Origin of the sequence: Acinetobacter sp. BHS4, assembly GCF_018454425.1 — a bacterium.
In the GTDB taxonomy this organism is placed as follows: Bacteria; Pseudomonadota; Gammaproteobacteria; order Pseudomonadales; family Moraxellaceae; genus Acinetobacter; species Acinetobacter pittii.
The window spans coordinates 3,339,704-3,570,389 of the sequence record NZ_CP075323.1 but is presented as its reverse complement, the minus strand read 5'-3'; the positions used below and the strand labels follow the sequence as shown (position 1 = coordinate 3,570,389).

The following is a 230,686-nucleotide window of genomic DNA, read 5'->3' as shown; positions in this document are numbered from 1 at the left end:
TGAAAACACTGTAGTTGAAGCAGATGATGAATATGCTTTTACACCATCAGTAGAATACTTCTTTGGCCAGTCTCCATTTTCGGCAGAATTATTATTAGCAACGCCTGTTAATCACGATGTGTTGTTAAATGGAAATAAGGTAGCACGTATTAAACAATTACCACCAACAATTACAGCAAAATATCATTTTAAAAATTCGACTCGTTTCACACCTTATATTGGTGTTGGTGCTACAGCATTTATTGCTTGGGATGAAGATGGTATTGTAAAAGATGTAAAAGAAGATTTTGGTGTAGCAGGACAAGTTGGTTTTAACTTCCAACCTGCTGATGCTAAAAATTGGGGCGTATTTGTAGATGTTCGTTATGCTGATTTAAGTCCTAAAGTTACTTTAAATGATGGGACTAAATTTAATTTAGATATTAATCCTTTTGTTTACACTTTAGGTTATAGCTATAAATTTTAAGCATAATAATAAATAGAAAAATATAATAATAAACCTAGACTCAGGCACCTCACATATATTTTATGTGAGGTTTTTTTATGAATTTTATTTGCACTAAAAAAAGCATAAAACAGACAGTTTTACACATATTTTCTGCAAGTTTTTTTCTAAACTAATTTCTATTCATTACAAGCATGGGAATAAAAACATGAATAACAAATTAGCGATTTGTTTTGCACTTCTGAGCAGTATTGCTTTTACACAAAGTTCACAAGCTGCGAGTTTTTCGTGTGATGCTGCAAAAACGAAAACGGAAAAAAGTATTTGTAAAAATCGTTCTTTAAATGATGCTGATGTAAAAATGGCAACAACGTATCAAATTGTCCTGCATGCTTTACCTATGGGTGGACGTGATAGTCAGAAAGATGCTCAATACCAATGGTTGAAAAAGCGAAATGCTTGTGCGGCTAGCGTAAGTTGTATTAGCAAAGCTTATCAACAACGCCAAAAACAATTGGACACGATATTACAAGATAGAGTGTTAAGCCACGGCCCATTTTAATTAGAGTAAAAATTTTTAATATTCAGGATTGAAAAATTCTAGAAGTACTCCATTCATAAAGCATTCGAGAACAAACAGCTTCAAAATTTAAGGAGTGATTTATGAGTGAACAAGCATCACAAAATTATAGTTTCCAAGCAGAAGTTGCCCAGCTTTTACATTTAGTGACGCATTCTCTCTATTCTAACCCTGAGATTTTCTTACGTGAGCTTATCTCTAATGCATCAGATGCATGTGATAAGTTACGTTTTGAAGGAATTAATCATCCTGAATATTATGAAAATGATCCAGACTTACATGTACGAATCAGCTTAAATAAAGAAGATAAAACGTTAACGATTTCTGATAACGGTATTGGTTTAAGCCAGCAAGAAGCAATTGATAACTTAGGTACAATTGCTAAGTCAGGCACTAAAGATTTCATGTCAAAATTGACGGGTGATCAAAAAGCCGATGCTCAATTGATTGGTCAATTTGGTGTTGGTTTTTATTCAGGTTTTATTGTTGCAGACAAGATTACGGTTGAATCACGCCGTGCGGGTCTAGAGGCATCTGAAGGGGTGCGCTGGATTAGTGGTGGCACAGGCGAGTTTGAAGTTCAGCAAATTGATAAAACTTCACGTGGTACCGACATTATTCTTCACTTACGTGATGATGTGCTTGATTATTTAGAATCTTATAAAGTTAAGCAAATCGTTAATAAATACTCTGACCACATTAGCTTGCCAATTGAAATGCAAAAAGAAGTTTGGCAAGAAGAAGAGGTTGCTGAAGGTGAAGAGCCTAAAGGCGGCCAAATGGTCAAAACTGATGAGTGGGAAGCGATTAACTCGGCAAGTGCTTTATGGACACGTAATAAAAGCGAAGTGACTGAAGAGCAATATATTGAGTTCTATAAAAACTTAACTCATGACTTTGAAGCACCACTGGCTTGGGCACATAACCGTGTTGAAGGTAGTACGGAATATACCCAATTACTCTATATTCCAAGTAAAGCACCACATGACATTTTTACTCGTGAAGCAAAAGCGGGAATTAAGCTATATGTAAAACGCGTCTTTATTATGGACGATGCAGATAACTTAATTCCAAACTATTTGCGCTTTGTGCAAGGTGTAGTGGATAGTGCTGATTTACCGCTTAATGTTAGCCGTGAGTTGTTGCAAGAAAGCCGTGATGTCAAAACGATTCGTGAAGGTAATGCACGCCGTGTATTAACTGTACTTGATGGTTTGGCTAAATCGGAAGATGAAAAAGACCAAGAAAAATTCAAAATATTCTATAGTGAGTTTGGTTCAGTACTTAAAGAAGGCTTGGGCGAAGACTTTGGTAACCGTGAACGTATTTTAAAATTATTACGTTATGCGACTTCAACAAATGATGAAGTAACAACTTCTTTTGCTGACTATAAGGCACGTATGAAAGAGGGGCAAAAAGCCATCTATTATGTGACTGCTGACAGTCTAGCAGCAGCGAAAAACTCGCCACAGCTTGAGTTGTTTAAGAAAAAAGGTATTGAAGTATTATTAATGGCAGAGCGTGTTGATGAATGGGCAATGAATTTTGTCCAAGAGTTTGACGGTACGCCATTAAAGAATGTATCTAAAGGCGCGGTTGATTTAGGTGATTTGCAAGATGCCGAAGAGAAAAAGGCACTTGAGCAAGCGGCTGAACAGTTTAAGCCTGTGGTTGAGAAATTAAGTGATTCGTTGAAGGCTAAAACTAAAGAAGTACGTGTAACAACTCGTTTGGTAGATTCTCCTGCATGTTTAGTAACAAGTGAGGGTGAGTTGTCTCCGCAACTTATTCGTATGCTTAAACAAGCGGGGCAAGCTGTACCTGAAATTAAGCCAATTTTAGAAATTAACCCTGAGCATCCTTTGGTGAAAAAACTTGAAGGTTCAGAACAGTTTGATGATTTGGCAAACGTGATTTTTGATCAGGCTGTGATTGCAGAAGGTGGTTTACCAGAAGACCCAGCAGCTTATGTGAAGCGTATTAATAGCTTATTGTTGAAATAATTTTTTGATATAAAAAAGCCTCTGAACTGTCAGGGGCTTTTTTGTGGATAAAGAAAGAGTTATCCACAACTTGATGATTTTTGGTTAAAAATTAGCTTCAAGATTCATTTGCACACTAAGTTGATGCTTAGGATCATCATCAATATGATTAAAAAAATTAAGATCATTTTGCATAAAAATCCAATCTCGCCATATAGGCTGACGCCATGAAATATAAGGACCCCAGCTATTTAGTCGCATATCATTTTTGGTATATACACCACCGCTATAAATACCGTAAGTCAGACTATTATCTTTTACAAACTCAAATTGTTGAAAAGTCCAATTGCCCCAGTTGTAATCTTCATTTTCGCTCTTGTTCACATTAAATTTATTAGAAAATAATGTGTTATCTTGCATTTTTTGCGTTAGGTTTAGCGTGGTTTCAGTGTAGTTTCGGCTAGTAGAGCCATAGCGAAATATCTGCTCTGTATCAAAGCTAATGTTATGTCTCAAATTCCATTTCTTTTTTGCCAGAAACTGGACATACACATCACTCTCAGAGTTAGATCCTAAATCAAGGTCATTTTCAAAAGGCATCCATGTTGAAATGGTGGCCCAGCTTGCACTCAGTGGATTAGTAGCCGAAACCTGTGCCGATGAGGTCTTCTTCTTTTTCTTACCAAAGGCTTTATAAGTTTGTTCAGGCTGAGTCGCACGTTTCCATAACGTATCATTTCCAAATACAGCCATAAGTTCTTGAATTAAACCAGCATCAGATAAAGCATTGTGTGCTTCTACTTCACAAGGTGAGTGTGAAAATGATTGTCTTTTTACTTTAGCGAAGCTTGTAGAAGAATAGGGGTAACGCCGTGACCGTTGGTGTTTTAAAGAGTTATAAAAAAATTGAGTATGTGGAAGTAAAGCTAATAGACCTAAACTATAAATACAAATGAAGACTGTCGATTTATTTTGAAGTGGAGAAGAAGAAAATTGATTCATTTTTAAAGATAAGGAATCAAAAATAAAATTAGAACAAAACTTTAAAAGGCTAATCTTAAAATTTTATTTAAAAGTATTTTATTCTTCATCACCTTGGATAAGGTTCCAAGGTGATGCTATTTAGCTTAAAAGAGTGCTTCTAAGCGTAAGAAGGTACTAACAAAATGATTACGATCTTCACGGTGGTCATTAAAGTAATTTACATCGCCTTGTACAAAGAACCATTCCCGTAAAACGGGTTGGCGCCATGAAACAAACGGTCCCCAACTATTCAAACGCAAGTCATTGTCATTGTAATAACCACTTGTATAAATACCATAGTTAAAACGATTGTTTGCAAAGAAACTGTGCTCACGGAAAGTTCGGTTTTCCCAAGCTAGATCATCGTCTTGATCATCAGCATAGGTCAGGCTGAACTGATTCGATAAAAACGGTTGATTTGGCCTAGCATGTGTAAGTTCAAGATTGGTACGCAGATAGTTTTCGCTATCTATGCCGTAACGATAAATTTGCTCTGCATAAAACTTAAAATCATTACGAAGTTGCCAGTCTCTTGATGCTTTTAAACGAACATAAATATCGTCTCCAGAACGAATACCTAAGTCAGCATCTGTTTCAAAAGGTAACTTTTTCGAGAAATTTGACCAACGTAAAGCGATTGAGCTGTTGTCATCTCGAGTTCGTTTACCATCTAACTTTTTATTTGGATCTTGATTGGGATTCTGATTGACATTGGCTGGGCTATTATTAAATTCGTCATCTAAAGAGTCATCACCAAATACCACGCTAATGCGTTTCTCTAGAGTAGGTAATTTAATCTTACCGCGAATTCTGGGTTTGATTTCATAGTTATCGTATTCATTCCAATAGTTATCGACCATGACACGAATGGTTGCGGTAGCTGGCTTTTGTGGATCGACTTCACCAAACCAATTATCAATTTTTTCAGAAGTACGATCGGCCCAATTACGAATTTTCTTTTGCTTACGGTCAACCCAGGTTTGATCTTCTGTTTGTTCGGTAGGTGGAACAATAGGTTGATTAGACTGCTCTGGAAAAATGGTTGGAGTCGCGTCCACCCAGCGCGGAATTCGATCTAACAGATTTTCATCTGAGTTAACTTCGGTTTGTACTCCAGATGATGTACTTCCTACTTGTTGGTTTGTAGAAGAAGAGGCAGTCTCTGCATGAGCGATGCATACTGAACCAAATCCAATAGTTAAAAGTGCAAAAAGCTGCCGGTATGGCATTACATGAAATGTTTTCATATCTATCTTTATGTTTTGTTGTTGTTTCCACTTTTGTTGATTTTTCTAATAAAATCAAGAGGGAGACACAAAAGTTAAGTAAATTTAACTTTTTTTACATATTTGAAATAAATGAAAAAGTTTAAGCTAGTAGCGGTTATTTTTAGCCAAAAAAAATCCCCCAGTGAAGGGGGACGATAGATCAAGGAAACTTTAAATTCCGATCATTAAACACATAAAAAACAGAACATTACAGCGCGAATATTCTAAGCGGCAATAATAAACTGATTTTTAGCAATTAGATAGTTCTTTTTTTAGAACGCTCTATTGCTAAAATGGTGATAAAACATACGATTTGATCACATTTTAATTGTGTTGATCTATTTCTGTGGAATATCACATGATTCATCAGTACAAACAGCTGCATCATCTTGCTCGACTTCTTCAGTATTTGCTCTGATTTGCGCTTTTTCTAAAACTTGTAAAAAGACTTCACGAGGTTGAGCACCAGCAAGCGCGATTCTTTGGTCGAATACAAAAAATGGCACACCAGTTACATTGAGCTGCTCTTGAGCAATTTTTTCATCATGACGGACAAAGTCAGATAGTTCGTTGGTATCTAATACATATTCAACTTCAGCATTGTCTAAACCAATACGAGATGCGATTTCTTCTACAACTTCACGTTCACCAATTGCCAGACCTTCGGTCATATAAGCATGGAAAAAGGCTTCTTTAGCTTCATTACCTAAACCTTTGCTTTGTGCAAGGTGAATAATACGGTGTGCATTAAAACTATTGCCAGAGTTGGCTTTTTGCCATTGAAAATCAATACCTTCAGAGGCAGCCATGGCCGCAATATTGCGTTCCATTTCTTCCATCTCTTCATAGGTACGGCCATATTTTTTAGCTAAACGCTCAGTATTTGAAGTGTCATGTTTTGCTGGCGCATCAGGATCTAATTCAAAACTATGCCAGTGAATTTCAAGATCAATACCTGCTTCCGCAGCGACATGTTCAAGGCGTTTTTTGCCGATATAACAGAAAGGGCAAACTACATCAGACCAGACATCAACACGCATGGGAGAATCTCATAAATTTTAATTACCCATCATAATAGGGATGATGCACAAGGATTTAAAGCTTTGAGTAGCGAATACAGTGTTGCGTATTGTGAAATAAATGGCATATAAAGAAGAATAAGCTCTATTTTATAACTATAAAGAGCAAAACTATAAGAATGGAAATAGGAGGTGTGTATGCGCCGAGTTTTGATTGCGATTGCAAGTCTAATTGTTGTTATAAGCATAATTTTTTTCACCTATCAACATATCAAACAGCAGCAGGCCAAAGACAGTAGTCAAATGTTTGATGTCGTCATGACTGAAAAAATGAATCAGCTTTATGAACAAGCACAAGACTGGTCTAAACCCGTCCAGCTCGATATTCATGATAAGCGTTTGGCAGGGCACTATAAGCAAATTTCAGAATTCCTTTTAAGTTATTGGATTCAAAATATAAATGCACGAAACGCATACTTGAGAGAACTTAAAGCAGCAAAATGGGATACTTTTTTAAATGTGGATCGTTTAGATCTTGATAAAAAGCAAAAATTTGTAGAAACCGAAAAAATGCTAGCTGATGTTCGTAAAGCTTCAGATCAGTACCAGACTGAATATGAAAAGATTCATAAAACTTTCTTAGCAAAGGTTCAGGAATTATCTGTTGATGCAGAGATGAGACAACTCCTTGAAATGAAATTGGGAACACAGCAAAAAGCCGATCAAGATCATGCAATTTTTATGATTGAACTAGAAATTTTAGATAAAGCTGAACAAATGTTTAAGCTTCTAAAAAATTATGAATGGCAAAAAAAAGATCAGATGATTCTTTTTCATGAAAATGCTCAGGTCAAACAGTTTAATGGGCTTTATCAAGATGTTCTAAAACTAAATGCAAAAATTGAAAAAATTAAGAAAAAGAATGTGGCCGCTCTCGAAGGAGATTTAAAAGAATAAGCAAAGCATGAGCATCAAAAATTATGGTTTGGTGCTTTCGACTTTTCCTTTGGTTAAAAAAGATTGTAATAAACTTTGAGAAGATTGTAGTTTGATTAACTGCTCAGACACATGCATGAGCTCAGTTTGCAGCTTTTCTTGAACTACTGAACATAGCGTAAATACGCGTTCATCTAAATCAAAACAAGGCAGCAAGACCTGAATATCTTTTAGGTGCATGCCTGCATCATTTAATATTTTAATTTTCTTAATATTTTCAATATCTTTTTGCGTATAACTTCGATAGTTATTACTCGCTCGAAGAGGCTGTATAAGCCCTAAGCTCTCGTAATAACGCAGCATACGAGGACTTACTTTTGTAAGCTCGGCAACTTTAGCTAAGTTCATAAAATGGGGTTGACCTTAACAGTGGTGTCATAGTTTAGCATGTTTTTATCTTTCAAAATGGTACTTGTTCAATGATCAGAAAACTCATTTTATTGGTGTTATTCGTATTAATGTCATTTGTTGCAAATGCCAAAACACTTGAACTTCAGGAGAAGAACATGCGTCAAATATTTGTGTTTCATGGTTACTCTGCTTCTATAGAGGATCATTGGTTTCTAGATTTAAAACATCAAATAGAAAATGAAAATATAACGGTTACTTTAATTCCATTTCCAGATTCTGAGAATCCGGACGTAGAGGCATGGCAGAAAGTTTTAGATCAACAGATCCCTAAGGTGGATGAAAATACCTATTTTGTTGCGCACAGTTTAGGGGTGATTACGTTACTGCACTTTTTGCAAAGACACGATTATCAAAATATTGGAGGAATGATTTTAGTATCTGGATTTTCTGGTTTCATTTCAGATTCTTCTGTACTTAATAGTTATATAACCAAGAGTAAAGTCGATACAAATTACTTTAAGGGCATAAAGAAAAAGCTGGTGTATTTATCGGATAATGATGATTTAGTTCCGCCAAAACTGACTATTGAATTGGCGAAAGAAATTGATGAGCCGTACATTACCGTTCCTAATGGCGGACACTTTTTGGGTAGAGAGGGTTATACGAAATTTCCGCAATTAGTTGATTCTTTAAAACAGATGTTAGACAGCAAATAAAACCAATAAGTTAAATTGCACTCTATAATCTGAATACTTTTGTTTTGTTCAAGTTATAGAGTGTTTTATATAAATTTCATTCTTGAATAAATAAAGTCTCTTACTATTACATTAAAAATTTTAATTATATTTACCGTTTATCTGAGCCTTACTGAATCAAATTCGACTTTGTTGTAGCCTATTTATAGATACTTTTAATTTAATCATCATCTTTTAATTGAAATAGGGTGACTGATTTTTGGAGCAAGTTATGAACTTTCTAAAACAATCAGCCTTCATTGCTGCATTTGCTTTTATGGGTTTACCGACTGTTCAAGCAGAGGAAGTAGCGACTTTACCAACAATTCGCGTTATGGCTGAATCTGAGCTACGTGAAGAGGTAGGATTTGTACCCTTCCAAGAAGATAAAAAAGTGCGTCAGGCTCTTCAACATCATGAGTATAAAACGCATTACGATATACAAAATGCTTTAGTCCCTGAAGGCTTGACTACAGTAGATTATCAGCCAGTTATGGCACAGCCCGATTTGTCCCAGCTTTCTCCATTTCTACAAGAATATATTTTAGCGGTAGCGGGTGGAATACAGTCTTCTGATCCAACCAATGGTATCTTTGAAATGTTAAGACCTTTGAATATTAATCGAAGTAATGTCGATGCTTATCGTGAGGGTACGATGAAAGTAAACCTTAATGACCTCATAAAATTACAACAGCAAATTCAAGACGGTTTAAAAGGCCGTTAAAATAAAAATCCCCGCATTGAGCGGGGATTTTTATTTAAAAAGAATCTGTTATTTTGATCGAAAAATAAAAGATGCGGTATTATCAGGGTAACTATACTTTTAAAAATAAAGATATGAGCACTCAATTAATCGCACATTTAAAAAAGAAATGTGAAGCTGATGACAATGTAAAAATTTTACTTTCTCAGTGGGAGTTTGATCAAAAACTTGTAGGAAAAGCTTTAGAAAATATTGGGGGATTTTATCCACACTTTAGTAATCATAATGCCTCACATTCACAGCAGATTTTAGTCAATATTGAACGTATTTTAGGAAATGATATTGATTTATTAAGTGCAACTGATACTTGGTTAATTCTTGAAGCGGCATATTGGCATGATGTTGGGATGTTAATCGATGCTCAAAATGCGAAAGCAGTACATTCTAATCCTGATTTTAATTTTATGATTCAAACAATTGCCAATGAAAAGGGACATGATCTTCAAAAATTTTGTCAAGCCTATATTGAACAAAATTGGTTGTCGGCAATTGGTACTGTAGATCATCCTTTTGATGGCATTGAGCAATATCGTCAATTAGTTGCTGAGTGGTTTAGACGTGGGCATGACAAACGAGTTGGCAAAATTGTTGAAGATCCTTTTAAAGATTTAGGCATAACTTCCCCTAGAACCGAACTTTTACCTAACCGCATTTATCGTTATTTAGGACAGATTTGTGTCTCTCATGGTATGAGTTTTGATACTTTGATAGAAACATTACCTTATAAACAGACTGGTTTAGGTACAGAAAATTGTCATCCGCGATTTATAGGTTGTTTGCTTCGTTTAGGTGACTTATTTGATCTAGATGACAATCGTTTTTGCCCTGTTATGGCAAAGCACGTCAGTAATATGCCTTCAGTGAGTAAACATCATCATGATAAGCATCTATCTTTGAGAGAATTTCAACTGGATAAACGAACAGTAAAGCTTGTTGCTGAATGTCCAGATGAAATGTCTTATGTAGAGACACAAAATTGGTTTGGTTGGATACGTGAAGAATTTCAAAATCAAATGTCACAATGGAATCTGATCGTACCTAATTTAAAATTTGGTTCACTTCCAACTATCGAACAATTAGATGTAAGAATGGAGTTGAAATATGAAAATGGTTTTAAAAGGGAAAAACTACTCCTAAATAATAAGCCGATGAAGTTTAAGTTGGATGAAAAAAATGCCATGGAGTTATTACAAGGTGCAAACTTGTATAGTGATGAATTCAGTATTTATCGTGAACTTATTCAAAACTCTATTGATGCGACAATGTTAAGAATATGGCTTGAAGAGGATCAAGGAATCCTTAAAGAATTATATCCCTACCATAAGGATTTTCTAAAAATTCTAGAAAAATATCCACTTCAATTAGAAATTAATAAAGTTAAAAATATTGAAGGATCGTTGGATAGTATCTGGGAATTTCAAATTATAGATCAAGGAATTGGGATGAGTATGGTTGATCTTGGCTATATGCAAACTATGGCAGGATCAAGCAAAAATATACATAAGAAGAAAATTATAAATGAGATGCCAAAATGGATGAGACCTTCGGGGGAGTTTGGTATAGGTTTACATAGTGCATTTCTACTTACAAAAGATTTACCTGCTGAAATGCAAAGTATTAGGTTTAATACATATAGCTATTTTACACATGATAGTTTGGATGTTGAAATGTATTCACCTTTAGGAGGTAAGCAAGGTTTTTGCTTTATAACAAGAAATATAGGTCAAACCAAAAAAGTGGGTACAAATACAAGATTTTATATTAGATGTAATTTTGATTTAGAGGAAATAGAGGGAGGGAAGGATCTTAATTTAATGGATATTGAAGTATTTGAAAAAAAATGGGCAGAATATCAGAAGGAAAAAATATATAAGGAAATTTTAGAAAATGCACCAATTTATACTGTGGGATTCATAAAGGAATTGATACCAGATGTAATTTGGGATAAGGAAAAACAAGTCGCATTTTATCTAAAATCTAAAACTAATAATGATGAAGGTCGATATGCATTTCTATTCAAAGGGCAAAAAGTAGAAATAAATGACCACAGAGGTTATGGTTTGTACAGTTATAGCTATTTTGACTATATGGTTGATATATATGGTGTTAATGCTAAAGAGGTTTTAAATATAAGTAGAGATTATTGGAATTTGGATTTTGAATGTCAACATTCAGATTATCTAAAGGAATTATTTGAAAAACATATTTCTCAAACTAAAAACTTTGAAACAGATCTTCTGAAATTAACCTATGGAGCTGATTATAATATTGATTTTGAACTCTCTAAAGAATGGGAGAATCAAAGAGTAAATGGATACGAAATATTAGATATATTAAATAAAGATGGATTTTATATATTGGAAATAAGTAGTGATTCTGAAGATTATCAAACTAAAAGAGATAATATAGTGAAACTATTTAATAATTATATTATTTTGGAGAAAAAACAATATATTGAAGAATTGATGTTGTATGCTTTAGATAATTTTTGCGTTATGCAAAGATATAATATTTATACCTTGAAATTTACTAAAAGTGAAAATTATTATCCTGAAACTGTTGGTTTGAAGTTTTATAGTAAATCAATTGAACCTGATGATAAGTACAGTGATTTAGTTTGGGAAAAGGAAACTCCATATTATCCTAATGAGGAGGAGAATATATTTGAAAGTCTATGGTTGAGTTTGAGAAAACAACCTACTTATAAACTTGAAGTTACCGATGTATATAGAGAGTATCTGAGTCAAAATAATGACAAGTTGGGTTTATTAAAAAAATTCGATAAACTTTTTTTTAAGTATAAAGAGTATTGGGATGATTTAGCAATTTTATCTCCTTATCAGGTTGTTAATAATGAAATACAAATTTTGGACTTGGATAAATTAAGCGCTTATCTCGCGAATAGAAAAAATGATTTAATGAATGTAAACGAATATAAAAGATTATATGAAAATTTAATAATAGAGATTGATAAATTTAAAGAAACCCCGCAATAAGCGGGGTTTCTTTTTTACGTAGTTAAAACTTAAACACGTTCGATCACTGTTGCAATACCTTGACCAAGGCCGATACACATAGTCGCAAGACCAATTTGAGTATCTTGTTGCTCCATTACGTTCAACAACGTAGTGGTGATACGCGCACCAGAACAGCCTAGTGGGTGACCCAAAGCAATCGCACCACCATTTAAGTTAATGATGTCTTGCTTGTCATAAATACCTAAGCCTTTCATTACTGATAAGCCTTGAGCAGCAAATGCTTCGTTTAACTCGATAGTTTGAATATCAGCCATCGTTAAACCAGCACGTTTAAGCGCTTTTTGAGTTGCTGGAACTGGACCGTAACCCATGATTGCTGCGTCACAGCCTGCAACCGCCATAGAGCGAATTACAGCGCGTGGTTTTAAACCTAACGCTTGTGCGCGTTCCGCAGACATAAGTAACATTGCAGAAGCACCATCAGACAAAGCTGAAGATGTAGCCGCAGTTACAGTACCGCCTTTCGGGTCAAATACAGGACGTAATGCTTTGAACGCTTCAAGGTTTGCATCTGGACGAATTACTTCGTCGATGTCGCAAAGGATTTTAAAGCCATTAGCATCGTGGCCTTCAACACCAACGATTTCATTTTTGAAACGACCTTCTTGAGTTGCAGCCCAAGCACGGCGGTGAGATTCAACACCAAAAGCGTCTTGCTCTTCACGGCTAATGCCATTCATGCGACCTAACATTTCAGCAGTTAAGCCCATCATGTTAGATGCTTTTGCATAGTGTTTAGATGCTTCTGGGTTTAGGTCGATGCCATGCATCATACCTACGTGGCCCATGTGCTCTACACCACCAATAATGAAAATATCACCTTGGTTTGTTGCAATCTGTGCAGCAGCAGTATGAAGCGCTTGCATAGAAGAACCACAAAGACGGTTTACTGTTTGACCAGCAACAGTTTTTGGTAAGTCAGCCAATAAGCCGATGTTACGGCCAATGTTCATACCTTGTTCTAGAGTCTGGTTTACACAGCCCCAGATCAGGTCTTCAACTTCGTTTACATCAAACTGGTTACGGGCAACGAGTGCACGAACCAATTCAGCAGATAAGCTGTCAGCACGTACATTACGGAACATACCGTTTTTGGTTTTACCCATTGCAGAACGTACGCCATCAACGATGACAACGTCACGTGGATTTAAAGTAGCCATTCACGTTGCTCCTTAACCGTAGAATTTTTTGTTGTTAGCAGCCATGTCGCGCAACATTTGTGGCGCTTCATAAGCCTTACCTAAGTGTGCATATTTGTCGCAAAGTGCAACGTATTCAGCAACACCAGTCTGGTCGATATAACGACATGGACCACCACGGAATGGAGGGAAACCTACACCCATAATCATTGCCATGTCTGCTTCAGCAGCAGTTGCAACAATGTTGTCTTCTAAGCAACGAACTGTTTCGTTACAGAAAGCAAGCATCATGCGGTCAATGATTTCTTGGTTATCAAACTCGCGTTTCTCACCCGTTACGAAAGGAGCAATGATTTCATACGCTGTTGGATCAACAGTTTTTGCTTTCTTGCCTTTCTTATCGAGTTCGTATTTGTAGAAACCAACGTCATTCTTTTGACCAAGACGTTTAGCTTCGTACATTGCTTGGATTGAACCTTTGTAGTCTGGCTTCATACGGTCTGGGAAACCTTCAGCCATGACTTCTGCGCCATGTACACCCGTGTCGATACCTACAACGTCGATAAGGTAAGCAGGACCCATTGGCCAGCCAAACTTAGACATTACATTGTCAATTTGCTGGAAGTCTGCGCCGTCTTTTACAAGAAGGTCAAACGCACCAAAGTAAGGGAACAATACACGGTTAACCAAGAATCCTGGGCAGTCATTTACAACGATCGGTGTTTTACCCATTTTTTGAGCAAGAACAACAGTAGTTGCAATCGCTTCTTCAGAAGTCTTTTCACCACGAATCACTTCTACAAGCGGCATCATGTGAACTGGGTTGAAGAAGTGCATACCAACGAAGTTTTCAGGACGTTGTAATGCTTTTGCTAAACGCGTGATTGAAATCGTAGAAGTATTAGAAGCAATAATCGTATTTTCACGAACATTCTTTTCAGTGTCTGCAAGAACGATTTCTTTTACTTTTGGATTTTCTGTAACTGCTTCGATCACGATATCAACTTCTTTAAACTCATCGTAGCTTAAAGTAGGACGGATACGTGCAAGTGTTTCACCCATTTGCGCAGGTTTCATTTTCTTACGTTCAACTTGTTTAGTTAACAAGCTGTTCGCTTCTTTCATACCTAAAGCAAGTTGTGGATTACCAATATCTTTCATGATAATTGGTGTACCTTTGCTTGCCGCTTGGTAAGCAATACCACCACCCATGATACCAGCGCCAAGTACAGCCGCTTGGTTTACAGGGTGTGCACCTTTTTCATATTTTTTAGCAGTTTTCTTAACAACTTGGTCGTTGAGGAATAAACCAATCAATGCACCAGCTTGTGGCGTAATCGCAGCTTTTGCAAAACCTTCCGCTTCAGCTTTTAATGCTTCGTCACGCGCAAGGCTTGCACCCGCTTGTAATGAATCAAGTAATAATTTTGGAGCAGGGTATTGAGCAGGGTTTGCTTTAGCAAGCACTGCACCTTTCGCAGTATTGAACGCCATCATTTGTTCAAGCGGATTCAATTTTACAGCTTCAAGCTTTTCTTGACGTTTTGCTTTCCAGTTTAAACGACCAGAAATTGCTTGCTTAACCAAGTCAGTTGCAGCTTCAAGTAATTTATCAGCAGCTACAACCGCATCTACAGCACCATCTTTTAGAGCAGCAGCCGGTTTTTTAGGAGCAGCCATCGCCATCCATTCAACCGCATTGTCGATACCGATCAGACGGCTTAAACGTACGCTACCGCCAAAACCTGGGTAAATACCAAGTTTAATTTCCGGTAAGCCCACTTGTGCAGCTTCTGACATCACACGATAGTCACAAACTAAACACATTTCAAAACCGCCGCCTAACGCCATACCGTTAATAGCAACAACTTTTGGAATTTCTAAATCTTCAAAGCTATTGAAGATTTCGTGAACAGGCATAAGCCAGTCAACAATTGCTTTTTCGCCTTGTGCGAAGTTTTCACCAAATTCGGTAATGTCTGCCCCAACAATAAATGTCGATTTGCCTGAGGTAACAACTAAGCCTTTAATATCATTATTTGCTTTTACCGCAGCAATAGCAGCTTGGAAATCTTCAATTGTTGCACGGTTAAATTTATTGACCGACTCACCTTGTAAGTCAAAGCGGAATTCTGCAATTCCGTCCGAAAGCATTTGGACGGTAATGGCATTGCCAGCGTGGATCATGCCTGATCTCCTTAGTTTTGGAGGACTTCTAAGTTGATGTTATGAAGCGTGTGCACATCTTAGGTACACATTTATGCTTCGCTAATCTTACGATAACTATATCTAAAAAAAACCTGACAAGTTGTATCAAGCCGTGACGCAAGGGTCATCAATTATTTTTAAATAATTTTTTTAATCTATATTTATGAAAAATATATTTTTAATTGTAAAAGCTTCTTGTTAAGAAGGGACAAGATAAAGTTAGAAAATGTAGTAGACAATTAATAAATTATTTTTGGTCTAGTAATAAAAATTAATATTTTGTGTGAATTATTAGACAGACAGTATTGTCTATTTTTTTATCTTTGGATAAACTTTGTGTTATAAAAATGTTCAATAAAGTATCTATTATGTTAAAAAATAAATTTATGATTTTGGCCATCCTTCCTTTTATGTTGAGTGCATGTGGAGGCGGTGGTTCTAGTGATAATAATTCTGCAAATAACACAACAGTAGAGTCGAATGATTCAATTAAAAATGGATCACGATACTATGAGGTAAATTATCAAGTACTTGGAGAAAATAATGATAGCTTATCAATAAGTTATTATGAGATTAACAATAAACGTATTTATGGAGTAGATAGCAATCAACCCCTGAATCGATATATTGTGACGCAAAATCATTTATATACCCCTCAAGATAAGTTCACTTCAATAATTGACGTAAAATCAATGGATGAGTGGACTTTGAATGTTATAGATAATATTAAAACTGATTGGAAGCTTGAAAAAGTTAATCTAGCGGGGAAAAATATTTTTGACACAGTATTGCCAGGTTTTAGAAAATATGGATTTGATACAAATAATCCATATTTTACAGCTAGAAAGTTTTTAAGTTCATACGGACAAGATACTTTTCCTACAGGTAGTACTTGTTATCGTTTGTCTTCCATCAAAAATAACCAGGAGTTTATAAATTTTAATACAAACAATCCTCTAAATTATTCTTTTGATCTCATACATGAAGACAATCTTCTAACTGCGCAGGGCTTTCAAACAGTTGCTCCTGATCTAGCAATAGTGAACAAACAAGGGCAGTTTATGGGAATAGATTGGACTACTTTGTATAGTACGAAAACTGGAGCAGAGTTAGATGGGTTTTCAGTGATTCAATATAATGGACAAGTTTTTGATGACGTTAGTTATAATGGTGTTCAGGAGCAGACCCGTACAGCACAGATACAATTTCTTAAAGATATAATATCTTCGAATTTATTGTCTGAAAATTCTGAAGCATTAAGAGAAATCAGATTTGACCTTGAAAATCTAGATAAAGGTTGTTTTTTATACAATCAAACTGCTGTCAACAAGCTTGAAAGTCTTAAGTTAATCAATTGGAATCAATAAATTATTTCTTTGTTTCAAAAGTTGCTAATTTTCTAGTAAGTTAGCAACTACTATTGCATATTCTGGTGAAAGATATAGTCACTAGCAGTAATGAAAGTAAAATCAGTATAATAAATATAGACAATGTGTTGAAGCCTTTACTACACAACACTATTTTTTAATTTTATTACTAAATTCGAGCAAAGATACATGATTAAGTGGATCATATTAGCGATTTTTGTGATATCAGCATTGTATATCCAACATCGCGGCAAAGTGCGTCACTCGTTTTATCGTCAATTTTTTGACCATTCAACCTTGCTCGCACCGATTAACTTTTTAATGTACATCTTTTCAAAGGTGCCGAATCAGCCTTATATCGACACACAGCATTTTAAAGATTTAAAAGTGCTGGATGAAAATTGGGAAATGATTCGAGATGAAGCGAAAGCTTTATATGACCAAGGCGGAATTAAAGCTTCAAGTACCTATAACGACTTGGGTTTTAACTCATTCTTTAAAACAGGTTGGAAGCGTTTTTACCTCAAATGGTATGAATCGAGTCATCCATCTGCTGCTGAGCTTTGCCCAAAAACTACAGCACTTCTTAAAACATTGCCGACAATTAAAGCAGCAATGTTTACCGAGCTTGCACCTGACAGCCGTTTGGTAAGACACCGTGATCCATATGCAGGTTCTTTGCGTTATCACTTAGGTCTAATTACACCAAATGATGATCGTTGTTTTATTGACGTCGATGGCGAAAGATATTCTTGGCGTGATGGTCAAAGTGTTGTGTTTGATGAAACTTATATTCACTATGCTGAAAATAAGACTGATCAAAACCGTATTATTTTCTTTGCAGACGTTGAACGTCCAATGAAAGTAAAATGGATGGAGCGTTTCAACCATTGGTTTGGTCGTAATGTGATGACTGCGGCAAGCTCACCGAATGAAACAGGCGACCAAACAGGTGGCCTAAATAAAGCTTTTGGTTATGTCTATCAAATTCGTATTAAAGCTAAAGCATTAAAAGCTAAAAACCGTAAGTTGTATTACTTCTTAAAATGGTTCCTCATGCTTGGGATTTTCTTCCTGATTTTTGTTCGACCATATGTATTTTAATTAAAGCGCCCGAAAGGGCGTTTTTTATTTTGATTATTTAAATAATTTGCATTTATTTTATGCATTTAAAAAAAGATTATTGGCATGAATAGTACTTTATTTAAAATTTTAGGTGAATTTTATATTAATTATTGGGATGATAATACAACTGGTAAATATATACCTTTCTTGTACTTAATAAATTTAAAAATTTGCGTGGAATATAAATGAATACGGTGATGAAACAAGCTTTAGTAATAACTACATTCAGTGCAGCAGTAATATTGACTGGATGTGATAAATCTAAGCCAGAGCCAAAATCAAAAACAGAAAAAGTTGAGGTAGTTTCGGATTGGAGTTGTACACACCCTGAGAATTTAAATCAGATTCAAACTTCTTTGAAAAAAGAATATTTGAAGCAAATTGAGCGTAGCTTAAGACAAAGTCAATATCAGGTTGATGCAGATATTCTTAATAAAATTAATCAAGGTTTGAAGTTTGAAATTAAAAATATCCGCACTTTACCATTAGAAGACGAAAGCCAAAAAAATACACAATTAAGTTGTGAAAGCCAATTGGTCATTTCACTGCCGAAAGGTTTACAAAAACGTGCGGAAAAAGCATATATTGAAGAGCTGCGTCATTCTGATGAAGAATCACAGACGCTCAATGACTATTTTTCGGATAATGAATCATCTTTGACTCTTGAAAATGACCAATTGAAAGGTGACTTTTTCTATAACATCACAAAAACAGATAAAGAGGGTTTGGTGTTTGACTTGCCAACTCAAAATAGTGTGATTGAAGGATTGGTTTTTGTTGCCACTAAAGCTGTGCAATATGCAGCTTATATTAAAGAAAATGAGTTGATTGAGGAAAATATTGAAGAAAATCAGCAAATATCTGAACAAAATAATGAAGAGCAGACTGCTTTGGCTCAGGAAGCCATGGATGTTCGTAAAAAAGAATTGGATAGTGACAAAGCGAAGCAAGTGGAACGCTTAAATCAGACTTGGGACAAATTGAGTGCTGAGAAAAAAAACCAATTTAAACAAGACCAATCGGATTGGTTTAAAAAACGTGATGTTGAATGTAAGGTTCTGGCACAAAAGACTGTAGATGAAATTCCTGAAAAAGACTTAGAAACTTACCAAAAGCAATCCGATTATTGGACTGCTGACATGCGTAAGCAAAACCAAGAGATGCAATATACACAGTGCTTTATTCAAAAAACGATAGAGCGAACGGTTTATTTAAATAATTTAAATTAATCCTAAAACTCTTTATAAATGCTTGGCCAGTCGTATTGAAAGGAATGCGATTAACCAATTACGGGCAAATACTCTACTTTTACAAATAGGGGTTTAAGCTCAGTAATTGAATTTCATTTGTAATGTATATTTAAATAAATATTAAAGCGCCCGAAAGGGCGTTTTTTTTATGACATAGTGTATCTAATAAATTTTGTGACCTATTTCACGATGCTGGTAATTTGTTACAACTATTAAAAGTCAATAGGCAATTTTGATTCTACAATGGCGCGGTTTTTTCGAAGACTGGTCAGCGGAAGTAGGTTTTAAAATGGCTCATGCTCATCACGCAGCTCATGCACATGTTCATCATATCGAGGAGAGAAAAGAAGACAGTTCTCAAGGTGATTTAAAAACAAAAGTGATGTTAACACAAGCAGCTTCGACGACTGAAAAATCTAAGCGATCTAGAACTAAAAATCATAAAACTGAAGACCAAAATATTAATTTGCATAAGTTCTCGAGTAAGCTCGAAAGTATCTCTGCCAACCATAGTAAAGAGAAATGTGCCAAAAATATCCGTATTGCTCTACAAGCGGCTGGAGCAGATGTGTCAAAGCATCCTGTAGCTGCTTCTGATTGGGGGCAAACTCTAGAAAAGAATGGTTATAAGAAAATTAAACCTGCTTTCAACCGTCCACAAGAAGGTGATATTTACATTATTGAGCGAACTAGTGGCCACACCTATGGTCATATTGCAGGCTATACGGGCAATGGTTGGTTCTCGGATTTTCGTCAAAAAACCTATGCGGTCTACAAAGAAAAAGACGTTAAATATAGTTACTATCGTCTAGATTCTTAAGCGAGTACGACACAATTTGTCGGACCATATTTAAATTGCTTTCCAAATTTATGTTCTAGCACAGTAAAGCACTTGAAAATTAGGGGTGAAAACATCACATTAGGTATTCAGTATTAAGCCATGCATGCCAATAGTGAATCAAAACGCTCGTCCTCATATTGAAAAAATTTTAGCCAACATGACCCAGCTTCCAGGTGTTTATAAAATGCTAGGGAAGGAGGGTGAATTGTTATATGTCGGCAAAGCAAAAAATCTAAAAAATCGGGTATCGAGTTATTTTGTTAAAACGATTGAGCATCCTAAAACGCAAGCTTTAGTTGCACGAATTTATGATATTGAAACTTTGGTTACTCGTTCGGAAACTGAAGCTTTACTCTTAGAACAAAACTTAATTAAACAACATCGTCCGCCTTATAACATTATGCTGCGGGACGATAAGTCTTATGTCTATATTTTTGTTTCGGCTGATAAGCCTTATCCTCGGCTTGCCAGTGGGCGTGGTAAAGGTAAGCACCAAATTGGTAAGTTTTTTGGCCCGTACCCAAGTGCCTATAGTGCACGCGATACGTTACTGGTTTTGCAAAAACTTTTTAATGTGCGTCAGTGCGAAAATAGCTATTTCTCACAGCGCAAGCGTCCATGTTTGCAATACCAGATCAAGCGGTGTTCAGCTCCGTGCGTAGGTCTGATTTCGCCCGAAGATTATAAAGAAGACGTTAATAATAGTATTCGCTTTTTGCAAGGTGATACCAAAGAGCTTAATCAAGAGCTCATTGCCAAAATGGAACAAGCAGCGGCTGAGCTTGAATTTGAAAAAGCTGTTTTTTACCGTGATCGTTTATCTTTATTGCGTGAAGTACAAGCCCAACAAGCCGTATTTAAAGTCAAAGGCGAAGCGGATATTCTGGCAATTGCATATCAGGCAGGCGTGACATGCGTGCAAATTATGTATGTACGCAGTGGGCGAATGCTGGGTGGAAAAAGTTATTTCCCTGACATGCTCGGTGATGATCTTGGGCAAATGCTTAGTGACTTTATGGCGAACTTTTACTTTCAAGTTGCAGATGAAGTTCCCAATGAGCTTATCGTAAATATTGCTTTGCCTGACTGTAAAGAATTAGAGGAAGCGCTGGCACAGCAGTTTGGCAAAAAAGTTCAGATTAAGAGTAATGTTCGAGAAACTCGTGCCGAGTGGCTGGAGCTAGCCGAAATGAACGTTCAACATGCCATTAAAGGGCAATTGAGTAATCATTTAGAACTTAATGAACGTTTCCATCAATTAGAGCAAGTGGTAGGAAGACCTGTCGATCGTATTGAGTGTTTTGATATTAGTCATACCATGGGTGAAGCTCCAATTGCTTCATGTGTCGTGTTTGACCAAGGCGGGGCGCGTAAACGTGACTACCGCCAATTTGCCATTCAAGACATTACAGCAGGCGATGATTATGCTGCTATGCGTCAAGCTTTAACACGTCGTTATAAAAAAGCCATATTGCCTGATTTACTGTTGATTGATGGTGGTAAAGGCCAGCTCCATATGGCAATGGAGGTCATGCAAGAGCTTGGGCTAGACGCTTTTATGGTGGGTGTATCTAAAGGTGAAGGGCGTAAACCCGGACTTGAAACCCTGCATTTTACCGACGGCACAAAAATCCAGTTACCAGAAGACCATAAGGCATTGCATTTGATTCAGCAGGTGCGTGATGAGGCCCATCGTTTTGCGATTACCAAACATCGTGCTAAACGTGACAAACGCCGTAGTACCTCAGTTTTGGAAGCAATTCCAGGGTTAGGGCCAAAGCGCCGTCGAGATTTATTAACCCATTTTGGTGGGATTCAAGGTGTTTTAAAAGCCTCTGAAAAAGAGCTTACTCTTGTGCCCGGTTTTGGTGAAATGATGGCAAGAACGATTTATAAAATTCTGCATGAATAAAGATAGGTTTCTATGCCGAGTGACCAAATAGTTGGCATATAAGTACAAGAATGATCATTCACATTCCCTTTAAAATGATGAAAGATGTTTTATCAAGAGTCGGAGTGCTTTAGGGAAGTGAATGTCATTACTGCAATTATTTGAAGAAATAAAACAAAAGGAATGGATTGAAATACCTGAAGGGTGGTTGCAGGGGCGAACTGTTTTTGGTGGTCTTGTTGCTGGACTACTCATGCAAAAAGCCTGCTGCAATATTCAAGATCCAAATAAAAGATTATTAAGCTGTAGTATTACTTTTGTGGGGCCTGTACAGCAGGGACCTGCTCAATTGACTATTGAAATTTTAAGAGAAGGGAAATCGGTCACTACGCTTGAAACCCGTTTATGGCAAGATGGTGCGGTACAAACGATTTTGGTCGCAAGCTTTGGTGTGCCGCGTGCGTCGAATATTGAAGTGCGACATGAGCCTAACATTCCAGTTTATAGGCAACCTGAAGAGTTACAACCTATTCCTTTTGCTAGACAAATGCCAGAATGCTATCAACATTTTGATGTATGCTGGGCGGAAGGTCATTATCCTGTTACAGGAAGTCAGTATGCTGACTTTGGAGGATGGTCAAGGTTTAATCCCGATAAGCATGAAAATCGTCAAATGACTTTGCCAGATTTAATTGTTTTGATGGATATTTGGCCGCCTGGTGTATTGCCGATGTTTAAGCAAGTTGCTCCTGCAAGTTCTTTAACTTGGCACATTACCTATGTCCATCCGTTCCAACATCAATTGTGTGACTGGTTTAAATATAAAGTGGTAACTGAATATGCAGGTGAAGGTTATTCCACAGAATATGCCCATCTTTGGGACCAAAATGATCATTTAATTGCAATTTTACGGCAAACTGTTACGGTATTTACCTAAGCAGTCCACTTCCTCGATTCATATATTTCGTATAAAGTGGCTGTTACAGATAGATACAATATTGAAGAAAGTATTTTTGTCTGTTACAAGATGCATGAAGACTTAATTGGCGGTGTTTATGACCACAGGGCGAATCCTGAATATCCCAAATATCCTAACATTAGCGCGTATCGCGCTTATTCCTGTATTTTTGGTGATCGCGTATTGGCCGCCTGCAATGGGTATTGGTGAGCACGAAGGAAGTATGAGTCGTCATATTATCTTGACGGCTATTTTTGTGTTTGCTGCTATTACCGATTGGTTTGATGGCTATTTAGCACGAACTTTAAACCAGACTTCAGCATTTGGCCGTTTTTTAGATCCAGTTGCAGATAAGCTCATGGTGGCGGCTGCACTGATTGTTTTAGTGCAGTGGAATCCAACCATTTCAATGGCTTTTGCCGCAATTGTTATTATTTCACGGGAAATTACAGTTTCTGCTTTACGTGAATGGATGGCTGAACTTGGCGCACGAACCAGTGTAGCAGTATCGACTGTGGGTAAATATAAAACAGCCTTTCAAATGATTGCCATTAGTGTGTTCTTACTTAATTGGCAGCCTTTAGAAATGCTTGCCTATGCTTTGTTATATACAGCGGTCATTTTAACTTTATGGTCTATGTTTATTTACCTCAAAGCAGCTTGGCCTTATTTAAAGCAACCTTAAGTGCATATTGAATGATGAAGCCTTTCTACGATGAAAGGCTTTTTTATTTTTGAAGAGTGCAAGAATCGGGTCGTCATGGGGCTTTAGCTACTTTAATGTAAGATATAAGTGCTAAGGAGGTGACACATGCAAATGCTTTCTTCTCGGCAATTTGCTGTAATTGCCACTGTGATTGAATATTTATATGAACATCTAGACCAGCAACCCAGTCTGGACGATGTTGCGAGCCATATGAATTTAAGTTCAGGTTATATTCAACGCCAGTTTCAAGAATGGGTAGGGATTAGCCCGAAAAAATTTGTGCAATATATGAGTTTGCAACAGGCCAAATATCATTTGTTGCAACAACGGAGTTTATTGGAAACCGCTTTAAATACGGGTTTATCTGGCACAGGACGTTTACACGATCTGTTTATTCAGCTTGAAGGGATGACGCCTGGGGAATATAAACAACAAGGCGAAGGCGTTATTCTTAATTATTCGGTTGAGACAAGTCCCTTCGGTGAGTTGTTGGTGGTCAGTAGTGAAAAAGGAATATGTTCTATACGGTTTATCGAAACTCACGACAATATTGAACAACTAATTAAACAGTACTTTCCGAAAGCTCAATTGAAAAATCAGTCACCGATTTGGCATCAACAAATTGCAAAGTGGTTTGAACAGGATTTTTCAGAACACTTACAGCAGAAACTTCCTCTTAATTTGGCTGGAACCCCATTTCAGCTACAAGTATGGGAAGCCTTGCTCACCATTCCAGAAGGTCAATTGCGTACTTATCAAGACATTGCAGAGCAAATTGGGAAGCCTAAAGCAGTCAGAGCCGTTGCTACTGCAATTGGACAAAATCCGATTGCATATCTGATTCCTTGCCATCGAGTGATCCGTGCCACAGGGATGGTCGGAGAATATCATTGGCAAAAGGGGCGTAAATTGGCATTGTTAGCTTGGGAGATGTCAAAGCAACATGGAGAGACCGTATGACCTTGGATTTATTTTCTCCAGATCCTTGTGAGAATTTATTACCCTACGATGGTGAAGTTCAGGACTATGGTTGTATTTTAAGCCTTGAAGAAGCTGAACAATATTTTCATTATCTTTATCAACACCTCGCATGGAAACATGACGAGGCTAAGTTGTATGGCAAGCACTTTATTACAGCTCGAAAAGTTGCATGGTATGGAGATGATTACTATCAATATAAATATTCGGGTGTCGCACGTGATTCTTTACCTTGGGACAAAGCACTCGCCAAACTAAAACAACAGGTAGAAAAAATACTTTCAGAAAAATTTAATTCTTGTTTGGCAAATCTTTATGAAGATGGAACCCAAGGAATGGCTTGGCACAGTGACTCGGATGTTTCTTTGGCAAGAACGACAACAATCGCCTCTTTAAGCTTTGGTGCTACTCGTAAATTTTCTTTTAGACATATTCAAAGTAAAGAGAAAGTTGAATTGTGGCTACAACCAGGCCAACTCATTGTGATGCGTGGTGAGACTCAACAATATTGGCAACACCGTTTAAATCGCTCAACAAAGATTTTACAACCACGTATTAATCTTACTTTTCGGCAATTTAAGTTTTTATAAAAATAAGACAAGAAAAAAGCCCATGATGGCAGCATGAGCTTATTCCTCTGAGGGGGATGCTTCTACTGATGAGCTGCTGATGAAAAGAATCATCAATAGGAGCTAAAATCATAATATGAGAATATTGTGATATATTCAATGTTTTAAAGTGTAAGAAAACTTTAAATTATCATAAGGTGGAGTTTTAGATTTCACCTTTTTCAGATAATTCCATAAAACGTTGTTCAATAAGTGCCGCATTTTCTTGCAAAATTTCGATAAGCTTTTCAACGTTTAAAAAATCAAAACGATTTTTAGAGGCAACTAAGGTCAAAGCTAAAGGTACTTCTTTGTTTGAAAAACGAACAGGAACAGCTAGACCTGAAACATTTGGGTCAATCTCACCTTGTGAGAAATAGAACCCTTGTTTTTTAATTTTACGCATACGCTGAATAAAGCTCGGTTCATCTTCAGCAAAACCTGATTGTTTTAATTCTTGCTGGTAACGGTGGTAGTAGTCCTGCATGCGCTGTTTACTTAAATGCGAAACCATTGTTTTTGGAGATGATCCAACGTAAATCGGTCTTGGGCAGCCTCGGCCATATGAAAGTAGCTCAGTGTCTTTAAATATTTCATGATGTATGTCAATGCAATAATCATCATTTAAATAGGTAAGCAAACAGCACAGCTCGGTACGCTCTACAATATTTCGCATAAATGGCGTGCTGATTTGAACCAGTGGGTCGGTTGTTCTAGATATATAGTCAAGAACTGCAATTTTTGAGCCTAAGGTATAATCGCCAGAGGTTCCATTAATGCGTTTTAATAGATCAGCTGATACTAGCTCTTTGAGGTAACGGTAACTCGTTGGTTTGGACAAGCCAAGTTCTTCGCAAATAATATCGACATTAATGATTGGACGCGAAACTGAAAATAGGTCCAGTACGGTTAAAATTTTGCCAAAACTTGAAATTGCCATAATGTCTTGTTCGTATCCTTTAACAACGAGTCATCTTTGAGTTTTTATAACAGAAAAAAAGAAGGTTTGTCTCAATTCTAAAATAAATGCCTGATTTGAGTATTTTACTCTGACAAAGAGAAAAGTTCTCTCGGCTTATACATCATATACGATAATTAAAAAATATATCAAATTATCAAATAGAGATATTTTAGTTGACTAAATCGCTTTATTTTGAAAAAATTGCCAAACAAAATATCTAATCGAGAAATTGATCGGTTCCAGATTGATTTCTTGATACCTCTTCTTTCCAAAGCTTGGCCGTTTAAATGGCGCCCAAACTGAAATCATTTCGGCCAATCAGGCGAGATGTGGAAAAATCATTGTATTGAAGGATGCTCCTCATATCATTTGCTTTGAGGCAAATGGCAAAGTTGTGTTGTCTTTAGAAAGACAATCAAATATTGAAGGGCATGCTCATCAGTTCAAATCTGTATTTGAGATGAGTTCATGTTATTAAAGCAAATACTGGCGTTTCGCCCGAGTAGGCTTGATCTGATCTTTGCCTTAAAAACATTTATTGCCGGAATGTTGGCACTATTTGTTTCGTTTGAATTAGATCTGATTAACCCGATGTGGTCGATTGGTACGGTCCTGATTATTGCCAATCCATATTCAGGAATGGTGTCTTCTAAATGTGTCTATCGAGTGGTAGGGACAATTGGCGGAGCTGTGATTGCCTTAACTCTAACACCGCATTTAATTAATACACCTTGGATATTTACCGTGGTGTTGTCGTTGTGGGTGGGTTTTGCGCTTTATGTGTCGTTACTCGATCGTACTCCACGTAGTTATGCTTTTATGCTGGCCGGTTACTCGACAGCCATGATCGTCTTCAATGCGATTACCTATATTGATCAATACAATATATTCGATATTGCTTTAGCTCGGGTCATAGAAATTTCGATTGGTGTGATTTCAAGTGCAGTGGTTTCTGCCACGATTCTTCCAATGCATATTGGCTCGGCAATTAAACAGCGGGTGATAAAAACCCTAAAAGATACAGAGAATCTGTTTGCTAATTTATTAAATACAGATTCGCAGCAGAACAATACTCAGCTCTTGGCTGCCATTACTCGCGACACCACAGATATTCATGCTTTGGCAGTACATTTGAGCTATGAAAAGGGCGAACTGCATGGTATGACCAAACCCTTGCAGGAAATGCTTCATCAAATCTCAATGGTGGTGGCTAATCTAGTCGCTTTATCTGAGCGTATTAAGCAGCTTAAAGAACTTCGGTTTATCGAGACTCATGCAGAAAAACTGCAACAGCTTTCAGCTCATGTTGTACAGTTTTTAGAGCAAAAAGATCTAATCGTTGATGAAAATATTTTGCAGTTGCCTGATGAGTTTGAAAGCGATTTTGCAAGTTTGATGGAGTCGGCTTCTACACACCAACAAGTTTTGGTTGCAGCCATGAAAATGGATGTGCGCCATTTCATTAGCAATGTTTTAGCGGTTAAAGTCTTGTGGCAGCGAATTCAGCAAGGTAATAAAGAAATTCCTGACAACATTACCCCAATGACGACCAAATATCCAAGTTTGCACCGTGACCATGGTGTAGCGATACGAGGCGGTATTAGTGCAGTCCTAATTACATTTATTGTGACTGGAGTCTGGATTGTTTCGGGGTGGAAAGCTGGATTTATGATGGCACAAATGGGCGCAGTAACCGCCTGTATTTTAACGGCCTTAGATAACCCAGTTCCAGTTTTGCGTATTTTTATCTGGGGCAGTATTGCTTCAGCAGTTTTAGTTTTCGTTTATGCATTTGGTATTTTCCCACATGTCACCACTTTTTGGGAACTTGGACTGGTTTTGTTGCCGATGTTCTTATTCGCAGTGTCTATGATGGCTAACCAGATGCTGATGCCAGTAGGTATGGTGCTGGGTATTAATACCATGATGGGACTAAACTTGCACAATGCTTATAGCATGGATGCGGTGTCTTATCTTGATAGTTCATTTGCCATGATCTTAGGTGTTTTAGTGTCTTTGATTGTCATTGATGTTGTTCGCGCCATGTCACCAGACACGAGTGCAAGCCGTATTTTAGCCTTGCATTACCGTGCCATGCGACAAGCGATCTATCTGCCATATGGTCTTGATTTTAAAGTTCATCTACGCAGTATGCTAGATCGGATTGGGATTCTAAACAGCAAAATGGTGCAATCAGACGAGATTAAAACTTCAATTCATCAGGCCCTGATTGAGTCGAGTAGTATTGTTGATTTAAGCCGATTGCAAGAGTTAGCCAATCAGTTTCCCCAAACATCCGAACTCACTCAGCATATTGGCGATTTGCAACAAAATCTGGATGAGTTGTTTAGAGCTAAAGAAAACGATGAAAATGATACGACCGCTTTAGTAGAGCGAATCTACCGAGCGTTATTTGAATTAAAACAGCTTGCTTCAAATGTTGAAGATATGACTATGCGACAAAGACTACTCATTTCACTGAACAATATTGCTTATAGCATGTGCCATGTTTCATCAGAGCAGATGAATGAAAACAGCACCCTGAGAGGAGCCACAGCAAATGGGTGAGTTTAATGTTTATGGTATTTATGTGCCTTCTTTGCTCGTTCAAGCACTCTTGGCATATATCTGTTTCCGTGGGTTAAGTCCTTTAACAAATAAGTTGATTGCACAAGGCTGGATTGCATTACCTAGTATTTTTAATTTGTGTTTTTACCTCTTATTACTTTTGGTAATACATCAAATTTTTGTTGGGGTCGGTGCGTAGAGATGTTTGCGAAATTAAAGATTGAGTTAGGTGAGTGAAATGAATCAGGTGGATTTGAAAAAAGTCATCCGTCCAGTAATTTTGATTGTCGCATTAATGGTGGCAGTCTATAGCATTGTGCATTTATGGAATTACTATAATGCGGCGCCGTGGACACGCGACGGTCGAGTTCGTGGTGACGTTATTCAAGTATCTTCGGATGTTGCGGGGCTTGTGACAGAAGTATTGGTTCAAGATAACCAGACTGTAAAAAAAGGTCAGGTGCTCTTTAAAATTGATGTTTCTCGCCGAGCTTTAGATGTAGAGCAGGCAAAATCTGATTTAGCAAAAGCAAATGCAGCTTTTGCCCAAGCGCAAGCTGGTTTAGCACAAGCAAAAGCGAACCTGATTAAATCGGATACGAATATTAAGTTAGCCGAGAAAAATGCAAGCCGCTATTCAAACCTTATGGATGGCGCTATCTCTAAACAAGAACAAGATCAAGTTTTCGCAACTCGTGATCAATCTCATGCTGAACATGAGCAACTCCAAGCTGCTATTCAACAAGCGGAAGCAACTGTTAAGCAACAACAGGCTCTGATTGAGGCGGCAACGAGCAACTTGCATTTGGCCGAGCTTAACATGCATCGTGCTGCGGTAATTGCTCCAGCTGATGGTACTTTATCTAACTTCGATATGCGTCCAGGTAACTATGTTCAAGTTGGTCAGGCTGTTGCGGCATTACTTGACCGTAAACAACTCTATGTTGTGGGCTATTTTGAAGAGACGAAGTTAAACCGTATTCATGTCGGCGATCAGGCCAGTGTACAGTTAATGGGTGATAGCCAGAAAATTAAAGGCCATGTACAAGGTATTGCATCTGGTATTGAAGATCGTGAACGCTCAAGCAGCTCTAAACTTCTTGCCAATGTAAATCCAACGTTTAGTTGGGTTCGTTTAGCGCAGCGTGTGCCTGTAAAAATCGTATTGGATGAAACACCAAAGAACCAGCTTGCTTTCGTCTCTGGACGTACGGCAACTGTGCATATTATCGAGAAATAAAACGAGAAATAAAAAAGGAAGGCTTTAGCCTTCCTTTTTAATATTACGGGGTTAAACCGACTGGATTTCGATACCAACTCTGAATGAGTAAGGCGGCTGCAAAACTATCTGCAGAAAGTTTTTTTGCTCGACCTTGCTCTTGGTAGAAACCGAGTTCTTCTCGTGCTTCACGTGTAGTTAAACGCTCATCTACCATTAATGTTTCAATATTGGTTTGATGGCGTAAACGTCTCGCAAATTTGCGGGCACGTGTAGAAAGTTCTGACTCGCTATCATCCATATTCAAAGGCAAACCAACCAAAAATAGATCAGGTTGCCATTCTTTCACGATTTTTAAGAGCTGATCCCAGTTTGGAATACCATCTTTCATCACAAATAGAGGGAGGGGATTGGCACTTTCAATTGAGGACTGGCCAATTGCCATTCCCATTTTTTGAGTACCAAAGTCAAAAGCCATAATCGATTTTGATTGTGTTTCGGTCATTAAGCATGTCCGATTTCAGATGCTAACCATGCACGATCTACACCGATCTTTTTATAAGCTGCATCCCAACGATCGTCATAAGGCAGGTTAAAAATTAGGTCCATATCGGCATCACAAATGAGCCAGTCACCGCGCGTAATTTCATCTTCTAACTGGTTTTTACCCCAGCTCGCATAACCTAAAGCAATTTGATATCGGCCGACACCTTCATTGTGGGCAATCGCATCAAGAATATCTTTACTGGTAGTAATACAAACATTTTCACCTACAGCAATAGATGAATGCCATGTCGGTTGTCCAGTATGAAGAACGAATCCAGCCTCGGGACGTAATGGCCCACCTTGTAAAACCACATGTGGATTTACATTGTCTGCTTCAATGTCGAGATCATTGAGTAATTCTTTAATTTGAATGCCGGAAGGGCGGTTAATAATAATGCCTTGAGCACCTTCTTCATCATGACGGGCAAGATAAATTACAGTGTTTGCGAAAAAGTCATCTGCCATTTCTGGCGGGGCAATCAGACAACGGTGAGTCAGATATTGTTTGGTCACCTAAGCGGTTCTCCCTCAAAAAATGTCACTAGAGGGTCTCTCGACCCTTTTATCTATATAGGTTCTTTTTATCAACATACAAGAGTTAATCGGATTTCGCCAATCTTTTTCTCTCATTTTTTATTAATTTGAAGAAGCCTGAAATTTAAGTTGGCGTAATTGTTTTGCGTGTTGCAAGGTTGTTTCATTAATTTCAACACCGCCTGACATGCGTGCTAACTCAGAAATAATTTGATTTTCATCAAGTTGTACAATGGTACTGCTTGCCGGATCAGTTTGTTGCTTTTTAACTAATAAATGCTGATCTGATTGTGCAGCAACTTGTGCCTGATGGGTAATACATAAAAGTTGAACATGTTGGGCTAAGTCTGCAAGTAAACGTCCCACAACTTCTGCTGTACCACCACTAATCCCGACATCAATTTCATCAAACACTAACACTTCTGCTTCGGTTTTTTCAGCGTTCATGACTTGCATAACTAACGCAATACGTGAAAGTTCGCCACCTGAAGCGACGCGTGCTAATGGTTGTGGAGGAATACCCTTATTGGCAGTAAATAATAGCTGAATAAAGCTTAAGCCTTCAGCGGTAGGTTGCTCTAATGGTTCAAACTTAAACTCAAAATGTGCTTCTGGTAGTGCTAAAGGTTTGACTTGTTCGGTTAATTGTTTAGCAAGTGGGGCAGCAGCTTCACGGCGAATATGGTCTAAATGCTGAGCTTTCTCTAAGAATTCCTCATGAGACTTTTCAACTTGTTCTGCCAATGTTTCTGGGTCTTCAAGTTGATGCAATTGCTCAAGCTCACTTTGCCAAGCTTCATATTCTTCTTTAAGTGTTTCTGGTTGAGTTCGGTATTTACGTGCCAGACGGTGGAAAACTTCCAACTTGGAATTTAGTTCTTCCATTCGTTCTGGATCAAAACTTTGTCGATCAATAAATTGACGCAAGTTTGCCGTTGCATCATCTATTTCACTTTGAGCATTGAGTAAAGAATTATAAATCTCGGAAAGTTGTTCGCTACGGCCCGCGTGGGATTCTAATCTACGAATAATCGAAGACATTTCTTGAGTAATGTTTTGCTCAGCTTCATCAAGCACATTTAGGCTGTAGCTACAATCTTGCATGATATGTTCATGATGACTGAGGCGATCGAACTCTTGCTCAATTTCTTTATAGTCAGTTTGAATGACCTCTTCGAGCTCTTCAATTTGATGCTCTAAAGTACCAATACGCTGCAGTCGGGTTGCTTGTGCATCTAAGGCTGCTTGATGCAAACGAATGGTACGTTGCCATGTGCTATAGGCTTCACGTACATCATTCGCTTCAGCATAAAAATTGTTATAACGATCTAACCAATGCTTTGGATAAGGTGGTTCAAGCAGCTGCTGCTGGCTGTGCTGACTATAGAGCTGAACCAGCAAGCGACCTAATTCTTTGAGTTCAGATAGACTGCTCGGGCGTCCATTGACCCATGCTTTACTACGGCCAGTTGCAAAAATAACACGACGTAAATGAATTTCCCCAGAATCATCATCTAGCTCGTGGTCTTGGAGCCATTTTGCTTCAGGACTATTATTTTGATAGGTAAAAACAGCGGTGATATCCGCTTTGTCCGAACCGTAACGGACATAATTTGTATCTGTACGTTCCCCTAGGCAGGCAGAGAGTGCATCCAGTAATAATGATTTTCCGGCACCTGTTTCGCCTGTTAGAACATTAAATCCTTGTTCTATATCAATAGCCAAATGATCAGCTAATGCAAAATTAATTAAAGTTAAATGTGTGAGCATAAACGCATCCAACGCGCCAAATTATGGGTTAAAGATAGAGAAGTTTTGAATTTGCTACAAGTGATCTATTATTCTAACTGAAATTATAGAACAGCAAGATTGCGGATATTTACAATGAAAAAAACATTAAGCTTACCGAAACCACCAATAGGGATGATCAACCGCCATAAAAAAAATAATCCTGCGGAAATGAATAAAATTTTAAATCAGCATTTTAATGCATTTAAACAGGCAGCAGCACAAGGGGATTATGCCAAAGCTTATCAACATGTTAAACAAGCTGTTAATTTGGTTCCCAAGCATACTGGCGCCTTATCAGATTTAGCTTATACCGAATTACGCTTAGGCCGTTATAACGATGCCTATCAACATTATTTACAAGCGATTCAAGCAAGTGGAGCTAACGTAAATACAAACTTATATGATGGGCTCACAGAAGTTTGTCATCATTTAAAGAAAAAAGAAGAAACAATCAAATTTGGACGCTTGGCAATTGCAACCAAAAAAGAACTAGCGAAGAGCGAACCTGTTTTGGTAATTCCAGATCAGGTACCACCAACCTTTAGTGCAAACCCTCAAGAAAATATTATTGCTTTTTCATTGTTTGGGGCAAACCCTCGCTATTGTGAAACCTCTATTTTAAATATTCAGTTAGCCAAACAAATTTATCCAGAATGGACGTGTCGCTTTTATGTCGATGATACTGTGCCAGTACTGGTGCAACAGCGTTTAAAAGAGAAGGGCGCGCAAGTTATTCAAGTTACAGATTCTCAAAAACAGCTATCTGGTTTGTTTTGGCGCTTTTTTGTAATGGATGATCCGACAATTAAGCGTTTTCTGATACGTGATGCCGACTCCATTGTCTCGCACCGCGAAAAAGCAGCTGTCGATGCTTGGCTCAAGAGTGATAAATGGTTTCACTTAATGCGAGACAATTATTCTCATACCGAGTTAATTTTGGCGGGAATGTGGGGTGGATGTACGGGGATTTTTCATAATATTGAAGCACATATCAGGGATTATGTTGCCACCGGACGTTATCTGGATAATCGGGTGATGGATCAGCATTATTTGCGCTACTGTATTTGGCCGACTTTAAAACAAAGTGTGCTTATACACGATAGCCAGCAATTCGATTCAGAAGCTATCGATTTTCCAGTTTATGATCTGGCGTTAATGCAAAACGACAGCGAAAATTTTCATGTAGGAATGAATGACGGTTCACCGGTAGTTGCTACAGCAGTTGCCCATCCAACTGCACAGAGAGTGTGTTGGGTACTTCTAGATGAAAATCAGGTCGAAGTTTGCAGATACGATGCAATTGTGTCGAATAGTCGAAATATTGAGATTAACTTACCTTATGCTTTTGCCAAAAAAATTCAGGCACAGCAGTGGAAATTACAAGTCTATCCGTATGAAAACTGATTGATTAGTTATTTAGGCACAATTAAACTACATTCATCATAATTTATATAAATACGGCATTATCTGGAGAGTGTGCATGAGTTCAACCCAATTTGATCATGTAACGGTCATCAAAAAATCAAACGTTTATTTTGGTGGAGCATGTATCAGCCATACCGTGCAATTTGAAGATGGAACAAAAAAAACACTAGGTGTTATTTTGCCGACTGAGCAAGCTTTAACTTTTGAAACCCATGTTCCTGAGCGTATGGAAATTATTTCAGGTGAATGCCGTGTAACAATCGCGGACAGTAATGAAAGTGAGTTGTTCCGTGCAGGCCAATCATTTTATGTGCCTGGTAATAGTCTTTTTAAAATCGAAACTGATGAAGTGCTCGATTACGTGTGCCATTTAGAAGGCTAAGAAATTCCTATTCAAATCGGGTACACTATGCCCAAAGAAATCCTGTGAAGTTGGCTTTGCAGGATTTTTATTTTTTTGCTCAAACGTTGTTAGAGGTCATGCATGGCAAAACCGGAATATTATTATGGCGTTCATTCAGTGGAGTCATTGTTAGAACTTGAGCCGGAACGTGTGCTAACCCTGTTTACTTTAAAAGGACGGGATGACCAGCGTTTGCAAAAGATTTTGCAATTGGCAGAGCCTTTTGGAATTAGTGTACAAAAAGCAAGCCGTGATAGTCTCGAAAAGCTTGCAGGTCTACCGTTTCATCAAGGTGTGGTTGCAGCAGTACGTCCGCATCCGACTTTAAATGAAAAAGATCTAGATCAGATCTTGGCTGAAACCCCAGATGCTTTATTGCTGGCATTAGATCAGGTGACAGACCCGCATAACTTAGGGGCTTGCATTCGTACCGCTGCTGCAATGGGCGTGCAAGCAGTGATTGTACCTCGTGATCGTTCGGCAAGTTTAACCCCAACAGCTCGTAAAGTTGCAGCGGGTGGAGCTGAAAAAGTTAAATTCATTCAAGTAACAAATTTGGCTCGTACATTAGCCCATCTCAAAGAGACGACTCATACACGTGTGATTGGCACTATGCTTGATGAAAATGCAATGCCAATTCAAAAATGTGATTTCTCTGGCCCAGTCGTGATCGTAATGGGAGCCGAAGATACAGGTTTACGCCCAATTACACAGGCACAGTGTGATCATAAAGTTTATATTCCGATGTCTGGAAATTTACAGAGTCTAAATGTGAGCGTGGCAACAGGTATGGCACTTTATGAGGCTTGCCGTCAGCGTTCTGAGGTATAATCTAGCTGCCTTTCTAGTTTGTAAGCAGTCTTGATATGTCTCCCCGTAAGCAAGGTTATTTTTTTGTATTGGTGACCATGTGCATTTGGGGCGGGTTTACACTTTTTGCCCGTTTAAATGCACAATGGCACATCAGTGCTTGGGACATTGCTGCACTACGCTTTGCTATCGCCTTCCTGATTTTGATGCCGATTCTGATCTATAAGAAAGATCTCGCTTTTTTATGGAGTAAGCACGCTGTTATTTTGGCACTCATTGGCGGAGTTATTTATTGTCTTACCGTCTATACCGCGTTTCTCTATGCTCCCGCTGCACATGCTGCCATTTTTTTAAATGGTTGTATTCCTATTTGTACTGCAATTGCAGCATACATTTTATTTAGACAACCATTTGATAAGCATACATGGGTGAGTCTGGCAATTATGATCACTGCCTTGGCTCTCATGAGTGTGTTGATGTTGCAAGGTAATGCTTCTGCTTTTGGCATGGGGGATTTACTTCTTTTTATTAGTGCGATTTGGTGGGGCATTTTCACTGTATTACTTAAACAGTGGAAACTTTCCGCATGGCACTCTATGGCGAGTGTTGCGATTTGGTCTGCAATTATTTACTTACCCATCTATGTTTTATTTTTGCCTAAACATTTCATGGAAGTCAGTCCTGTTCATCTAGCGATACAGGGCATTTTCCACGGTGTGTTTGTTGTTATTATCGCAACTTTGACTTATGTAGCAGCGATTCAGCGACTTGGTGCTTTTAAAACGGGAAGTATTGTTACTTTGGCGCCGTTTATTGCTGCCATTTTAGCTGTACCTTTACTTGGCGAATCATTAAGTCCATCAATTGTTGTGGGCTTGGTTGGAATGGGAATCGGTGCCTTACAACCTTGGCGCTGGTTTCGACAAGATAGCTTGGCACAAAAGATTCAGCAGCAAAATAAGCAAGATTAGTTGGCGCGCTTCAAATAGCTTTGATGTAAAGGTTCTAATTGCTGATATAAATGTTCAAGTAATCCGTCATTAAACACAATGTCATTGGCAAGTTCACGTTTACGTTCGCGTGGCATTTGCGCTGCAATAATTTTCTGAATTTGTTCTTGGTTTTGCCCATCACGTTGGCTTGCACGCTGAATTTGAGTTTGTTCACTCGCATCAACTAATAAGGTGTGGTTCACCAATTCATGCTGGTTAGTTTCAAAAAGTAGGGGTGAAACTAAAATCACATAAGGACTTTTTGGGTTTTGTAGCTGTTGAACAATAGATTGGCGAATGGCTGGATGCGTGATTTTCTCAAGTGTTTGTCTTGCTTCAGGGTTTTGAAAAATATATTCACGTAGTGCACGGCGGTCTAGATTGCCGTCGGGTTGAAGTACCCAATCTCCAAAAGTTTGTTGGATTTTTTGAAGGGCAGGTTGGCCTTTTTCAACCACTTCGCGAGCAACAATATCGGCATCGACGACTTGGATTCCTTGGGATTCAAACCATTGTGTTGCAGCAGATTTTCCACTGCCAATACCACCTGTGACTCCCAGAATAAAAGCCATCTTAACCTCCCAAATAAATTTTCATAATTTGGTCACCCCATAAAAAGGCAACCCAACCCGCAATGGCAATATATGGCCCAAACGCAAAGGGCTGATTATCATTACGTAATTTTAGTAAAATGATGCCAATAATTGCACCGAGTAAAGATGACAATAGCACAATTAATGGCAGCATCAATGGTCCCATCCACGCGCCTAATGCGGCAAGCAATTTAAAGTCGCCGTAGCCCATACCTTCTTTGCCTGTAATCACTTTAAATAAGTAATACACAATCCAAAGACATAAAAAGCCGATTAAATATCCCCAAATGGCTGAGTTAGGTGAGGTGTAAATATTAAAGGTATTAATACCTAAGCCGAGAGCAGCCAAAGGTAGGGTGAAACGGTCAGGTAGTAGCTGAGTATCAAAGTCTATAAATGTTAAAGCAATCAAAATCCAAGTGAGCACTAGCCCCCAAAGCATTTGTAGGGTTGGACCAAAAACCATGACGACTACTAATGAACATAGCATCGTGAGTAATTCAATCGCTGGATAACGAATGCTAATAGGATGTTGGCAATGGCCACATTTTCCTCTTAACATTAACCAGCTTATAACTGGAATATTTTGATACCAACGGATCGGTTGCTGACATGCAGGACATGATGAAGCAGGTTTACTTAATGTCAGCTTTTCATGCTCAATGATGGGTAGTTCGGGATTAAGCAACATTTGACATTCCTGCTGCCAATCTTGTTCCATCATTTTGGGGGTGCGATAAATTACCACATTCAAAAAGCTACCAATACATAGGCTCAATAGTGCGACTGCAATATAAAGTGCAGTTAAGTTTTGAATAAAATAAGCAATAATTTCTTGCATTATATGACTGAGCCCATTTGGAAAATTGGAAGATACATAGCAATCACTAGACCGCCTACCAGCACCCCTAAAATTGCCATGATTAAAGGTTCCATCATTGAAGTTAAACCATCAACGGCATTATCAACTTCATTTTCATAATAAGTGGCAACTTTATCGAGCATGCTGTCTAGCGCACCAGATTCTTCACCAATTGCGACCATTTGTATAGCCATAGATGGAAAACGATTTGAAACACGCATTGCAAATTGGAGTTGTTGACCAGTAGCAACATCTTCACGAATTTTCATGACGGCTTCTTCATAAATGACATTGTTGGTTGCACCAGCAGTTGATTCAAGGGCATCAATGAGTGGAACACCAGCGGCAAACGTGGTGGCTAAAGTACGGCTATAACGGGCAATAATCGCCTTATAAACCAGATCACCAAAGATAGGGAGTTTCAGTGTGAGTTTATCTAAGCCATCACGAAACTTCTTGCTTCGCTTTTTAGCTTCCAGAAAGGCAGCAATAATTGCCCCAATCACAATAATCATAATGAACCAGTATTCCTGCATCCATTTCGACATATTCACGACCATTTGGGTGAATGCAGGTAAATCTGCACCAAAAGAAGAAAACAGGTCTTGGAAAACAGGAACTACTTTAACCATCAAAATAATGGTAACAACCACAGCAACCACGATGACCGTTGCTGGATATTTCATAGCCTTCTTAATTTTCTGTTTAAGCAATTCACTTTTTTCTTTATAAATTGCAACGCGGTCCAACATGGTTTCAAGCGCACCTGATTGTTCACCAGATTCTACAAGAGAACAGAACAAGTTATCGAAGTGTTGAGGATACTTTCTTAAAGCTGAGGCAAAGGTACTACCACCTTCAACCTCACCTTTAATCCCGAGTACCACCTCGCGCATGGCTGGGTTTTCTAGACCCTCCGCTACAATTTCAAAGCCTTGTACCAGTGGCACACCTGCTTTCATCATCGTTGCAAGTTGCCTAGTAAAAATTGTGATATCGAGTGTTGATACTTTCTTCTTGAATAAACCCTCAAGAATATTTTTACGCTTTTCCCGAATATTACGGACAGTTACACCTTGTTTGCGTAGAGTGACTTTAGCTAAGGCCATATTCTTAGCTGGAAGTTCGCCCTTAATTTTTACGCCCTTACGGTCAACCCCTTCATAAGCAAAAGTCGGCATCATTTGTGCCTTTTTGACAGTCATGAATTATCCTTATTTTAAATTGTCTTTTATTCACTGGTCACGCGGTTAACTTCTTGTAAGGAAGTTACACCTTGCATGACTTTCTTTAACCCTGAACGACGCAGATTATTAAACCCCAGTTTTTCAGAAGCAGCAGCGATTTCTAAAGCATTGCCATCTTCCATAATAATCTTGGAAATTTCAGGTGTAACTTTCATCACCTCATAAATACCTACTCGACCTTTGTAGCCTTCACGACACTCAGTACAACCTACAGGTTGAAAAACTTGAAAATCGGGATTGGTTAAATCTTGGTCGGTAAAGCCCATTTCTAATAGGCTCTGTTTAGGAATGTCGGCAGGTGTTTTACACTGTGGGCATAACCGACGCGCCAAACGTTGAGCAATCACCAGATTGACAGACGTTGCGATATTAAAGGATGGAACACCCATATTACGTAGGCGAGTAAGTGTTTCTGGGGCACTATTGGTATGCAGTGTGGACATGACCATGTGACCGGTTTGTGCAGCTTTAATCGCAATTTCAGCCGTTTCTAAGTCACGAATCTCACCGACCATAATAATGTCGGGGTCTTGACGTAAAAATGATTTCAGTGCGGCCGAAAAAGTAAGACCTACTTTCGGGTTAACGTTAACCTGATTAATACCTTCAAGGTTGATTTCGACTGGATCTTCGGCAGTGGAAATATTAGAGCTTTCAGTATTTAAAATATTTAAGCCTGTATATAAAGATACCGTTTTACCAGAACCTGTAGGACCAGTAATTAAAAGCATACCTTGTGGTTTATCGAGTGCTTCTAAAAAAAGAGCTTTCTGATCTTCTTCATATCCTAAAGCATCAATTCCGAGCATTGCGCTAGATGGATCGAGAATACGCAGAACCAGTTTTTCACCAAACAAGGTTGGAAGTGAGTTCACACGAAAATCGATTGCTTTAGTTTTTGATAACTTAAGCTTGATACGACCATCTTGAGGTACCCGCTTTTCGGAAATATCCATTTGAGACATGACTTTTAAACGTGAAGCTAAACGGTTAGCCAATTGCAAAGGCGGATTTGCAATCTGACGCAACACACCATCGACTCGGTAACGGACCCGATATGATTTCTCATAGGGTTCAAAATGTAAGTCTGAAGCCCCCATACGAATTGCATCGATGAGTAATTTATTAATATATTTAACAATAGGTGCTTCATCGCCTTGAGGCGTTTCTTCCTCATCCTCTTGTGAGGGGGGAGCTTCAAGGTCTACATCAAGATCAAACTCTTCATCACTAAATTCGAAGCTACTTTCTTCGGTAAATTGCTGCGCCAGAATTTTCTCAAGCTTATGGTGCTCGACAATAACTGGTTCAACCATGAGCTTACTATTAAAGCGAATGGCATCAATCGCTTCAATATTACTCGGGTTGCTGGTTGCGACATATAAAATCTGTCCTCTTTGTATGAGAGGTAAGACCCGATGTTTTAAAACCAGTTTCTGATCGACCAAATCTTTGGGAATTTGGCTTGTATCGTAAACATCCAGATCAAAATATGGTTCAGCAAATTCAATAGAAATTGTTTCAGCTAATAAAGAAGGGGAGAGATTAACCTCTTCAATCAGGTACGCAACTGTATCCCGTTTAGCTCTCTTTGCTGCATCTAATGCTGTTTGCATGGTCGCTGCCGACACATGTTTTTCTTCGACTAATCGTCGAAAAAACCCCGAAAATTTTGGAGATGTATGTATGACTGACATCTGCCTACCTGTGCTCATATGTTTATAATTGGTATATAAAAAATTATACTTTTGTTATCTAAAATTACTACCTGAGAAAATGATGCTCTGGTCTTGATCCACTCGCTAAAGCTTGAACTAGTCGAAGTTTTTATTCATTAATTTTTAAGAGACGATTCTTTAGACTCAATAAAGTTTTATAACTGTTTTCAATTAGTAGAAAAGATATGAGTAACGCCGTTAAAGAAAAGTATCTGAAATTTGTATAAATGCGTGTAGAATGTGCTGCATTTTTGATGAAAGGTGAGCCGTATGTCGGGTTCGACGATTACGCCTTGGGTAGTTGGCAACTGGAAAATGAACCCAATGCGTGCCAATGCCAAACAACTTATAGAAGAATTTAAACAACTATTGCAACAAAACCAAATTGCAGATGAAAGCTGTCATGTAGGGGTTGCTCCAGTTTCTATTGCGCTTGCAATGGTACAAACACAATTGCAAGATGCTGCAAGAACAGTATATACAGTTGCACAAGATGTATCACGTGTAGCGGGTACTGGTGCTTATACTGGCGAAGTCAGCGCAGAACTATTAAAAGATAGCCAAATTAATTTTGTACTGGTTGGGCATTCTGAGCGCCGTGATATTTTTGGCGATAACGTTGAAATTTTGAAAGCTAAACTCCAAAATGCATTAAATGCGAGCTTGACTGTCATTTATTGTGTTGGTGAAAGCCTTGAACAACGTGAACAAGGTTTGGCAGAGCAAGTTGTATTGCAACAAATCTGTGATATTGCTCCTGTAGTGACTGCTGAGCAGTGGCAAAAGCAAATTGTAATTGCCTATGAGCCAATCTGGGCAATTGGGACAGGTAAAACTGCTTCTCCACAAGATGCACAGGCAATGCATGCTAAGATTCGTGAAGGTTTAAGTCAGATTACCCCAGCGGGTTCAGACATTGCGATTTTATATGGCGGTAGTGTAAAAGCTGAAAATGCGGTCGAATTGGCGGCATGTCCAGATATTAATGGTGCGTTGGTAGGCGGTGCTTCATTAAATGCAGCATCTTTTTATCAAATCGTACAAGCCTTTGCACAAAGTAAATAACGAGGATAGGGTATGCACTCTTTTGTACTGATCGTACATATTATTTTAGCGGTACTGATGATTGCCTTGATTCTAGTGCAACACGGTAAAGGTGCTGATGCCGGTGCTTCTTTCGGCGGTGGCGGAGCAGCAACTGTATTTGGTGCATCAGGTTCAGGTAACTTCCTTACTCGACTTACTGCTATCTTAACAGCGTTGTTTTTTGTGACGAGTTTAACTCTAGCTGTTTTTGCGAAAAAACAGACTACTGATGCATATAGTTTGAAAACTGTACAAACTACAGCGCCAGTTCAAACGACATCGCCTGAAACTTCACCAAATGCACCAAAATCGAGTCAATAATTCGAAATAGGGCTTTCCTTTTGCAGTGGGAAGGACTAGAATGCGTCCCACAAGCTGCGGTGGTGGTGGAATTGGTAGACACGCTACCTTGAGGTGGTAGTGCCTTCGGGCGTGGGGGTTCAAGTCCCCCCTTCCGCACCAACTTTGAACCAGAAAGTTGAGTGCAAGCAGTTTTTTGATGCGGGATGGAGCAGTCTGGTAGCTCGTCGGGCTCATAACCCGAAGGTCGTTGGTTCAAATCCAGCTCCCGCTACCAATTTGATTAAGGTGCAACTTAATCAAGCGAATATTAGATAAGTTTACATTGACTTTTTTCGATATTTGTATATAATTTTTGCACGTTGATGCGGGATGGAGCAGTCTGGTAGCTCGTCGGGCTCATAACCCGAAGGTCGTTGGTTCAAATCCAGCTCCCGCTACCAAGTTTCTTAAAAGAGGCTCACAGACAGGTGGGCCTTTTTGCACAGTGGACTATTGTTTTCTGTGCAAAATAGGGGCGATTAACGCCCTTTTTTATTGGTTATCGTATCGCTATCGTGTAGTGTCGACATCAATTGGTCAAATAGTCATGCTTCACTATAGTAGGTCTGTGTCGGTTAAAACAACCGATTGAATCGCACGAGAATGACGAGAGTAAATGAAATTATCAAATAAATCCCAAGCATTGCATGACTTAATTGTTCCTGCAGTGGAAGCATGTGGTGTCGACCTTTGGGGGATCGAGTTTCTCCCACAAGGTAAACGTTCATTATTGCGTATTTATATCGATAAAGCGGTAAGTGAAGATGCTGAGCCTGTAATTAATGAAGATGGTGAAGTAGAACTAGGCCGTGGTATTGGTGTACAAGATTGTGTGCGTGTAACACAACAAGTTGGCGCAATGTTGGATGTTCATGATCCAATCTCAGGTGAGTATTCATTAGAAGTTTCTTCACCAGGTTGGGACCGTCCATTTTTTCAACTAGAACAGTTACAAGGCTACATCGGACAACAAATTGCTTTGCGTTTAATTGCAGCAGTAGAAAACCGTCGTAAATTTCAAGCAAAACTTATCGCAGTAGACCTTGAAAATGAAGAAATTCAGGTTGAAGTTGATGGGAAGCATGTGCTTGTGATCGACAGCAACAATATCGATAAAGCAAACTTGATCTATCAAGATTAAATTTATTTAAATTTTATAAGAAATCGGTAGGTGACTTATGGGCCGCGAAATTCTTACCGTTGTTGAAACGGTTAGTAATGAAAAAGGTGTTAGTCGTGAAGCGATCTTCGAAGCTTTAGAACAAGCTCTAGTTGCTGCAACGAAGAAAAGATTTTACGAAGGTACGCATGCTGAAGAAGCTCAGCTTCGTGTAGAAATTGATCGTAAAACTGGTGATTACCGTACGTTCCGTCAATGGACTGTTGTGGCAGATGAAGATCACGAAATGCCAGCTTGCCAAGATGCAATTTCTGACGTTGATCCAGCTAAATGGTCAATTGGTGACGTGCGTGAACTCGAAGTAGAATCTATTGAGTTTGGTCGTATTGCTGCACAAATTGCAAAACAAGTTATCGTACAAAAAATTCGTGAAGCTGAGCGTGCTTTAGTTGCTGATGCATACGAGTCTAAAGTTGGTGAGTTAATTTACGGTGAAGTGAAAAAACAAACCAAAGATGGCTTCATTATCGACTTAGGCGACAATGCAGAAGCTTATCTTGCACGCGAAGAGATGATTCCAAAAGAAATTCTTCGTCCAAAACAACGTGTAAACGCTATTTTATATAATGTTAACCGTGAAGGTCGTGGCGCTCAGTTATTGTTATCACGCGCTAAGCCTGAAATGTTAATTGCTTTAATGAAAAAAGAAATTCCAGAAATTTCTGAAGAAATTATTGAAATTAAAGCAGCGGCACGTCAACCGGGTGTTCGTGCTAAAATTGCAGTGAAAACAAATGATCATCGTATTGACCCTGTAGGTGCATGTATTGGTATGCGTGGTACGCGTATTCAAGCTGTACAGCAAGAGTTAAATGGTGAGCGTATTGATGTAGTGGTCTGGTCTGATGATCCGGCTCAATACATTGCTAGTGCATTAGAACCGGCTGATGTTTCAGGCATCGTGCTTGATGAAGATGCAAGAAGTGCCGACATTATTTTTGCAACCAGCGATCAATTAGCTCGTGCGATTGGCTCTCAAGGTCAAAACGTTCGTTTAGCTTCTGATTTAACTGGCTACAAACTCGACATGATGCTTGAAGAAGAGTATCGTGCTCGTCAGCAAAATGAAGCTCAGCAATATCTTGATATGTTTGTATCACGTCTCGATATTGAAGAAGATTTAGCAATGGCATTGGTGGAAATGGGCTTCACTTCTTTAGAAGAGATTGCTTATGTTCCTGCTGAAACTTTTGACGAAATTGAGCTTGATGCTGAATTGGTTGAGTTATTGCAAAGTCGTGCAAAAGAAGCAGCCCTTACTGATGCTTTGAAACAGCAAGAAAATATTCAAGAACCGAGCGCAGACCTTCTCACTATGGAAGGCATGACTTCTGAGATCGCTTACTCGCTTGCCGCTCGCGGTATTATTACTGTCGACGATTTGGCAGATCAAGCTACTGACGATATCTCTGATATTGAAGGACTTGGTCATGAAAAAGCAGGTCAATTGATCATGAAAGCTCGCGAATCATGGTTTAACTAGGAGATGAAATATGACGGACAAGTCGATTAAAGAGTTAGCTCTCAGTGTAGGACGTCCTGTTGAGAAGCTCCTAGAACAGGCTCGTGAAGCAGGTTTGCCTCAACGTACAGCAGACGACATTATTACCACTGAACAACAGGATACTTTGGTCAATCATTTGAAAAAAGTTCATGGTCAAGAAAGTGGTAACACAGGAAAAATTGCGTTGAAACGTAAAACAACCAGTACCGCTAAAGTTGCAAGTACTTCAGGTAAAGCAAAAACAATTAACGTAGAAGTACGTAAAAAACAGGTTTTTGCTAAACCAAACCCTGAACAAATTGCAGCTGAAGCTAAAGCACGTGCAGAAGCTGAAGCAAAAGCACGTGTAGAACAGCAAACGCGTGAAACTGCCGAGCAAAAAGCGCGTCTTCAAACAGAGCAAAAAGCTAAAGCAACTTTAGATGCGATGCGTGCTGCTCATCAACAAGATAGTGCTGCACAGACAGCTCCCAAAGCTGCTGTTGTAGTGAAAAAGCGTGGTGGTGGTACAGTAAAACCTGCACCAAAACCAGCGGAAACTCCAGAACAGAAACGAGCTCGTGAAGAGCAGTCAGCTCAGTTAAAAGCAACTGAAGAAGCTGCACGTCGTAAAGCAGCTGAAGAAGCTCAGCAACGTACACTTGAACAAATGCGCAAAATGGCGTCTAAGTATTCAAATGACGATGCTACTACGACAATTCGTGTTATTGATGATTCTCCACTTGCTTCTGGTCTAGTTGGCCAAGCTTATGAAGATTCATTTAAGCAAGAAGACCGTGAAATTAAACGCGGTGGCGCAACCACTAACCCACGTGCTGGGAAGAAAGGTGGTCGTCGTGGTCAAGAAGAGCAAAGCTTTGTTAACCATAACAAACGTGGTTTAAAATCAAGCCAAGCGAATAAGCATGGATTTGAAAAGCCAGTTAAAAAGCAAGTTTATGATGTAGAAATCGGTTCAAGCATTGTTGTTGCCGATCTTGCTCAAAAAATGGCGATTAAAGTACGTGAAGTTATCAAGACACTTATGAAAATGGGTGAATTGGTTAATCAAGATCAAGCTATTGATCAAGACACAGCGGCACTTGTTGTAGAAGAAATGGGCCACAACCCTGTTTTAGTTTCTGATACACAAGCGGAAGATAACTTGCTTGAAGCAGCTGAAGAAGCTCGTGGTGAGCAAACAACTCGTCCGCCAGTTGTTACCATTATGGGTCACGTTGACCATGGTAAAACATCATTGCTTGACCGTATCCGTCGTTCGAAAGTGGCGGCTGGGGAAGCAGGTGGTATTACCCAGCATATTGGTGCATATCACGTTGAAACAGACAAAGGAATTATTACATTCCTTGATACACCGGGACATGCGGCATTTACTTCAATGCGTGCACGTGGTGCTAAAGCAACAGATATCGTTGTATTAGTTGTTGCTGCAGATGATGGTGTAATGCCACAAACTGCAGAAGCAATTGACCATGCTCGTGCAGCAGGTACTCCAATTATTGTTGCAATCAACAAAATGGATAAAGAATCTGCTGATCCAGACCGTGTGTTAAATGAATTAACAACGAAACAAATCGTTCCAGAAGAATGGGGTGGTGATGTTCCGATTGCTAAAGTTTCTGCACACAGCGGACAAGGTATTGATGAACTCCTTGATTTAATTCTTATCCAATCAGAATTGATGGAATTAAAAGCATCTGCTGAAGGTGCTGCGCAAGGTGTTGTTATTGAAGCACGTGTAGATAAAGGCCGTGGTGCAGTAACTTCAATTCTTGTTCAAAACGGTACATTAAACATTGGTGACCTTGTTCTTGCAGGTTCATCTTATGGTCGTGTCCGTGCAATGTCTGATGAAAACGGTAAGCCGATTAAATCAGCAGGACCATCTATTCCAGTAGAAATTCTGGGTCTTCCAGATGCTCCAATGGCAGGTGATGAAGTTCTTGTTGTAAATGACGAGAAGAAAGCGCGTGAAGTTGCCGATGCTCGTGCTGACCGTGAGCGTCAAAAACGTATTGATCGTCAAAGTGCTATGCGCCTTGAAAATATCATGTCGTCAATGGGCAAAAAAGATGTTCCTACAGTGAACGTTGTTTTGAAAACAGACGTACGTGGTACTTTAGAAGCATTGAATGCTGCTCTACATGAATTATCTACTGACGAAGTAAAAGTTCGTGTAATTAGCTCAGGTGTTGGTGCGATTACTGAGTCTGATGTAATTCTTGCTGAATCTTCAGAGGCTGTATTGTTAGGCTTTAACGTTCGTGCCGATACGACTGCTCGTCAACGAAGTGACCAAGATGGTATTGATATTCGTTACTACAGCATCATCTATGAATTAATTGATGATGTGAAAGATGCCATGAGCGGTAAACTTGCTCCTGAACATCGTGAAACAATCTTGGGTGTTGCGGAAGTACGCGAAGTATTCCACTCAAGTAAGTTTGGCGCAGCAGCAGGCTGTATGGTACTTGAAGGCACATTACATCGTAATAAACCGATTCGCGTATTACGTGATGATGTTGTAATTTTCCAAGGTGAGCTTGAATCTCTTCGTCGTTATAAAGACGTTGTTGATGAAGTTCGTGCTGGTATGGAATGTGGCCTTGCGGTGAAAGGTTATAAAGACATCAAACCACAAGATAAGATCGAAGTGTATGATGTTCAATTGATTAAACGGAGTCTTTAATGGCGGGTAGCCAACGCTTAAAGCGCATGGCGGATTCAGTACAACGTGAGTTGTCTGAGCTGATCCGTCAAGAGCTTAAAGATCCTCGCTTAGGTGGTCTAGTGACCATCTCTGCGGTGAAAGTCAGTGCGGATATGGGTTATGCTGAAGTTTATGTCACTGTTATGGGACGTGAACTCGGCGATGAGCAAAGTGAAGCAGCAAATAAAGAAACTTTAGATGTATTAAATAAAGCTTCTGGTTTCTTGCGTCATGAATTGAGCCGTCGCATTAAGACTCGTATTACGCCTCGTTTACGTTTCCATTACGATAAGACGAATGCATATGGTAACTATATGTTTGGTCTAATCGAAAAAGCGGTACAAGATTTACCAGAACGTAAGTCAGATGACCAAGAGTAATTAAAACTCAAAAAATAAAAAAGCCACCTTCGGGTGGCTTTTTTATTGGCTCAATTTTTTATTCTTTAGGGGGTTCCATTGGCGGTTTGTTTTGTGAAAAGCGTTGACCAATTTTGTAACGGTCCCAAGGTAGAGGACGTTCAATGGCTTCAGGTACTTCACCACTCAGTGAGCGTAAACGTAAATGTAGCGCAGCTTGAGCAATCAAATTGGCTGAAACTGGTGCGGTAATAAAAGCTAAAAGAGTAATAAGTAATTCGGCAAAACCGAAACGACCTTGGAAAGCAAAAAAGATCATGGAAGCGATCAGAAAGCTTCCTAAGCCGAGCGTACTCGACTTAGTTGGTGCATGTAAGCGCATGAATAAGTCGGGTAAACGGACCATACCGATTGAGCCAACTAACATGAAGAAAGCACCAAAAACCAGAAAGACCGAAACAATAATTTCCATTGTAAATTGCATTTTGACCTCTCCTTAATCGATAACATGACCAGTTGTGAAGTAACGTGCTAAGGCGGCTGTAGATACGAAACCTAGCATCGCAACCAGCAGTGCTCCTTCGAATAGAGAAGTCGTCATCCAATAAATGCCTAACACAACAATGAGGCAAGTTGCATTGAGAAAAAGTGTATCGAGCGCTAAAAGGCGGTCTACAATTGAAGGCCCCATAACTAGTCTGAAAAGGCAAAGTAGCATCGAGATTGTAATGGCAATCAAGCTAATACCTAGAGCATAGGGTAGGATTGTCATGCACTTGCCTCCGTTTTACTTTTCACATCAAAAATTTCCATAAGAGGAATTTCATAACGTTGTTTGATGTCTTGAATATCAGATTCGGTATTATCTGTGCTCAACGCATGAACCAGAATATCCCCACGTTCCTGATCGATACCTGCAGAAACCGTACCTGGTGTTGTGGTAATGATCATTGCCAGTAAGGTGTTGACCTGCTCATGTTCTGTCTCTAAAGGTACGCGATACCATTTAGGGTGTAATTTTTTAGTAGGCCCCAAAACAAGTTTTGCGACCTTAAAGTTAGAAATAATAATATCCCAAAGAACCACAAAACATAGTTTTACTGCAGGTTTCCAGTGAATATGCGGTGTGCGGGTAATAAACGGTTTGACTAAACGAGGGATGATTAAGCCCAAAAGCATCGCAGTCAAAAGATCACTCGCATCAAGACTATGCGCCAGCATCAACCAAAATAAAATGATGAGAACCGAAACAAATGGATGTGGAAACCAGCGTTCAAGCAAATGAGTTAACTGCATTGTTATGGCTCCATAGGTTTCAATTGACTTTCATCAACAATGGTAGGCGTTTGGAGTTTGTCCTGTTGCTGAATTTGTCGTTGTTTATATTCAGAAATATGTTCGCCATTGAACGTATCTTTCGAAATAATATCTGGAACAAGATAAGCATTATGATCTTCAACTTCACCGCCGTACTTGGTTTCTGGTAAGTAAGCTGGATCATATGGTTGCACACTGATGACTTCACCGTTTTGATCTACTTTAAGAATAGAGTGTTGGTAAAGTGCATGGTCCTGAATCTGTTGTGCGGTGCTTAATGTGTAATGCTGAATTGGTGCAGCAAAGACAACATAAGCGATTAAACCAGCCAGTAATAGATAGATAACTTGATCGGTACGTGGTGGTGCGCGTTCCGGCAAAGCACGATAAAGAATATAAGCTGGATGGATTGGATCTTCTTCTGGAGGGGATGCGCGCCAGAATAAGATAAAACCAACACGTGTGAGTGCAATAATACTTAATAGGCTCACAACAAGCACAACACCAATAATCCAGCCTTGATAGCTAGCTTCAACTGTCGCTTGTAAAATGAATACTTTTCCAAGAAAACCACTAAAAGGTGGCAAACCTGCAAGCATCATGGCAATCAAGAAGTAAGTCAGCATAGCCGCTTTTTCTTGTTTGATTCTTGGGGCAACTTTTAAATGATCTTTAAAATCTCCACGTTGTGAAGTGATCCATCCACAAAATAGATAAAAAGCTGCACCAATCAATGTACTGTGCACTAAGTAATATAAAGCACCAGACCATGCCTGCGTATTAGACATGGCAATTGCTGTAAGCAAGGTACCAATTGAAGAAAGGACCATAAAGCCGACAAATCGACGTAAACGATCTGCTCCAATTGCTGCAATCACCCCATAAAGAGACGTAATTAAGCCAATAGGCAATAACCAGCTTTTTAAGATTTCTTGACTAAGCGCATCGTCAAATACTGTTCCATTTACACGTAAAATAGAATAGATCCCGACTTTAGTCATAATAGTGAAAATTGCAGCTACAGGCGTACTTGCAACGGCATAGGTTTTTGGTAGCCAAAAACCGACAGGAAGCATTGCTGCTTTAATACCGAAAACAACAAAGAGAAGTAAGGAACCAGCGACTGCTAATTTGTGTTGATCTGCTTCAAGTGTTGGTATAAGACGTGAGACATCCGCCATGTTGAGGCTACCCACACTGCCATAAATCATACCAAGCCCAATTAAGAATAGGGCAGAGGCTAAAAGATTGATAATGACATAGTGAACGCCAAGCTGAAAACGAGGTTTGCCTTGTCCATGTAAGAGCAACACATACGAAGCCATCAACAGGATTTCAAAAAAGACGAAAAGGTTAAATAAGTCGCCTGTTAGAAATGCTCCACAGATCCCCATTAATAGAAAATGTACCATGGCATGGAAATAGCGACCACGGGTATCCCAGTTATCACTTGCATACCATAAAACTGGTACTGCTAATGCGTAAGTTAGTGTCAGCATAAAAGCTGAAAGGCGATCGAGTACAAGCACAATACCAAATGGCGCTGACCATTCACTTAATTGGTAAACAGTAATTTGACCCGTACTGGCGTAACTAAGATAAACAATAGCGGTAATTAATCCGGCAATTGCTGAGACGAGACTAATGCCACGACGCCAAGGCTGACGCCAGTCATCTTTTAAAGCACCTGCCCCAGGGTTACCTAACAGTAATAAGATAAAAGCAGTAAATGCTGGGATGAGAATGCTAAAAATAGGCGTGTGTTGTTGCCAAAAAGATAAAAAATCAAACATCACGGCTCATCCTCACGTGGGTCGTATGTTGGGGAAGCATCTTCTTTAGCATCAACATGATCACTACCTGATTCATAACGGCTACGTAGCGCAAGTTGTACAATAAACGCTGTAGTTGCAAAACCGATCACGATGGCGGTTAACACCAACGCTTGAGGGAGTGGATCGGTTATTTTTGTGGTTTCAGTTAAAATTGCTGGTGAGCTGATTTGTAATCGACCCATAGCAAATAAAAATAAGTTTACTGCATAACCGATTACAGCCAATCCGAGCACAACAGGGAAAGTACGAGCACGTAAAATCAGATAAATACCTGTGGCAACAAGTAAACCAATAGCAGAAGCCAGTAAGAATTCTAAACTGATCATGATGATTCCTCCCGATGTGGTACAGGACCGGACATACTCGAATGACGAGAGTCGCCTAATACAGAGATGAGCAACATTGTCGCGCCTACAACGGTGATATAAACACCCAAGTCAAAACTTGCAGCTGAAGCTAGATGTAGTTTTCCTAGAATTGGTAATTCAACATAGACATGAGCACTCGTGAGGAACGGACGTAACCAGAACCATGCTGCTATACCAGTCAGACCTGCAATCATTAATCCTGTTCCAATCCAGACTTCGTAAAGGCGGCCAGACTTCGCTTTTAACAGCTGTTCTGCTTGATCTTGACCTAGTGCAATATATTGAATGATTAGCGCCATTGAGGTGATTAGACCTGCAATGAAGCCACCGCCTGGATAGTTATGTCCTCGCAAAAAGATATAAACACTGACGACAAGCGCTAGAGGTAGTACCCAAGAGGCCGTAATACGGAACATAAGCGGAGATGGATTGAAACGATAGGTGAGACCTTGCGTCATGGTGGTGCCATGTACACGCATACCATCCATTAAACATAGTGCACCAATCGCAGCGATTCCTAATACCGTAATTTCACCGAAGGTATCGAAGCCACGGAAGTCAACTAAAATGACATTTACAATATTTGAGCCACCCCCAAGTGGTAAAGACTGTTGGGCAAAGAACCAAGAAATTGAATTATGATCACGGGTTAAAATGAGCCAAGTAATCCAGCCAATTCCTAAACCTCCAATAATTGCTAAGGCGGCATCTCTCAAACGTCTAGAACGACGAGATTCATACGGTGTGAGCTGTGGAAGTAACGATAAGCTCATTAATAAAAGAACAGTCGTTACCACGTCTACTGTAATTTGAGTCAGCGCTAAATCTGGTGCTGACATGGTGACGAAGACCATCGTTACCACTAGACCAATTGCACCACTAATAAGCACTGCTTTAATACGCTCATGATGGAACCAGAGCATCATCCAACAGCCTGAGAATAACGTCAGCCAAAGAACTACAGCAATCCATGGAGCATGGGTGAGTTCGCGTGTACCTGTACTCAGCTCTTGATTGAGTAAAGGCATAGTGACCATGATGACGCTAAAAGCAATGATCCAGAACAAATAACTTTGCAATGAACCATTTTCAGTTTTTTGTTTGATTTTTCGGCTTGTAAGCAGCAGATGTTTTAAAAATAAATCAAATAAGATGCGGCCTTGTAATCTGCCTAGACGTGGGTCAAGGTCAATTTTACGAATCATGCCGTCTTTTGCTAAGGCAAAGTAGAACAGCGTACCGCCCACTAAAGCAATAATACTCATCACAAGAGGAGCGTTGAATCCATGCCAAATTGCAAGGTGTGTACCCTCAAATTCTGGTTGCATTAAGCTTGCTCTAGTTACGCTATTGACCAGTGGTTCTACCAATAACGAAGGCAGAACGCCGACCAAGATACAGAGCACAGCAAGAAGAATGGCTGGAGCACGCATCCCGAGTGGTGGTTCATGTGCATCTTTATTTGGCACTTGTTTACCAATTGGGCCGTCAAAGAACACACCATGCACTAAGCGAATTGAATAACTTACTGCGAAGATACCAGCCAGAGTGGCAATAATACTGGCAAGGATAACCGTTGAGCCTGAAAGATTCGCCAATAGCTCGGTAAAGAACATTTCTTTAGAAATAAAGCCGTTGGTAAGTGGTACACCTGCCATAGAGGCAGCGGTAATCATGGTGAGTGTGGCAGTGAAAGGAAGTAATTGCCAAATACCACTGAGTTTTCGAAGATCACGTGTGCCGGTTTCATGATCAATAATCCCTGCAAGCATAAACAGCGCTGCTTTAAATGTTGCATGATTAATAATATGGAAAATAGCAGCGGCAACTGCTAAAGGAGAACCGATACCGAGTAAACAAACAATAAGCCCTAAATGACTAATGGTTGAATAGGCTAACAGTCCTTTTAAATCTTCTTTGAAAATAGCAAAACACGCTGCCATACAGAGTGTAAATAGGCCGACAAACGTAACGATATTGTGATAGATCGCAGCGCCTATAAAGATTGGAAGTAAGCGGGCAAGTAGAAAAATCCCGGCTTTTACCATGGTCGCAGAGTGCAGGTAAGCAGACACTGGTGTGGGTGCCGCCATTGCGTTAGGTAACCAAAAATGAAATGGGAACTGAGCACTCTTTGTAAATGCGCCAAGCAAAATAAGCAATAACATTGGAATAAAAAGAGCGTGGGCTTGGATCGCATCTTTCATGCCCATGATTTCGCTAATTTGATAGGTTCCAGTGATTTGCCCCAATAGAACAAATCCACCTAGCATTGCTAAACCGCCCATTCCTGTAATGGTGAGTGCCATCCGAGAGCCACGTTGAGCAGCTTCATAATGACTCCAATAACCCACTAACAAGAAAGATGAAATACTGGTGAGCTCCCAAAAGACTAATAAAATAATAAGATTATTAGAGAGAGAAATACCCAGCATTGCTGCCATAAACAGCATGAGTAAAGTATAGAGTTTACTTAATGAATTTTTAGGGCCTAAATAATAATAGGCGTATATATAAATGAGTGTACCGATACCGGTAATGAGAAGAGAAAATAATAAACCTAGAGCATCGAGCCTGAAGCTCGGATTAATCCCTAATTGAGGTAACCAATCCCAGCTTTGTTGAATGCTTGCACCACCAAGCACAGTTTTAGCTTGAGTCAGTAATAAACCAAAACTGGTTAAACTGACTCCAATTGCCCCTAAAGCCGTTACTCCACGCGAGAACCGTTGAAGCAATGAAACAAGGGTGGTGCCTAATATTAACGGTAATAAGATAATTATCGGTAGCACACTCGTATCCATATGTGATTTAGGTCGAAACCTAAAGGTGAAATTTTAATTTCAGAATAGATAGGAATTCAAAGAGAGTTCCAAAGCTTATTATTCCGAAAACCCAACCAAATTAGAAAATAAAGCGAGAAACAAGTTGTATTGCGCAACTTGAAGAATAAAAACGCAAAATGAAATTTATTGTACACTAAAAAAGCATTGAAAATCTGATGTTATTACATGTAGTAACAACATCTAGTTATTTTAGTGCCTAAAAAAACGTACTCCACCATATATTTTGTGAGTGTGGTTTTTTGATTATAAAACTCAAACCGAAGGGCTTTCTTCTGGTGTGTCTCCCGCATGAATCATCCTTAATAATTCATTTTTTTGTTGTTCAGTTAAACCCTGAATCTGCTGAAATAAAACCTCAATCTGTGCTGGTGTTGGGTCTATTAAACTCAGAGGCTGTGCTTCTATAGATGGTGTTAAAGGTTCGCTTCTTTGAAGTAAAGTATAGATATGTTCAAGCTGTTGCTTGGTCGTATTTAGGTCAAGATGGCTAATTTTACCAGACTCTAATTTTAAACATTGATAGGTCGAGGCATGTTCAAGTAGCTCTTCACGACTTCCTGTTGCAATAATTTGTAGGCGTGGGAATGCTTGATGAAGCCGATTTAAGATCTCGGAGCAATGCGTTGAGTCGAGCTGTGCATCAATTTGGTCAATGAGTAAAATGCCATCCCCCTCAAGGCAAGGGTTTAGGCTTAAAGGATTAAGTAAACAGAGTCGGCGGGCTATATCGCCTACTAAAGCAATCCAAGTTTTTGTTGTATTTGAAAGTTGCTGAAAAGGTAAGGTTTGATCTTCATAGTCGACCATAAGTTGCAGTCGAGGCTGATATTGTAGATATAGATCTTTAAGCTCAGGCAAAACTATATTCAATGCATTCTTGAGGGCATATAGATTGGGTGAGGTAAGCTGTTTAGGTTGCCCTGATAACTCTTTTTGAAGCTCATTTAATAATTCTGTTTGATCTTGCTGATCTGATTGTTTCGATCTAATCCGTTGTACTAGATATGCAGCTTGAGCATTTTCGATATCACTGATTTCTCGTAACCATTCAAAAAAGCGTGTAAAAGTTGTAAACGGTAGTGGACTAATGTCATAGGCTGAAATGGCTTGAGTAATGCCGGGTAAATTTTTATTAAGCAGATTAATATCATTTACAAATCGCTCGGCTGGGTAGTAAGCGATTAAGGGAAGCCCCTGTAATGGATCTTTTTTTATGACTTGTTGATAAAGAGCCATGGTTTGGTCAAGTTGCTGAGTTTCAACTTGGCTCACTCCAATCCCACTTGCATTTAAGGTTTTAAAAAGTTTCCAGCTACATAGTGAAGAGTCTAGCTGCTGAGCAGAGGTACTTTCTGGTAGATGACCAATTTCTGAAGGAACTTGAATGGTCACTTCAATTTTTGATTGTAGGCGTGACTGAGTAATGTCTTGATCAGGCATCACAATACCGGGACTACGCAAATCTTTAAGGCGAGCAGGGAACCAAGTTAAAGCATGGTAAGTATGTTTGAGCAACATACTTTTACCAGTTGCCTGTTCACCTAAAATTAAGGTGATTGGCTGTTTTTCATAGTGAAAGTGTATTTTAAGGTCGTGAAACAGAGCAATATGTTTAAATTGGACAGATTCAAGTTTCATAGGCTCACCTAAATATGAGCGCTTCAACCAACCGACTGACGAAGACTTAAAGGCGCCCTTAGTTTTAATTGTTGTATCAGATCATAAAGATGATGGATATTTAGACTTACTTTAGCACGAGTACAGGCAACGTACAGTAGTCTTAATTCTTCATCGGTAATCTTGTGTTCTAACCCATTAATTTTAAATTGATAGTCATCCTCAATATGAACGCGGTTCCATTCTAGCCCTTTCGCTTTATGGGCTGTAGAGATGACATAGTCAGCTTGCTCAAGTGGTGTAATCTTTGCAAGTGCTTTTTTTAGTGGGTCTGTGCCGTGATCATCGACCAGTTTTACTAATGGCTTAATATCACTACCTTCATTAGTTTCACAGTATTCATGGACATCATGCCATGAATTAAACCATGCTAATTCAGGTACATCAGTAACCCGTTTTCCTTGCTTTAAGAGGCTTGCAGCATCTACAAAGCGGTTTAGCTTTTGATGGTCAGCTTGCAAACTCACTTTATCGCCGTGAACTAAACCAGCTAATAAAAGTTCCATAGCCCGAGCATTGGTACGGCACAAAATCGCATCACGCATTTTGGTATGCGGTTTATTAACTACACTTGATTTCTGGTTTGGATTACCAAGCAGAGGAACAGTTTCATTTAATCCGCCCAGCAATGCATTGGCAACATCCGCAATCGTTTCACCAAAACGAAAAGAAGTGGTGAGGCGAGACTCTGGTAAGGGCAATTGCTGCATTGCATTAATTGCACCACGCCACGCATAGATTTGCTGATGTGCATCACCTACATAGATGACCTGCGTACTTTTTTGGCGAAGTAAAATACCCAGCATTAAAGGGTCGGCATCTTGTGCTTCATCAAATAAGACATAATCGGCTGGGATGTTAGGTTCAGACAAAGCCCAAAGTTTGAGATAAATATCGTGACCAATTCCTGCCTGATGATTTGGGTCGATGGACTCTAACCAACGGCGCTCTACAGCAGGGTAAAGATGGGTTTGAAGTGCAGTAATATCGTCTGGATGTAACCAGTTTGGCGCCTGAATATGTCGAGGCGCTGGATATTGAGAACTGGTTGAACAGAAATAGCTGACAGCATTGGCGACAAGGCTCGCTAGGCGACTTGGCATCAAGACGTATTTTTCATAACGTCCACCCATCATGCGCCGTAAGGTAATCGGTTCTAGTCGATATTCTTTTGCGATAAAGCTTGGACTTAAGCGAGGTAAGCGTAATTTATCAGTCACACCTCGTGGCACACTGCGAAACGCGAGTGAGTGAAAAGTCCGGCAGTCTACATTACGATGAAATTTGTTTTGTGCTTCACCAGCAATGGCTTTGTTAAATGCTAGATACATACCGCGCCGTTCAGGCATGGCATCACTAATCATTTGTAACGTAGTAGTTTTACCTGTACCCGCATAGGCAATCACTTTAAATGATTGCCCAAGACGTCCGTTATCTATGGCAATAGCTTGCTCATAGGTGGCTTTAGGTTTTTCGATATTCGACACTGAGTGATTTTAAACCTTGTTGCGGTTAGCTTTTTCAACTAAACCAGATAAACCCTGACGACGAGCTAATTCGTCAATAATAAGTTGTGGATTAAGATCGAAATAACCCAACATGACAATGCTATGGAACCACAAATCGGCAGTTTCATAAATCAAGTCATTTAAATTGCTTTCTGTATTTTGAGCAGCGTAGTCTTTCGCAGCAATAATAGTTTCTACGCTTTCTTCGCCGACTTTTTCTAAGATTTTATTGATGCCTTTTTTATAAAGGCTTGCAACATATGACGTATCCGCTTCAGCTTGCTTACGCTCTTGCATCAATTGCCCTAAGTGAGCAAGTACATCAACTTGTTCAATTGTGTGAGCATGATCGTGGCTTTCAGTTTTGGCTTTGTCACCATAAATTGCAGTAGGGTCTTTTAATTGTGCATCGACAATTTCCCAGCCCTGTGGGGTAAGTTTACGGTAGAAACAAGACTCGCGACCTGTATGGCAAGCAATACCGCCGTGTTGCTCAACTTGTAATATGATTACATCGCCGTCGCAGTCTAAACGAATTTCATAAACCGTTTGGAAATGACCTGATTCTTCACCCTTGTGCCAAAGTTTTTGGCGAGAGCGAGAGAAATACACCGCTTGATTTTTTTCTGCTGTGAGCGCAAGTGATTCACGGTTCATCCACGCCACCATCAAAATACGTCCGGTTTGATGATGTTGAGCAATGGCAGGGATAAGACCTTGTTCGTTAAATTTTACTTCATCGAGCCATTGCGTGTTATTCATGAGGAATCACCAAAGAAATATGAACTATAAATTGATTTCAATCTGATGCTAAAAAATAGCTTGTATAGTGTACGGCATCAACGTCGCTTTGCGGAAAAATTCTTTGTCCTTTTTGTCTTTGTCAGCGTAATGAATAGCTTGTAACACTTACCAATCTGTATCTTATTCAAATGACTAAGGCGTGAGAATATTTGAAATCTCAATCAAATTTTGATCTGGGTCGCGAATATAAACTGAAAGAATAGGATGCATTGCACCAGTACGGTCAACAGGACCTTCTTCAATTTGAATATTTAATTGATTAAGGTGTGCAACCACTTCTGAAATGGGAGTGTCTGAAATAAAACACAAGTCGGCAGATCCGGGAGTCGGCTGTAATGCCTTCGGTTCAAACTCGTTGCCTTGCTGGTGTAAATTTATTTTTTGATTTCCAAACTTTAGAGCTTTTCTATTACCTTTAAACGTGATGACTTCAAACCCCAATATGGTTTGATAGAAATGACAGGTAGTTTCAATATTTGAGACGGTTAAAACAAGATGATCAAGATGGCTGATTTTCATGTGTTAATCACTATTATTTGGTGGGATTAATAGTCAGACAAAGATTGGCTTTCTAAATGAAATGCACTGTTTTCTTTAGGCAATTGAGCTACCTGATCATAATCAAGTTGCTTGAATGGCCCTGTTTTTAAGCCTGAAATTGTAATTGCCATTTCTTTTCGAAAATAAGGGATTTGATACATCCACGGAAAAACTAAATCTCTTAAACCTCCAGCCCACCAATGATCAGATTGATAAAGTGGTGTTAATAAGCGACTAAGAAATTGATAAAACTGGGTGGATGAACGGCGAAGCTGGTGGTAGTGCTGCCAGAGCAGGGACCAATCAATATTCTGGTTCTTTTGAGCATGTTGTAATGATTGAGAGAAAGCCCAAGCATCCAATAATGCCATATTTGCACCTTGACCTAACTGTGGACTCATTGCATGAGCTGCATCGCCAATTACCCCAATTCGACCTTGACCAAATTGAGTCATAACGACATCACGGTAGTTTGCAGATAACCATTTGGGCTGAGTTTGACTGTTATACAAAATTTCTTTCAGCCATTCTGCAACTTTGGGCCAACGTTCTGAGACTTGCTTTAACCAAGCTTGTTTAGCCTGCTCATCTTGTAAAAAGCTTTGTAACTGTGGAGTAGGTAAGCTCCAAAAAACACTTGAAAGGCGTTGTTGAGGTTCTGTTGGAATGGCTCCTGTAGGAAGAATTCCCATCATAATTTTCGAGCGATCATAAAATTGATGCAGAATTTCAGAATCTAGAACTTGGCATTCAGGGACGATACTCCACGCCGCACCCCAAGGGTAAGCTTGGTCAACCTTTACCCATGCTTTAGGGCGTAACTGGCTACGTGCACCATTGGCAATAAGTAGGCCATCAAAGCAAGTATCAAACTTATGGTTTTGATGCATGCCGAATAGCTGAACTTCATTGTTATGTTCTTCGAAGCTTTCAACAGAGTGGTTCATACGCCAAGTAATTTGGCTTGAATATTCACTAAGCTTTTGAGTGAGCACATGACATAAAGTGGCTCGGTGTATACCTAGACCATAGAGGTTTGCTGATGCTTCGTGATAGTGACTGTTAACTAAAAGGCGCTTGTCCGGAAGTTGTCCTTCTAGACCTGTGACTCTTGCACCTAATGGCAGCGCTTTATCGAGCACACCTAAATGTTCAAATACAGCTAAGCCCGCAGGTTGTAGTAATAAACCAGCACCTACCGGAGATAACTCATCAACTTGTTCAAAAATAGTAACGTTATTGCCTTGGCGGGCGAGTAAAATCGCAGTGGCTAAACCTGCAGTGCCGGCACCGATAATGGCAAAATGAGGTGTTTTCATTGTTTGTTCTTTTGAAGCATTTATAGCTTCAATTTAGCAATGAACGAATAGTTGATCTATAAATTTTTTAAAATATTGAATTTTTCTCATAAAAAAATCCCTTGCACTGGCAAGGGATTTTGAACTTATTTCAATATGCGCCAAAGTGCTAATAAGCTACTCAGCACAATTAGAATAATCGAAACAAACCAAGGACTAATAATCGCAATAGTCAGTAAAATCAGCATGCTACTACCGAACATCCAACTGCGGCGTTGTTGGTGTTCCATTTGCAAACGAAGTTGCTGAATTTCGCGTAACTGACGGTCTTGCCAAGCCGACTGATTTTTTAAACCATTTAAGCTATCAATAATTAAGCTTGGGAAATCTTGAGCGCCTAAAAGCAGGTCAGGTAATTGCTGACCGAGCTCTTTTACATTTTTGACTGGGTTCATATTAGATTTGACCCATTCCGTCAAAATTGGTTTTGCCAATTTCCAGATGTCGAGCTGCGGATAAAGATCAGTACCTAGGCCTTCTACATGCACTAAAGTTTTGAGTAGCAGCATAAGCTGCGGTGGTATCTCAAGATGGAAGCGACGGGCAATATCCATTACTTGAATCAAGATACCTGCAAAATCAAGTTGATCCATTGGTTTAGATACCATTGGCCCAACAGTACGGCGCATTTCACGTGCTAACGCGTCTTGATCTGTACCTGGTGGAATCCAGCCAGCTTGATGCACAATTTGAATAAGCTGCATAAAGTTGCTGTTCATCACAGCAAGCAACATGCGGGCAACCGTCATCTGGTCGTGCTTAGAAAGCTCACCCATAATCGCACAGTCTAGTGCAATAAAGCGTGGATTGCTTGGGTTGATGGTTTCTACAAAGACATTACCGGGATGCATGTCGGCATGGAAAAAGTTATCGCGGAATACTTGGGTAAAGAAAATGGTTAACCCTTTTTCTGCAAGTTGTGCGCGGTCCATGCCTAAACGGTCAAAGGTTGTCGTATCTGAAATAGGAACACCTGTAATGCGCTCTGCCACCATGACATCTTTGGTGTCCATGTAGACTTCTGGCACATACATCATGGTTGAGCCAGTAAAGTAATGGCGCATACGACGTGTGTTATCTGCCTCAATACTCAAGTCCAGTTCATTTAAAATGATCTGGCGGTAGTCTTGAATAATTTCGGTGAGATGCAACGCACGGGCAGCTTCAAGGCGGCTTTCTAGTGTGTTGCCTAGCCATGCCAAAATCTCAAAGTCTTGTAAAATTTGATTGCGAATGTCAGGGCGAGTGACTTTAACAACGACTTCGCGACCATCATGCAATGCAGCAGTATGCACTTGGGCAATTGATGCGGCAGCTAATGGCTGATCATCAAAGCGAGCAAATAATGTATTAACGTCAGCTTTTAACGAATCTTGAATACGTTGTTTAGCAACATCTCCATCAAAAGGTTTTACTTGATCTTGAAGTAAAACCAGCTGAGCGAGCACCTCAGGTGGGATCAAGTCACGACGAGTAGACAGTAATTGACCAAGCTTGATTGCAAGTGGTCCCATATCTTCTAAAGCTTCTTTGAGCTTTAAAGGATTTTTACGTTCACGACTCGACCATGCAGCAGGGTGCATTTTAATAATATTTAATGCATGCTGAGCTTTAACTGGTAATTCATCCGCAGGGAACAACGTATCGAGTCTATAGTGCGCTGCAATACGCCAAAGTTCGAGTAAACGTGAAACGTGCGGAATCATATAAAGTCTTACCTAGTCTTGAGAGGGTTGTAGTTGTGCATTGAGTTGCTGCAATCTTGCTTCAAGACGGTCAATGTCTTGATTAAGCTTGCGCGTTGCTTGAGTTAAGTCGTCCATTTCCCAGCGAGGAGCAAATAGACCGCTATCTTCTTTTAATGCGTCTTCAGCAAAAAACAGATGGCTTTGCACGGAGCGTTTTAAATGTTTTGGTGCAAGTTGAATCTTGCCAATTTCATGAGCGAGTTGAGGACCCACCCATCTTGATAAATGCGCAGCTAAATCTGGTTCAGCTTGCTGCATAATCTTTTGAATATCCTGTAGGAGGTGGTAATCACCTTGAAGTGGGATATTCCCAATCTGGTCTGGATCACTGACCAATAATTTAATCAGTTCAACGACATCTTTAACATGCAAAGTTGCGGTTGCTTCAGAAATTTTAAATTGTGGATCAAACGGGCGTTGTTCAAAAATAGAAGGCTTTTCACTATGACCTGTTACGGTAGGTTCAAGACGTACTTTTTCTTGGTCAAAGAATACATCGACAGAAAGTTGCGGGCTATCAATCACAACACGCAACATTTTGCCCTGTAACTGATTAAGCTGAATGCGAGTAACCGCATCCAGATCGATCAGATGATGAATGATACGTTCGACTGCACCGAGTGCCAGAATCGACCACATATCGTTATCCCTTACAGTTTGAAGCCACGGTGAACAGCAACGATACCTGCAGTAAGGTTGTGATAGTCACAGTTCTGGAAGCCAGCATTTTCCATCATACCTTTTAAAGTACGTTGGTCTGGGTGCATACGGATTGATTCAGCCAAATACTTATAGCTTTCTGAGTCATTCGCAACCAATTTACCCATAATCGGTAAAGCAGTGAATGAATAGAGGTCATAAAGTTTTGAGAATGGCTCGAATACAGGTTTAGAAAATTCAAGAATTAGTAAACGGCCACCTGGTTTTAACACACGGAACATAGAAGCAAGTGCTGCGTCTTTATCTGTCACGTTACGTAAACCAAAGCTGATTGTTACAAGGTCAAAGCTGTTGTCTGCAAAAGGTTCTAATGTTTCTGCATTGGCAAGAACGAAGTCAACATTGGTACAGCCTGCATCAATTAGACGGTCACGACCAACATTGAGCATAGATTCGTTAATGTCTGAAAGTACAACATGACCTTGCGGACCAACTTCACGGCTAAATACTTTTGCTAAGTCGCCTGTACCACCCGCAATATCCAACACGTGTTGACCACGGCGAACACCAGACATGTTAATTGCAAAACGTTTCCACAAACGGTGAATACCAAATGACATCAAGTCATTCATCAAGTCATATTTGCTTGCAACTGAGTGGAAAACTTCTGCAACTTTTTGTGCTTTATCTTCAGTTCTAACTGTTGAGTAACCGAAGTGTGTGGTTTCACCAACGTTGCCAGTATTACCAGCACCACGAGGTAAATTGTATTTAGGTACAGAACCATTCACAGATGTGTCTGTTAAGGTTTGCTGTAAAGTTTGTTGTTGCCCTTGAGGAGTACCTTGAGGTAAAGGTGAGCTTAGGAATGGGCTAACTTTGTCTGAACTTTGTGCCTGCTCAGTTGGAGATGTTGGCTTTTGGTTTTCGTTAGACATATTGTCTCTCCTAGACTCAAACTCAAGTGAAACGGAATAAGTTCTGCATGATGACAGATTTTGTCTATTTTTACAGGCATCATCATGCAAATATAATGAATAAAATCTCAACTTCGCGAGGTTGAGTTTTTCTATGTGCCGACCTTATCACACTCTAAACGGATTCGGATGCCCTGAATGTACATTTTCAATAATCTGGCGTTCTTTTTCAGTAAAAGTCTTAATAAAGGTCTCGGCTGATTTTAACGGTTTCATCGCACTAAAACCATCTTGAATGAAATCATACATCAATTCGAAGTGATATTTTTGGGCAATACCTTTACACATTTTAAAAGCAGTAAACATCATAAATGAACGCATGTATTTATCGAGCGCTGCTCCTAAATCGTCAAGCAGAGCAAGCTGCTGGTAACGAGCTTCTGCTTGATCGAGCTTAATTAAGGTTAAACGCATAATCTCATCAGTGAGTACTGTATCTGCCGGATAGTCCTCAAGAAGTTGCATTGCTACTTGCTCATCAAGTTGGGTTGCAAGTACAGCCAAACTTACTGATTTAGTACCTGTTTTAATTGCATTCTCAGGTAAGACTTTTTCTGCTTTATGCGCATATTTCAATAAGCGTTCGATTTGAGCTGCAAGAGCATCAAATTCTGGGCCACCATATAAACGATTTAAAAAGTACTCTGACATGAGCTTGTGCGCTGGCAGATTAAAAAAGTCATGATGCGTATCTTTCATCCGCTCTTTTAACCATGTTTGTACGTCTTGCAAACGCTGGGCAAGCACTGGATTATCGTGATAATTAAACGTTTTATATTGTTGTAAAAGATCATCAAAAGCAGCGAGTTTAGACATTTAAGGCTCTAATATTGGGCTATTTGCAAAAAATCATAAAAGGCATTGTAACCTTGTACTATGGCGAGTAGATGTAAAAAAAATGATTCATGCGTCAATTTTTAAACAGAATTTTGTCGCAATGACATAATTTGTATAGCAATTCATCATTTAACCGCATAAGTTAAAGATCATCGAAATTAAACAATAAAAGATTAGAGCCGTGGACTATGAGTGAACAACAACCAAAATTTGAGATTCGTGATGAAGAACAGCTCTCGGTCGACTTGATTGAAGCACAATATGCGTTAAAAGAAAGTCGGGGCAAACCCAACGCTAAAAGCACACTGATATTAATGAGTGGTATTGAACTGGCTGGAAAAGGCGAGGCTGTTAAGCAACTTCGTGAATGGCTAGATCCACGATATTTACGAGTCAAAGCAGACGCGCCACGTGTGCTGACAGATACAGAAGCATTTTGGCAATCTTACTCGGAGTTTATTCCGACTGAAGGACAAATTGTGGTGATGTTCGGCAACTGGTATAGCGATTTGCTCGTCACAGCAACGCATGTTTCCGAGCCTTTAGATGATTCGCGCTTTGATGAATACGTTGAAAATATGCGGGCATTTGAGCAAGATTTAAAAAATAACTATGTCGATGTGGTTAAAGTCTGGTTTGATCTTTCATGGAAATCACTACAAAAACGTTTAGACAAAATTGACCCGTCAGAGCAACACTGGCATAAGCTCCACGGCCTAGACTGGCGTAATAAAAAACAATATGACACTTTGCAAAAGTTACGCCGTCGTTTTACCGATGATTGGTACATTATTGATGGCGAAGATGAAAAGCAGCGTGATCAATTTTTTGCTCAATACCTTTTACAACACATGCGTCAACTTCCAGAGCATGAAACTGAAGTTAAAGGAAAATGGCAGCAAGCTAAAATTCCAGAGAGTTTATTAAAACCTTCTAATGAACCACTTGAAAAAGCTGAATATAAAAAAGAGCTGGATAAGCTGAGTAAGAAAATTGCCGATGCCATGCGTTTTGATAAACGCAATGTCGTCATTGCTTTTGAAGGTATGGATGCTGCTGGTAAAGGCGGGGCCATTAAGCGAATTGTTAAAAACTTAGACCCACGTGAATATGATATTCATTGTATTGGTGCACCTGAACGCTTTGAAGCTCGACATCCTTACTTATGGCGCTTTTGGAACCGCATTAATGAAGCTGAAAAAATCACGATTTTTGATCGGACATGGTATGGACGTGTACTCGTTGAACGTGTCGAAGGTTTTGCTTCACCTTTAGAATGGCAGCGTGCCTATGATGAAATAAACCGCTTTGAAAAAGATTTATTTGATAGTCAAACGATTGTAGTAAAAATTTGGCTAGCGATTAGTAAAGATGAGCAAGAGCAGCGTTTTAAGGCCAGAGAAGAAACACCGCATAAACGTTTTAAAATCACAGCAGAAGATTGGCGTAATCGTGATAAGTGGGACGATTATTTAAAAGCAGCAGCCGATATGTTTGAGCGAACCAGTACTGAATATGCACCGTGGTATATCGTCGCAACTGATGATAAATATACGGCACGTCTGGAAGTATTGAAGGCCATTTTAAAACAGCTGAGAGCAGACTAAGCTCTCAGCTACAAGGCAAACATTAATTTACAATAGTGCCACGGCTTTTTTGCTGAATACGTTTTGCAAGGTTATAACTGTCATTCAGATGAGTTTCTGCTATTTTTTTCATCATGAAATAGCCTAAACTTGCTGCTACAATTTGTCCGCCTAGCGGTATAAATTTAGTCACCTGTTTTGTTACGATTTTGCCTAAAAAGCCGTTAAATGTTTTTTTAACGGTAGTACGTGCGACTACAAAACCTGAAAATTCAAAACCGCGTTTACGTAACTCATCCCAATGAATAGTTTTAGTTTTTGGGTCGTAAACGCTCACGTGCTCAGGTGCTAAACCAAAACGGGAATTGATATCTGGAATCAGGTGCGACAAAATTCCCAAATCTACCGCCACGTCAAAAAAAGGAATCGGTACAATTGCCGCTCCGGCTGAGACGTAAGCTCTTTTTTTGATGAGATCATGGCACTCATCGCGAATTTGTTCCAGATTTAGGCTAGGATCAATATAGTCAGGAATCTTGTCAATTTTCATAATGTCTACCTGTATAAGTTCTTGATGGCGTCATTCAAACCAAGTGTAAGTGACACCTTAAGTTAAATTATGCTGTGTTTAAACCAACGTGACATAGTCAGATTCAGTTGTATAGTAATGAATGTTTATGATTTTGTGCATAAATTATGCAAGCAGGAAATGAAATAAATGGGGATCCATGTTATTCAAAGTCAACGTATTGATGTGTTGTTGCAAGGTGTATTGGTGTCTACATCTCAAGCTTCAACGCATCCATTACAGGTTTTGAAAACCCAACATTTTATTGTTCCAAGTCCTGCGGTCGAGCAGTGGCTGATACAAAAACTTGCAGAACAGCAAGGCATGAGTGCCAATTACCAGTTTCACCAACGGGTACGAGGTTTCCAATGGTTTGCCTATCAGCAAGTTTTAACTGCGCATAAAGAACAGGTCCGTAAAGCGAACATCCCGCGTTTGATTTTTAAATGGCGGGTGCATCAGGCTCTACACGAATTTATTCAACCTGACACGATGAGCATCGATACGTCGCATCCTTTACATTCTATTGTTCAGCGTATTTATGACAGTGCAGATCGACTCGAACAAGGCATAGATAAACAATTAAAAAAACAAAAAATGCTGTATTGGGTCGCTGAGCAGGTTGCCGATCTATTTAGCAACTATATGATTTATCGTGGACAGTGCCAGCGTGGTTGTGAAAATAGTTGTACCTGTCCGGAAAACTGGTTGTCTGCTTGGGGACAGGGCCGAGCACTCGATATTGAAAAATATATTGTGCAGAAAGATGAAGAAGTGACTGCTTTTGCATTACATCAAACTGAGGAGCTAGAGCGTTGGCAGCGTTGGTTGTGGCAGCAACATTTTCATGATGATTTTGTGCAAATGCAGCAAATTGACGCGTTGTTTTGGCAAGAGTTAGATCATCCAGACCGTGGTAAGCGTGCTATTTCAAGATTACCTAATCAAGTAGTGATTTTTACGTTATTAGATTTGCCGCCAAGTCAGTTACAGTTCTTGCGCCGTTTAGGCCAATATATTGATGTCTTGATTTTGCACTATAACCCTTCACAAGAATATTGGGCCGATAGTGTCGATCCACTCTGGAAACAGCGTTATGACTTAGGGGTAAAAGAGCGTTTTATTGCGAAAAATCCAAAGGCTACTGATGCTGAAATTAGTGATTTCTTTAATAAATTCACACTCAATTTTAATGCTGAAGCGCGTGAGTCTAGACATCCGCTTTTAACCAGATTGGGTAAACAAGCCCGCGACCACTTTTCTTTATTATCGAATTTATCTACGGGTGAAGAAGGTAAGTGGGTTGATGCTTTTGTGGATGATTTTCCTGAAAGTTTACTCGGTAAAGTTCAGTCAGATATTTTGCATTTAGTTGAACCTCAAGCTAAGCAATATGAGCTTGCCCCAGACGATGACTCGATTCAGATTCATGTTTGTCATTCGACTTTACGTCAGCTTGAAGTTCTAAAAGAGCAATTAATCTGTTGGTTGGCTAAACCACATGAGCAGCCGCGCCGACCAAACGATATTTTAGTTTTAGTTCCTAATTTGGCCGACATAGAACCTTTAATTCGAAGTGTATTTCCCGCTACTGCCACTGAGCAAGGTGTACATTTGCCAGTGAAAATTGCAGGTGTTGCATCACTTGATGCACTTAATGCTTGGCGTGCCGTAATTGGGCGTATTCAACTGATGCAGGGCCGTTTTAGCTTTGATGATTTTGCTGATTGGTTAAGCTTGCATGCTACCCAGCAACGTTACGAACTTGAGTATGTTCAGGTCGAGCGGATTTTAAATTTGCTTGCCGATGCGGGTTTTAAACGAGGGCTTGATGCAGAGCATCTCAAGCGCAGTTTGTGTGACGGTGATGATGATTATCGATATAGCTTTAAATTTGCCTTAGAGCGATTGGTTCTTGGTATTGCTGTGCCTGTACATGCGACCTTTAATCAGGTGTTGAGTTATGCCAAAGTTCAACCGAGCGATTTCGAGTTGGTGGGTACACTCATTCAGATTTATCAGGATTTGAACGAGCGCCGTGATTGGCTGACTCTGCATGAACAAGGAAAAGTCTATACGGTTGAATATTGGCTTCAGGTACTAGGCAAAGATATTGTTGAATTTGAGCAGGTTGGTGTTGCTGCTCTAAAAGCTGTGCGTGAAATTGTTAAAAAACAAGAGCGAATGTTGACGCTCGCAAGTTATTACGCCGAGACAGAAACAGGAACTTTGCGCAAAATTACTTTGCCTCTGCCTTATATTATTGAAGAAATTCAACGGACATTAGAAAGCCAAAGTGCACAAGCTGAACCGACAGGGCAAATTACCTTTGCCCAAATTGGACACATTCGACCGTTACCTTATCGTTTAATGGTCATGCTAAATCTTGATGCAGGGCAATTTCCAAACCGTGATACACACGTTCCATTTGATTTGATGGATGCACTGCGCCAACAGTTAGGTGATCGCTCTCGACTTGAAGATGATCAAGGTGCTTTTTTAGATGCTTTATTATTAGCCCAAGAAAATTTATGGCTATTTTATAACGGCTTTGATGTGAACGATGGCGAGGTGCGCGAACCTTCCAGTATTCTTCAAGAGTTCCGTGAACATCTTGCCTTGATTGTGAAAGCTGAAGATGGTGAACCTGAAAGTGTCGTTATTGAAGGAATTGAGATTCCATCACAGTTAAAACAACTCCATCACTTACATGATTTACAGCCCTTCGATCCCAAAGGTTTCACTGTAGAAAAAAGTGTTATTCGCTACCAAGATCACTGGTTTAAGGTCGCTTCACAAATTCAGCAAGTTTCAGGAAGTCGCCAACCTTGGGCGAACACAACCTATCCGCTACAAGCGCCTGACATGCTGGTTTTAGAGAGCCAACAGTGGATACAGGATGTGACATTCCCTGCACGATTATATTTGAAAACTCTAGGGGTAGAAAACTTAGGAAGTGTCGGAGTGCTCGACCAAAATGAACCTTTATTATTAGATGGTTTAGGGCGCTATGCGATCCGACATTTTTTACAACAATCTGAACAGCAAGCACAACCTGAAGTATTAATTGATCAGTTGCCTGTAGGTAAAGTCAAATATAGTGCATGGCAACAAGGTGTGTTTGAGCAAGAATGTTTGCTTGAGCGCCTTCACCATTATGCACCAGCAGTGACACAAACAACTCAGCGTATTTGGCGAATTGCTAAACAGCTGCATATGAATATTACAATTCCGAAGTCTGAAACTCGGGACTGGGTGAGTATGGAACCTTCAAGCGCTCGGGCAAAAAGACGCGCTAAAGTCTGGTTAGAATATCTACTCTGGTTAGCTTATTTGAATGAGGGAAGTGCAGGAGCTGAAAAGCGCCGTATTGTGGTTTTTAGTGATCAAACTGTGATTTGTAGTGGCGTAAGTTCTGAGCAAGCTCGGCAATATTTGCAGCCATGGTTTAAAATCTGGCGTCATGCACAGCAACAACCATTGGTTTTACCAGCAGCCTTATTATTAAAGCCGCTAGAAAAAGCTAAAGCATATCAGTGGGAAACAACAAATCAGACAGAAAAAGCAAAACTGGATGAGAAGAGCTATGCTGAGCTGCTAAAATACTGGAATGAAACAGGGTCATTTACCACGATGGATATGACTCAAAATGAAGCTTGTAAGTTGCATCAAGACTGGAGCTTTATTTTACAAGAACAAGATGCGCAAGCTTTGCTTCAACATGCTTGTGATGAGTTTGCGTATGATTTGTATCATCCGGTTTTTCAATTTCAACATTCGGAGTAAGGCATGAACTCAAGAGTACAGGTGTCTTATCAACCTATTATTGATATTGAATTTAGTGGCTTACACTTAATTGAAGCTTCGGCTGGTACAGGAAAAACCTATACCTTATCAAGTTTGATGGTCCGTATCTTTCTTGAAAAGTACTTGCCTAGACAAGTCATTGCGACCACGTTTACCCGTGCTGCCGCTGCCGAGTTAAAAAGCCGTATTCGTGCACGTTTGGTTGAAACGTACCGTTATTTAGATGCCAAGCGTAGTTTTACAGAACAAGAATTACTTACGCAGGTAGAGCAAGAACCTGACTTATTACTCCAGCACATTCTAAAACATTTTGCGACGCGTATTGCCTATGCGTGTGAACGTTTAAAACTGGTTATAGATCAATTAGATGAGTTATTTGTCGGGACACTCGATAGCTTTAGTCAAAAACTATTACGAGAGTTTGCCTTTGAGAGTGGCAAAATTGAACGTGCTCAAATTACCGATGATGCCAAAACCTATAGCCGACAACTGATTCATGATGTTTTGCGTGAATGGATACAGTCTCAACCTCAGACCGTGATTGATGCGTTGTATCTGGCAGGTGAATTAAAAAGTGTCGATAGTTTTGTCAAACTGGTCGAAGACTCACTTAACTTTAGTTCTGCTCATTTTAAACTTCCTGAAAAGCCAACCATTCAGTTTGAACAACTTGCTCAGCTAAAACAGTTGGCAACAGAAATTGACTTAAGTCTTTTAGAGCAGTATTACTTGCTTGATGGCGAGCACTATAAACATGTGAGCGGCACAATATTTCGTAATGGGGCGTTTAACAAATTATTTAACGAGTGTTTACCGCAGCTTTTGCAAGTTCTAACGCAAAGCGACAGCATTTTGGTTTTTGATGGGTCTTTGACTGCACAACGTGAGCTTGTTTTTAAGTTTTTAGGTCAACTTGCCGATCAGAAAGTTTTCAAGAAATGTCCTGCTGAAATTTCAGATGGATTCTATCAGCATCCTTGTATTCAACAGATTCAACAGCTATTTGGTGTGCTGAAAAACTACGCCGAGCAGTTCGACCAGCTTCATATTTTTTTAAAAGCCTATTTATGTGTAGAGGTGAAAAAACGTTTACCTCAGGTTTTGCAAAATAAAGGTGAAACTACTTTTTCTCAACAAATCCGGACACTTTCTGAAGCTTTAAAAGGTGAGCAGGGGCAGCGTTTTGCTGTATTTGTTCAGGCACGTTATCCCTTAATTTTGGTCGATGAATTTCAAGACACTAACCAAGATCAAGATGATATGCTGGCGAGCATTTGGCGCCATCCAGAGCGTTACCAAAAAGGTTGCATGATTATGGTCGGTGATCGTAAACAGGCGATTTATGGTTTCCGTGGTGGGGATATGCTCACCTTCTTAAATGCCTATAAAGATATTCAAGCCAAACATGGTCGTGAATATAAGTTAATTCATAACCATCGCTCCGTTGCAGATCTGGTTGAAGTGGTCGACGCCTTATTTCAACGACAAATTGATTTTGGTGAAGAAGTTCAATATGACCCAATTCGAGCGGGCACTCGGCCTCATCCTGTATTGATTGAGCAGAACAATCATAATCCTTACCCTTTGCGCTGGTTAATGCTCAAAGATAAAGAAACAGAGGCTCAGCAAGTTGCTTGGAAGATTCGAGATCTACTCAACCAGTCACATGCTGGAGAGCTATATTTTCAAAAAGATGCTCAGACCCAAACATTAAACGAAGATGATATTGCGGTATTGTCTCGTAATCATGATGGGCTGGATAAAGTCCAATTTGAGCTAGAACGTTTAGGAATTAGGGTTAATAGGCCATCAAAACGAAGTGTTTTCGATTGCTCGATTGCTCAAGACGTGGGGGCTTTGCTGACCGCCATACTTCATCCTTACGATGAAGCAAAAGTGAAGCGAGCTTTGATTAGCCGTCTATTTGCCATGGATTTAAAACAACTCTTGCAACTTGAGCAGACAGCCGAAGGGTTAAGCCAGTTTATGACTGGTTTTGACACGATTAGAGAGTTGTGGTCCGCTCAAGGCTTTTTAGTGGCATGGCAACAATGCCTCATCCAGTTTGATATATGGCAAAATTTGGTTGCAGCTCAAAGTAAAGATAATGAACGGGTTGTGGTGAACTTGCGTCATTTAACTGAAATTCTGAGTCAGCACAGTGAGAAATACTCAGGTGCTCAGAACCTTTATCACTGGTATCTCAAACAGTTGCGTTCTCCTCTTGACCGTGATTGGGAGTTAGAACGTAAATTATCGAGTGAAGCTGGTGTTCAGCTCATGACCATTCACCAGTCAAAAGGGCTGGAATTTAAGATTGTATTTTTACTAGGTGCAGATAAGCCCTTTCGAGAAAATAACAAAACTCTGAATTTTTCGACCCAAGATGTAGTCCAACCAGACTCAAATCAGACCTTGACTCAACGTGTCGTTGCGATTGCTGACAAGACTTATTTGAATGAAATAGAACTTAAGCAGCACGAAGAACGAGCGCTCGCTGAACAGAATCGTCTTTGGTATGTCGCTTTAACGCGAGCAAGCCACCGCGTCTATGCTGTTCTACAAGATCTTGATGGCAAGTCAGTATCAGGTCTCGCTTTTTGGAAAAATAGAGCTGAACCTTTTCAACACCGTTGCTGTACGGATGAAGTGGTTTTAGAACAGATTCCACAGGCAATTCATTTAGCCAAGCAAACCAGTATTATTGAAATACAAGCACAACGATTCCCTGAACAACGTTTTTATTCGAGAGGGAAAACCAGTTTCAGTTACTTGGCACAACATTTAAAACATAAGGCTGGCACGGATTTATTGGCCAGCCAGAGCAATGATGCTGTATTAGCAGAAGATGAGTTAGACTTAATTAACACTGCTGAAGCAATCAGTGCTCAGCCGATTGACTGGATAAAGAATAACTTTCCTAGAGGAACGCTTGCCGGTAATTTCTTGCATGAAATATTTGAACATATTGATTTTCAATGTTCAGATGACTGGGTCATAGAAATACGTCGTCGTTTTAAAAATGACTATAGTAGTCTTTGGCAAGATTTACTTAATAAATATAACGAGAGTTTCCCAGAGCAAGAAGATACCGAAAATTTGCTTTACCAGTCAGTTGCAGAGTGGCTGAAAGATATTTTGCGAACACCGCTTTCTCAAGGCTTTCGATTAAACCAGCTCCAACAAGATCAGTATTTGTCAGAGTTTCCTTTTTATTTGGCACTCTCAGATCGGGTTCTAGCGATGACACGTATTCAGCAGCTCTTCGCTGAGTATGGATTGAATATGCCGGAGTTACTTGAGGCTCGTTCAGCGCGTTACCTTAATGGTTCTATCGATTTGGTTTATTTTGATGGTCAGCGTTACCACATTGCTGATTATAAAAGTAATTACTTAGGTGATGATCTTGCAGACTATCGTAGTGATAACATTGCTCAAAGCATGTCTTTGGCAAGTTACTGGCTACAAGCAGGTTTATATCTCGTTGCGTTACATCGCTATTTGCAAGTCAAAATGCAGGATTACCAGATTGAGCAACACTTAGGTGGGGCAACTTATCTTTATTTACGTGGCATGAATGGTGAAGCGGAGCAGGGTTATTATTACTGGGAACCTAGCGTCGAGTTTATCCTTCGTCTTGATGCCATTTTGGGATATTTTGCTGAGGATAAAATAGCATGAAAAATGCTGATAAAAAGCGTAATTTGAAGATTAACAAATACTTGGCATGTGGATAAGCCTGTCTATAACCATGTGGACAAGCGTGTGGAAAACTAGGTGGATAAGTGTGTGGACAATCTAAACAGCCCTGAACAAGCCGATTTAAGCTGGTTAACAACGTGGAGTAACTTCTTAAATCAGGTTCCATTTACTGAACAATCGCAAGTACCAGAAGCCACTTCTTACTTGCAACAGCTTATTGAAGCGAGCTTACAAGGCGATAGTTGTATTGATATCAGTTCAGAGCAAATTGCAGCACTTGGTCAGCTTGCTATATCTGCCGATCAAGCAACTTCAAAAGTTGCGCCATGCGTCTACGATGAGCAGGGGTTGGCATTATACCGATATTGGCACCTAGAGCAACGACTTGCAGAACAAATTTGTCGATTAAAGCAACAATTAATTCAACCTGTTTCTTGTGATGACTATTTAGACCTGCTTACCGATCCTCATCAACAGGCAGCTTTACAGATGGTTGCTCGGCAGGGCTTGAGTATTATTACGGGTGGGCCAGGTACAGGTAAGACTTATACACTTGCACGTATCATTGCTGTACTTAGCCAAGCAATTCCACATATTCGTGTGGCAATGGCTGCTCCAACAGGTAAAGCAGCACAGCGCATGCAAGAAGCCTTACAGAACTCATTTAACGATCCTAAATTACTTGAGTCCGGATTAGTTAGTGAAGAGCTAAGAAATCAGGGAACACAAACGATTCACCGTTTGTTAGGGATGGGACATAGTCAGACACCACGGTTTAATCAAAAACAGCCTTTGCCTTATGACGTGATTGTCGTGGATGAGGCTTCTATGCTGGATTTAAATCTAGCTACTCTTTTATTTGAAGCTGTGCCTGAGTCTTGTCGAATTATTTTATTAGGAGATGCAAATCAGCTCGCTTCCGTCGATGTCGGGGCAGTTCTTGCTGATTTACAGCAAATACAGGCATTGGCTGATAACCGAGTACAATTACAAACCAGTCGTCGTTTTGCTGAAGGTGCATTGATTGGACAAGTGGCTAAATTTATTCAAGCTCAAAGCTATCAACAAGACCATGTAGAGGTTTTGCAGCGATTTGAAGTTGATATTGTTCAGGTGTCAGAATTAAAGCCCATACTTTTACAAAGAGATATGCCAGATGTTGTTCAGCTTGAATATCTACCAGAAGGGAGTCTATTAGACCTTGAGATGTATTATCAAAAGCTAATGCTCGGTTTCCAAGGGTATGTACAGAGTCTAAAGAACTATTTACAAGAAGAGCGCTCGATTGAACAGGTACAAAATGTAGTAAAAGCATTTGATGACTACCGGATTTTAACCGCAGTTCGTCATGGCCCGTTTGGGTTGCAGCAGTTAAACCAATATGCGCAGCGTTGGTTGCAGCAGCAACTTTCAATAGTGACTCTTGGAGGATGGTACGTGGGTCGTCCTGTAATGATGACTTATAACGATTATCAGCTCGGTATTTCAAATGGGGATATTGGTTTGTGCTTTGAGCACAGAACTCAGCCACAACAATTTGAAGTATATTTTCCAAGTTTGAACAAATGGGTCGCTGCAAATCGATTGCCTAAAAGTATTCAGAGCGCATTTGCCTTAACGATTCATAAATCGCAAGGGTCTGAATTTACTCATACTGCTGTCGTTTTAGATCAGGCTGCCAAGAACTTATTAAGCCAAGAGTTAATCTATACAGCCATTACACGCGCTAAGAAAGTAGTCAGTCTTTTGGTGCATCAAGAGGCTTTATTACAAGCATTTACAGTTTGTACTACACGAAAAAGCGGTTTAGTTCAAAAAGTTAATCGGTTAGTTCGTTAAGCCAAACTTAATATTTTCACCCTTGTAAGAAAAAGCTTACATAGATTCGAGATATTTGCTGCTAGAGTACACCCCGTGTTTTTGAGATTATAAACGCACAACGAGCTTGGCACGGAATGTCGGGCAAAATCGCACAATAATAATAACTTAAGTCGAGAGACTGCGAACTTACAATGAAGTAGGTGTATAAAGAGGAAACTTACAGCCGCTAAGCCTTGTAGTTTTGGGAGAGACTACAGGGCTTTTTTATATTTTACTTTTCTAATGCTTCTAAAAAGCTACCAGAAAAGATCAATTTTAAGCCTATCTCTAGTATATTTCGGTTGAGAAAAATATATCAACAATATCAATATATTTATCTGTAATATGATTCTTAAATAAGCATTTTTCCTGTGAATTGTTAAGTTATATGTTATACAGAACTGTACGTTAAATGTTGAAAATGACTAAACACCAAATATTATACAGACCTGTACGTTTTTACTTACATGATGATAAGAAAAATACTACTTTTCTTCATAATTGGATGTGTCACAATACATCACATAAGGAAATAGAAACGAAAACATTGGAAGTGAGTTAAAACAACAAGAAGGATGTGACTAGCATCTCACCAACGACAATAAAAACAGTAATAACACGATAAACAAAAACTACAGCGCAAAAAACCCAAGCAGAAATGCTTGGTTTTTTTATTTGCTTTTAAACTAAGTTGGTTTCATGAGAGTCGCTGCCGAATAAAGAACGACGTTGATCTCTAGGAATTCGTGGGCACTGGCTGGAGATTTGATATAGCACTTTAGCTAAAGCAGGTAGGTGAGTACCCACTACAGATTTACCTGTCGTTAATAGGGAAACACTAATATCTCTTTCTGGATCGGCCCAGCATAAGATATTGGAGAACCCTAAATGGCCAAATGCTTGTCCTGTCATTGGACCAAAAAGGCCTACCGGGTTACTGCCTAACATTGGCCCTAAAGCATAGCGCATTGGAATTAATAAAGTCCGATCAATGTTAACGCCTGTGGTTGGCAGTGTTGCTCTGAAAATTGTTTTCTCACTAAAGATTTGCTGACCGCCGTAGCTTCCACCACTTAAAAGCATTTCAAAGAAGCGACCAGCTTGTTCTGCACTCGTATAGATGTTTCCAGCTGGGCAAATGGTGTCCATAAAACGACTATCGTTCGTCACATCAACTGCAAGTTGTAAACCACCACCTAGCACATGATTTAGGTAGTGATCGGTACCAAGGCGAGGGTGCAGACCTGTTGCACAGTTTAAGGCAACTTCTGAACGGAATTCTGGTTTTAAGCCATAGTTGAAATAGGGCATTCCCATCGGTTTTTCGATAGTTTGATGTACAAATTCACGTAAATCCTGCCCAGTCACCCGTTCAATGACTTCTCCTAAAATATAACCTGCCGTAACAGCATGATAGGCAAGGTGATTGCCAGCAGGAGACACAGGTCGGGCAGCATATAAACGTTTTAAAATTTCGTCTTTATCAAATAACAATTCTGGTGTGACATCGCCATCAATATAGGGAATGCCGCCACGATGTGCTAATAAATGAAAGATCGTTGCACGGCGCTTACCATTGACCCCATATTCAGGAACATAATAGCTCACGGGATCAAGTAAATTGATTTCACCCTTTTCATCTAATAGATGAATCAACATGGCTGTAATCATCTTTGATGCTGAAAATAGGCAAACAGGTGTATCAGGTGTTGCAATCAGAGCATTTTCTTGAAGTCCTGCCGGAGAGTTCCCTTGGGCATATCCAATACTTCTATTCAGCAAAATTTTACCTTGCCTACGTAAACAAAAGGTAATGAGTGGATAGTTTCCGGTTCTATACAGTGCTTCTATACTTTTCCAGATTTTTTGAATCTGGTGATCGCTCATTCCACCCTGTTCAGCAGCAACTTCATCTTTTTGTCGAATGACTTGCTCAAGATTGTCCGGTACTGGACAGGTGTTAGTTGAAAAAATTTTCACACGTCCCTCGCGCTTCTTTCTTTTTATTCGAGGCTAGTGTGCAGGGTTAAGGTCTTGATGTCAGTGTCTAAAATGACAAGTTACTGAAAACTATTTTGCAATCCACCTATAGATACCTTAAAATAGGCGACTTGCTGTAGTGATGCACGGCAGTCAGTTGCCTCAACTGATTCATATCGTTTACTTTTTTAAGCATCTCGGAGAAATCGAATGGCTTTAACTAATGCAGACCGCGCAGAGATCATTGCTAAATTTGCTCGCGCTGAAAATGACACTGGTTCACCAGAAGTACAAGTAGCTTTATTGACTGCTCAAATCAATGATTTACAAGGTCACTTCAAAGCTCACAAACACGACCACCACAGCCGTCGTGGTTTGATCCGTATGGTTAACCAACGTCGTAAATTGCTCGACTACTTAAATGGTAAAGACCACGGTCGTTACACTGCTTTGATCGGTGCTTTAGGTTTACGTCGTTAATTCGATTTTCACTTTGTTTTCGCTATTTCGCATGTCGCAATGCTTTATCGCTGAAAAGAGAGTTTCACTTAATGCTAGGTTAAGTGATTTTTAGAAGGGGCGCTTGTGCGCTCCTTCTTTGCGTTTAACTTATTTTAAATAATTGATCTAGTGTGATGGCTTCTAAGCTTTGTCATTTATCTACCAATCGGTGTAGTCTGAATGCCAAACCTTAGGGGTCTCACTAGAATAAAATTAGGAAAATACAATACATGTCAATGTTTAATATCGTTCGTAAAGAATTCCAATTCGGTCAACATCAAGTCGTTTTAGAAACGGGTCGCGTTGCACGTCAAGCAAACACAGTTTTAATCACTATGGGTGGCGTAACTGTTTTAGTTGCAGTTGTTGCTCAACCTAAAGCAAAAGCGGGCCAAGACTTCTTCCCGTTAACAGTTAACTATCAAGAAAAACAATATGCAGCTGGTCGTATCCCTGGTGGTTACGGTAAGCGTGAAGGTCGTGCTTCTGAAGCTGAAACTTTAATTTCACGTCTTATTGACCGTCCAATTCGTCCGTTGTTCCCAGAAGGTTACTTCAACGAAATTCAAGTAACAGCAACAGTTGTTTCTTCTGACAAAACTATGGATGCTGACATTGCAGCAATGCTTGGTACATCAGCAGCATTGTCTATTGCTGGTACTCCTTTCCGTGGCCCAATCGGTGCAGCACGTGTTGGTTTAATCAACGGTGAATATGTTCTTAACCCGAACTTTGAACAGTTGAAAGAAAGTGACCTTGACCTTGTGGTTGCAGGTACAGAATCTGCTGTACTGATGGTTGAATCTGAAGCGAAAGAACTTTCAGAAGACCAAATGCTTGGTGCTGTGCTTTTCGGTCATGACGAAATGCAAATTGCAATTCAAGCAATTAAAGAATTTGCGGCTGCTGCTGGCGCTGTTGAATCAACTTGGGTTGCTCCAGCTAAAAACGAAACTCTTCTTGAGCAATTAAAAGCAGCTTTCGAAGCGAAAATCTCAGAAGCATATACAATTGCAGTTAAACAAGACCGTTATGCAGCACTTGATGCACTTTATGCAGAAGCCTTAGCTCAGTTTGTTCCAGAAAATGACGAAACTGGTATTGCTGATGAAGTAAACGAATTATTCGAAGACCTTAAATACCGTACAGTACGTGACAACATCTTGTCAGGTAAGCCACGTATTGATGGTCGTGATACTAAAACTGTTCGTGCTATCGACGTTCAAGTTGGCGTATTAGATCGTGCACACGGTTCTGCATTGTTTACACGTGGTGAAACTCAGGCGTTGGTAACAACAACTTTGGGTAATACTCGTGATGCGTTAATGGTTGATACCCTTGCTGGTACTAAAACTGACAACTTCATGTTGCACTATAACTTCCCTGCATACTCTGTAGGTGAAACAGGCCGTGAATCTGGTCCTAAGCGTCGTGAAATTGGTCACGGTCGTTTAGCACGTCGTGGTGTTCAAGCAGTTCTTCCTGCTGCTGACCGCTTCCCGTATGTAATTCGTATTGTATCTGACATTACTGAATCTAACGGTTCATCTTCAATGGCTTCTGTATGTGGTGCTTCATTATCACTTATGGATGCAGGTGTACCGCTTAAAGCTCCAGTTGCGGGTATCGCAATGGGCTTAGTGAAAGAAGGCGAGCGTTTCGCAGTACTTTCTGACATCTTGGGTGATGAAGATCACTTAGGTGATATGGACTTTAAAGTAGCAGGTTCTGCAAACGGTATTACTGCGCTTCAAATGGACATCAAGATTGAAGGTATTACCGAAGAAATCATGGAAGTTGCATTAAACCAAGCATTTGCTGGTCGTATGCACATCCTAAACGAAATGAACAAAGTTATTTCACGTGCTCGTGCTGAGATCAGTGCTCATGCACCGACGTTCGAAGTGATTAACATTAACCCAGACAAGATCCGTGATGTTATTGGTAAAGGCGGCGCAACTATCCGTCAAATTACTGAAGAAACTAAAGCTGCAATTGATATCGAAGACAATGGTACTGTTCGCGTATTTGGTGAAACTAAAGCTGCTGCTAAAGCTGCAATTGCTAAGATTCAAGCAATTACTGCTGAAGTTGAACCAGGTAAGATCTATGACGGTAAAGTAATTCGTATCGTAGAATTCGGTGCGTTTGTAAATATCATGCCGGGTACTGATGGTCTTCTTCACATTTCGCAAATTTCAAATGAACGTATTGCGAACGTAACTGATGTTCTTAAAGAAGGTCAGGAAGTGAAAGTACAAGTTGCTGATGTTGATAATCGTGGTCGTATCAAATTGACTATGAAAGACATTGAACAAGCATAATTGTTCTAGTGACATGAAAAAGTCCGCTTGATGCGGACTTTTTTTATGGCATGATGCAAGTAATACAAAAACAGATCATTGTGGTATGCAGGTTTATTACTTTTATCGCCATCAAGCTGACGGTTATGTCTTTTTAAGCCGTGAACAGCATAATGAACACATTCTGGAGTTTTTCTGGATTGATAGTGTCAGAGCTGATGTGGTGAACCATAACGAAGAATGGCAACAAAAGATTCAGCAGCTTTCAGGCGTGGTTATTAATGAATTTCATATGCGAGATATTGCGAATATTGAGCATCCTTGTGCATTTGATACGCTTGAAGAATATGACCTGCTTATTTTTAGAAAGCTCGTTACACCTGATGATGAAATTAAAAATGGGGAATCCCATGAGAGTGTATTTGGTCTAGCAACCACGCCGATTAGCTTTATTTTTACCCCTAAAGTTCTGATTAGTGTTCGTGAGCAAGGCAATAAGTCGATTGAAAACTATATTCAACGTCTCGAAAATATTTTATGTAAAACTTTGGAAGAACAAAACAAAACCCGTAAGCTGCCTAATTCACCTGTAGATTTATGTTTACGTCTGCTGAATAGCATGGTGGATGGCTACCTTGATATCCGTTCACCTTTAACTAGAAGGGTTGAGCATTGGCAACAACAATTGTTGCAAGGTAATCGTCGTTTTAAACAGTGGCATCAACTGTTTCATGAAAACATGGCCTTTCAGCAGGTTGAAAATTTATGCGAAGAGCAAATCGAAACCTTACAAGAGTTTCGAGATGAAATTGTAGAAAACTATCATCATGTTATTGGTGAGAAGACGCATAGTTCTCAAGATCTTTTATTAGTTCGTTTGAATGATTTAATGAGTCATGTCGAACGTATTCAAAAACATACTTTACGTTTACGTAGCGCCATTCAGTCGGCGATTGATTTGCACTTCTCAGCAATTGCCAACCAGACCAATGAAAATATGCGTATTCTTGCCATTATTACTGCTGTATTTGCACCGCTTACGCTTTTAACCGGTATTTATGGAATGAACTTTGAGTTTATTCCAGGGCTTAAATCACCGGTAGGTTTCTGGATTATGCTGGGAGTCATGCTGCTAAGTACTGTTTTGTTACTGTACTATTTTTATCGACAACATTTGGTGGGGCGCGGTGAAAAAAGTGTGATTGATTTACTGGCTCAACAGCATCGTCAAGATCGGATGAATTTGTTCTGGTTTTTGGAATATGAACCGATTAAACAAACTTTGAAGGAAGTGGAAAAGATTACTCGATTAAAGTAATAAAGACTTCCAAAAATGGCAAAATTGTTTGGTTAGCATTGCCTCGACTATAGGGTTTAATTAGATATTTTTTATATAGGCTTGTCCTTACTTTTGACTGGGCAAAAGTAACAAAACCCTTTATTGGACTGACGGTACATCCATGTTACCGCAGTCCAAAAGGCGGCATCCCTGCCGCCCATCACCTTAGTTCATGCCTGCTTGAATGGTTATTTAGAAGAAAAAATCTCAATGAAAATGCTTCAACTGTTTTCTAAGTTGTTGCACTTCATCAATCAAATCTAACATCACAGCAACTGCCGCCAAACTTGCGTCAAAGTCACGTTGTAGACGATACGCTTTACGTGCACGTGCGACATCTTCACCCATAAACTGGTGTGCCTCAGGTGTGTTCTCGACTGATAAAATATCATATTCAATGAGCTGAAGAATCCAGTCAGGACTTTGGCCGCAAGCTTGGGCAAATTGTTGTAAATCAAATGTCGATTGTTCATCAACGACCTCTGCACTAAAGGTATGGCCGTCATATACAATTTCTCGATAGTGAATGGTTGTCATGATCTTGCTCCCTAATGAGATGAACGAGGTTCGAATGAAGCAAAGGCTTCTGCCAGTTGCTGATACGCTTCTTTTTCTTTTTCAGAATTTGCTGGGGGGAATACAATATTTAAAATTAAATAAAGATGGCCTGGCGTTTTATTTGGTATCCCTTTGTCTTTTAAGCGTAGCTGTTGTCCTTGTTTGGCATTTTTAGGTAAATTGACATGTAAGGATCCTGCTGGAGTTTTTACTTCAATACCTTGACCTAGTGCCGCTTCCCAAGGAGCTACATCTACGGTCAGATATACGTCACTGCCTTCAACATGAACACGGTCTGTATCTTTATACTGGATTTCAATATAAAGATCGCCGTTGGCACCGCCATTAATCCCGCTTTGGCCTTGTCCACTTAAGCGAATTTGTTGACCTTCTTTCATGCCTTTTGGTATTTTCACCTGCAAGGTTTTGCGTTGAACTTCAGGTTCGCCATAAGCGTTTATGGTTGGAATTTGCAAAGTAATTTGCTGTGTTGAACCATGATAGGCAATATCAAGATCAACCTCTATGCTGGCATGTTGATCTTCACCGCGATAACTACGTTGTTGTCTTTGATATTGTTGTTGCCCACCGCCAAAGCCTGCACCAAAGCGACCAAATAAATCTTCAAAACCACTAAAGTCTGCTTGTTCACCACCTGTAAAACCTTGGCGATAAAACTGTGCTCCATCAAAACCACCTTGTGCAGCACCCTGACCAAAGTTATTAAAACCTTGAGGATGATCTAACATTTGGTCATATTCAGCTTTTTTTTCTGCATTGCTTAATGTGTCGTAGGCAACATTAATGGCCTGCATCTTTTCCTCTGCATCTTTTTCTTTGCTGATGTCTGGATGATATTTGCGGGCTAATTTTCGATAAGCTTTTTTAATTTCATCAGCAGAGGCTTTGCGTGTAACCCCTAATTCTTCATAATAATTTTTTGCCATAATGTTTTATCACGATGGTGTTGTTTATTTCATTATGAAACGATTTTTAGAGTTTTCAATAAGCTAGATTGTATAAGAGTTGTTCTATTACGAAATCCAGCGGAACGTAAGGAGGTATAGCAAAATTAGACTATACCTCTAATAAGTTAGATAAAACTTTGATACAAGCCGTAAAGAGCAATCAGTAAAAGTAATAAACCGCAGAGGCCTAATATTTTTGGATATAAATGACTGTTAGAAAGGCGGCGGAAAAAGATATAAACCAAAGATAGGGTGAGGAAGTCTAAAACAATCCATGTCAGCGTAAGTAGGGTTAAACTTAAATTTAACTGAGGGGTAATAGAGACAAATTGCGGAAAGAAAGCCGAGAAAAAGATAATATCTTTTGGGTTTGAAATACCGACAAGAAAACCTTTTTTAAAGCCACCATTTTGTGCTGAAACTGTTTGTATCGCTTCTGGGTGAGGTGCCTGAATCACTTCTTTAAGAATACTCAACCCCAGATAGCCAATATATAGGCAGCCTAAAATACGAATGATATTGAGGTAACTATCATTAACACTCAGTACTCCTTTTAAAACCAGTACTGAAATAAAAATTAAAACAAGGGATGCTAGGTTTGTACCAAAAATGGTTTCCAGTGCTTTTTTATAGCCCCCTTTAAGTCCAGCGCTTGCAACTAAAATCATGACAGGGCCAGGGGTCGCAATCATGATAACTACGCTAAAAATAAAGAGAAAATAATCAAAATAATTCATGGTATTTAAGCATCTTATTTATTAGGCTATAAAGTAGCCTTATATTATCCTATTTAAATTAACATGTTGAAAATTATCATCAAAAAATACAGCTAAATAAAAAAGGCGGTATAACCGCCTTTTTATAAAGTTAAAAGATTAACTTAAATGTTCACCAAATAACGCTAAAGCCTCTTCAGCGGTAAAGGTATATTGCGTATTACAGAACTGACAGTCCATACGAATCGGGTTCTGATGTTCTAGGGTTTCATGAACAGCGTCTACACCAATTTGAATAAGGGCATTTGCACAGCGTTCTTTTGAACATGTACAGCCAAATTTTAATGCTTCAATTTCTGGTAAACGAACTTCTTCTTCGTTATATAAACGATACAGGATTTCATTTGCATCTAAATTGGTAAGCTCTTCAGCTTTTAATGTTTCGGTCAACATTGTCAAACGTGGCCATAAATCTTCATCGACCAAGTTTTGCTCTTCTTCATCATGACGTGGTAAGAGTTGAATCAGTAAACCGCCAGAACGCTTATCTGTACTTGCCAACACAATACGAGTTGGAATTTGTGCAGATAAATCGTAATACTGCATCAAGCAGCCTGCTAAATTTACTTGATCAAGCGGCACGATCCCTTGATAACGTTCGCCAAATTCCGGTTCAATATTAATAAATAAAACAGGATTAACTAGGGCGCCAAGAACTGTGCTGCTGTCTGTTGCTTCAACAAAACGAGGATCAGTTTCATAGTCCGCTAAAGCACGAACCTCTCCTAAATGATTACATTCAGCCATCGCCCATTTGAAGGTGCCGCTAGCCTGGATTTGCAAGCTGATACGGCCTTTGATTTTTAGTGTACTTGCAAGTAATGCAGTCGCACTCAACATTTCACCTAGCAGAATTTTAACAGCAGGCATATAGTCACGTTGAGCTAAGATGGTTTGTAGGGCTTCTTCAAGATGAACTACTTCTCCACGTACTGGAAAGTTCTCTATATAAAAGCGTTGGCGTAAATCAGACATAATATTCTCCAGGGCCCTAAGCAGAGTATAACTATTTCGTTTTAATCAAGCTTAGGAAATGCAGCGAAGCCGCAAGCCGGACAGGGGGCAGCTTTGTGCCCATTGTCCAATTATTTAGGCAATGTGAATAAGTCCTTAATATAGCCATTTTCTGAAATCTCAAGTTATTCTAGATTATCTCTTGTAATGTCGATGCGATTTGGTTGTAAATGACGCTTTAAATTAACATCATGTTTTGATGTAGCCTGTTGCTGCGCATCACTTTCAAACAAATGTTCAAGCTCGGCTAAGGCATTACGATGTGTTTCAAAGATCTTCTGTTCGTCTGTATAAATACTTTGCTGCTGTATGAGCAATTTCTCATCATAATCCCGAAAGATTTCGATATTGTTATAGGCTTGTTCATCAGAGATACCGAGTTCTCGCAAAGCGCGGTAAGCCATACCTAATGAAGATAGATACGTTTCACGCCAAATGTATTCAACACCTAAATCTCTTAAAAGATGGACATGGTGACGGTCGCGAGCACGAGCCAACAGCTTTAAGTTTGGATAATTTAATCTAAGATGACGTGCGACATTCATGGAGTCTTCAACATCATCGATTGCTAAAATAAATACTTTGGCTTTTTCAATACCGGCAGAGCGCAGTAAATCGGGCTGGGTCACATCGCCATAATAGAGCTTACCGCCATAGCGACGAACAAAGTCCACTTGATGAAGATTGTTGTCGATTGCAGTAAAGCCTAAATGTTGTAGGCGGGCAATACGCGCGATAATTTGTCCAAATCGACCAAAACCGGCAATGATAATCGGATTATCCTGCTGAGGAATTTCGTCATACTCAGGTGGACGTTCTTTATTAAACAGAGGAATGATCTGAGTTGCCATAATCCAGTAAATTACTGGAGTAAGTACCATCGACAACGTTACGATCAGAGTCACGGGTTCTAATATAGCTTGAGTTAAAACCTTCTCACTTTTTGCAAGACTCAAAATTACAAAAGCAAATTCTCCGCCTTGTGCCAAGCAAGTACCTAAAAGCAAGCTGTTATTCCAACTGTATTTTTTATAGCGGGCAATAGCGGTCAATATCAGCGTTTTGATGAGTAATAAACAGACTGCACCACCAATAATAAGCAAAGGCATTTCAATGAGCAGTGACAGCTGTGTGGTCATGCCAACGGTCATAAAGAATAAGCCAAGCAATAAACCTTTAAATGGTGCAATACTCGCTTCAACTTCGTGGCGAAATTCTGAATCTGCTAATAATACACCTGTGAGGAATGCACCTAATGTAGTGCTAATTCCTAAAGTGTCCATAAGCAAGACAACAGCAAGAATAATAAATAATCCTACTGCTGTAATAAGTTCAGTCGCTCCACTTTTGGCAACAAAGCGGAAGAATGGACGCATCACATAGCGACTAAACAGAAATAGACCAGTAAAGGTTGCAATGATAGCCGCAAAATAAGCTACCCCATGATGGGTTGATTCTGTTCCTGCCAATAATGGAATAATGGCAAGTAAAGGAATAGCTGCTATATCTTGGAAAAGTAAAATGGAAAAAGACTGCTGACCATAAGTCGTATTGAGTTGCTGCTTTTCGGTCAGAAGTTGTAATACAAAAGCGGTGGAAGACAGCGCAAGGGCAAAACCAATCACAAAGCTGACAGAAAGCTGCTGTTGAAAGAGTAACAGTACGATCAGCATAAGAATGGCCCCACTAATGAGGACTTGCAGACTTCCCATTACAAAAATAGAGTTACGCATTTCCCATAAACGTTGTGGGCGCAACTCTAAACCAATCAGGAACATTAATAAGATAACGCCAAATTCGGCAAGTTCCATAATCGCTTCAGGGTCATGTGCAATATTTAAAACACTAGGACCTAGAAGTATTCCTGTAAATAAATAGCCTAAAACTGTTGCTATCCCTAGGCGTTTGCCAAGAGGGACTAAAATCAGAGAAGCTCCAAGAAAAATTGTTGCTTGCAGTAAGAATGACATTCATTGCCTCGAATGTATTAGTCTCTTTTAAGTGTAAAGCCAAAAAGGCTTCTTCACACCATGATATTCAAGCCATCTAATTAAATTCTTGCGGATCAACATCAATTGAGAGTCGAAGTTGATGCTGCCGAGGTGCATGAACCAATTGTGACCACCATTGTCTTAAGTAAAAATGGAGGCGAGCACGGTCGGCAGATAAAATCACCATGTGGGCGCGGTAGCGTCCCGCTTTACGCTCCATAGGGGCTGGAATTGGTCCCCAAATATCAACAATATCACCTGCAATTTGGCGTAATTGTTCCGCCGCTTCATTTAAAAAATGTAAGGTATAGTCACGATCTTTGGATTCCGCACGTATCAGTACGGCATAACGATAAGGCGGCAGCAATGCGACTTTACGTTCCGCAAGAGTCTGTTTAGCAACTGCCCGATAATCTTTTTCGATGAGTGTGGTGAGTAATGGATGATCTGGTCTTAAGGTCTGTAAATAAACATGGCCTTTATGTTCACCACGACCTGCACGACCCGCGACTTGTACAATTAACTGTGCAGTACGTTCTGGCGCACGAATGTCGACACTCAGTAACCCAGCATCAATATCTAAAATAGCAACCAAAGTCACGTGTGGAAAATGATGACCTTTTGCCAACATTTGAGTACCAAGCAAAATTGTTGGTTTGTTTTGATGAATCCGATCATAGATTTTTTGCCAGCTACCGACACGACTGGTGCTGTCACGGTCAACCCGAATCACATCATAGTCTGGAAATAGTTCTTGTAAGTGCTCTTCAACCTTAGCTGTTCCAGCACCTAGGGTTTTTAGGCTTTTTTGCTGGCATTCAGGGCAGTGATCGGGTAAGCGATGAACAGTACCGCAGTGGTGGCAGTGTAAATAAGAATAAGGCTGAGTGTGCAACGTAAAATGTGCATCACAATGTGGACAATTTGCTTGCCACCCACAACTTTCACAGACCAGTACAGGTGCATAGCCACGACGGTTTAAAAAGATTAAAACCTGTTCTTTTCTCGCTAACGTATGCTTGATTTGCTCAATAAGAGATTGGCTAATTCCATGTTGCTTTTTGACAATTTTAAGGTCAATCAAATGCATTTTAGGCAAAAGCGCATGGCCTGCACGTTGGTTAAGTTGCAGTGAAGTTAATTTACCAGTTTCGACCAAATAATAACTATCGATGCTCGGTGTTGCTGAACCTAAAATAACTGGACAGTTTTGTAAGTGGCCTCGGTACAGTGCGACATCACGTGCATGGTAACGGAAACCTTCTTGCTGTTTATAAGAGAGGTCATGTTCTTCATCTAGAATGATTAAGCCCAAACGTGGCAGTGGCGTATAGATCGCAGAGCGGGTTCCTAAAATAATAGATGCTTTGCCAGTCTGAGCCTGTTGCCATGCTTGTAAGCGTTTGGAGTCATTTAAGCCTGAGTGCAATAGAGCAATATCACAGTTAAAACGAGACTTAAAACGAGAAATCGTTTGAGGGGTTAGACCAATTTCTGGGACTAATACCAGTACTTGCTTACCTTGCTTGAGCACTTCGTGCATGATGTGCAGATAAACTTCAGTTTTACCACTTCCTGTTAAACCATCTAACAAAAAAGCTTGGTATTGATGCTGTGCGTTTACGACGTGCTGAGTTGCTTTCTTTTGGTCTTCATTGAGTGTAAGTGGCATTTGTGCCAATTGAACAGGTGATGGGCTAAAGTCGTGCGGTTCAAGCGTACAGTCGACTAGTCCCTTCTTTTGAAGTGCTTTAAGCGTAGCCGTTTCTACACCACTTAAATTAAGAATATTCTCTGTAGTTCCGGCAGGGTGTAACTTTAAAATTTGATACGCATCTTGTTGTTTAACAGAGCGTTTAAGAAGTGCTTCAACATTATCACATGGTGTGATTTTCCAAAGATGGAACAAAACATCCATTGGTTTGCCTTGACGCAATAATGCAGGTAGGGCAGTTTGCATGACCTCACCAATTGGAAATTGGTAATACTGAGCTGACCATGTCAATAAACTTAAAACTTGTTCATCTAAAATTGGTTCTTCATCTAAAAGGTCAGAAATGGCTTTAAGCTGAAAGGTGCCTGTAAATGATTCACTTGGATCAACTTTTTCAGTAATGATGCCAATCAGATTTTGGCGTCCAAATGAAATAGCGACGCGTGAGCCTACGTGAGCCCGTTCATATTGTGCTTGGGTGAGTGTATAGTCAAAAGTATCGTACAGATGCACAGGTACGGCTACACGCACACGATAAACAACTGAATCAGGCTTTGGCGTTATGGTCATAGAGGCTCATTTCGTCAATTTTAAAAAAACGGCATAGCGTCGTGAAGAGGACTTGGGTATTCTACACAGGCTATAGAACGAATATGAATGATTGCGTAGCATAGATGCAACAGCAGCGACTATTATTTTTGGAAAATTAGAACATTACCATGCCTGCATATCAATTTACTGCCATTGATGCTTCAGGGAAGCAGCAAAAAGGGGTGCTTGAGGGAGACTCAGCGCGCCAGATTCGCCAACAATTACGCGATAAAGCATGGACTCCCATTAGTGTTGACCCTGTTGAACAAAAAGATAAACATCAGAGTCAGGGGTTATTCCAAAAAAAGTTCAGTGCTTATGATTTGGCGCTCATGACCAGACAACTTTCGGTTTTAGTTGCAGCTGCTATTCCACTTGAGGAAGCTCTACGCGCCGTAAGTAGGCAAAGTGAAAAAACACATGTGCAAAATCTTTTATTATCTGTTCGTTCTCGAGTCTTAGAAGGCCATTCACTCGCACAAGGTATGCAACAATCTGGACGTTTCCCTGACCTTTATATTGCAACGGTGGCTGCTGGTGAGCGTTCGGGACATTTAGATCTCATTTTAGATCAGCTATCAGACTACACCGAGAACCGGTTTGCCATGCAAAAGAAAGTTCAGGGCGCCATGATTTATCCAATCATTTTAATGCTGATGTCTTTCGGTATTGTGATGGGTTTAATGACTTATGTTGTGCCAGAGATTGTAAAAACTTTTGATCAAAATAAAGATGCTTTACCGTGGATTACAGTCGCTTTAATGAAAGCCAGCGATTTTATTCGACATGCGTGGGTGTTTATTATTCTTTTTGCGGTGGTAGGTGTTATCGCATTCGTTCGGTTTTTAAAAACCACTGCTGGACATTATGCTTTTGATCGATTAACACTCAAATTGCCATTATTCGGTAAACTGTCACGTGGTATTAATGCTGCACGATTTGCCAGTACCTTATCTATTTTGACCCGTTCAGGTGTCCCTTTGGTGGATGCCCTAAAAATTGGTGCTGCTGTGACCAACAACTGGGTCATCCGAGATTCAATTGCCCACGCAGCTGAGCGTGTGACCGAGGGCGGTAACTTGGGTACGCAACTGGAGCGCAGTGGTTATTTCCCACCAATGATGGTACAAATGATTCGAAGTGGAGAGGCATCAGGCGAGCTTGACAGGATGTTAGAACGAGCATCGACCATGCAAGACCGTGAGGTGACGACATTTATTTCAACCTTACTGGCATTACTTGAACCGCTTATGCTGGTTTTAATGGCAAGCATTGTACTGGTTATTGTAATTGCGGTTATGCTGCCAATCGTAAATATGAACAATATGATTTAATAACTTTGATATTAGAGATAATGATGAAGATGGTCATGAAACAAAAAGAGCACGTTAAGGATGCTCAAAAAACCTCAAGAGTAGCTTTCGGACTTGCGGCACGTTCGAGCGGTGCTCGAATGAAGCGTGCCTCAGGCTTTACCCTCATTGAAGTCATGGTCGTAATTGTAATTTTAGGTGTGTTAGCAGCTTTAATCGTACCAAATGTCATGGGGCGTAGTGAAAAAGCTAAAATTGATACGACTCAAATTGCATTAAAGGGTGTGGCGGGTGCTTTAGATCAGTACAAGCTAGATAATGGCCATTTCCCAACCATGCAAGAAGGTGGGCTAGATGCTTTGGTTAACCAGCCAGCTACAGCGAAAAACTGGATGCCAGGTGGCTATGTAAAAGGTGGTTATCCTAAAGACAGCTGGAAAAACGATATTCAATATGTCATTCCTGGGGCAGATGGTCGAGCTTTTGACTTGTACTCATTTGGAGCGGATGGCAAAGAAGGCGGTGAAGGTAATGATGCAGATATTTATTATCAACCTTAATTAAAATGTAATGGAGATTATCAATTCAGTTAAAAAGTTAAAATGATAAATACGAATTGATAATCTCTCTCAATCAGAAAAAATATAATAACTAACTGAAAAATATAAATTAAAGTTAATATCAATATTTGAGATTTATAATAAGAATTATTCCCATATTTAATAGTTACAAGAAAGTTAAAATGTAGAGAAAAATAAGCTATATATTTAAATAAAAGCTTTGCATAATAAATAAAAAGCACTTTATTCAATTAAAAGGAGAGATTAAATGAAAGCATTTCTCATATTAGATGAACTGACTCAGTTTCATTGGGTAATGCTCAAGTCTGTCCTATTGATTTTGGGTTTATTGCCGATTGCTGAGGTTTCATTAAAGTTATGGCTGAGTACAGAGGGAAGTAGCCAAATCATGATTGGTTTCTTCGCATTAAGTATTGTGAGCGCATGGTTAATGGTGAGCTTCTTTACTGCATTAAAAGCGAGCGTCTGGCAAGCTAAACAAATCTCTACTCAATATGAGCAATTCCTTTTTAAAGCTTACCGTTATGTACCCATGGTTTTTTTATCGAGTTTAGTTGCTTATTTATCTCTGCAACTATCGATTGCTTTTTAATAATATTTTAAAACCAAATTTTAGATAAAACGTAGACTAAACATCTACGTTTTATTTTTTAACTGGACTTAAAAACAGGGTGTTTCTTCATTTGTACATATTATATGCTTCAAATCAGCAATTTAAGAAAATGAGAAATATGAAATGGAACAAATCGAGTGGAATGATTTTTTAAAAGTAGAGCTGCGTGTTGGTAAAATTATTCAAGCCGAGGTTTTTGAAAAAGCACGTAAACCTGCCTATATTTTACATATAGATTTTGGTGAAGAATTGGGTGTGCGTAAATCAAGTGCGCAGATTACCAAGCTTTATCAGCCACAAGATTTGGTGGGTAAATTAGTTGTTGCCGTAGTGAATTTCCCTAAAAAACAAATCGGACCTATCCAGTCGGAATGTTTAGTGACAGGGTTCCATAATGCAGATGGTGATGTCGCACTTTGTATCCCAGAGTTTGAAGTGCCTCTGGGTACAAAGTTATTGTAATTTATCGACGGGATTTAAAAGAAACGTCAACTTTACGCGGACGATAAACCCAACCTAAAATCAGCAGTAAGACCGCAAATCCTAAAATTGGATAATCACCTAAACGGTTATAAAGAGTTTGGCCTTGCATAGCAGGTAAATCGCCTCTCAAGACAAACTCTTTATCGATTGGTGCTTGTTCAGTGATATGACCATTTTGATCAATAAACGCTGTTACACCTGTGTTGGTTGCACGAATAAACCAGCGGCCATTTTCTTTCGCGCGCATCTGCACCATTTGTAAATGTTGCCAAGGCCCAGCAGTGCCCGTAAACCAGGCATCATTCGATACAGTCACCAAAAAGTCGCTGTCTTCTGCATTACGTCTTGTCAGGTTCGGGTAAGCCACTTCATAACAAATTGCAGCAGCAAGTGCATGCCCTTTAATTAAGAGGGGCTTCTGGTCACTCTCACCACGTGTAAAACCGCTCATGCTGATATCATTTTGCATGGCTGGTAACACCCAAGAGAGTAAACCTGAAAGAGGGATGTATTCACCAAATGGAACAAGACGCTGCTTTTTATAGAGTCCACTTGAATCACTGCCAGAAGCCATAATACTGTTGTAATACAGCGGGCTACCAACTTGATGTGATTTTGCAACATCCCAGTAGGGAATTCCAGTTACCCATGCAGTATGGTTCTTTTTAGCTTGTGCATCCATTGCATCCAAAAACGGTTCAATATCGGTTTGGAAAAGCGGAATTGAGGACTCAGGCCATACAATCAGATCACGGCCCCATTCAGATTGTGTCAAGCCAGCATAAATTTCTAATGTTCTAACTTGATATTCAGTCAGCCATTTTAAATCTTGTGGAATATTACCTTGAATGAGTGAAACGCTAAGTGGCTTAGCAGTTTTAGGTTTTACAAACTGTATATATGATGCTCCCCATGCACCCAAAACCAATAGGGCAGAAGGGATAACCCAGAAAATACGTTTACGAAGAACTTCGACTAAAGCACATGCTAATACAATGACAACGAAGGAAATTGCATAAATACCAAATAGCGGTGCATAACCATCGAGTAAGCGTTCAGTAAAAGCGTAACCTACGAACAGCCATGGGAAACCTGTAAATACCCAAGTTTTTGCCCATTCGAAAACAATCCAGAGCGGGGCAAAAGTAAGTGGCGTTTCAGGGAAGAATCGTCGGTAAACCCATGTCTGAAATGCCGTAAATAGACCCATCACAAGGGCCATAACAGCGATCATACACACGCTTAGAAATGCATTGGTATCGCCATATACATGGATGGAAGTATAGAGCCAGAAAGCGCCTACAAACCATAAACCAAAGCCATAGCTCCAACCAATAGCAAAGGCTTGTTTAGCTGAGCGCTTATGTAATGTTGCATAGAGTAGGGCTGGAGATAAAATTGCCAACCACCACCAATAATAAGGTGCCAGTGAAAAACTGAACACGGCACCTGAAAATAAAGCAATGAGTAAAGGAAAAATTAAAGGAAGCTGTTTTTGTTGTTGCGAAGAATCTAACAGCTTTTCAAAGTATGCTCTCATTGACGTACAGCTCGAATCAGATGAATAGTGCGGGCATCTGCTTCAACAATTGTAAATAACCAATTTCCAAGCTCAACAGTTTGACCTTGTAAATCACTTACCAGACCAATTTCTTGAAGCAATAAACCGCCGACAGTTTCTACTTCATCGTCAGAAAAATCAGCATCTAAAACAGTATTGAAATGTTCGATTGGTGTAAGTGCTTGCACCATCCATGCATTTGCTACCGTATGGTCATTGTCAGGAACAATGTACTGAGCATCTTCATCGACCGTGTCGTGCTCATCTTCAATTTCGCCAACGATCTCTTCAAGAATATCTTCAAGCGTAACAAGACCGGCTGTTGAACCATATTCATCAATCACAATCGCAATGTGAGTCTGAGTATGTTTTAACATGCGTAGTACTTGATCGGAACGTGCACTTTCAGGAACAAATAAAGGCTGGCGCATAAGAACTCGAATATCGACTTTGGTATTCGGTTCAGTTAGAAACGGCAACAAATCTTTTGCGAGCAAAATCCCGACAACATTGTCTGGCTGATCGGCAGAGAAGACTGGAAAGCGTGAGTGAGCAGACTCAACCAGTACATCAAGAATATCTAGTAATTGATCATCTTCTTGTAAACTGATCATTGCTGTTCGTGGCGTCATGACTTCACGAATTTTTGTAGCTGGAAGGTCAAGAACGCCTTCAAGCATAGCAACAGTATCTGGTTCTAAAAAGCGGCGTGAATTTTGGACTAATTTTAATAATTCATCACGGGTTTCTGGCGCTGTACCTAACCATTTTCGTAAGCCTCGCATTCCCCACGACGGACTTGGTTCCTCTTGCATGATCTTTCCTAAAGACTCAATGTATCAAATGAATACACAGATCATACCGAAGAAAAGATGCTTATGCATCTATAAAACAAGCTAAAAGACAAAACGTATATTGTTATGTAAAAGCCAGTTACAGTTAACAGCTCAGTAATTTGTTTATGCTAAAATGTGAAAATTCTATTTGTTCGAGTTTGTTATGTCAGAGCAACCCATTTCACCTACTGTACAACTCAATACGCGTGGTTTACGTTGTCCGGAACCTGTCATGATGTTGCATCAAGCCATCCGCAAATCTAAGTCTGGGGATGTGGTTGAAGTCTTCGCAACAGATAATTCGACCTCGTGGGATATTCCTAAGTTTTGTATGCATTTAGGCCATGAGTTATTGTTGCAAGAAGAACGCTTAGATGAAAATGGTCATAAAGAATTTCATTACTTAGTGAAGAAAGGTTAATAGAATAATAAGGCTTCTAATAAAGATGATTAGAAGCCATGAATAATTTAACTTTAATTTGAAATGATAATTTTTTACAAATAAGAATCGTTATATAATTTATTGAAATTAAGTATATAAATGACGTATAAAAATGAATGATTATTTTGTGAAACGAAGCTTATTAATCTGTCTTTGGTTTTTCACTATTGCTGGTTTATTACATTTAGAGATCACTTGGCTATCTGAAACTGTTGCTATCATTATTATATCTATTCTTATTATTTTAGGTTCAATTCTACTCGGTTATAGAAATACATATTTTGCTCCTGAACCAAAGATAAAGATGAGTCTGATTTTACATACAGGTTTTATGGGGCTTATGTTAGTTGTTGATTTATTGTTTGGGAAGTCAGTTTGGTACTTCGATTTAGCACGAAACTTTGGTTTTCTTGGCTTATTTTTATTAGGTACATTTATTTTCTATAAAAAGAATTTTAATTTAAACGTAGCAAAAATACCGCCTTTTCAATAAGTGGATACTAATAAAAAAGCCCCGAATAATCGGGGCTTTTTTATTACATATTAGGGTAGTTTGGACCACCGCCGCCTTCAGGCGTTACCCATGTAATGTTTTGAGATGGGTCTTTAATATCACAGGTCTTACAGTGAACACAGTTCGCTGCGTTAATCTGGAAGCGTTTAGAACCATCATCATTTTCCATGATTTCGTAAACACCAGCTGGGCAGTAGCGCTGTGCAGGCTCATCCCATTTTGGTAAGTTCACATTCACTGGAATTGAAGGATCTGTAAGCTTCAAGTGAGCTGGCTGGTTTTCTTCATGTACAGTGTTTGAGATAAATACTGAAGATAAACGGTCAAATGTAAGTTTGCCATCCGGTTTTGGATAGTTTGGCTTAAAGCTTGTTGCATCAATAGTTTTCAATGCAGCAAAGTCTTGCTTCAAGTCATGTAAAGTGAATGGCACTTTAAAGACATTCTGGTCGATAAAGTTAAATGCACCACCCATCCATTGACCAAATTTATGCATCGCTGGGCCAAAGTTACGAGAGTTATAAAGCTCTTCTTTTAACCAGCTGTTGTTAAATTTATCAGTGTATGAAGTTAATTCTTTAACGAATAAATCTTCGCCTTCAGTAACACGTGCAATCGCAAGATCACCGCCTTTTTCTACACCCGCAGCAATCGCTTCAAATACAGCTTCACCACATAACATGCCTGATTTCATGGCAGTGTGTGAGCCTTTGATTTTTGCAAAGTTTAAGAAACCTGCATCATCACCAATCAAGCAACCGCCCGGGAAAGTTAATTTAGGAAGAGAGTTGAAACCGCCTTTCACTACCGCACGTGCGCCGTAAGAAATACGTTTACCACCTTCTAAATACTGTTTAATCAGTGGGTGAGTTTTCCAGCGCTGCATTTCCATAAAAGGATACATGTGTGGATTTTCATAAGACAAGTCCACAATCATGCCCAAAGTAACTTGGTTGTTTTCAGCGTGGTATAACCACCAACCACCTGAAGAAGCTGTTTCTGCTAAAGGCCAACCTGCACCGTGCATGACTAAGCCCGGTTTATGTTTTGCTGGGTCAATTTCCCAAAGCTCTTTAATCCCGATACCGTAGTGCTGAGGATCAGCATCTTTATCAAGGTTGTATTTCGCAATTAGGCGTTTACCTAAGTGACCACGGCAACCTTCAGCGAAGAGGGTGTATTTAGCGTGAAGCTCATAGCCTGGAGTAAAGTTATGCGTTGGTTCGCCATCTTTACCAATACCCATGTCACCTGTTTGAATACCTTTTACAGTACCGTCTTCATGATAAAGCACTTCAGATGCAGCAAAGCCAGGGAAGATAGAAACTTCTAATTCTTCAGCTTTTTGACCTAACCAGCGAACCACATTACCTAAAGAGATCACATAGTTACCATCGTTATGCATGGTTTTAGGAACCATCCAGTGAGGTACTTCTTTAGAAGTGGTGTCTGAAAGTAAGAAGAAAGTTTTGTCTTCAGTTACAGGGACATTAAGAGGCGCGCCTTCTTCTTTCCAGTTCGGGAAAAGTTCATTGATGGCACGTGGCTCAAGCACAGCACCAGACAAGATATGCGCACCTACTTCAGAGCCTTTTTCAACTACACAAACAGAAAGATCGGGTAAGTTTTTTTCAATCGCTAATTGACGGATCTTAATCGCAGCAGATAGACCTGCAGGTCCTGCACCTACGATGACAACGTCAAACTCCATCGATTCACGTTCGATGTGTTCCATGTAGGACTCCTCAATACTTAAAGGTGGCAACCGTCATATTTAGATAATTCGGTGCTGCCGTGAGTGTTTTAATCCATAGGCGCAAATATGCTATTGTGCCTTTTATCGTTTGGACTAGTATAGTTTTAAACCATGATCTAGCCAATTGGCTGAGTCGTAACATTTTTTCGTCAGCAAGGCATAAACTATGGTAAATCAAAATAATTCACCATCGGATATGGGAAAAATACCGTTATCTGATGATAAAAACTTAATGAACATTGCACAATACTTAAAAGGTGTACAGCAAAGTCACAAAAGGTCAATTCCACCTTTAGAGCAGTGGCATCCAAAGCATTGCGGCAAAATGGATTTGACGGTGAAATCCAATGGAGAATGGTGGCACGAAGGTCAATTAATCAAGCGCCAAGCTCTATTAGATCTGTTTACCAAAGTCCTATGGAAAGAAGAAGGCAAATTCTACCTGAAAACCCCTGTAGAACAAATTGAAATCGAAGTTGAAGATGAACCTTTATTAGTCAATCAGGCAGATCAGGTCGAAATTTCAGGTGAGCAGTTTTTACAACTGACCACCACTAACCAAGATGTAATTTTGGTTGATGCAGAACATCCTATTTTTATGCGTGAATATGCAGGAGAGTTGCGTCCTTATGTGCATGTCCGTTTTGGAATTAATGCGCTGATTCAACGTCAGGCTTTCTATCATTTAGTGAACTATGGAACACTGATTGAAAACGATAAAGGTGAAACCATTTTAGAGCTAAAAAGTGGTAATTTGCTCTTGCAATTAGGCACTTGAGGTTTAAGCTTTAGGGAGTGAAATTTTCTGACACTTCAGTACAGCTATGACCGCCATACAACCTTTATTTTCCGAGCTAGAACCTATGCCTAAAGCATCAGCAGATGCCCCAATTGGTATTTTTGATTCGGGAATTGGAGGGATGTCAGTTGCAGCAGAAATTGCCAAATATTTACCAAATGAACGTATTGTGTATTATGCCGATACTGCCTACGTTCCTTATGGACCACGCTCGGATGAAGAAATCAGGGAACTCACGGCTCGAGCAGTCGATTGGCTATATCGTCAAGGTTGTAAAATTGCAGTTGTAGCCTGTAATACGGCTTCCGCATTTAGCCTTGATCATTTGCGTGAGCATTATGGTGAACACTTTCCAATTGTAGGGTTGGTTCCAGCATTAAAACCTGCCGTATTACAGACACGTTCTAAAGTAGTTGCCGTCTTGGCAACGCCTGCTACTTTTCGCGGCCAGCTTATTAAAGATGTAGTCGAGAAGTTTGCTGTTCCAGCAGGCGTTAAGGTGATGACTTTAACCAGCCTTGAACTCGTTCCTTGTGTAGAGGCAGGTCAGCAAATGGGTGAGGCATGTTTAAAGGCATTAAAAGAAGTTTTACAGCCCGCCGCTGAGGAAGGTGCCGACTATTTAGTGCTCGGTTGCACGCATTATCCTTTCTTAAATCAAGCAATTCATCATCTTTTTGATAACCAATTCACACTGGTTGATTCTGGATTGGCAGTTGCCCGACAAACAGCCCGTATTTTAATAAAAAATGAGTTATTATGTGACCAAATAGGTCAGAATGTTGCACGTATTGAATGTTATGTCAGCGGTAATAATGCTGAGGCACTGAAACCTGTTTTACAACATTTGATTCCACAAGAGTTAACTTGGACACTTCATAATCTGAACTGATCTTTTAGCATCATTTAGAAACTAGTGTTTTTTAGATTTATTATTTTATTTGGGGCGGTTCATGATCTTGGCTGATATTAAGTCACGGACAGATCATGGGGCGATAAGGGTATTGTTATGCTCGATACACGCTATCAGATCTTTATTTCAACGTCAGGTCGAGATATGCAACCTGAACGTATAGTTCTCTCTCAAACTTTAGTCAGTATGGGTTTTTTTGCTTGGGGATTAGAACATCGAACCCCCCTAACAACTACACTTGCACGTCGACAGATTGATGAATGTGATTATGTAATCCTACTTTTAGGCAGTCAGTATGGAGAGCAGTCAATTTCTGGTGTGAGTTATTTATCTTTAGAATATGAATATGCATTAAGTCAGGCTAAACCCATTATTGTGTTCATGCATGAGCAGCCCGAAAACCGTGAAATACATTTACAAGAAACACATCCACAGTTGAAAGATAAATTTTTCGCATTTAGAAAAAAGTTATTACTTGATGTGAATCATATTTTTTACTTTAAAACTCCACGTGAACTAGAGTTGGCTGTCCGTTTAAATATGCCTTTAATGATTGAGCAACATATGGGCCAAGGCTGGATTCCTGCTCATCAAGCTCATCAGTTAGAAGATGAAATTAGACTATTAAGAAGTAAAATTTCCCAGTTAGAACAGCAGTTAGCAGAATCATCACCGCAGGAAAAAGAGGTTGCTCCACAAGATATTTTTGCATTTGAATATCAGATTCAAGCTTTTCAAGATGGCAACTTTAAAGAGCTTAAACGACAAAGACAAATGACTTGGTCGCAGTTGTTAAGCATATTGGCAAAGCGTTTTGAAACAGCAATGCCAGAAGAGAATTTTGGGATATGCTTAAATGAATATTTAAATCAGGCTGGTCTAGAAGATGCTCGTCAGGAGTTACCTCGCGCTCATGCTGTTGCCTGCGCTCAGATTAACCATAAAGCGCTATTTCGGATTAAAAAACAAATGCAGTCACAGGGCTGGATTGTTCCAACTCAGACTGAACAATCCTATAGCTTATGGAAAGTCACAGCTAAAGCTCAAAAAATATTGCTTAGTTATAAATGGAATCATCGGGGTATTCGATTAAAAGCTTAGGGCGATTCAATTTATATATGACAATAAAAGCTGTTACATTAGTGACATAAGATGAATTGAAAGGCATTTACACATGTCGTTTGAACAAAAACCGAAAGTCACAGTCATTTTAGCGAATTTAGGCACACCGGATGAAGCCACTGTTCCGGCGGTACGCCGTTTTTTAAAGCAGTTTTTATCTGATTCACGCGTGATTGAAATACCGAAATTTATTTGGTGGATTATTTTAAATCTGTTTGTGTTACCTTTTCGACCGAAGAGGGTAGCACATGCCTATGCTTCGGTATGGTCAACAGATTCACCCATGCGTGAAATTGTGTTTGAGCAAACTCAACGTATTCAGGCTTATTTGCAGCGAGAAAATAATCAGTTTGATTTAACCGTGATACCAGCGATGACCTATGGTAATCCCGGTATTGATACAGTTTTAGAAAAATTGGCGACTAACCCGCAAGAGCATGTCATTTTATTGCCTTTATTTCCTCAATATTCCGCAACGTCTACAGCGCCGTTATATGATGCATTTGCCAAGTGGATTCCAGCCCAGCGAAACTTGCCGGGTCTAACCATTATTAAAGATTATTATCAACATCCAATGTTTATTCAGGCATTGGCAGAAAGTGTTTTAGCCTACCAAGAGCAGCATGGTAAACCTGAAAAACTATTGATGTCTTTTCACGGTATTCCACAGCCGTATGCAGATAAAGGCGACCCTTATGCAGATCGTTGTCGTATTACAGCAAAGTTAGTCGCTGAAGCTTTACATTTAAAAGATGATGAATGGGCAATTAGCTTCCAGTCACGTTTTGGAAAACAAGAATGGGTTAAACCTTATACAGACCAGCTTTTACAAGATTGGGCGAAGCAAGGCGTTAAGTCAGTACAGGTATTAAGCCCAGCTTTTTCTGCTGATTGCTTGGAAACTCTTGAAGAGTTAGCTATTCAAAACGCTGAGTTATTTCAAGAGGCGGGCGGTGGTAGCTATGCTTACATTCCTGCTTTAAATAGCGATCAAGCTCATATTGATTTGCTTGCAGGATTAGTTCAGGCTAATCTTGATGCCCTTACCTATACCTTAGCCCACCGTTAATTGTGTTTTAGCCAGAGGTTCTTATGTTGCAAGTCAAAATTGTTCCAGTTACTGCATTTGCCCAAAATTGCTCTCTTGTTTGGGACAGTGAAACAAAAGAAGCAGTTTTGATTGATGCTGGTGGTGATGCTGCTGTTTTAAAAAATGAAGTTGAAGCGTTGGGTTTACAGGTGAAGGCTCTTTGGCTCACTCATGGGCATTTAGATCATGCAGGAGCGGTGGGTGAGCTTGCCAAAGAATGGAATGTTCCAGTTATTGGTCCCCATAAAGAAGATCAGTTTTGGCTAGATATGATTCAGGAAGTTTCAGCACGTTATGGCTTTCCAATTCCACAGCCAGTAAAAGTTGATCAATGGCTTGAAGGCGGTGAAGTGCTAAAACTGGGTGAAGATGAGTTTGAGGTACGTTTTGCCCCAGGCCATACACCAGGGCATGTTATTTTCTATAATAAAAATCATGGTTTACTTTGGACTGGTGATGTCTTGTTTAAAGGCTCGATTGGCAGAACAGACTTCCCGCGTGGAAACCATGATCAGTTGATTGAATCGATTAAACGTGAGTGTTTTAGTTTGCCAGATGATACTCAATTTATTTCGGGACATGGTCCGATGAGTACCATTGGCTATGAAAAACAATTTAACCCGTTTGTCGCGGGTAAAGCAGGTTAATCCTCGTAATCATCTTCATTTTGACTACCCTTGTTATGCTGAGGAGCATCTTGGGTAGGCAGTCTATATTCATCATTTGCCCACGCACCTAAATCAATTAATTTACAGCGTTCAGAGCAAAATGGACGAAATTCGTTACCTTCCCAAACACTTGGTTCACCACAACGTGGGCAGGGAAATGTACGTGGCATAAAGCGATATCCTCAAAGTGAAGAGAAATAGATTAGGCAAAAGTCAGGTGACTTGTTAGACTTATGCCGATTTTTATTTAGTTTGATGTGATTATGCAGATTCGTCAATTTCAAGCACAACGTATGCAAGCGCCTCGCGATTTTACCCCAATTGAAAATACCCCAATTTGTGTAGAAATTGGAGCGGGCAAGGGTAAACATGCTTTGCTTTTTAGCGGGCAACAGCCGCAGCACACATTGTATGCAATTGAACGAACCCGAGAAAAATTCTTGGCAATGCAAAAACAGCACGGTCTGGAACCAAGAGATAATTTAATCCCTGTGCATGCAGATGCTTTACCGTGGGTGGTACATGCACTACATCCTGCTCAAGTTGAACATTTCTTTATTCTCTACCCAAATCCAGAACCACATAATCCAGCACAGCGCTGGTTGAATATGCCATTTTTTGAATTCTTAATTTCTCGCCTGCAAACAGGTGGAACCATTACTTTGGCAAGTAATATCCCTGAATATATTGAAGAAGCTGAACAACAATTAATTAATGTTTGGAAGCTGCCTTATCAAAAAGAAAAAATTGCTCAAACATCTGCACGTACTCATTTTGAAATTAAGTATTTAGAACGTGGAGAACTTTGCCAACAGCTTGTGATCACTAAACCTGAAGGTTACAGCACACGTTTTGATGAGTTTGCCCCATTACAAGGTCAAGAACATGGCGAATAAGCGGGTTGCCATTATTGGTGCGGGGCCGGCTGGTTTAATGGCAGCTGAGGTACTGAGCCAATATGCTTATGAGATTGATGTATACGAGCAAAAGCCTTCAGCGGCACGTAAGTTTCTGATGGCAGGTAAAACTGGGTTAAACATCTCGCACGCCGAACCTTTAGCACAATTCATTGAACGTTATGATCATGCAGAATGGCTCAAACCGTGGGTTGAAAAATGGGATGCGGGCTGGATTCAAAATTGGATGAAAAGTCTGGGAATTGAGTCTTACGTTGGTACTTCAGGGCGTATTTTCCCTGTCGAAATGAAAGCAGCACCTCTATTACGTGCTTGGCTAAAACGTTTGGCAGAACAGCAAGTTAAATTCTTTTATCGACATCGTTGTATTAATTTACAAGATACAACGGTGACTTTAGAAAACCAAAATAATCAAAGCACTGAAACTTTTACCCAGCAATACGATGCAGTTGTATTGGCTTGTGGAGCTGTGTCGTGGTCACAATTAGGTAGTGATGGTGCATGGCAGCAATGGATGGATCAATCCAGTATTGAACCTTTTCAAGCAAGTAATGCAGGGGTGTTGCACACTTGGTCAGCTTTTATGGAAGGCTGTTTTGGTGAACCTTTAAAGCGTATCAATGCATGGGTTGAACCTAGCCAGATTACACATGGCGATATTGTGATTACTCACTATGGTTTAGAAAGTGGTGTTATTTATAAACTTGGACGTGCTTTACGAGAACAGCAAAAACAAGGGCAAAGCTTAAATTTGTTTTTAGATTTATTGCCTGATGTAGAGTTATCACAGTTAGTTAAAAAATTACAGGTTAGCAAAAAACAATCGCTCACTAATATCTGGCGTAAAGCAGGCTTAGACATAGCTAAAATTAACTTAATTCGAGAGGTTGTAGATAAATCGCTATGGAATCAACCAGAGGCTATGGCTCAGCAAATTAAAACACTTCAAATCAAGTTAGAGGGTTTTAGACCCATCGAAGAAGCGATTAGCTGTGCTGGCGGTATTAAGCAAGGTGCATTAACTGAAAGCTTAGAGCTTAAACAAACCTCAGGTGTGTTTTGCTGTGGCGAAATGCTGGATTGGGATGCTCCTACAGGCGGGTATTTGCTGACAGCATGCTTTGCTACAGGGCGCGCGGCTGGTGAAGGCGTGCATTCATTCTTAGAGAAATAATAACAGGATAATTTGATGCTATGTTTGATATGTGAAAAGTGTTATTTTTGAGCGATCAATAATAATAGGATTTACGAGAATATGTCTCAAGCATCACAAGTTTATCAAGGAAGTTGTTTATGTCAGGGTATTCGCTATGAGATTAAAGGCGATATCGGAGATATTATTCAATGCCATTGTCAACGCTGCAGAAAATCCAATGGAACAGCATTTGCCACGAATGCTCCTGTTAAAAGTACAGATTTTAAAATTACCCAAGGTGAAGATCTCGTCAAAAAATTTGCTGTGAACGGGGTGTATCGCTGGTTTTGTAGCGAATGTGGTTCACCTTTAATTAGCTCGCGTGATGCTCAGCCTGAATTATACCGCTTAAGAATTGGGACACTTGATACACCACTAGACCAAAAGCCGACAATGCATATTTTTGCTGCGTCTAAGGCAGAATGGGAATGTATTCAGGATGATTTACCACAATTTGCTGAACGCCCATGATTTTAAAAAGTATGTTTAAATCAAATTCAAGATGATCTAATATACTTAAAACAGGGAGATGGCATTCCTCCCTTGAAAAACCGCCGTATTGGCTAATGATGCCTACGTTACCCTCATGTATTTATATCGCTGGGTACGTAGGTTATTGCGTACTTTGTTTATTTTTGGAGTACGCTGTGTCATATTTCCCTTCATTATTTTTTGCTCTTTTAGCGTCTATCTAAAGGGGTGGTCCTATGTATTACTCTCTATTTTCAATTGCTTTAGGCTCAGTTCTAGGGGCATGGCTGCGTTGGTTTTTAGGTTTAAAACTTAACCCGATCTATCCGCAAATTCCACTCGGTACTGTCACTGTTAATTTGGTCGGTGGTTTTATTATTGGTTTTGCAATTGCCTATTTTGCTCAAAGTGATTTAAGTCCTAACTATAAGCTTTTTGTAATTACTGGTTTTTGTGGTGCTTTAACCACATTTTCAACGTTCTCGATTGAAATCGTCACTTTATTACAAAGTGGTAAGTTAGGAATGGCGATGTTGGCTATTTCTATTCATTTAATTGGATCGTTAATTTTTACGTGTTTGGGTTTGGCGGCTTATCATTGGCTGGCGGGTAACTGATTATTCAGGTGTGTAAGCACCGAAATATATTGCACGGCCTCCGTTTTACGATGTTCTCTCATACCATTTGTGTAGGCCTACCTTACTTTTGAAAGATCAAAAGTAAGCAAAAATCTTTTGTTTCGCTGATGCCACATCCATGTAGCACAGCAAAACTGCGGCATCCATGCCGCTTGTCACGATAGTAAATGATGAATTAAAAACTTCTGATTTATTTGGGGATTTGATACGCGTTAAAGTCATCAACAGCCTGACTGAAATTAGCTATATATTGTTTTTGCAAGATATGGGATAAGTGCAAACAGATAACAGGTTCTGTTGATGAAAATGGTTTTGCCTACTTTTCCCAAAAGAAAAGTAGGTCGAGCCGAAGGCTAATCTAGATATAGAACGTCACTAAAAAAACTCTGTTGTGACAATCTTCTAATTTAAGACATTACTTACTAGCACTTATTATTTTTCAGTTAAAGCCTGACCTTCAAACTTCACACCATCCCAACCATTTTGCATAAACTGACGAATATTTTGATGATCAGTTCCTTCTGGTGTAGCCAATACAGATGCGTAGTGTTCTGCAAATAAACTCAAAGTTTGTGCTTGGTCTAAACCTTGTAACTTGGCAAAAGAGAAAACTTTTGCACTGCCTTGATTTTCAGTAGCAGCATTATGCTGTGCACCATTTTGAAAAGCCGTTGGAGTATGTTGGTAACGTGCTTCAATATGAGCTAAAACGTCTGAAAATTTTGCTGTGCCTGCTTGTAATTGGGCAAGTAACTCTTGTGCCATAATCTTAAACTTCCTATCAAATGGGGCTTAAGCATAGCATTGAATACATGCTTTGAAAGCTTGGCAATTATAAAAATTGAGGAGTTATTGAAAAAAATCAGAAGAGTTTTTAGACAACTTGTGGATAAGTTTTCTTTTATACACAGTTTAGAAAAGACCGAAAAACATACATAAAAAAAGAAGCCTAAGTGGAGGAGATAGTCTTAGGCTTCCAATGATTTAAGTGTATTGATCAAATCTTAACGCAAGATTAACTCTTACGATTAAAGCGAGCGAAGCGTTTATTGAAGCTTGCTACACGGCCTTCGTTACTTGCTTGACGTACTTCACCTGTGTAGAAAGGGTGTGAGGCACTTGAAATATCAAGAGTCACATAAGGATAAACTTTCCCTTGATATTCTTTGGTTTGTTTAGACTGAAGAGTACTACCAATTAAGAAGTACACGTCTGCATTGGTGTCATGAAATAACACTTGTTGATAAGCAGGATGAATATCTTTACGCATGAGAGATTGTCCTAAATTATTTTTGATTAAAGAAATGTTATAACATAACGGTTATAAAGTCAATGTAACCTCTAAAAGGCTACATTGATCAGTAAATTAAGTTAGTTAGAAGGCGGTACAAGCTCTTCAAATAGATCGTTTAGATTGTCATGAACTTTTAAGTGAATTAGGTTCCAGTAATGTCCTGAAATGGTTCTGTTGACCATTAAAGTATCTGGTGATGGTTTAAAGACATCCCAATACTTCAAAGATTTTTTCACGAGTAACATGCCATCATGATGTGATGAATTCTCTGCAAAATCATAAGTGGTGGTAAGCGGGCGTAATAATACTTCAATCCAGAGTTTATATAGATCACTCGGGAATTTGCCTTTTTCAGCCAGGGAATGTAGTTCAAATAATTCTGTTTCGATCAAATCGATATTTTCATGGCGAGCTGCATTTACTAAGCGTTTAAAGTGCTGCACGATTTCATTAGAAAGCGTTTTAACACTGCCATAGTCATAAATAATGACACTGCCATCTTGGCGAAAAGCAAAGTTACCCGGATGAGGGTCACAGTGAAAACGTTTTAAAAAGAACATTTCCTGACCTAAAGCACGAATCAAGCGACGTCCAATGGTATTTCGAATTTCAATAGGCCAAGCGCTAGCAGTTTCAATGCTGTCACCTTGTTCGAGACTCAAGGTTAAAATGCGTCTTGAAGAGTAATCTTTATAAACGGTCGGGATGATAATTTTGTCATCTAACTGACTATGGAATGTTTTGAAAACTTCAAGGTTTTGAGCCTCGATTTCATAGTTAAGTTCTGCTGAAAGACTATCTTGAATCTCTGCAAAAAGCTGATCTTGTAGCTTTTTATCAATCTTAAGTACGCCCATTAAACGAAGTGCCAAACGTACTTGTTTTAAGTCACTTTCACAGGCTTCATCAACACCCGGATATTGCACCTTAACAACAACTTGCTCGCCACTTGGCAAGACAGCTTTGTGAACTTGTCCAATTGAAGCAGCTGCAAAAGGTTCTTGATCAAAAGATTTAAAGGCAACATTTAGCGGCTTTCCAAGTTCACGTTCAACTTGTTGTTGAATAGCAGCAAAGGGCATAGGTGGGGCTTGGCGCTGTAACTTAGAAATTGCTTTAGCGACCTCGGGTGGGAAAATATCTTTATACTGTGATGCAATTTGGCCAACTTTCATGACGGCACCTTTCATTTCACCTAAGGTGTCGGCAATTTGCAAACCAATATCCTGAAATAACTTGGTTTTTGAAGCTAGCTTTTGCTCTTCGTCTGCGGTCAAGTTTCGAATCGAGTTAGAAACGGTTTTCGTTGCAATGCTCGCGGTCATTCCTGCAAGTTTCATAAATCGTTTGCCGGGTGAACTTGCATTCTTTGCCATATCTTCGATACCTCATTGACTACAACATAATATTGCCTAGTTTTGATCATAGGTGACAAAGCTTAAAAAGCCTATATGAAATTGTTTATCTCATGTAAGAAAATTTTCGAAAAACAAAATGTTATTTTTATAGTAAAAAATATGAAAAGCTTGTGAAAATCCATTTCATAAACAAAGCTTTAATATCTATAAAGTGCCTATTTTTTTGGTGGTAATGTGAATGGCAGGTTAAATAAAAATAGAGATAACAAAAGTTATGACAAGTTTAAGTTCGGCCCATGGGCGGTCTCAGGCGGTTCCTTTATCTGTGTTTGAGCAGTCAAAAGATGCGCATATTATTCGTTCTGATGAAGAGGCAATTGAGCTTGCCAAACAACTTGCTCAAGAGTTTGCACAAGAAGCATCTGAGCGAGACAGAGAGCGCCGTTTACCCCTAAATGAAATTCAACAGTTCTCACAAAGCGGCTTATGGGCCATTACGGTTCCTAAGCAATTTGGTGGTGCACAAGTCAAATATCGAACTTTGGCTGAGATCATCAAAACAATTGCGAGTGTTGATCCATCTCTTGCACAGCTTCCCCAAAATCACTTGGCTTTTATTGAACATTTGCGTCTTGATGCAGGCCCAGAACAACAACAGTTCTTCTTTAATTTAGTGTTGAGAGGAATTCGTTTTGGCAATGCATTTTCGGAAAAACATAGCAAAACGGTGGCTGACCTCACTACCACATTAAAAAAGACCGAGCACGGTTATGAAATTAATGGGAAGAAGTTTTTTGCAACAGGCGCATTGCTGGCACATTGGGTTCCAATTGTCGCTGTGAATGAACAAGGGCAGCCTTATGCGGCGCTAGTTCCTCGGGAAACTTCAGGAGTGAATATTATTAATGACTGGTCTGGTTTCGGGCAAAGAACCACAGCCAGTGGGACCGTTGAACTTAATCAAGTTCCAGTACGTGAAGAATATCTCATTCCAATTTATCAGGCTTTCGAACGTCCTACACCAGCAGGTGCAATTTCACAATTTATTCAAGCTGCTGTCGACGCTGGTATTGCGCGTGGTGCAATTGAAGAAACAATTCACTATGTCAAAAATCATAGCCGTGCATGGGTCGATTCAGGTTTGGAAAAAGCCAGTGATGACCCCTATACGATTGCAAATATTGGTGATTTAAAAATAAAACTGCGTGCAGCAGAAGCAGTATTAGATTTAGCAGGAGATGCGATTGATCAAGCGATTGCCGACACAACAGAAGAACATGTAAATCAAGCGACATTGCTAGTTGCTGAAGCAAAAGTACTCACTACAGAAGTTGCGATTTTAGCAGCGAATAAGCTTTTTGAGTTGTCTGGAACACGTTCTACTTTGTCAGAGCTTAATCTGGACCGCCATTGGCGTAATGCGCGTACTCACACCTTGCATGATCCAGTACGTTGGAAATATCACATTGTCGGTAATTACTACCTCAATGGCATCCATCCACCTCGTCATGCATGGAGCTAAAGTGAAGAAAAAATAAGATTAGGAGAATAAAGATGACAATTACGCAAATTGAATTAGAAGAGCTATCGGTAGGCGCCGATTATGAAAAGGTAGCAAGTAGATTTCGTCCAGTTTTTGAAAAAATTGCCCAAGGTGCAATTCAACGGGAAAAAGAACGAATCTTACCTTTTGAACCGATTCAGTGGTTAAAAGAACTCAAATTAGGTGCAGTACGGGTACCCGTTAAATATGGTGGAGATGGGGTGTCATTGCCACAACTTTTCCAGCTTCTAGCAGAATTGGCGCAAGCAGACTCGAATATTGTGCAAGCGTTGCGTGGACACTTTGCTTTTGTCGAAGACCGTTTGGTTGCGCATAAAGAGCATTCGCAGGAAGTCTGGTTTCAGCGTTTTGTACAAGGTGATTTAGTTGGAAACGCATGGACCGAAGTTGGAAATGTACAGATTGGTGATGTCGTTACCCGAGTAACCAAAGATGCTTCGGGTAATTTAGTGGTGAATGGCGAAAAGTACTATTCAACAGGAAGTATTTTTGCAGACTGGATCGACTTATTTGCTTACGATGAAGTGAATGACCGTCATGTGATTGCTGCTATTTATCGCCATGAAACTGGGGTTAGTGTGATTGATGATTGGGATGGCTTTGGTCAAAAGACAACGGGCAGTGGTACTTTAAAAGTGCATCAGGTGCATTTGCCTGCTTCACATCTCATTCCATTTGATCAACGTTTTAAATATCAGACCGCTTTTTATCAGGTTGTCCACCTTGCAACTCTAACAGGGATTGCACATGCTGCGGTCGAAACTTTTAGCCAAGAAATACGTGAGCGAAAGCGTATTTTTAGTCATGGTAATGGGGACCTTGTTCGTCACGACCCACAAGTTTTACAGGTGGTGGGTAAAGCCTCGGCTCAAGCCTATGGAAGTCTAGCAATTACGATTAAAACAGCAGAAGCCTTACAGAAGGCTTATGAAAGTCACTTTAGTGAGTTAGAGGTGAAAGAACATCAGTTTAATGTAGATGCAGAACTTGAGTCGGCACAAGGGCAGGTGGTGATTTCTAATTTGGTATTGGATTTAACCAGCCAGTTATTTAACGCTTTAGGTGCATCGGCAAGTAGTCAGGTCAAACAACTTGACCGTTTCTGGCGCAACGCACGAACAGTCTCTTCTCATAATCCACTCATTTATAAAGAAAAGGTGATTGGCGATTGGGAAGTGAACCGTACCGATTTACCCTTTGTCTGGCAAATTGGAGCAAGCCCGCGAGCAAAGTCTGCATAATGAAAAAAAGCCGATGAAACATCGGCTTTTTTATTAGGTCTGGCTTAAACGTTTGGTATTTAAATAAAGCCGTGAGAGTAATAAAACACAAGCAATGCTTAAACCAATAATTAAACCTAGCCAAACACCAGCAACGCCCCAATGGGTATAACGTGCTAAATAAAGCCCAATAGGGAAAGCAATCACCCAATATGCCATGAGCGTAATCCACATGGGTGCTTGAGTATCTTGCATACCTCTTAAACAGCCTGCGGCACTTACTTGTAGTGCATCCATCAATTGATATGCCATTGCAAACCAGAGTAAATACATCGCAACAGGAGCTACGTTTAAGTCTTGAGTATAAATCGAGATAATTTGTTCACGGCCTAGAGCAATAAAAGTCATGGTTAATATGGCAAAAAATATTGCTGTGCTGAGCCCAATTTTTTGTACTTGGTACATTGAAGCCCAGTTCTTTTCACCATAATAAGTACCGACACGGATGGTTAAGGCAATGGCTAGTGAAAGCGGAATCATAAACAGCACAGAGGTAACGGAAATTGCGACTTGGTGTGCAGCAATAAACACTTCACCCAGTGGGCTAAGGACCAATGCCCCTGTACTAAAAATGCTAATCTCAAAGAACACAGCTAAACCGATTGGTAGACCAAGCTGTAAAATTCTTTTAACTAAAGCCATATTAATTTTATCAAATCGGCCAAAAATAGACGTGTTTTGATAAGCCGAAGCTTTATAAATATAGCCTGCTAATGTAATCAACATGAGCCATTGTAAAATGGAGGTTGCAAAACCACAGCCAGCGCTACCTAATGCAGGTATTGGCCCTAATCCATGCATAAAGATCATGTTAAGAGGGACCAATACAACTAAAGCTAATAGGCTAATAGCTGTAACAGGGCGTGGATGGCCTAATGCTTCTGAATAGCCACGTAGCGCTGCGTACATAGTCACAGCTGGCATACCTAAACCAATTGCATGCAAGAACAAGCTTGCTTTAGGTCGTAAGCTCTCTGGTACGCCGAACACATGCAAGAAAAACGGCATAAGCTGCAAAATGAGCATTGCCAGTACACCTAAAATGACAGCAACCCACAATGACTGACGAACAACGACAGGGATCTGCTCTGTATTTCTTGCGCCTTTTGCTTCAGCGACCAAAGGTGTTGTTGCAATCATAATGCCGCTGAACAGGAGCATGATTGGAACCCATAAACCGACCCCTACAGCAATTGCTGCTAAATCGGTTGCAGATAAATGCCCAGCCATAATAGTGTCAATTAACCCGAATCCTGCTTGAGCAAACTGGGTAATTAAAATTGGTAGCATTAAGTGGAAGAGTTGTTTTAATTCAGCCCGAAAAGATGTGACATTCGACACAAAAGGTACTCTTTTTAAATATAAAAAATGAAGCTAACGCTGCAAAGTGAGTACCACACCAACAAAGATGATCACGCCACCAAGAAACCGTTGCCATGTAACAGGTGTCTTTTCTGTACCTAACCAGCCAAAATGGTCAAGCAACATTGAAATGACCAATTGCCCAAAAACGACTAGCCCTGTAAAGGTTAAAAAACCAAGTTTAGGTGCAGTATAAATGCTCATGCTGATTGCATAAACCCCAAGAAATCCTCCCGTCCAAAGAAGCCATGGAATATTTGATATTTCACTTAAAGTGGGCTTCTCGGCACTTTGAAAGAAAACCATAATGGCTAAAACAATTGTACCTATGAAAAATGATAATAAAGCTGCCTGCAAGGGTGAGTGTAGTTGCTCGCGCAGTTGAGCATTGATTGCAGTCTGAAAAGCCATGGCAACACCGATTCCCATAGCTAGAGGTAAGATCAGGAAAAGTTGACTAGAGAATTTCATCATTTTTATCAATATTTAAGTATGTTTAAAAACAGTCTAAAGCAATTAAGGTATGTTTTCATAAGCCCATTGATGCAGTCATGTTAAAATAGAAATATTGTGTAAATTGGACTTGTTCCTTGGCCGTATTAAATCCTGCTTCTGTTCCTTTATCTTTATATATCCATATGCCTTGGTGCGTGCGTAAATGTCCATATTGTGACTTTAACTCGCATGCCGTACCAGATGGAGCGCTTTCGGCAGAACTCGAGCAAACCTATTTAAAAGCATTGGTGGCCGACTTTGAAACTCAAGTTGAGATGGCACAGGGACGTTCAATTCACAGTGTATTTATTGGTGGTGGAACGCCTTCACTGATTTCTGCCAAAGGCTATGCGTGGCTGTTTGAACAGCTTAAGTCATTACTCAAATTTGAAGATGGCTGTGAAATCACCCTAGAGGCAAATCCCGGAACACTAGAACATGACCCGTTTGCAGGCTATTTAGACGCAGGTATTAATCGTTTATCGATTGGTGTGCAGACTTTTAATACAGAGCACTTGCAAAAGCTTGGGCGTATTCATTCAGCCAACAATGCTATGGATGCAATTGAGCAGGCACGACAAGCAGGCTTTAAGCGTGTTAATGTCGATTTAATGCATGGCCTACCTGAGCAAACGCTAGAACTAGCGCTGTATGATTTAAAGGTTGCTGTAGAGCATGGCGCGACACATATCAGTTGGTATCAACTTACTATTGAGCCAAACACCGTATTCTTCCGTACTCAACCCGTTTTACCTCAAGATGAAGTGCTAGAAGATATTCAAGAGCAGGGAGAGGCTTATCTAAAAGCCAATGGTTTTATAAACTATGAAGTGTCGGCTTGGCGTAAAGAACAACCTTCAGCCCATAATTTAAATTATTGGGAATTTGGTGATTACCTTGCAATTGGTGCAGGCGCACATGGCAAAGTGACACAACCAGATGGGGTGTACCGTTTCCAAAAAACTCGTTTGCCAAAAGACTATTTGGCTAAGGTTCCAGCCGAACATTTGCAAATGAAAAAGATTGAGGCAGAAGAGTTACCTTTTGAGTTCATGATGAATGCTTTACGTTTAAATGATGGTGTAGAAGCTGAGCTATATGAGCAGCGCACAGGTTTAAGCCTAGATCACTTAAATGAAGTACTCACTTCACTACGAGCTAGAAAGCTATTGGTAGAGGATAACGCTCGTTTGGCTTGTACTGAGCAGGGGCATATTTTCTTAAATTCGGTACTAGAAGAGTTCTTGTAAAGAAGCAAATTAAAAAGCCACACATTGAGATGCGGCTTTTTTGATTTTAGCGAGTGGTATAGCCGCCATTTGCAAAAATTGTTTGACCTGTAATCCACCAACCTTCGGTTACCAGAAAGCGAACTAAAGGTTCGATATCTTCAATTTTGGTGAGTCCACCTAAAGCTGAAGCGGACTTATGATAAGCGACTGCTTCGGCAGATTCCTGACCATAAAAGAACGGTGTATCCATGGGTCCAGGTGCAACAGCAGTCACAGAAATCTGACGGTCTCCAAATTCTTTTGATGCAGCACGTGTGTAATGCTCAACAGGTGCTTTTAAACCTTCATAGGTTGAATAGAGTCCAGTATAGGCTGCAAGAAGAGAAGTCACGATTGAACAAATCTTTCCACCATCATTTAAATGACGACCCGCCGATTGGATAAAGAAATAGGCAATTTTTGAGTTGATATCGCTCATGCTATCAAACTCTTGTTCTGTGGTATCTAAAAAAGATTTCTTTAAAACCTTTCCAACTGTATTGATCGCAATATCAATTCCGCCAAAATGCTGCTTAGTGTCTAAGAAGAGCTTTTCGATATTATCAATATCCGTTAGGTCTGCCTGAATTAAAACGGCATCTACACCGAATGCTCTTACATCTGCGAGCGTCTGTTCAGCATCTGCTTGAGTTTCAGCGCTATTGTAGTGAATTGCGATTTTTGCGCCTTGTTCTGCAAATTTACGGCTAATCAGTCCACCTAAGTTTTTTGCGCCGCCTGTAATCAATACAACTTTATTTTTAAGAGTATGAGTTGCCATGATGGTTGTTCCTATGATGACTTGTTTTAATGTGTTTTTAGTCTAGATTGGCGGTAATTTTTGATCAATTATGCTAGTTTGGTTTAACTATTCAAAAAATACGAACAATTAAATGGATCGGTTGCAGCAATTTTTTATTTTTACAGAAGTCGCTAAGCGACAAAGCTTTAGTGAAGTGGCAAATCAGCTTGATTTACCTCGCTCGACAGTAACGAGCGCAATTCAACAGCTAGAAACTCACTATGGGGTACGCTTATTTCATCGAACTACGCGTAAAGTTAGCCTTACCCAAGATGGACAACGAATATTACCTGAGTGTCAAAACCTATTATTTGATTATGAACAGCTTGAACAGCTTATACAGGCACAAAAACAGCATTATCGTGGCACGCTAAAAATTTCAATGCCCAGCCGAATCGTACATCAAGTGATTATTCCTGAACTTCCCGATTTCTATAGGCGTTATCCAGATATCCATTTACAACTTCATAGCTCTGATGACATTACTGACTTAATCGAGAAAGGAATCGATTGTGTTGTTCGGGTGGGGCAGTTAGATAATAGTAGTTTGATCGCGAAGTTCGTTGGGAACTTGATTATGGTGAACTGCGCAAGTGCTGACTATTTAGAACAGTACGGTATTCCTGAACAATTAGAAGATCTATCTCAACACAAACTCATTAACTATGCGGGAGCCGTAGGAGAAAAACAGGGCGTATTCTTATATCAAGATGGAGCTGTGATGATGGATAGTGCTTTAAGCGTAAATAATACGGAAGCCTATATTGCAGCGGCTATTGCAGGTTTAGGAATTATTCAACTTCCATACTACGATGTTCAGGATAAAATCGAGCAGGGAACTTTAGTTGAAGTACTAAGTGCCTATACCGCTCAATCACTTCCACTTAATATTTTATATCCGAATAGAAGTTATATTCCTAAACGTTTGGAAATCTTTATGGAATGGGCTAGGGATGTTCTATATAAGAAGTGCATCGTCATCTTTTAGTCATAAAACTAAAATACATTAACAATAAAAAAAGCCTCTCGCAGTGAGAGGCTTTTTAGAATTTGGTGGGTCGTCCGCGACTCGAACGCGGGACCAACGGATTAAAAGTCCGCTGCTCTACCAACTGAGCTAACGACCCAAATAGGTTCAAAACAGATAAGTGGTGGGTCGTCCGCGACTCGAACGCGGGACCAACGGATTAAAAGTCCGCTGCTCTACCAACTGAGCTAACGACCCTGAACAAACATTCAAATATCATTTGAATGTGAAGTGCAAGATAACTAAAAGTTTTCTAACACCACCTTTGTTTTGATGTCGCGTATTTTAGCAAGTTATTCAACTAACACAAGAGGAAATTTAAAAACATTTGCATGATTGCCTATAAAAAGCACGATTTCCTCTTGTTTAGCTAAAAAATGAACTAAAAACGGTATTTATATGCCTGAATGTTGTCAAAAATTTCAGTTGTGATGTCACAGTAACTGCTTGCACCAGGCAATAAAGCGAGTAAACGTTCAGAAGTTTTGCTTGGATTAAACGCATCTTCCTTCAATTTATTCTTTTGGTACTTAAAAGTACCTGTAGTTTCAACTTTAGCTTGTATACGTAAAAACACTGGTACCGCATAAGCAGGTAAGCATTTTTTAAATACAGTCACCATTTCTGTTAAATCAGCGTCATTTAACTCGGCACCATCAGCAAGTGTGATTGCTGCCATACCTGCACGACCATTGGTATTTGGAATTTCTACACCATAAACGACAGCTTCAGCAATCTTGTCATATTCACACACCATGTTTTCAACTTCGGTGGTAGATACATTTTCGCCTTTCCAGCGGAAGGTATCACCTAAGCGGTCAACAAACTGGGCATGACGGAAACCAATATTACGAACAAGATCACCTGTGTTGAAATATGAGTCACCCTTTTTGAAGACATCTTGCATAATCACAGATTTGTTCTTTTCTGGGTCGGTATAGCCGTCAAATGGAGAGCGACTGGTAATTTTACCTACCAATAAACCGACTTCACCCGCTTTAACTTTTTTACACCAGCCATTTTTATCGCGTATCGGTTCATTTTTCTCTTTATCAAACTCAATAATTGCGTATGGCGTAGGGGAGAAGCCTACTGTGTTGTCAAAGTTGAAAATATTACTAAAGCCAACGTTACCTTCACTTGAGGCATAAAGCTCAAGAACTTCTTGAACGCCAAAACGTTGTTTGAATTTATCCCAGATGTTTGGACGCATGCCGTTACCAATCATTTTGGTTACACGGTGAGCACGGTCAAGCTCTGTAGTCGGAGCATCCATCAAGTAGCGGCAAAGTTCACCTACATAACCGATTGCAGAGGCATCAAACTTCTGAACATCTTTCCAGAAAGCACTGGTTGAATATTTACGTCGAATGGCAAGGGTAGAGCTTCCTGCAATCACACCACACCAGCAAACAACCACGCCTGTTGCATGATACAGCGGCAAAGTTACATACATCACATCATCTGGACCAAGGTTTAAAATGTGGCCATAAGTGCCATATGCGAGTGTCCAGCGACTATGTTTAAAAATAACTGCTTTTGGTAAGCCCGTTGTACCCGAAGTATAAATATAAAACAGACCATCATTACCATGAACGGAATGTGTGGTCGATGGATTGAATTTCGGGAATTGATCAATTTCTATTGCAAGATTGGCATAACCTTGAGGTGCTGTTCCGGCATCTTGACGAGTAGCCTGATCTGCAAACCAGTGGAAACGTTCTTTAGGAACATTTAAGTCTTGACGAATTTCATCGATTGCAGCACGGACTTCTTCACCCGCAATGACTGCAATTGGTTTTACAAGGTTGATACTATGAGCGAGGACTTTACCGACTTGAGATGTATTCACAAGCGCAATCGTTACCCCAATTTTAGCTAAGCCCACAATAGTGGCAATAAGCTCAGAACGGTTCTCAACCATTACGGCAATCACATCACCTTTACGTGCGCCGAGAGATAAATAATAGTGAGAAATCTGGTTAGCCCATTCATTTAAAGCTTCGTATGAGTAACTTTGATCTTCAAATAATAAAGCAATACCTTTCGGATTCCGCTTAACAGCTTTCTCAAAAGCTACACCTAATCCAGTTGGTGTATTTGCTGTTCTTAAATAAGCCTGTTTAAGACCATTCAGGATATGGGGTACTTTGGGAATGAAGCTAGGAAGTCTGGTGGCAACATCCCCAAGCGTAATGATATCGGTCTGTGTTGTCTGGCTCATATCAATCCTATTTATTTTTCGATCAATCCAAAAAAGGTTGCGTTGGCAAAAGTACAGTATTTTTCATGGTTCACCATGCTTTTAAAACTTTTCTTCTAGTGCAATCAACCTAATTGGTTAAAAATAACAAAAAAAACCTAGTCATCGAAATGACTAGGTTTGTTTAAATTAGCTGCAATTGAGCAAATGATTTACTCAGCTACAGGATTTGCTTTCTTTGGTGGACGGCCGCGAGGGCGACGAGGACGACTTGGTTTGTCCTTATCAGCTTTAGAATCTTCCGATTCACTCTCGGCAGGAGCTTCAGTTGGCTCTACAGCTTGTTCTGTAGCTGCTTTGGCTTTTGCAGCTGCTTTTGGCTGTTTTGCAACCGGAGCTTCTACTGCAGGTTCAGCTGGTGTCTCTTCTACATTAGCTGCTACTTCAACTTGCTGATCAAGCTCAAGCGGTTGTTGTTTTGATTCAACAGGTGCTTGTGTTTCAGTAGTAGGAGCAACAACGGCTTCTTCCACAGTCTCAGCTACAGGGGCAGCTTCTTCTGGTGCAGAATGTTGTTGTTTAACTTGCTCAAAAGCTTGTTCAGCTGCAAGTTTCGCTAAACGACGGCGTTCACGCGGATCATTAGCAACACGTGGTGTCGCTTCTTTTGGTGGCGTCAACGGAAGTACTGGCGCAGGTTCTGCTTCTTGTGAAGGCTTATTGCTTGGAAGCTCGGCATCACGAGTAACAGGCTTTTTGTCTTCAGCTTCAGATGCGACTTCAGTCACTAGAGTACTTGCATATTGCTCTGCAAATTTCTGCAATGCACGATTGAATGTTGGAACTAAACCAAACTGTTCAATCAGTACTGTGCAGTCTTCACCGTAAACATGACGGATCAAGCTACCAATTGTATATTGCGCCAACGTTGGAATTTGCGATGGGGCAATTGATGGTGCAGTAGCTTTAGCACGTTTTGCATTGCGTTGTTCACGGCGACGCATACGAGGATCATTACTTGCACGTTGAACTTGCGGTTGAGTTTTCTCAGCCTTTGGTTGAGGAGCTTCTGCTTCAGCAGTTACCGTCTCTTCCACTGCCACAACTGGTGCTGGAGCTGGTTCTTGAGTAGCTTCAACAACAGGTGCTTTTTCAGTACGTTGAACAGGTTGCTCAGGCGTTAAAGCAATAATTTCGCTTTGTGCTTGATCAACATTGATGACTAAGGCTGTATTCATGACTTCATGCTGTGGAGCATCAATCAAATCAACCTTAATTTGTTTTTCATCAACAACTGCTGGTGCCGGCGTATTTTGATTTTCATTTAATACGCTTGGATCGCGGTGGCGATTCGGGCGGTTTGGACGTTGTTGATTATTACGGTCACGACGTGGTACAGCATGTTCAGCTTGTTGCCCATCATTTTGATGTTGCGCATGCGGCTGATCTTGTTGTTGACGCTTTTGTTGACGTTTTAATTCACGTTGCTCTTGGCGTGATAACTGTACAACCTCTTCATGAACCTGTTGTTGCTGTGGTTCTTGATTGTGGTGATGTTGATGTTGTTCACGTTGCTCTTTGTGCTTACGTTTTTTGTTGTTTGGACGCTGCTGTTGTACTTTATCGTCTTTTTCAACATTCTCACGTGCTTCCTGCTTAACAGGAGATTGAGAAATATAAGCATTGTTAGATGGAGCCGAAGTAACTTCAGCAACTGCTGGTGCTACAACTTGTCCAAACTGCCCACGGCTAACAGCGCCAGTATTCACCATTTGTTCAATTGCGGCAGCAGCATTTTGTGCTGAGCGAGATTGATCAACTGTTTGAGCTTGTTTTTGAACAAAAAGGTTTTCTAACCATGCACAAGGGCTTGCTGCTTTTTGAGCGCTTGCCTGAGCAGCAGGTTGAGCCGCTTGATTTGCTTTCTTTTGATTAGCTGCGTTATTGGCAGCAGGGGCTGCATGAGTATGGCTATGATCAGCTTCTTCTAAATGCCATTCAGAAGATTCATAACCTAACTCTTTTTCACTTGAACGAGTTGCTTCAGTACGTTCGTAGCTAGATGGTGCAAATCCATCTGGATTGTACTGAATTTCGTAGTGAGGGGTTTCTAAGTGCGGGTGAGGTAAAACAGTCACACGAACACTAGAAGTTTGTTCTAAATAAACAAGACTATGACGTTTTTCATTGAGCAAGAATGCTGCAATTTCAACAGGCACTTCTACTTGTACTTCACCATGACGTTCACGAAGCGCGATCTCTTCTACTTTACGCATAATCGAAAGTGAAAGTGAGCGTAGGTCACGAACCATGCCTGTACCATGACAGCGTGGGCACACATAACCTGTTGCTTCTTCAAGAGATGGACGTAAGCGTTGACGGCTCATTTCCATTAAGCCAAAACGAGAAAGTTGGCCAAACTGAATACGTGCGCGATCGCTTTGTGTTGCTTCACGAAGTTTTGCTTCAACCATACGTTGGTTGCGCTCTTTAGTCATATCGATGAAGTCGATTACAACTAAACCACCAATGTCACGAAGACGAAGTTGGCGAGCAATTTCTTCTGCTGCTTCTAAATTAGTATTAAGCGCAGTTTCTTCAACGTCATGTCCACGAGTTGATTTCGCAGAGTTAATGTCGATTGAAACTAAAGCTTCGGTCTGGTCAATCACGATTGAACCACCAGAAGGAAGTTTTACTTCACGCTCGTAAGCAGTTTGAATTTGGCTTTCAATACCAAAATGAGCAAACAATGGCTCGTTTAAAGTATAAGTTTTGAGTTTGTCTAATTGACGTGGCATTACTGCTTTAACAAAGTTATAAGCTTCGTTATAAGCCTGTTCGCTATCAATTAAAATTTCTGCAACATCATCACGTAAATAATCGCGGATAGCACGAGTAACAACACCAGCTTCTTGATGAACCAGCATTGGAGAAGGACCAGAGCTCGCTGTGCCTTGGATTTGTGCCCAAAGGTCAAGCAAATGCTGTAAGTCTAACTGTAATTCTTCTTGGGTACGGCCAATACCAGCGGTACGTACGATAACGCTCATACCACGCGGTAAATTTAAAGAAGCTAGAATTTCTTTTAACTCTTCACGTACAGAACCTGAAATTTGACGACTAATACCGCCACCTTTCGGGTTGTTTGGCATAAGAACCAAATAACGTCCTGCAAGTGAAATAAAGGTAGAAAGGGCTGCACCTTTATTGCCACGTTCTTCTTTTTCGACTTGAACAAGTAATTCAGTACCTTCAGTGATAAGTTCACGAATGTTTGAAGTTTGTCGTGGGTCTGCTTGGAAATAACTGTTAGCAATTTCGCGCATAGACAAGAAGCCTTGACGGCCTGCGCCGTATTCAACAAAAACAGCTTCTAAAGAGGGTTCTACGCGGGTTACATGGCCTTTATAGATATTGGATTTTTTCTGTTCTCGGGTACGATTCTCTAAATCAAAATCGTAAAGACGATTACCAGTGATAAGTGCAACGCGGACTTCTTCTGCGTGAGTTGCATTAATCAACATACGTTTCATGGGTGTGACACCTAATAGTGACCCACACAAACATATCGCACAAACTTAAAGGTTCTGAACGAACATCGAACATGACGGATCATTTCCCAGATCTCAAAATATTTGTGGTCTGAGTCATCTGTTACCGGCTACATTTAGCCTTAGCTTCGATTCTCGTCTGTGATGTAGGCAATACTGCTTCAACCTTTAAATCGGACTTCCTTAGTGCTTCACTGGCGGGTGAGCGGTGCATTGGTTAATGACTTTCACTGTCATTGGGCGCGAAGTGACTTCTTTTTGGAAGTTTGATACGGAATGCTCATCGTATCGGTGCTTTCGGCAGTTCCAATGCATCAACGCTTTAGCCTGAAGGCAACATTAAGGAGCGATTTGTCTGATGTGTATCAGTTTACGTTCCATAACCAACTAGAGTTGGTAACATATTTTTTTGAACAAACTGAATTAAACGCAACAGTTTGTCATTTTGCCGATATAATAAGCCTTCGGCGTCGGCATAATTCTTTAGGACCAATCCGAGCTGGTGATGAAAGCATCATTTTGATTGAGGTTTCAATCAGGGAAATTCCCTATTAGATGTTCACTTACGGCGGTATCCGTGCGCTGACTATATCAAACCTTGCAGCATCTGCCTATGGGCTAAGCTTAGATTTCTTGTGAAAAAACTAAGCTAATCGGTCATTTATTAATCAAATTTAGCAAAATTTCAGGTTTAAATATTAGTATGAATTCTACACAGCAATGGCAAAGTGTCACTTGGTTTGAGGTGGATGAACATCAAGCAGGACAGCGAATTGATAATTTCCTGTTTTCGCGTTTAAAGGGTGTACCTAAGAGTCGTATTTATCGTTTGATTCGTGAAGGTCAGGTTCGAGTAAACAAAAAACGTATTAAAGCTGAGACCAAATTAGAGATTGGAGATCAGATTCGTGTTGCACCTATTCGCTATGAACAAAAGGATGAAACCGCTGCTCCTGTGAGTGATGGTGTAGCACAGAGCCTACTCAGCCGTGTGGTTTATGAAGATGAAGGCTTGTTAGTCATTAATAAACCATCAGGTATTGCTGTACATGGTGGTAGTGGTGTGGCGTATGGTTTGATTGAGGCTTTACGCGCAGCGACAGGTAAAAAATATTTAGAACTAATTCACCGCATTGACCGTGATACCTCTGGTCTGGTCATGATTAGCAAAAAACGTAGTACTTTAAAGCTGCTACAAGATATGTTGCGTGAGCACAAAATTCGTAAGACTTATGCGGCAATTGTAAAAGGTCAGGTGAGTCTCGATAAACAACTCATTGATGCTCCTTTATTTCGTTACGAGTTAGCCAATGGCGAGCGTCGTGTACGTGTGTCCAAAGAAGGTAAGCCAAGTAAAACCGAATGGGTGGTTGCAGAGCGTTTTAAAAATGCCACTTTAGTTCATGCATCGCCGTTATCAGGCCGTACTCATCAAATTCGTGTACATGGTTTAAGTATTGGACACCCGTTGTTGGGTGATGATAAATATGGACACACCACTGAGTACACAGGTCCGCAGGCACGACGTTTATGTTTACACGCGATGCGTTTAGATATTCCGGGTTATCCACCGATTGAAGCGCCGTTACCAGAAGACATGACCCAGTTATTAAAGGCTTTGAGAGTAGCAAAATGAGTCTGAAAACCGAATTAGTAATTTTTGACTGGGACGGAACTTTATATAACTCTGTTGGCCAGATTGTTGCGAGCCTACAACATGCAGCAGAGCAACATGAATTGTCTCTAAGCGATGAAGCTGCAAAAAGTATTATTGGGTTAGGCTTGCCTGAGGTGATGCAGACCTTATTTCCAGAAGCGCCAGAATTGCATGACTCGATCTTAAAGGCATATGGCGATCACTATATTGCGAACTCGACTAGTGACGCATGGTTTGAGGGTATTTCTGAACTACTCCATGATTTAAAAGCCCAAGGTTTAAAGCTTGCAGTTGCAACGGGTAAAAATCGCCGTGGGTTAGACCGTGTAATCGCAAAAACACAAAGTACTCATCTTTTTGATGTGACTCGGGCAGCCAACGAAACACGTTCAAAACCAGATCCGCTCATGCTGCAGGAAATATTGACTGTAACTGGTGTGAATGTTGAGCAAGCGGTTATGATTGGTGACAGCAGCTATGATCTTGAGATGGCACAGCGTTTGGGTATGCCGCGTATTGGAGTAGGCTATGGCGTACATTCTGTTGAAGTTCTGCAAAAGTTTCAACCTTTAACGATTGCTAAAGATGTACAAGAGCTTCACAGCTTTTTGAGAGGGTATGCTCAGTTATCTACTGTAGATGTCGCTTAAATTGAAATAGTATTAAAGAGGGAATACGTTCCCTCTTTCTTTAAGCTGAATAACAAAACAATAAGAAGAGAAAAATGAGCCGTTCAATTCGTCTATTAAATCTTTTACAACAGCTCCGTGAAGCCCGTTACCCAATCACAGCACAAGTCTTGGCTGAAAGCCTAAACATTAGTGTTCGAAGTGTCTATCGAGATATTGACAGCTTACGTGAGCAAGGTGTAAGAATTGATGCCTCAGCAGGCTTAGGTTTTCAGCTTAAAGAAGACATCTTATTACCACCGGTTACTTTTAATGAGAATGAAGCCGAAGCTCTATTTTTAGCTTTAGAGTGGTTGAAAGACGTTCCAGATCAGGCAATGAAATCGGCAGCCGTTTCAATCTATTCTAAACTTTATGCAGTTCTACCTGAGCACCGGAAATATTTGATCGATGACATGACGCTAGGCGTTACACATTACTGGCATCCGGTTGATGAAGCTTTAGTAGAACAAGTACGTTTAGCGATTCGTAAACAAGTAAAAATAAAAGTCGATTATTGCGATGAACAAAAACGGTTAAGTGAACGTTCACTTTGGCCTTTTGCTTTAGGGTATTTACATGACAAAGTTGTACTTGCTGCTTGGTGTGAATTACGGCAGGCATTTCGCCATTTTCGGATAGATCGTATCCATGACTTGCAAATGAGTGAGGAAATATATCCTGAATTTAAAAAACATCTGTTTCAAAGATGGTGGAAACAAGAAATGCAAAGGACTACTGACAAAAACTGACAAAAGTTATTTGTAAACTAAGAACTACGATAAACAAGGAGCAATAAGAATGAGCCTTAAACTTTATACTAACAAAGAGTCACGTGGTGTAGTTATTGACTGGCTTTTGGTCGAGTTGGGTGTTGAATGTGAACGAATTGAAGTCGCATATAAGACCGAGATGAAATCGCCTGAATATCTAAAACTTAATCCTTTTGGAAAAGTACCGGTATTGGTAGATGGCGATGTCGTGATTTATGAGTTGGGTGCAATCTGTGCATATCTAGCCGACAAGTTTAGTGATAAAGGTTTGGCACCAGCCTTGAATGATCCGAAACGTGGTTTGTACTATCGTTGGTTATTTGTGATGGCGGGCCCTTGGGAAGCTGCGGGTGTTGATAAAGCTTTAGGAATAGAAGTATCACCTGAGCAAAAAATGTTTGTTGGCTATGGCGATTACAACGATGCTTATCAAGCTTTAGTTCAGGGATTGAGTGAAGCGAATCCGTATGTATGTGGTGAGCAATTTACCGCAGCAGATGTAAGTGTTGGAGCAATGCTTTTATGGCAGTTAAAAATGAATGTGATTGAGTCACATCCTGCTATTACCCGTTATGTTGAAACGATCAAACAGCGTGAAGGCTTAAAACAAAGTACTATGGGGCAACTGCTGTAAACCTAATATTCTTAAAAGTCACCCAAAGGGGTGGCTTTTTTGTTTTCAAATAAAGGTTTTAATTGGTAAGAAAACCAGCAGCAACGTTAATACAAATCGCTAAAATGGTGGTATTAAATCCAAAAGACAACACAGCGTGAAATAAGTTTAAAAGACGCATGTGCTTGGTGGTAATTGACACATCCGCAGTTTGAGCAGAAGTACCAATAATATAACTAAAATATAGAAAATCAGGATAAGTTGGCTGCTTTGTGCCAGGGAAATCTAACCCTCCATTTTCTTCATTTCTAGATAAAGCTATATAAAAATCATGAGCATAATGTAGAGCAAAAACGGTATGCATAAAAAGCCATGCAGACACAATGGTGAGTAAAGCTAAAGCCACATGGCCTAACTTTGCAGAACTGTCGGAAGGGAGCTGTGACAGTTGAATTAGAATAGCAACCAGACACATGATTAATGCCAATAAAACAATCAGCATAATGACCCATTTGCTTTCATCTTGTTTTTTAGCTTGCTGTTGCATTTGTGAATGGTCGGCACTTTTCATGAGTTGCCAAACATGGAGTAAATATATGCTAACGGAAGCATTCCAGCTGACTAATAAAATAGTTGACCACTTCCATGATGTTAACCATGTCAAAATACCAGCTGTGACAATACCTATGAATAAAGCAATAAAGAAATGCGGGCGGTTTTGTACACTACGTCCTAGATGTTGAAATACGCCAACCATTTTCCTAGTCTCCTTTATTACACGGTAAATATATTATTTTTTATTAAATGGTGAAAATAATATATGGTTTTATATAGATTTTATTTCAATTCGTTTCATTTATATTCATGAGATATTTAATTTTACTTATTAGGTAAAATAAGACATTACCGCGGATTAAACTGTTTATAAAAAGTATAAAATAAATAGAAGGAATATTTATTTATACTTTTTTATAAAGATGATCTTATTAATCATGTGCTTAATAATAAAGTTATTCGTAATAATTAAGCATGGTTTAAGTTTTTATCTAAATGGAATACTTTAGTGAGCTGGTCAATGAATTTTTGAACGCCTAAAGACTGTGAGTTTTTACGGTAATTTACGAATAAATCAAGTGTTGGTAAGTCGACATCCAGTGGGCGAACTATCGTGTTTTTGATGCCTAAAGGCGCAACGTAGGCAGGTAAAATTGTACAGCCTAATCCAGAACCAAGAGAGTTAATATTGAATAATATACTGTCTGCTCTTTGAACAATATTCAGTTCAATGTTATGAGTTTTAGCAAAATCTAAAATAGTGTTATGTAAGGTTTGTGATTGCTCGGCTGCCGGAATAATAAAGTCAATACCTTGTAAGGCATGGACTGGGATTCGATCATATTGAGCAAGTGGATGATTTTTAGGAAGTAAGAAAATCAGGGGTTCAGTTAAAACAAATTGGCTTTGTATTTCATCACTATTTGTATTTTCACGAGTAAACGTAATGTCCAGCTCTCCTTTTTTTAAGGCTTTAAGCTGTTCAGTATTGTTTAAATTAGATAATTCAATGGTGAGGTCTGGGTGTTGTAGTCGCAGATTAGGAAGTACATAAGGGAAAATTTTCATTTCTGCGATGGGAACGAAACCGATACGTAACAATTGCTGTTTAGCCTTAGAAACTTGTCGTGCCATAGCGACCGCTTTTTCAGCCTGAGCGAGGGTGAGTCGAGCATGTTCTAAAAATACTTCGCCTTCTTCTGTTAACTCAACTTTGCGTTTTGTGCGGTTTAAAAGTCGTACACCAACGTCTTCTTCTAAATCTTTAATTTGTTGGCTAAGAGAGGGCTGTGCGGTAAAAAGTTTAAGAGCGGCTTTACTAAAATTTAATTCTTCAGCAACGGTAATGAAATATCGGAGATGGCGTAGTTCCATAAGACTAATCCAAAAAATGTCTTACTATGATTTAAGTGAAGTATAAAGCATAAATAGATATAGCGTGAAGGTGATTTAGGTATTTATAAAATAAATGGAATTTTAATTTTCATTAAAGATTTAATATGGGAATATAAGCTCAAATAATTCATAAAATATATTAATAATTAAATAATAAATACATTATTTATAATTAATCAAAGAATTTTCTAAAGGATTTAAATATTCATTTAAGAAATTCTCATATTATGCAAAAACTAGAATAATAAAATAAATTTATAACCTATAGGTCGCTAACATCTACTCAAATCTAATTGTTACTAAATATATTGTTTTCATTGCACAAAAGAATCCTAACGTAAAAATTATAGGCGACAAAGATGAAATAGACAGGTTCTATAGCGGCTTTCGGCATCTTCTAATTGTTATGTTATACAAGAAGTCTTAGTAAGAATGGTAATTACTGACGCATAAACTCAACACATCTAAGTGTTTTTTATGGCACTCTAATTTAACTTAGGTTAGCTATGACCACGATAAAATGGATATTTATATGATAAATAAGTGTAAGTGCCATAGCTTAATTTGTTTTAATCGTTAAGATAGAAACCTGATCACATCCATTCTGCTGATGCTAAAACATAGAAAAGCCCATGAAAGACAAGCCGACATTAACATATCAATTGCCGACTCAGTCCTGTTGGACGCATACATGGATAAAACCTCCTTTTTGTCATCCCGAGTCTGGGCATGAAACGGATACACGTTTTTATAATCAACAACCTAAATCACCTGCTCGTGGCTCAAAAGAGTTATTGCGTTGGTTGGTTACGCGTGAGTCTTTTACATGGAAAGTGGATATTCAAAATGAATATGAAACCCGTGTAAATACGGCTGTAGCTTTGCCGCAAAATCGACCTCAGGCAGATCTGGATGATTGGCAAGTTTGGTTTGTTGGGCATGCAACGGTATTGGTTCAGATTGGTCCTTATAACTTTATTACCGACCCAGTGTGGTGTGATTATGCAAGTCCTTCACAAGGGCGTGGCCCACGCCGTGTATGCCCAGCAGGTTTTGCACTAGAACAATTACCGACGATTCATGGAGTTTTGCTCAGCCATAATCATTATGATCATATGGACTTGGCGACACTTGAATGGCTACATAAAAAATTCGCAATGCCAATTTACACTGGACTTGGGAATGGGTTTTATCTACCTAAAGAGTTTCATGTCATTGAGATGGATTGGTGGCAAGAAATTCCCTATCACGAATTAAGAATAATCTATACACCTGCACAGCATGGTTCAGGTCGTGGTTTGCGCGACCAGAATAAGGCACTTTGGGGCGGCTTTTCGGTTGTGGCTAAAACAGGTCATTGTTTCTTTGCGGGTGATACCGGTTATGCGGGTCATTTTAAGCAAATACATGCCCGTTATGGCGCACCGCGAGTTGCCTTGCTTCCAATAGGTGCGTATGAGCCACGTGAACTGATGAGCTATGTTCATATGAACCCGCAAGATGCGCTACATGCGCACTTCGATTTACAGGCTCATCGTTCTATTGCGATTCATTATCGAACTTTCCAGTTGACTGATGAAGACCGAGAAGACCCAGAGCATGCTCTAGCACAGGCAATTAAAGCTTCGTCAAAGCTTGCAAATCCTTTTTATTGCATTCGGGAAGGACACAAACTGACTGTTTAAAAAACGATGCTTGATATTAAAAAAGCCAGTTCAAATTGAACTGGCTTTTTACTATTTTGACTTAAATTAAGCTAAGTCAAAACGGTCAAGATTCATGACTTTAGTCCATGCAGCAACAAAGTCTTGAACAAATTTTTCTTTACCATCTGCCTGAGCATAAACTTCGGCTAATGCACGTAAGATTGAGTTTGAACCGAAAACTAAATCATTACGAGTTGCGGTAAATTTTACTGCGCCTGTTTTACGATCTTTGCCTTCAAATACTTCGCTTGTTGAGTCAACAGGCGCCCATACAGTTGACATGTCGAGTAAGTTCGTAAAGAAGTCTGTGCTAAGTACACCAACTTGCTGAGTAAATACACCGTGTTGTGAGCCATCCCAGTTGGTGCCCAGTACACGTAAGCCACCAATCAATGCAGTTAACTCTGGTGCAGTCAAAGTCAGCTGTTGTGCTTTATCAATTAATAATGCCTCAGTTGTTGCGCTGACACCCTCTTTTTTCCAGTTTCTAAAACCATCGGCAAGGCCAAGGAGTAATTGGAAAGATTCGACATCAGTTTGACTTTGTATTGCATCAACACGACCAGGGGCAAATGGAACGCTAATGTTGAAACCTGCCGCTTGCGCAGCTTGTTCTACACCAACATTACCTGCAAGCACGATTAAATCAGCTAATGATAATTGAGTAGAAGCTTTGAGTTCTTCAATTTTAGTTAAAGTCTCAACTGCTTTTTTATTTACGTCCCATTCACGTTGTGGCGATAAAGCAATACGTGCACCATTTGCACCGCCACGCTTGTCTCCACCACGGAACGTGGATGCTGAAGCCCAACCAAGGGAAACTAGCTCACCAGCAGATAATCCCAATGCAACAATTTTTGCTTTTGCATCATCTATGCTAGCAGCAGATGGTATAGCGCTGGCAGCAGGTAATGGGTCTTGCCAGATTAAATCTTCAGCCGGAACTTCAGGACCTAAATAACGTGCTTTTGGCCCCATATCACGGTGAGTTAATTTGAACCAAGCGCGAGCAAAAGCATTGGCAAATGCTTGTGGATCGTTAAGGAAACGACGAGAGATCTTTTCAAACTCAGGATCAAAACGTAAGGTCAAATCTGTAGTAAGCATTGTTGGCTTACGTTTAACTGATGGGTCGAATGGATCTGGAATGATTGCCTCAGCATCTGCTGCTACCCATTGAATTGCACCAGCAGGTGAACGCTCTTGTACCCACTCGTATTTGAATAGGTTTTCAAAGAAGTAGTTGCTCCATTGTGTTGGCGTTTGTGACCAAATCACTTCTAAACCTGAGGTGATTGCATCTTTACCCACACCAGTACCAAAACTGTTTGACCAGCCAAAGCCCATTTGTTCAATTGAAGCTCCCTCAGGATCAGCCTGAACATGGTCAGCAGAGGCAGCGCCGTGAGTTTTACCTAAAGTATGACCGCCTGCGATTAAGGCAACAATTTCTTCATCATCCATTGCCATATTGCCGAAAGTCGCGCGAATAAATGGTGCAGCTGATTTAGGATCACCGCTGGCTTGTGGGCCTTCAGGGTTTACATAAATTAGACCCATTTCGGTTGCAGCGAGATTACTGCCTTCTAATGCTTCAGAGTTGCGATGAGCTAACCATTCTTTTTCATCGCCCCAGTTTACATCGTTGTCTGGTTCCCAAACATCTTCACGACCTGCACCAAAACCGAAGGTGCGGAAACCCGAAGATTCAAGTGCGATGTTTCCAGCAAGAATAAATAAATCTGCCCACGATATTTTTTGACCGTATTTTTGTTTAACTGGCCATAATAAGCGGCGCGCTTTATCTAAGCTTGCATTGTCAGGCCAACTATTTAATGGCGCAAAACGTTGTTGACCACGACCAGCACCACCACGACCATCGCCCATGCGATATGTCCCGGCAGCATGCCATGCTAATCGAATAAATAAGCCTGTATAATTTCCCCAATCGGCTGGCCACCAATCTTGAGAATCGGTTAATACATTTTTGATATCAGCTTTGAGGGTGTAGTAGTCGAGTTTTTTAAATTCTTGACGGTAATTAAATTCTTTACCAAGTGGATTAGAGCGTTCTGAATGTTGGTTGAGTAGGTCGACGCGTAGTTGTTTTGGCCACCAATGTAAACTAGGCGTGCCACCACCGACCGTTACCTCTGGTTTTGATTTATGGCCTGAAAAAGGGCATTTTGATTCGTCTGACATGGTTATATTCTCTCTGGGTAATAATTATTGAGCTCTTCGTAAAATGTTAGGGCTCATTTTCCTGGACTTCTGGTTTAAAAACTCATGTTTACTAAATAAAGAAATGGGAGAACAAATGGTGAGAGAAACCGTTTAAAAGTCTTTTCACTGAGATGTCGGCCATTATATTTTATTTAATAATGCATCAGATTCCTTTACTTGTTATTCCTCCAATTTACTGCATGAAGGTTAAAAAACAAGAGGAAAAATAAGATGGAACTTGTAAATAACGATGCATAGAATTACCTCTTCAATTGTTGGAACAACGTAAGATCTTTTAATAACGCTCTGTAAATATACTAGGAGTAGGAGTCTTATTTTTCAAATGGATTAAACTGTCAATATTGATTTAAAAAACCGATTATATGTTTATTTAATAGATTAAGATGGCGGCAATAGTGAGATGAAATTTTTATATTTAGTTGTAGTAGAAGCGATCTCAAATGAATAAAGGAGAGCAGTGCTCTCCTTTATTGTTTATATATTAAACATTTACGATTCGATTCGATTTAACCATATCAGCTAAACCGTGAGTTTTAAAATAGTACTCAAGCCAACTTTTCACGATGAGTGGATTATTCATTTTCATGACATCATCCAGCAATTTTTGTGCATCTGTCATTGGTACATGACAAATTGCTTTTCGTACACGCAAAATATTACTCGAGCTCATTGAAAGGGTATTAAAGCCCATTGCCATGAGCAGGATTGCTGATAATGGATCACCTGCCATTTCACCACAAATACTGATAGGTTTTTTGTATTCATGACATTCTTTAACTAAGCGGGTTAGCGCACGTAGAATGGATGGGTGAAAGTGTGAGTAAACGTTTGCTACATGTGGATTATTACGGTCAACTGCAAGTAAATACTGGGTTAAGTCATTTGAGCCGACCGAGAAGAAATCGACGAGTTCAGCAAACTCATCAATTTGTAGCAGTACGCTCGGCACCTCAACCATAATTCCAATTTTTGGTTTGGTAATTTTAACTTGCTCTTCTTCTTGCACTGCAATCCAGTCACGCTCAAGTAAATAAAGTACTTCTTCGACTTCACTGACTGTAGTGACCATTGGCAATAAAATATGCAAATTATTTAAACCAATACTAGCTTTGAGCATGGCGCGAATTTGCGAAGAAAAAATCTCGGGATGATCGAGCGTGAAACGAATACCACGCCAGCCTAATGCCGAGTTTTCTTCTTCAATACTGAAATACGGCAAGTCTTTATCGGCACCAATATCCAGAGTTCGCATCACCACAGGTTTGTTGGCGAAATGGCTCAACTGTTGACGGTAGATTGCGCGTTGTTCTTCTTCACCCGGGAAACGTTCCCGTAACATGAATGGAATTTCACTTCGGTATAGACCTACGCCTTGAGCGCCACGTTGTACTCCGCGTACTACGTCAATCATGAGGCCCGTATTCACATAGAGCTGAACAGACACACCATCTGGAGTAATCGCTTCTTTGGTCTCGTATTGTTTGAGATCTTTTGCGATTTGTTCATCTTCTTTTTGGATTTCTTTATAGCGTTGACGTAAACGACGTGGAGGGTTTACAAAAACACGGCCTTGATAGGCATCCACAATCATTTCTGCATCATCAAGTGTGTTAACTGGCAGTTCAGTTACACCAACTACAGTGGGAATACCTAATGCACGAGCCACAATCACCATATGTGAGTTGGCTGCACCTTCGGATGTCACAATCGCTGCAATATTGTCTACTGGCAACTCAACGAGAGCAGCAGTACTAATTTCTTCACCAATTAAAATACTGTCTGGACTCAGGTCACGATGGCTAGAGTCTTCTTCTTGCAAAGAAGCTAAAATACGTCGCCCTAAATCTTTAAGATCAGAAACTCGCTCACGAAGATAGTCGTCTTCCATTTGTGCAAAAAGGGCAGTGTGTTTTTCAATGACACGACGTACTGCACCTTGTGCCCAATGTCCATCACGAATGAGTTCTTTAATTTCTGCTGGCAATGCATTTTCATCTAGCATTCTTAAGAAAACACTAAATAGAGCGCGCTCTTCGGCCATGAGAGAATCATGCATTTTTTCATCTAAAGAACGGATCTCTGAACGTACTGATGAAATGGCTTGATCTAAAATTCGAAGTTCATCACTAATATCTTCTGCTTCACGATCAGGCACAGAACCCAAATCGGCAGGCGGATATAAAATAATAGCGCGACCTAAAGCAACGCCACCTGCACCTGAAGCACCCTGGAAGGTTTTATAGGCAGGTCCATTACTCGGCTTACGAAATACGTCAATATTTCCAACTGCATGAGCGTGGGCAATCACGCCAGAAAGCTGGGCACACAGCGTAACTAAAAAAGACTCGGCAGCTTCGCTAAAATCTTGTGGCAGTTTGTTTTGGACAACCAAAACACCCATAACCTTACGACGGTACATGACTGGTACGCCAAGGAATGAGTTATAAATTTCTTCGCCTGTTTCAGGTAAATACAAGAAACGCTCATGTTTTGGCGCATTGTCAAGGTTAACGATTTCTTCACGTTGCCCGACCAGACCAACCAAGCCTTCACCGAGTTGCAAAGAAACATGGCCTACAGATTCTGGATTTAAGCCTTTAGAGGCCATCAATACATAGCGCTGATTGCGTTCGTCGAGTAAATAAATAGAGCAAACATCCACTTTCATGGCCTCAGCAACCTGATTAACCATGATGTCTAATGATTCATGCAAACTGACGGACGCATTAACCTCTTGGACAATGCGCCGTAGAGTGTCGAGTTGCATGTTTGACATGGATGTATACTCCAGTATTTTTTAGACTATGAATGTATTTATAACAGCACTTTTAATAAAAATCATTTGCTAGATAAATGATTTTTAGGGTAATTGTTGCATCGGCAACTGTGTACACAACTCCACCATGGCTTTACGATAAACATCACGTTTGAAGTTCACCACTTGTCCAAGAGGATACCAATAGCTAACCCACTGCCATTCATCGAATTCGGGCGGGTCGGAGAGGTTTAACTGAATATTTTTTGCAGGCGCAGTTAACTTCAGTAAAAACCATTTTTGTTTCTGTCCGATACATACGGGGTCAGAGTCTGACCGAATATACCGATGTGGCAAACGATAACGCAGCCATCCTTTGGTTTGCGCAATAATCTGGACATGTTCGGGCAATAAGCCGATTTCTTCTCTCAGTTCTCGAAAAAGTGCCTGTTCAGGGGTTTCTCCAAACTGGATGCCTCCTTGTGGAAATTGCCAAGCATTGTGACCAATGCGCTTTGCCCATAAAACCTGTCCATCATCGTTTGCCAAAATGATCCCGACATTCGGTCGGAAACCTTCTGAGTCGATCATTTGGCTACCTAAATATTGTCTATATCGTTGACTTTAATCGCGGGGACAAACACTTTTTTATGTCCAGCTCGAAAAGATCAAAGTAAAATGTTTAAATTGCTACGATCTTAACGAATTTCTATCGACTAGCGGAGATAGATTTACATTTTTTTTCTTAAATTTCAGTTTAAACGAGAATTTTCATGAAACTGGCGTTGTTTGATTTAGACCATACCTTGTTAAATACCGATTCAGACCATTCTTGGGGTGAATTTTTAGTCAATGAAGGTTTGGTTGATCCGGTTCATCATCGTCAGATGAATGATAAATTTTATGAAGATTACAAAGCAGGGCAACTTGACCCATATGCTTATAATGAATTTGTTTTCGGATTTTTAACGCAGCATGACAACGACTACTTAACTGAGCTCCACCAATTGTTCATGCAAAAAGTCATTCGTCCGCAAATGCGTCCAAAAGGTTTTGACGCAATCAAAAAACATCAAGATTTAGGCCATACTATTGTGGGTATTACGGCAACGAGTGATTTTATTACTGCGCCGATTTTCCGTGAATTTGGGATTACCGAAATTTTAGCAACCAATGCTGAAGTGGCTGACGGAAAATATACGGGTAAAGTTGCTGGTTTAGCGTGTTATCAAAAAGGCAAACTTGCACGTCTAAATGCATGGTTGGAAGGCCGTAACGTGTCTGAGTCTTGGGCGTATTCCGATTCAATTAATGACCGTTTTTTACTTGAATATGCAACGCATGCAATTGCAGTAAATCCTGATGATCGCCTTGAAAAACTGGCTCAAGAACACAATTGGGACATTCAGGACTGGTCGATTTAAAATTGTGGAGTTGGAAGAACAATTTGAAAAGTTTTGAGGTCTTCCAACTCTTAACTATATTTAAAATCATTTTTTAATATTTCTTGTAAATCTTAGCTAAAAAAAGATATTGCTATGATTAATAAAATAAATTTTATCTTGGTAAAGATTTCAGAATATAAAAAATTTTAATTTAAAAATGAGGGAATAATGTCAAAAACAACACCAATTAAATTACCAAAACAACTTTGGAATGATGAAAGTATTGATTTAACACGTCATAGCTATCAGGGGAAACTACTAAATAAAAGCGAAGGCTTCAAATTAGGTAAGGCTCAACGTAAAAAAGTTCCACGTGAACAGCTATCAAAGCTTTCTGAACGACCAAAAGGTACAACTGCTTTAACGGTCTATGATTGGAGTAACCAAGGACGTTTAGAAAAACTCAAACCGATTCGTGCAAAACGGATGAGTGTTTCTCCATTTACATTTTATCGTGGCATGCCTTCTTTGATGCTATTTGATCAAGCGTGGGAGCCGGTAAATTCAGGCTTATTTCAACAGATTTGTGGGGATTGTCATTTAAGTAATTTTGGTGGTTTTGCAAGTCCAGAACGTAACCTGTTATTTGGAATTAATGATTTTGACGAAACTTTAGTTGCCCCGTTTGAATGGGATGTAAAGCGTTTAGCAACCAGTTTTGTAATTGCAGCGCGTGATATTCATCTTGCAGAGAAAGTCGGGTTAAAAGCAATTAAAATAATGCTGAATAGTTATCGTCAGCACTTATTAGAAATTACAGAACTTTCACCATTACAAGTGTGGTATGAAAAAGTTGATGCCAGTACATTATTAGAAAATACTGAGTGTCGAAAACTAAGAAAGAAACGCGAGAAGCATCTTGATTCAGCACAGAAAAGAACTGCGTACTCTGTTTTGCCAAAGCTTACGCAGCAAGATCAAGATACAGGATTTCGTCATTTTGTGGATGATGCGCCGTTATTATGGCATCCAGATGTAGATGAGCCATTTGGTAAAGATGTTGATGTGTTTTTTCAACAATACCGTGATTCTTTAAAATATGATCGCCAAGTGCTTTTTGATCGTTATCAACGTACAGATGTAGCTTTGAAAGTAGTAGGTGTCGGAAGTGTTGGTACTCGATCAGCGATTGCATTATTTCAAGATGCAGATCGGGAACCGTTAATTTTACAAATGAAAGAAGCGAATCCATCAATTCTTAGCCCATTATTTGTAGACAAGGTAAATCACGAAGGTGAGCGTGTAGTGCATGGTCAGCAGCTCATGCAGGCCGCAAGTGATATATTTCTTGGGTTCTCTTCTATATCGACTCAACATTTTCATGTACGTCAGTTACGTGATATGAAAATTTCGGTTGATCTTAGTGACATGGATGATGAGTATTTCTATGAGTATGCCGAAAGTTGTGGATTAGCCTTAGCTCATGCCCATGCTAAATCTGGAAATGCAGATGTACTTATGGGATATCTTGGCGAAGGTAATACAATAGTAGAAGTATTACAAATGTATGCAGAAGAATATGCAGAACGTAATCTAAATGACTATCAGCAATTTATGAATGAAGTTGCAGATGGTAAGATTCAGCTCGCTGGAGATGATACACTTTAATAATAAGTATGCTGCTACAGATGACAGGAAATAATTCGAAAGGTTAGAGAAAAAATGTTTAGTAAAATTATGTCTGGTTTGGGTCTTCAAGGTGTGACGGTAGAAACTGTTTTACAGAACCCAAGCTTGCAAGCAGGCAGCACATTGCATGGAGAAATTAGCTTTAAAGGTGGATCATCTGATAAAGAGATTAATGGTCTTTATTTGCAATTGGTGACGATGGCAGAAGTCGAATCTGGTGATCATGAGTTTAACCAACCTTTAGTTTTACAAGAGTGGTTAGTGAACTCTCGATTCCTCTTGCCAGCACATCAAGCGCATTCTTTCCCTTTTAGTATTAAACTACCATTTGAGACACCAATTACTGAGGTTGCTTGTCGAAGAAATGGTGCACGTGTTTGGATTCAAACCCATATGGATGTTGATTGGGGATTAGATGCGACTGATCGTGATTATCTAAAGGTTCTGCCAACTCCAGCCATGCAAATGTTTCTACAGGCTATGCAGCGATGTGGCTTCGTTCTATCGACAGTAGATGTAGAAAAAGGGCAGCTGACTGCGCGAAATTTTAGATCAACGATTGGTTGTTACCAAGAGCTTGAATTTGTCTCTTCACATATGTTTAGCGGATTTAATGAAGTTGAGGTATCTTTTGTTGCTGAACCTAATCAAATTCACGTTATGCTTGAAGTAGACCGTCATTTTCGATCAGATCAGCTATTAACGATGACGATTCCACATCATATGCTTGATGAAAACCAAATGGTGCAACAAATTAGAAGCCTCTTAAAGCTTGGGTAAATTAAATTAGATGCTTAAATAAGAGCCTTTTATGCATCCTGCATCATTTTAATCAACTCCTGCATGGCTCTAGATTGAGTGCGTGCAGGATGCCAAACCATACCTAATTGACGATTCATCTCAACATTTAAATCAAGTTGCTGCATATCCTGATTCAATAGAGTTTTTGGTAAAACTGACCAACCCAAACCAATCGAGACTAACATGCGAATAGACTCAAGAGGGTTATTGCTCATGGTAATTTTTGGTTTAAGTCCTTGTTTTTCAAACTCAGCTAAAGTGATTTGAGCAGTATAAGTTTGTGCAGCGGGTAATAAGCTTGGATATTCAATTAAATCTTGTAAGGTAAGATTCTTCTTTTGTGCCAGCGGATGAAAAGGGGCAGCAACAAAAACTAAAGGATCATTCCAAATTGTAATGTAGTTAAGACGCTCATCTCCTGAAGGAGGAAGCGTTAAAAATGCTAGTTCTAAATCACCAGCCAATACTTGTTCATGGGCTTGCTCTGAGTCAACAAAATGCACATCTAGAGTGACTTGAGGAAATTGCTGAACAAAATGTTTAAGCGGTGCAGGTAAGTGATGTAAACCAATATGGTGACTCGTACCGACTTTCAAGCGGCCTTGTACCTGAGTTTGTTCATGGCTCAGCGTATGGTGAATATCACCCAGCTCATTTAACCAGTTTTTAACTTTAGGAAGTAAGGAATGTGCAGCATGAGTTGCCTGAACACCACGACCTGCAGATTCGAATAGTTTTACGCCAAAATATTCTTCTAAGCTGTGAATTCGTTTGGTAACAGCAGGTTGAGTAATAAATAACTGATCTGCTGCCACAGAGATAGACCCTGTTTCCATAACTTTTACAAAAGCTTCAAAGGCTGCAAGATTCATAATACAACTCAACTTGGAATAGAAAAATCGAGGGGCTAAAGTTGCCGAGCCAAAATCGTATCATGCTTGCAGCAAAACGAGTGAGAAAGTTGTGAATTACCGCACTAATCTTAGCCTAAGCCGTTGTTTCTTTTTCAGCTAAGGCTGATATGCGGCGATCTTTAGCAGCCCAAACTTTTTCATGGAAGAAAAAAGCAAAAGCTTGTACGGTTGGTTCAAGCATACTTAATGTTAAAGCCATCCAGATATTACCTGTTACAAAGTATGCGACTAGCATTGCGACAGTAATATGCATAATGTAATAGCTTAAGGTTTTCTTTAAGGTACGTTGATTATTTATAACGAATTTTTGGATATTAGCCATGATCATTCTCTTTAGCCACTTTAGATATTTTTAGTATAGGCATTAGAGTATAAGATTAAAAATTGATTATGCAAATGATAATCATTAACAAAAACGATTTATTAAATTTGATGTGCCTTATGGAAATTATAATTTATTCCAAAAAGTTTTCTAATTTATAAAAATGATAAATTAGATTTATGTGAAACTCTGGCTATAATCGAATAAAGATCAGAATTACCCAGTCCAATGGAGCAAGACGACATGGCAGGCAAAACTTTATATGACAAATTGTGGGATGACCACGTTGTTTCACAGCGTGATGATGGCTCATGTTTACTATACATTGACCGTCATTTATTGCATGAAGTGACAAGTCCACAAGCATTTGAAGGTTTGCAACTTGCGGATCGTCAACCGTGGCGTTTAAGTGCAAACGTTGCTACACCGGACCACAATGTTCCAACGTCTAAAAAGGAACGTGACCAAGGCATCGCTGGTATTGAAGATGATACGTCTCGTATTCAAGTTCAAACCTTAGATGACAACTGTAAAGCCTTTAATATTGTTGAATTTAGTATTAATGATATCCGTCAGGGTATTGTGCATGTGGTTGGACCTGAACAGGGCTTAACTTTACCGGGCATGACAGTTGTATGTGGTGATTCACATACAGCCACTCACGGTGCTTTTGGTTGCTTGGCGCATGGTATTGGAACATCTGAAGTTGAACATGTGTTAGCAACACAATGCTTGATTCAGAAAAAATCTAAAAACATGTTGGTTCGCGTAAATGGCGTATTGGGTAAAGGCGTAACACCAAAAGATGTGGTGTTGGCCATTATCGGTAAAATTGGTACCGCTGGTGGTACGGGCTATGCAATCGAATTCGGTGGTCAGGTTTTCCGTGATATGTCGATTGAAGGACGTATGACGGTCTGTAACATGGCGATTGAAGCAGGTGCGCGTGTCGGTATGGTGGCTGTTGATGACAAGACCATTGAATATGTGAAAGGCCGTAGTTACGCACCAAAAGGCGAGCAATGGGATCAAGCAGTTGCTTACTGGAACACATTGCATTCAGACGAAGATGCTGTGTTTGATGCTGTAGTTGAGTTAAATGGCGCAGAAATTGAACCACAAGTATCTTGGGGAACTTCACCAGAAATGGTTATTCCAGTTACTGAAGCTGTGCCAACTTTAGAACAAGCGAAAGATGACGTACAACGTAATGATTGGACACGTGCTTATCAATATATGGGTTTAAATGCAGGTCAGGCATTAGCTGATATTCAGCTTGATCGTGTCTTTATTGGTTCTTGTACTAACTCTCGTATTGAAGATATTCGTGCTGCGGCTGAGGTGGTTAAGGGCCGTAAAGTGGCATCTACCATTAAGCAAGCTATGATTGTTCCGGGGTCTGGTTTAGTTAAACAACAAGCTGAAAAAGAAGGCTTGGATAAAATCTTCTTGGAAGCTGGCTTTGAATGGCGTGAGCCGGGTTGTTCAATGTGTCTAGCAATGAATGCAGACAAGTTACAACCAGGTGAACACTGTGCATCGACGTCTAATCGTAACTTTGAAGGCCGTCAAGGCAATGGTGGTCGTACTCACTTGGTGAGCCCGGCAATGGCGGCAGCGGCTGCAATCGCTGGTCACTTCGTTGATGTTCGTTCATTTTAATTCGGTCTGGAGCAAACCATGAAAGCTTATACAGTTGAACAAGGTATCGTTGCACCATTAGATCGTGCCAATGTTGATACAGATTTAATTATTCCAAAACAGTTTTTAAAGTCGATTAAACGTACTGGTTTTGGCGACAACTTATTTGACGAGCTTCGTTATTTAGACGAAGGCTATCCGGGACAAGACAATTCAGTACGTCCAAAAAATCCGGACTTTGTTTTAAACCAGCCTCGTTATCAAGGAGCAACTGTTTTGATTGCTCGTACTAACTTTGGTTGTGGTTCAAGTCGTGAGCATGCGCCTTGGGCATTAAATGAATATGGATTCCGTACCGTTATTGCACCAAGCTTTGCTGATATTTTCTTTAATAACTGTTTTAAAAATGGCATGTTACCTGTCATTTTGCCAGAAGAAACAGTTGAGCAGTTATTTAAAGAATGTGCTGCTAATGAGGGATATCAATTAACAATTGATTTAGCGGCTCAAGAAGTACGTACGCCAACAGGTGAAGCGTTTAAATTTGAAGTTGATCCATTTCGTAAGCACTGCTTGTTAAATGGATTGGATGATATTGGTTTAACTCTTCAAAATGCGGACGCAATTCGCGCTTATGAAGAAAAAACTAAACAAGTTCGTCCTTGGGTATTCCAAGAGTTGAATTAACCTTTCGGTACATTTTAAACATAGCCATGGCGTAGCGTTCAAACTCTTGCTAACATGCTAAAGCATAAAAACACCTTAGAATTATGCACTAGATGAGGATTGGGCTTGAACAATGAAGAGGAACGTTACTCATAGCTTTTTGTTGAGCCTGTGCGCAATAACACTCAGTGCTTGTCAAAGCACTTACAATGTAGTGGATACTGTCCGCATTAAGCAGGCTGAACAAGAAAATTTGGGGCAGAATGCAGCAATATATTGTTCGGGCGCGAAGAGTTGTGAATTTGAACGACTAAATGATATTACTGTAGTGGATGCGCAAACACGAAGAATTAGTAATCAGGCAATTCATCAAGGGATTGTGAGATTACAAGGTTCAGTGCTTAGCCAAACTAACAGCTTATATTTATCTGTGCCTGCTAAACAATATGAAGTGGTGATCCGTTTCTATCCGATCTCTCCGGATCGTGCAGAAACATTTCATGTGATTCACCAGTTTAATGCTAACCATCGCTATACATTTAAAATGTACCGGGACAAATCTAACCGTTCGGGTAGTTTGCTGAATGTTTCTGTACCAGATCCATTATGTGTCGATTTAGAACAAGATGGGCATGTCATTCGCCGTTTTTGTCGACCATTTGATGTTACAACAGGACTAGGTGAATTCCTTGAGCAGAAAAAACTAACACCGCGGTAGTTGTAGCACTGCTTGTCTTTGGAAAATGGAAAAAGTTCATGTCTAAACAGATTTTAATTTTAGCTGGTGATGGTATTGGTCCTGAAATTGTTGGGGCGGCAGAAAAAGTATTAAATACAGTAAATGAAAAATTTAATTTATCGTTAACTTGGGAACATGGCTTATTAGGCGGTGCAGCAATTGATGCGCATGGTGAACCGTACCCAGCAGTAACAAGTGAACAGGCAAAAAAAGCTGATGCAATTTTATTAGGTGCGGTAGGCGGACCAAAGTGGGACACCATTGAGCGTTCTATTCGTCCTGAACGTGGTCTTTTAAAAATTCGTAGTGAACTTAACTTGTTTGCTAACTTGCGCCCAGCGATTTTATATCCGCAATTGGCAGATGCTTCGAGCTTAAAGCCGGAAATTGTTGCTGGCTTAGATATTTTAATTGTTCGTGAATTAACTGGCGGTATCTATTTTGGTCAGCCACGTGGTATCCGTGAACTCGAAAACGGTGAAAAACAAGGTTATAACACCGACGTTTACTCTGAAAGCGAAATTAAGCGTATTGCAAAAGTAGCTTTTGAACTTGCAGGCTTACGTGGTGGAAAGGTTTGTTCCGTAGATAAAGCTAATGTTTTAGAAGTTACAGAACTTTGGAAGCAAACAGTTACTGATTTACAGCAAGCAAATTATTCAAATATTCAGCTTTCACATATGTATGTCGATAACGCTGCAATGCAACTTGTACGTGCACCGAAACAGTTTGACGTGATCGTAACGGGTAACTTATTTGGCGATATCTTATCTGATGAAGCAGCAATGCTTACAGGTTCAATCGGCATGTTGCCATCGGCTTCGTTAGATGAAAATGGCAAAGGTATGTATGAGCCTTGCCATGGTTCTGCACCTGATATCGCAGGTCAAAATGTGGCAAACCCATTAGCAACTATTCTTTCAGTTGCAATGATGCTTCGTTATACCTTCCGTGAAGAAGCTGCTGCAAAAGCAATTGAAGATGCGGTAGGTCAAGTACTTGATCAAGGCTTGCGTACAGCAGATATTATGTCTGAAGGTATGACAAAAGTAGGTACAGCTGAGATGGGTGAGGCAGTTGTCGCTGCTCTTGCTTAAAAGCTTGTTATAAAAAACGCAGCTCAACGCTGCGTTTTTTTGTGCCTATGTTTTAGCAGGCTTTACCTTCATATTGAATTGACTCGGCAATATCATTCTTAAGCTGAAAAATAACTTTGCAGTTGAAATTCAAATCATAAGAATTGCCACTCAAATTACCTGATTGTATGGGAACAGAACCTCCTCTCATATCGACATTACTCACCATCGGAATTGGAATGCTTAAAGGACGCAAAATCGTATAGATGAGCTGATTGGATGTTTTTTGCGGTGTATTAGCGACTTGAAAACCAAGACTACGTAGATTGATATCTTGTTGAATGGTCGCCGAGGATTTTCCTAAAAAGCCTTTTAAATATTCCTGTAAATCTACGGATTGACGTGGGTGACTAGCACAACCGTTAAGACAAATAATGATAAAAGATAATAAGCCAATTTGGCAGCGGATATATATGTTCATTTTTCTCACTATATGAAATTATATTTATTATTAAAGAACAATAGGTTGTATTTACAAGCTTGTAAAGCAAAAAAGGAGGATTAAGATAAATGGAGAATAAGTTTATTTAGAGATTCATACTAATATTCAAAAGGCTTTATAATTATTTTGTAAAAAACTTAAGGAAAACATGATGAAAAAAATATTTTTTGCATTTTTATGCAGCTTTGGCGTGACTTCAGTCTATGCAGATAACTGTGATAGTGCCCGCAATACTTACGATGATATTTACTGTACAAATAAAATTTATGCGAGTGCTGATGCTGATCTGAATAAGAATTATCAAGCACTGCGAGTAAAGTTAAACACAGCACAAAGAAATATGCTTAAGAAGTCTCAGCTTGCATGGATACGTCAACGTGATGCCGAGTGTACAGATTCAAATAGGAATAGTGTAGACGTGCAATGTCGTTTACAGACAACGCAAGAAAGAAACCATTGGCTGCAAGAAAGATTGCGTGAATGCCAAACGGTGGGATGTAAAACCAGTCGCTTAAGTGAATAAATAACGCAATAAAAAAGCCACATCATAAAGTGGCTTTTTTGCATTCACTAATTAGCGAGCACGGTACGTAATACGACCTTTAGTTAAGTCATATGGAGTCATTTCGACTTTTACACTGTCGCCAGTAAGAATACGAATATAGTGTTTACGCATTTTACCAGAAATGTGTGCAATAACTTCGTGACCGTTTTCAAGACGTACACGGAACATCGTATTAGGAAGCGTTTCGGTGACAACGCCTTCGAACTCAATGAGTTCCTCTTTATTGGCCATAGCCTACCTGATGATCAAATTGGAAAGGCGCAAATTATAGTCAATTTTTTTAAAAAAAACAAGATAGACACACTTCTGCTAAAGCATCTGGTTAAAGTATGACTAATAAAAAAAGATGTAATTTTTTTCACAAAAGAAGTGTAATTCTGTTGTCAGTTTGGTCAATCAACGCTAATCTAAAATCATAGTTATTAGGGACTGTTAATTGCATAAAGGTCAACAGCCCTAAATATCAATGAAGTATCTACATGGAAGGGCACTGCGTGGGTCAGCTAACAGATGCATCAGTTGTATTACGCTTTGGCTACCAAGCGATTCGTCGTGCGGGTTTGCCAACAGAAGAAATATTAACCAAAGCGGGAGTTGCTTTAAATCAGGTCGATACCAATGCACGTACACCGTTAAGTGCACAGTACGCCTTTTGGACTGCCGCTCAGGAAGTCAGTAAAGATCCAGACATCGGTCTGCATTTAGGTGAACATTTGCCTTTGTATCGAGGGCAGGTGATTGAACATCTATTTATTAGTAGTGAAACCTTTGGTGAAGGCTTAAAACGAGCCTTAGCTTATCAACGACTGATTAGTGACGCATTTGATGCAAAACTAGTCGTTGAAGAAGGGCGTTGTTATTTAACCAATGGTGAACAAATTGGTGCTGACAATCTCGTTAATCGCCATTTCTCTGAATGTGCAATTTCGGGCGTGCTTAGATTTTTTAAGTTCATTACTGAAGGACAATTTCATCCTATCTTCATCGATTTTAATTTTAGCGAAGGAGCTTCTGAGGATGAATATTTCCGTGTATTTGGCTGCCCAGTTAGCTTAGGTCAGAAAGAGACACGTTTATATTTTGACCCAGCTATTTTAGATTTTCAGCTTTGGCAGGCAGAGCCTGAGTTACTTCAATTGCATGAACAATTGGCGATTGAAAAGTTACAAGAACTCGCCCGTTATGATTTAGTGGGTGAGGTTCGTCGTGCGATTGGTTCGACACTTGAAAGTGGAGAAACAACTTTAGAGACGGTTGCTGCTCAGTTGAATATTACGCCGCGTCGTTTACGTACTCAGCTCAGTGAGGCAAATACCAGTTTTCAACAAATACTTTCTGACTATCGTTGTCGTTTAGCTAAAAAGCTTTTGGCAAATACCAATGAGAGTGTTGAACGTATTGTGTATTTAACAGGTTTCTCTGAACCAAGTACGTTCTATCGTGCATTTAAGCGTTGGACGAATGAAACACCTGTGGAATACCGTAAGCGTAAACAACACCGATAATTTATTCTATGTCATGACAGAGCCGTGCCATTGAGGCTTTAATAACTGGATTGGCTTTCAGCTAGAGCTACTTTTCTTTCGGGATGAAGAGCGCAAGCTCTGCAAGAGCAAAAGCTTGTGACATGGTAAAGAATAATCATTCTTACCGTGTCACAAGATGAAAAATGTATTGAACTACGCACTTCGTTTGTCTTGCACTGCAGTTAAAGTATACTTTAACCTTGTTCAGATTGCGTATGACTTTCTCGCGTATCTTATTTAATGCTTAATTTGGATACTGAGTTTTAAATGTTTTAATCTGGTAAGTTTAGCCAATGTGGCCCAAGTGGTGGCTGCGGCAAATCAAACTGCTCAGGATAATTACACTGAATAAAATAAAGGCCATCGGGTGGGGCGGTTACCCCAGCTGCCTTACGATCCTGCGCCGCAAACATTGCATCGATATGATCAATCTCATACATACCTTGACCAATTTCGAGTAAGCAACCAACAATATTGCGCACCATATGGTGTAAAAAACCATCTGCTTGAATATCTAAAACTAAATAGCGTCCATGTTCAAATAGAAGGCAATGCGTTACATGTCGTACAGGCTTATTGGACTGGCATGCTGCTGCGCGGAAAGTTTCAAAGTTATGCGTTCCTTCGAACTTACTAGCAGCTTTAATCATCTTTTGCACATCTAGCTTTTGGTAAATGTGCGTAACTTGCTTATGTAATAGTGCTGGGCGATGAGGTGCGTTATAGATGATATAACGGTAACGTCGAGCAGTCGCTTTAAAGCGGGCATGAAAATTTTCATCCATCAGTTTAATCCACTGAATGGAAATATCTTTAGGTAGTTGGCTATTTGCCCCTCTTAACCACCCCGTTTCTGGACGAATAGCGTTCGTGTCGAAGTGTGCTACCATATTTGTTGCATGTACTCCCGCATCAGTACGACCCGCACCGTGAAGTGCAATGGGCTCATCTGCAATTTTACTCAGTACACGCTCGATCGTTTCCTGAACGCTGGCAACGCCTGGCTGTTGTGTTTGCCAACCTCGGTATTGAACTCCGCTAAATTCAATACCGACCGCATAACGTTGCATAGCTTTACCTCTATTTAATGCTAATTTTCATTCCAATGGCTGAGCCATTGTTCTGGGGTTGAATATTTTAAATAGATTTGAAGTGCTTTTGCATAGAGATCTGCATGGCTATGTGCATCACTGATGACAATTTTTGCAGTTTTGGCCCAGGCGCTAATTGCATAACGTTGATCAATACCACCGAATGTCACCTGAGTGGTAAGAATCGGAACACAGCCACGTGCGTAAAGCTCATCTAATGTTGCGAGTAATTCTTGGTTTACTGCAATATTACCAGTACCAAAGCCTTGTAACACTAAAAAGTGCGGTGGGGCTGAAAGTAAGTGACGTAATTGCTGTACTAAGTGCTGTGTTGCAATGGGTTGCATCATCCAGTTTAAAATCTGGAAAGAAGCAGCTCGTTCAATTTGGACATCTTGTACGATCAATTCATTTTGCTGAGGCGTAAACTCAGCTTCACTACTTAACCCTGAAAATGCATCGAGTTCAGTCGTATGCGTTTTTAATGCAGTTTGCGCGTGGAACACTTGATGGTGGAATGCGAGATAAGCACCCACAGGTAAAGCAATCACTTGTTCTAATGCAAGATATAAGTTCTCAATTGCATCAGTAAATTCACGGGTGTTATCGCCTTGAATATTCAGTAACGGGTATTGGCTACCGGTAATCACAATATGACAGCTTTGGCCTAAAAAGCGGGCTAGGGTTGCGGCCGCGTAACTGAGCGTGTCTGTACCATGAATAACAACGAAATGCTGATAACCTTCAAGTTGTAGTTGTTGTATACGTTGAATCAGGCGTAACCAGTCAGGTGCCGTACATGCACTGCTATCAACAATATTGGGTGCAGCAAAGCAGTCAACTGTTAAGTGTGGAGGAATCACTTTTTCAAGTTGAGGTAAGAATTGCTCATAAGGCATAGGAGCTAGAGGCTCACCAATGCAACCAAAAGTACCACCCATATAAAATAAGGCTATTTTTTTCATATTTTTGCAGGCATAAAAAAGCAGTCATCTCTGACTGCTTATGGTAAATCGAACAGTTCTAAGAAGCTATGCGATTAAGTAAGTTTTTCGCGCGTTGTTGTTGTTCTGTGTTGAATTTTTGCTCATTGCTTGCCAATAAGGCTTGAGCTGCTGGGTATGCTCCTAACTTGATGTACTGCTCAGCTAGTTTTAGATCAAGTTCATTTTCATCTAAATGTTTTAATTCTGGAAAAGCTTCTACAAGGGGATCTTTAGTTTGATCTGGGGTAGTTTCTTCGCCTACTAGGTCTACAAGGTTTTGAGTTTCAATCTCTGGTGCTGTAACTAATGCAGGCTCGTCTAGCGAAAACTCAAGAGGTGCGATAGAAGTCGCTTCTAATGGCGCTTGTTCTACGAGTTTAATTTCATCTAATGATGGAGCTTGTTCAACAGATTTCGTCTTTGAACTTGAAGGATTTAAGTCAAGATTAAAATCTAATGCATTGGTGTTCTCTTGAGCTGCTGGTGCCGCTATTGTCTGGTTTTTTTCCTCAGATTCATGCAGAGGTGCCAAGTCAAAAGAAAACTCTAGGCCAGCTAGCTCATTTGTTTCTTGAGATGGCGATAACTCTGATTTCTGTGTTGGCTGGCTGGTACTTTCGGTAGTCGTGGTTTGCTCAAATGAAAAGTTAAACTCTAAAGGTTCAACTTCAACAGCAGGTTCTTGCTTTACAGCGGTATAGTCTTGCTGTAATTCTTCAAAAGAAGTTTCAGAAGAACTTGTTGTTAATTGGTCAAACTGAGCTGTTGCATCAGATGTATTTTTTGGCTCTTGGTATGTTTGAGCTTGAGGAAAATCGATCGCATCTGATTGTCTTGATGATTCATATTCTTTTTGTCTAGCTTCTGCTTGAATGGCTATTTCATTGAGCGCTAAGCTACGAATATGGCTAATCAGTTGAGTTATTGCAAACTCATCTTTTTGTGCAATATGAATGTCAAGAAGTAATAAATATAATTCGTGTTGGGTATTATCTTTCTTTAGCGCCTGATTGATTTGAGCTTCAGCGGCTGAAAATTGTTTTTCTTTAATAAGTAGCTGAATTTTTTGACGAACAGCTTCAAGGACAGGACTGCTTTGTGGAAGAGCAGGAGCGACGTCTTCTACTACAATCGCTTTACTTTTTTCGCGCGAGGTTTTACTCGATTTAGCACTTGCTTTTTTGCCCGATTTTTTACTTATACTTTTTGGGGAGGTGGTCTCTTGTTTTTGGCTATTCTCGCGCTTTTTTAAAACAACGGCGACCACGAGTAATATGATAAACGGAATCACATATAACATTACTTTCCCCTTAAAAAATAAAATTTTGCAATGTAAAGCGAGCTAACTCTGGTTTTAGCTTAATGTTTTTGCTTGTGAGTTTGTTGCTGTGCTTTTAACTGCTGTTGTAACTCTGCCAAACGAGCATTCAAAAGTTGAATACGTTGGTCTTTTAAACGTAAAGTTTGGTCTAATTTGGTCACATTCCTTTGTAATGTAACGGTTTTTTCTCTTGTTGTCATAACTTTTACTGCTAACTCAGTATTGTTTTGACCTTGTTGTGTGCTCTTTTTAGCACTTCCATGCGTAGAATTTTGACTGTTTTCAGCCACAATACTCATTTCGGCTTGTTGTAAACGGTATTTTGCTTTGCCAGAAGTTGATTTTGCAGTATGTGCGATATCTGTTTTTGACTTGTTTTGCTGAGGTTTAGCAGCAGGAGAGTGAGCTAGGTTAAGTGCGATTCCCTGACGCAAACGATTTACATCACCTTGAATAAAAGCATGTCGGTTTTGTGTTTGAATATCATGCATGACTTTCGCAACAGGTTGTTTTGTTTTTGCTGCAATACGATTAGCAATGCTCCATAAAGACTCATTTCGCTGTACCACATATTTACCTGATGTTGCTGGTCCTTTGTAGGAACTTAACGATTGTTTCTTCGCAGGATTTTGGTTGAGCGTTTTTTGAGGTGCAGATTTCTTTTTTGCTGTTAGATTCTTGACCGGAGTTTTTGGTGAATTGTTTGTAGCAGTCTTCGCACTGGTTGGTTTAATTTCTGTCTGATCTGAAGTAGTAGCTGTTGTAACTTGTTGAGCAACCTGAGTAGAAGGATTTGCACTAAGTGTATTGGATGAGTTTGTATTTACAGCCGGAGCAGTTCCAGAGTTAATATTAAGACTGTGTTCACCATTCGAATTATTTGTAGTTGAGACCGAAGTTGGTGATGCATATCGAGTACTTTCTGGCAGATTTAGAGCAATGTCTTTTTCATTGACAATAAACTGAGGTGACAAAGTACTTTCGTTATTTTCAGTCTTTTTTATAGAAGAAGGCTTAATTACGGTTTTGATATGCTGCAACCGTGTGGCAGAACCTTCACTAATTTTTACTACAATATTTAGTTCAGGATCAATCACAGGGCGAGATGAGGTAATCACAATAACCCCTGAGCCTTGACCGTTTTGGCGTGTATAAAAATTAAGATTTCCGGGCGGCTGATGAGTTACGCCTAACGCGCTTAAATCTTCAGGAGTCGCTAGACTGACTTGTAGATTAGCGTTGGGGTCAGCTTGTTGGAAATTCATTTCGGCATATAACAAATCGCCAGGTGCGGACTGAATTTGTATAGGGTCTAATGTAATCGCATAAAGAGAAGGCGAAGACATAATGGTGAAAATGGCAATTTTTAATTTGTTATAAACAGTCATCTCAATCCATGACCTAATAAGTCGTAAAGTCGTTCAAAATTATACAATAATGAAATGTAAATAAATTGTAAAATTTTTACAAACCAGTTACGGAAAAGCCGATCTAATGTGATCGGCTTTTCGTTTTGACTGAATAATTCAGACCAAATTATGAGCTTTTGTATTCTACTAAGATACGTAACATGCGACGTAAAGGTTCAGCAGCACCCCAAAGTAACTGATCACCTACTGTGAATGCACCTAAATATTCTTTACCCATATTAAGTTTGCGCAAACGGCCAACAGGTACAGTTAAGGTACCAGTTACAGCCACAGGTGTAAGGTCAGTCATAGATGCTTCACGAGTGTTCGGTACAACTTTCGCCCATTGGTTTGAAGTACGAATCATATCTTCGATTTCATCAAGCGGAACATCTTTTTTCAACTTGATTGTCAGTGCTTGAGAGTGGCAACGCATCGCGCCAATACGGACACAGTGGCCATCGATCGGAACAATTTGTGAATTACCCAAGATCTTGTTGGTTTCAACCTGACCTTTCCACTCTTCTTTTGATTGACCGTTTTCAAGTTGCTTATCAATATAAGGAATCAACGATCCAGCTAATGGCACACCAAAGTTAGCAGAAGGGAAACCTTCACCACGTTGTAACTCAGCAACTTGACGATCAATATCCAAAATTGCAGATTTAGGGTCATCTAACAATGTTTTGGTATTGTTATATAAGTAACCCATACCAGTAATTAGCTCACGCATGTTTTGTGCGCCAGCGCCTGATGCTGCTTGATAAGTCATAGCAGTCATCCACTCCACCAAATTATTTTGGAAAAGTGAACCTACACCCATCAACATAAGTGATACTGTACAGTTACCACCTACGAAAGTTTTGGTGCCCTTAACCAATCCGTCTTTGATGACGTTAAGGTTTACTGGGTCAAGAACGATGATTGCATCATCTGACATACGTAAAGTTGAAGCTGCGTCAATCCAGTAGCCATCCCAACCAGTCGCTTTTAACTGTGGGAAAACTTCAGACGTATAGTCACCACCTTGACAGGTAATAATGACATCCATTTGCTTCAAACTATTAATGTCTGTAGCTTCCATAAGTGCTGGGGCAGTCTTACCACCAAATGAAGGAGCTTCACCACCTGCATTACTGGTAGAGAAATAAAATGGCTCAATATGAGCAAAATCATTCTCTTCAACCATACGTTGCATAAGGACGGAACCGACCATCCCGCGCCAACCGACCAGACCTACTTTCATGTCATTTTGCCTCGGTGCGTTAAAATTGTTAGGGGGAGTTGAGTGTATCAAAAGTGTCCACAACTGCAAGCGTTACAGAAACAAAACACCATCTTTATTGAGTAGAATATCTTGTTTATGTTACATACAAAATTGATAAAGATGACAAAAACTTTAAAAAACAAATCATCTTAAAAGAGAAAATTCAATGATTTATATCGAAGTTCTAGCTGGTCTGGTGATTTGGTTAAGTTTCTGGTCACTTATTCCCCGCGATGAGTGGTGGTTTCGTGGTGCCGACTTCCCTCGGTTGCAGATTCTATTTGTTGGTCTTTTAGCTTTTATAGGAATGCTGTTTTGGCCCGCTGAATGGAATCTCTGGCGTGAAGTCGTGCTGGCTGCGCTCATTGCTGCGATTGCCTATCAGCTTAAAATGATTTTGCCCTATACCTTGTTTTGGAAAAAACAGGTTAAACAGGTGAAGACGTCTCAATTAGATCCACAAAAGCAGATTTCATTAATCGTATCGAATGTGCTCACTCCTAATGATAAGTATCATTTATTGCTTGAACAGATCAGGACATTAAAACCAGATTTACTACTTACATTGGAAAGCGATACGACATGGGAAAATGCTTTAAGAGAGATCGAAGGTGACTATCCTTATCGTGTTCCTGTGCCTTTAGATAACCTCTACGGCATGCATTTATATAGCCGTCTACCTTTATCAAATACTGAAGTTAAATTTATTCTCAGTGATGAAATTCCCTCCATTCATACAACTGTGACTTTACGGTCTGGTATGCCAGTTCAACTCTATTGTTTGCATCCTAAGCCCCCTAGTCCAACTGAGGCAAAGGATTCGACTTTACGCGATGCTGAACTTTTAATTGTGGGCGACCAAATTAAAGATCTAGATGAAAGCTGTATTGTGATGGGTGATTTAAACGATGTAGCGTGGTCACGTACTACACGATTATTTCAACGAATTAGTGGATTGCTTGACCCGCGTGTTGGGCGACATTTTATTAATACTTTTCATGCGGACTATCCATTGTTGCGTTGGTCTTTAGACCATATTTTCCATAGTACCGATTTCGGTTTGGTGAAGATGCAGCGTTTACCTCATGTTGGATCTGATCATTTTCCTGTCTATGTAGTTTTGCAGACTGGTCGAATATTTGAGCATATTCAAGAGGAACTAGAACAAACTCAAGATGATGAAGAAGAGGCGCAAAGAGCTATCCAAGAAGGAATTGCAAAGGCTGAAGCTGAAGAAAAAGTAGTAACTGATAAAATTGCACAGCCTTATAAATAAAAAGAATATAAAAAGTGATGTAAGCAATATCGTACAAAGATTTGAGTCTAGGGCGAATAGGCAGAGGGTTATAAAAACCTTATTCTACATTCATCGGCACACGGAACCGGGAATGGATAGTCCCAAGTAAGGATACACAAAGCTGATATGGAATAGCATCACGGATCAGATGTTGGAACGGAAACGATAAAAATAACTATTAACCTGAAAGCACAACCTCATTTACCCGAGTTTTGCAGGATGCAGAACTCGGGTTGATATTTTTATATACCTTATTTAATTCTATGTAAATAAAACAAATATTTTTAAGCTCATCTTAATTTTTAAATCTATTTAACAATAGGTAAATACCTATATGTTTTCATATAAATCTGAGCAATTTTTAATGAAAAAAGATACAAAATTTTTTTTTATTAAGTTTTTGTTTTTATAGATTATTAATGAATAAATATAGGCTTTGTTTTATTTAAAGATAAATTGGGGTTGTTTAATTAATAAATCTCAATAGAATGTGCCGATCGTTGACATGTTGGATCGTCAACAGGCATTGTTTTTTACTTCGCCGGATCGGCGGGTTGTGATTTGTTTGTACATTTAAATTTCTGTTTGGGAATTAGTGTGCATGTTGAGGTTTCACTCTTAGTTAGTGGTCTTCTCCCTCTCATATTTGATACTTTGCGGTGCATAAGGATTGTCTTATGAAGAATTTTAAATTTAGCCTTGCTTGGCAAATTTTAATTGCTTTAATCCTAGGGATAGTTGTCGGGGCTGTTTTACATAACCAGCCTGAAATCAAAGACAGTATTGTGAATAATGTTCTTACACCAATGGGTAAGATCTTTATTAGCCTGATTAAAATGATTGTTATTCCAATCGTTTTCTCTACCTTGATTTTAGGTATTGCAGGTGTTGGCAGTACGAAAAGTTTAGGGCGACTTGGTTTTAAAACCATTCTCTATTTTGAAATTATTACGACTATTGCTATTTTGGTTGGCTTGGTTGCAGCAAATATTTTCCACCCAGGCTCAGGCATTGATATGTCTCAGTTGGTGCAGTCGGATATTTCTCAATATAAGCATACAACTGAAGAAGTTCAGTCACAGTCACATGGTTTAATTCAAACAATATTATCGCTTATCCCAACGAACATTATTAGTTCAATGGCGCATGGCGAAATGTTACCTGTGATTTTCTTTGCTGTGCTATTTGGTATTGGTTTATCTTCTTTGCCAGCAACCACTAAAGACCCATTACTAAACGTATTTCATGCAGTTTCAGAAACGATGTTCCGCGTAACGCACATCATTATGAAATATGCACCAGTGGGTGTATTTGGTTTAATCGCTGTAACTGTTGCTAACTTCGGTTTTGCTTCACTTATTCCATTAGGTAAATTAGTTGTATTAGTTTACGGTGCAATCTTCTTCTTTGCATTTGTTGTGCTTGGTTTGACTGCAAAAATGTTTGGAATCAACATCTTTATCTTGTTCAAGATTTTAAAAGATGAATTGATTTTGGCATATTCAACTGCAAGCTCGGAAACAGTATTACCGCGTATTATGCAAAAAATGGAAGCTTACGGTGCGCCAAAAGCAATTTCCAGCTTTGTGATTCCAACTGGTTATTCATTTAACCTTGATGGTTCTACGCTTTACCAAAGTATCGCGGCAATCTTTATTGCACAGCTTTACGGTATTGAAATGTCAATCAGCCAACAAGTTATTTTGGTTGTAACATTAATGATTACTTCTAAGGGTATTGCTGGTGTTCCTGGCGTATCATTTGTTGTGTTATTAGCGACATTAGGTAGTGTTGGTATTCCTGTAGAAGGTTTAGCATTTATTGCTGGTGTTGACCGTATTATGGATATGGCTCGTACTGCGTTGAACGTTGTTGGTAACGCGCTTGCTGTACTTGTAATCAGTAAATGGGAAAAACAATACGACTCTGAAAAAGCTGCCGCTTATGAAGCAACATTTAAATAAGATGGCTTTCTTTTAGTTGTAAAAAACCCGCGAATATCGCGGGTTTTTTATTGGGTTATTTCAAAACGCGTTGGTAAAGTTCTATTGTTTGATCACACATATCTTTTAAGCTAAACATAGTGATAGGAGCAACGATTTGAGGTTGTTCAATATGATTTTTCACCGTCTCGATTAATACTTTTTCATTTTCTGCTTCAACAAGACCTTGTGGGTATACATTCGATAAAATCTCGGCAACACCGCCACGGTTCCAGCCAATGACTGGCGTACCCACTGAAAGCGCTTCTAAAGCTGTTCTACCGAATGTTTCGGCTTGATTGGATAGAGACAGCACAATATCGCTAAAAGCGAGCCATTCGCGAATATCTGAGCGATGGCCTACGAAGGTAATTTTATCTGCGAGCCCCTTGCTTTGAATGGTACTTTGTAATTCACTTAAGTAGGCTTGCTTTTTGGCATCAGCACCGCCGACAACAACCGCATGTAGCTGAGGATATTGCGTCTGAAGTTGCTGCATCAGTTCAATTAAACTTTCATGTCCTTTTAAACGCGTAATACGACCAGGTAAGCAAAGTAAAAACTTATTTTCAAGCTCAGGAAAGTCATTAAAAACTTGATTAAACCATTGTGCTGAAGGCTGGTAATTATGCGGAAAAGCGGCAGGGTCAATACCTCGATAAATCCGCACAATATCTTGCGGTGGACAGTTTTTATAATGGTCAGTGATGTACTTAACCACACTGTCAGAAACAGCAATCACTTTTTCAGCTTGAGTCATAATCGCACTATAACGATTAACTGAATAGAAACCATGTACAGTGCTAATGAGGTGAGGGCGTTTGTTTGCAGGTATTTTTCTCAAAGCGAAGTGAGTAAGCCAAGCTGGTACACGAGAGCGCACATGAACAATATCAGGTTGATGCTGTTCAATCAGCTTGCGTAAAGGACGGATTTGCCACAAGCTCGACAATGATTTTTTATGAATAGGCAGCGTTAAGTGCGTAGAACCTTCAGCTTCAAGTTGTGCAACCAAACGCCCGCCATTAGACACAACCAGAGATTGATGGCCCTGCGCAACCAGTGCACGTGCAATTTCCAGTGTGCCGCGTTCTACGCCACCGCTATTAAGTTCTGGGAGAAGTTGCATCACTTTCATTGTTTTTTGCCTTATACATTCATAAAAGATGGACCATCTATAGATACATCATTTCAAACTAAATCATTATCCGGAATTTACTATCGTGCTAGCGACATGGATGTCGCTGTTTCGCTGTGTTACAAGGAAGTAACATCAGCGGAACAAAGGATTTTTGCTTACTTTTTATCCTTAAAAAGTAAGGTCTGCCTATTCGATAGTATTTGAATTTCACTTTAAATTAAGGCTGTGTCTGTCATCAATTTAAAATTATCACAGCTTTATCTTAATAAATCTCTTCATATCCCTCTGGACGTGTCTTAAATCGGCGGTGGAACCACATATATTGAGTTGGTGCGATACGAAGCTGATTTTCAATAATCTTATTAACACGTGTTGCATCATCAATTTCATCTTCACTTGGCATATTGTCGACCGCCGGCTCAATCAAGATATGATATTTCGGGTCTTGTACATCGCCTTGACGATAAAAATATAAAGGAACTGCGACTGCCTTCGAGATTTTTAATAAACGGCGATGTGCAGTTACTGTGGCCGCTGGCACACCAAAGAATGGTGCCATCACCCCTTGCTTGAGTCCAAAGTCTTGATCGGGGCTATACCAAATTGCATCGCCATCTTTAAGGTGACGAATTAAACCACGCATATCATCATGGTCGATTTGTGCTTTATAAATGGTGCCACGGCAACGATAAATCAGCATATCGAGCAATGGATTATTTTGAGGGCGGTACACAACATCTGGCTCGAAATATTGAGCACAAACATACCCACCCGCATCAAGAAGCGTACTATGAGTACCCAATAATAAAACGCCTTTGCCCTGAGCTTGAGCATTGGTAATGTGTTCTAAGCCCTCAATGGTGACACGGTTTTTAAACCAGTAAGGCTTATACCATGCGTTTAATGTCTCAAAAATACCAAGCATCATATCTACAAAAACTTGCTTAGCTTGTTGCTGTACTTTTTCGGCTGACCATTCGGGAAAGCAGACTTCTAAATTACGAATAGTCGTTTTTCGGCGAGATTTTAAATATTTCCAGGCAAGATTTGCTAAGCCATGAGCCAGACGCCATTGGATTGCCCACGGCAAAATAGCCAAAAGCATTAAAAAAACAATGGCAATCCAAATACCCCAATATTTAGGTAATAAAAAGGACCATTGAAATTCACCGGGCGTATAAGTCTGCTTTTGGCTCATAACGATATAAAGAATTCAAAATTAAAACTGGCAAAAGTGTATCACGAACTGAATTTATCGTCGTAATACACTGTTTAATTGAGTGGTTAAGATGAGGAAGTAAAACGCGGTTATCGGCGATTTTCTAAAAGAATACGAACTGCAAGTCCAGCTAGCACTGTTCCCATAAGCCAGCGTTGTATATTTGCCCAAAGAGGTTTCTGTTGAAGAAAAAGGGCAATGCTACCCGCAGAAAGCACAATCAGCGCATTTACCGAAACGCTAACAAAAATTTGAATAGTACCGAGCTGAATGGATTGCCATAAAATACTGCCTTGCTGTGGATGAATAAACTGTGGCAATAACGATAAATACATAATCGCAATTTTAGGATTAAGTAGATTTGTAGCAAAACCCATTAAAAATAGTTTAGCTGGGGAGTCTACCGATAATTGTTTTACATCAAAAATTGGGGATGCATTGGGACGTAGTGCTTTCCATGCTAGCCAGAGTAAATAAATTGCCCCTGCAATGCGTATAGTGTCATAAGCATAAGGGACTGCGATAATAAGCGCTGTAATCCCGAAAGAAGCACAAAGCATATAAAATACGAAGCCAACGCCAACACCAGCGAGTGAAATAAATCCCGCCGTTTTTCCTTGGCAAATTGAACGAGAAATAAGGTAAATCATGTTTGGGCCAGGGGTAAGCACCATTGCCAAGCAGATTAATCCGAATGCTAAAATTTGAGAAAGATCTAGCATAAAAAATACTCGAATATTATTATATGGGTAGATATAACATAATTATTTTTATAAGTCTTATATTCAATTAGAGCTATATTTTAAACTATTAAGGCTGACTACATTTAATCACTCATCATGTATTTTTCATAGATTTTTAGCTTTCAAATTTATAGATATTCTATAAAAAGCCCCCTTAATTTAAGGAGGCTTTTTTGTTATTTAAATTGTAGGAAAGAACACAAATTAATTTCCTTTACTCATTTGCTCAAGTTCATCCCAACGCTCTAATTTTTCAAGTAATACCTCTTCAATTTCTGCGAGACGCTGACTTGCTTTAGTTGCTTCATCGGCATTACTGACAAACCACGAACCATCTGCCAGCTTGTCAGAAAGCTCTGCTTGTTCAACTTCTAGTTTCTCGATTTCGGCAGGAAGTTGCTCAAGTTCACGTTGGTCTTTATAGCTCAGTTTGACCTTTTTAACGTTACTTTGTGCAGCGGCTTTTTCAGCTTCGGCTTTTGCCTGAGCTTTTTTAACATCAGACTTTTGGTCTACGACTTTATCATCTGGACGTTGCTGCAAATAGTCTTGGTAGCCACCAATATATTCTGCAATATTACCTTTACCATCAAAGACCCAAGTCGATGTTACGACGTTGTCCATAAATGCACGGTCATGCGAAATAAGTAATAGGGTACCTTTATATTCAGAAAGCATCTCTTCAAGTAGCTCAAGAGTCACCATATCCAAGTCATTGGTTGGTTCGTCCATCACAATTAGGTTCGATGGTTTAAGCAGTAATTTAGCAAGCAAGATACGGTTACGCTCACCACCAGAAAGGGCTTTTACAGGTGTACGTGCGCGTTCAGGTGAAAACAAGAAATCTTGTAAATAGCTGTAGATATGACGGCGGTTGCCATTTACATCAACGAAGTCAGAGCCTTCTGAAACGTTTGCCATTACTGTTTTTTCAAGGTCTAAGGCATTACGTAATTGATCAAAATAAGCAACTTCTAACTGTGTACCTGTCTTAACAGAACCACCGTGCTCGATTTCACCTAAAATGGCTTTAATTAAAGTCGTTTTACCAACACCGTTATCACCGACTAGGCCAATACGGTCGCCACGCATAACAAGCGTAGAGAAATCTTTAATCAGTGGTTTGTCGTCATAAGATACGCTTAAGTGCTCGATATCAAATACTAATTTACCAGAGCGATTTGCTTCTTGAGTCGCCATACTCACTTTGCCTTGTTGTGAACGGCGAGCTTTCGACTCTTCACGTAAAGCTTTTAAGGCGCGCACACGACCTTCATTACGCGTACGACGAGCTTTAATCCCTTGGCGAATCCAAGCCTCTTCTTCAGCTAACTTTTTATCAAATAAAGCATTTTGTTTCTCTTCTGCTTCCATTTGCTGAGCTTTAAGCTCTAAATAACGTGAATAGTTGCCTTCGTAGCCACGTAGGATGCCACGGTCAAGTTCAACAATTCGAGTTGCAATGCTATCTACAAAAGAACGGTCATGCGAAATAAATAGAAGCGTTAAATTATTTTGATCGAGTAGGAATTTTTCTAGCCACTCAATACTTTCAACATCTAAATGGTTCGTCGGTTCGTCTAGAAGTAATACGTCTGGCTGTGTTAAAAGAGCACGAGCGAGTAAAACACGGCGTTTACGTCCACCTGAAAGATCTGCCAAATCTGCATTTGGATCGAGTCCCATTTTACTTAACAGGGCATTGACCTTGTTTTCGAGTGCCCAGCCGTCGAGTTGGTCGAGCTTATGCTGTAGGTTGCCCATACGGTCACAAGCTTCCATATCTCCCAGCATACAAGCATCAGTTGCTTCATGATAAGCTCTGAGTACTTCGGCAGCTTCGCCTGCGCCATCAGCTACAATGTCAGCAACCTTACCTGAATCCATTGGAACGTCTTGGGCTAACATTGAAACAGTTAAACCATTTTGAATAGAAACTTCACCAGAATCCGGTAATAGGCTTCCCTCGATCAGTTTAAGTAAAGTAGACTTACCTTCACCATTACGACCAATTAAACAGACTCGTTCGCCACGTTCTAGATTAAAGTTCGCGCCATCGAGCAGGGCAGGTCCGCCAAAAGCAAGTTGGACATCCCTTAGGGTAATATAGGCCATAATGTTTTCCAGAATCTCAAATGAGGATTTAAATGACTAAACCACCATATCATGATGATCAAGCGTCATTTTCCGCACCCATTGAAGATTTGCAAGTGCGAATTACATTTTTGGATGATTTAGTTGAACAATTAAATCAACAACTCGCTATTCAAACTCAAGAAATAGCTGATTTGAAAAAACAAATGCAATTTCTTTATCAACGTGTTGAATCGTCGGATTTGTCAGAAGGCATTGCACCTTTTGATCCATTAACGAATAAACCTCCCCACTATTAATAAAAAGGCAAGTTCGATACTTGCCTTTTTATTGGGGAATATTTTCCAATTTTGTTTAAAAACCTTGTAAGACGATCTTACCTTTTGTTGTACCACTTTCAATTTGCTGATGAACTCGTTTTAAATTTTTAGCATTAATTGGACTTATAACTTCTGTCACAGTCGTCTTAATTTTTCCTTCATCAACTAGCTTGCTGACTTCATTTAATAGTTCACTTTGTTTTGCCATATCTTCGGTCTGGAACATTGAACGTGTAAACATAAATTCCCAATGTACAGATACAGACTTGGTTTTAAACGGTTTAATATCTAACTGTTCAGGATCATCAATAAGCCCAAAACGGCCTTGCGGTGCAATCAACTCGACAATATCTGCTAAATGCTGATCTGTTTGAGTGGTTGAGAACACATATAAAGGTGCAGTTAAACCTAATTGCTTGATTTGGGCTGCTAAGGGTTGACGGTGATCTAACACATAATCTGCTCCAAGTTGCTTAATCCAGTCTTGAGTTTCTGCTCGTGAAGCTGTTGCAATAATTGTTAGGTTTGTCAGCTGTTTAAGAAGTTGAATAGTGATTGAGCCAACACCACCAGCTCCACCAATTACTAATATTGTTGTGTTTTCTGGCGCGTTCTTTGGCACTTGTAGACGATCAAATAACATCTCCCAAGCCGTGATTGCAGTTAAAGGGAGAGCTGCAGCCTCGGTTGCTTCTAAAGTTTTTGGTTTATGGCCAACAATACGTTCATTAACGAGCTGTAATTCGCTATTACTACCTTGACGATTAAGAGCACCTGCATACCAAACAATATCGCCAATCTTAAATTGTGAAACTTTATCTCCAATCGCTTCAACTACACCTACTGCGTCCCAGCCAAGCGTTTTCCACTGATTATTCTCAGGGCTTACATTCTTTCGAATTTTAGTATCTACCGGATTTACTGAGACAGCTTGTACACGAACAAGTAAATCATGTCCTTCAGCAATAGGAGCATCGAGTTCAATATCAACGAGTGCTTCTGGCGATGTAATGGAACCAGCTTTTTGATATGCCACAGCTTTCATAATTATCCTTCCTCTTGTTGAGAGTTTGATCATAACGTAAGCTTAAAATAAGTGACTACAGACAAATAACGCTCATAGTGTCAAAAAGGATACTGTAAAATGGCAAAAGCAAGACACTCAAGTTTTGATTGCTCTCCGGGTTGTTCAGTGGAGGCAGCGATTAGCTTGATTGATGGGAAATGGAAATGCGTCATTCTTTGGCATTTATTTAATGAAGGCACCTTGAGGTTTAACGAAATTCGAAAGCGTGTTCCGAGTATTACCCAAAGAATGCTGACAAATCAGCTACGTGAATTGGAACAAGATGGAATTATTCATCGGGAAGTCTATCCTCAGGTACCACCTAAAGTAGAATACTGCCTGACTGATTTGGGGCAAAGTCTTGAAAAAATTCTGTTTGCTTTAAAACAATGGGGGGATGCTCATATTGACCAGTTTGGAAAGCTGACACTTGTTGATGGACATCCGAATCCTTAATGATATTTGAGTCCACTCATTGCAATTTGCATGGTGAAATCTGACTATTTTGAAGCTTGCCCCTGTATTGGGCATTATTTTTATGATGAAACTTGCGTTTTCTGGTCAGCTTATGCAACTCTAATAAAAGAGATTAATAGGTTTTGCTATGGACAATATGGGAATTTGGGTTACCGTTATCATTGTTCTTTTCGTACTAGGCTCCATTTTTGGTTTAAGAGTGAGCCCACGTGAAAAGGCACTTGGTATTATGCGTGATAAAGCTCGTAAAATGGGTTTACACCCACGTGTAATCGTTGCACCTGAATGGACACATGTCCCAATGGCGACTGAAAAGCGTGCCAGCATGGTTGCTTATTATAGTGTATTGATTCCCGATGCCCGTTTATCTTTAATGCGTGCTCGCGTTATAGACGGCAAATTAAAAGTGGTTCAGGGTGATGAGAAATTTAATGATTCTCCCATTGCATTAAAAGGGATTTATGCTATTGATATGCAGGCAAACTGTGTAGGGCTTTATTGGGATGAGGAATCAGACCTGAGAGCAACACAATTAGATGAGATGAAGGCTTATCTGTTGAACTTGGCTAAAGCCTGATTTTTAAATTTATTGGTATAGGAATAACATTTTATATGGCGAATACCTCGCGCTCTGCATCTCAAAGCACAGCATCTACTGCACCTGCTGCACATAAACGTGCCTTAGTGATTGTGGAGTCGCCTGCCAAAGCGAAAACCATCAATAAATATCTGGGTTCGCAATACATTGTAAAGTCTTCTGTAGGTCACGTGCGTGATTTGCCAACAGGTGGCAGTAAATCAACTGAGAAAAAGCCGGCTGCCCGGACGAAACTCACTGAAGTAGAAAAAGAACAAAAAGCCAGTCAGGCTTTAGTTAATCGTATGGGGGTTGATCCTGAACATGGTTGGGAAGCTCATTACGAAGTTCTGCCAGGTAAGGAAAATGTTGTTGCTGAACTAAAAAAACTCGCCAAAGATGCCGATGCAATCTATCTCGCAACGGACTTGGATAGAGAAGGGGAAGCCATTGCTTGGCACCTAAGAGAAGTTATTGGTGGTGATGACAGTCGTTATCATCGCGTGGTATTTAACGAAATTACTAAAAATGCCATTCAAGAAGCATTTAAACAACCTACGCGTCTAGATTTAAACCGAGTTAATGCACAGCAAGCACGCCGTTTCTTAGACCGTGTTGTTGGCTTTATGGTTTCACCATTACTTTGGGAAAAGATTGCCCGTGGTTTATCGGCAGGTCGTGTACAGTCTGTAGCGGTGAAACTGGTTGTAGAGCGTGAAAGAGAAATTCGTGCTTTTATTCCGGAAGAATACTGGCAAGTTTTTGCAGACACGCAAGCCAAGAAAGATGACATTCGTCTTGAAGCAGTTAAGCAAGCTGGTAAAACCCTTAAACTGAAAAATAAAGCTGAAACTGATGCTTTATTGGATGTTTTAAAAGGTGCTGAATATAAAGTTGCACAGCGTGAAGATAAACCGACTAAGGTAAATCCAAGTGCACCGTATATCACTTCAACACTGCAACAAGCTGCAAGTACACGTTTAGGTTTTTCTGTAAAGAAAACCATGATGCTGGCACAGCGTCTATATGAAGCAGGTTTTATTACTTATATGCGTACTGACTCAACGTTCTTGAGTGATGATGCAGTAAGCATGGTACGTGCCCATATTGAAAGCCAATTTGGTGAGAAATATTTACCGGCAAAGCCAAACCGCTATGGGAACAAAGCAGGTGCTCAAGAAGCCCATGAAGCGATTCGTCCTTCAAATGTTGCACTTACAGGTGATCAACTTGCGGGTGTAGAGCGTGATGCTCAGCGTTTATATGATTTGATCTGGCGTCAGTTTGTTGCATGTCAAATGACTCCAGCAGAATATTTATCTTCAACTTTAACGGTTGAAGCTGCAAATGTTGAATTGAAGGCAAAAGGCCGTACGCTTGTATTTGATGGTTTTACACGAGTGCGTGGTGCTAACAAGTCTGATGACGATATTATTTTGCCTGCAATTAAAGTAGGTGAAATTTTAAAATTAGAGAAGTTAGACCCAAGTCAGCACTTTACTAAACCACCTGCACGTTTTACTGAAGCTTCTTTGGTTAAAGAACTCGAAAAACGTAGTATTGGTCGTCCTTCGACTTATGCAGCGATTATTTCTACAATTCAAGAACGTGGCTACGTTAAGTTAGAAAACCGTCGTCTTTTCGCCGAAAAAATGGGTGAAATTGTCACGGATCGACTTGATGAAAGTTTCAATAACTTGATGAACTATGCCTTTACAGCAGACCTTGAAGGGCAGCTCGATAAAGTTGCAACAGGTGAGCGTAACTGGAAAGAGTTACTTGATACTTTCTACGGTGACTTTAAGAAACGTCTGACCAATGCTCAGGGCGAGCACGGCATGCGCCGTAACCAACCGGTTGAAGTACCAGCGGTACATTGTCCTGAATGTTCACGTCCAATGCAGATTCGTACAGGTACAACAGGCGTGTTCTTAGGTTGTTCTGGGTATAACTTACCACCTAAAGAGCGTTGTAAAGGTACTTTGAACTTAACACCTGTTGAGTCTTTAGCTGCCCTGTCTGATGATGATGGTGCTGAAACCGCAGATTTGATGTCAAAACATCGTTGTGAAAAATGTGGCACAGCCATGGATAGCTACGTGATTGATGGTGGTCGTAAACTGCATGTATGTGGTAACAACCCTGACTGTGACGGTTTTGAGCTTGAAGAAGGCGAGTTCAAGATTAAAGGCTACGATGGACCAACCATTCCGTGTGATAAATGTGATGGTGAAATGCAGCTTAAAACTGGCCGTTTTGGTCCGTATTTCGCTTGTACAAGCTGTGACAATACTCGTAAGGTCTTGAAAAGCGGTCAGCCTGCACCTCCACGTGTAGAACCGATCAAGATGGAACATTTGCGCTCAACAAAGCATGATGACTATTTCGTGTTGCGTGATGGTGCTGCTGGTTTATTCTTGGCTGCAAGTAAATTCCCGAAAATTCGTGAAACACGTGCTCCAAAAGTTGCGGAATTGCGTAGTGTTGCTGCTCAGCTTGATCCTAAATATCAATTTATTTTACAAGCACCAGACGTAGACCCTGAAGGTAATCCGACAGTTGTGAAATTCAGTCGTAAGAATCAATCACAATATGTAGGTTCAGAAACTCCAGAAGGTAAACAAACTAAATGGAGCCTAATTTATCAAAATGGTAAATGGGTTGAGGGCTAATTAAGTCCACAATAAAAAAATGCTAGCTCAGCTAGCATTTTTTTATATCTAAAACAATAAAAGAAAATTTTAAATGTATGGGGAAAAAGAATGTGGAAAAACATTCGAGTTTTATGTTTGTTAATTATTTTATTGATTGTTGCTGTTCAGGCATGGCGAGATCAAAACCAAGACTGGAATCAACCTATTGTGGTTGTTTTACATCCTATTAATGCAGATGGTTTTCAGACAACGCAGAGCTATATTCATCAGTTGCAATACACTGATTTTGAGAGAATAAGAAATTATTTGGCAGAATGGTCGCAGCATTATCATGGTCAATCGGGAAACTTTGTAATTCGTTTAGGTCAGCCATTACAGCAACGACCTCCTGAGGTTCCTCAAAATGCCAATATCTTTCATGTGATGTGGTGGAGTTTAAAGTTTCGTTTTTATGCATGGCGCCATCAACAACCTGAAGACAATGGGGCATCACTTAAACTTTATTTAAATTATTACGATCCCAATTATCAAAAAGTTTTGATCCATTCGACTGCTTTGGAAAAAGGTCGTATTGGGAGTGTGAATTTATTTGCGACCAAAACACAAGCTTCTCAAAATCAGGTCGTGATTGTTCATGAGCTATTACATGGCTTTGGGGCACAAGACAAATATGATTTAAAAACTGGTCAACCGCTTTATCCTCTAGGTTACGCGCACCCTGAAAAAGTGCCTTTATATCCGCAAACAAATGCTGAAATCATGGGTGGTCGAACACCATTATCTGAGCAGAGCAGTAAAATGCCGAATGGTTTACATGAAACAATAATAGGTTTACCTACAGCTCAAGAAATTGGTTGGGTGAAATAAAATTGTGGATAAATACTGCTTTATCCACATTAATTGATAAGAAACGATGCAGATCTTATACAGACAAAAAATGTGAAGTGGATCACTATTATTGGGTAGATGAAATTCTAATACCTGATAATAAGAGTGGCCATGATGAAAACTGTCGGTAATGATTTGGTGCGTAATCAGTTACATGCTGATCGTAAGTGGTATTTGATATTAGGCTTTGTGCTTATTGGCTTCGGTCTGATTTTGTTTAGTTCATTACCATTTGCGACCTTTTCTGTGGTTTTTTTATTTGGAATACTCATGATGGTCGGAGGTGTTTTACATCTTGTCGCGGCCATTAGTGTATTTAAAGGTGCAAGCCGCTGGTTATGGGCACTCTTTGGCGTGCTTTATCTAATGGCAGGTTATTACGCTTTTTCTACTCCCGTAACGACTGCAGTAGTTCTGACGAGCTTATTATCAATAGCACTGATTATTGCCGGAGCTATACGTACAGTAAATGCGATTTTACTTAAACCAATTACTGGGTGGGGTTGGACCTTATTTTCAGGATTATTAACACTCGCTACAGGTATTTTGATTTTGGTTTCTAAAGATTCACCTTTTTGGGTGTTAGGCATGTTCCTTGCCATAGATATCTTATTTCAAGGAATTAATTTTCTAGGTCTGGCTTCTGCGATTAAGCATCTGCCATCTAGTTCAAAAACAGTATCTTAAATAATATTGTTGAATCAAAGAGCACTTTAGGTGCTCTTTTTGTTTATAGGGCGGGCAGACGCATCTGGGGTTGGGTCTGTTAAACTATGTTTTGGTGTTTTAGCGATATGTGTTATGAGTCTTGCAAAATTAATTAATGAACTAAATGCTCAGCAAAAAAAAGCAGCCACGACGTCTGCGCAGAACTGTTTAGTTTTAGCAGGTGCTGGCTGTGGCAAGACTAAGACGATTGTTGCCCGTGCTGCTTATTTAATTGATCAAGGCTTACCAGCAAACCAAATTCAGATTTTAACATTCACCCGACGTGCTGCGAGTGAGATTGTTGCAAGAGTAGAGCAGCATGTAGGAGCACAGGCAAAGGGTCTAAGAGCTTCAACTTTTCATACTTTTTGTATGTATTTACTGCGCCGTAATCCACAAGCTTTTGGCTTAAATCAATTTAGTATTATTGATCGTGATGATCAGTTGCTGATGTTCCGTTTATTAAGAGGTAAAGACAAAGATAATGTTTTACCTAAAGCGGCAGAGCTGTGTGATCTATATTCCTATGCAAGAAATACTCAATCTAAGCTTTCTGAAGCATTAATCAAACAGCTTCCAGATGCATATGAGCATAAAACTCAAATTGCTGAGTTGATGAAAACTTATGAGCAGCGCAAAAGAGAGCGTAATTTTTTAGATTACGATGATATCCTGTCGATTGTGGCGGTGCATTTACAAAACTCAGAAGCGCTCACCAATTGGGTTGCAGGTTTTTGTCAGGCATTACTAGTTGATGAAATGCAAGATACAAACCCTTTGCAATGGGCTTTGTTGCAGCCCTTAATTGGTAAAGTGAAGTTGTTTTGCGTGGGTGATGACGCTCAGTCCATTTATGGCTTTCGTGGCGCAGACTTTGAAAATATCCATTCTTTTAAAGAACGAATACCCGATGCAGAAGTACTTACACTGGCTTTAAATTATCGCTCGACTCAAGAAATCTTAGATTTATCGAACTGGCTGTTGGCACATAGCCCAATTGATTATCAAAAACAGCTACAAGCACATCGTGGCCAAGGGCAAAAGCCACAGCTACATTTGTTTGGTAATGAGTTTGAAGAAGCAAACTGGATTGCACAGGATTTAATAACGCGCCATCAGCAAGGTGCAAGCTGGCATGACCACATGGTGTTAGTTCGTTCTGGCTATAGTGCCCGATATCTAGAAGGGGCTTTTATTGCGGCTGAAATACCTTATCGTTTTATTGGCGGGGTAAAGCTTCTTGAGTCGGCCCATGTAAAGGATGTGCTCAGTCTCTTACGTATTGTGAGTAACCCTCACGATGATTTGGCTTGGATGCGGTTTTTAACCTTATGGGATGGGATTGGCGATGTTGGAGCGAGTAAGTTAGCCCAAGAGCTGATGGGAATTGTTGATGTCGAGGAGCGCTGTCAGCGACTTGAACGCCATGGCAAGGTACCACTACAAGCGATTTTAATTTTAAAACAGCTAGATGTATTACAGCAGCATGTCGAGGCAAGTATTGGCTTGGCTCTTGATGCTTTAGGTGAACAGTTAGAGCAGAATTATAAAACTAAAGATTGGTCACGTCGTTTAAAAGACTTTGATTTGGTTAAGCAACTTGCACGCAAACATGCATCGTTAGGTGAATTCCTTGAGGAATATGTACTTGAGCCGATTTCAGTTTCTGAAATTGAAAAAGCTGCTGATCAAGATTTGGTAACTTTAATTACGATTCATTCAGCTAAGGGTGCCGAACAGAAAGTTTGTTATGTACCTCACGTATCGCCAAATCAATATCCTTATGCAAGGGCTCAGGGTGATTTTGATGATGTTGAGGAAGAACGCCGTGTGCTATATGTTGCCTTAACGCGTGCTGAAAATGAATTAATCTTGACGAAGCAAAATCTTAATACGTGGTCGCAAGACACTTATGATGACCAAGGTCGTAAAGTCGAGAGTTATTTCTTAAATGATCTGCCTACACATTTGGTTCAAACAAAGATTCATAGGCAAGTACCTCAGCAATTTACTAAAAAACAATGGAACAGATCTCCTGCAGTAAATTTAGGTTTTGGTATCGATCTGGACTAAACTACTGTATAAGACGCTGTGATTACTTAAATGTATATTGGCCCTCCCTTTTATTGCCAATTAAGGTTAGAAAATGAAAATATTAGTTCGTAATTTAGATCGTGTTGTAAGTGAAGCTGAAGTTTTAGAGTTGTTTAAGGCATATGGTAAAGTTGATACATGTGTTCTTGTGACTGATAAAGACACAGGTAAATCGAAAGGCTTTGGTTTTGTTGAAATGCCGAATCCACGTGAAGCGATTAAGGCAATTAAAGGCTTAAATACGCTTAAAGTTAAAGGCTATGGAATTCGAGTTAAAGCAGCCGAAGAATAAGTTTTTCTGATGAAAAGACAATTTTTAGCTCTCTCGATTGTAACGCCCAATGGTATTCGTATTGCTGAAGGTATCAAAACACTTGAAGTGCGCTCATGGGTGCCTACGCACTTACCAGTGAAAGATCTATTAATTGTCGAAAACCAGAACTTTCTGATTAAAGATACTGATGAAGAGGAAGGAGTTGCTGTCGCTTTAGTTGATGTTGACTCTATTCACCCTTGGCGAAATGACGAGGTCAATTTAGCCTGTGCATCTGCTTGGAGTGAAGGCTATTTTGCTTGGGTCTTAAGTAATGTCCGTCCTATAAAACAGCCAGTGAAAATTTTAGCTAAACGTAAAATTTATCAAGTTGAGCTGGATTTACCATAAATAACGTTGATTTTATCAATGGAGTCGTTAAGCTAAGAATAGCTATTGCAATGGCGATTTTAGAACAGGAAAGTTTAGTTATGTCACGTGTTGCTCGTTATCATGCCGATCGTACCAATCAGAAGCTCTATTTTGCACGCTTAGCGTGTCAACAGGCAGAGCAGACCGATCATGTGCAGCAGGTACAAGCTTACCGTGAAGCAGCTGTATTTCATTTACATGGCGCAATGTTAGCGTTCTTACAAGAATTGGTACGTTATTACCGTTTAAATGATTTGCAACCCACCTTAAAATCTATAGAGGAACATATGGCGGCAAAAGGACAGGTTTCTCCTGAAGTATCCGTTTTGCAGCAATTGGCAAAAGATGGTTTTGTTGCAGAGTTAAAACGAGCTTATCGTATGTGCCAATACGCCCCAGAACCAAAAGAACCGACTCCGGAAGAAGAGACTTCTTCTAACCTCATTATTAAAGTGACACAAGGGCCTCAGTCTTGGTTGCCAGATGTTAAAATCTTGCGTGAATGGCATCGAGAATTAAGTCATTTAATTGATGGTTTTCGTAACGAAATGGTCGAGTTCTAAAATTAAACTGCCTAGATGCTTGAAATTTAGACTAGGTGTGCCTATATAAATAAGACAAGAGATGCAAAGTGCAAGGGTGCTTTGCCACCATGTTGAAACATGGAGGAAGTATATGTCTATACAGCAATTGAAAGAGTTATTTGGAAATCAAGAAGCAGTGTTGGAATTAGTTCAACTCGAAGGTGGTGAACTCGCCTTGCGTAATGCAGGTTCTGAGAATGAACCCTTGGTTAAAATTCAATTTAGCGATGAAGTCAAAGCAATCTTGGGTGAGCAGACTCCAGTTGTTGCTCAGCATATGATTCAGGCTGCATTGTTTGGACTGCTGGAAAAGCAGGTAAACGAGTGGCAGGCTGAGGTATTAGACGAACAGCCTAAATTCTTGAGTTAAAAAAAGCGTACTCTTGAGTACGCTTTTTATATGGAGTTAATGAACCGTTGACTGATGAGCAAGCTCGATCTGATTTAAGATGTGGTGGCTCATATTCTTTGCCATTTCTTCTTTTGCATAGAACACCTCTCCAATATTTTCGTCACGGATAACCGCTGCTTCTTCTTTGCTTTCCGCGCAAATTAATACCTGAATTTGAGGGTTTAATTGCTTGGCAATCGCCACAATACGGTGAATATCTAAAATATCCATAGGTGAGATTACTAAGAGTCGTGCATGCATGATATGTGCTTGAATTAAAACACTCGGTTCAGTAGCAACACCACTCACAGCAGCAATATTTGCATTACGTAGTTTTTCTACGATTTCACGATTCTCTTCTGCAATAACGACTTTAATATTCTCATTAATTAAATTTTCAGTAATACGTCTTCCCACACCGCCATACCCCACAATTACGACCTGATCACGCAAGTAAGCTTGATCAACTTCATCGGGTAACATTGCTAATGGGTCACCGCTACGTTCAAGCAGTCGGGCTAAGTGAGAACGTTCACGAATCCAACGTTGTACAGGTTCAATCGCTGAGAAGATGAAAGAGTTAAGCGTAATTGAAAATAAAGCGCCCGCTAAAATCAGATTCTGAGCTTCTAAGCTTAATAGGCCTAAAGAAACACCGAGTGTCGCCAAAATAAATGAAAACTCACCAATCTGTGCAAGGCTTGCCCCGACTGTTAAAGCTGTATTGATTGGATAGCGGAAGAATAAAACCAGTGCCATTGCAGCAAGAGTCTTACCCACCATAATAATCGCGATAACAGCTAAAATATGTAGCGGACTCTCCACAAGAATATGTGGATCAAACAGCATACCCACAGAAACGAAAAATAAAATCGAGAAAATTTCACGTAGTGGGAGAGTCTCTTCTTCTGCACGATGGCTAAAGTCTGATTCTTTAACGACCATACCCGCAAAGAATGCCCCTAAAGCCATTGAAACCCCAAAGATGGCATAAGAGCCGTAAGCAATCGAAACAGCAGCAGCGACGACGGTCAGTGTAAATAGCTCTCGTGACCCTAAACGAGCAACGAATTGCATAATAATAGGTACAACACGTTTACCTACAATGAGCATAAAGGCAATAAAGCCAATCACTTTTAATAAAGTTATTCCAAGGGTTAACCAGATATTTCCGTCTGCACTTGCTGGTGCTTTTCCACCGAGTAAAACAGCTGTAGCCGGAAGAAGTACTAAAACCAGTACCATCACTAAGTCTTCGACTAACAGCCAACCCACAGCAATTTTGCCGTTAACTGAGTCTAAAAGACCTCGGTCTCCTAATGCTTTTAATAATACAACCGTGCTCGCACACGATAGACTTAAGCCAAAAACGAGTGCAGACCCGAAACTCCATCCCCATAGCATTGAAACGCCAATACCAAGTAAGGTTGCAACAGCGATCTGTAAAATTGCGCCAGGCAAGGCAATACGACGAACTAGTAATAAGTCTTTTAATGAAAAGTGCATCCCTACACCAAACATCAGGAACATGACCCCGAGTTCTGCAAGCTGGTTGGCAAGGTGGATATCTGCTTCTATACCCGGTGTATTTGGGCTAATAATAATTCCGGCAATTAAATAGCCGATAAGAGGGGGGAGTCGTAATCGGGCTGCAATATAGCCAAAAATGAGGGCAACGCCGAAACCAACAGCAAGTAAAATAATTAAATCTACGTCATGCGGCACTAAAAACTCCTTTTACGTGAGTTAGGCTAAAAACAAGCATAAAAAATGCCAAGGCGGAATGTAGAGAAAGTTTAACAAAAAGGTGGGTATAAAAAAAATGCAAAAAAAAACGACTTCATAAAGAAGTCGTTTTTTTCGAGGCTAAAATTATTTGATTTTAGCTTCTTTGAAAATCACGTGTTGACGGATTTTTGGATCAAATTTTTTGATTTCCATTTTTTCCGGCATAGTACGTTTGTTTTTAGTCGTGGTATAGAAGTAACCTGTACCAGCTGAAGAAACGAGGCGAATCTTATCACGCATTGCTCAGACTCCTTAGATCTTTTGACCTTGAGCACGAAGGTCTGCAACAACCTTTTCGATACCCAATTTGTCAATAATACGCATACCTTTAGTGGTTAAACGAAGACGTACAAAACGTTTTTCGCTTTCTAACCAGAAACGGTGGTGGTGCAGGTTCGGCTCGAACCGGCGCTTGGTTTTGTTGTTGGCGTGTGAGACGTTGTTACCAACGACTGGACGCTTGCCGGTAACTTGGCAAACCTTAGACATGGTGTAACTCCATTGATTCAGCCAACAGCAAATCTGTGGCCAGTCATACTAAATGTAAACGGATGAATTCATTCAAGGGGCGTTTTATACCAAAAATACGATTAAAAGACAAGCGAAATTGGTAAAAACGAGGCATGATTTAGTATAACAGATCATGCCTTGATCAGTTAGCGCAACAAGGTTTTCGAAATGAAACGATGAATCGGCTTATTGAACGGTGGAAGAATGTATTTAAGGCTATAAAGTTTTGGATTTGACATCACCGAACGCTCATGAGAAAGGCTAAAAAAGCCCTCTGGTCCGTGATATTTACCCATACCTGATGCGCCAATTCCGCCAAACGGTAAATCATCTTGTGCAACATGGGTAATCACCATGTTAATTCCGAAATGCCCTGAATGGGTGTGTTGTGCAATATAGTCAGCACGCGCTTGATCATAATCAAAATAATACATCGCTAGAGGACGTGGACGACTATTAATGAATTCGATGACTTCTTCTATTTGGTCATATTCTAAAATCGGTAGAATAGGCCCGAAGATTTCATTTTGCATAATATCCATTGCGGTCGTCACGCCAGTGACTAAAGTTGGCGCAATTTTACGGACATCATCTAAAATTTCATTTTGCGGATTAATTTCAACAATACGTGCACCTTGATCACGGGCATTTTCAAGATAACCCTGAATGCGGTTGTACTGTTTATCATTAATAATAGAGGTGTAGTCTTGGTTGTTGCGGAAGTGAGGATACATTCCAGCCACAATCAATTTAAAGTTTTCGATGAACTCGGCAGTTTTGCCGCGTGGTAAGAAAATATGATCTGGCGCAACACAAGTTTGTCCTGCATTCCACAATTTACCTACAGCAATACGTTGAGCCACATCTTTCATATCCATTGATGCATGTACTAGGGCAGGAGACTTTCCGCCTAACTCGAGAATTACTGGAACTAGGTTTTGAGCTGCGGCTGCCATCACTGTTTTACCAACAGAAGTTGAGCCTGTGAAAATCATTTTGTCAAAAGGCAAATGACTAAACGCATCTGAAATAACGCCACCACCATTTACCACAGCAACTAATTCTTGTGGGAATGCTTCTGCTAATGCACTTTCAAGGACACGTCCAAAATTTGGAGAGGCACTAGAAATTTTGATCATGGCATGGTTGCCTGCAGCTAGTGCGCAGATTAGAGGTCCAACCGAAAGTAATAATGGGTAATTCCATGGTGTAATAATACCAATCACACCCATAGGCTGATATTGTACCCAACCTTTTGCTGGCTGATGTAATACACTGATATGGCGTTTTGAAGGTTTCATCCACGCAGTCAGATGCTTACTGTAATATTTGATTTGTTCCAAACTCGTGAGTAGTTCACCAATTTTTGTTTCCATAATTGCACGATTGCCGTAATCAAGGTTAATTGCTTCGGCAATCTGATCTTGATATTTTACCAAGACTCTTTTAAGACGAGCTAAACGATCAATACGCTCTTTAGCAGTGGGTACCGGATGACGTAAATAAGCGAGCTTTTGTTGTTCAAGCAAGTCATGTAAATGCTTAACATCATAAGGAAGCTGAGTCTCTGGATTTGTTTTTGTTTGACTGTTCATCGGTACTTACCAAATATACTGATATACTTATTTTTTAGAGTAAATACTCTAAATAGTCAAGTCGGTTTATGTGTTTAAGTCTTAACCATGTGAATTATTAAAGGTTATTAAAATGTCTCTACCTAAAGCTCTGAAGACAAAAGACCGGATTTTACAAATCAGTTTGCAGCTTTTTAACGAGCGAGGTGAACGGTCGGTTACAACCAATCATATTGCGGCGGAGCTAGGTATTAGTCCTGGAAACTTGTATTACCATTTCCGGAATAAGCATGAAATTATTAAAGAATTAATGTACCAATATCAGGTTGAGACTTTGGAAATGCTTTCTTTACCTGAAGACAGACCATTAACGACCAATGACAAAATCAACTATTTTCAAGTATTAAGTGGTCAACTTTGGAGTTACCGTTTTATCCATCGTGATGTCTATCATTTAGTTGAAAGTAACGAAGACTTTAAAAAGATTTATCCTCGTTTTGCGGGACAGGTCATGCAACAGGGGCAAAAGATTTATCAAGCCTTTGTCGATGCCGGCCTTATGAAAATGACGCCATCTGAAATTGAAGCGCTCATTATTAACTTATGGATTGTATTAACAAACTGGACAAACTTTTTATATATGTCTGGTCACATTAGTGACAATAACCATTTAGAAGAGAAATGGGTTTGGCAGGCATTACGTCAAATGGTTTTCCTTGAAGGTCCTTATCTTATGGGGGAAAGTCGAGCAACTTACGAGCAGTTGCTTGATTCACTGGGGCCTTCTGATCTATTCGCCAGCTTGTCGTCGTTAAAAGATGAATAGTTGTACTTGCCTATTTAGAGCGCTAGAATACTCGGCTTATTAAAAATTTGACTCAATTAAGTGATATTAACCAAATGAATATGACCACTGCCAATACAGCCCGTTTACTGATTACTTGTGAAGACAAGCCTGGGATCGTACAGGCTGTATCGAGCTTTTTGTACCACCAAGGTGCAAACATTACCGCGCTTGACCAGTATGCGACGGAAGCTCAGGGTGGACGTTATTTCATGCGTGTTGAGTTTGAACTTGACCATTTACAGTCACGCAAAGATGCATTAATTCAAACATTTGCTGCCAACGTTGCTGAGCGTTATGGCATGCAATGGCGTCTTGCTTTCGTAAACGAAATTAAAAAGGTTGGTATTTTAGTTTCTAAAGTCGACCATGCTTTACTTGAGTTATTGTGGCGTCATGCACGTGGGTCGTTACCTTGTGAAATTACGCACGTGATTTCTAACCACGAAGATTTACGTGAATCTGTTGAGAACTTCGGTATTCCATTTACTGTAATTAAAGTAACTAAAGACAATAAAGCTGAAGCTTATGCACAAATTGATGAAATGATGCAGGGCAATGACTTGTTAGTTCTTGCACGTTACATGCAGATTTTAAGCGAAGATTTTGTTGCGAAATGGGAAATGAAAATTATCAATATCCACCATTCTTTCTTGCCAGCTTTCGTGGGTGCTAATCCATATAAGCAAGCTTATGAAAAAGGTGTGAAGTTGATTGGTGCGACAGCTCACTATGTGACGGCTGACCTAGACCAAGGCCCGATTATTGAGCAAGACGTTGAACGTGTAAGCCACGATTATAATGTTGAGCAGTTACGTGAACTTGGTGAAGATGTAGAGCGTAATGTATTAGCTCGCGCAGTAAAATGGCATTTAGAAGACCGTATTATTGTTGATGGTAACAAGACAGTTGTTTTTTAAATAACGCTTATTTAAAAAAAGCACGCTTCATGCGTGTTTTTTTATATCAAAAAAAATATTGAAATGATATAACGTAACAATATTGAATGAGTTTATGGTAAGATTTGATCTCTTCATAGTGAAATTAGCCTAACTATATAAGTTAGATTAAACACTTTGTGAACAAGAGATACGCGTTCATGTAACTATGAGAAAACAAAAGCAAAGACACTCAACTGATACAAATTAGTGATATTGAGCAAATGTTTTTCTCAAAAAATAGTTGCAAATGAAAACACTTCTCATTTATTATTGTGGCACTTTATTGTTCTATCCGATGTTTGAAATCGTTTCTACAAATAGAAATCTGAAATCATCATCCATTAGGTAATTAGATTCTTATGAGTCAATCTTCCGCAGCCTTAAACTCTCCCAATCCGATGAAAAAGAAAGTCATCACGGCGCTAATTGCGGTTGCAATTGGTCATATCGGGGTCTTATGGGCGGTCAGCCATATTAAGCCTGCTGAATTAAAGCCAATCGAGAAGAAGCCTTTACAGGTACGTTTCGTAAAAATTCAAGAGCAACCAAAACCACTACCTCCTAAGCCAAAGGAACCGCCTAAAAAGCCGGAACCTAAAAAAGAGGTAAAAGAAGTTAAAGTTGTTGAAAAGCCTGTGACACCACCTAAAAAAGTGGAAAAAATTCAACAGGTGAAAAAAGCTGAAACACCAAAAGAAACAGTAAAGACAGAACCTAAAGTTGAAACCAAAGTGGTAACGACAACTATTACTGAAAAAGTTATTGAAAAACCAAAACCAGTGGTACAAGAAGCGCCTAAAGCTCAACCTGCCCCAGATCCATCACCGAAACGCGTTTCAATTGGTGGTTCGGGTGTACAGTGGAGCCGCTCACCACGTTTAACAGTTTCTTCAAAAGATTTACAAGGCGAAGCACGCTCTGTCATGGTACTCATTGAAGCCGATGAAAAAGGCAAAATTATTAATGTACGAGTGACTAGAAGTAGTGGTATTTCAAGTCTAGATGACAAAGTAGTCCGTGCTGTTCGCGGTGCGAAATTTAAACCTTATATGGAAAATGGTGTTGCTTATCCAATTAAAGCAGAGCAACCCTTTGATTTAACCCCTTAAATGAATTTGAGTCCCAACGGCTAACCTTAATCAGGAGTTCAATATGAACTTTTCAATCTATTGGCAACATGCAGATGCAGTGAGTAAAACCCTGTATTTCATCTTATTGGCAATGTCGATTGCTACCTGGACAGTTTTCATCTTACGTTTGATGGGGACTCGCCAGCTAAAACAACAAGCTTATGCTCAACTTTCTCAGGCTATCACTTCGTTAAAAGCAAAGTTACAACCTTTGAGTTTTGAACAGCGTAAAGCGGTTGCAGAGCAGGCATTACTTCGTCAGATTTCTGCTGAAAAGGCCAATGCTGATAAAGGTATTTCTGTTTTAGGAACAATTGCTTCAATTGCACCATTCGTAGGTTTGTTTGGTACTGTTTGGGGTATTTTCCATGCGCTGGTTGCCGTAGGTAAAAGCGGACAAGCAGGTTTGGCTCAAGTGGCTACACCAGTAGGTGAAGCACTTATTATGACTGGTCTTGGTCTTGCAGTTGCGATTCCAGCGGTATTAGCTTATAACATTTGTGTACGTGCAAACCGTGGTCTTGCTCATGACTTACAAGATCAAGCGCACAGCTTGTTAATTGACACAATGTTGCAGCAAGACTCAACTGTAAAGTCTGATGTTAAAACTGCACAGCAAAGTTACGTTGGAGGTCAAGCTTAATGGCTTTTCAATTGGGTGAAGACCACGATAGTGGCATGAATGAGATGAATCTCATTCCGCTAATCGACATTATGTTGGTGTTAATGATCATCTTTTTGGTCACAGCAACAGTTGCCAACCCATCGATTCCATTAACGCTTCCTAAAACAACTGCTGAAATTATTGATCCACCACCAAAAGCAATTACGATTAGTATCAATGCAAATGGTGAAGTGGCTTGGGATACTCAAGTAATTAGCCTAGATGAGCTTCAAAAACGTTTTCAAGAAGCAGGTCAAGGCGATGTTAAACCAACAGTTCAACTTCGTGCTGATAAAGAGTCGAAGTACGATACTGTTGCTCAGGTAATGTCTCGCGCCAGTGAAGCCGGACTGAGCGATATTGCCTTTGTAAGTGAAAACTAAAATTTAGTTTACTCAATAAAAAAGCAACCAAACTGGTTGCTTTTTTATTGTTCTGATTTATTGGTCTTTCATCAGATGCTGGAATTTACTATATAGCTTGAGCAGCTTTGGTGGAATCGCAAAGTTGCAATAACCTTGTGAAGGATTCTTTGCATAGTAATTCTGATGATATTCTTCTGCTGGATAGAATGTCGGAACAGGGGACAGCTCAGTCACAATATCAAGATCGTCATTTTTTAGAGTCTGAATCGTGTGTTCCGCTGCCTGCTTTTGCTCTTCATTATAATAGTAAATAACAGAGCGGTATTGTGTGCCGATATCATTACCTTGGCGATTTAAAGTCGTTGGATCATGAGTCGCAAAGAACACGTCGAGTAACTGGGAGTAAGTTACTTGCTCTTCATCAAAGTCGACTAAGATCACCTCAGCGTGCTGGGTGTCTCCTTGACATACTTGCTCGTAGGTAGGGTTAGTGGTGTGTCCACCTGCATAACCACTAGTTACTTTTTCTACACCGCGTATTTGTAAAAATACAGCTTCGACGCACCAAAAACAGCCGCCGCCAAATAATGCCTGTTGCATTGTTTTTCCCTCTATTTCCTGCCTATTACAATAGGGTTTATGTATTTAAAATACAAAGTAAAGCATGTATAAAAAAGTAAAGAAAAGTGCATTACTTATTTCATTTAGCTTTAGGTAAACCTTGTCGAACGATTTGAGAGAAGTGTTCACTACTCTGATCTGAGAGCTGTTCAAAATTTTCAGTTCTTGGGTTGATATGCGCAATTTGATACCACTGTTTTAAACTGATATTTTGATTAAGTGCTTTAAGGTCATATAAATAATTAGGTAAGTAACCCGAAGCGATTAGACGATAATCTTTGGGAAGCTGATATGGGTTAATTGCTTGAACCATATCAAAAATTAAAGTTGTACAGTTACTCGTAAGGGTGTTGTACCACTCAGGCTTCTTGCGTAGCTCATCCGATTTCTTAAGATATTCTAAAAATAGCGCTTTTTGCTCGCTACGCGGCATATTGACTGGAAAATTATAAACTTGCTCTTTACGGATGTTGCTACGCGTATAGACAATATCTTTTTCATCAGAAGCAATTAAGCTAAGTTCATATTTTCTAAAAAAGCCACCAATTGCCGAAAACTCTTCAGTTTTTTCTTTGCGAATCTCTATTGAGAAGACTAAAGGTTGCTGATTCTTAAATTCGAAGCTTACCAGTGTATGAGCAATTTGTGGTCCCATCCAGTAAGAGGCAATGATGTTTATGCCATTTAATTGCTTAAGATCAAATGTTCGGGTTTCCCATCGCACATCATAAGTTCCATCAGGATGCCAGTTGAAGTTACGAACATTGTGTAAAGTGATTACATCGCCGTGCTTTTCATAGCTCAGCATATTGGCAACTTCTGGATTCCAGTCACGATCTTGACGTGCAGTTATGGAAAAATACCAAACAAGAGAGCAGGCAAACGCTAAAAGATAAATCAGGATATCGGTACGGCGGCTAATAATATGACCTTCAACATATAAGCCAACCATGCTGAGTGCAAAAGCAATCCAGATGCCAATGAGTATGCGGCTGCCTAACCAGCCAAAAGGTTGTTGAACCCAAAGCGCTACACATACCCAAATACTAGAGAACACAATAAACAGCGTGAATAGACTATGTAGCAGCCCAAAAAGTAGAGCAATAATAAATTCACGTGTTCCGATATTGTGCATAGGCATCCATAAAATTATTTTTTATAAGTAGCAAACTCGAATGAAGTTCCTGATTTTTCATCAACTTGCTGTTCACTTGCAGTTTTATGAAACTCACTCGGTATTGTTGGATAATGTGCATCACCTTGCACATCTAAGTCAACATGAGTAAGTTCAAGACGGTCTGCAATTGATAAGGTTTGCTTGAATATCTCGCCGCCACCAATGATGAATAAAGCTTGTTTTTCGGTATTCTTTACATCTTCTAAAGCTGCATTTAAGGCATCTTCAATTGAATACGCAACTTTAACGCCATCAAATTGCCAGTTAATGTCACGGGTAATCACCCAGTTCACACGGTTTGGTAGAGCACGGCCCATAGACTCAAGGGTTTTACGACCCATCACGACCACGCCACCTTGTGTGATTTCTTTAAAATGTTTTAAGTCGGCAGAAATATGCCATGGCAACGCATTGCCTTTACCAATACAGTGATTTTTGTCCATTGCCACAACGTGGACAACTTCTACATTTTGCCATGCCATAATCTTATTCTCTAAACCGTAATCTAATGAAATTTAAGCCTTTGTTATACTGCAACTGGTGCTTTAATTGCAGGATGTGATTCATAACCTACAATTTCAATATCTTCAAATTTGAAATCAAACAAATCAGTTATTTCTGGGTTTAATTTCAATTGGCACAGTGGTAAAGGCTCGCGTGTCAATTGAAGTTTAGCTTGTTCAAAATGGTTGGCATAAAGATGCGTATCACCACCAGTCCAGACAAAATCACCTACACCTAAACCGCAAACTTGAGCAATCATATGGGTGAGTAGAGCATAACTCGCGATATTAAAAGGTACGCCTAAAAACACATCGGCACTACGTTGATAAAGCTGACATGACAATTTGTTATCTTGTACGAAAAATTGGAAAAGTGTGTGGCAAGGTGGTAAAGCAACTTGACCAGCTTCATTCGGGTTCCAGCCAGAAACAATTAAACGGCGTGAATTTGGATTGGTTTTAATTTCGTTAATTAACCATTTAATCTGGTCAAAACCATCTTGGTTATAAGAGCCGTCTGCATTTTTGGTTGCGCCGAAATTACGCCATTGATGACCATAGACTGGTCCAAGTTCATGCTCTGGACGTCCAAAGCGAGCAGTTTGTTCTGCGGTTGCCCATTCATCCCAAATTGAAACTTTATTGTCTTTTAGATATTGGACGTTGGTGTCACCTTTTAAAAACCAAAGTAACTCAATCACAATCGAGCGGAAATGAACTTTTTTTGTGGTGAGTAAAGGAAAACCTTTAGAGAGATCAAAACGCATTTGATGACCAAATACAGAACGGGTTCCTGTGCCTGTACGGTCGCCTTTGTCACCGCCATTATCAAGGATATGTTGTAGTAGGTCTAAATATGCACGCATAACACTCTCGAGTTCGGATTAATTCCATAAAATAGAAGGGAGATAGCTCAGAAGATAAATAATTACTCAATAGAGCTGCTTCATCATGAACCACTGAAGATGATACCTGTTGTAGCTCAAGATGAAAATCTAAAATTAGTTCTAAGATATTTTTGCTGAATGTGTTTAGTTAAATCTTTTAGCACGATTTTGATAAATCGAGACAAGAAAAAAACCAATCAGTACAAAGCCTAAAGCTTGGATTAGATGAATCCATTCATGCTGAACAGGGAGCAAATACATCAAAATAATAATGATCAAAATAGGATAGATTTTGATTAAAACTCCCAAGCTCGATTTGCCTGATGTGTTGTTTGAAAATTTGGTATTCAAGTCATGCCCAATATGCAAACCAAATCCAAAAATAAGGCTAAGTATTGTATAAATAGGAGATAAGGGCTGAACTTGATTGGCTGCATAAACTGCAACACAAACAACAATAATAAATATAAGTTTGATATGACGTGGTGCGTTGTACCAATAAGCCAGCATATATTGAGCCTATTTATTAAAAAGTGATTGAGGTGAAAAAATAAAAGCAGCAAGCGCCATAAAAGCGATTCCTTGCACACCCCAGATCAGCAAGTTCGGCATTGTTTTTACAAAAATAAGTGCAAATAAAAGAGCGATAGGAATCCAAGTCAGCAGGCGGTAAAGTAGGCCAGTTGGATTTTTCTGAGCAAAATGTAATTTAAAATAGCGGCAGATTAAAAAGATAACACCCGTGCCAGTAAACATTAAAATCGTATCTAAGGGCAAAGGCTGGTATTGATATAGCCCAATACAAATAGTCAAAGTAATAATTAAAATCACTAATTTTTTAAATGTCGGGACTTGTGTGTCAAACCAGAATTCCAGCATGGCATATCTTCATTTTTAGGAGAGTAAAAACTGTAGCATAAAAAAGAAAAGAGGAGCCGAAACTCCTCTGATTTATCATATTAACTGTTCTTTTGTGGACCCCAGTCATAAATTTTCTTTTGGTAGGCATACCACATCATCCAAAGGCCAATCAGCAACATTGGAACGGTAAGGATCTGACCTTTAGTCATCCAGCCAAAAAGAATAAAGCCTTGGTCGGCATCTGGTTGACGGAAGAATTCCATTACGAAGCGTGCAACACCGTAGCCCATTAAAAATAGGGCAGAAACCGCCATGCGTGGACGTGGTTTTGAACTAAACCACCACAAGACAATAAATAGGATTAAGCCTTCACAAATTGCTTGATAAATTTGTGATGGATGGCGTACCAGTTGTAATGGATCAGTTGGGAAGATCATACCGAATGGATAATTTGGGTCAGTTACTGCACGACCATATAACTCTCCACCAATGAAGTTACCAAAGCGACCAAACATTAAGCCAGTCGGTACACATGGGGCGATAAAGTCGAGGGTTTGGAACCATGTTTTTTGATATTTTTTACACCAAAATAACATCGCAATCATGACGCCTAAAAAGCCGCCGTGGAAACTCATACCACCTGTCCAGACTTGGAATAACCAAATCGGATTTTCAAGGAATTTATCAAACTCATAGAAAAGGACATAGCCGACACGACCGCCCAGAACGACACCTAAAGCACCGTAAAACACCAGATCGGAAACCATTTCTGATGTCCAGCCATCACGCTGTTTGGCACGGTAGGAAGCAAGCCCCCAAGCACATAAAAATGCCAATAAATACATGAGTCCATACCAATGGACTTGAAGAGGTCCTAGATGTATTGCGACCGGATCGATATTAGGATAGGTCAGCATTGCTGCTCCTTGATCTTACGTTTTGACAGATTGTAGCGGAATGATGTGAAAAATGTTGTACATTCAATGTGTAAAGATAGGGAATAAGAAAAGATGTGTATTGTGGCTTTAGCATGGCATGTTCTGGATGATATGCCCTTATGTCTTATGTCAAATCGGGATGAGTTCTACCATCGACCAACAGCTTTATTACATCAGTGGCAACATACACCGATTATTGCTGGGCAAGATTTACAGTCGGGTGGGACTTGGATGGGCGTTACACCTCAAGGCCGATGGGCTGTCTTGACCAATTTTAGGGATGGACGAGATCAGAAATCATATGAAACCTCTCGGGGGCATTTAGTTCAGGCTTTTTTAGAGTCAGATTTATTGCCGATTCGATTTGCTCAACAATTAGAACAGCAGCAACAGAACTTCGCTGGCTTTAACCTGTTTATGGGAAATGCTGATCAAGCGGTTTATATGAGTAACCGTGGTGAAGCCCCGCAAGTATTAGCAAATGGTGTTTATGTGGTTTCAAATGGTTTGATGTCTGAACATTGGGAAAAAACCAGACATTTAAGAACACGTTTTACGCAAGAGTTTTTGCCTATGCTTCAGCACCAGACGGAAGAGTTAACTTTGCAACATGCTGCATGGGATATTCTTGAAGATGAACGTAAGGTCACAACGGCATTATTACCCAATACGGGCATTCAGCCAGAAATGGAAGAGTTATTATCATCGACTTTTATTCAAAGCCCTGTGTATGGCACACGTTGTTCAAATTTTTTAAGAATGACCAATAACGAATGGCTTTGGTTGGAAAAGACCCAACAAGGCGAGCATGGTGGGCAAATTGTTCAGCAACAGGTTCTCTTAAATCGATGATAATAAAAATGCCGATCAATTGACCGGCATTTTTAATCATCTAAGAATTAACCCACGATCACACCGCCATCTTTACGGGTAATCACAACAGTTGCTGAGCGTGGACGCGCAGTTTTGTTGCTTGGATCTTTCTGGGTTGCTGGCCAGTTACTTTCTGGTGTCGAGTAACTTGCAGAATCTTCGCCAGGGTGTTGAACATTAATGAAAATTGCTTTGTAGTCAGGTGTCATCGCAATACCTGTAATCTCACATTGCTTAGGTCCCACCAAGAAACGGCGCAAAGTTGAGTCTGTAACTTTAGCACCGACTAAAGTTTGCTGACCATTTGAGGTAGTTGCAGGAGCACCATCTCCAATCTGGCCTGGTAGCGCAGCAAGCATCATACAGTTAGTGACATCAGTATATGCGCCATCATCTGTTTGAATCCAAAGTACGCCACGTGGGTCGAACCACATACCATCTGGAGATGACAAATCATTGTTGTCTGTTAAACCAGATAGGTTGATGTTTGAAGCCATAGATGCTTCTGCACCAAATAGGTAAATATCCCATTTGAAGGTTTCAGCAGTCGTTTTGTCATCAGTTTCTTTAAAACGGATAATATGACCGTTAACGTTACCCTTTTGCTCTTTAGTGCCGTTGTAGAGGTCTGTGTAGTTACGTGGGTTTGCAGCATCGGTCGCGTAATCTTTACCACGATTTGAGTTATTGGTTAGGGTGACATAGACCTCGCCGTTTACTGGGTTGACCGTACACCATTCTGGGCGGTCCATTTTTGTAGCACCGACTGCATCGGCGGCTAAACGTGCAAATGTGACAACGTCAGCTTGAGATTTAAATGGGTAGGTCGTGTTGCTTTCATTTAAGCCATTTTTGCTATAAGCAAGTTCAATCCATTGACCTGAACCATCGTTATTAAACTTGGCAACATACAATTTACCTGCGTTCATGTATTTGTCGCCAACTGCATAACCGCCATTTATATCTTTAGCATCCCACACTGCGGTAGAGACGAATTTATAGATGTACTCACCGCGAGAATCATCGCCCATATAAAATGCTAATGGTTGACCTACAACGGCACGGCAAGCACTGTCTTCATGTGCAAAACGACCAAGTGAAGTACGTTTAACTGGGTTTTGACGTCTATCAAATGGATCAATCTCGACCATCCAGCCGAATGTATTTGGACCGTTACGGTAGTCTTGGGTAGCTTGTGCGGCTTTTACGTCGGCATTCCAGCGGTCATATAAGTCTTGTGACTCTACTTGACCAATTGCTGTTTCCCAGCCGTAGCGTGAACTTGCACCTAAATAAATTTGTCGTCCTTGTTCATCAACGTTAGGGATTAACTCACCATTTTTATCTTTTTCATAAATGATTTTGCCCTCGGTATCTTTTTTAGGGGCACCTTTCTCATCTTTCTCATAACGATAGAGCTCATCTTTTTTAACACCTAACCCATAACGCTTTAATGCAATTTTTTCTGCATCTGTACGTGCATATTCATCGCTACCTGAACGTTGGAAATAACCAATAAAGTTTTCTTCCGTGGTTAAGTATGTGCCCCAAGGTGTATAACCATTACCGCAGTTATTATGGGTACCGCGAGTTTTACGTGCATTAGGGGAGAAGCGAGTTGCGAGTAAGCCAGAACCAGCTGCTGCACCTTCAAAATCCATCTCTGTTGATGCTGTAATACGACGGTTAAAAGCAGAACTTTTATCAATTGTTACTTGTTGAGTTGTTGGGTCTTTTTTAATGTGAACAATAGAAACGCCATGCGCATTGGTTTCACGAATAACTTCATCTTCAGGACGACGTCCATCAACTCTTGTTGGACCTTTTGGGTGAAGGAAGGTCTGGTTGATATATTCGTGATTCATGACTAACAAACCTTCAGCTGAAACACTTTCGTCAAAGCGGTTTGTTGAAGTATTTAAGCCAAAATAATGCATACCATCATGGCAGTCGCCAGAGCGAAACTGGAAGCTTGGACCAGATGGAATATTATTGTCGTCCCAATCTCCAACTTTTGGATTGATTGAGTCACCTAAAGCATAGATAACATTCGCTTCATAACCTTCAGGTACAGTCACAATATCATTATGGTTTTTCGCAACTGCGGTAAAAGTTAATTTTTCTGGTTTTTTATTTGGGTCTACAGGTGTGGTTCCACCGTTGTTAGAACCTGAATCATCATCGCTATCATTACAGCCAGTTAAAGTAGAAGCTAAAGTCAATGCTACAGCACCACTTGCTGCTTTAGTAATTAAACTACGGCGACTGATGTGTTGTTCTAAAATGTCACGAAAGTGGATATTGTCAGAAGTATTATTATCCAATTCTTGGTCTTCATGATATGGCGTCAGCTCTGTCATGGGGAATTCCTAAGTAAATAAAGAGATTGTTCTAAAATTCTTCATGAGCTTAGTTTGTGAATGTGACGAGGCGTTGACGTTTTGATGATAAGTTAATGAAAAGTTCTGTAATTTTTCATTTAATTTTCATAAAAAGTAAAAGTTGAATGTAAAAATATTAAAGCTGACCTTAGCCAGCTTTAATATTTAGAGAGGTTATGAAAAATTATTTAGTTGTGACTGAAGGGGCAATTGGGTCTGCTGTAATATAGCCGACGTTAGCACTATAACCATTGTTGTAATTTTGGTTAATTAAGGCCTTAACATCCTCAGGTACACTACTACTATCGCCTGGATGTTGGAAGTTGCTCATGATGTAAGTCCAGCCATTGATTGAATCTACAGCATGTAAACCTGTTGACTCTGCACCTGCAGGTGTAGAAAGCAGTCGTGTTAACTCTTTGGTATCTACATTGTATGCCCACAAGAAGTTGTTCACGTGGTTACCTGAGTCTTCACCAATGAATAATGTACGTAAAGTTTCAGAGAACTTCAGATTGTCTGGGCTAGCAATTTTGTCTGGATTCGCTGTATTACCTAAACTATCTTTCGCAGCAAGATCTTCACCCATGAGTAGCATATATGAGTAAAGAGGAACCCACTCACTATTAATTGCGCTGCCTTCATTGTCTGTAAAGCTATTACCTAATTTGTGTGCAAGCACGCCACCAGCAGTAATCTTTTTAGAGAACGCGACATTATGTCCAGCGACATAACCTTTACCGCCAATGACCATTGAATCTTGAATATTAGCTAAAGCAGAGTAAGCAACTTTATCTTTAATATTTACGTTAGTGCCTTCCATCTTGGTGAATGCCATACTTGCACCTTTTAGTGCTGCATAACGATGTGTTTCCAAGAAAGCTGCTGCTTTTTCCATACCTGGTTTAAGTTTGACCCAAAGCTGTTTCTTTGCCAAAGTGATTTCAGTATAGCTCGCATCATTTGGATTGGTTGTTAAACTTTCCATGATGTCAGTTGACTTAATCCCACCAGCAACTAAATCCTCAATTTCTTTACTTGTCGCATGGCCAAGTTTGATCCATTGAATGCTAGCAGTTGAGGTTTCAGTTAGCGTATTGATGTATTTAGCAACGTATAGTGTCCCTGCCGATAAATCTTTTTCTTTATCTGCAACGAACATGAAGAAGCCACCGTTGGTGTAGTCATCTCCCATAAGTGCTGTACGGTTGTCTGGCATAACATGGATAAGTTCGTGAGAAATACGACCTAAACAATAGTGCTTTTTAATGCTACCAGTACCATCAAGGTTAACTGTTACTTCTGGCAAATGACCATAGTTATATGGGTTTGCTTTAGTTTCATCACCAAAGAAGTATTTACCAAGATATTTTGGATCTGTACCGCCAATACCTTGATTGAATGCATCTGGCTCATATTCTTCACTTGATAAGTGAGTGTTCCAAGGTGATAAGCTAGCACCGCAAGTAATCCATAAACCGTGTACTGGTGCAGTATCAACGTTGAAGTATTTTTTAAGTTCTAGGTGACCTGTTTTTTGGTCTTGATCTAAAGTCAAAATTGCGATTGGTGAAGGTAATTGACCGTAAGTATCACCGCCTGCTTGGTCTTTAGAGTTGTATTCAAATTGAACAACATGGAACACTGGGTTTGCTACGCCTTCAACTTTCGCACCTTCTAATTGAATTAGAGATGAACCATCTGGACAGTCTGAAAAGAATTGACGTTCTTTACCAGCAACTGACTTATCCATAATTGGATTGCCGTTAACATCAAAATAACCACCCGCGATAATCGTCCCACCACCAAGTTTTGGTACGCTATCACCAGTTTTAAAGAAAGGTTTATAAGCGAGTTGGTATTCAGTACTGGTTGAATTTTCCCAATCAATTTTTAATTTAGAATTCACTACAGTTGTTGCACGATCAGCTGCAGTTGTTGGCGCTGGCATTGCTGTGAATTTTGCATTTTTAAATTTGCTTGGTTGTGGTGTGGGAGTGACTACTGAGCTGTCATCACTATCATTACAACCTGCTAATGTTGCTGCCGTAGCCATCGCTCCTAATGGTAGAAAAGGAATCCCCGAAAACCATTTTAAAATTTCGCGACGCGTTGGTTGAGTAGAAGCAGTTGTCATAAGAAATCCGTAAATTTTGTGGGTATATTTGTTGAGTTGATTCTATGGACTGAAAATGACACTTTTCTTACATTTTTAAGTCACTTTGAAGACAGTTTATTGCTTTGTAGATTAAAAAGTGTTCTACATAAAAAAGCCTGAACTTGTAGGTTCAGGCTGTTCCTTAGAAATCATTTTATTCAGCAGGATGGGCTTTTCTTTTCTCAAGAATTTTACCAAAGAGCAATCCCAGCTCAAAAAGTAACCACATTGGAATGGCTAACATCACCATTGAAATTGCATCTGGTGGTGTAATAAACATCGCTACAAAAAAGCATCCAACAATAATAAAACGTCGCTTTTCAGCAAGGCTTTTTGTATTTACCACACCGATTAAAATAAGGAGGAGCGTCGCGATTGGAATTTCAAAAGTCAGTCCAAATACTAAAAATAACTTTAAGCAGAAGCTTAGGTAGCTATTAATATCCGTCATCGGTGCAACAGTTTCAGGCGATACACTAATAAAGAAATGTAAAATTGCCGGAAGAGTAATGTAATATGCAAAAGCAACGCCCGCATAAAACAAGACAATACTACCGATGAGTAATGGTAGTGCTAAATGACGTTCTTTTTGATAGAGTGCTGGACGAACAAATGACCAGATTTCATACAGAATAAATGGCATTGCCAGTACAAGCGCGACAAATAAATTGAGTTTAAAAGGCGCCATAAAGGTTGCAGTGACATCGGTTGCAATCATTGACGAGGAGGTCGGAAGTTGCAGCCTCAAAGGTTCAGATAGTAATTGGTAAGTATTATTTCTAAAAGGTAATAAGCAAAAAAATAAAAATAAGGTTACCCCGACAATCCTAAATAAATGACGTCGTAAAACGACCAAATGGCTCATGATTGGCATTTGGTCTAAATTTTCCTGATTATTTACAGTGGTTGAAGGCAGTTGGTTCATACGGCAATCTTCAATTTAACAGGTGATGTCTCTGAAATATCAGTTGATGATGCTAAAGGCATAAATTTTCTAATGTATGGGACTTTATAATGGCCTGATATAGGAAGACATATCCGAATAGGTTGGGGCACTGATTTGGTTATCTCAGCCTTATCTATATTTTCAGAAATATTCTGCTTTTGAATTTCTTCAAGCTGTTGTTGTACTTTACGTTCTAGTGCTTCAATGCGGTTGAGCTCTTCTTGCATTTCTTTTCGAAACTCAGAAAGACGCAACTCTTGATCAATCTCATTTTGCAAATTGGTAATATAACGTTTTAGACGAACATACCAACGACCAGCAAAGCGTGCAGCTTCTGGAAGTTTATCCGGACCTAAAACTAAAATTGCAATAATTGCAAAACAGAGTAGCTCTGTCATTCCTACATCAAGCATGGTCGGAAACCTTTAGCTTTTTACTGATGTGCTGTCAGGTGTTTTGACTTGGGCATCAATTGTACGTGGAGTATTAAGAGCAGTAGTCTCATCTTCTTCACGAACTGATTTTTTAAAGTCTTTTACTGCACCGCCTACGTCTTTACCGATATTTTTTAATTTCGACGTACCGAATAATAAAATAACGACAATTGCAAAAATAACGACATGCCAAATAGATAAACCGGCCATGATCTTATACCTCTTTTCAGTTTGCTTTATATCAACAGGTTGCCATGACAGGAATGTGACATTTATATGTCATTTTTAAGACAATGAATGACTGTCAAAACCTAAAAAGTTCATTTTATAAACTGAATATCTTCTTTTTTTATTTATACATAGTTTGAAAAGAGTCACTTAAATTACTTGAAATGGAGAGTACATTTCATTTTGAAAAGGTGTAGCATAGCAAGCTGGTTTTAATGAGCAAGAGGAGAGAGCGTGGCGCTACTACTGCCTGTATTGGCATTTATCACAGGACTTCTACTTGCTCAGACTTCCATTGCAGAAACCATAAAACCTATTCTTTCAGCTTGGCTTGCCCGCTTACTAATTCCGATTGTTATTATTTACAACATGGTATTTTATCAGCCAGGTAGTTTGAGTTTGATGCTGTTTAGCTTCGGTTCAGCATTTCTTATTTTCTTTGCCTATTTAGCTCTATTTAACGACAGATTGTTAGCGCTATGCGTGAGTTATACCAATATGGGGTGGCTTGGTTTTCCCTTTGCTATGGCTTTATTTGGCCCTGATGCTACGGCTCCTATTGTGGCTTTATATATTGGTATGTCTCTTTTTGGAAATGCATGGGCTGTTACGGCAGTCACCACTGCACCACAAAGTAAGCTCAACATATTAAAAAAGGTTTTAACTTCTCCACCGTGTATTTCAATATTTTGTGCACTTTTACTTAGGTCGTTAGGTGCTCAACATATCGAGCATCCTGCTATACATTGGGTATATGAAGTTGCCAAGTTTGTCATGACTTTTGCTGGTATGTGTGTGCTGGGAATGTGGCTACGCCGTACTCGCGTGCATTTAAAAGACTTAATTTACAGTACAAAAGCTCAAGCATTTAAAGTAGTGTGCGGATTTATTCTCTGTGGCTTAACTTATAGATTTTTACCCATTCCAAATATCAGCCAGCAAATTGGAGTGATGTTTTTAATGTTCTGTCTGCCGCCAGCTGCCAATATTGTAGCACTAGAAACACATTACCAAGGGACGGGAAGATCTGCGGCTTATATTGCTTCGGGGACGATTGTGAGTTGTGTGTGTATTGCGATTTATGCTGTGTTTTTACACTTGTTCGTTTAATCTTTATTTAATTCTAAGTTTCCTAAACTTGCTTGTGCGAAGGCGGTATGGATGCCGCCAGTTAGACTGTGGCACAAGGATGTGCCATCAGTCTAACAAAAGATTTTTGCTTACTTTTCATCTTTGAAAAGTAAGGGGTGCCTATACAAAGTTTAATATATTCTAACGCTGCATATTGTGGCCATGTGATCAACTTACTTCTGCAAGCTCTCTTTAAATAACTGCATCGCTTGCCCACGATGACTAATCTTATTCTTGTCTTCTTTAGACAATTCAGCGCTAGACACTTGTAGCTCAGGCAACCAGAACAATGGGTCATAACCAAAGCCATTTTCGCCACGTGCAGCTTCTAAAATTTCACCGTGCCAGATGCCTTGGAAAATTTGTGGTAAAGGATCTTTAGCATGCGTCACTAAAGCAAGTACGCATACAAACATACCTTCAATTACTTCACCATTTTTACGGTAGGGTAAAAGGTCATTTAATAATTTGGCATTGTTGGCTGCATCGTCACCATGTTCTCCAGCATAGCGTGCTGAATAAATACCAGGTGCGCCGCCTAAGACTGGTACACAAATACCAGAGTCGTCAGCCATAGCAGGTTTACCTGAAATTTTAGAGGCATGACGAGCTTTAATAATAGCATTTTCAATAAAGCTTAAGCCGTCTTCAATTGCATCAGGAATATTAAGGCGACCTTGAGGAATAATTTCTACTGGTAACTTAAGCTGTTCAAAAAGTTTTTCAAACTCTGCGACTTTACCTTTGTTATTGCTGGCAAGAACTAAACTGCCCTGATCAAACCAATGTGGGGTAGACATAATAAAACCAAACTTTATAGCTAATATCGAACGTGAGTTATGTTACGTGTTTTTTAAGAGGGGATATAGAGGGAAATAAATAGAATATAAAATGGGACAACCTAAACTAAAGCCACCTTGTAGAGCATACAAGGTGGCTTTAGTCGAGTAAGGTTTTTTACGGATGAACCGTTATTATTGCGCTTGAATCCATTTGTCCGCACGGTCACGCGCTGTACGGATTTGTTCTTGAGTTAAGTTCGCTGCTAGAGCAGTTTTCTTACCTTCAGATAGGCTAATCACTTTATTGTCGAGCATGCCATCACGAGTTGAAAGCTCATACCATTGGTAAGCACCAACGTAGTTTTTCTTTTGCTCTTCCATCATCGCGAGGTTGTAGCTTGCACGGTTATCGCCATTGCTTGCTGCTTTTTCAAAGTATTTACGAGCCATAGACTCATCTTTTTTAACACCAATACCGTCGGCATACATGCGGCCTACGTTTAATTGTGCTGGCGATAAACCTTGATCCGCTGCTGCTTTAAACCATGCGAAAGCCTGTTTGTCATCTTTTGCTACATCTTTACCATATTGATAATGTGTACCAAGATAAAACTGTGCGCCTGCTTGACCAGCTTTTGCTGCTTTCTGAAGATCGTTAATCCCCATTGTTGAAAAACGTGCAGCCTGACTCGCAACCGATTGTGGCTGGGCGATATAATCTGCATGAGCCTGCATACTTAGCAGTCCTGCAAATAGTGTGCTAAATAATGTCTTTTTCATAGTGCACTCACTCGATAAATAGCGACTTCACCAAACAAATTCGGAACATGTTTGCTTAACAGGCTTCCCTGCTGATTTCCATTGACGGCGAGTCGATTAATAATTTGTATCTGATTTTCAGCACATAGTGCTTCGAAATCTTTAAATGTACATAAATGAATGTTGGGGGTGTTATACCACATATATGGTAGAGCATCCGATACAGGCATCATTCCTTTTAATGCAAGAAAAGAGCGAGTCTTCCAATGCGCAAAGTTTGGAAAAGTAATAATTGCCTGTTTACCCACACGCACCATGTCTCTTAATAAAACATCGGGTGCATCTACGGCTTGCAAAGCTTGTGCCATAACCACATAGTCAAAGGACTGGTCTGCAAAGCGGCTTAAGCCGAGATTCAAATCTTGTTGAATAATATTTAACCCGCGACTGACGGCAATTGCAATCTTTTCTTGATCAATTTCTAAGCCATAAGCACGAATTTGATGCTTTTGGCTCATATGAGCGAGTAATTCACCGTCACCACACCCTAAATCGAGTACGCTTGAGCCGGGTTTAATCCACTTTTCTGCCAGTTGTTGATCAATACGCATTAGCTTGCCTCCAGTGATGTCGATTTTAAGTGTTCTTCACCGCCTAAGAAAGCGCGCATGGTTTTGACATACAGTGGAATAGGGAATAAGAACGAGTCATGGCCTTGTTCAGCATCAATGTCGAGATAACTTACTGGCTTATGATTGGTAATAAGCGCATCTACAATTTCTTGTGAGCGGCTTGGTGCAAAACGCCAGTCAGTTGTGAACGAGACAATAAGGAACTGGCATTTAGTTTTGCCCATTGCTTGAGTTAAAGAATGACCGTACTCACGAGATGGGTCAAAGTAATCTAAAGCTTTAGTCATGATGAGATAGGTATTGGCATCAAAGTTACGGCTGAACTGTTCACCTTGATAACGTAGATAGCTTTCGACCTGAAACTCGACATCAAAACCGTACATAAATTTGCCAGATTTTAAATCACGTCCAAATTTTTGTTTCATGGCTTCTTCTGAAAGATAGGTGATATGACCTACCATGCGAGCCAGAATTAGTCCGCGTTTCGGGTAACTATCATTTTCCAAATAACGGCCATGATGGAAATCTGGATCAGACAAGATTGACTGACGAGCAACCTCATTAAATGCAATATTCTGTGCTGAAAGCTTTGGTGCACTGGCAATAATCACACATTTTTGTAGGCGGTCAGGGTAGTCTACGGACCATTGTAGTGCTTGCATGCCTCCTAATGATCCACCGACCACTGCATACCAGACATCTACACCCAAACGGTCAGAAAGCATGGCTTGTGTTTTAACCCAGTCACGTACCGTTACTAATGGAAAATCAGGTCCATATGGGCGATTGTCATTTTCAGGATTTGGTGAGGTCGGGCCAGTTGAGCCATTACAGCCACCAATATTATTTAGCGAAACTACAAAAAACTTATTCGTATCAATTGCCTTACCCGGGCCAATACAGCTATCCCACCATCCAGCTTTTTTATCATCTTCGTGGTGATAACCCGCTGCATGATGATGTCCGGAAAGAGCGTGACAGATTAAAATTGCATTTGATTTATTAGCATTTAAAGTGCCGTAAGTTTCGACCATTAGTTCAAAACGTGGCAAAACACGATCACATTCAAGGTGTAATGGTTCTTCAAATTGGAACTTTTGCGGAGTGACTAACCCCACTGAATCAGCTGGAAAAGACACGGGAACATTTCGCCTTTTAAATCTTTCAGGAATAAAAAGAAAGGATACCAAGCTAGGTATCCTTTCCAAAGTCTTTTTTTTAATTAAACAGCGGCGGCAACAACCTGATCTGTACTTAAAACACCTTGATCAATCAAACGGTTGGTACACGCAATAATTGCTTCAATGGATGAGGTGACTGTATTGTCATGAACACCAGCACCAAATGAACCTTTACCTGTACCTTTTACTTGAAGCTCAATTAAGGTTAATGCTTTCGCATTTGCACCAGAACTAATACTACGTTCTTCATAGTTCAATACGTCAATTGGTAATTGAAGTGCATTTAAGAATGCAGAGATTGGCCCGTTACCTTCACCACGAAGCTGTTGTGTTTCACCTTCGACATCCACATCAAGTTCGATAATTTGAGTACCATTAATGTCAGATAACTTGTAGTTTTTAACTGTGTAATGATGGTTTTTCACATCAACATAAGTGTCTTTAAATAAGGTCCAGATTTCTTTAGCATTAATTTCTGTACCGTTCTCATCAGCATATTGTTGAACAACTTGACTGAACTCGATTTGCAAACGACGAGGTAATACAACGTTGTAGTTCGACTCTAATAAATACGCAATACCACCTTTACCAGACTGACTATTTACACGAATTACAGCATCATAGTCGCGGCCCAAATCTTTCGGGTCGATTGGTAAGTAAGGCATATCCCAGATTTCTTCATTTTTCTGGTACTCGAAGCCTTTTTTGATTGCATCCTGATGTGAACCAGAGAATGCGGTAAATACCAAGTCACCTGCATATGGATGACGAGGGTGTACCGGTAAGCCAGTACATTCTTCAACCGTTGCAATCACTTCATTAATGTTAGAGAAATCTAACTCTGGCGCTACGCCTTGGGTATACATGTTCAATGCAATTGCTGCAACGTCAACGTTACCTGTACGTTCACCATTACCGAACACACAGCCTTCAACACGGTCAGCACCCGCCATAATGGCAAGTTCTGATGCAGCAATACCACAGCCGCGGTCATTGTGGCAGTGAACAGAAATGATTACGCCATCACGACGCGCCAAATTACGATGCATCCATTCAATTTGGTCTGCATAAACATTTGGTGTAGAAACCTCTACAGTCGCTGGTAAATTTAAAATAACTTTATGATCTGGACGTGCATCCCAGATTTCTGTGACGGCATCACAGACATCTTTAGCGACTTCTAATTCAGTTGCAGAGAAACATTCTGGACTGTATTGGAAAATCCAGTCAGTTTGAGGATATTGAGCCGCATACTCTTTAACTTTTTGAGCAGCATTAATTGCTAATTGTTTTGCACCATCAACATCTACATTCAACACCTTTTGACGGAAGGTTGGAGAGTTCGAGTTATAAATATGTACAATCGCTCGTTTAGCACCTGCCAAAGATTCAAAAGTACGTTCAATTAAATGGTCACGTGCTTGAACCAAAACCTCAATGTATACGTCATCAGGAATATGATTTTCTTCGATTAACATGCGAGTAAAATCGAAATCAATTTGAGATGCTGAAGGGAAACCGATTTCAATATGCTTAAAACCAATTTTCACAAGCATTTTGAACATTTTGAATTTTTGTTCCATGTTCATTGGTTCAAAAATTGCTTGGTTACCGTCACGTAAATCTGTACTCATCCAGATTGGCGCTTTTGTAATTTCGTTATTTGGCCATTGGCGATCTGGTAAATCCACACGCTGGTACATACGGCGGTATTTTTTGCTAGGGTCAGCCAACATCATGAGAAAACTCCTTGTCTCGTAGCGCGGTTGCTCTGGATATATTTAAAAGGCAACGTCTCTACTTAATATATGGTATCTAATTCAAAAAAATTAAAGGGAATTTCAAAGTGCTGCTTTAAAAAGCAGACAAAATTTTTATACGCGCGCTTGGCGCAGCATCAGGAGTTGCAGATGATGTCTTGCTTGAGTAGGCGGGGCAAACAAGTAATTCGTTTTCATCTCTAGACCGTGAAATAATAAGTTTGGTGGTTTGCAGGTAATCTTGTTATTTAGATATATCACATCTAAACAATGATTACACCTTGTGCAAAATTCTTATCATAATTTTAGTTAAGTTGTTTAGAAAATAATTTTCTAATTTTGCGCTGTTTTGTTTTTTGTGGGAAATAATTTTCATATTTTTGCCTTATTAAGGTAAAAAACATTATTCAGTCTTAAAAAGGCAAAAATAAATATAGTTACAGTTCTGACCACATACGAATTAAATTATGATAAATGTTGGTCAGCTTCATGACTTCTGAATAGTTATCTCCGTGTGCTTTACGTAGTTCTCGAATGCTCTCATCAAGATTAAATAAAAGATGACGTTTACTATCGTCACGGACCAAACTTTGTACCCAGAAAAAAGAAGCAAAACGAGTACCTGAGGTAATGCTACTGACTTCGTGCAGGCTAGTAGACGGGTAGAGCACGACATCACCTGCCGGTAATTTAACTTCGTGATAACCATAAGTGTCTTCAATCACTAGGTCACCACCTTCATATTCATCGGGTTCACTTAAAAATAATGTACAAGATAAATCAGTGCGTAACTGTTCTGAAGTTCCACGTATAAGACGGATCGAGTTATCTACATGGAAACCAAAGCTTTCATGTTCATCATAACGATTAAAAAGCGGTGGAATAATTTTGTGGGGTAGGGCAGCGGCCTGAAACACTGGATTTTGCCAAATTGCTTTGATGACAAGTTCACTTAAATGATGAGTAAGGGGATCTTGTTCTGAGAGTTGCTGATTTCTTTTCACAGAAGCAGACAAGGTGCCGGCAGTCACTTTCCCACCTACCCAATTGGCGTCTTCCATGAGCTTACGAAACTCGGCAACTTGCTCTTTGCTTAAAACATTGGGGATATGATGAATCACGGCAAACACCTTTTAAGATATATTCTATTTGTAAAAATAGCCTCATGATGAGGCTATTTTATAGGAAACTAAATGAAATCCATAAAAATATTATGGGATTTAGACTTAATATTTAAAGTTAATTGCTAACACTGCGTTACGACCTTCACCCTCATTTGCATAATGAGCTGCATGGGCACTAGTAAAGTAACGTTTGTCAGAAATATTATTAACATTTAATTGTAGATCTACATTTTCATCAACTTTATACTGAACCATTGCATTGTAAATAGTGAATGCAGGTAAGATTTTGGTTGAAGTCAATGCGGTATTTGGATTTGTGTTTGCATACACTTGGTCACGGTATTGTGCACCTGCACCTACGGTTAGTTTTGGTAGAACTTTATAAGTGGTCCATAAGCTTGCACTATTTTTTGCAACGAATGGTAGAGGTTTGCCTTCTTGAGCAACAGCATTGTAGGCAGCTTTTTCAACTTCACTATCAAGATAGCTATAACCTACAGCCATTTCCCATTTATCGGTAATATGACCAGTTAAACCAAGCTCAAAACCATCAACTTTACTTTCACCAGCATTGGTTGTGGTGTTTGCATCAACTGCAATACGCGTATTTTGCTTTTCGGTACGGAAAATTGCGGCTGTAACATTCGCGCGATTTTCCCAAAGGCTCCATTTTGTTCCCACTTCATAAGTACGAGCTTTTTCTGGATCTAAAGCCTGATTCGATGCAGACAGGCCATCAATATCAGCATCCATACCTACTGGGTTGGCAGCGGTAGCATAGCTTGCATAAATACTGCCATGTTCAGTTGGACGGAATACCACGCCAGCTTGATACGAGAAGAAATCAGAGTCATTGGTATACACAGTTCCAGCAGGCGTAGTAGTGCTGCCACTTACGTAGTCCTTATTGAACTTTAACTCTGAATCGAATTTATCCCAACGCGCACCTAAATTGAGCAACCAGTATTTATTGAATTCAATGCTATCTAAAGCATAAATTGATACTGTTTCATTGGTTGATGTTCTTTGTTTTGGATTCGTTGTTAATGAACCTAACCATGGAGCATTCCCAGATGGATTTGTTAAACTGGTACACCACCCATCATTATTTTGACACGTGTTATCAAAGCCAGTTGTCGTTGTTCCCTTATAACCAGGGTAGCTGATGTTATATGAGCCACGTTCAGTCTCTTCACGACTATATTCAGCACCTACATTAAAACTATGTGTAAGCTGACCAGTTTTAAGTTTCCCGGCTAAAGATAGTTGATCTGTGAACGCTTCTGTTTCACGAATAGATTGTGTAACACGGCGCCAAACTTGATTGTTATAAATGTTGCTCTTAGAGTCATCTGGGTTGGTGTAGATATAGTCTGCTTTAGAGCGGCTATAGCTTGTTGTGTTACTAAGTGTTAGATCATCATTAAAGTCATGTTCTAACTTCAATGAGCCGATATGGTTTTCACGTTTGTCAAAATCACGCGCTTTCCAACCATAATATGCTCCTTGCTTAACAGCGACAGGCTTACCATCTCCTTTTTCTGCACCAGCAGGAACATTTGATTTTGGTGTACCATCATTATTAACAAGGTTTGGGTTATTGAATGGAATACCTGAATCAGGTTCATCATTACTTTTTAAGAAGTAATAGCTTAAAGTAGCTCGGTTTGCAGAACCTAAGCCGAGCGCTAGGCTTGGTGCAATACCAACACGAGCGTATTCAGCTCCATTACTTTGACCAGGTTTGTCATTTTCATGGCCCATAACAACAACACGGCCAGCAACACCATTGCCAAAGTCTTTGTTGGCATCAAGCTGAATATGACGGTAGTTGTCTGTACCACCCGCAACAGATCCTTGATAAACATTACCTTCATGGGCAATTTTTGGAATAAGGTTAATGCTGCCACCAATCCCGCTTCCCCCAGTTAAAGCAGAGCTTGAGCCCTTGATGACTTCAACTTGTTCAATCGCAAACATGTCACGAGTTTGAGCTGTTGCATTACGAACACCATCAACATAAATAGAAGATTGGCCGTTATAACCACGAATATAAGGAATATCTGTATATGGAACGCCGCCTTCACCAGCACCAAGGGTAATACCTGGTTCATTGCGTAGAGCTTCAAGTAGGGTATTTGAATTCGTTTCTTGAAGTAGCTTTTGGGAAAGAATTGACACCGATTTTGGCGTATCTTTTAGTGGAGCTACAAATTTTGCGTTCGCAGACTGATCTACTTTTAATGATTCTGCTTGATTTGCTTCAGCATGCACGTTAATAGTCTTTAATACTTCAACTTGTTCTTGCGCGATAGCAGCGGTTGCTATCACAGAGAGAGAAGAAGCAATTGCAGACGATACAATTTTCTTGCGGGTTTTGATGAAAGACATAATTTCAGGACTTTAAATCATAAAGGTTATGCGAATAATAATAATTCTTATTTATATGTACAGTTTGTGTTAATTGGATTTGTCGATAGAATTATGAAGAAAATGTGAAAGGTTGGATGGGTTTTAGTATTAAAAAATAGCTAATTATTTGATTGTGTTTAATTGTTTTAAAAAGCGATAAATTTATGAAAAATGATTGTAATTTTAGATTTATAAAGAATAACTAAAAAATTAGTTTTACTTAAGTGCTTATGAAAAATATTTAAAGAATCATAAAATTACTGTGAAATTTACTAGAATAATGTCCTTCACTTACATGAAGTGATCGGTTAATTTTGTATATCTTGAAAGTTGTCATATAATACAGCACTTTTTTAAAAACTGTTCCTACTAACTAATTTTTATCGAGGAAGCCATGCAAGTAACGACTGAAGCGGTTTCGGGCGTTGCCCGTCGTTTAAATGTGTCTGTACCGACGAGCCGTATTAACGAGCAATTTGAAGCTCGTTTGAAGCGCACTGCCAAAACTGTGAAGATCAACGGCTTCCGTCCAGGTAAAGTACCTGAAAACGTTGTTCGTCGCGAATACGGTGCAAGCATTTATCAAGAAGTTGTAAATGACATCATTCGTGATAGCGTTTTTGAAGCAATTCAACAAGAAAAAATCAATGCGGTAGGTATGCCGAACATTGAGAAAGTTGAACATAAAGAAGACGCTTTAGTTTTTGAAGCAACTGTAGAAGTTTATCCAGAAGTTGAAGTAAAAGCATTTGACGGCTTAGAAGTTGAACGTAAATCAGCTGAAATCAAAGACGCTGACGTTGACGCTATGATCGAAAACTTGCAAAAACAACGTCAAACTTGGGCTGTAACCAAGGGTATGGCGAAAAAAGACATGCAAGTGACTTTTGACTTTGAAGGCACTATCGATGGTGAGAAGTTTGAAGGCGGTTCTGCTGAAGACTTTAAACTTGTGTTAGGTTCAGGTCGTATGATCCCTGGCTTCGAAGATGGCATCATTGGCATGAAAGCTGGTGAAGAGAAAGTAATTGATGTTACTTTCCCTGAAGATTACCAAGCTGAAAACTTGGCTGGTAAAGCAGCTCAGTTCAAAATCACTGTGAAGCAAGTTGAAAAATCTAAACTTCCAGAAATTGATGCTGAATTCTTAAAAATCTTCGGTGTAACTGAAGAAGAAGGCGTTGAGAAGTTAAAAGCTGACGTTCGTAAGAATATGGAACGTGAAGTTCGCAATGGTTTACGTAACCAAGTTAAACAAGCTGCTTTTGATGCACTTGTTGCTGCGAATGAAGTTGAAGTTCCAACTGCAATGGTTGCTCAAGAAATTGACCGTCAACGTCAACAAATGGTTCAACAGTTCACTCAACAATTTGGTGGTGCAGGTGCGCAATCTTTTGACAAGAGCATGCTTCCTGACGAATTGTTCAAAGAACAAGCAGAGCGTTCTGTTAAGCTTGGCGTATTGGTAAGCAAAGTTTTAGCTGATGCTAAACTTGAAGTTGACCAAGCTCGCGTTGATGCTTACATTGACGACATGGCTTCTTCTTACGAAGATCCAACTGAAGTGATCGAATACTTCAAAAATGATGCTCAACAACGTGCTCAAATCGAAGCAGTTGTATTAGAAGATCAAGTTGTTGATCACATCTTAGCTGGTGCTAAAGTGACTGACAAAGCTGTATCTTATGATGACTTATTGAAAGAACAACAAGCTCGCCGTATGGGCTAATCTTTTAAAAGTCAGAAAAAGGCGCCTCAGGCGCCTTTTTTGTTTTTCTTTATGTGGTCAATTAGAGTGCGGCATTAAGTACTTAGGTATAAATAATATAATATTTCAGTGCGAACCTTTTGCAATTTGAGAAATTATCCCGCATATTGTTGCCATAGGTTAAGTCACAAAAAATTTAGGAATAAATAACGTATGTATGTTCCAACAATTGAAAATGCTTTAGTTCCTGTTGTGGTTGAACAATCTTCTCGCGGCGAACGTTCTTTTGATATTTATTCACGACTTTTACGTGAGCGCGTCATTTTTTTGACAGGTGAAGTTGAAGATAACATGGCAAATCTGATCGTTGCCCAAATGTTGTTTTTAGAAGCTGAAAATCCTGATAAAGATATCCACCTTTATATCAACTCTCCAGGTGGATCTGTGACAGCGGGCATGGCTATTTATGACACGATGCAGTTTATTAAGCCTGATGTCGTGACATATTGTATGGGGCAAGCTGCTTCAATGGGTGCATTTTTATTAAATGCGGGCGCTAAAGGCAAACGCTATTGTTTAGAAAATGCCCGTGTCATGATTCATCAACCATTGGGTGGTTTTCGTGGTCAAGCATCGGATATTGAAATCCATGCGCGTGAAATTCTCTTTATTAAAGAGCGCTTGAACCGCTTAATGGCAGAGCACAGTGGTCAAGACTATGAAACCGTTGCTCGTGATACTGACCGCGATAACTTTATGACAGCCCAAGCTGCTAAAGAATATGGTCTGGTTGATCAGGTGTTAAGTAAGCGTCCATAAGGACCTTCTTATATAAATAACTTGAGATGTTGAAAAAGATCTCCATTTAGTTATTTATGCAGTGCATCTTGCCCTAATATTTAAGATTCTATTTGTGGAGTGAATATGTCCGAACATCCTCAAGGACAAAAACATTGTTCATTTTGCGGTAAAACGCAGTCTGAAGTCGGGAAACTGATTGCGGGTGAGGACGCATATATTTGTAATGAATGTGTGGATGTCTGCTTAGACCTTGTACAAACCAGCCAACAGGTTGAAGCAGGTGACTGGGCGAGCAAGGCATTGCCAAAACCACATGAAATACGTGCTGCGCTTGATCAATATGTTATTGGTCAAGATCTTGCCAAAAAGACACTCTCTGTTGCGGTTTATAACCATTATAAACGCTTGAAAGTTGGTCATAATGGCCATGTGTCAAAAGAAGTAGAAATTGCTAAAAGTAACATTCTACTGATTGGACCTACTGGTTCAGGTAAAACTTTACTTGCACAAACATTGGCTCGCCTTTTAGATGTTCCATTTGCGATGGCAGATGCAACAACATTAACCGAAGCGGGTTATGTGGGTGAAGATGTTGAAAATATTGTGCAAAAGCTTTTGCAAAAAGCAGACTACGATGTAGAGAAAGCTCAGAAGGGCATTATCTATATTGATGAGATTGATAAGATTACTCGTAAATCTGAAAATCCATCAATTACGCGTGATGTGTCTGGTGAAGGTGTACAACAAGCATTATTAAAAATGATTGAAGGTACAGTTGCTTCGATTCCTCCGCAAGGTGGTCGTAAGCATCCACAGCAAGAGTTTATCCAAATTGACACCTCAAATATCTTATTTATTTGTGGTGGTGCATTTTCTGGTTTGGAAAAAATTGTACAACAGCGTCAAGAGAAAGGCGGTATTGGTTTTACAGCTGACGTTAAAAACAAAGATGAAACCAAAAAGCTTGCTGAATTGTTCCGTCAGGTTGAGCCAACTGACTTAGTGAAATTTGGTTTAATTCCAGAATTCATTGGTCGTTTACCAGTGATTGCGACACTTGAAGAGCTAGACGAAGAAGCTTTAATGCAAATTTTGACTGAGCCAAAAAATGCATTAACACGCCAGTATCAATATCTTTTCACTATGGAAAATGTTGATCTGATCTTTGAAGATTCTGCATTACGTGCTGTTGCTAAAAAAGCGCTTGAACGTAATACGGGTGCGCGTGGTCTACGTTCTATTATGGAAAACGTACTGCTTGAAACTATGTATGATTTACCAAGTCGTACAGATGTTGGAACAGTCATTATTAATGAAGCAGTCATTAATGGTGAAGCAGAACCTGTTTATCAGGCTGAACGCCAACCTAAAGAAGCTGCAACGCATGAAAGTGTTGCTAAGGCAGATTTAAAGGTTATTGATTCGAAGTCTGCATAGATTTCATTCATCTAAAAAGCATGAATCGCGTTAGTGATTCATGCTTTTTTTGTTTTCAATTTATATAGGTAGTGTTAATCTTAAAAATACAAAATACGCATAGTTTTGCGGTGTAAAAAATAAATCAAAAACAAAACGCTTTGAGGGATGCCATGCGTTATTTAATCGTATCTTTGTGCTGTGCTGGACTATTTGTGGGCTGTCAAAGTTCATCTCATTTAGAAAAAAATCCGAGTGAATTGACCGCGACTCTACCTAAAGTTGATGTTGAAAAAGAACCTGGTTTATTAGATCAATATCATTTAGGCGGTTTTACTGTGGGAGGGTGGGTCAACCAAAAATTGGGTCAGACTTTTGCGCCAATCAAAGCACAAAATGAACAGGCAGCTGTAGTTTATCTATATCGACCAGACACAAAATGGAATCGTCAGGAAATTGCAGCGATTAATCTCTTTGTGAATGGTAAGCGCATTCCGAGTCTATTACATAATCATTATTACTGGATTGAGCTACCAGCAGGAACGTATCGTCTTTCTGCGAGCCGCCCTTTACTTGGTATCCATTTTCAAGAACCAAAATATATTGATATCACTGTTGAGGCGGGAACGTCTTATTATTTGAAATATGATGAAGAAAATAAAATGGACCGAAGTGAACATACTGGTCCATTTATGTTAATGCAAGACAATATTGGACGTAGAGAGATAGCATTTACCGAGCTTAAATCTTCTAGCTATAATTTTGTTGCTGAAGATGCTTCAGGAAAGATCCGCCATAAACCACAAGAATTAAAGCCAGCTAAATATGATGAAAAATCAGATGTGCATCTGATTAAACCATTTAAATTATGGAATCCTTTAACTTGGTAATGAGCTACAAAAGATAAAGAAAAGTTAAGACTTTTCTTTATCTTTCATCAATGGTGCAAGAATTTTAAGCATCTCTTCTTGCATATGATCTCGTGCTTTAGGGTCATTAAATGTTTGCTGTCCCAACTCCATCATATATTCTGAAATTTGCCCCATAATCTGTACATTTTTGCGCGTAATTGATTGGCCTTCTGGGGTTTTTAAAAATTTCAGATTCGCCTGAATTTCCTCTTCAGTATAAGTCTTAAGATAAATATCCTGTAAGGCTTGGGCGGTTTTTGGATTGCTAATGAGCTGATTGCTCGAATCTTTTAGGAGTAAACCTAACTTCTTCGCGGCCTCTTTTTCTTTTGGACCTAAAGTTTTGATACCCGTGATATTACTAACGATCTGTTCTGCCTGTTGATCATAGTAAGGCGTTAATTCATCAATTGATTCTTTAAGCAGGTAATCAATTTGGCTCATTTGCATGAGTTCTTTAACTGAACTTAACTTGGCAGGAGAGGCAAACAAGCTTGTGGTAATACAGCTTAGACAAAGGCTGATTGAGAGATTTTTAAGAATAGGGCGAATAGTCATGAAATGACCTATATTCAATATTTGGCGAGAGGGTGCTTTCATTAATAGCATAGATTGACGAACTAATTGTTACAATTCTTTTCAGATTTTAAAATAAAAAAAGAATGCATAAAAAAAGCACCGAATTCGGTGCTTTTCTTGATTAGCCAGCTGCTGCATCGACTACTGGAATTTTTCCAATTTTCGCTTGCCAGATTTTTGGAGCTACTGCGTGAATTGAAGTACCATTTACGTCAACTGCAACAGAAACAGGCATATCTTCAACTACGAATTTGTAGATAGCTTCCATACCTAAGTCTGCAAACGCAACAACTTCAGCTTCGCGAACAGCTTTAGATACGAGGTAAGCTGCACCACCAACTGCCATTAAGTAAGTTGCTTTGTTGTCTTTGATTGCTTCAATTGCTGTAGGACCACGATCAGCTTTACCAATCATACCGAATAGACCAGTATGCTCGAGTACTTTACGTGTGAATTTATCCATACGTGTTGCAGTTGTAGGACCAGCAGGACCAACGACTTCATCACCCACTGGATCAACAGGGCCAACGTAGTAAATAAATTTACCTTTAAGATCAACTGGTAATTCTTCACCATTGTCGATCATTTCAACCATACGTTTGTGCGCAGCATCACGACCTGTGTACATTGTTCCGCTAAGAAGTAATGTGTCACCTGGTTTCCAAGAATCCATTTCTTCTTGAGTAATGGTATCAAGGTTTACGCGTTTAGACTGTGAAGAGTCCCAAGTTACAGATGGGTAGTCTTCAAGTTTTGGTGCTTGAATATGAGCTACACCTGTACCATCAAGCTGGAAGTGAGCATGACGAGTAGCAGCACAGTTAGGAATCATACCTACTGGTTTACCAGCAGCATGACATGGGTAATCTTTAATCTTAATATCAAGAACAGTCGTTAAACCGCCTAGGCCTTGAGCACCAATACCAAGTGCGTTTACTTTTTCAAAGATTTCGATACGAAGTTCTTCGATTTTGTTTTCTGGTCCACGGCGAAGTAATTCGTCCATGTTGATTTCTTCCATGAGTGCTTCTTTAGCAAGCATCATGGCTTTTTCAGCAGTACCACCAATACCAATACCGAGCATACCCGGAGGACACCAGCCTGCACCCATTGTTGGAACAGTTTTAAGAACCCAGTCAACAATCGAGTCAGATGGGTTAAGCATCGCAAGCTTAGATTTGTTTTCTGAACCGCCACCTTTAGCAGCAACAGTAATATCTACTTTATTACCCGGAACGAGTTTGTAGTGAATTACAGCAGGGGTATTATCTTTTGTGTTTTTACGACCAAATGCAGGGTCAGCAAGTACAGATGCACGAAGAACGTTGCTGTTTTCAAGGTAACCTTGGCGAACACCTTCATTTACTGCATCGTCTAAGCTCATCGTTAAATCAAATTTAACATCTAAGCCCACTTCAAGGAAAACGTTAACAATACCAGTATCTTGGCAAATTGGACGATGACCTTCCGCACACATGCGAGAGTTAATTAGAATCTGTGCAATTGCATCCTTTGCGGCTTTGTTTTCTTCGCGATCATAAGCACGGCTCATCGCTTGGATAAAGTCTTGCGGGTGATAGTACGAAATAAACTGTAGGGCGTCCTTGATCGATGTAATCAAGTCATCTTGTTTGATAATCGTTGTCATACCAGAAAATCTCTTGAGCGGGCTGTTAGCTAGCGGGCTAAATTATATGACAAAAAGACAGTGTTGTGGGAGATTGGTTGATCTTTTGACCGAAAGTCGCATAAGAACATATTGATGTGATTTAAAAGAGACAGATCGGAAAATTATTTATTTTTGAATGACTAAAATAAAAAAAAGCCATTTGAGCGGACATCAAATGGCGAGAGGTAGTAAAGGTTAATTATATTAATTATTTGGCGGCGGCTTGCTGTTCTGCCTGAATTGCCGTTAACGCAATTGTAAAGACGATGTCATCTACTAATGCTCCACGAGACAAGTCATTGACTGGTTTGTTGAGGCCTTGCAGCATTGGACCTACACTGACTACATTTGCAGCACGTTGTACCGCCTTATAAGTTGTGTTGCCTGTATTTAAGTCTGGGAAAATAAATACATTTGCGCGGCCAGCAACACGTGAGTCTGGTGCCTTTTGTCGTCCCACACTTTCAACGGAAGCTGCATCGTATTGAAGTGGACCATCAATGAGTAAGTCCGGGCGACGTTGCTGAGCAATTTGAGTTGCTTGCTGTACTTTTTCAACATCAGCACCTGTTCCCGAAGTACCAGTTGAGTAGCTGATCATGGCAATACGCGGGTCAATTCCAAAAGCTTTCGCTGAGTCAGCCGACTGAATTGCAATTTCAGCAAGTTGCTCTGCGGTTGGATCTGGATTAATCGCACAGTCGCCATATACATAGACTTCATCTGGTAAAAGCATAAAGAAGATTGATGAAACTAGTGAATAATCAGGGGCTGTTTTGATGAGCTGAAATGCTGGGCGAACTGTATTTGCTGTGGTGTGTACCGCACCTGAAACTAAGCCATCGACTTGATCTAAGGCTAACATCATGGTGCCAAGCACTACGGTATCTTGAAGCTGTTCTTTCGCTTGAAGCTCATTGAGTTTACCTTTACGTAGCTCAACCATTGGTGCAACGTATTGGTCACGAATACTATCGGGGTCGACAATTGCTAATTCGGCCGGTAATTCAATACCGCGTGCTTTTGCAACATCGTGCACAGCATCTGGTTTAGCTAATAAAATACAGTCAGCAATACCACGTGCCTGACAAATTGCCGCAGCTTGAATGGTGCGTGGTTCATCACCTTCAGGTAGCACAATCCGTTTTTTAGCTGCAATTGATTTTTGCACCAGTTCATGCCGGAAAGCCGATGGCGACAGGCGAGGGGTAGCGGCATTGTTGCTATGCTGCTTAAGCCATTCGACATCAATATGACTTGAAACAAATCGGGTCACTTGCTCTGCACGTTCAGTATCGTCAGTTGGAATCTCATTGCCAAAATTAGATAAACGCTGTGCAGTTTCAAGTGTGTTTAAACGGGTATGTAAAATCGGTAACCCTTGTTTAATTGCACTTTGGCAAAACTCTAAAAGCTCAGGTGCTGGCGCTTCTCTTTCGGTAAGAACTAAACCTGCAAGAGGAATACCATTGCTGGTTGCCAAACTACTTGCAAGTAAAACGTCGGTACGCTCAGAGGCGCTAATAATTAATTCGCCTGCAATAAACTTATTCAGTTCATATTCAATGCTTGAAGCAATTAAACTCGAATGCAAAATACGACGTGTTTTAGCTTCACCTTGATGTACCCATTGCCCATCAATGACATTTGCAATATCAAGTGTTCTCGGTACGCTTAGCGTGTTACTAAATGGAACAAGTCCAATAATCGGTAAATCGCTAGAACCAAAATAACGATTATATTTTTGCAACTCACTTGTAAATTTTGCGATTTCTTCAGTTGGACGTAACGATGGATCAAACGCGACAGGAATTTGTGCTGTTTCTTCAGTTAATCCACGGGTACGCATAAACAGTACGCCAGCAGTACGATTTGAAGCTGCTCCACCAAACTGGCGTAAATGAGCATCTACTTTTTCTGCTGCTTTTTTCGGGTTTTGAATATCTGCTGTGCTGACTAGCACGACTTCTGCATCAAGTGCTTGTGCAAGACTTGCGTTGAGCTCACTGGCAAAATGGTCTTGTCCGTTTGGTAATAAGCCTTCCACAATAATGACATCATGGTCTGCTGCAACGCTACGGTGGAGGCTAACAGCTTCTTCAAGTAATTCATCTACTTCCCCAGCGGCAATAAGCTGAGTTAATTTTTCATGCGAAATAGATTGAACAGTTTTACTTTGAAATAAATGACCAAATAATGAAGTGGTTCGGTCAAGATGCTCTTGGTCTTCTTGAGAAAATGGTTTTAAAAAGCCTGCTTTAATCCCGTTACAATCAAGTGCGTAAATCATGCCTAAGCAGGCAGAGGTTAAGCCAACCCCTTCGCCTGTAGGAATCAATAAAATTGTATTCATATAAACCTATAAATAAACGAATATCGAGTTTTCGCTGAGCTCTAATTAAGCAAGGCTTGCTACAGATGCTGTATTTTCTGCCGCTTCAACAACTTGACGAGTTTCTTTGGCAATACGGCCTTCCTCGTCTGTAGGAATGACCCAAATTTGAGGTCCTGTTCCATTGTCGATTCGTCCTTCAGTGCCACGTTTTAGGTTGTTGTTTTGATCTTTATCAAGCTGCAAACCAAAATGAGGTAAATAAGCTAAGGTTTTTTCACGAATATAAGCTGAGTTCTCACCAATACCGCCTGTGAAGATTAGACCGTCCAAAGTCGGTAAGCCACAGCTTAATGCAGCCAGTGATTTTGCAAGGCGATAGCTAAACACTTCAATTGCAAGGCAAGCATCTTCATTGCCATTTTCGGCTGCTTCAATCACTGTACGCATGTCATTAGACAGTTGAGATAAGCCTAGTAAGCCACTTTCGTTATTTAAAACCTTATCAATTTTTGCTAAGTCCCAACCGAGGTTTTTTGCAAGGAAGCTGTGTAGGCTTGGATCAACGTCACCACTACGCGTTCCCATCACTACACCTTCAAGTGGAGTAAGACCCATAGAAGTATCAACACTTTGTCCATTCCACACTGCGCAAGTTGAACTGCCATTTCCTAAGTGGGCCGTTAACCATCCACCTTTTTTCAGGTTACCTGCCAGCTCACTCGCTTTGTCAGACACATACGCATGGCTTGTACCATGGAAGCCATAACGGCGGACGTTGTGGTCAGTATATAAAAATTTAGGAATTGCATAACGGTATGCATGCGGTGGCATGGTTTGGTGAAATGCAGTGTCGAATACGGCAACTTGCGGTAATTCAGGAAATAGACGTACGGTTGCGTCAATACCAATTAAATGTGCTGGGTTGTGAAGTGGGGCTAAAGGTGTCGCAGCACGAATACGTTCAATAATTTCAGGAGTGAGTAATTCTGCTTTGGTTAAACTACCACCGTGTACAACACGATGTCCGATTGCTTGCGGTTTGTAGTTGGCAAGACGTGCAAGTAAAGTTTCTAAAGCTTTGGCATGATCAGCATAAGGGATTGAAAGTTCAAGTGGTTCACCACCTACAGTAATTCCCTTAATACGAGCATCAGCTGCCCCCAAGTTTTCTGCTAAACCGTAAATACGATCTTCACGACGCTCTGAAACCAGTGCGTATTTAATAGATGAAGAGCCGCAATTGATAACTAATACTGATGTAGCCACGTTGAAATACCCAAGTCCTGATTTAAAATAGTTTTCCTAACTTCCTGTTCAACATGTATTATTTTTCGATACAGATTGAACGGGTTGTCATGTTTTAACATGTGTTGTTTTTCTGTCCAAGATAGACTTTAGCCCATTAGACTTAAGCACTATCGACCATCAAATTATTTGTAACTAACATTTGTCCAGTATAAAGCTTAACCACTGTATTCCTTGTTTTTTTATACGTGTAGAAACGAGTTTTTTGTATATATTTATGAAAGGTAAATTTCTATTTAATGTATTTTTCAAATATTCGGTATAAATTTTTTAAGAAAAAAGAAGTGCTGTTATTTTAATCAAACTAGAGGGGAGTATTACAAATAATATACGTAAATGAAATTAAATTTTAATCGTTTATATATAGGTTAAAATATATAAATCATAAACATTTTAATATAAAAATTAGTATACAAAAGCCGATATCAATACATTTATAAGAATATTTTATTGCTTTGATATTATGAGAATTTTCTCGTAGTTATTAGAGGCTAATATACCAGTAAATATAGTCAAAAATAAAACCATCTTCTTGTTTAAAACTTAAACATAATTTGTATTTAATACCCATGCTCGGGTATTACCGTAAAATTGACTAGGGCTTGCATGTCGCTTTTTGCCTTAATAATATTGTTCCTTCCCCTTATCAAATGATGATGAAATATATCATTTGGTCTATTTTTATGTTCCGGCTTATCCGGTTGTACAGGAGCGTCCAGCATGGACTTGCCGAATCCAGTATTGGCAAAAGTGACCGAGCGTGTAATCGCACGTAGTCAAAAAACTCGTTCTGCATATTTACAACGTATTGAACATGCACAAGGCAAATTTCCTGCTCGTGGAGCACTTTCATGTGCCAATCTAGCTCATGGTTTTGCCAGTATGGACGATAATGAAAAATTAATTATTAAAGTAGGCCGTGAACCAAATATTGGCATCGTATCTTCATATAACGAAATGCTGTCGGCTCACGCACCGTATAAAACATTTCCAGATTTAATTAAAACAGCCGCTCGTGAGAATGGCGGCGTGGCACAGTTTGCAGGTGGTGTGCCTGCGATGTGTGACGGTATTACCCAAGGTAATGCTGGCATGGAACTGTCATTGTTCTCTCGTGAAACCATTGCGATGAGTACAGCGATTGCATTGTCTCATAACATGTTTGACGCAGCTTTATGTTTGGGCGTTTGCGACAAAATTGTGCCGGGCTTGCTCATTGGTGCTTTGCAGTTTGGCTATTTACCTACTATTTTTGTGCCAGCCGGCCCAATGACCAGTGGGTTATCTAACGATGAGAAAGCTAAAATTCGTCAGCAATTTGCAACGGGTCAGGTTGGCCGAGATGCTTTGCTAGAAGCTGAGTCAGCTGCTTATCACGGACAAGGGACTTGTACTTTTTATGGTACAGCCAACAGTAATCAGATGCTGATGGAAGTCATGGGCTTGCATTTGCCAAGTGCCGCATTTGTTCATCCTCATACACCATTACGTGATGCACTCACCGCAGAAGCCGCGATTCGTGTACTTGATTTAACAGTTGAGCGTGGAAACTACACGCCGATTGGTCATGTGGTCGATGAAAAAGCAATTATAAACGGTATTGTGGCTTTACTCGCGACTGGTGGTTCAACCAACCATACTTTGCATTTGATTGCGATTGCTCGTGCCGCTGGCATCTTGATTGATTGGGACGACTTTGATGAGTTGTCTGCTGTTGTTCCTTTGCTCGCAAAAATCTATCCAAATGGTAAGGCCGATGTAAACCATTTCCAAGCTGCGGGTGGGGTAGCTTTCCTCATTCGTAACTTACTTGAAGCTGGCTTGTTGCATAACGACGTAACGACTGTGGCTGGTAAAGGTTTACAGCACTACACCAAAGAACCAAAACTGATTGACGGTAAGCTCACTTGGGTTGACGGTGTGGTTCAAAGCCTCGATGACAAAGTTTTACGAAGTATTGATGCGCCGTTTCAACCAGATGGTGGCTTGCGCTTAATGCAAGGTCGCCTTGGCCGTGGTGTGATCAAGATTTCTGCTGTTGCGCCAGAACACCGTAAAGTTAAAGCTCCGGCAATTGTGTTTGATTCTCAAGAAGCAGTGCAAGCTGCATTTGATCGTGGTGAATTACATCGAGACTTTATTGCAGTTGTTCGTTTCCAAGGTGCGCGTGCTAATGGTATGCCTGAATTGCATCGTTTAACGCCTGTGTTGGGTGTTTTACAAGATCAAGGTTTCCACGTTGCTTTAGTCACTGATGGGCGTATGTCTGGTGCTTCAGGTAAAGTTCCTGCAGTGATTCATTTATCTCCAGAGGCCTTACTAAATGGGCCGATTGCTAAAGTGCAAACAGGCGATATGTTAATCATTGATGCTGAGGCTGGCGTACTCGATGTTGAAATAGATGACGATGTATGGCAGTCACGCCCTGTTGCACAGCCAGAACATCAGGCAGAAAACGAAGTTGGCTTTGGCCGTGAATTATTTGGTGTTTTCCGTGCTGCTGCTGCGCCAGCTGAACATGGAGCATCTGTATTTGGTGCATTGGTTGGTGAAAATTCACCAGAGCAGATTTGAATCAAAGGAACTGAAAAATAATGATTAAAATTGAAGATATCGTCAAATTAGGCCCAGTCATTCCTGTATTGGCATTTGATTCTGCCGAGCAAGGTGAAGAGGTATCACGTGCTTTACATGCGGGTGGTGTGAAAGTTCTTGAGATTACGTTACGTACCGCTGCAGGTCTTGCTGCTATTGAGCGTGCTAGCCAGTTGGCCGATGACATTGTGGTGGGTGTAGGTACGATTACCAAACCAGAACACTGTGCGCAAGCCAAAAAAGCAGGTGCTCAATTTGGTGTATCTCCTGGTTTAACTAAAGATTTGCATTTGGCTGCGCAAGATGCTGGCTTACCTCTATTGCCGGGTGTAATGACACCAAGTGACCTGATTCAAGCGATTGAATTGGGTTATGACATTGTGAAGTTCTTTCCAGCTCAACAGGCTGGCGGTGTTGAGATGCTAAAAGCATTTTATGGTCCATTTCCAAACCTACGTTTTTGCCCTACAGGTGGAATTACTGCAGAGTCAGCACCAGATTTCTTAAAGCAACCTAACGTGGTTTGTGTAGGTGGTTCATGGTTAACACCTAAAGCTACTGTAGCTGCCCAAGACTGGGCTGAAATTACTCGCTTGGCACAAATTGCGAGTCAGTTGAGAGCACTGTAGATGTAGTCGATATTTATAAAAAATGAAGTGCATTTTATGTGCTTTAAAGGCTGTATTGATGTGACCAGTTTTTGCTGGTCACACCTAAATATAAAAATTTAATGTCTTAACAGTAGGAATTACTGTGGTTGAAGACCCTTGTTTAGGCAGTGTGCCTAAATAATTATTCCAAGGAGAAGTGTCCCATGGAGACGGTTCAGGGTGGCATGTTACTGATCTACACTGTAATCGCGATTATTGCTTTAGTGGTCATGATCGCGAAGTTTAGAATTTATCCATTTTTAGTTCTCATTATTGTTTCACTCGGTTTAGCCTTGGCTGTTGGCATGCCAATGGGTGATATTGTTAAGTCATATGAAGCCGGTACAGGTAAAACCTTAGGTCACCTCGCGATTGTAATCGCACTAGGAACGATGCTCGGTAAAATGATGGCCGAGTCTGGTGGCGCAGAGCGAATAGCAATTACTTTAATTAAGTGGTTTGGTGAGAAAAATATTCACTGGGCCATGATGTTTATTGCCCTTATTGTTGGTCTTCCCGTATTTTTCGAAGTAGGTTTCGTTCTACTCATTCCAATTGCATTCAATATTGCCAAACGTACAGGTAAATCCTTACTGGTTGTGGGTTTGCCAATGGTTGCAGGTTTGTCAGTTGTGCATGGCTTAATTCCACCACATCCAGCAGCACTGTTGGCAGTACAGGCTTACCATGCTGATATTGGTAAAACGATTGCTTATAGTCTGATAGTGGGTGTGCCAACGGCAATTGTTGCTGGACCACTGTATGCACTTTGGATTAATAAATATGTCAAATTGCCTGAAAATAACCCGTTAGCGAAGCAGTTTATTGAAGCAGATACCAATAGAACTCGTGAGCTACCAAGCTTTGGGATTACCTTATTCACAATTATGCTGCCTGTAGTATTAATGTTGGTTGGAAGCTGGGCTGATCTATTCTTTGCACCACAGACTTTCGCAAATGATTTGCTACGTTTTATTGGTACTTCTGATATCGCATTACTCATTGCCGTGCTAGTCAGCTTTATTACCTTTGGTACGATGCAGGGCTTTAACCGTGAACAAATTGAAAAATTCTGCGGTGGGTGTTTAGCTTCTATTGCTGGGATTATGTTGATTGTAGGTGCTGGTGGTGGTTTTGGCGGTATTTTGCGTGACACCGGTATTTCTAATGAGATTGTTTCTACAGCGTTGAAGGCAAACCTGTCGCCGTTATTGTTGGGTTGGTTTGTTGCAGCATTAATTCGTTTGGCAACAGGATCGGCAACGGTGGCTATGGCTACAGCGTGTAGTATTGTCGCTCCAATTGCAGCTACGGCGGGTGTTGCAGTTAGGCCCGAGCTTTTGGTACTTGCCACAGGTTCAGGTTCATTAGTTTTCTCACATGTAAATGACGCAGGATTCTGGTTAATCAAAGAATATTTCGGTATGACAGTAGGGCAGACACTCAAAACTTGGTCGGTATTGGAAACGATCATTTCAGTGTTGGGTTTATCTTTCACGCTACTGCTTAGCACTATTTTATAATTAAAGGTGAGTAATCCATGATTGTGATTGCAATGGGTGTCTGTGGAACAGGTAAAACCCTAATTGGTGAATTGTTATCAGAGCGTTTGGCTTGTGAGTTCCTTGATGGCGATACGCTTCATTCAGCTGCAAATAAAAGTAAGATGAGTCAAGGTATTCCCTTAACTGATGAAGACCGCTTGCCATGGTTACAAGCAATTCGTCAGGCCATTGAAACCAAACAGAGAGATGGTGAAACGGCTGTATTTACATGCTCATCTTTAAAACGCATGTATCGCGATATTTTAAGAGGGCAGGACCAGAATGTTAAGTTTGTCTACTTAAAAGGTTCTTATGAGTTATTACAGCAACGACTTGCAGAAAGATCAGGTCATTTTTTTGACCCAGCGTTGCTACAAACCCAGCTAGACACATTAGAGGAACCTGATGTGAATGAAGCAATTGCTATTGATATTGCTCTCACACCAGAACAGATCATTGAACAAGTCATCCAGAAGCTAGGGGTGACTGATAGTGTGTGTCGGGGGTAAATTCATCTAGAAAGATTATCAACGCTTTAAGATATTCACCTTGTAGTTTACGGTTCAAGCAAGGTGAGTACGGATAATAATAGTGATATTGACCCGAATAAAACCTGATTACAGGGGTGAGTTCGGGAATATATAAAAGACATACGAATAATAAGGTATTAAGAAGAATGAATCAGTTAAATAATCTACAGCATAAATTCCCAGTAGTGGACGATATTCCTGAAAGTGTACGTTTGCCCTCCCAAATTCATCAGCGTGTCTCACTCGTGGATGGTGAGTTGAAGTTATGGGCTGGTGCAACCAAGAAAACATTATCTCCGATCTGGATTCAGCAGCCTGACGGTAGCCTACAGCAAGTTGAACTTGGTAGTTATCCAGTCATGGGTGAAAAAGAAAGCGATGAAGCACTAGAAGCAGCAGTAAGGGCTTACAATAATGGTCGTGGCGAATGGCCCATGATGAAGGTTGGTGAGCGCATTGCCTGTATGCAAAATTTTATTCAGCGCATGGTGGAGCAACGAGATCTGATTATTAAGCTGATCATGTGGGAAATTGGCAAAAGCTTGGCAGACTCAGAGAAAGAGTTTGACCGTACGATTACCTACATGCGTCAAACGATAGATGCCCTGAAAGATTTAGATAATGCCAACTCCCGCTTTGTAATCGCTGAAGGTACGATTGGTCAAATTCGTCGTACTCCACTAGGTGTCGTGTTGTGTATGGGACCATACAACTACCCACTGAATGAAACCTTTGCAACTCTGATCCCAGCCATACTGATGGGGAATACCATTATTTTTAAACCACCTCAATTCGGGACTTTGTTGTTTGAACCGTTACTAGAAGCGTTCCGTGACTCATTTCCAAAAGGCGTGATCAATACCATTTATGCACCAGGCTCTCTAGTGGTACCCCATCTACTGGCATCTGGGCAAATTAATGTGCTGGCACTGATTGGCTCTAGTAAAGTGGCTGATCACTTGAAGAAGCAACATCCTAAATCTCACCGTCTGCGTGCGATTTTGGGATTGGATGCAAAGAACGCAGCCATTATTCTGCCAGATGCTGATTTGGATCTAACAGTGAAAGAGTGTCTGCTGGGTGCATTGTCGTTTAATGGTCAGCGTTGTACCGCGCTCAAAATGCTGATGGTACATCGCTCGATAGCCGATGAATTTGTTAACCGCCTAACGGCTGAACTGGCCAAACTTAAAGTGGGTATGCCGTGGGAAAAAGGTGTATTTATTACGCCGCTACCAGGTATGCATCGTACAGCCTACATGACTGATGTCATTGAAGATGCCGTGGCTAAAGGTGCAAAAGTGGTTAATCCGGAAGGTGGTGAGTTCTGCAAAACCATGTTCTATCCAGCCGTAGTTTATCCAGTGACTGAAGGTATGAGGCTGTATCGTGAAGAACAGTTCGGTCCAGTTGTGCCAGTTGCTGTTTATGATGACATTGAAACTGTCTTGGAATATGTCACTACTTCTGATCATGGGCAGCAGGTGAGTATTTTTGGTAGTGACCCTGAGCAAATTGGTCATTTAGTTGATCCGTTGGTCCATCAGGTCTGTCGTGTAAACATCAATTGTCAATGTCAGCGTGGCCCTGATGTATTCCCGTTCGGTGGTCGTAAAGATTCTGCGGAAGGTACATTGTCTGTGCATGATGCTCTGCGAGCGTTCTCTATCCGTTCTATGATTGCTGCTAAACAGACAGATGATAGCAAAGGCATGTTGGCCTCTATGGTGTCTGAGCACTATTCTAAATTCGTGAATACCGACTTTATTTTCTAATAAATATATGAATAAAAAAACCAGCCTACGGGCTGGTTTTTTATCGTGACTCATAACTTGAATAATAAAAAACGCCTGAAATTGATCAGGCGTTTTTATTTGAACAAATAGATTAATTATTGACGAATTTGACCGTCACCTAACACAATCCATTTTTGAGAAGTTAAGCCTTCTAAGCCAACAGGACCGCGGGCATGGATTTTATCTGTAGAGATACCAATTTCTGCACCTAAGCCATATTCAAAACCATCAGCAAAACGAGTTGATGCATTGATTACAACTGAGCTTGAATCTACACGAGCCAAGAACTGACGAGCCAAAGTATAGTTTTCAGTCACAATGGCATCAGTGTGATGTGAACCATATTTGTTGATATGGTCAATTGCTTCATCAATACCGCTAACCACTTTAACAGCAAGAATTGGTCCTAAATATTCGGTATACCAATCTTCTTCTGTTGCAGGTTTTACCGAGGCACCCAAAATACGGCGTGTTTCTGGGCAACCACGTAATTCCACTTGTTTTTCAGCATACAATTCAGCAATACGTGGTAAGAAAACGTCGGCAATTTTTTCATCAACCAGCAGTGTTTCCATCGCATTACAAACACCATAACGATGTGTTTTTGCATTTAATGTAATTGGTAAAGCTTTTTGCAAGTCTGCTTGAGCTTCTACAAACACATGGCAGTTACCATCAAGATGTTTAATCACCGGAATACGCGCTTCGTTGGTTACGCGCTCAATCAAGCTTTTACCGCCACGTGGAACAATTACATCTACATATTCAGCCATCGTGATGAGGTGACCAACAGCTGCACGGTCAGAAGTTTCAATGACTTGTACCGAATGCTCAGGTAAACCAGCAACTTTTAAACCATGCTTAATTGCTTCTGCGATTGCTTTATTTGACTCGAGTGCTTCTGAACCACCGCGTAAAATAATGGCATTGCCTGATTTAATCGCTAAAGATGCAGCTTCAAGTGTTACGTTTGGACGTGATTCGTAAATCATACCCACTACGCCTAAAGGTACACGCATTTTTCCAATTTGAATGCCTGTGGGGCGATATGCAAGATCAGTAATTTCCCCAATTGGATCGACAAGCGCGATCACATCTTTTAAACCTTGCAACATCCCTTTAAAGCGTGCGGGTGTAAGCTCAAGACGATCAAGTAAGGCACTGTCGAGCTGGTTGCTACGACCTTTATCCATGTCGATTTGATTCGCCGCCAAGATTGCTGCTTGATTATTTTCCAAAGCAGTATAAATAGCAGAGAGTGCATGATTTTTTAGTGAGGTAGAAGCACTTGTTAAGACGCGTGAGGCCTCGCGTGCTTGTTGCCCAACTTTTTGCATATATTGTTCAATTGAATCTTGCATAGCATTTTTTAATCATTTACTAATGAGTAAGATAGTAGCAGTCAAATGCGGAACAATGAATGGCTTTTTTTGAAAAATGTGACCGCCATAAAAAAACATTTAAATATTTTGCAAACTATTAGCGACTTAAACAAGATGAGCGGTCATTTCAGCGATTGCGTATATTTCAGACAATTGTTTAGAATGTTATTGTGCAATACAAACTAATACAAATTTTAAAGTTTTGTGCATAAAAGATTACGTGTTCAAGAAGGAACTCTTGCAGCATAAAAAAATTACAGCAAGGAGGAAGCAAGGATATGAATTCCATTATTCAAATGGATTCGGAGATCAACCAAGCTTATGCCGGTTTTGGCTTTTTCGATATCTACCATAGAGATAGTTTTAAACAACCTGCTCGTACAACATGGATTGACGGTTGGAAAATTGAATATATGGCAATTGCCGATCCTAAAACGATTCACAAAATGCCGATTGTGATTGTTGGTGGTGCTTTCCAGAATTTTAATTCTTATAAATATTGTGTTGAACAATTGTTTGAAAGTGGTCCGGTTATTTTAATTGATTTACCTTCGATGGGTGCAAATCAGCAAATTACTAATCGCGACACAGGAGTATCTGCCGGTACTTTAGAACTTCCTGATTTATCTGAAATGTTAGGACGTTGGTTAGATATCGTTGGAATACAAAAAGTTTCTGTCATGGGAATGTCCTTGGGGTCAGTCATTGCCTCTTGTTTTGCTCATCAGCGCCCTGACCTGATGGATCGTATGATTTTGATGGGAGTTATGCAAAAGACCCGAAAAAGTTGGCGAATGATTTTGGAAGAATCCCTCAAACTCATGCAAGAAAACCGTATGGAAGAGTTTGGGCAAGCTGTTATTTTGTATTTAGTTAATCATGCAAAATTAGATAAAACTCGTATGTCACCAACTGCTAAAAAGTTATTTTTTAGACAAATGGCCGAGTTTACGGGGACTGAGCGAGAACGTTATGAAATTAACTGTAATCGCCTTTTGCGGTTAACAGATGTACCTATTCCAGAGTGCAAAACGCTAGTAGCAGCAGGGCAGTACGACAGTTTTACTCTGCCTCATGAAAATGCCAATTTTGCTTTGCAATGTCCTGATATGGAATTTGCACTTATTGCAAACGCTGATCATGTGCCACAGCTCCAGCGTCGTAAAGAAACCATGAGTTTGTTCACTTCATTCTTGAAGGGTGAATCTATCTACAATCTGGATGGTATTATTCCAATGACGCGTGAACAAATGCAAAAGATGGAGCGCCGTGGTGAAGAGCGAGTTCCAGTTTTGCAACCGAACACTCAACTGAGCCATCATGAATGTAAAACAGAAGTGCCAGTGACGATTGTTGACGTGACTTTCTTTGGGATGTATTTAAAAATGGATGATATTTCACAGCTTGATTTTGTGAATAACCATCCACGTGATTTGGCACTGCATTTAGAAGATGAAGAAGGTCCTTTCTCGATTGAGTGCTTAATTTTTGAAGCTACTGAACAAGGAATACGTGCTTTATTTAAACATGGTAGTTTTGAGCTTGCTGATCGGTTAAGCCGTTTTATTGCTCGTCAAAAACAAGCAGCTTAATAATATAGTTATAGATGGAAGCTCGTTTATTTCGAGCTTCCATTTTTTATATTGGTTATTTTATTTGTGCGTGAATAGTCCAGACCAAGTCACCTAAATGTTGCTCATGACTATCTTGAGAAGCTTGTCCAAAGAAAATTTGTGGTTGTTCCACGCTAACTTGATCGAACTCTGTATCTTTAAAAAAGTCTTCAACTTCTTTGGGACTTTTGAAGTGAAAACTAAACGAGCTTCGAGACATTAATTTCAATAATTTACTACTATTCCAGATAATACTGGCAAGTTTGTTTTTTACTGGTTCAGGGTAGAGGTCAGTTAAATAATGGAACTTTTTAAAAGAAGTGCCATAGTGAGCAATTGATTGAATGAGCTGTTTTAATAAATCTTTATCAAAGTAGTTAATTAAACCTTCACTAATCACAACCAGTGGGCGGTTCGGGTCAAATACTTCGAATGCTTGTGCAAAAGCTTCTGTAAATAAATCAACTGATAAAACTTCAGGTGCATTGTTTTCAATTTGCTGTAACGCATTTTGTTTGGTTTGTGCCATATCGGGTAAATCAAGCTCCCGATAGGTAATCGAAGGGTAATGCTGTCTAAACCACCAGCCACGTGGAGACAGGCCACATGCTATTTCTAGAACTTGTAAATCAGGGCTTTCTTGAATGAGTTGTTCTAAGTGATGATCAAGCATGGTGTGGCGTTGTTTGAGCGTCGTGCGCATGCTGCCGCCCACATATTTCTCTGCCCAAGATTCTATCGGATGAACCAAATAAGCTAGTGATTTGCCTTTGGTTGTAGCAAGTGCTTCATGAGAAATCCCCATTTGATACCAGATATAGCCTGTATAGTGGGCTGTAAAAGAGATGTGGCGGTGTTTTGAAAGTTGTTGTGTCATTCGTCCTAGGCTCTATTTTTCCATAAATTTATCTTGATATTTTTTATGTCGTAATTTTCATAGCAGAGTCATGCTATGTTCTAATTTTATTTAGTCATCAGCCTTCGGCTCGACCTACTTTTCTTTTGGGAAAAGTAGGCAAAACCATTGTCATCCACAAAACCTGTTCAAAGCCTGATATTTTTTGATTTAATTGCAAAAAAGCATTTTGCATAAACCATGCAGGTTGTGGATGACGTTACCGAGTATCCAATTGTTGAGACAATCTTATGTCATAAAAACTTATCAATTACTCAGTAAAGTTAAATCGAATTTTTAAACTCTTCAATGGCTGTTTTGACAGCTTGCCACTCGTTTCCAAGCGATAAGGTTTCACCAATTTGAATTTGTGGAATTTGGCCGCGCATGCGTTCTAAACGCTCTTGGTTTGGTAGTTCTAAGTTTGTAATGCCTTCAAGTGCTGTACAGGCTGCACTTCGGTCATTACACACCAGCCCCATGTCACACCCAGCCGCTAGAGCAGCTTGAATACGTGCATCTGCGCCACCTGCTACACATGCAGCTTGCATGCTTAAGTCATCAGAGAAAAGTACACCATTAAAATTCAAACGTTTGCGTAGAACTTCTTGAATCCAGAAAGGTGAAAAACCTGCTGGATTTGGATCAACTTGATCATAAATCACATGTGCAGGCATGAGCGCATCTAGCTGAGGCATAAGCTTAATGAAGCTTTGCATATCATGGTTATAAATTTCGTCATAGCTACGGCTGTCGATTGCGGCCGCAACATGAGAATCTGCTTTCACGGAGCCGTGACCAGGGAAGTGCTTGCCTGTATTTGCCATGCCGGCTTTTTTCATACCTTGCATAAATGCGCCTGCAAGCGGGGCAATATCATCAATATTTTTAGAGAAGCCACGGTCACCAATTACATCACTAATAGCATTCAGGTCTAAAACCGGTGCAAAACTGAAATCGATGCCGACTGCAAGAACTTCAGTTGCCATTAACCAGCCGCACTGTTTAGCTAGCTGAAGTGCTTTTTGTGGTTGAGTTAAATACAACTCCCCAAAACGGCCCATGGCTGGTAATAAGGTAAAACCTGATCTTAGGCGCTGAACTCGGCCACCTTCTTGGTCAACAGCAATCAAAATATCTGGGCGAATTTGACGCATATGGTCGGTTAAAGCACGCACTTGTTGTGGAGATTCAATATTTCGTGCAAATAAAATCATGCCACCGACTTGCGGAGCGCGTAATAGTTCAATATCTTCTTGAGTAAGTTCTGTGCCGGCGATGTCCAGCATCAATGCGCCAATCATATTGGTTCCATTTGAATTTTGATTGAAAAACAATAAGCGAATTTTGCAATGTTTTGCTACATTTTGTCAGTACAGAATATGATAAAACTACACGGTATAAACAATTTAGTTGGTTAAGATTTTGAATCTGCTTAGTTCATATCGAAAACAGAGCGTGTAAGATAGGAACACCCAAGGAAGTATTAAAAATTTATGAAACTTCAAACTATAGCTTGTGCAGTAGCGATCGCGACTGGCGGTTTATTCTTCTCTCATACGATGAATGAAGCGAGAGCGGCAACCAATACTGCTGCGGTTTCTCAATCAATCCAGCCAACGCAAGAACAGGCTTTGGTGGCTCGCCAACTGGCAACTTTAGTTGATCGTCAACATTATTTAAATATGCGTTTGGATGCGACCACATCAAATCGTATTCTAGATATGTATTTAGATAGTCTTGATCCAGATCACTCATTATTTCTAGATTCTGAAGTTCAAAATTATAAAAAACTATATGGTTCAAATTTTGGTGCTTCATTAAAAGCGGGGAATTTAACTGGACCGTTTGCAATTCATCAGCAATATCGTGAACGCTTAAAACAATTTTATGAGTTCATGTTAGCTGAGTTAAAACAACAGCAAAATTTAAAGCAGCCGAATAGTTATATTGAAGTTGATCGTGAAAAAGCACCGTATTTTAAAACGACTGCTGAGCAACAAAATCATTGGCGGAAAATGTTGGTTTCACAGTTAATCAACTTAACCATTAGCCGTGAAGAAGAGCAGGCGAAACAAAAAGCGCTTAAAGAAAATCCTTCGCTTGCTGATGGTCAAGACTTAACTGGCCCAGAAGATTTAACGCCAGCTCAAACGTTAACTAAACGTTATACGCGTCAGCTTGAAAGAATTAGTCGTGTGAAAAGCGATGACGTCTTGGACAAAACATTAAATGCAATGTTGGCGACCTATGATCCACATAGTAACTATTACCCGCCAATTGATGCGATCGAACTGAATCGCCAAACTACCTTGCAACTCGAAGGTATTGGTGTGTCGATTCGTCCAGAACGTGGCAACGAAGATTACACCAAGATTGAAACCATTGTAGAAGGTGGTCCTGCAAGTAAGTCTGGTCAAGTGAAATCAGGAGATCGAATCATTGGTGTCGCCCAAGAAGGCGAAAAAATGGTTGATGTGATTGGCTGGACAAGTTCTGAAATTGTTGGGCTTATTCGTGGTAAGCGCGGAACAAAAGTCACATTAAAACTTCTTGGCGCTGGCGCATCAATGAGTCAGGCACGTAACGTGACATTGGTACGTGATGTTATTCAAGAGGAAGATGCTGGTGTTCGTTCGCGCACAGTTGAAGTGACACGTGATGGCAAAAAGCATGTGTTGGGCGTAATTGAAATTCCATCATTCTATTTTGACTATCGTTCACGTCGTGCAGGTCAACAATACCGTTCAGTTTCTGAAGATACTGCAAATGCTTTTGAAGCGCTAAAAGCGAAGAAAGTAGAAGGTATTATTATTGACTTACGTAATGACCCGGGTGGCTCATTAGAAGAAGTTGCGCGTATGTTGGGGCAGGTGATTAAGTCTGGTCCGGTGGTACAAATTCGTGATGGTAATGGCAACGTAAGTGTTTTTGAAGATAATGATGGCGGCCAGCAAATCTATACAGGCCCACTCGCGGTATTGGTGAACTTGGCATCTGCATCGGCAAGTGAGATTTACTCTGCTGCAATTCAAGATTATGAGCGCGGTATTATTATTGGTAGTACAACCACTGGTAAGGGTACAGCTCAGGTACAACTTGATACTTTGGCATATGGTCAAGCGACTTTAACTCAGCGTAAGTTCTATCGTATTACAGGTGGTAGTACACAAAATAAAGGTGTAGTGCCAGACATTAAACTCGTCGACATCTATAACGAAGAGTTTGGTGAGCGTAAATCGAAGAATGCGTTGAAGTGGGACACAATTCCTACTGCACCATTTAAACGAGAAGGTTCTGTTCAGCCTTATGTGACAAAGTTGTCCCAATTCTCTGAACAACGTGTTGGCAATGACGCTCAGTTTAAATATCTAAATAAACGTACTGCGATTGCTAAGGTGACGAGTGATCAAAAACAAGTAGTACTTGATATTGATAAGCGCCGTGCTGAATTACTTGGCTTAGAGAAACAAACTTTAGATGCAGAAAATGAACGCCGTGCTGCAACGGGTCAAAAGCCTTTTGCAAACTGGGAAAGCTATCAAGCTTCATTAGATGCTCTAGCTGAATCTCGCGCTAAAATGAAAGCATCGCAACGTCCAGCGTTACCAGAAGAAGAAACTTTTGTGACTGAAGCTGCTAATGTACTCATGGATTATGCAAAATTGCAAAATCGCTAAGAGTTACTAGAATTTAAGAAAAAGCATGCTGTCATCAGTGTGCTTTTTTTATTTTTCATGTCAGTAAACTGTCATGCATTTATCATCAAAATGTCAAAAAAACTGCTTAATCTTTAAGCATGAAAATAAATACATTGATGGATGGCGCTATGCAAAGTTCATATGCGACAGCACTATTAAAACAACAGCAACTTCCTGAAAGCTTCCAATTCTTTTTTAAACAAAAGCAGCAGCTATCTAATGCACATTCATTGCATGATTTGGTGCGCCCACGTTTAAAAATTGCGATTGTAACGGAAACTTGGCCACCCGAAATCAATGGTGTGGCACTATCATTATTACAGTTATGCCAAGGTTTACAAAAACAGGGGCATAAGATTTTACTGATTCGCCCAGAGCAAAAAGCGAAATGTCATGACTTTATGCCAGAGCAAGAATGTCTGGTGATGTCGCAGGCGATTCCAAAATATCCAACTTTACAATTTGGTTGGCCACAATATTTAAAAGTATCGAAAGCTTTTGAAAAGTTTGTGCCAGATGTCGTGCACATCGTGACTGAAGGGCCGTTAGGTTTAACCGCCATGCAGGCTGCTAAGGCAAAAGCTATTCCTGTTTCGAGCGGCTTTCATTCGCCATTTCAAGACTTTAGTCGTTTCTTCGATTTGGCTTTTTTAGTCAAACCGATTCAAAAATACCTGTGCTGGTTTCACAACAATACGCAAGTAACTTGTGTGCCGAGTAAAGATACTCAAGAAGCATTACGCGGTTTTGGTATTACTTGTCCACTGGTTGTCGTTGGGCGTGGCGTAGATACAACCAGATTTTCACCGAAGCATCGCTCTGAAAATTTGCGAAAACAATGGGATGCTGATGAGAATACACGCGTTATGCTTTATGTGGGGCGTTTGTCTCCCGAAAAAGAAGTACAAGTTCTCATTGAAAGTTATGCGAACCTGCAAACCATTCAGCTAAATAAAACTAAATTGGTTATTGTAGGAGATGGCCCAGATTTTGCTCGTTTAAAGTCACTACCTGAAGCGAAGGGTGTTATCTTTACCGGAAGTCTGAGAGGTCAAGATTTGGCGGCTGCTTATGCGAGTGCAGATGTATTCGTATTTGCGAGTCAAGTTGAAACGTTTGGTAACGTAGTTTTAGAGGCAATGGCAAGCGGTTTACCAGTTATAGCGTATGATTATGCATGTGCACATCAATACTTAACACATGGTGTGAATGGCTGGTTAAGCCCACTTGGACAAAAAAACCACTTTATACAACAAATTTATCAGCTTCCTTCAGTAAAACAACTTAGAGAAATGGGCGTACAAGCCTGTCATAAAGTACAGCAAAGCGGTTGGCAACTTCCGGTTCAGCAATTGGAGCAGGCATTTTATCAGGTAGTGAAGGAGCCCTCGTTGGACTTCACCTAAGTATCCTAAGATAGGAGAATGACCATGAAATTTAAGAATGCAAAAATAAAAATACTCGATTTAGATTTGAGAGGCTGTTTATATCTGAACAATTTCTCTCACTCACAACGTGTTGCTCTTTTTTTTAAAATTATCAGTCGTGTTGGTGATGGTCCATTTTGGTATCTAATGTTGGCAATCGTGTGGGGTATGCAAGGCATTAACTATAGCTTGCAAATCATCTATTTGTTATTAGGTGGTTCTGTTGGCACAGCAATCTATAAATTTTTAAAACATAAAACAACGCGACCACGTCCTTATCAGGTGCATCAGGTAATTGTACTTGGTGAAAGACCGCTTGATCACTTTAGTTTTCCATCAGGACACACGCTTCATGCGGTCATGGTGACAATTGTATTGGGTTACATCCAGCCAGTTCTGCTTGCAGCCATGTTCCCATTTATGGTGCTTGTCGCTTTGTCACGGATGGTATTGGGCCTTCATTATCCAAGTGATGTGATTGTTGGTGCGCTAATTGGTGCAGCGGTCGCGGCTACGATTATTTTTGTGGCGCCATTATTGAACATCGCTTTATAAGTATCGGTAATTTTTATCAGCTTAAGCTATCGATTAAGTTTGTGGATTTGCTAAAGTACACAGTTCGTGATTTAGCAGATTAAACAGATAGGAGCCGCTATGGGCTTACGTTGGACAGATACGATTGATATTGCCATTGAATTGTCAGAAGCACATCCAGAAGTTGATCCGCAATGGATCCGTTTTACCGATTTACATGCATGGGTGTGCGCATTGCCAGACTTCAGTGATGACCCAAATAAATCGACAGAAGGATTGCTAGAAGGTATTCAGATGGCCTGGATAGACGAAGTTCGCTAAAAACAGTAGAAAAAATCGCAACTTTTACACATTCAAAGCTGATTATTGCCTATGACATCGGTATAATGCGGCAAATTTTTTAAAGTTTAAATCTTAAAATAAAGGAGCCACTCATGGCTATTGAACGTACTTTGTCTATCGTAAAACCTGATGCAGTGTCTAAAAACCACATCGGTGAAATTTTTGCTCGTTTTGAAAAAGCGGGTTTAAAAATTGTTGCGACTAAAATGAAACACCTTTCTCAAGCTGATGCTGAAGGTTTCTATGCTGAGCATAAAGAACGTGGTTTCTTTGGTGACTTAGTTGCATTCATGACTTCTGGTCCAGTTGTAGTATCTGTTCTTGAAGGTGAAAATGCAGTTCTTGCACACCGTGAAATCTTAGGTGCTACAAATCCTAAAGAAGCTGCTCCTGGTACTATCCGCGCTGACTTCGCTGTAAGCATCGACGAAAACGCTGCTCACGGTTCTGACTCAGTTGCTTCTGCAGAGCGTGAAATTGCTTACTTCTTTGCTGACAACGAGATCTGCCCACGCACTCGTTAATCGAAAGCATTCAAACCAGATAAGTGGTATACTACTTATCTGGTTTTTTTATTCTCTTAAGAGAATATTGTTTGATTCTTGAACAATACTTCAGTTTTTTTGACATGGTTTAGGTAAATACACATGAGCTCTGCAGTGGTCGTTTCATCTGAAAATCTTGATGGACAGCAGCAATCTTCGTCCACGCCGGTAATCCCTGCTGCCGAAAATAAAGTGAATTTACTCGGCATGTCTCGTCCTGAGTTAGAAAAATTCTTTGAAGATATTGGTGAGAAGAAGTTTCGTGCCGGACAGGTCATGAAATGGATACATCAATACTTTGTTACTGACTTTGCTGAAATGACCAATATTTCAGGCAAACTACGTGCGAAGCTTGAGCAGATTTGTGAAATTAAAGCACCTGAAGTGGTTCATCGTCATTATTCAAAAGATGGTACACGTAAGTGGGTGTTTCGCGTAGGTGAGGGTGCAGGTTCTTTGGTTGAAACTGTATTAATTCCTGCCGAAGATAAAACTGGATTACGTAAAACACTTTGTATTTCCTCTCAAGTGGGCTGTGCATTAGATTGCTCATTTTGTTCAACAGGCAAACAAGGTTTCCAACGTGATTTAACGCCAGATGAAATTATTGGGCAACTCTGGATGGCAAACTATTCTTATATGGAAGAAGTGCCTGTTGCTGAGCGTGAGCGTTCAGTGACCAATGTCGTGATGATGGGTATGGGTGAGCCATTACTCAACTATGATGCTGTATTAAGCTCAATGCAGATTATGCTTGATGACTTTGCTTATGGCATGTCAAAACGTCGTGTGACTTTATCGACATCGGGTGTTGTACCGAAAATTGACCAGCTTGCAAAAGACATTGATGTCGCTTTAGCCATTTCTTTACATGCGCCAAACGATGAATTACGTAATGAGCTTGTGCCAATTAATAAAAAATATCCATTGGCTCAGTTAATTGCAGCATGTCAGCGTTATATTGCCAAAGATGGTAATGAAAGTACGCGTAAACATGTAACGATTGAATATGTGATGTTAGAAGGCGTAAATGATCAGCCTGAACATGCACAGCAAATGATTAAATTATTAAAAAATTTACCAAGTAAAATTAACTTGATTCCATTTAACCCGTTCCCGCATGCACCATATGGTCGCTCAAGCAGAAATCGTATTATCTCGTTCCAAAAAACTTTGTCTGATGCGGGATTTGTGTGTACGATTCGTCAAACACGTGGTGATGATATTGATGCTGCATGTGGACAGTTAGTGGGTCAGGTGGCTGACAGAACCCGCCGTGCAGAACAGTGGCAGAAAAAAGTCACACAGCGTCAAGAGATTTTGCGTACACAAGGATAAATTGAGGGCAGGCTTTGAGTATTCCAAAGTTAAAAACGGTCTTATGTATGGGGATTGCAGTTGCATTTCTGGCAAGTGGTTGCCAGACAACGCATACGCAAAAAAAAGACCCAGAGAAAGCGGTAAAGGTGCGTACACAACTTGCTGCTGAACATATCCGTTCGGGTGACTTGGACTCAGCAAAGCGAGCTCTTGATCAAGCTTTAAGTGTAGATAGCCGCGATGCTACTGCAAATATGATGATGGGTATTTTGCTACAGCAAGAAGGTAGCAAACCCAATTTAGAAAAAGCAGAACATTATTTC

General features: G+C 39.8%; 207 protein-coding genes, 5 tRNA genes, 1 pseudogene and 1 riboswitch (2 of these 214 cut by a window edge). Of the genes and pseudogenes, 112 read left to right on the top strand and 101 right to left on the bottom strand.

All coding sequences use genetic code 11. From position 1 onward, the window contains the following. The 3 genes from KIP84_RS17120 to htpG all read left to right on the top strand — a co-directional run. Window positions 1–466: the 3' portion of an OmpW family outer membrane protein gene (locus tag KIP84_RS17120; RefSeq protein ID WP_033849642.1), read on the top strand. 119 nt of this gene lie to the left of the window's left edge; the window shows 466 of its 585 coding nt (coding positions 120–585); its start codon lies beyond the left edge, outside the window; the stop codon is at window positions 464–466. A gap of 187 nt (window positions 467–653) precedes the next feature. After that, window positions 654–1,007 (top strand): lysozyme inhibitor LprI family protein, encoded by a 354-nt coding sequence (locus KIP84_RS17115; protein WP_017481939.1) that lies wholly within the window; start codon window positions 654–656, stop codon window positions 1,005–1,007. A gap of 101 nt (window positions 1,008–1,108) precedes the next feature. Next, entirely contained in the window at window positions 1,109–3,028 is a 1,920-nt protein-coding gene (htpG, locus tag KIP84_RS17110) for a molecular chaperone HtpG (RefSeq protein WP_213688969.1), read from the top strand. An 84-nt stretch (window positions 3,029–3,112) separates the two neighbouring features. Here htpG and KIP84_RS17105 read toward each other — a convergent pair whose 3' ends face one another. The 3 genes from KIP84_RS17105 to KIP84_RS17095 all read right to left on the bottom strand — a co-directional run bounded on the left by KIP84_RS17105 (window position 3,113) and on the right by KIP84_RS17095 (window position 6,338). After that, window positions 3,113–4,009, bottom strand: coding sequence for a selenocysteine synthase (locus KIP84_RS17105; protein ID WP_199977270.1), 897 nt, complete (start codon window positions 4,007–4,009; stop codon window positions 3,113–3,115). A 125-nt stretch (window positions 4,010–4,134) separates the two neighbouring features. Beyond that, window positions 4,135–5,277: a hypothetical protein gene (locus KIP84_RS17100; protein ID WP_213688968.1), complete on the bottom strand. Its 1,143-nt coding sequence runs from the start codon at window positions 5,275–5,277 to the stop codon at window positions 4,135–4,137. Window positions 5,278–5,636: 359 nt separating this feature from the next. Further along, window positions 5,637–6,338, bottom strand: a complete 702-nt coding sequence (locus KIP84_RS17095; RefSeq protein ID WP_199977272.1) for a DsbA family oxidoreductase — start codon at window positions 6,336–6,338, stop codon at window positions 5,637–5,639. Window positions 6,339–6,515: 177 nt separating this feature from the next. Between KIP84_RS17095 and KIP84_RS17090 the strand changes: the two genes are divergently transcribed. Then, a complete protein-coding gene (locus tag KIP84_RS17090; protein WP_213688967.1) occupies window positions 6,516–7,274 on the top strand; it encodes a hypothetical protein in 759 nt (252 codons plus the stop codon). A 21-nt stretch (window positions 7,275–7,295) separates the two neighbouring features. On the opposite strand, the gene KIP84_RS17085 is transcribed toward KIP84_RS17090, so the two are convergent. Further along, window positions 7,296–7,661, bottom strand: coding sequence for a MerR family transcriptional regulator (locus tag KIP84_RS17085; protein WP_213688966.1), 366 nt, complete (start codon window positions 7,659–7,661; stop codon window positions 7,296–7,298). Window positions 7,662–7,732: 71 nt separating this feature from the next. Here KIP84_RS17085 and KIP84_RS17080 point away from each other — a divergent pair, with 71 nt between their 5' ends. The 3 genes from KIP84_RS17080 to KIP84_RS17070 all read left to right on the top strand — a co-directional run bounded on the left by KIP84_RS17080 (window position 7,733) and on the right by KIP84_RS17070 (window position 12,157). After that, window positions 7,733–8,380, top strand: a complete 648-nt coding sequence (locus KIP84_RS17080) for an alpha/beta hydrolase (protein WP_213688965.1) — start codon at window positions 7,733–7,735, stop codon at window positions 8,378–8,380. A gap of 250 nt (window positions 8,381–8,630) precedes the next feature. Continuing rightward, entirely contained in the window at window positions 8,631–9,122 is a 492-nt protein-coding gene (locus KIP84_RS17075; RefSeq protein ID WP_213688964.1) for a hypothetical protein, read from the top strand. 113 nt (window positions 9,123–9,235) lie between these two features. Next, on the top strand, window positions 9,236–12,157 hold the full coding sequence (locus KIP84_RS17070) for a histidine kinase (RefSeq protein WP_213688963.1): 2,922 nt from the start codon (window positions 9,236–9,238) through the stop codon (window positions 12,155–12,157). Between the two features lie 29 nt (window positions 12,158–12,186). Here KIP84_RS17070 and fadA read toward each other — a convergent pair whose 3' ends face one another. Together fadA and fadB are read right to left on the bottom strand one after the other, a co-directional pair. Continuing rightward, complete coding sequence (gene fadA, locus KIP84_RS17065; protein WP_005065826.1) at window positions 12,187–13,359, bottom strand: acetyl-CoA C-acyltransferase FadA; 1,173 nt, start codon at window positions 13,357–13,359, stop codon at window positions 12,187–12,189. A 12-nt stretch (window positions 13,360–13,371) separates the two neighbouring features. Then, window positions 13,372–15,525: a fatty acid oxidation complex subunit alpha FadB gene (fadB, locus tag KIP84_RS17060; RefSeq protein ID WP_213688962.1), complete on the bottom strand. Its 2,154-nt coding sequence runs from the start codon at window positions 15,523–15,525 to the stop codon at window positions 13,372–13,374. 368 nt (window positions 15,526–15,893) lie between these two features. Between fadB and KIP84_RS17055 the strand changes: the two genes are divergently transcribed. The 10 genes from KIP84_RS17055 (at window position 15,894) to KIP84_RS17010 (ending at window position 25,252) form a co-directional block, all read left to right on the top strand. Beyond that, entirely contained in the window at window positions 15,894–16,913 is a 1,020-nt protein-coding gene (locus tag KIP84_RS17055; RefSeq protein ID WP_069122161.1) for a hypothetical protein, read from the top strand. Window positions 16,914–17,102: 189 nt separating this feature from the next. Further along, window positions 17,103–18,017: a lipid A hydroxylase LpxO gene (gene lpxO, locus KIP84_RS17050; RefSeq protein ID WP_000598899.1), complete on the top strand. Its 915-nt coding sequence runs from the start codon at window positions 17,103–17,105 to the stop codon at window positions 18,015–18,017. A gap of 84 nt (window positions 18,018–18,101) precedes the next feature. Continuing rightward, a complete protein-coding gene (locus KIP84_RS17045) occupies window positions 18,102–18,227 on the top strand; it encodes a hypothetical protein (RefSeq protein WP_014208213.1) in 126 nt (41 codons plus the stop codon). After that, a complete protein-coding gene (locus KIP84_RS17040) occupies window positions 18,224–19,267 on the top strand; it encodes a lysozyme inhibitor LprI family protein (protein ID WP_081325627.1) in 1,044 nt (347 codons plus the stop codon). Before KIP84_RS17045 ends, KIP84_RS17040 begins: the two co-directional genes overlap by 4 nt. Window positions 19,268–19,577: 310 nt before the next feature. Beyond that, window positions 19,578–20,108, top strand: a complete 531-nt coding sequence (locus tag KIP84_RS17035) for a CHAP domain-containing protein (RefSeq protein ID WP_213688961.1) — start codon at window positions 19,578–19,580, stop codon at window positions 20,106–20,108. A 133-nt stretch (window positions 20,109–20,241) separates the two neighbouring features. Beyond that, window positions 20,242–22,041, top strand: coding sequence for an excinuclease ABC subunit UvrC (gene uvrC / locus KIP84_RS17030; protein ID WP_213689862.1), 1,800 nt, complete (start codon window positions 20,242–20,244; stop codon window positions 22,039–22,041). A gap of 121 nt (window positions 22,042–22,162) precedes the next feature. Continuing rightward, window positions 22,163–22,957 (top strand): thioesterase family protein, encoded by a 795-nt coding sequence (locus tag KIP84_RS17025; RefSeq protein ID WP_078224386.1) that lies wholly within the window; start codon window positions 22,163–22,165, stop codon window positions 22,955–22,957. A 118-nt stretch (window positions 22,958–23,075) separates the two neighbouring features. After that, complete coding sequence (gene pgsA / locus KIP84_RS17020; RefSeq protein ID WP_002114808.1) at window positions 23,076–23,663, top strand: CDP-diacylglycerol--glycerol-3-phosphate 3-phosphatidyltransferase; 588 nt, start codon at window positions 23,076–23,078, stop codon at window positions 23,661–23,663. A gap of 126 nt (window positions 23,664–23,789) precedes the next feature. After that, window positions 23,790–24,644 (top strand): methylated-DNA--[protein]-cysteine S-methyltransferase, encoded by an 855-nt coding sequence (locus KIP84_RS17015; RefSeq protein ID WP_174725240.1) that lies wholly within the window; start codon window positions 23,790–23,792, stop codon window positions 24,642–24,644. Continuing rightward, the gene (locus tag KIP84_RS17010; protein WP_213688960.1) at window positions 24,641–25,252 is read left to right on the top strand and encodes an alpha-ketoglutarate-dependent dioxygenase AlkB; all 612 of its coding nucleotides are present in this window, start codon (window positions 24,641–24,643) and stop codon (window positions 25,250–25,252) included. Before KIP84_RS17015 ends, KIP84_RS17010 begins: the two co-directional genes overlap by 4 nt. Before the next feature lie 184 nt (window positions 25,253–25,436). Here the strand turns inward: KIP84_RS17010 and KIP84_RS17005 are convergent, their stop codons facing one another. Then, on the bottom strand, window positions 25,437–26,210 hold the full coding sequence (locus KIP84_RS17005) for an IclR family transcriptional regulator (RefSeq protein ID WP_002114686.1): 774 nt from the start codon (window positions 26,208–26,210) through the stop codon (window positions 25,437–25,439). A gap of 367 nt (window positions 26,211–26,577) precedes the next feature. On the opposite strand from KIP84_RS17005, the gene KIP84_RS17000 reads away from it, so the two are divergent. Genes KIP84_RS17000 through KIP84_RS16985 form a run of 4 tightly spaced genes read left to right on the top strand, consistent with a single transcriptional unit; the run spans window position 26,578 to window position 30,039 of the window. Continuing rightward, window positions 26,578–26,709, top strand: a complete 132-nt coding sequence (locus tag KIP84_RS17000; protein ID WP_002115031.1) for a hypothetical protein — start codon at window positions 26,578–26,580, stop codon at window positions 26,707–26,709. After that, a complete protein-coding gene (locus tag KIP84_RS16995; protein WP_032038064.1) occupies window positions 26,700–28,799 on the top strand; it encodes an FUSC family protein in 2,100 nt (699 codons plus the stop codon). The genes KIP84_RS17000 and KIP84_RS16995 overlap by 10 nt, the downstream gene beginning before the upstream one ends. Beyond that, the gene (locus KIP84_RS16990) at window positions 28,792–28,998 is read left to right on the top strand and encodes a DUF1656 domain-containing protein (RefSeq protein WP_002115096.1); all 207 of its coding nucleotides are present in this window, start codon (window positions 28,792–28,794) and stop codon (window positions 28,996–28,998) included. The genes KIP84_RS16995 and KIP84_RS16990 overlap by 8 nt, the downstream gene beginning before the upstream one ends. Before the next feature lie 39 nt (window positions 28,999–29,037). After that, window positions 29,038–30,039 (top strand): HlyD family secretion protein, encoded by a 1,002-nt coding sequence (locus KIP84_RS16985; protein WP_213688959.1) that lies wholly within the window; start codon window positions 29,038–29,040, stop codon window positions 30,037–30,039. A 43-nt stretch (window positions 30,040–30,082) separates the two neighbouring features. Here KIP84_RS16985 and ruvX read toward each other — a convergent pair whose 3' ends face one another. The 3 genes from ruvX to recN all read right to left on the bottom strand — a co-directional run bounded on the left by ruvX (window position 30,083) and on the right by recN (window position 32,868). Continuing rightward, window positions 30,083–30,523 carry a Holliday junction resolvase RuvX gene (gene ruvX / locus KIP84_RS16980; protein WP_002115066.1) on the bottom strand — a complete coding sequence of 147 codons (441 nt, stop codon included), beginning with the start codon at window positions 30,521–30,523 and terminating at the stop codon, window positions 30,083–30,085. After that, window positions 30,523–31,077, bottom strand: a complete 555-nt coding sequence (locus KIP84_RS16975) for a YqgE/AlgH family protein (RefSeq protein ID WP_002114753.1) — start codon at window positions 31,075–31,077, stop codon at window positions 30,523–30,525. The genes ruvX and KIP84_RS16975 overlap by 1 nt, the downstream gene beginning before the upstream one ends. A 123-nt stretch (window positions 31,078–31,200) precedes the next feature. Continuing rightward, window positions 31,201–32,868: a DNA repair protein RecN gene (recN, locus tag KIP84_RS16970; protein ID WP_069122154.1), complete on the bottom strand. Its 1,668-nt coding sequence runs from the start codon at window positions 32,866–32,868 to the stop codon at window positions 31,201–31,203. A 114-nt stretch (window positions 32,869–32,982) separates the two neighbouring features. Here recN and KIP84_RS16965 point away from each other — a divergent pair, with 114 nt between their 5' ends. The 4 genes from KIP84_RS16965 (at window position 32,983) to KIP84_RS16950 (ending at window position 36,498) form a co-directional block, all read left to right on the top strand. Then, window positions 32,983–34,293, top strand: a complete 1,311-nt coding sequence (locus KIP84_RS16965; RefSeq protein WP_213688958.1) for a tetratricopeptide repeat protein — start codon at window positions 32,983–32,985, stop codon at window positions 34,291–34,293. Between the two features lie 76 nt (window positions 34,294–34,369). Continuing rightward, a complete protein-coding gene (locus tag KIP84_RS16960) occupies window positions 34,370–34,696 on the top strand; it encodes a pyrimidine/purine nucleoside phosphorylase (RefSeq protein ID WP_002115102.1) in 327 nt (108 codons plus the stop codon). 102 nt (window positions 34,697–34,798) lie between these two features. Continuing rightward, complete coding sequence (gene rlmB, locus KIP84_RS16955) at window positions 34,799–35,548, top strand: 23S rRNA (guanosine(2251)-2'-O)-methyltransferase RlmB (RefSeq protein WP_213688957.1); 750 nt, start codon at window positions 34,799–34,801, stop codon at window positions 35,546–35,548. A gap of 35 nt (window positions 35,549–35,583) precedes the next feature. Beyond that, window positions 35,584–36,498: a DMT family transporter gene (locus tag KIP84_RS16950; protein WP_174724350.1), complete on the top strand. Its 915-nt coding sequence runs from the start codon at window positions 35,584–35,586 to the stop codon at window positions 36,496–36,498. On the opposite strand, the gene coaE is transcribed toward KIP84_RS16950, so the two are convergent. From coaE to pilB, 4 genes are read right to left on the bottom strand one after another with little or no spacing between them, the layout of a single operon-like run. Next, the gene (gene coaE, locus KIP84_RS16945; RefSeq protein ID WP_032070755.1) at window positions 36,495–37,091 is read right to left on the bottom strand and encodes a dephospho-CoA kinase; all 597 of its coding nucleotides are present in this window, start codon (window positions 37,089–37,091) and stop codon (window positions 36,495–36,497) included. The genes KIP84_RS16950 and coaE overlap by 4 nt on opposite strands. A 1-nt stretch (window position 37,092) precedes the next feature. Continuing rightward, window positions 37,093–37,953 (bottom strand): A24 family peptidase, encoded by an 861-nt coding sequence (locus tag KIP84_RS16940; protein ID WP_002114758.1) that lies wholly within the window; start codon window positions 37,951–37,953, stop codon window positions 37,093–37,095. Beyond that, window positions 37,953–39,179 (bottom strand): type II secretion system F family protein, encoded by a 1,227-nt coding sequence (locus KIP84_RS16935; protein WP_125738580.1) that lies wholly within the window; start codon window positions 39,177–39,179, stop codon window positions 37,953–37,955. Before KIP84_RS16935 ends, KIP84_RS16940 begins: the two co-directional genes overlap by 1 nt. A 26-nt stretch (window positions 39,180–39,205) precedes the next feature. Further along, the gene (gene pilB / locus KIP84_RS16930; protein ID WP_174724348.1) at window positions 39,206–40,918 is read right to left on the bottom strand and encodes a type IV-A pilus assembly ATPase PilB; all 1,713 of its coding nucleotides are present in this window, start codon (window positions 40,916–40,918) and stop codon (window positions 39,206–39,208) included. Window positions 40,919–41,209: 291 nt separating this feature from the next. On the opposite strand from pilB, the gene tpiA reads away from it, so the two are divergent. From tpiA to KIP84_RS16885, 9 genes are all read left to right on the top strand, one after another. Further along, window positions 41,210–42,004 carry a triose-phosphate isomerase gene (gene tpiA / locus KIP84_RS16925; protein ID WP_174723111.1) on the top strand — a complete coding sequence of 265 codons (795 nt, stop codon included), beginning with the start codon at window positions 41,210–41,212 and terminating at the stop codon, window positions 42,002–42,004. A gap of 12 nt (window positions 42,005–42,016) precedes the next feature. Continuing rightward, complete coding sequence (secG, locus tag KIP84_RS16920; protein ID WP_002115012.1) at window positions 42,017–42,346, top strand: preprotein translocase subunit SecG; 330 nt, start codon at window positions 42,017–42,019, stop codon at window positions 42,344–42,346. 56 nt (window positions 42,347–42,402) lie between these two features. After that, window positions 42,403–42,487, top strand: a tRNA-Leu gene (locus tag KIP84_RS16915). Between the two features lie 38 nt (window positions 42,488–42,525). Further along, window positions 42,526–42,602 (top strand) — tRNA-Met (locus KIP84_RS16910). A gap of 89 nt (window positions 42,603–42,691) precedes the next feature. After that, window positions 42,692–42,768: transfer RNA gene (locus KIP84_RS16905), tRNA-Met, on the top strand. Window positions 42,769–42,983: 215 nt separating this feature from the next. Then, complete coding sequence (gene rimP, locus KIP84_RS16900) at window positions 42,984–43,508, top strand: ribosome maturation factor RimP (RefSeq protein WP_002114922.1); 525 nt, start codon at window positions 42,984–42,986, stop codon at window positions 43,506–43,508. A gap of 37 nt (window positions 43,509–43,545) precedes the next feature. Beyond that, window positions 43,546–45,030: a transcription termination factor NusA gene (gene nusA / locus KIP84_RS16895; protein ID WP_002115134.1), complete on the top strand. Its 1,485-nt coding sequence runs from the start codon at window positions 43,546–43,548 to the stop codon at window positions 45,028–45,030. Between the two features lie 10 nt (window positions 45,031–45,040). Then, window positions 45,041–47,740, top strand: a complete 2,700-nt coding sequence (gene infB, locus KIP84_RS16890) for a translation initiation factor IF-2 (protein WP_002114697.1) — start codon at window positions 45,041–45,043, stop codon at window positions 47,738–47,740. After that, window positions 47,740–48,141: a ribosome-binding factor A gene (locus tag KIP84_RS16885; RefSeq protein ID WP_002114836.1), complete on the top strand. Its 402-nt coding sequence runs from the start codon at window positions 47,740–47,742 to the stop codon at window positions 48,139–48,141. Before infB ends, KIP84_RS16885 begins: the two co-directional genes overlap by 1 nt. 58 nt (window positions 48,142–48,199) lie before the next feature. On the opposite strand, the gene KIP84_RS16880 is transcribed toward KIP84_RS16885, so the two are convergent. The 15 genes from KIP84_RS16880 to KIP84_RS16810 form a co-directional block, all read right to left on the bottom strand. Beyond that, window positions 48,200–48,604 carry a Na+/H+ antiporter subunit G gene (locus KIP84_RS16880; RefSeq protein ID WP_005065884.1) on the bottom strand — a complete coding sequence of 135 codons (405 nt, stop codon included), beginning with the start codon at window positions 48,602–48,604 and terminating at the stop codon, window positions 48,200–48,202. 12 nt (window positions 48,605–48,616) lie between these two features. Next, window positions 48,617–48,892: a monovalent cation/H+ antiporter subunit F gene (locus KIP84_RS16875; RefSeq protein WP_016142368.1), complete on the bottom strand. Its 276-nt coding sequence runs from the start codon at window positions 48,890–48,892 to the stop codon at window positions 48,617–48,619. Beyond that, on the bottom strand, window positions 48,889–49,416 hold the full coding sequence (locus KIP84_RS16870; RefSeq protein ID WP_213688956.1) for a Na+/H+ antiporter subunit E: 528 nt from the start codon (window positions 49,414–49,416) through the stop codon (window positions 48,889–48,891). The genes KIP84_RS16875 and KIP84_RS16870 overlap by 4 nt, the downstream gene beginning before the upstream one ends. A 2-nt stretch (window positions 49,417–49,418) precedes the next feature. Beyond that, window positions 49,419–51,230 carry a monovalent cation/H+ antiporter subunit D gene (locus KIP84_RS16865; protein WP_213688955.1) on the bottom strand — a complete coding sequence of 604 codons (1,812 nt, stop codon included), beginning with the start codon at window positions 51,228–51,230 and terminating at the stop codon, window positions 49,419–49,421. Continuing rightward, complete coding sequence (locus tag KIP84_RS16860; RefSeq protein WP_002115033.1) at window positions 51,230–51,598, bottom strand: Na+/H+ antiporter subunit C; 369 nt, start codon at window positions 51,596–51,598, stop codon at window positions 51,230–51,232. The genes KIP84_RS16865 and KIP84_RS16860 overlap by 1 nt, the downstream gene beginning before the upstream one ends. Further along, window positions 51,595–54,444 carry a monovalent cation/H+ antiporter subunit A gene (locus tag KIP84_RS16855; RefSeq protein WP_213688954.1) on the bottom strand — a complete coding sequence of 950 codons (2,850 nt, stop codon included), beginning with the start codon at window positions 54,442–54,444 and terminating at the stop codon, window positions 51,595–51,597. Before KIP84_RS16855 ends, KIP84_RS16860 begins: the two co-directional genes overlap by 4 nt. A 294-nt stretch (window positions 54,445–54,738) precedes the next feature. Continuing rightward, the gene (locus KIP84_RS16850) at window positions 54,739–56,124 is read right to left on the bottom strand and encodes an AAA family ATPase (protein ID WP_213688953.1); all 1,386 of its coding nucleotides are present in this window, start codon (window positions 56,122–56,124) and stop codon (window positions 54,739–54,741) included. Between the two features lie 23 nt (window positions 56,125–56,147). Continuing rightward, entirely contained in the window at window positions 56,148–57,650 is a 1,503-nt protein-coding gene (locus tag KIP84_RS16845) for a UvrD-helicase domain-containing protein (RefSeq protein WP_057085063.1), read from the bottom strand. Between the two features lie 9 nt (window positions 57,651–57,659). Then, a complete protein-coding gene (gene hisIE, locus KIP84_RS16840; RefSeq protein WP_075383401.1) occupies window positions 57,660–58,433 on the bottom strand; it encodes a bifunctional phosphoribosyl-AMP cyclohydrolase/phosphoribosyl-ATP diphosphatase HisIE in 774 nt (257 codons plus the stop codon). Window positions 58,434–58,607: 174 nt separating this feature from the next. After that, window positions 58,608–58,994: a VOC family protein gene (locus KIP84_RS16835; RefSeq protein ID WP_199984215.1), complete on the bottom strand. Its 387-nt coding sequence runs from the start codon at window positions 58,992–58,994 to the stop codon at window positions 58,608–58,610. Between the two features lie 26 nt (window positions 58,995–59,020). After that, complete coding sequence (locus KIP84_RS16830) at window positions 59,021–60,334, bottom strand: NAD(P)/FAD-dependent oxidoreductase (protein WP_213688952.1); 1,314 nt, start codon at window positions 60,332–60,334, stop codon at window positions 59,021–59,023. 125 nt (window positions 60,335–60,459) lie between these two features. Next, window positions 60,460–62,079 (bottom strand): AarF/UbiB family protein, encoded by a 1,620-nt coding sequence (locus KIP84_RS16825; RefSeq protein WP_213688951.1) that lies wholly within the window; start codon window positions 62,077–62,079, stop codon window positions 60,460–60,462. A gap of 12 nt (window positions 62,080–62,091) precedes the next feature. After that, window positions 62,092–62,760 (bottom strand): hypothetical protein, encoded by a 669-nt coding sequence (locus tag KIP84_RS16820; protein ID WP_032049912.1) that lies wholly within the window; start codon window positions 62,758–62,760, stop codon window positions 62,092–62,094. 11 nt (window positions 62,761–62,771) lie between these two features. Continuing rightward, window positions 62,772–63,719: a bifunctional demethylmenaquinone methyltransferase/2-methoxy-6-polyprenyl-1,4-benzoquinol methylase UbiE gene (gene ubiE / locus KIP84_RS16815; protein ID WP_213688950.1), complete on the bottom strand. Its 948-nt coding sequence runs from the start codon at window positions 63,717–63,719 to the stop codon at window positions 62,772–62,774. A 147-nt stretch (window positions 63,720–63,866) separates the two neighbouring features. Continuing rightward, complete coding sequence (locus KIP84_RS16810) at window positions 63,867–64,574, bottom strand: hypothetical protein (protein ID WP_005079311.1); 708 nt, start codon at window positions 64,572–64,574, stop codon at window positions 63,867–63,869. A gap of 209 nt (window positions 64,575–64,783) precedes the next feature. Here KIP84_RS16810 and KIP84_RS16805 point away from each other — a divergent pair, with 209 nt between their 5' ends. Beyond that, window positions 64,784–66,202, top strand: a complete 1,419-nt coding sequence (locus KIP84_RS16805) for a polyphosphate--AMP phosphotransferase (protein WP_005065911.1) — start codon at window positions 64,784–64,786, stop codon at window positions 66,200–66,202. A 22-nt stretch (window positions 66,203–66,224) separates the two neighbouring features. Here KIP84_RS16805 and KIP84_RS16800 read toward each other — a convergent pair whose 3' ends face one another. Further along, entirely contained in the window at window positions 66,225–66,731 is a 507-nt protein-coding gene (locus KIP84_RS16800; RefSeq protein ID WP_016142355.1) for a hypothetical protein, read from the bottom strand. A gap of 168 nt (window positions 66,732–66,899) precedes the next feature. On the opposite strand from KIP84_RS16800, the gene KIP84_RS16795 reads away from it, so the two are divergent. The 3 genes from KIP84_RS16795 to recD all read left to right on the top strand — a co-directional run bounded on the left by KIP84_RS16795 (window position 66,900) and on the right by recD (window position 76,097). Continuing rightward, window positions 66,900–70,535, top strand: coding sequence for an exodeoxyribonuclease V subunit gamma (locus KIP84_RS16795; protein ID WP_213688949.1), 3,636 nt, complete (start codon window positions 66,900–66,902; stop codon window positions 70,533–70,535). Window positions 70,536–70,538: 3 nt separating this feature from the next. Then, window positions 70,539–74,237: a UvrD-helicase domain-containing protein gene (locus KIP84_RS16790; protein ID WP_213688948.1), complete on the top strand. Its 3,699-nt coding sequence runs from the start codon at window positions 70,539–70,541 to the stop codon at window positions 74,235–74,237. A gap of 108 nt (window positions 74,238–74,345) precedes the next feature. Further along, window positions 74,346–76,097: an exodeoxyribonuclease V subunit alpha gene (recD, locus tag KIP84_RS16785; protein ID WP_213688947.1), complete on the top strand. Its 1,752-nt coding sequence runs from the start codon at window positions 74,346–74,348 to the stop codon at window positions 76,095–76,097. A 702-nt stretch (window positions 76,098–76,799) separates the two neighbouring features. On the opposite strand, the gene KIP84_RS16780 is transcribed toward recD, so the two are convergent. Continuing rightward, a complete protein-coding gene (locus KIP84_RS16780; RefSeq protein WP_213688946.1) occupies window positions 76,800–78,098 on the bottom strand; it encodes a serine hydrolase domain-containing protein in 1,299 nt (432 codons plus the stop codon). Between the two features lie 210 nt (window positions 78,099–78,308). Here KIP84_RS16780 and rpsO point away from each other — a divergent pair, with 210 nt between their 5' ends. The 3 genes from rpsO (at window position 78,309) to KIP84_RS16765 (ending at window position 82,220) form a co-directional block, all read left to right on the top strand. Continuing rightward, window positions 78,309–78,578: a 30S ribosomal protein S15 gene (gene rpsO, locus KIP84_RS16775; protein WP_002114951.1), complete on the top strand. Its 270-nt coding sequence runs from the start codon at window positions 78,309–78,311 to the stop codon at window positions 78,576–78,578. Window positions 78,579–78,835: 257 nt separating this feature from the next. After that, the gene (gene pnp, locus KIP84_RS16770) at window positions 78,836–80,923 is read left to right on the top strand and encodes a polyribonucleotide nucleotidyltransferase (RefSeq protein ID WP_171071986.1); all 2,088 of its coding nucleotides are present in this window, start codon (window positions 78,836–78,838) and stop codon (window positions 80,921–80,923) included. An 85-nt stretch (window positions 80,924–81,008) separates the two neighbouring features. Next, on the top strand, window positions 81,009–82,220 hold the full coding sequence (locus KIP84_RS16765; RefSeq protein WP_014208248.1) for a magnesium transporter CorA family protein: 1,212 nt from the start codon (window positions 81,009–81,011) through the stop codon (window positions 82,218–82,220). A gap of 228 nt (window positions 82,221–82,448) precedes the next feature. On the opposite strand, the gene KIP84_RS16760 is transcribed toward KIP84_RS16765, so the two are convergent. The 6 genes from KIP84_RS16760 to KIP84_RS16735 all read right to left on the bottom strand — a co-directional run bounded on the left by KIP84_RS16760 (window position 82,449) and on the right by KIP84_RS16735 (window position 89,832). Then, window positions 82,449–82,778: a chaperone modulator CbpM gene (locus KIP84_RS16760; RefSeq protein ID WP_002114963.1), complete on the bottom strand. Its 330-nt coding sequence runs from the start codon at window positions 82,776–82,778 to the stop codon at window positions 82,449–82,451. Between the two features lie 11 nt (window positions 82,779–82,789). Further along, the gene (locus KIP84_RS16755; RefSeq protein ID WP_063098020.1) at window positions 82,790–83,746 is read right to left on the bottom strand and encodes a DnaJ C-terminal domain-containing protein; all 957 of its coding nucleotides are present in this window, start codon (window positions 83,744–83,746) and stop codon (window positions 82,790–82,792) included. Between the two features lie 146 nt (window positions 83,747–83,892). After that, on the bottom strand, window positions 83,893–84,504 hold the full coding sequence (locus tag KIP84_RS16750; RefSeq protein WP_005079293.1) for a LysE family translocator: 612 nt from the start codon (window positions 84,502–84,504) through the stop codon (window positions 83,893–83,895). 138 nt (window positions 84,505–84,642) lie between these two features. Continuing rightward, a complete protein-coding gene (locus KIP84_RS16745; RefSeq protein WP_005079292.1) occupies window positions 84,643–85,518 on the bottom strand; it encodes an Hsp33 family molecular chaperone HslO in 876 nt (291 codons plus the stop codon). A gap of 164 nt (window positions 85,519–85,682) precedes the next feature. Further along, window positions 85,683–87,527 (bottom strand): monovalent cation:proton antiporter-2 (CPA2) family protein, encoded by a 1,845-nt coding sequence (locus KIP84_RS16740; protein ID WP_199977333.1) that lies wholly within the window; start codon window positions 87,525–87,527, stop codon window positions 85,683–85,685. A 76-nt stretch (window positions 87,528–87,603) separates the two neighbouring features. Beyond that, window positions 87,604–89,832 (bottom strand): primosomal protein N', encoded by a 2,229-nt coding sequence (locus KIP84_RS16735; protein ID WP_213688945.1) that lies wholly within the window; start codon window positions 89,830–89,832, stop codon window positions 87,604–87,606. Window positions 89,833–89,981: 149 nt separating this feature from the next. Here KIP84_RS16735 and gspF point away from each other — a divergent pair, with 149 nt between their 5' ends. From gspF to KIP84_RS16715, 4 genes are all read left to right on the top strand, one after another. After that, complete coding sequence (gene gspF, locus KIP84_RS16730; RefSeq protein ID WP_005065941.1) at window positions 89,982–91,187, top strand: type II secretion system inner membrane protein GspF; 1,206 nt, start codon at window positions 89,982–89,984, stop codon at window positions 91,185–91,187. A gap of 23 nt (window positions 91,188–91,210) precedes the next feature. Continuing rightward, entirely contained in the window at window positions 91,211–91,726 is a 516-nt protein-coding gene (gene gspG, locus KIP84_RS16725) for a type II secretion system major pseudopilin GspG (protein WP_019768050.1), read from the top strand. Between the two features lie 268 nt (window positions 91,727–91,994). Continuing rightward, complete coding sequence (locus KIP84_RS16720; RefSeq protein WP_005804170.1) at window positions 91,995–92,339, top strand: hypothetical protein; 345 nt, start codon at window positions 91,995–91,997, stop codon at window positions 92,337–92,339. 144 nt (window positions 92,340–92,483) lie between these two features. Continuing rightward, the gene (locus tag KIP84_RS16715) at window positions 92,484–92,822 is read left to right on the top strand and encodes a tRNA-binding protein (RefSeq protein ID WP_005804172.1); all 339 of its coding nucleotides are present in this window, start codon (window positions 92,484–92,486) and stop codon (window positions 92,820–92,822) included. A 1-nt stretch (window position 92,823) separates the two neighbouring features. On the opposite strand, the gene lnt is transcribed toward KIP84_RS16715, so the two are convergent. Beyond that, window positions 92,824–94,383 (bottom strand): apolipoprotein N-acyltransferase, encoded by a 1,560-nt coding sequence (lnt, locus tag KIP84_RS16710; RefSeq protein WP_101664169.1) that lies wholly within the window; start codon window positions 94,381–94,383, stop codon window positions 92,824–92,826. After that, on the bottom strand, window positions 94,380–95,219 hold the full coding sequence (locus KIP84_RS16705) for a CBS domain-containing protein (protein ID WP_002114976.1): 840 nt from the start codon (window positions 95,217–95,219) through the stop codon (window positions 94,380–94,382). Before KIP84_RS16705 ends, lnt begins: the two co-directional genes overlap by 4 nt. 184 nt (window positions 95,220–95,403) lie before the next feature. Between KIP84_RS16705 and tusA the strand changes: the two genes are divergently transcribed. Next, entirely contained in the window at window positions 95,404–95,661 is a 258-nt protein-coding gene (gene tusA, locus KIP84_RS16700) for a sulfurtransferase TusA (RefSeq protein WP_002053527.1), read from the top strand. 133 nt (window positions 95,662–95,794) lie between these two features. Further along, window positions 95,795–96,175: a hypothetical protein gene (locus KIP84_RS16695; RefSeq protein ID WP_069122132.1), complete on the top strand. Its 381-nt coding sequence runs from the start codon at window positions 95,795–95,797 to the stop codon at window positions 96,173–96,175. 43 nt (window positions 96,176–96,218) lie between these two features. On the opposite strand, the gene KIP84_RS16690 is transcribed toward KIP84_RS16695, so the two are convergent. After that, on the bottom strand, window positions 96,219–97,931 hold the full coding sequence (locus KIP84_RS16690; RefSeq protein WP_213688944.1) for an electron transfer flavoprotein-ubiquinone oxidoreductase: 1,713 nt from the start codon (window positions 97,929–97,931) through the stop codon (window positions 96,219–96,221). A 187-nt stretch (window positions 97,932–98,118) separates the two neighbouring features. Here KIP84_RS16690 and KIP84_RS16685 point away from each other — a divergent pair, with 187 nt between their 5' ends. The 5 genes from KIP84_RS16685 (at window position 98,119) to KIP84_RS16665 (ending at window position 102,523) form a co-directional block, all read left to right on the top strand. After that, window positions 98,119–98,730, top strand: coding sequence for a DUF1285 domain-containing protein (locus tag KIP84_RS16685; protein ID WP_002114653.1), 612 nt, complete (start codon window positions 98,119–98,121; stop codon window positions 98,728–98,730). A 46-nt stretch (window positions 98,731–98,776) separates the two neighbouring features. Further along, window positions 98,777–99,643: a glutamate racemase gene (gene murI, locus KIP84_RS16680; RefSeq protein ID WP_213688943.1), complete on the top strand. Its 867-nt coding sequence runs from the start codon at window positions 98,777–98,779 to the stop codon at window positions 99,641–99,643. A 117-nt stretch (window positions 99,644–99,760) separates the two neighbouring features. Then, window positions 99,761–100,765 (top strand): DUF4062 domain-containing protein, encoded by a 1,005-nt coding sequence (locus KIP84_RS16675; RefSeq protein ID WP_213688942.1) that lies wholly within the window; start codon window positions 99,761–99,763, stop codon window positions 100,763–100,765. A 73-nt stretch (window positions 100,766–100,838) separates the two neighbouring features. Continuing rightward, window positions 100,839–101,855, top strand: coding sequence for a ferrochelatase (hemH, locus tag KIP84_RS16670; protein WP_086264319.1), 1,017 nt, complete (start codon window positions 100,839–100,841; stop codon window positions 101,853–101,855). Between the two features lie 23 nt (window positions 101,856–101,878). Next, on the top strand, window positions 101,879–102,523 hold the full coding sequence (locus tag KIP84_RS16665; RefSeq protein WP_213688941.1) for an MBL fold metallo-hydrolase: 645 nt from the start codon (window positions 101,879–101,881) through the stop codon (window positions 102,521–102,523). Here KIP84_RS16665 and KIP84_RS16660 read toward each other — a convergent pair. Beyond that, window positions 102,520–102,714, bottom strand: a complete 195-nt coding sequence (locus KIP84_RS16660; RefSeq protein WP_002114956.1) for a DNA gyrase inhibitor YacG — start codon at window positions 102,712–102,714, stop codon at window positions 102,520–102,522. The genes KIP84_RS16665 and KIP84_RS16660 overlap by 4 nt on opposite strands. 87 nt (window positions 102,715–102,801) lie before the next feature. Here KIP84_RS16660 and KIP84_RS16655 point away from each other — a divergent pair, with 87 nt between their 5' ends. From KIP84_RS16655 to KIP84_RS16635, 5 genes are all read left to right on the top strand, one after another. After that, window positions 102,802–103,440 (top strand): SAM-dependent methyltransferase, encoded by a 639-nt coding sequence (locus KIP84_RS16655; protein WP_170247586.1) that lies wholly within the window; start codon window positions 102,802–102,804, stop codon window positions 103,438–103,440. Beyond that, a complete protein-coding gene (locus KIP84_RS16650; protein WP_213688940.1) occupies window positions 103,430–104,635 on the top strand; it encodes a TIGR03862 family flavoprotein in 1,206 nt (401 codons plus the stop codon). The genes KIP84_RS16655 and KIP84_RS16650 overlap by 11 nt, the downstream gene beginning before the upstream one ends. An 81-nt stretch (window positions 104,636–104,716) precedes the next feature. Continuing rightward, window positions 104,717–105,127, top strand: coding sequence for a GFA family protein (locus tag KIP84_RS16645; protein WP_068930417.1), 411 nt, complete (start codon window positions 104,717–104,719; stop codon window positions 105,125–105,127). A 45-nt stretch (window positions 105,128–105,172) separates the two neighbouring features. Continuing rightward, a riboswitch (Fluoride riboswitch) is annotated at window positions 105,173–105,239 on the top strand. Between the two features lie 124 nt (window positions 105,240–105,363). Further along, window positions 105,364–105,744 (top strand): fluoride efflux transporter CrcB, encoded by a 381-nt coding sequence (crcB, locus tag KIP84_RS16640; protein WP_213688939.1) that lies wholly within the window; start codon window positions 105,364–105,366, stop codon window positions 105,742–105,744. A 166-nt stretch (window positions 105,745–105,910) separates the two neighbouring features. After that, a complete protein-coding gene (locus KIP84_RS16635; RefSeq protein WP_213688938.1) occupies window positions 105,911–106,039 on the top strand; it encodes a hypothetical protein in 129 nt (42 codons plus the stop codon). Window positions 106,040–106,197: 158 nt separating this feature from the next. Here the strand turns inward: KIP84_RS16635 and KIP84_RS16630 are convergent, their stop codons facing one another. From KIP84_RS16630 to KIP84_RS16620, 3 genes are all read right to left on the bottom strand, one after another. After that, window positions 106,198–106,530: a HopJ type III effector protein gene (locus KIP84_RS16630; RefSeq protein WP_002114866.1), complete on the bottom strand. Its 333-nt coding sequence runs from the start codon at window positions 106,528–106,530 to the stop codon at window positions 106,198–106,200. Between the two features lie 250 nt (window positions 106,531–106,780). Further along, window positions 106,781–107,035, bottom strand: coding sequence for a type B 50S ribosomal protein L31 (locus KIP84_RS16625; protein ID WP_002114896.1), 255 nt, complete (start codon window positions 107,033–107,035; stop codon window positions 106,781–106,783). 101 nt (window positions 107,036–107,136) lie between these two features. After that, window positions 107,137–108,435 (bottom strand): AarF/ABC1/UbiB kinase family protein, encoded by a 1,299-nt coding sequence (locus tag KIP84_RS16620; RefSeq protein ID WP_130120453.1) that lies wholly within the window; start codon window positions 108,433–108,435, stop codon window positions 107,137–107,139. Window positions 108,436–108,691: 256 nt separating this feature from the next. Between KIP84_RS16620 and KIP84_RS16615 the strand changes: the two genes are divergently transcribed. After that, a complete protein-coding gene (locus KIP84_RS16615) occupies window positions 108,692–109,939 on the top strand; it encodes an SfnB family sulfur acquisition oxidoreductase (protein WP_213688937.1) in 1,248 nt (415 codons plus the stop codon). Window positions 109,940–109,971: 32 nt separating this feature from the next. Further along, entirely contained in the window at window positions 109,972–111,222 is a 1,251-nt protein-coding gene (locus tag KIP84_RS16610) for an acyl-CoA dehydrogenase family protein (RefSeq protein ID WP_005301987.1), read from the top strand. 33 nt (window positions 111,223–111,255) lie between these two features. On the opposite strand, the gene abeM is transcribed toward KIP84_RS16610, so the two are convergent. Both abeM and KIP84_RS16600 read right to left on the bottom strand, forming a co-directional pair. Next, window positions 111,256–112,602, bottom strand: coding sequence for a multidrug efflux MATE transporter AbeM (gene abeM / locus KIP84_RS16605; RefSeq protein WP_191900543.1), 1,347 nt, complete (start codon window positions 112,600–112,602; stop codon window positions 111,256–111,258). A gap of 33 nt (window positions 112,603–112,635) precedes the next feature. Beyond that, the gene (locus KIP84_RS16600; protein ID WP_213688936.1) at window positions 112,636–113,097 is read right to left on the bottom strand and encodes a DMT family transporter; all 462 of its coding nucleotides are present in this window, start codon (window positions 113,095–113,097) and stop codon (window positions 112,636–112,638) included. Window positions 113,098–113,213: 116 nt separating this feature from the next. Here KIP84_RS16600 and hemW point away from each other — a divergent pair, with 116 nt between their 5' ends. Then, on the top strand, window positions 113,214–114,368 hold the full coding sequence (hemW, locus tag KIP84_RS16595; RefSeq protein WP_213688935.1) for a radical SAM family heme chaperone HemW: 1,155 nt from the start codon (window positions 113,214–113,216) through the stop codon (window positions 114,366–114,368). A gap of 46 nt (window positions 114,369–114,414) precedes the next feature. Here the strand turns inward: hemW and KIP84_RS16590 are convergent, their stop codons facing one another. Next, window positions 114,415–115,170, bottom strand: a complete 756-nt coding sequence (locus KIP84_RS16590; protein ID WP_213688934.1) for an SDR family oxidoreductase — start codon at window positions 115,168–115,170, stop codon at window positions 114,415–114,417. Between the two features lie 112 nt (window positions 115,171–115,282). Between KIP84_RS16590 and KIP84_RS16585 the strand changes: the two genes are divergently transcribed. Further along, on the top strand, window positions 115,283–116,179 hold the full coding sequence (locus KIP84_RS16585) for a LysR family transcriptional regulator (protein ID WP_213688933.1): 897 nt from the start codon (window positions 115,283–115,285) through the stop codon (window positions 116,177–116,179). Between the two features lie 63 nt (window positions 116,180–116,242). Here KIP84_RS16585 and KIP84_RS16580 read toward each other — a convergent pair. The 4 genes from KIP84_RS16580 to KIP84_RS16565 all read right to left on the bottom strand — a co-directional run bounded on the left by KIP84_RS16580 (window position 116,243) and on the right by KIP84_RS16565 (window position 121,957). Next, a tRNA-Lys gene (locus KIP84_RS16580) sits at window positions 116,243–116,318 on the bottom strand. 22 nt (window positions 116,319–116,340) lie between these two features. After that, window positions 116,341–116,416 (bottom strand) — tRNA-Lys (locus KIP84_RS16575). A gap of 184 nt (window positions 116,417–116,600) precedes the next feature. Next, window positions 116,601–118,442, bottom strand: coding sequence for a long-chain-acyl-CoA synthetase (locus KIP84_RS16570; RefSeq protein WP_213688932.1), 1,842 nt, complete (start codon window positions 118,440–118,442; stop codon window positions 116,601–116,603). 191 nt (window positions 118,443–118,633) lie between these two features. Then, window positions 118,634–121,957, bottom strand: coding sequence for an Rne/Rng family ribonuclease (locus KIP84_RS16565; RefSeq protein ID WP_213688931.1), 3,324 nt, complete (start codon window positions 121,955–121,957; stop codon window positions 118,634–118,636). A 721-nt stretch (window positions 121,958–122,678) separates the two neighbouring features. Between KIP84_RS16565 and KIP84_RS16560 the strand changes: the two genes are divergently transcribed. The 4 genes from KIP84_RS16560 (at window position 122,679) to KIP84_RS16545 (ending at window position 125,707) form a co-directional block, all read left to right on the top strand. Then, entirely contained in the window at window positions 122,679–123,611 is a 933-nt protein-coding gene (locus KIP84_RS16560) for an RluA family pseudouridine synthase (RefSeq protein WP_005079237.1), read from the top strand. After that, a complete protein-coding gene (locus tag KIP84_RS16555) occupies window positions 123,608–124,282 on the top strand; it encodes an HAD-IA family hydrolase (RefSeq protein ID WP_213688930.1) in 675 nt (224 codons plus the stop codon). The genes KIP84_RS16560 and KIP84_RS16555 overlap by 4 nt, the downstream gene beginning before the upstream one ends. A gap of 74 nt (window positions 124,283–124,356) precedes the next feature. Then, entirely contained in the window at window positions 124,357–125,052 is a 696-nt protein-coding gene (locus KIP84_RS16550; protein WP_002114898.1) for a YafY family protein, read from the top strand. 49 nt (window positions 125,053–125,101) lie between these two features. Then, complete coding sequence (locus KIP84_RS16545; protein ID WP_161282806.1) at window positions 125,102–125,707, top strand: glutathione S-transferase family protein; 606 nt, start codon at window positions 125,102–125,104, stop codon at window positions 125,705–125,707. A gap of 58 nt (window positions 125,708–125,765) precedes the next feature. Here the strand turns inward: KIP84_RS16545 and KIP84_RS16540 are convergent, their stop codons facing one another. Then, complete coding sequence (locus tag KIP84_RS16540; RefSeq protein ID WP_005066012.1) at window positions 125,766–126,443, bottom strand: DUF1345 domain-containing protein; 678 nt, start codon at window positions 126,441–126,443, stop codon at window positions 125,766–125,768. 266 nt (window positions 126,444–126,709) lie between these two features. Beyond that, complete coding sequence (gene hcaR, locus KIP84_RS16535) at window positions 126,710–127,615, bottom strand: DNA-binding transcriptional regulator HcaR (protein ID WP_174725928.1); 906 nt, start codon at window positions 127,613–127,615, stop codon at window positions 126,710–126,712. 653 nt (window positions 127,616–128,268) lie between these two features. Between hcaR and KIP84_RS16530 the strand changes: the two genes are divergently transcribed. Continuing rightward, window positions 128,269–129,321, top strand: coding sequence for an MBL fold metallo-hydrolase (locus tag KIP84_RS16530; protein WP_005066015.1), 1,053 nt, complete (start codon window positions 128,269–128,271; stop codon window positions 129,319–129,321). Window positions 129,322–129,387: 66 nt separating this feature from the next. Here the strand turns inward: KIP84_RS16530 and katG are convergent, their stop codons facing one another. From katG to KIP84_RS16515, 3 genes are all read right to left on the bottom strand, one after another. Then, complete coding sequence (katG, locus tag KIP84_RS16525) at window positions 129,388–131,544, bottom strand: catalase/peroxidase HPI (RefSeq protein ID WP_167564158.1); 2,157 nt, start codon at window positions 131,542–131,544, stop codon at window positions 129,388–129,390. 523 nt (window positions 131,545–132,067) lie between these two features. Next, complete coding sequence (gene ptsP / locus KIP84_RS16520) at window positions 132,068–134,362, bottom strand: phosphoenolpyruvate--protein phosphotransferase (protein WP_005066019.1); 2,295 nt, start codon at window positions 134,360–134,362, stop codon at window positions 132,068–132,070. An 84-nt stretch (window positions 134,363–134,446) separates the two neighbouring features. Further along, a complete protein-coding gene (locus KIP84_RS16515) occupies window positions 134,447–134,932 on the bottom strand; it encodes an RNA pyrophosphohydrolase (RefSeq protein ID WP_000567255.1) in 486 nt (161 codons plus the stop codon). A 182-nt stretch (window positions 134,933–135,114) separates the two neighbouring features. On the opposite strand from KIP84_RS16515, the gene KIP84_RS16510 reads away from it, so the two are divergent. From KIP84_RS16510 to KIP84_RS16500, 3 genes are all read left to right on the top strand, one after another. Next, window positions 135,115–135,765: an HAD family hydrolase gene (locus tag KIP84_RS16510; RefSeq protein WP_213688929.1), complete on the top strand. Its 651-nt coding sequence runs from the start codon at window positions 135,115–135,117 to the stop codon at window positions 135,763–135,765. 189 nt (window positions 135,766–135,954) lie between these two features. Further along, the gene (locus tag KIP84_RS16505) at window positions 135,955–137,394 is read left to right on the top strand and encodes a DUF2252 domain-containing protein (protein WP_213688928.1); all 1,440 of its coding nucleotides are present in this window, start codon (window positions 135,955–135,957) and stop codon (window positions 137,392–137,394) included. A gap of 54 nt (window positions 137,395–137,448) precedes the next feature. Next, window positions 137,449–138,195, top strand: a complete 747-nt coding sequence (locus KIP84_RS16500) for a sporulation protein (RefSeq protein WP_213688927.1) — start codon at window positions 137,449–137,451, stop codon at window positions 138,193–138,195. Between the two features lie 29 nt (window positions 138,196–138,224). Here KIP84_RS16500 and KIP84_RS16495 read toward each other — a convergent pair whose 3' ends face one another. Both KIP84_RS16495 and KIP84_RS16490 read right to left on the bottom strand, forming a co-directional pair. Continuing rightward, window positions 138,225–139,088 carry a LysR family transcriptional regulator gene (locus KIP84_RS16495; RefSeq protein WP_005066023.1) on the bottom strand — a complete coding sequence of 288 codons (864 nt, stop codon included), beginning with the start codon at window positions 139,086–139,088 and terminating at the stop codon, window positions 138,225–138,227. Window positions 139,089–139,203: 115 nt separating this feature from the next. Next, window positions 139,204–139,458, bottom strand: coding sequence for a DUF2061 domain-containing protein (locus KIP84_RS16490; RefSeq protein ID WP_005804193.1), 255 nt, complete (start codon window positions 139,456–139,458; stop codon window positions 139,204–139,206). Window positions 139,459–139,695: 237 nt separating this feature from the next. Between KIP84_RS16490 and leuC the strand changes: the two genes are divergently transcribed. The 4 genes from leuC to leuB all read left to right on the top strand — a co-directional run bounded on the left by leuC (window position 139,696) and on the right by leuB (window position 143,595). Further along, window positions 139,696–141,114 (top strand): 3-isopropylmalate dehydratase large subunit, encoded by a 1,419-nt coding sequence (gene leuC / locus KIP84_RS16485; RefSeq protein ID WP_069122099.1) that lies wholly within the window; start codon window positions 139,696–139,698, stop codon window positions 141,112–141,114. Window positions 141,115–141,132: 18 nt separating this feature from the next. Continuing rightward, entirely contained in the window at window positions 141,133–141,780 is a 648-nt protein-coding gene (gene leuD, locus KIP84_RS16480) for a 3-isopropylmalate dehydratase small subunit (protein ID WP_002114814.1), read from the top strand. A 112-nt stretch (window positions 141,781–141,892) separates the two neighbouring features. After that, on the top strand, window positions 141,893–142,477 hold the full coding sequence (locus KIP84_RS16475) for a hypothetical protein (RefSeq protein ID WP_005066026.1): 585 nt from the start codon (window positions 141,893–141,895) through the stop codon (window positions 142,475–142,477). 38 nt (window positions 142,478–142,515) lie between these two features. Continuing rightward, the gene (leuB, locus tag KIP84_RS16470) at window positions 142,516–143,595 is read left to right on the top strand and encodes a 3-isopropylmalate dehydrogenase (protein ID WP_002114882.1); all 1,080 of its coding nucleotides are present in this window, start codon (window positions 142,516–142,518) and stop codon (window positions 143,593–143,595) included. Window positions 143,596–143,647: 52 nt separating this feature from the next. Here the strand turns inward: leuB and KIP84_RS16465 are convergent, their stop codons facing one another. Further along, window positions 143,648–144,055, bottom strand: a complete 408-nt coding sequence (locus tag KIP84_RS16465) for a hypothetical protein (protein WP_213688926.1) — start codon at window positions 144,053–144,055, stop codon at window positions 143,648–143,650. A gap of 169 nt (window positions 144,056–144,224) precedes the next feature. On the opposite strand from KIP84_RS16465, the gene KIP84_RS16460 reads away from it, so the two are divergent. Continuing rightward, window positions 144,225–144,599 carry a lysozyme inhibitor LprI family protein gene (locus KIP84_RS16460; RefSeq protein ID WP_213688925.1) on the top strand — a complete coding sequence of 125 codons (375 nt, stop codon included), beginning with the start codon at window positions 144,225–144,227 and terminating at the stop codon, window positions 144,597–144,599. 51 nt (window positions 144,600–144,650) lie between these two features. Here the strand turns inward: KIP84_RS16460 and infA are convergent, their stop codons facing one another. Beyond that, entirely contained in the window at window positions 144,651–144,872 is a 222-nt protein-coding gene (gene infA / locus KIP84_RS16455) for a translation initiation factor IF-1 (RefSeq protein ID WP_001284370.1), read from the bottom strand. A 263-nt stretch (window positions 144,873–145,135) separates the two neighbouring features. Here infA and KIP84_RS16450 point away from each other — a divergent pair, with 263 nt between their 5' ends. Next, a complete protein-coding gene (locus KIP84_RS16450) occupies window positions 145,136–146,146 on the top strand; it encodes an AraC family transcriptional regulator (protein ID WP_005066032.1) in 1,011 nt (336 codons plus the stop codon). 293 nt (window positions 146,147–146,439) lie between these two features. Here the strand turns inward: KIP84_RS16450 and truA are convergent, their stop codons facing one another. The 5 genes from truA to asd all read right to left on the bottom strand — a co-directional run bounded on the left by truA (window position 146,440) and on the right by asd (window position 152,220). Further along, complete coding sequence (gene truA, locus KIP84_RS16445; protein ID WP_005066033.1) at window positions 146,440–147,237, bottom strand: tRNA pseudouridine(38-40) synthase TruA; 798 nt, start codon at window positions 147,235–147,237, stop codon at window positions 146,440–146,442. A 20-nt stretch (window positions 147,238–147,257) separates the two neighbouring features. After that, on the bottom strand, window positions 147,258–148,223 hold the full coding sequence (locus KIP84_RS16440; RefSeq protein ID WP_063098051.1) for an asparaginase: 966 nt from the start codon (window positions 148,221–148,223) through the stop codon (window positions 147,258–147,260). A 58-nt stretch (window positions 148,224–148,281) separates the two neighbouring features. After that, the gene (locus KIP84_RS16435) at window positions 148,282–149,544 is read right to left on the bottom strand and encodes a hypothetical protein (protein WP_213688924.1); all 1,263 of its coding nucleotides are present in this window, start codon (window positions 149,542–149,544) and stop codon (window positions 148,282–148,284) included. Between the two features lie 59 nt (window positions 149,545–149,603). Further along, window positions 149,604–150,953, bottom strand: coding sequence for a hypothetical protein (locus KIP84_RS16430; protein WP_213688923.1), 1,350 nt, complete (start codon window positions 150,951–150,953; stop codon window positions 149,604–149,606). A gap of 148 nt (window positions 150,954–151,101) precedes the next feature. After that, window positions 151,102–152,220: an aspartate-semialdehyde dehydrogenase gene (asd, locus tag KIP84_RS16425; RefSeq protein ID WP_213688922.1), complete on the bottom strand. Its 1,119-nt coding sequence runs from the start codon at window positions 152,218–152,220 to the stop codon at window positions 151,102–151,104. A gap of 187 nt (window positions 152,221–152,407) precedes the next feature. Between asd and KIP84_RS16420 the strand changes: the two genes are divergently transcribed. Next, entirely contained in the window at window positions 152,408–153,517 is a 1,110-nt protein-coding gene (locus KIP84_RS16420; protein ID WP_213688921.1) for an endonuclease/exonuclease/phosphatase family protein, read from the top strand. 698 nt (window positions 153,518–154,215) lie between these two features. Further along, a complete protein-coding gene (gene gltP / locus KIP84_RS16415) occupies window positions 154,216–155,502 on the top strand; it encodes a glutamate/aspartate:proton symporter GltP (RefSeq protein WP_213688920.1) in 1,287 nt (428 codons plus the stop codon). Between the two features lie 55 nt (window positions 155,503–155,557). Here the strand turns inward: gltP and KIP84_RS16410 are convergent, their stop codons facing one another. From KIP84_RS16410 to KIP84_RS16395, 4 genes are all read right to left on the bottom strand, one after another. Further along, window positions 155,558–156,658: a glycosyltransferase family 4 protein gene (locus tag KIP84_RS16410; protein WP_213688919.1), complete on the bottom strand. Its 1,101-nt coding sequence runs from the start codon at window positions 156,656–156,658 to the stop codon at window positions 155,558–155,560. Between the two features lie 265 nt (window positions 156,659–156,923). Beyond that, window positions 156,924–157,859 (bottom strand): LpxL/LpxP family Kdo(2)-lipid IV(A) lauroyl/palmitoleoyl acyltransferase, encoded by a 936-nt coding sequence (gene lpxL, locus KIP84_RS16405; RefSeq protein ID WP_213688918.1) that lies wholly within the window; start codon window positions 157,857–157,859, stop codon window positions 156,924–156,926. Window positions 157,860–157,969: 110 nt separating this feature from the next. Then, on the bottom strand, window positions 157,970–158,602 hold the full coding sequence (locus KIP84_RS16400) for a LysE family translocator (protein WP_057070037.1): 633 nt from the start codon (window positions 158,600–158,602) through the stop codon (window positions 157,970–157,972). Window positions 158,603–158,827: 225 nt separating this feature from the next. Next, window positions 158,828–160,738, bottom strand: coding sequence for an ATP-binding cassette domain-containing protein (locus KIP84_RS16395; RefSeq protein ID WP_002114959.1), 1,911 nt, complete (start codon window positions 160,736–160,738; stop codon window positions 158,828–158,830). A 32-nt stretch (window positions 160,739–160,770) separates the two neighbouring features. On the opposite strand from KIP84_RS16395, the gene KIP84_RS16390 reads away from it, so the two are divergent. Beyond that, entirely contained in the window at window positions 160,771–161,016 is a 246-nt protein-coding gene (locus KIP84_RS16390) for a SlyX family protein (protein ID WP_002115104.1), read from the top strand. 55 nt (window positions 161,017–161,071) lie between these two features. On the opposite strand, the gene KIP84_RS16385 is transcribed toward KIP84_RS16390, so the two are convergent. Continuing rightward, window positions 161,072–162,082 carry a zinc-binding alcohol dehydrogenase family protein gene (locus KIP84_RS16385; protein ID WP_213688917.1) on the bottom strand — a complete coding sequence of 337 codons (1,011 nt, stop codon included), beginning with the start codon at window positions 162,080–162,082 and terminating at the stop codon, window positions 161,072–161,074. Window positions 162,083–162,181: 99 nt separating this feature from the next. On the opposite strand from KIP84_RS16385, the gene KIP84_RS16380 reads away from it, so the two are divergent. The 10 genes from KIP84_RS16380 (at window position 162,182) to KIP84_RS16335 (ending at window position 171,140) form a co-directional block, all read left to right on the top strand. Beyond that, window positions 162,182–162,559: a helix-turn-helix domain-containing protein gene (locus tag KIP84_RS16380; protein WP_032035382.1), complete on the top strand. Its 378-nt coding sequence runs from the start codon at window positions 162,182–162,184 to the stop codon at window positions 162,557–162,559. A 148-nt stretch (window positions 162,560–162,707) separates the two neighbouring features. Next, window positions 162,708–163,157 (top strand): hypothetical protein, encoded by a 450-nt coding sequence (locus KIP84_RS16375; protein ID WP_004842579.1) that lies wholly within the window; start codon window positions 162,708–162,710, stop codon window positions 163,155–163,157. 35 nt (window positions 163,158–163,192) lie between these two features. Further along, the gene (gene topA / locus KIP84_RS16370; protein WP_213688916.1) at window positions 163,193–165,829 is read left to right on the top strand and encodes a type I DNA topoisomerase; all 2,637 of its coding nucleotides are present in this window, start codon (window positions 163,193–163,195) and stop codon (window positions 165,827–165,829) included. Window positions 165,830–165,919: 90 nt separating this feature from the next. Continuing rightward, window positions 165,920–166,678, top strand: a complete 759-nt coding sequence (locus KIP84_RS16365) for a hypothetical protein (protein ID WP_213688915.1) — start codon at window positions 165,920–165,922, stop codon at window positions 166,676–166,678. A gap of 126 nt (window positions 166,679–166,804) precedes the next feature. Next, entirely contained in the window at window positions 166,805–167,386 is a 582-nt protein-coding gene (locus KIP84_RS16360) for an HdeD family acid-resistance protein (RefSeq protein WP_014208303.1), read from the top strand. A gap of 114 nt (window positions 167,387–167,500) precedes the next feature. Next, window positions 167,501–169,480, top strand: a complete 1,980-nt coding sequence (locus tag KIP84_RS16355) for an ATP-dependent helicase (protein WP_213688914.1) — start codon at window positions 167,501–167,503, stop codon at window positions 169,478–169,480. 73 nt (window positions 169,481–169,553) lie between these two features. Then, on the top strand, window positions 169,554–169,793 hold the full coding sequence (locus tag KIP84_RS16350) for an RNA-binding protein (protein ID WP_213688913.1): 240 nt from the start codon (window positions 169,554–169,556) through the stop codon (window positions 169,791–169,793). 9 nt (window positions 169,794–169,802) lie between these two features. Next, window positions 169,803–170,165: an ASCH domain-containing protein gene (locus KIP84_RS16345; RefSeq protein WP_161282818.1), complete on the top strand. Its 363-nt coding sequence runs from the start codon at window positions 169,803–169,805 to the stop codon at window positions 170,163–170,165. 80 nt (window positions 170,166–170,245) lie between these two features. After that, the gene (locus KIP84_RS16340; protein WP_005066079.1) at window positions 170,246–170,749 is read left to right on the top strand and encodes a DUF6586 family protein; all 504 of its coding nucleotides are present in this window, start codon (window positions 170,246–170,248) and stop codon (window positions 170,747–170,749) included. 112 nt (window positions 170,750–170,861) lie between these two features. After that, window positions 170,862–171,140 carry a hypothetical protein gene (locus KIP84_RS16335; RefSeq protein WP_002114792.1) on the top strand — a complete coding sequence of 93 codons (279 nt, stop codon included), beginning with the start codon at window positions 170,862–170,864 and terminating at the stop codon, window positions 171,138–171,140. A 36-nt stretch (window positions 171,141–171,176) separates the two neighbouring features. On the opposite strand, the gene KIP84_RS16330 is transcribed toward KIP84_RS16335, so the two are convergent. The 4 genes from KIP84_RS16330 to KIP84_RS16315 all read right to left on the bottom strand — a co-directional run bounded on the left by KIP84_RS16330 (window position 171,177) and on the right by KIP84_RS16315 (window position 175,054). Further along, the gene (locus KIP84_RS16330; RefSeq protein WP_213688912.1) at window positions 171,177–172,886 is read right to left on the bottom strand and encodes a cation:proton antiporter; all 1,710 of its coding nucleotides are present in this window, start codon (window positions 172,884–172,886) and stop codon (window positions 171,177–171,179) included. Window positions 172,887–173,033: 147 nt separating this feature from the next. Further along, a complete protein-coding gene (gene rpmG, locus KIP84_RS16325) occupies window positions 173,034–173,189 on the bottom strand; it encodes a 50S ribosomal protein L33 (protein ID WP_001205031.1) in 156 nt (51 codons plus the stop codon). Between the two features lie 12 nt (window positions 173,190–173,201). Continuing rightward, window positions 173,202–173,438, bottom strand: a complete 237-nt coding sequence (gene rpmB / locus KIP84_RS16320) for a 50S ribosomal protein L28 (RefSeq protein ID WP_000048256.1) — start codon at window positions 173,436–173,438, stop codon at window positions 173,202–173,204. A gap of 167 nt (window positions 173,439–173,605) precedes the next feature. Further along, complete coding sequence (locus tag KIP84_RS16315) at window positions 173,606–175,054, bottom strand: coniferyl aldehyde dehydrogenase (RefSeq protein ID WP_086265052.1); 1,449 nt, start codon at window positions 175,052–175,054, stop codon at window positions 173,606–173,608. 112 nt (window positions 175,055–175,166) lie between these two features. Between KIP84_RS16315 and KIP84_RS16310 the strand changes: the two genes are divergently transcribed. From KIP84_RS16310 to KIP84_RS16290, 5 genes are all read left to right on the top strand, one after another. Next, entirely contained in the window at window positions 175,167–175,859 is a 693-nt protein-coding gene (locus KIP84_RS16310) for a TetR/AcrR family transcriptional regulator (RefSeq protein ID WP_002114968.1), read from the top strand. A 74-nt stretch (window positions 175,860–175,933) separates the two neighbouring features. Continuing rightward, complete coding sequence (gene purU / locus KIP84_RS16305) at window positions 175,934–176,797, top strand: formyltetrahydrofolate deformylase (protein WP_005066088.1); 864 nt, start codon at window positions 175,934–175,936, stop codon at window positions 176,795–176,797. A 380-nt stretch (window positions 176,798–177,177) separates the two neighbouring features. After that, window positions 177,178–177,927, top strand: a complete 750-nt coding sequence (locus KIP84_RS16300; RefSeq protein ID WP_213688911.1) for an energy transducer TonB — start codon at window positions 177,178–177,180, stop codon at window positions 177,925–177,927. Window positions 177,928–177,970: 43 nt separating this feature from the next. Next, window positions 177,971–178,591, top strand: coding sequence for a MotA/TolQ/ExbB proton channel family protein (locus KIP84_RS16295; RefSeq protein WP_001011664.1), 621 nt, complete (start codon window positions 177,971–177,973; stop codon window positions 178,589–178,591). Then, window positions 178,591–178,995, top strand: coding sequence for a biopolymer transporter ExbD (locus KIP84_RS16290; RefSeq protein ID WP_000885432.1), 405 nt, complete (start codon window positions 178,591–178,593; stop codon window positions 178,993–178,995). Before KIP84_RS16295 ends, KIP84_RS16290 begins: the two co-directional genes overlap by 1 nt. A 57-nt stretch (window positions 178,996–179,052) precedes the next feature. On the opposite strand, the gene msrA is transcribed toward KIP84_RS16290, so the two are convergent. The 7 genes and pseudogenes from msrA to lgt all read right to left on the bottom strand — a co-directional run bounded on the left by msrA (window position 179,053) and on the right by lgt (window position 183,943). Then, window positions 179,053–179,577, bottom strand: a complete 525-nt coding sequence (gene msrA / locus KIP84_RS16285; RefSeq protein WP_004794799.1) for a peptide-methionine (S)-S-oxide reductase MsrA — start codon at window positions 179,575–179,577, stop codon at window positions 179,053–179,055. A gap of 100 nt (window positions 179,578–179,677) precedes the next feature. After that, a complete protein-coding gene (locus KIP84_RS16280) occupies window positions 179,678–180,733 on the bottom strand; it encodes a DUF4105 domain-containing protein (protein WP_206216893.1) in 1,056 nt (351 codons plus the stop codon). A gap of 14 nt (window positions 180,734–180,747) precedes the next feature. Then, on the bottom strand, window positions 180,748–181,257 hold the full coding sequence (locus KIP84_RS16275; RefSeq protein ID WP_003654807.1) for a dihydrofolate reductase: 510 nt from the start codon (window positions 181,255–181,257) through the stop codon (window positions 180,748–180,750). Between the two features lie 44 nt (window positions 181,258–181,301). Next, complete coding sequence (gene thyA / locus KIP84_RS16270; protein WP_017482022.1) at window positions 181,302–182,144, bottom strand: thymidylate synthase; 843 nt, start codon at window positions 182,142–182,144, stop codon at window positions 181,302–181,304. Window positions 182,145–182,329: 185 nt separating this feature from the next. Further along, window positions 182,330–182,675, bottom strand: a pseudogene (locus KIP84_RS16265) (hypothetical protein); the annotation flags it as partial. A gap of 9 nt (window positions 182,676–182,684) precedes the next feature. Next, window positions 182,685–183,044, bottom strand: coding sequence for a hypothetical protein (locus KIP84_RS16260; protein ID WP_213688910.1), 360 nt, complete (start codon window positions 183,042–183,044; stop codon window positions 182,685–182,687). A gap of 80 nt (window positions 183,045–183,124) precedes the next feature. Beyond that, entirely contained in the window at window positions 183,125–183,943 is an 819-nt protein-coding gene (gene lgt / locus KIP84_RS16255) for a prolipoprotein diacylglyceryl transferase (protein WP_005066098.1), read from the bottom strand. A 93-nt stretch (window positions 183,944–184,036) separates the two neighbouring features. Here lgt and KIP84_RS16250 point away from each other — a divergent pair, with 93 nt between their 5' ends. Beyond that, window positions 184,037–184,816, top strand: coding sequence for an NRDE family protein (locus KIP84_RS16250; protein ID WP_005066100.1), 780 nt, complete (start codon window positions 184,037–184,039; stop codon window positions 184,814–184,816). 47 nt (window positions 184,817–184,863) lie between these two features. Here KIP84_RS16250 and KIP84_RS16245 read toward each other — a convergent pair whose 3' ends face one another. The 5 genes from KIP84_RS16245 to KIP84_RS16225 form a co-directional block, all read right to left on the bottom strand. Further along, a complete protein-coding gene (locus tag KIP84_RS16245) occupies window positions 184,864–187,197 on the bottom strand; it encodes a PhoX family phosphatase (RefSeq protein ID WP_032052422.1) in 2,334 nt (777 codons plus the stop codon). Window positions 187,198–187,402: 205 nt separating this feature from the next. After that, window positions 187,403–189,355: an alkaline phosphatase PhoX gene (locus KIP84_RS16240; protein WP_017398797.1), complete on the bottom strand. Its 1,953-nt coding sequence runs from the start codon at window positions 189,353–189,355 to the stop codon at window positions 187,403–187,405. Between the two features lie 175 nt (window positions 189,356–189,530). Next, window positions 189,531–190,301: a twin-arginine translocase subunit TatC gene (gene tatC, locus KIP84_RS16235; RefSeq protein WP_032005632.1), complete on the bottom strand. Its 771-nt coding sequence runs from the start codon at window positions 190,299–190,301 to the stop codon at window positions 189,531–189,533. After that, entirely contained in the window at window positions 190,298–190,735 is a 438-nt protein-coding gene (tatB, locus tag KIP84_RS16230; RefSeq protein WP_032005629.1) for a Sec-independent protein translocase protein TatB, read from the bottom strand. Before tatB ends, tatC begins: the two co-directional genes overlap by 4 nt. A gap of 12 nt (window positions 190,736–190,747) precedes the next feature. Further along, a complete protein-coding gene (locus tag KIP84_RS16225) occupies window positions 190,748–190,966 on the bottom strand; it encodes a Sec-independent protein translocase subunit TatA (protein ID WP_002114991.1) in 219 nt (72 codons plus the stop codon). 252 nt (window positions 190,967–191,218) lie between these two features. Here KIP84_RS16225 and KIP84_RS16220 point away from each other — a divergent pair, with 252 nt between their 5' ends. Then, entirely contained in the window at window positions 191,219–192,094 is an 876-nt protein-coding gene (locus KIP84_RS16220; RefSeq protein WP_032005627.1) for a permease, read from the top strand. Between the two features lie 194 nt (window positions 192,095–192,288). Here the strand turns inward: KIP84_RS16220 and rdgB are convergent, their stop codons facing one another. The 7 genes from rdgB to KIP84_RS16185 all read right to left on the bottom strand — a co-directional run bounded on the left by rdgB (window position 192,289) and on the right by KIP84_RS16185 (window position 200,744). Next, window positions 192,289–192,915: an RdgB/HAM1 family non-canonical purine NTP pyrophosphatase gene (rdgB, locus tag KIP84_RS16215; protein ID WP_032005626.1), complete on the bottom strand. Its 627-nt coding sequence runs from the start codon at window positions 192,913–192,915 to the stop codon at window positions 192,289–192,291. A 174-nt stretch (window positions 192,916–193,089) separates the two neighbouring features. Further along, complete coding sequence (locus KIP84_RS16210) at window positions 193,090–193,677, bottom strand: tetratricopeptide repeat protein (RefSeq protein ID WP_005804213.1); 588 nt, start codon at window positions 193,675–193,677, stop codon at window positions 193,090–193,092. Then, complete coding sequence (metW, locus tag KIP84_RS16205; protein ID WP_001217230.1) at window positions 193,674–194,267, bottom strand: methionine biosynthesis protein MetW; 594 nt, start codon at window positions 194,265–194,267, stop codon at window positions 193,674–193,676. The genes KIP84_RS16210 and metW overlap by 4 nt, the downstream gene beginning before the upstream one ends. Next, window positions 194,267–195,427: a homoserine O-acetyltransferase gene (locus KIP84_RS16200; RefSeq protein ID WP_032005624.1), complete on the bottom strand. Its 1,161-nt coding sequence runs from the start codon at window positions 195,425–195,427 to the stop codon at window positions 194,267–194,269. Before KIP84_RS16200 ends, metW begins: the two co-directional genes overlap by 1 nt. An 83-nt stretch (window positions 195,428–195,510) precedes the next feature. Next, window positions 195,511–197,208 carry a 2-isopropylmalate synthase gene (leuA, locus tag KIP84_RS16195; RefSeq protein WP_206242709.1) on the bottom strand — a complete coding sequence of 566 codons (1,698 nt, stop codon included), beginning with the start codon at window positions 197,206–197,208 and terminating at the stop codon, window positions 195,511–195,513. A 458-nt stretch (window positions 197,209–197,666) separates the two neighbouring features. Beyond that, complete coding sequence (locus KIP84_RS16190) at window positions 197,667–198,350, bottom strand: Fe2+-dependent dioxygenase (protein WP_213688909.1); 684 nt, start codon at window positions 198,348–198,350, stop codon at window positions 197,667–197,669. A gap of 105 nt (window positions 198,351–198,455) precedes the next feature. Further along, window positions 198,456–200,744 carry a TonB-dependent siderophore receptor gene (locus KIP84_RS16185; protein ID WP_213688908.1) on the bottom strand — a complete coding sequence of 763 codons (2,289 nt, stop codon included), beginning with the start codon at window positions 200,742–200,744 and terminating at the stop codon, window positions 198,456–198,458. 415 nt (window positions 200,745–201,159) lie between these two features. On the opposite strand from KIP84_RS16185, the gene tig reads away from it, so the two are divergent. From tig to KIP84_RS16165, 4 genes are all read left to right on the top strand, one after another. Then, window positions 201,160–202,494: a trigger factor gene (gene tig / locus KIP84_RS16180; RefSeq protein WP_002114878.1), complete on the top strand. Its 1,335-nt coding sequence runs from the start codon at window positions 201,160–201,162 to the stop codon at window positions 202,492–202,494. A gap of 192 nt (window positions 202,495–202,686) precedes the next feature. Continuing rightward, complete coding sequence (gene clpP, locus KIP84_RS16175) at window positions 202,687–203,292, top strand: ATP-dependent Clp endopeptidase proteolytic subunit ClpP (protein WP_002114870.1); 606 nt, start codon at window positions 202,687–202,689, stop codon at window positions 203,290–203,292. 105 nt (window positions 203,293–203,397) lie between these two features. Beyond that, window positions 203,398–204,711, top strand: a complete 1,314-nt coding sequence (gene clpX / locus KIP84_RS16170) for an ATP-dependent Clp protease ATP-binding subunit ClpX (RefSeq protein ID WP_002114726.1) — start codon at window positions 203,398–203,400, stop codon at window positions 204,709–204,711. Window positions 204,712–204,863: 152 nt separating this feature from the next. After that, a complete protein-coding gene (locus KIP84_RS16165; protein WP_057076889.1) occupies window positions 204,864–205,580 on the top strand; it encodes a DUF2846 domain-containing protein in 717 nt (238 codons plus the stop codon). 24 nt (window positions 205,581–205,604) lie between these two features. On the opposite strand, the gene KIP84_RS16160 is transcribed toward KIP84_RS16165, so the two are convergent. The 5 genes from KIP84_RS16160 to KIP84_RS16140 form a co-directional block, all read right to left on the bottom strand. Further along, window positions 205,605–206,159 (bottom strand): DUF2059 domain-containing protein, encoded by a 555-nt coding sequence (locus KIP84_RS16160; RefSeq protein WP_213688907.1) that lies wholly within the window; start codon window positions 206,157–206,159, stop codon window positions 205,605–205,607. 142 nt (window positions 206,160–206,301) lie between these two features. Beyond that, window positions 206,302–207,828, bottom strand: coding sequence for a fumarate hydratase (locus KIP84_RS16155; protein ID WP_002115045.1), 1,527 nt, complete (start codon window positions 207,826–207,828; stop codon window positions 206,302–206,304). Window positions 207,829–208,057: 229 nt separating this feature from the next. Further along, complete coding sequence (pta, locus tag KIP84_RS16150; RefSeq protein ID WP_213688906.1) at window positions 208,058–210,202, bottom strand: phosphate acetyltransferase; 2,145 nt, start codon at window positions 210,200–210,202, stop codon at window positions 208,058–208,060. A gap of 45 nt (window positions 210,203–210,247) precedes the next feature. After that, window positions 210,248–211,450 carry an acetate kinase gene (locus KIP84_RS16145; protein ID WP_005079149.1) on the bottom strand — a complete coding sequence of 401 codons (1,203 nt, stop codon included), beginning with the start codon at window positions 211,448–211,450 and terminating at the stop codon, window positions 210,248–210,250. After that, on the bottom strand, window positions 211,432–211,551 hold the full coding sequence (locus KIP84_RS16140; RefSeq protein WP_005804223.1) for a hypothetical protein: 120 nt from the start codon (window positions 211,549–211,551) through the stop codon (window positions 211,432–211,434). The genes KIP84_RS16145 and KIP84_RS16140 overlap by 19 nt, the downstream gene beginning before the upstream one ends. 658 nt (window positions 211,552–212,209) lie before the next feature. On the opposite strand from KIP84_RS16140, the gene edd reads away from it, so the two are divergent. The 5 genes from edd (at window position 212,210) to KIP84_RS16115 (ending at window position 218,583) form a co-directional block, all read left to right on the top strand. Then, entirely contained in the window at window positions 212,210–214,063 is a 1,854-nt protein-coding gene (edd, locus tag KIP84_RS16135; protein WP_069031393.1) for a phosphogluconate dehydratase, read from the top strand. Window positions 214,064–214,083: 20 nt separating this feature from the next. Beyond that, the gene (gene eda, locus KIP84_RS16130; RefSeq protein ID WP_032035360.1) at window positions 214,084–214,713 is read left to right on the top strand and encodes a bifunctional 4-hydroxy-2-oxoglutarate aldolase/2-dehydro-3-deoxy-phosphogluconate aldolase; all 630 of its coding nucleotides are present in this window, start codon (window positions 214,084–214,086) and stop codon (window positions 214,711–214,713) included. Between the two features lie 185 nt (window positions 214,714–214,898). After that, window positions 214,899–216,257 (top strand): gluconate:H+ symporter, encoded by a 1,359-nt coding sequence (locus KIP84_RS16125; RefSeq protein WP_002115035.1) that lies wholly within the window; start codon window positions 214,899–214,901, stop codon window positions 216,255–216,257. A gap of 17 nt (window positions 216,258–216,274) precedes the next feature. Then, window positions 216,275–216,787 (top strand): gluconokinase, encoded by a 513-nt coding sequence (locus KIP84_RS16120; protein WP_014208329.1) that lies wholly within the window; start codon window positions 216,275–216,277, stop codon window positions 216,785–216,787. Between the two features lie 167 nt (window positions 216,788–216,954). Further along, window positions 216,955–218,583 (top strand): NADP-dependent glyceraldehyde-3-phosphate dehydrogenase, encoded by a 1,629-nt coding sequence (locus KIP84_RS16115; protein WP_213688905.1) that lies wholly within the window; start codon window positions 216,955–216,957, stop codon window positions 218,581–218,583. 116 nt (window positions 218,584–218,699) lie between these two features. Here the strand turns inward: KIP84_RS16115 and KIP84_RS16110 are convergent, their stop codons facing one another. Then, window positions 218,700–219,965: a glutamate-5-semialdehyde dehydrogenase gene (locus KIP84_RS16110; RefSeq protein ID WP_044101247.1), complete on the bottom strand. Its 1,266-nt coding sequence runs from the start codon at window positions 219,963–219,965 to the stop codon at window positions 218,700–218,702. A gap of 299 nt (window positions 219,966–220,264) precedes the next feature. Between KIP84_RS16110 and KIP84_RS16105 the strand changes: the two genes are divergently transcribed. Continuing rightward, entirely contained in the window at window positions 220,265–221,578 is a 1,314-nt protein-coding gene (locus tag KIP84_RS16105; RefSeq protein WP_068565145.1) for an alpha/beta hydrolase, read from the top strand. Between the two features lie 55 nt (window positions 221,579–221,633). On the opposite strand, the gene KIP84_RS16100 is transcribed toward KIP84_RS16105, so the two are convergent. Further along, window positions 221,634–222,476 carry a class I SAM-dependent methyltransferase gene (locus KIP84_RS16100; protein WP_068565144.1) on the bottom strand — a complete coding sequence of 281 codons (843 nt, stop codon included), beginning with the start codon at window positions 222,474–222,476 and terminating at the stop codon, window positions 221,634–221,636. A gap of 302 nt (window positions 222,477–222,778) precedes the next feature. Further along, window positions 222,779–223,798, bottom strand: coding sequence for a beta-N-acetylhexosaminidase (nagZ, locus tag KIP84_RS16095; protein WP_213688904.1), 1,020 nt, complete (start codon window positions 223,796–223,798; stop codon window positions 222,779–222,781). Window positions 223,799–223,990: 192 nt separating this feature from the next. Between nagZ and KIP84_RS16090 the strand changes: the two genes are divergently transcribed. From KIP84_RS16090 to pilW, 7 genes are all read left to right on the top strand, one after another. Beyond that, window positions 223,991–226,174 carry a carboxy terminal-processing peptidase gene (locus KIP84_RS16090; RefSeq protein WP_017385731.1) on the top strand — a complete coding sequence of 728 codons (2,184 nt, stop codon included), beginning with the start codon at window positions 223,991–223,993 and terminating at the stop codon, window positions 226,172–226,174. A 137-nt stretch (window positions 226,175–226,311) separates the two neighbouring features. Next, window positions 226,312–227,601 (top strand): glycosyltransferase family 1 protein, encoded by a 1,290-nt coding sequence (locus tag KIP84_RS16085; RefSeq protein WP_213689861.1) that lies wholly within the window; start codon window positions 226,312–226,314, stop codon window positions 227,599–227,601. Window positions 227,602–227,625: 24 nt separating this feature from the next. Next, window positions 227,626–228,177, top strand: coding sequence for a phosphatase PAP2 family protein (locus KIP84_RS16080; protein WP_005066176.1), 552 nt, complete (start codon window positions 227,626–227,628; stop codon window positions 228,175–228,177). A gap of 99 nt (window positions 228,178–228,276) precedes the next feature. Then, window positions 228,277–228,477 (top strand): Fe-S cluster assembly protein IscX, encoded by a 201-nt coding sequence (gene iscX, locus KIP84_RS16075; protein WP_004698764.1) that lies wholly within the window; start codon window positions 228,277–228,279, stop codon window positions 228,475–228,477. Between the two features lie 113 nt (window positions 228,478–228,590). Then, window positions 228,591–229,022 (top strand): nucleoside-diphosphate kinase, encoded by a 432-nt coding sequence (gene ndk / locus KIP84_RS16070; RefSeq protein WP_000963851.1) that lies wholly within the window; start codon window positions 228,591–228,593, stop codon window positions 229,020–229,022. A gap of 123 nt (window positions 229,023–229,145) precedes the next feature. Further along, complete coding sequence (gene rlmN / locus KIP84_RS16065) at window positions 229,146–230,381, top strand: 23S rRNA (adenine(2503)-C(2))-methyltransferase RlmN (protein WP_002115097.1); 1,236 nt, start codon at window positions 229,146–229,148, stop codon at window positions 230,379–230,381. 14 nt (window positions 230,382–230,395) lie between these two features. Beyond that, window positions 230,396–230,686 carry the 5' portion of a type IV pilus biogenesis/stability protein PilW gene (pilW, locus tag KIP84_RS16060; RefSeq protein WP_199977444.1) on the top strand. Its footprint extends 510 nt past the window's final position, so 291 of the gene's 801 nt are visible here — the first part of the coding sequence; its start codon is at window positions 230,396–230,398; the stop codon falls past the right edge of the window.

Bases quoted from the DNA above. Each gene is read 5' to 3' on its own strand.
- KIP84_RS17115 (WP_017481939.1), top strand. From the start codon at position 654: ATGAATAACAAATTAGCGATTTGTTTTGCACTTCTGAGCAGTATTGCT.
- htpG (WP_213688969.1), top strand. From the start codon at position 1,109: ATGAGTGAACAAGCATCACAAAATTATAGTTTCCAAGCAGAAGTTGCC.
- KIP84_RS17105 (WP_199977270.1), bottom strand. From the start codon at position 4,009: ATGAATCAATTTTCTTCTTCTCCACTTCAAAATAAATCGACAGTCTTC.
- KIP84_RS17100 (WP_213688968.1), bottom strand. From the start codon at position 5,277: ATGAAAACATTTCATGTAATGCCATACCGGCAGCTTTTTGCACTTTTA.
- KIP84_RS17095 (WP_199977272.1), bottom strand. From the start codon at position 6,338: ATGCGTGTTGATGTCTGGTCTGATGTAGTTTGCCCTTTCTGTTATATC.
- KIP84_RS17090 (WP_213688967.1), top strand. From the start codon at position 6,516: ATGCGCCGAGTTTTGATTGCGATTGCAAGTCTAATTGTTGTTATAAGC.
- KIP84_RS17085 (WP_213688966.1), bottom strand. From the start codon at position 7,661: ATGAACTTAGCTAAAGTTGCCGAGCTTACAAAAGTAAGTCCTCGTATG.
- KIP84_RS17080 (WP_213688965.1), top strand. From the start codon at position 7,733: ATGATCAGAAAACTCATTTTATTGGTGTTATTCGTATTAATGTCATTT.
- KIP84_RS17075 (WP_213688964.1), top strand. From the start codon at position 8,631: ATGAACTTTCTAAAACAATCAGCCTTCATTGCTGCATTTGCTTTTATG.
- KIP84_RS17070 (WP_213688963.1), top strand. From the start codon at position 9,236: ATGAGCACTCAATTAATCGCACATTTAAAAAAGAAATGTGAAGCTGAT.
- fadA (WP_005065826.1), bottom strand. From the start codon at position 13,359: ATGGCTACTTTAAATCCACGTGACGTTGTCATCGTTGATGGCGTACGT.
- fadB (WP_213688962.1), bottom strand. From the start codon at position 15,525: ATGATCCACGCTGGCAATGCCATTACCGTCCAAATGCTTTCGGACGGA.
- KIP84_RS17055 (WP_069122161.1), top strand. From the start codon at position 15,894: ATGTTCAATAAAGTATCTATTATGTTAAAAAATAAATTTATGATTTTG.
- lpxO (WP_000598899.1), top strand. From the start codon at position 17,103: ATGATTAAGTGGATCATATTAGCGATTTTTGTGATATCAGCATTGTAT.
- KIP84_RS17045 (WP_014208213.1), top strand. From the start codon at position 18,102: ATGAATAGTACTTTATTTAAAATTTTAGGTGAATTTTATATTAATTAT.
- KIP84_RS17040 (WP_081325627.1), top strand. From the start codon at position 18,224: ATGAATACGGTGATGAAACAAGCTTTAGTAATAACTACATTCAGTGCA.
- KIP84_RS17035 (WP_213688961.1), top strand. From the start codon at position 19,578: ATGGCTCATGCTCATCACGCAGCTCATGCACATGTTCATCATATCGAG.
- KIP84_RS17025 (WP_078224386.1), top strand. From the start codon at position 22,163: ATGTCATTACTGCAATTATTTGAAGAAATAAAACAAAAGGAATGGATT.
- pgsA (WP_002114808.1), top strand. From the start codon at position 23,076: ATGACCACAGGGCGAATCCTGAATATCCCAAATATCCTAACATTAGCG.
- KIP84_RS17015 (WP_174725240.1), top strand. From the start codon at position 23,790: ATGCAAATGCTTTCTTCTCGGCAATTTGCTGTAATTGCCACTGTGATT.
- KIP84_RS17010 (WP_213688960.1), top strand. From the start codon at position 24,641: ATGACCTTGGATTTATTTTCTCCAGATCCTTGTGAGAATTTATTACCC.
- KIP84_RS17005 (WP_002114686.1), bottom strand. From the start codon at position 26,210: ATGGCAATTTCAAGTTTTGGCAAAATTTTAACCGTACTGGACCTATTT.
- KIP84_RS16995 (WP_032038064.1), top strand. From the start codon at position 26,700: ATGTTATTAAAGCAAATACTGGCGTTTCGCCCGAGTAGGCTTGATCTG.
- KIP84_RS16990 (WP_002115096.1), top strand. From the start codon at position 28,792: ATGGGTGAGTTTAATGTTTATGGTATTTATGTGCCTTCTTTGCTCGTT.
- KIP84_RS16985 (WP_213688959.1), top strand. From the start codon at position 29,038: ATGAATCAGGTGGATTTGAAAAAAGTCATCCGTCCAGTAATTTTGATT.
- ruvX (WP_002115066.1), bottom strand. From the start codon at position 30,523: ATGACCGAAACACAATCAAAATCGATTATGGCTTTTGACTTTGGTACT.
- recN (WP_069122154.1), bottom strand. From the start codon at position 32,868: ATGCTCACACATTTAACTTTAATTAATTTTGCATTAGCTGATCATTTG.
- KIP84_RS16965 (WP_213688958.1), top strand. From the start codon at position 32,983: ATGAAAAAAACATTAAGCTTACCGAAACCACCAATAGGGATGATCAAC.
- KIP84_RS16960 (WP_002115102.1), top strand. From the start codon at position 34,370: ATGAGTTCAACCCAATTTGATCATGTAACGGTCATCAAAAAATCAAAC.
- rlmB (WP_213688957.1), top strand. From the start codon at position 34,799: ATGGCAAAACCGGAATATTATTATGGCGTTCATTCAGTGGAGTCATTG.
- KIP84_RS16950 (WP_174724350.1), top strand. From the start codon at position 35,584: ATGTCTCCCCGTAAGCAAGGTTATTTTTTTGTATTGGTGACCATGTGC.
- coaE (WP_032070755.1), bottom strand. From the start codon at position 37,091: ATGGCTTTTATTCTGGGAGTCACAGGTGGTATTGGCAGTGGAAAATCT.
- KIP84_RS16940 (WP_002114758.1), bottom strand. From the start codon at position 37,953: ATGCAAGAAATTATTGCTTATTTTATTCAAAACTTAACTGCACTTTAT.
- KIP84_RS16935 (WP_125738580.1), bottom strand. From the start codon at position 39,179: ATGACTGTCAAAAAGGCACAAATGATGCCGACTTTTGCTTATGAAGGG.
- pilB (WP_174724348.1), bottom strand. From the start codon at position 40,918: ATGTCAGTCATACATACATCTCCAAAATTTTCGGGGTTTTTTCGACGA.
- tpiA (WP_174723111.1), top strand. From the start codon at position 41,210: ATGTCGGGTTCGACGATTACGCCTTGGGTAGTTGGCAACTGGAAAATG.
- secG (WP_002115012.1), top strand. From the start codon at position 42,017: ATGCACTCTTTTGTACTGATCGTACATATTATTTTAGCGGTACTGATG.
- rimP (WP_002114922.1), top strand. From the start codon at position 42,984: ATGAAATTATCAAATAAATCCCAAGCATTGCATGACTTAATTGTTCCT.
- nusA (WP_002115134.1), top strand. From the start codon at position 43,546: ATGGGCCGCGAAATTCTTACCGTTGTTGAAACGGTTAGTAATGAAAAA.
- infB (WP_002114697.1), top strand. From the start codon at position 45,041: ATGACGGACAAGTCGATTAAAGAGTTAGCTCTCAGTGTAGGACGTCCT.
- KIP84_RS16885 (WP_002114836.1), top strand. From the start codon at position 47,740: ATGGCGGGTAGCCAACGCTTAAAGCGCATGGCGGATTCAGTACAACGT.
- KIP84_RS16880 (WP_005065884.1), bottom strand. From the start codon at position 48,604: ATGCAATTTACAATGGAAATTATTGTTTCGGTCTTTCTGGTTTTTGGT.
- KIP84_RS16875 (WP_016142368.1), bottom strand. From the start codon at position 48,892: ATGACAATCCTACCCTATGCTCTAGGTATTAGCTTGATTGCCATTACA.
- KIP84_RS16870 (WP_213688956.1), bottom strand. From the start codon at position 49,416: ATGCAGTTAACTCATTTGCTTGAACGCTGGTTTCCACATCCATTTGTT.
- KIP84_RS16865 (WP_213688955.1), bottom strand. From the start codon at position 51,230: ATGTTTGATTTTTTATCTTTTTGGCAACAACACACGCCTATTTTTAGC.
- KIP84_RS16860 (WP_002115033.1), bottom strand. From the start codon at position 51,598: ATGATCAGTTTAGAATTCTTACTGGCTTCTGCTATTGGTTTACTTGTT.
- KIP84_RS16855 (WP_213688954.1), bottom strand. From the start codon at position 54,444: ATGGATACGAGTGTGCTACCGATAATTATCTTATTACCGTTAATATTA.
- KIP84_RS16850 (WP_213688953.1), bottom strand. From the start codon at position 56,124: ATGAAACTTGAATCTGTCCAATTTAAACATATTGCTCTGTTTCACGAC.
- hisIE (WP_075383401.1), bottom strand. From the start codon at position 58,433: ATGAATAACACGCAATGGCTCGATGAAGTAAAATTTAACGAACAAGGT.
- KIP84_RS16835 (WP_199984215.1), bottom strand. From the start codon at position 58,994: ATGAAAATCAGCCATCTTGATCATCTTGTTTTAACCGTCTCAAATATT.
- KIP84_RS16830 (WP_213688952.1), bottom strand. From the start codon at position 60,334: ATGAAAACACCTCATTTTGCCATTATCGGTGCCGGCACTGCAGGTTTA.
- KIP84_RS16825 (WP_213688951.1), bottom strand. From the start codon at position 62,079: ATGATTCCGCACGTTTCACGTTTACTCGAACTTTGGCGTATTGCAGCG.
- KIP84_RS16820 (WP_032049912.1), bottom strand. From the start codon at position 62,760: ATGTGGTCGATTCTGGCACTCGGTGCAGTCGAACGTATCATTCATCAT.
- ubiE (WP_213688950.1), bottom strand. From the start codon at position 63,719: ATGTCTAACGAAAACCAAAAGCCAACATCTCCAACTGAGCAGGCACAA.
- KIP84_RS16810 (WP_005079311.1), bottom strand. From the start codon at position 64,574: ATGTCTAAACTCGCTGCTTTTGATGATCTTTTACAACAATATAAAACG.
- KIP84_RS16805 (WP_005065911.1), top strand. From the start codon at position 64,784: ATGAGTGAACAACAACCAAAATTTGAGATTCGTGATGAAGAACAGCTC.
- KIP84_RS16800 (WP_016142355.1), bottom strand. From the start codon at position 66,731: ATGAAAATTGACAAGATTCCTGACTATATTGATCCTAGCCTAAATCTG.
- KIP84_RS16795 (WP_213688949.1), top strand. From the start codon at position 66,900: ATGGGGATCCATGTTATTCAAAGTCAACGTATTGATGTGTTGTTGCAA.
- KIP84_RS16790 (WP_213688948.1), top strand. From the start codon at position 70,539: ATGAACTCAAGAGTACAGGTGTCTTATCAACCTATTATTGATATTGAA.
- rpsO (WP_002114951.1), top strand. From the start codon at position 78,309: ATGGCTTTAACTAATGCAGACCGCGCAGAGATCATTGCTAAATTTGCT.
- pnp (WP_171071986.1), top strand. From the start codon at position 78,836: ATGTTTAATATCGTTCGTAAAGAATTCCAATTCGGTCAACATCAAGTC.
- KIP84_RS16765 (WP_014208248.1), top strand. From the start codon at position 81,009: ATGCAGGTTTATTACTTTTATCGCCATCAAGCTGACGGTTATGTCTTT.
- KIP84_RS16760 (WP_002114963.1), bottom strand. From the start codon at position 82,778: ATGACAACCATTCACTATCGAGAAATTGTATATGACGGCCATACCTTT.
- KIP84_RS16755 (WP_063098020.1), bottom strand. From the start codon at position 83,746: ATGGCAAAAAATTATTATGAAGAATTAGGGGTTACACGCAAAGCCTCT.
- KIP84_RS16750 (WP_005079293.1), bottom strand. From the start codon at position 84,504: ATGAATTATTTTGATTATTTTCTCTTTATTTTTAGCGTAGTTATCATG.
- KIP84_RS16745 (WP_005079292.1), bottom strand. From the start codon at position 85,518: ATGTCTGATTTACGCCAACGCTTTTATATAGAGAACTTTCCAGTACGT.
- KIP84_RS16740 (WP_199977333.1), bottom strand. From the start codon at position 87,527: ATGTCATTCTTACTGCAAGCAACAATTTTTCTTGGAGCTTCTCTGATT.
- KIP84_RS16735 (WP_213688945.1), bottom strand. From the start codon at position 89,832: ATGACCATAACGCCAAAGCCTGATTCAGTTGTTTATCGTGTGCGTGTA.
- gspF (WP_005065941.1), top strand. From the start codon at position 89,982: ATGCCTGCATATCAATTTACTGCCATTGATGCTTCAGGGAAGCAGCAA.
- gspG (WP_019768050.1), top strand. From the start codon at position 91,211: ATGAAGATGGTCATGAAACAAAAAGAGCACGTTAAGGATGCTCAAAAA.
- KIP84_RS16720 (WP_005804170.1), top strand. From the start codon at position 91,995: ATGAAAGCATTTCTCATATTAGATGAACTGACTCAGTTTCATTGGGTA.
- KIP84_RS16715 (WP_005804172.1), top strand. From the start codon at position 92,484: ATGGAACAAATCGAGTGGAATGATTTTTTAAAAGTAGAGCTGCGTGTT.
- lnt (WP_101664169.1), bottom strand. From the start codon at position 94,383: ATGAGAGCATACTTTGAAAAGCTGTTAGATTCTTCGCAACAACAAAAA.
- KIP84_RS16705 (WP_002114976.1), bottom strand. From the start codon at position 95,219: ATGCAAGAGGAACCAAGTCCGTCGTGGGGAATGCGAGGCTTACGAAAA.
- tusA (WP_002053527.1), top strand. From the start codon at position 95,404: ATGTCAGAGCAACCCATTTCACCTACTGTACAACTCAATACGCGTGGT.
- KIP84_RS16695 (WP_069122132.1), top strand. From the start codon at position 95,795: ATGAATGATTATTTTGTGAAACGAAGCTTATTAATCTGTCTTTGGTTT.
- KIP84_RS16690 (WP_213688944.1), bottom strand. From the start codon at position 97,931: ATGGAACACATCGAACGTGAATCGATGGAGTTTGACGTTGTCATCGTA.
- KIP84_RS16685 (WP_002114653.1), top strand. From the start codon at position 98,119: ATGGTAAATCAAAATAATTCACCATCGGATATGGGAAAAATACCGTTA.
- murI (WP_213688943.1), top strand. From the start codon at position 98,777: ATGACCGCCATACAACCTTTATTTTCCGAGCTAGAACCTATGCCTAAA.
- KIP84_RS16675 (WP_213688942.1), top strand. From the start codon at position 99,761: ATGCTCGATACACGCTATCAGATCTTTATTTCAACGTCAGGTCGAGAT.
- hemH (WP_086264319.1), top strand. From the start codon at position 100,839: ATGTCGTTTGAACAAAAACCGAAAGTCACAGTCATTTTAGCGAATTTA.
- KIP84_RS16665 (WP_213688941.1), top strand. From the start codon at position 101,879: ATGTTGCAAGTCAAAATTGTTCCAGTTACTGCATTTGCCCAAAATTGC.
- KIP84_RS16660 (WP_002114956.1), bottom strand. From the start codon at position 102,714: ATGCCACGTACATTTCCCTGCCCACGTTGTGGTGAACCAAGTGTTTGG.
- KIP84_RS16650 (WP_213688940.1), top strand. From the start codon at position 103,430: ATGGCGAATAAGCGGGTTGCCATTATTGGTGCGGGGCCGGCTGGTTTA.
- KIP84_RS16645 (WP_068930417.1), top strand. From the start codon at position 104,717: ATGTCTCAAGCATCACAAGTTTATCAAGGAAGTTGTTTATGTCAGGGT.
- crcB (WP_213688939.1), top strand. From the start codon at position 105,364: ATGTATTACTCTCTATTTTCAATTGCTTTAGGCTCAGTTCTAGGGGCA.
- KIP84_RS16635 (WP_213688938.1), top strand. From the start codon at position 105,911: ATGCCGCTTGTCACGATAGTAAATGATGAATTAAAAACTTCTGATTTA.
- KIP84_RS16630 (WP_002114866.1), bottom strand. From the start codon at position 106,530: ATGGCACAAGAGTTACTTGCCCAATTACAAGCAGGCACAGCAAAATTT.
- KIP84_RS16625 (WP_002114896.1), bottom strand. From the start codon at position 107,035: ATGCGTAAAGATATTCATCCTGCTTATCAACAAGTGTTATTTCATGAC.
- KIP84_RS16620 (WP_130120453.1), bottom strand. From the start codon at position 108,435: ATGGCAAAGAATGCAAGTTCACCCGGCAAACGATTTATGAAACTTGCA.
- KIP84_RS16615 (WP_213688937.1), top strand. From the start codon at position 108,692: ATGACAAGTTTAAGTTCGGCCCATGGGCGGTCTCAGGCGGTTCCTTTA.
- KIP84_RS16610 (WP_005301987.1), top strand. From the start codon at position 109,972: ATGACAATTACGCAAATTGAATTAGAAGAGCTATCGGTAGGCGCCGAT.
- KIP84_RS16600 (WP_213688936.1), bottom strand. From the start codon at position 113,097: ATGATGAAATTCTCTAGTCAACTTTTCCTGATCTTACCTCTAGCTATG.
- KIP84_RS16590 (WP_213688934.1), bottom strand. From the start codon at position 115,170: ATGGCAACTCATACTCTTAAAAATAAAGTTGTATTGATTACAGGCGGC.
- KIP84_RS16585 (WP_213688933.1), top strand. From the start codon at position 115,283: ATGGATCGGTTGCAGCAATTTTTTATTTTTACAGAAGTCGCTAAGCGA.
- KIP84_RS16570 (WP_213688932.1), bottom strand. From the start codon at position 118,442: ATGAGCCAGACAACACAGACCGATATCATTACGCTTGGGGATGTTGCC.
- KIP84_RS16565 (WP_213688931.1), bottom strand. From the start codon at position 121,957: ATGAAACGTATGTTGATTAATGCAACTCACGCAGAAGAAGTCCGCGTT.
- KIP84_RS16560 (WP_005079237.1), top strand. From the start codon at position 122,679: ATGAATTCTACACAGCAATGGCAAAGTGTCACTTGGTTTGAGGTGGAT.
- KIP84_RS16555 (WP_213688930.1), top strand. From the start codon at position 123,608: ATGAGTCTGAAAACCGAATTAGTAATTTTTGACTGGGACGGAACTTTA.
- KIP84_RS16550 (WP_002114898.1), top strand. From the start codon at position 124,357: ATGAGCCGTTCAATTCGTCTATTAAATCTTTTACAACAGCTCCGTGAA.
- KIP84_RS16545 (WP_161282806.1), top strand. From the start codon at position 125,102: ATGAGCCTTAAACTTTATACTAACAAAGAGTCACGTGGTGTAGTTATT.
- KIP84_RS16540 (WP_005066012.1), bottom strand. From the start codon at position 126,443: ATGGTTGGCGTATTTCAACATCTAGGACGTAGTGTACAAAACCGCCCG.
- hcaR (WP_174725928.1), bottom strand. From the start codon at position 127,615: ATGGAACTACGCCATCTCCGATATTTCATTACCGTTGCTGAAGAATTA.
- KIP84_RS16530 (WP_005066015.1), top strand. From the start codon at position 128,269: ATGAAAGACAAGCCGACATTAACATATCAATTGCCGACTCAGTCCTGT.
- katG (WP_167564158.1), bottom strand. From the start codon at position 131,544: ATGTCAGACGAATCAAAATGCCCTTTTTCAGGCCATAAATCAAAACCA.
- ptsP (WP_005066019.1), bottom strand. From the start codon at position 134,362: ATGTCAAACATGCAACTCGACACTCTACGGCGCATTGTCCAAGAGGTT.
- KIP84_RS16515 (WP_000567255.1), bottom strand. From the start codon at position 134,932: ATGATCGACTCAGAAGGTTTCCGACCGAATGTCGGGATCATTTTGGCA.
- KIP84_RS16510 (WP_213688929.1), top strand. From the start codon at position 135,115: ATGAAACTGGCGTTGTTTGATTTAGACCATACCTTGTTAAATACCGAT.
- KIP84_RS16505 (WP_213688928.1), top strand. From the start codon at position 135,955: ATGTCAAAAACAACACCAATTAAATTACCAAAACAACTTTGGAATGAT.
- KIP84_RS16500 (WP_213688927.1), top strand. From the start codon at position 137,449: ATGTTTAGTAAAATTATGTCTGGTTTGGGTCTTCAAGGTGTGACGGTA.
- KIP84_RS16495 (WP_005066023.1), bottom strand. From the start codon at position 139,088: ATGAATCTTGCAGCCTTTGAAGCTTTTGTAAAAGTTATGGAAACAGGG.
- KIP84_RS16490 (WP_005804193.1), bottom strand. From the start codon at position 139,458: ATGATCATGGCTAATATCCAAAAATTCGTTATAAATAATCAACGTACC.
- leuC (WP_069122099.1), top strand. From the start codon at position 139,696: ATGGCAGGCAAAACTTTATATGACAAATTGTGGGATGACCACGTTGTT.
- leuD (WP_002114814.1), top strand. From the start codon at position 141,133: ATGAAAGCTTATACAGTTGAACAAGGTATCGTTGCACCATTAGATCGT.
- KIP84_RS16475 (WP_005066026.1), top strand. From the start codon at position 141,893: ATGAAGAGGAACGTTACTCATAGCTTTTTGTTGAGCCTGTGCGCAATA.
- leuB (WP_002114882.1), top strand. From the start codon at position 142,516: ATGTCTAAACAGATTTTAATTTTAGCTGGTGATGGTATTGGTCCTGAA.
- KIP84_RS16465 (WP_213688926.1), bottom strand. From the start codon at position 144,055: ATGAACATATATATCCGCTGCCAAATTGGCTTATTATCTTTTATCATT.
- KIP84_RS16460 (WP_213688925.1), top strand. From the start codon at position 144,225: ATGATGAAAAAAATATTTTTTGCATTTTTATGCAGCTTTGGCGTGACT.
- infA (WP_001284370.1), bottom strand. From the start codon at position 144,872: ATGGCCAATAAAGAGGAACTCATTGAGTTCGAAGGCGTTGTCACCGAA.
- truA (WP_005066033.1), bottom strand. From the start codon at position 147,237: ATGCAACGTTATGCGGTCGGTATTGAATTTAGCGGAGTTCAATACCGA.
- KIP84_RS16440 (WP_063098051.1), bottom strand. From the start codon at position 148,223: ATGAAAAAAATAGCCTTATTTTATATGGGTGGTACTTTTGGTTGCATT.
- KIP84_RS16435 (WP_213688924.1), bottom strand. From the start codon at position 149,544: ATGTTATATGTGATTCCGTTTATCATATTACTCGTGGTCGCCGTTGTT.
- KIP84_RS16430 (WP_213688923.1), bottom strand. From the start codon at position 150,953: ATGACTGTTTATAACAAATTAAAAATTGCCATTTTCACCATTATGTCT.
- asd (WP_213688922.1), bottom strand. From the start codon at position 152,220: ATGAAAGTAGGTCTGGTCGGTTGGCGCGGGATGGTCGGTTCCGTCCTT.
- KIP84_RS16420 (WP_213688921.1), top strand. From the start codon at position 152,408: ATGATTTATATCGAAGTTCTAGCTGGTCTGGTGATTTGGTTAAGTTTC.
- gltP (WP_213688920.1), top strand. From the start codon at position 154,216: ATGAAGAATTTTAAATTTAGCCTTGCTTGGCAAATTTTAATTGCTTTA.
- KIP84_RS16410 (WP_213688919.1), bottom strand. From the start codon at position 156,658: ATGAAAGTGATGCAACTTCTCCCAGAACTTAATAGCGGTGGCGTAGAA.
- lpxL (WP_213688918.1), bottom strand. From the start codon at position 157,859: ATGAGCCAAAAGCAGACTTATACGCCCGGTGAATTTCAATGGTCCTTT.
- KIP84_RS16400 (WP_057070037.1), bottom strand. From the start codon at position 158,602: ATGCTAGATCTTTCTCAAATTTTAGCATTCGGATTAATCTGCTTGGCA.
- KIP84_RS16395 (WP_002114959.1), bottom strand. From the start codon at position 160,738: ATGGCCTATATTACCCTAAGGGATGTCCAACTTGCTTTTGGCGGACCT.
- KIP84_RS16390 (WP_002115104.1), top strand. From the start codon at position 160,771: ATGACTAAACCACCATATCATGATGATCAAGCGTCATTTTCCGCACCC.
- KIP84_RS16385 (WP_213688917.1), bottom strand. From the start codon at position 162,082: ATGAAAGCTGTGGCATATCAAAAAGCTGGTTCCATTACATCGCCAGAA.
- KIP84_RS16380 (WP_032035382.1), top strand. From the start codon at position 162,182: ATGGCAAAAGCAAGACACTCAAGTTTTGATTGCTCTCCGGGTTGTTCA.
- KIP84_RS16375 (WP_004842579.1), top strand. From the start codon at position 162,708: ATGGACAATATGGGAATTTGGGTTACCGTTATCATTGTTCTTTTCGTA.
- topA (WP_213688916.1), top strand. From the start codon at position 163,193: ATGGCGAATACCTCGCGCTCTGCATCTCAAAGCACAGCATCTACTGCA.
- KIP84_RS16365 (WP_213688915.1), top strand. From the start codon at position 165,920: ATGTGGAAAAACATTCGAGTTTTATGTTTGTTAATTATTTTATTGATT.
- KIP84_RS16355 (WP_213688914.1), top strand. From the start codon at position 167,501: ATGAGTCTTGCAAAATTAATTAATGAACTAAATGCTCAGCAAAAAAAA.
- KIP84_RS16350 (WP_213688913.1), top strand. From the start codon at position 169,554: ATGAAAATATTAGTTCGTAATTTAGATCGTGTTGTAAGTGAAGCTGAA.
- KIP84_RS16345 (WP_161282818.1), top strand. From the start codon at position 169,803: ATGAAAAGACAATTTTTAGCTCTCTCGATTGTAACGCCCAATGGTATT.
- KIP84_RS16340 (WP_005066079.1), top strand. From the start codon at position 170,246: ATGTCACGTGTTGCTCGTTATCATGCCGATCGTACCAATCAGAAGCTC.
- KIP84_RS16335 (WP_002114792.1), top strand. From the start codon at position 170,862: ATGTCTATACAGCAATTGAAAGAGTTATTTGGAAATCAAGAAGCAGTG.
- rpmG (WP_001205031.1), bottom strand. From the start codon at position 173,189: ATGCGTGATAAGATTCGCCTCGTTTCTTCAGCTGGTACAGGTTACTTC.
- rpmB (WP_000048256.1), bottom strand. From the start codon at position 173,438: ATGTCTAAGGTTTGCCAAGTTACCGGCAAGCGTCCAGTCGTTGGTAAC.
- KIP84_RS16315 (WP_086265052.1), bottom strand. From the start codon at position 175,054: ATGAACAGTCAAACAAAAACAAATCCAGAGACTCAGCTTCCTTATGAT.
- KIP84_RS16310 (WP_002114968.1), top strand. From the start codon at position 175,167: ATGTCTCTACCTAAAGCTCTGAAGACAAAAGACCGGATTTTACAAATC.
- purU (WP_005066088.1), top strand. From the start codon at position 175,934: ATGAATATGACCACTGCCAATACAGCCCGTTTACTGATTACTTGTGAA.
- KIP84_RS16300 (WP_213688911.1), top strand. From the start codon at position 177,178: ATGAGTCAATCTTCCGCAGCCTTAAACTCTCCCAATCCGATGAAAAAG.
- KIP84_RS16295 (WP_001011664.1), top strand. From the start codon at position 177,971: ATGAACTTTTCAATCTATTGGCAACATGCAGATGCAGTGAGTAAAACC.
- KIP84_RS16290 (WP_000885432.1), top strand. From the start codon at position 178,591: ATGGCTTTTCAATTGGGTGAAGACCACGATAGTGGCATGAATGAGATG.
- msrA (WP_004794799.1), bottom strand. From the start codon at position 179,577: ATGCAACAGGCATTATTTGGCGGCGGCTGTTTTTGGTGCGTCGAAGCT.
- KIP84_RS16280 (WP_206216893.1), bottom strand. From the start codon at position 180,733: ATGCACAATATCGGAACACGTGAATTTATTATTGCTCTACTTTTTGGG.
- KIP84_RS16275 (WP_003654807.1), bottom strand. From the start codon at position 181,257: ATGGCATGGCAAAATGTAGAAGTTGTCCACGTTGTGGCAATGGACAAA.
- thyA (WP_017482022.1), bottom strand. From the start codon at position 182,144: ATGCGTGCATATTTAGACCTACTACAACATATCCTTGATAATGGCGGT.
- KIP84_RS16260 (WP_213688910.1), bottom strand. From the start codon at position 183,044: ATGCTGGAATTCTGGTTTGACACACAAGTCCCGACATTTAAAAAATTA.
- lgt (WP_005066098.1), bottom strand. From the start codon at position 183,943: ATGCTGACCTATCCTAATATCGATCCGGTCGCAATACATCTAGGACCT.
- KIP84_RS16250 (WP_005066100.1), top strand. From the start codon at position 184,037: ATGTGTATTGTGGCTTTAGCATGGCATGTTCTGGATGATATGCCCTTA.
- KIP84_RS16245 (WP_032052422.1), bottom strand. From the start codon at position 187,197: ATGACAGAGCTGACGCCATATCATGAAGACCAAGAATTGGATAATAAT.
- KIP84_RS16240 (WP_017398797.1), bottom strand. From the start codon at position 189,355: ATGACAACTGCTTCTACTCAACCAACGCGTCGCGAAATTTTAAAATGG.
- tatC (WP_032005632.1), bottom strand. From the start codon at position 190,301: ATGAACCAACTGCCTTCAACCACTGTAAATAATCAGGAAAATTTAGAC.
- tatB (WP_032005629.1), bottom strand. From the start codon at position 190,735: ATGCTTGATGTAGGAATGACAGAGCTACTCTGTTTTGCAATTATTGCA.
- KIP84_RS16225 (WP_002114991.1), bottom strand. From the start codon at position 190,966: ATGGCCGGTTTATCTATTTGGCATGTCGTTATTTTTGCAATTGTCGTT.
- rdgB (WP_032005626.1), bottom strand. From the start codon at position 192,915: ATGTCTACCCCACATTGGTTTGATCAGGGCAGTTTAGTTCTTGCCAGC.
- KIP84_RS16210 (WP_005804213.1), bottom strand. From the start codon at position 193,677: ATGAAAAAGACATTATTTAGCACACTATTTGCAGGACTGCTAAGTATG.
- metW (WP_001217230.1), bottom strand. From the start codon at position 194,267: ATGCGTATTGATCAACAACTGGCAGAAAAGTGGATTAAACCCGGCTCA.
- leuA (WP_206242709.1), bottom strand. From the start codon at position 197,208: ATGATGTTGGCTGACCCTAGCAAAAAATACCGCCGTATGTACCAGCGT.
- KIP84_RS16185 (WP_213688908.1), bottom strand. From the start codon at position 200,744: ATGTCTTTCATCAAAACCCGCAAGAAAATTGTATCGTCTGCAATTGCT.
- tig (WP_002114878.1), top strand. From the start codon at position 201,160: ATGCAAGTAACGACTGAAGCGGTTTCGGGCGTTGCCCGTCGTTTAAAT.
- clpP (WP_002114870.1), top strand. From the start codon at position 202,687: ATGTATGTTCCAACAATTGAAAATGCTTTAGTTCCTGTTGTGGTTGAA.
- clpX (WP_002114726.1), top strand. From the start codon at position 203,398: ATGTCCGAACATCCTCAAGGACAAAAACATTGTTCATTTTGCGGTAAA.
- KIP84_RS16165 (WP_057076889.1), top strand. From the start codon at position 204,864: ATGCGTTATTTAATCGTATCTTTGTGCTGTGCTGGACTATTTGTGGGC.
- KIP84_RS16160 (WP_213688907.1), bottom strand. From the start codon at position 206,159: ATGACTATTCGCCCTATTCTTAAAAATCTCTCAATCAGCCTTTGTCTA.
- KIP84_RS16155 (WP_002115045.1), bottom strand. From the start codon at position 207,828: ATGACAACGATTATCAAACAAGATGACTTGATTACATCGATCAAGGAC.
- pta (WP_213688906.1), bottom strand. From the start codon at position 210,202: ATGAATACAATTTTATTGATTCCTACAGGCGAAGGGGTTGGCTTAACC.
- KIP84_RS16140 (WP_005804223.1), bottom strand. From the start codon at position 211,551: ATGTTAAAACATGACAACCCGTTCAATCTGTATCGAAAAATAATACAT.
- edd (WP_069031393.1), top strand. From the start codon at position 212,210: ATGGACTTGCCGAATCCAGTATTGGCAAAAGTGACCGAGCGTGTAATC.
- eda (WP_032035360.1), top strand. From the start codon at position 214,084: ATGATTAAAATTGAAGATATCGTCAAATTAGGCCCAGTCATTCCTGTA.
- KIP84_RS16125 (WP_002115035.1), top strand. From the start codon at position 214,899: ATGGAGACGGTTCAGGGTGGCATGTTACTGATCTACACTGTAATCGCG.
- KIP84_RS16120 (WP_014208329.1), top strand. From the start codon at position 216,275: ATGATTGTGATTGCAATGGGTGTCTGTGGAACAGGTAAAACCCTAATT.
- KIP84_RS16115 (WP_213688905.1), top strand. From the start codon at position 216,955: ATGAATCAGTTAAATAATCTACAGCATAAATTCCCAGTAGTGGACGAT.
- KIP84_RS16110 (WP_044101247.1), bottom strand. From the start codon at position 219,965: ATGCAAGATTCAATTGAACAATATATGCAAAAAGTTGGGCAACAAGCA.
- KIP84_RS16105 (WP_068565145.1), top strand. From the start codon at position 220,265: ATGAATTCCATTATTCAAATGGATTCGGAGATCAACCAAGCTTATGCC.
- KIP84_RS16100 (WP_068565144.1), bottom strand. From the start codon at position 222,476: ATGACACAACAACTTTCAAAACACCGCCACATCTCTTTTACAGCCCAC.
- nagZ (WP_213688904.1), bottom strand. From the start codon at position 223,798: ATGATTGGCGCATTGATGCTGGACATCGCCGGCACAGAACTTACTCAA.
- KIP84_RS16090 (WP_017385731.1), top strand. From the start codon at position 223,991: ATGAAACTTCAAACTATAGCTTGTGCAGTAGCGATCGCGACTGGCGGT.
- KIP84_RS16085 (WP_213689861.1), top strand. From the start codon at position 226,312: ATGGATGGCGCTATGCAAAGTTCATATGCGACAGCACTATTAAAACAA.
- KIP84_RS16080 (WP_005066176.1), top strand. From the start codon at position 227,626: ATGAAATTTAAGAATGCAAAAATAAAAATACTCGATTTAGATTTGAGA.
- iscX (WP_004698764.1), top strand. From the start codon at position 228,277: ATGGGCTTACGTTGGACAGATACGATTGATATTGCCATTGAATTGTCA.
- ndk (WP_000963851.1), top strand. From the start codon at position 228,591: ATGGCTATTGAACGTACTTTGTCTATCGTAAAACCTGATGCAGTGTCT.
- rlmN (WP_002115097.1), top strand. From the start codon at position 229,146: ATGAGCTCTGCAGTGGTCGTTTCATCTGAAAATCTTGATGGACAGCAG.